The sequence below is a fragment of the Pseudacidovorax sp. 1753 genome (assembly GCF_040544975.1).
Taxonomy (GTDB): domain Bacteria; phylum Pseudomonadota; class Gammaproteobacteria; order Burkholderiales; family Burkholderiaceae_C; genus Xenophilus.
This window is the reverse complement of sequence record NZ_JBEPKY010000006.1, coordinates 110,143-279,301: the sequence shown is the minus strand read 5'-3', so window position 1 is coordinate 279,301 and position 169,159 is coordinate 110,143. Positions and strand designations below refer to the sequence as shown.

160 protein-coding genes and 1 other RNA gene (1 of these 161 cut by a window edge) are annotated in these 169,159 nt (G+C 70.2%); 92 read left to right on the top strand and 69 right to left on the bottom strand.

The window, feature by feature from the left end:
• Window positions 1-122: 122 nt before the first annotated feature.
• The 9 genes from ABIC63_RS09825 to ABIC63_RS09785 all read right to left on the bottom strand — a co-directional run bounded on the left by ABIC63_RS09825 (window position 123) and on the right by ABIC63_RS09785 (window position 9,759).
• A complete protein-coding gene (locus ABIC63_RS09825; protein WP_294373576.1) occupies window positions 123-659 on the bottom strand; it encodes an ureidoglycolate lyase in 537 nt (178 codons plus the stop codon).
• Window positions 656-1,927 carry a Zn-dependent hydrolase gene (locus ABIC63_RS09820; RefSeq protein ID WP_354319599.1) on the bottom strand — a complete coding sequence of 424 codons (1,272 nt, stop codon included), beginning with the start codon at window positions 1,925-1,927 and terminating at the stop codon, window positions 656-658. The genes ABIC63_RS09825 and ABIC63_RS09820 overlap by 4 nt, the downstream gene beginning before the upstream one ends.
• Before the next feature lie 19 nt (window positions 1,928-1,946).
• A complete protein-coding gene (locus ABIC63_RS09815) occupies window positions 1,947-3,128 on the bottom strand; it encodes an amidase (RefSeq protein WP_354319598.1) in 1,182 nt (393 codons plus the stop codon).
• A gap of 16 nt (window positions 3,129-3,144) precedes the next feature.
• On the bottom strand, window positions 3,145-4,161 hold the full coding sequence (locus ABIC63_RS09810; protein WP_354319597.1) for an ABC transporter ATP-binding protein: 1,017 nt from the start codon (window positions 4,159-4,161) through the stop codon (window positions 3,145-3,147).
• Between the two features lie 13 nt (window positions 4,162-4,174).
• A complete protein-coding gene (locus tag ABIC63_RS09805) occupies window positions 4,175-5,209 on the bottom strand; it encodes an ABC transporter ATP-binding protein (RefSeq protein WP_354319596.1) in 1,035 nt (344 codons plus the stop codon).
• Window positions 5,206-6,102, bottom strand: a complete 897-nt coding sequence (locus tag ABIC63_RS09800; RefSeq protein ID WP_354319595.1) for an ABC transporter permease — start codon at window positions 6,100-6,102, stop codon at window positions 5,206-5,208. Before ABIC63_RS09800 ends, ABIC63_RS09805 begins: the two co-directional genes overlap by 4 nt.
• A gap of 3 nt (window positions 6,103-6,105) precedes the next feature.
• A complete protein-coding gene (locus tag ABIC63_RS09795) occupies window positions 6,106-7,059 on the bottom strand; it encodes an ABC transporter permease (protein WP_354319594.1) in 954 nt (317 codons plus the stop codon).
• Window positions 7,060-7,102: 43 nt separating this feature from the next.
• Window positions 7,103-8,773 (bottom strand): ABC transporter substrate-binding protein, encoded by a 1,671-nt coding sequence (locus tag ABIC63_RS09790; RefSeq protein WP_354319593.1) that lies wholly within the window; start codon window positions 8,771-8,773, stop codon window positions 7,103-7,105.
• Between the two features lie 164 nt (window positions 8,774-8,937).
• Window positions 8,938-9,759: an IclR family transcriptional regulator gene (locus tag ABIC63_RS09785; RefSeq protein WP_294373556.1), complete on the bottom strand. Its 822-nt coding sequence runs from the start codon at window positions 9,757-9,759 to the stop codon at window positions 8,938-8,940.
• A 77-nt stretch (window positions 9,760-9,836) separates the two neighbouring features.
• Between ABIC63_RS09785 and pyrC the strand changes: the two genes are divergently transcribed.
• The 4 genes from pyrC to htpX are packed head-to-tail and all read left to right on the top strand — an operon-like array spanning window position 9,837 to window position 13,574.
• Window positions 9,837-10,871 carry a dihydroorotase gene (pyrC, locus tag ABIC63_RS09780; RefSeq protein WP_294373553.1) on the top strand — a complete coding sequence of 345 codons (1,035 nt, stop codon included), beginning with the start codon at window positions 9,837-9,839 and terminating at the stop codon, window positions 10,869-10,871.
• The gene (locus tag ABIC63_RS09775; protein ID WP_294373550.1) at window positions 10,868-11,854 is read left to right on the top strand and encodes an NYN domain-containing protein; all 987 of its coding nucleotides are present in this window, start codon (window positions 10,868-10,870) and stop codon (window positions 11,852-11,854) included. Before pyrC ends, ABIC63_RS09775 begins: the two co-directional genes overlap by 4 nt.
• A gap of 5 nt (window positions 11,855-11,859) precedes the next feature.
• Entirely contained in the window at window positions 11,860-12,696 is an 837-nt protein-coding gene (locus ABIC63_RS09770) for a DUF3025 domain-containing protein (RefSeq protein ID WP_354319592.1), read from the top strand.
• A complete protein-coding gene (htpX, locus tag ABIC63_RS09765; RefSeq protein WP_017761873.1) occupies window positions 12,693-13,574 on the top strand; it encodes a protease HtpX in 882 nt (293 codons plus the stop codon). The genes ABIC63_RS09770 and htpX overlap by 4 nt, the downstream gene beginning before the upstream one ends.
• A gap of 182 nt (window positions 13,575-13,756) precedes the next feature.
• Here the strand turns inward: htpX and ABIC63_RS09760 are convergent, their stop codons facing one another.
• The 3 genes from ABIC63_RS09760 to ABIC63_RS09750 are packed head-to-tail and all read right to left on the bottom strand — an operon-like array spanning window position 13,757 to window position 17,130.
• Entirely contained in the window at window positions 13,757-14,821 is a 1,065-nt protein-coding gene (locus tag ABIC63_RS09760; protein WP_354319591.1) for a ProQ/FINO family protein, read from the bottom strand.
• 54 nt (window positions 14,822-14,875) lie between these two features.
• A complete protein-coding gene (locus ABIC63_RS09755; RefSeq protein WP_476348397.1) occupies window positions 14,876-15,430 on the bottom strand; it encodes a VUT family protein in 555 nt (184 codons plus the stop codon).
• Entirely contained in the window at window positions 15,427-17,130 is a 1,704-nt protein-coding gene (locus tag ABIC63_RS09750) for an NAD(P)/FAD-dependent oxidoreductase (protein WP_354319590.1), read from the bottom strand. The genes ABIC63_RS09755 and ABIC63_RS09750 overlap by 4 nt, the downstream gene beginning before the upstream one ends.
• Before the next feature lie 175 nt (window positions 17,131-17,305).
• Between ABIC63_RS09750 and ABIC63_RS09745 the strand changes: the two genes are divergently transcribed.
• Window positions 17,306-18,193, top strand: coding sequence for a hypothetical protein (locus ABIC63_RS09745; protein ID WP_294373539.1), 888 nt, complete (start codon window positions 17,306-17,308; stop codon window positions 18,191-18,193).
• A 23-nt stretch (window positions 18,194-18,216) separates the two neighbouring features.
• Here the strand turns inward: ABIC63_RS09745 and cysK are convergent, their stop codons facing one another.
• Entirely contained in the window at window positions 18,217-19,137 is a 921-nt protein-coding gene (gene cysK / locus ABIC63_RS09740) for a cysteine synthase A (RefSeq protein ID WP_354319589.1), read from the bottom strand.
• A 124-nt stretch (window positions 19,138-19,261) separates the two neighbouring features.
• On the opposite strand from cysK, the gene rnpB reads away from it, so the two are divergent.
• Window positions 19,262-19,580: RNase P RNA component class A (gene rnpB / locus ABIC63_RS09735), an RNA gene on the top strand.
• 61 nt (window positions 19,581-19,641) lie between these two features.
• Here the strand turns inward: rnpB and ABIC63_RS09730 are convergent.
• Together ABIC63_RS09730 and ABIC63_RS09725 are read right to left on the bottom strand one after the other, a co-directional pair.
• On the bottom strand, window positions 19,642-20,436 hold the full coding sequence (locus ABIC63_RS09730; protein WP_294373509.1) for a S4 domain-containing protein: 795 nt from the start codon (window positions 20,434-20,436) through the stop codon (window positions 19,642-19,644).
• The gene (locus tag ABIC63_RS09725; RefSeq protein WP_294373507.1) at window positions 20,433-22,133 is read right to left on the bottom strand and encodes an MBL fold metallo-hydrolase; all 1,701 of its coding nucleotides are present in this window, start codon (window positions 22,131-22,133) and stop codon (window positions 20,433-20,435) included. Before ABIC63_RS09725 ends, ABIC63_RS09730 begins: the two co-directional genes overlap by 4 nt.
• Before the next feature lie 147 nt (window positions 22,134-22,280).
• On the opposite strand from ABIC63_RS09725, the gene ABIC63_RS09720 reads away from it, so the two are divergent.
• From ABIC63_RS09720 to ABIC63_RS09585, 28 genes are all read left to right on the top strand, one after another.
• On the top strand, window positions 22,281-23,504 hold the full coding sequence (locus tag ABIC63_RS09720; protein ID WP_354319588.1) for an amidohydrolase family protein: 1,224 nt from the start codon (window positions 22,281-22,283) through the stop codon (window positions 23,502-23,504).
• 82 nt (window positions 23,505-23,586) lie between these two features.
• Window positions 23,587-24,465 (top strand): diaminopimelate epimerase, encoded by an 879-nt coding sequence (gene dapF, locus ABIC63_RS09715; RefSeq protein WP_354319587.1) that lies wholly within the window; start codon window positions 23,587-23,589, stop codon window positions 24,463-24,465.
• A 62-nt stretch (window positions 24,466-24,527) separates the two neighbouring features.
• Window positions 24,528-25,193, top strand: coding sequence for a DUF484 family protein (locus ABIC63_RS09710; protein ID WP_114801339.1), 666 nt, complete (start codon window positions 24,528-24,530; stop codon window positions 25,191-25,193).
• A 32-nt stretch (window positions 25,194-25,225) separates the two neighbouring features.
• Window positions 25,226-25,816: a YdcF family protein gene (locus ABIC63_RS09705; RefSeq protein ID WP_354319586.1), complete on the top strand. Its 591-nt coding sequence runs from the start codon at window positions 25,226-25,228 to the stop codon at window positions 25,814-25,816.
• Window positions 25,794-26,786 (top strand): tyrosine recombinase XerC, encoded by a 993-nt coding sequence (locus tag ABIC63_RS09700; RefSeq protein WP_502935862.1) that lies wholly within the window; start codon window positions 25,794-25,796, stop codon window positions 26,784-26,786. Before ABIC63_RS09705 ends, ABIC63_RS09700 begins: the two co-directional genes overlap by 23 nt.
• Complete coding sequence (locus ABIC63_RS09695; RefSeq protein WP_354319584.1) at window positions 26,783-27,985, top strand: class I SAM-dependent rRNA methyltransferase; 1,203 nt, start codon at window positions 26,783-26,785, stop codon at window positions 27,983-27,985. Before ABIC63_RS09700 ends, ABIC63_RS09695 begins: the two co-directional genes overlap by 4 nt.
• 103 nt (window positions 27,986-28,088) lie before the next feature.
• Entirely contained in the window at window positions 28,089-29,156 is a 1,068-nt protein-coding gene (locus ABIC63_RS09690) for a CobW family GTP-binding protein (RefSeq protein WP_354319583.1), read from the top strand.
• A 200-nt stretch (window positions 29,157-29,356) separates the two neighbouring features.
• On the top strand, window positions 29,357-29,974 hold the full coding sequence (gene dksA / locus ABIC63_RS09685) for an RNA polymerase-binding protein DksA (protein ID WP_043117155.1): 618 nt from the start codon (window positions 29,357-29,359) through the stop codon (window positions 29,972-29,974).
• A 79-nt stretch (window positions 29,975-30,053) separates the two neighbouring features.
• A complete protein-coding gene (locus ABIC63_RS09680) occupies window positions 30,054-31,643 on the top strand; it encodes a hypothetical protein (RefSeq protein WP_294373483.1) in 1,590 nt (529 codons plus the stop codon).
• Between the two features lie 94 nt (window positions 31,644-31,737).
• Window positions 31,738-32,283 carry an ATP-dependent protease subunit HslV gene (hslV, locus tag ABIC63_RS09675; RefSeq protein ID WP_354319582.1) on the top strand — a complete coding sequence of 182 codons (546 nt, stop codon included), beginning with the start codon at window positions 31,738-31,740 and terminating at the stop codon, window positions 32,281-32,283.
• A gap of 185 nt (window positions 32,284-32,468) precedes the next feature.
• Window positions 32,469-33,800: an ATP-dependent protease ATPase subunit HslU gene (hslU, locus tag ABIC63_RS09670; protein ID WP_294373478.1), complete on the top strand. Its 1,332-nt coding sequence runs from the start codon at window positions 32,469-32,471 to the stop codon at window positions 33,798-33,800.
• A 330-nt stretch (window positions 33,801-34,130) separates the two neighbouring features.
• Window positions 34,131-34,565, top strand: coding sequence for a division/cell wall cluster transcriptional repressor MraZ (gene mraZ, locus ABIC63_RS09665; RefSeq protein WP_076510862.1), 435 nt, complete (start codon window positions 34,131-34,133; stop codon window positions 34,563-34,565).
• Window positions 34,566-34,570: 5 nt separating this feature from the next.
• A complete protein-coding gene (gene rsmH / locus ABIC63_RS09660; RefSeq protein WP_354319581.1) occupies window positions 34,571-35,581 on the top strand; it encodes a 16S rRNA (cytosine(1402)-N(4))-methyltransferase RsmH in 1,011 nt (336 codons plus the stop codon).
• The gene (gene ftsL, locus ABIC63_RS09655; protein WP_295524012.1) at window positions 35,581-35,925 is read left to right on the top strand and encodes a cell division protein FtsL; all 345 of its coding nucleotides are present in this window, start codon (window positions 35,581-35,583) and stop codon (window positions 35,923-35,925) included. The genes rsmH and ftsL overlap by 1 nt, the downstream gene beginning before the upstream one ends.
• Window positions 35,922-37,673, top strand: coding sequence for a peptidoglycan D,D-transpeptidase FtsI family protein (locus ABIC63_RS09650; protein ID WP_114801332.1), 1,752 nt, complete (start codon window positions 35,922-35,924; stop codon window positions 37,671-37,673). Before ftsL ends, ABIC63_RS09650 begins: the two co-directional genes overlap by 4 nt.
• Window positions 37,673-39,172 (top strand): UDP-N-acetylmuramoyl-L-alanyl-D-glutamate--2,6-diaminopimelate ligase, encoded by a 1,500-nt coding sequence (locus ABIC63_RS09645; RefSeq protein WP_354319580.1) that lies wholly within the window; start codon window positions 37,673-37,675, stop codon window positions 39,170-39,172. The genes ABIC63_RS09650 and ABIC63_RS09645 overlap by 1 nt, the downstream gene beginning before the upstream one ends.
• Window positions 39,169-40,623 (top strand): UDP-N-acetylmuramoyl-tripeptide--D-alanyl-D-alanine ligase, encoded by a 1,455-nt coding sequence (locus ABIC63_RS09640; protein ID WP_294373471.1) that lies wholly within the window; start codon window positions 39,169-39,171, stop codon window positions 40,621-40,623. Before ABIC63_RS09645 ends, ABIC63_RS09640 begins: the two co-directional genes overlap by 4 nt.
• Window positions 40,617-41,795 carry a phospho-N-acetylmuramoyl-pentapeptide-transferase gene (mraY, locus tag ABIC63_RS09635; protein WP_294373463.1) on the top strand — a complete coding sequence of 393 codons (1,179 nt, stop codon included), beginning with the start codon at window positions 40,617-40,619 and terminating at the stop codon, window positions 41,793-41,795. Before ABIC63_RS09640 ends, mraY begins: the two co-directional genes overlap by 7 nt.
• A gap of 13 nt (window positions 41,796-41,808) precedes the next feature.
• Window positions 41,809-43,581: a UDP-N-acetylmuramoyl-L-alanine--D-glutamate ligase gene (gene murD / locus ABIC63_RS09630; RefSeq protein ID WP_354319579.1), complete on the top strand. Its 1,773-nt coding sequence runs from the start codon at window positions 41,809-41,811 to the stop codon at window positions 43,579-43,581.
• Between the two features lie 61 nt (window positions 43,582-43,642).
• On the top strand, window positions 43,643-44,950 hold the full coding sequence (gene ftsW / locus ABIC63_RS09625; protein WP_502935861.1) for a putative lipid II flippase FtsW: 1,308 nt from the start codon (window positions 43,643-43,645) through the stop codon (window positions 44,948-44,950).
• Window positions 44,947-46,017 carry an undecaprenyldiphospho-muramoylpentapeptide beta-N-acetylglucosaminyltransferase gene (gene murG / locus ABIC63_RS09620; RefSeq protein WP_294373457.1) on the top strand — a complete coding sequence of 357 codons (1,071 nt, stop codon included), beginning with the start codon at window positions 44,947-44,949 and terminating at the stop codon, window positions 46,015-46,017. The genes ftsW and murG overlap by 4 nt, the downstream gene beginning before the upstream one ends.
• Window positions 46,014-47,429, top strand: coding sequence for a UDP-N-acetylmuramate--L-alanine ligase (gene murC / locus ABIC63_RS09615; protein WP_354319578.1), 1,416 nt, complete (start codon window positions 46,014-46,016; stop codon window positions 47,427-47,429). The genes murG and murC overlap by 4 nt, the downstream gene beginning before the upstream one ends.
• Window positions 47,426-48,427, top strand: coding sequence for a D-alanine--D-alanine ligase (locus tag ABIC63_RS09610; protein WP_354319577.1), 1,002 nt, complete (start codon window positions 47,426-47,428; stop codon window positions 48,425-48,427). Before murC ends, ABIC63_RS09610 begins: the two co-directional genes overlap by 4 nt.
• A 3-nt stretch (window positions 48,428-48,430) precedes the next feature.
• Window positions 48,431-49,231 (top strand): cell division protein FtsQ/DivIB, encoded by an 801-nt coding sequence (locus tag ABIC63_RS09605; RefSeq protein ID WP_354319576.1) that lies wholly within the window; start codon window positions 48,431-48,433, stop codon window positions 49,229-49,231.
• 56 nt (window positions 49,232-49,287) lie between these two features.
• Complete coding sequence (gene ftsA / locus ABIC63_RS09600; protein ID WP_017759904.1) at window positions 49,288-50,517, top strand: cell division protein FtsA; 1,230 nt, start codon at window positions 49,288-49,290, stop codon at window positions 50,515-50,517.
• Between the two features lie 166 nt (window positions 50,518-50,683).
• Window positions 50,684-51,904 carry a cell division protein FtsZ gene (gene ftsZ, locus ABIC63_RS09595; RefSeq protein WP_043117752.1) on the top strand — a complete coding sequence of 407 codons (1,221 nt, stop codon included), beginning with the start codon at window positions 50,684-50,686 and terminating at the stop codon, window positions 51,902-51,904.
• A gap of 316 nt (window positions 51,905-52,220) precedes the next feature.
• Window positions 52,221-53,144 carry a UDP-3-O-acyl-N-acetylglucosamine deacetylase gene (gene lpxC, locus ABIC63_RS09590; protein ID WP_354319574.1) on the top strand — a complete coding sequence of 308 codons (924 nt, stop codon included), beginning with the start codon at window positions 52,221-52,223 and terminating at the stop codon, window positions 53,142-53,144.
• 18 nt (window positions 53,145-53,162) lie between these two features.
• Window positions 53,163-53,339 carry a hypothetical protein gene (locus ABIC63_RS09585; protein WP_017759907.1) on the top strand — a complete coding sequence of 59 codons (177 nt, stop codon included), beginning with the start codon at window positions 53,163-53,165 and terminating at the stop codon, window positions 53,337-53,339.
• Window positions 53,340-53,370: 31 nt separating this feature from the next.
• Here ABIC63_RS09585 and ABIC63_RS09580 read toward each other — a convergent pair whose 3' ends face one another.
• Both ABIC63_RS09580 and ABIC63_RS09575 read right to left on the bottom strand, forming a co-directional pair.
• The gene (locus tag ABIC63_RS09580) at window positions 53,371-54,432 is read right to left on the bottom strand and encodes a maleylacetate reductase (protein ID WP_354319573.1); all 1,062 of its coding nucleotides are present in this window, start codon (window positions 54,430-54,432) and stop codon (window positions 53,371-53,373) included.
• A complete protein-coding gene (locus tag ABIC63_RS09575) occupies window positions 54,429-55,442 on the bottom strand; it encodes a tripartite tricarboxylate transporter substrate binding protein (RefSeq protein ID WP_354319572.1) in 1,014 nt (337 codons plus the stop codon). Before ABIC63_RS09575 ends, ABIC63_RS09580 begins: the two co-directional genes overlap by 4 nt.
• Before the next feature lie 101 nt (window positions 55,443-55,543).
• On the opposite strand from ABIC63_RS09575, the gene ABIC63_RS09570 reads away from it, so the two are divergent.
• Window positions 55,544-56,509, top strand: a complete 966-nt coding sequence (locus tag ABIC63_RS09570; protein ID WP_354319571.1) for a LysR family transcriptional regulator — start codon at window positions 55,544-55,546, stop codon at window positions 56,507-56,509.
• Between the two features lie 56 nt (window positions 56,510-56,565).
• Here ABIC63_RS09570 and ruvC read toward each other — a convergent pair whose 3' ends face one another.
• From ruvC to ABIC63_RS09530, 8 genes are read right to left on the bottom strand one after another with little or no spacing between them, the layout of a single operon-like run.
• A complete protein-coding gene (gene ruvC / locus ABIC63_RS09565; RefSeq protein ID WP_354319605.1) occupies window positions 56,566-57,114 on the bottom strand; it encodes a crossover junction endodeoxyribonuclease RuvC in 549 nt (182 codons plus the stop codon).
• A gap of 5 nt (window positions 57,115-57,119) precedes the next feature.
• Entirely contained in the window at window positions 57,120-58,187 is a 1,068-nt protein-coding gene (locus tag ABIC63_RS09560; RefSeq protein ID WP_294373434.1) for a phosphatidate cytidylyltransferase, read from the bottom strand.
• A 15-nt stretch (window positions 58,188-58,202) separates the two neighbouring features.
• On the bottom strand, window positions 58,203-58,850 hold the full coding sequence (locus ABIC63_RS09555; RefSeq protein ID WP_017761555.1) for a lysophospholipid acyltransferase family protein: 648 nt from the start codon (window positions 58,848-58,850) through the stop codon (window positions 58,203-58,205).
• 22 nt (window positions 58,851-58,872) lie between these two features.
• Window positions 58,873-59,616: a monofunctional biosynthetic peptidoglycan transglycosylase gene (mtgA, locus tag ABIC63_RS09550; protein ID WP_354319570.1), complete on the bottom strand. Its 744-nt coding sequence runs from the start codon at window positions 59,614-59,616 to the stop codon at window positions 58,873-58,875.
• Window positions 59,616-60,482 carry a shikimate dehydrogenase gene (gene aroE, locus ABIC63_RS09545; protein WP_294373432.1) on the bottom strand — a complete coding sequence of 289 codons (867 nt, stop codon included), beginning with the start codon at window positions 60,480-60,482 and terminating at the stop codon, window positions 59,616-59,618. Before aroE ends, mtgA begins: the two co-directional genes overlap by 1 nt.
• Window positions 60,483-60,522: 40 nt before the next feature.
• The gene (locus ABIC63_RS09540; protein WP_294373429.1) at window positions 60,523-61,389 is read right to left on the bottom strand and encodes an energy transducer TonB; all 867 of its coding nucleotides are present in this window, start codon (window positions 61,387-61,389) and stop codon (window positions 60,523-60,525) included.
• A 20-nt stretch (window positions 61,390-61,409) separates the two neighbouring features.
• Window positions 61,410-63,482: a ribonuclease catalytic domain-containing protein gene (locus tag ABIC63_RS09535; protein WP_354319569.1), complete on the bottom strand. Its 2,073-nt coding sequence runs from the start codon at window positions 63,480-63,482 to the stop codon at window positions 61,410-61,412.
• A gap of 48 nt (window positions 63,483-63,530) precedes the next feature.
• A complete protein-coding gene (locus ABIC63_RS09530) occupies window positions 63,531-64,118 on the bottom strand; it encodes a YqiA/YcfP family alpha/beta fold hydrolase (protein WP_294373423.1) in 588 nt (195 codons plus the stop codon).
• A gap of 41 nt (window positions 64,119-64,159) precedes the next feature.
• Here ABIC63_RS09530 and rodA point away from each other — a divergent pair, with 41 nt between their 5' ends.
• From rodA to ABIC63_RS09515, 3 genes are all read left to right on the top strand, one after another.
• Window positions 64,160-65,314: a rod shape-determining protein RodA gene (gene rodA / locus ABIC63_RS09525; RefSeq protein ID WP_354319568.1), complete on the top strand. Its 1,155-nt coding sequence runs from the start codon at window positions 64,160-64,162 to the stop codon at window positions 65,312-65,314.
• 194 nt (window positions 65,315-65,508) lie between these two features.
• Window positions 65,509-66,969, top strand: coding sequence for a metalloprotease TldD (tldD, locus tag ABIC63_RS09520; protein WP_294373415.1), 1,461 nt, complete (start codon window positions 65,509-65,511; stop codon window positions 66,967-66,969).
• A 228-nt stretch (window positions 66,970-67,197) separates the two neighbouring features.
• A complete protein-coding gene (locus ABIC63_RS09515; protein WP_354319567.1) occupies window positions 67,198-68,313 on the top strand; it encodes a 3-deoxy-7-phosphoheptulonate synthase in 1,116 nt (371 codons plus the stop codon).
• A 1-nt stretch (window position 68,314) separates the two neighbouring features.
• Here the strand turns inward: ABIC63_RS09515 and ABIC63_RS09510 are convergent, their stop codons facing one another.
• A complete protein-coding gene (locus ABIC63_RS09510; RefSeq protein ID WP_354319566.1) occupies window positions 68,315-68,830 on the bottom strand; it encodes a cupin domain-containing protein in 516 nt (171 codons plus the stop codon).
• Between the two features lie 19 nt (window positions 68,831-68,849).
• Window positions 68,850-70,325, bottom strand: coding sequence for a UDP-N-acetylmuramate:L-alanyl-gamma-D-glutamyl-meso-diaminopimelate ligase (gene mpl, locus ABIC63_RS09505; protein ID WP_354319565.1), 1,476 nt, complete (start codon window positions 70,323-70,325; stop codon window positions 68,850-68,852).
• 69 nt (window positions 70,326-70,394) lie between these two features.
• Between mpl and ABIC63_RS09500 the strand changes: the two genes are divergently transcribed.
• The 7 genes from ABIC63_RS09500 (at window position 70,395) to ABIC63_RS09470 (ending at window position 77,006) form a co-directional block, all read left to right on the top strand.
• Complete coding sequence (locus tag ABIC63_RS09500; RefSeq protein ID WP_354319564.1) at window positions 70,395-70,985, top strand: hypothetical protein; 591 nt, start codon at window positions 70,395-70,397, stop codon at window positions 70,983-70,985.
• Window positions 70,982-71,530, top strand: a complete 549-nt coding sequence (locus tag ABIC63_RS09495) for a TlpA family protein disulfide reductase (protein WP_294373400.1) — start codon at window positions 70,982-70,984, stop codon at window positions 71,528-71,530. Before ABIC63_RS09500 ends, ABIC63_RS09495 begins: the two co-directional genes overlap by 4 nt.
• Before the next feature lie 98 nt (window positions 71,531-71,628).
• Window positions 71,629-72,096 carry an acetyl-CoA carboxylase biotin carboxyl carrier protein gene (gene accB, locus ABIC63_RS09490; RefSeq protein WP_017759072.1) on the top strand — a complete coding sequence of 156 codons (468 nt, stop codon included), beginning with the start codon at window positions 71,629-71,631 and terminating at the stop codon, window positions 72,094-72,096.
• Window positions 72,097-72,222: 126 nt separating this feature from the next.
• The gene (gene accC, locus ABIC63_RS09485; RefSeq protein WP_017759071.1) at window positions 72,223-73,572 is read left to right on the top strand and encodes an acetyl-CoA carboxylase biotin carboxylase subunit; all 1,350 of its coding nucleotides are present in this window, start codon (window positions 72,223-72,225) and stop codon (window positions 73,570-73,572) included.
• Window positions 73,573-73,714: 142 nt separating this feature from the next.
• A complete protein-coding gene (prmA, locus tag ABIC63_RS09480) occupies window positions 73,715-74,608 on the top strand; it encodes a 50S ribosomal protein L11 methyltransferase (RefSeq protein WP_354319563.1) in 894 nt (297 codons plus the stop codon).
• Window positions 74,605-76,035 (top strand): DUF3426 domain-containing protein, encoded by a 1,431-nt coding sequence (locus ABIC63_RS09475; RefSeq protein WP_354319562.1) that lies wholly within the window; start codon window positions 74,605-74,607, stop codon window positions 76,033-76,035. The genes prmA and ABIC63_RS09475 overlap by 4 nt, the downstream gene beginning before the upstream one ends.
• Window positions 76,036-76,103: 68 nt before the next feature.
• A complete protein-coding gene (locus tag ABIC63_RS09470) occupies window positions 76,104-77,006 on the top strand; it encodes a carbohydrate kinase family protein (protein WP_354319561.1) in 903 nt (300 codons plus the stop codon).
• Between the two features lie 91 nt (window positions 77,007-77,097).
• Here ABIC63_RS09470 and ABIC63_RS09465 read toward each other — a convergent pair whose 3' ends face one another.
• Together ABIC63_RS09465 and ABIC63_RS09460 are read right to left on the bottom strand one after the other, a co-directional pair.
• Window positions 77,098-77,673: a histone gene (locus tag ABIC63_RS09465; RefSeq protein WP_114801318.1), complete on the bottom strand. Its 576-nt coding sequence runs from the start codon at window positions 77,671-77,673 to the stop codon at window positions 77,098-77,100.
• A gap of 194 nt (window positions 77,674-77,867) precedes the next feature.
• On the bottom strand, window positions 77,868-79,070 hold the full coding sequence (locus tag ABIC63_RS09460; RefSeq protein ID WP_354319560.1) for a ribonucleotide-diphosphate reductase subunit beta: 1,203 nt from the start codon (window positions 79,068-79,070) through the stop codon (window positions 77,868-77,870).
• On the opposite strand from ABIC63_RS09460, the gene ABIC63_RS09455 reads away from it, so the two are divergent.
• Window positions 79,006-79,191 carry a hypothetical protein gene (locus ABIC63_RS09455; protein ID WP_170159288.1) on the top strand — a complete coding sequence of 62 codons (186 nt, stop codon included), beginning with the start codon at window positions 79,006-79,008 and terminating at the stop codon, window positions 79,189-79,191. The genes ABIC63_RS09460 and ABIC63_RS09455 overlap by 65 nt on opposite strands.
• Window positions 79,192-79,250: 59 nt before the next feature.
• Here ABIC63_RS09455 and ABIC63_RS09450 read toward each other — a convergent pair whose 3' ends face one another.
• The 6 genes from ABIC63_RS09450 to ABIC63_RS09425 form a co-directional block, all read right to left on the bottom strand.
• Complete coding sequence (locus ABIC63_RS09450) at window positions 79,251-82,139, bottom strand: ribonucleoside-diphosphate reductase subunit alpha (RefSeq protein ID WP_502935863.1); 2,889 nt, start codon at window positions 82,137-82,139, stop codon at window positions 79,251-79,253.
• Between the two features lie 400 nt (window positions 82,140-82,539).
• On the bottom strand, window positions 82,540-83,130 hold the full coding sequence (gene ampD / locus ABIC63_RS09445; protein WP_502935860.1) for a 1,6-anhydro-N-acetylmuramyl-L-alanine amidase AmpD: 591 nt from the start codon (window positions 83,128-83,130) through the stop codon (window positions 82,540-82,542).
• Complete coding sequence (locus tag ABIC63_RS09440; RefSeq protein ID WP_294373381.1) at window positions 83,114-84,652, bottom strand: sigma 54-interacting transcriptional regulator; 1,539 nt, start codon at window positions 84,650-84,652, stop codon at window positions 83,114-83,116. Before ABIC63_RS09440 ends, ampD begins: the two co-directional genes overlap by 17 nt.
• A 4-nt stretch (window positions 84,653-84,656) precedes the next feature.
• Window positions 84,657-86,354: a sensor histidine kinase gene (locus ABIC63_RS09435; protein ID WP_294373379.1), complete on the bottom strand. Its 1,698-nt coding sequence runs from the start codon at window positions 86,352-86,354 to the stop codon at window positions 84,657-84,659.
• Complete coding sequence (locus tag ABIC63_RS09430) at window positions 86,351-86,590, bottom strand: PP0621 family protein (RefSeq protein WP_354319558.1); 240 nt, start codon at window positions 86,588-86,590, stop codon at window positions 86,351-86,353. The genes ABIC63_RS09435 and ABIC63_RS09430 overlap by 4 nt, the downstream gene beginning before the upstream one ends.
• Entirely contained in the window at window positions 86,590-87,399 is an 810-nt protein-coding gene (locus tag ABIC63_RS09425) for a cytochrome C assembly family protein (protein WP_354319557.1), read from the bottom strand. The genes ABIC63_RS09430 and ABIC63_RS09425 overlap by 1 nt, the downstream gene beginning before the upstream one ends.
• 125 nt (window positions 87,400-87,524) lie before the next feature.
• On the opposite strand from ABIC63_RS09425, the gene ffh reads away from it, so the two are divergent.
• Complete coding sequence (gene ffh, locus ABIC63_RS09420) at window positions 87,525-88,919, top strand: signal recognition particle protein (protein ID WP_294373371.1); 1,395 nt, start codon at window positions 87,525-87,527, stop codon at window positions 88,917-88,919.
• A 178-nt stretch (window positions 88,920-89,097) separates the two neighbouring features.
• Here the strand turns inward: ffh and mdoH are convergent, their stop codons facing one another.
• From mdoH to ABIC63_RS09365, 11 genes are all read right to left on the bottom strand, one after another.
• Complete coding sequence (mdoH, locus tag ABIC63_RS09415; RefSeq protein ID WP_017757351.1) at window positions 89,098-91,107, bottom strand: glucans biosynthesis glucosyltransferase MdoH; 2,010 nt, start codon at window positions 91,105-91,107, stop codon at window positions 89,098-89,100.
• A gap of 9 nt (window positions 91,108-91,116) precedes the next feature.
• Complete coding sequence (locus tag ABIC63_RS09410; RefSeq protein ID WP_354319556.1) at window positions 91,117-91,320, bottom strand: hypothetical protein; 204 nt, start codon at window positions 91,318-91,320, stop codon at window positions 91,117-91,119.
• 181 nt (window positions 91,321-91,501) lie between these two features.
• Complete coding sequence (locus ABIC63_RS09405; protein ID WP_295377509.1) at window positions 91,502-92,920, bottom strand: sigma 54-interacting transcriptional regulator; 1,419 nt, start codon at window positions 92,918-92,920, stop codon at window positions 91,502-91,504.
• 41 nt (window positions 92,921-92,961) lie between these two features.
• Window positions 92,962-93,633, bottom strand: a complete 672-nt coding sequence (locus ABIC63_RS09400; RefSeq protein WP_294373361.1) for a hypothetical protein — start codon at window positions 93,631-93,633, stop codon at window positions 92,962-92,964.
• 20 nt (window positions 93,634-93,653) lie between these two features.
• Window positions 93,654-95,081: a sensor histidine kinase gene (locus ABIC63_RS09395; protein WP_294373357.1), complete on the bottom strand. Its 1,428-nt coding sequence runs from the start codon at window positions 95,079-95,081 to the stop codon at window positions 93,654-93,656.
• A complete protein-coding gene (miaB, locus tag ABIC63_RS09390; RefSeq protein ID WP_294373354.1) occupies window positions 95,081-96,448 on the bottom strand; it encodes a tRNA (N6-isopentenyl adenosine(37)-C2)-methylthiotransferase MiaB in 1,368 nt (455 codons plus the stop codon). Before miaB ends, ABIC63_RS09395 begins: the two co-directional genes overlap by 1 nt.
• 122 nt (window positions 96,449-96,570) lie before the next feature.
• Window positions 96,571-97,005: a hypothetical protein gene (locus ABIC63_RS09385; protein WP_294373351.1), complete on the bottom strand. Its 435-nt coding sequence runs from the start codon at window positions 97,003-97,005 to the stop codon at window positions 96,571-96,573.
• A 42-nt stretch (window positions 97,006-97,047) separates the two neighbouring features.
• Entirely contained in the window at window positions 97,048-97,695 is a 648-nt protein-coding gene (locus ABIC63_RS09380; protein ID WP_294373349.1) for a histidine phosphatase family protein, read from the bottom strand.
• 62 nt (window positions 97,696-97,757) lie between these two features.
• Window positions 97,758-98,474, bottom strand: coding sequence for a DUF4136 domain-containing protein (locus tag ABIC63_RS09375; RefSeq protein WP_354319555.1), 717 nt, complete (start codon window positions 98,472-98,474; stop codon window positions 97,758-97,760).
• A gap of 102 nt (window positions 98,475-98,576) precedes the next feature.
• Window positions 98,577-99,518, bottom strand: coding sequence for a tRNA 2-thiocytidine(32) synthetase TtcA (gene ttcA / locus ABIC63_RS09370; protein ID WP_354319554.1), 942 nt, complete (start codon window positions 99,516-99,518; stop codon window positions 98,577-98,579).
• A gap of 135 nt (window positions 99,519-99,653) precedes the next feature.
• Window positions 99,654-100,586, bottom strand: a complete 933-nt coding sequence (locus ABIC63_RS09365; RefSeq protein ID WP_354319553.1) for a LysR family transcriptional regulator — start codon at window positions 100,584-100,586, stop codon at window positions 99,654-99,656.
• Between the two features lie 111 nt (window positions 100,587-100,697).
• Between ABIC63_RS09365 and ABIC63_RS09360 the strand changes: the two genes are divergently transcribed.
• From ABIC63_RS09360 to ABIC63_RS09350, 3 genes are all read left to right on the top strand, one after another.
• Window positions 100,698-101,855, top strand: coding sequence for an alpha/beta hydrolase family protein (locus ABIC63_RS09360; RefSeq protein WP_354319552.1), 1,158 nt, complete (start codon window positions 100,698-100,700; stop codon window positions 101,853-101,855).
• Window positions 101,852-102,622, top strand: coding sequence for an alpha/beta fold hydrolase (locus tag ABIC63_RS09355; protein ID WP_354319551.1), 771 nt, complete (start codon window positions 101,852-101,854; stop codon window positions 102,620-102,622). Before ABIC63_RS09360 ends, ABIC63_RS09355 begins: the two co-directional genes overlap by 4 nt.
• 133 nt (window positions 102,623-102,755) lie before the next feature.
• Window positions 102,756-103,676, top strand: a complete 921-nt coding sequence (locus tag ABIC63_RS09350) for a tripartite tricarboxylate transporter substrate binding protein (protein WP_354319550.1) — start codon at window positions 102,756-102,758, stop codon at window positions 103,674-103,676.
• A gap of 37 nt (window positions 103,677-103,713) precedes the next feature.
• Here the strand turns inward: ABIC63_RS09350 and ABIC63_RS09345 are convergent, their stop codons facing one another.
• Together ABIC63_RS09345 and ABIC63_RS09340 are read right to left on the bottom strand one after the other, a co-directional pair.
• Entirely contained in the window at window positions 103,714-104,088 is a 375-nt protein-coding gene (locus tag ABIC63_RS09345) for a dihydroneopterin aldolase (RefSeq protein ID WP_354319549.1), read from the bottom strand.
• Window positions 104,089-104,099: 11 nt separating this feature from the next.
• Window positions 104,100-104,876 carry an SDR family oxidoreductase gene (locus ABIC63_RS09340; RefSeq protein WP_294373333.1) on the bottom strand — a complete coding sequence of 259 codons (777 nt, stop codon included), beginning with the start codon at window positions 104,874-104,876 and terminating at the stop codon, window positions 104,100-104,102.
• A 97-nt stretch (window positions 104,877-104,973) separates the two neighbouring features.
• Here ABIC63_RS09340 and ABIC63_RS09335 point away from each other — a divergent pair, with 97 nt between their 5' ends.
• From ABIC63_RS09335 to ABIC63_RS09320, 4 genes are read left to right on the top strand one after another with little or no spacing between them, the layout of a single operon-like run.
• Window positions 104,974-106,095: a class I SAM-dependent methyltransferase gene (locus tag ABIC63_RS09335; RefSeq protein WP_502935859.1), complete on the top strand. Its 1,122-nt coding sequence runs from the start codon at window positions 104,974-104,976 to the stop codon at window positions 106,093-106,095.
• 44 nt (window positions 106,096-106,139) lie between these two features.
• Window positions 106,140-106,901: a histidinol-phosphatase gene (gene hisN / locus ABIC63_RS09330; RefSeq protein WP_354319547.1), complete on the top strand. Its 762-nt coding sequence runs from the start codon at window positions 106,140-106,142 to the stop codon at window positions 106,899-106,901.
• A 22-nt stretch (window positions 106,902-106,923) separates the two neighbouring features.
• Window positions 106,924-107,118: a DUF2905 domain-containing protein gene (locus tag ABIC63_RS09325; RefSeq protein WP_294373327.1), complete on the top strand. Its 195-nt coding sequence runs from the start codon at window positions 106,924-106,926 to the stop codon at window positions 107,116-107,118.
• Between the two features lie 39 nt (window positions 107,119-107,157).
• Window positions 107,158-108,084, top strand: a complete 927-nt coding sequence (locus ABIC63_RS09320) for an ROK family protein (RefSeq protein ID WP_354319546.1) — start codon at window positions 107,158-107,160, stop codon at window positions 108,082-108,084.
• Between the two features lie 60 nt (window positions 108,085-108,144).
• Here the strand turns inward: ABIC63_RS09320 and ABIC63_RS09315 are convergent, their stop codons facing one another.
• The gene (locus ABIC63_RS09315; protein ID WP_354319545.1) at window positions 108,145-109,605 is read right to left on the bottom strand and encodes an aminotransferase-like domain-containing protein; all 1,461 of its coding nucleotides are present in this window, start codon (window positions 109,603-109,605) and stop codon (window positions 108,145-108,147) included.
• Window positions 109,606-109,786: 181 nt separating this feature from the next.
• Here ABIC63_RS09315 and ABIC63_RS09310 point away from each other — a divergent pair, with 181 nt between their 5' ends.
• Window positions 109,787-110,167, top strand: a complete 381-nt coding sequence (locus ABIC63_RS09310) for a hypothetical protein (RefSeq protein ID WP_294373320.1) — start codon at window positions 109,787-109,789, stop codon at window positions 110,165-110,167.
• Here ABIC63_RS09310 and ABIC63_RS09305 read toward each other — a convergent pair.
• Window positions 110,160-110,939, bottom strand: a complete 780-nt coding sequence (locus tag ABIC63_RS09305) for an SDR family NAD(P)-dependent oxidoreductase (RefSeq protein ID WP_354319544.1) — start codon at window positions 110,937-110,939, stop codon at window positions 110,160-110,162. The genes ABIC63_RS09310 and ABIC63_RS09305 overlap by 8 nt on opposite strands.
• 108 nt (window positions 110,940-111,047) lie before the next feature.
• Here ABIC63_RS09305 and ABIC63_RS09300 point away from each other — a divergent pair, with 108 nt between their 5' ends.
• Window positions 111,048-111,971, top strand: a complete 924-nt coding sequence (locus ABIC63_RS09300; protein ID WP_294373316.1) for a LysR family transcriptional regulator — start codon at window positions 111,048-111,050, stop codon at window positions 111,969-111,971.
• A gap of 18 nt (window positions 111,972-111,989) precedes the next feature.
• On the opposite strand, the gene otsA is transcribed toward ABIC63_RS09300, so the two are convergent.
• On the bottom strand, window positions 111,990-113,375 hold the full coding sequence (gene otsA / locus ABIC63_RS09295; RefSeq protein ID WP_354319543.1) for an alpha,alpha-trehalose-phosphate synthase (UDP-forming): 1,386 nt from the start codon (window positions 113,373-113,375) through the stop codon (window positions 111,990-111,992).
• 35 nt (window positions 113,376-113,410) lie between these two features.
• Window positions 113,411-114,160 (bottom strand): trehalose-phosphatase, encoded by a 750-nt coding sequence (gene otsB / locus ABIC63_RS09290; RefSeq protein WP_294373312.1) that lies wholly within the window; start codon window positions 114,158-114,160, stop codon window positions 113,411-113,413.
• Between the two features lie 157 nt (window positions 114,161-114,317).
• Here otsB and ABIC63_RS09285 point away from each other — a divergent pair, with 157 nt between their 5' ends.
• Entirely contained in the window at window positions 114,318-115,433 is a 1,116-nt protein-coding gene (locus ABIC63_RS09285) for a hypothetical protein (RefSeq protein ID WP_354319542.1), read from the top strand.
• Here the strand turns inward: ABIC63_RS09285 and ABIC63_RS09280 are convergent.
• The 4 genes from ABIC63_RS09280 to ABIC63_RS09265 form a co-directional block, all read right to left on the bottom strand.
• The gene (locus ABIC63_RS09280; RefSeq protein WP_354319541.1) at window positions 115,416-116,666 is read right to left on the bottom strand and encodes a multifunctional CCA addition/repair protein; all 1,251 of its coding nucleotides are present in this window, start codon (window positions 116,664-116,666) and stop codon (window positions 115,416-115,418) included. The two genes, ABIC63_RS09285 and ABIC63_RS09280, sit on opposite strands and share 18 nt — an antisense overlap.
• Window positions 116,667-116,753: 87 nt before the next feature.
• A complete protein-coding gene (locus ABIC63_RS09275) occupies window positions 116,754-117,446 on the bottom strand; it encodes a glutathione S-transferase family protein (protein WP_354319540.1) in 693 nt (230 codons plus the stop codon).
• 171 nt (window positions 117,447-117,617) lie between these two features.
• On the bottom strand, window positions 117,618-118,196 hold the full coding sequence (locus ABIC63_RS09270; RefSeq protein WP_354319539.1) for an MgtC/SapB family protein: 579 nt from the start codon (window positions 118,194-118,196) through the stop codon (window positions 117,618-117,620).
• A 23-nt stretch (window positions 118,197-118,219) separates the two neighbouring features.
• On the bottom strand, window positions 118,220-120,217 hold the full coding sequence (locus ABIC63_RS09265; RefSeq protein ID WP_354319538.1) for a lytic transglycosylase domain-containing protein: 1,998 nt from the start codon (window positions 120,215-120,217) through the stop codon (window positions 118,220-118,222).
• A 9-nt stretch (window positions 120,218-120,226) separates the two neighbouring features.
• Here ABIC63_RS09265 and ABIC63_RS09260 point away from each other — a divergent pair, with 9 nt between their 5' ends.
• Window positions 120,227-120,844: a 5-formyltetrahydrofolate cyclo-ligase gene (locus tag ABIC63_RS09260; RefSeq protein WP_114801292.1), complete on the top strand. Its 618-nt coding sequence runs from the start codon at window positions 120,227-120,229 to the stop codon at window positions 120,842-120,844.
• A gap of 85 nt (window positions 120,845-120,929) precedes the next feature.
• Here ABIC63_RS09260 and ABIC63_RS09255 read toward each other — a convergent pair whose 3' ends face one another.
• Window positions 120,930-121,913 (bottom strand): LysR substrate-binding domain-containing protein, encoded by a 984-nt coding sequence (locus tag ABIC63_RS09255; protein ID WP_354319536.1) that lies wholly within the window; start codon window positions 121,911-121,913, stop codon window positions 120,930-120,932.
• Between the two features lie 160 nt (window positions 121,914-122,073).
• Here ABIC63_RS09255 and ABIC63_RS09250 point away from each other — a divergent pair, with 160 nt between their 5' ends.
• Window positions 122,074-122,388 carry a DUF2917 domain-containing protein gene (locus ABIC63_RS09250; protein ID WP_354319535.1) on the top strand — a complete coding sequence of 105 codons (315 nt, stop codon included), beginning with the start codon at window positions 122,074-122,076 and terminating at the stop codon, window positions 122,386-122,388.
• 165 nt (window positions 122,389-122,553) lie between these two features.
• Here ABIC63_RS09250 and ABIC63_RS09245 read toward each other — a convergent pair whose 3' ends face one another.
• A complete protein-coding gene (locus ABIC63_RS09245) occupies window positions 122,554-122,961 on the bottom strand; it encodes a BLUF domain-containing protein (RefSeq protein ID WP_294373295.1) in 408 nt (135 codons plus the stop codon).
• 108 nt (window positions 122,962-123,069) lie between these two features.
• Between ABIC63_RS09245 and ABIC63_RS09240 the strand changes: the two genes are divergently transcribed.
• Window positions 123,070-123,819, top strand: coding sequence for a Crp/Fnr family transcriptional regulator (locus tag ABIC63_RS09240; RefSeq protein ID WP_354319534.1), 750 nt, complete (start codon window positions 123,070-123,072; stop codon window positions 123,817-123,819).
• Window positions 123,820-123,832: 13 nt separating this feature from the next.
• On the opposite strand, the gene ABIC63_RS09235 is transcribed toward ABIC63_RS09240, so the two are convergent.
• Window positions 123,833-124,687, bottom strand: coding sequence for a DUF6279 family lipoprotein (locus ABIC63_RS09235; RefSeq protein ID WP_354319533.1), 855 nt, complete (start codon window positions 124,685-124,687; stop codon window positions 123,833-123,835).
• An 85-nt stretch (window positions 124,688-124,772) separates the two neighbouring features.
• Between ABIC63_RS09235 and glmU the strand changes: the two genes are divergently transcribed.
• Window positions 124,773-126,206, top strand: a complete 1,434-nt coding sequence (glmU, locus tag ABIC63_RS09230) for a bifunctional UDP-N-acetylglucosamine diphosphorylase/glucosamine-1-phosphate N-acetyltransferase GlmU (protein ID WP_354319532.1) — start codon at window positions 124,773-124,775, stop codon at window positions 126,204-126,206.
• A 156-nt stretch (window positions 126,207-126,362) separates the two neighbouring features.
• Here glmU and ABIC63_RS09225 read toward each other — a convergent pair whose 3' ends face one another.
• Window positions 126,363-126,833, bottom strand: coding sequence for an Lrp/AsnC family transcriptional regulator (locus ABIC63_RS09225; RefSeq protein WP_354319531.1), 471 nt, complete (start codon window positions 126,831-126,833; stop codon window positions 126,363-126,365).
• A 157-nt stretch (window positions 126,834-126,990) separates the two neighbouring features.
• Between ABIC63_RS09225 and glmS the strand changes: the two genes are divergently transcribed.
• Window positions 126,991-128,868: a glutamine--fructose-6-phosphate transaminase (isomerizing) gene (glmS, locus tag ABIC63_RS09220; RefSeq protein ID WP_354319530.1), complete on the top strand. Its 1,878-nt coding sequence runs from the start codon at window positions 126,991-126,993 to the stop codon at window positions 128,866-128,868.
• Window positions 128,869-129,023: 155 nt separating this feature from the next.
• Here the strand turns inward: glmS and ABIC63_RS29915 are convergent, their stop codons facing one another.
• From ABIC63_RS29915 to ABIC63_RS09200, 3 genes are all read right to left on the bottom strand, one after another.
• Window positions 129,024-129,776 (bottom strand): alpha/beta hydrolase domain-containing protein, encoded by a 753-nt coding sequence (locus ABIC63_RS29915; RefSeq protein ID WP_502935858.1) that lies wholly within the window; start codon window positions 129,774-129,776, stop codon window positions 129,024-129,026.
• A 707-nt stretch (window positions 129,777-130,483) separates the two neighbouring features.
• Window positions 130,484-131,479, bottom strand: coding sequence for a Bug family tripartite tricarboxylate transporter substrate binding protein (locus tag ABIC63_RS09205; RefSeq protein WP_294375353.1), 996 nt, complete (start codon window positions 131,477-131,479; stop codon window positions 130,484-130,486).
• 42 nt (window positions 131,480-131,521) lie between these two features.
• A complete protein-coding gene (locus ABIC63_RS09200) occupies window positions 131,522-132,739 on the bottom strand; it encodes a M20 aminoacylase family protein (RefSeq protein ID WP_476348299.1) in 1,218 nt (405 codons plus the stop codon).
• A 107-nt stretch (window positions 132,740-132,846) separates the two neighbouring features.
• Between ABIC63_RS09200 and ABIC63_RS09195 the strand changes: the two genes are divergently transcribed.
• The 14 genes from ABIC63_RS09195 to ABIC63_RS09130 all read left to right on the top strand — a co-directional run bounded on the left by ABIC63_RS09195 (window position 132,847) and on the right by ABIC63_RS09130 (window position 148,013).
• Window positions 132,847-133,839 carry a LysR family transcriptional regulator gene (locus ABIC63_RS09195; RefSeq protein ID WP_294375356.1) on the top strand — a complete coding sequence of 331 codons (993 nt, stop codon included), beginning with the start codon at window positions 132,847-132,849 and terminating at the stop codon, window positions 133,837-133,839.
• 273 nt (window positions 133,840-134,112) lie between these two features.
• On the top strand, window positions 134,113-134,892 hold the full coding sequence (locus tag ABIC63_RS09190) for a GntR family transcriptional regulator (protein ID WP_354319529.1): 780 nt from the start codon (window positions 134,113-134,115) through the stop codon (window positions 134,890-134,892).
• A gap of 24 nt (window positions 134,893-134,916) precedes the next feature.
• Window positions 134,917-136,131: an ABC transporter substrate-binding protein gene (locus tag ABIC63_RS09185; RefSeq protein WP_294375362.1), complete on the top strand. Its 1,215-nt coding sequence runs from the start codon at window positions 134,917-134,919 to the stop codon at window positions 136,129-136,131.
• A 24-nt stretch (window positions 136,132-136,155) separates the two neighbouring features.
• Window positions 136,156-137,028: a branched-chain amino acid ABC transporter permease gene (locus tag ABIC63_RS09180; protein WP_354319528.1), complete on the top strand. Its 873-nt coding sequence runs from the start codon at window positions 136,156-136,158 to the stop codon at window positions 137,026-137,028.
• Window positions 137,025-137,987: a branched-chain amino acid ABC transporter permease gene (locus ABIC63_RS09175; RefSeq protein WP_354319527.1), complete on the top strand. Its 963-nt coding sequence runs from the start codon at window positions 137,025-137,027 to the stop codon at window positions 137,985-137,987. Before ABIC63_RS09180 ends, ABIC63_RS09175 begins: the two co-directional genes overlap by 4 nt.
• Window positions 137,980-138,750, top strand: a complete 771-nt coding sequence (locus ABIC63_RS09170) for an ABC transporter ATP-binding protein (RefSeq protein ID WP_354319526.1) — start codon at window positions 137,980-137,982, stop codon at window positions 138,748-138,750. The genes ABIC63_RS09175 and ABIC63_RS09170 overlap by 8 nt, the downstream gene beginning before the upstream one ends.
• Window positions 138,747-139,511 (top strand): ABC transporter ATP-binding protein, encoded by a 765-nt coding sequence (locus ABIC63_RS09165; protein WP_354319525.1) that lies wholly within the window; start codon window positions 138,747-138,749, stop codon window positions 139,509-139,511. The genes ABIC63_RS09170 and ABIC63_RS09165 overlap by 4 nt, the downstream gene beginning before the upstream one ends.
• A gap of 1 nt (window position 139,512) precedes the next feature.
• A complete protein-coding gene (locus ABIC63_RS09160) occupies window positions 139,513-140,832 on the top strand; it encodes a 3-isopropylmalate dehydratase large subunit (protein WP_354319524.1) in 1,320 nt (439 codons plus the stop codon).
• Window positions 140,829-141,362, top strand: coding sequence for a LeuD/DmdB family oxidoreductase small subunit (locus tag ABIC63_RS09155; protein ID WP_354319523.1), 534 nt, complete (start codon window positions 140,829-140,831; stop codon window positions 141,360-141,362). The genes ABIC63_RS09160 and ABIC63_RS09155 overlap by 4 nt, the downstream gene beginning before the upstream one ends.
• Window positions 141,355-143,040 carry a hydantoinase B/oxoprolinase family protein gene (locus ABIC63_RS09150; RefSeq protein ID WP_294375383.1) on the top strand — a complete coding sequence of 562 codons (1,686 nt, stop codon included), beginning with the start codon at window positions 141,355-141,357 and terminating at the stop codon, window positions 143,038-143,040. Before ABIC63_RS09155 ends, ABIC63_RS09150 begins: the two co-directional genes overlap by 8 nt.
• The gene (locus ABIC63_RS09145) at window positions 143,037-145,082 is read left to right on the top strand and encodes a hydantoinase/oxoprolinase family protein (RefSeq protein ID WP_354319522.1); all 2,046 of its coding nucleotides are present in this window, start codon (window positions 143,037-143,039) and stop codon (window positions 145,080-145,082) included. Before ABIC63_RS09150 ends, ABIC63_RS09145 begins: the two co-directional genes overlap by 4 nt.
• Window positions 145,079-145,669 (top strand): cysteine hydrolase family protein, encoded by a 591-nt coding sequence (locus tag ABIC63_RS09140; RefSeq protein WP_354319521.1) that lies wholly within the window; start codon window positions 145,079-145,081, stop codon window positions 145,667-145,669. The genes ABIC63_RS09145 and ABIC63_RS09140 overlap by 4 nt, the downstream gene beginning before the upstream one ends.
• Window positions 145,666-147,099 carry an FAD-dependent oxidoreductase gene (locus ABIC63_RS09135; RefSeq protein WP_354319520.1) on the top strand — a complete coding sequence of 478 codons (1,434 nt, stop codon included), beginning with the start codon at window positions 145,666-145,668 and terminating at the stop codon, window positions 147,097-147,099. The genes ABIC63_RS09140 and ABIC63_RS09135 overlap by 4 nt, the downstream gene beginning before the upstream one ends.
• Window positions 147,096-148,013 carry an isocitrate lyase/PEP mutase family protein gene (locus tag ABIC63_RS09130; RefSeq protein WP_354319519.1) on the top strand — a complete coding sequence of 306 codons (918 nt, stop codon included), beginning with the start codon at window positions 147,096-147,098 and terminating at the stop codon, window positions 148,011-148,013. Before ABIC63_RS09135 ends, ABIC63_RS09130 begins: the two co-directional genes overlap by 4 nt.
• A gap of 51 nt (window positions 148,014-148,064) precedes the next feature.
• On the opposite strand, the gene ABIC63_RS09125 is transcribed toward ABIC63_RS09130, so the two are convergent.
• Both ABIC63_RS09125 and ABIC63_RS09120 read right to left on the bottom strand, forming a co-directional pair.
• Complete coding sequence (locus tag ABIC63_RS09125; protein WP_354319518.1) at window positions 148,065-148,892, bottom strand: DODA-type extradiol aromatic ring-opening family dioxygenase; 828 nt, start codon at window positions 148,890-148,892, stop codon at window positions 148,065-148,067.
• Window positions 148,885-149,193 carry a subunit of meta cleavage enzyme gene (locus ABIC63_RS09120; RefSeq protein WP_294375396.1) on the bottom strand — a complete coding sequence of 103 codons (309 nt, stop codon included), beginning with the start codon at window positions 149,191-149,193 and terminating at the stop codon, window positions 148,885-148,887. Before ABIC63_RS09120 ends, ABIC63_RS09125 begins: the two co-directional genes overlap by 8 nt.
• Window positions 149,194-149,582: 389 nt before the next feature.
• Here ABIC63_RS09120 and ABIC63_RS09115 point away from each other — a divergent pair, with 389 nt between their 5' ends.
• The 3 genes from ABIC63_RS09115 to ABIC63_RS09105 all read left to right on the top strand — a co-directional run bounded on the left by ABIC63_RS09115 (window position 149,583) and on the right by ABIC63_RS09105 (window position 153,192).
• Entirely contained in the window at window positions 149,583-150,707 is a 1,125-nt protein-coding gene (locus tag ABIC63_RS09115; RefSeq protein ID WP_354319517.1) for an FAD-dependent monooxygenase, read from the top strand.
• Between the two features lie 83 nt (window positions 150,708-150,790).
• Window positions 150,791-151,816, top strand: coding sequence for a Rieske 2Fe-2S domain-containing protein (locus ABIC63_RS09110; protein WP_354319516.1), 1,026 nt, complete (start codon window positions 150,791-150,793; stop codon window positions 151,814-151,816).
• 71 nt (window positions 151,817-151,887) lie between these two features.
• Window positions 151,888-153,192: an MFS transporter gene (locus ABIC63_RS09105; RefSeq protein WP_354319515.1), complete on the top strand. Its 1,305-nt coding sequence runs from the start codon at window positions 151,888-151,890 to the stop codon at window positions 153,190-153,192.
• Between the two features lie 31 nt (window positions 153,193-153,223).
• On the opposite strand, the gene ABIC63_RS09100 is transcribed toward ABIC63_RS09105, so the two are convergent.
• Window positions 153,224-154,183: a helix-turn-helix domain-containing protein gene (locus ABIC63_RS09100; protein WP_354319514.1), complete on the bottom strand. Its 960-nt coding sequence runs from the start codon at window positions 154,181-154,183 to the stop codon at window positions 153,224-153,226.
• Window positions 154,184-154,351: 168 nt separating this feature from the next.
• On the opposite strand from ABIC63_RS09100, the gene ABIC63_RS09095 reads away from it, so the two are divergent.
• The 13 genes from ABIC63_RS09095 to ABIC63_RS09035 all read left to right on the top strand — a co-directional run bounded on the left by ABIC63_RS09095 (window position 154,352) and on the right by ABIC63_RS09035 (window position 166,065).
• Window positions 154,352-154,699: a YciI family protein gene (locus ABIC63_RS09095; RefSeq protein ID WP_294375408.1), complete on the top strand. Its 348-nt coding sequence runs from the start codon at window positions 154,352-154,354 to the stop codon at window positions 154,697-154,699.
• A 122-nt stretch (window positions 154,700-154,821) separates the two neighbouring features.
• Complete coding sequence (locus ABIC63_RS09090) at window positions 154,822-155,223, top strand: YciI family protein (protein ID WP_354319513.1); 402 nt, start codon at window positions 154,822-154,824, stop codon at window positions 155,221-155,223.
• Window positions 155,224-155,250: 27 nt separating this feature from the next.
• On the top strand, window positions 155,251-155,790 hold the full coding sequence (locus ABIC63_RS09085; RefSeq protein WP_354319512.1) for an SRPBCC family protein: 540 nt from the start codon (window positions 155,251-155,253) through the stop codon (window positions 155,788-155,790).
• On the top strand, window positions 155,787-156,236 hold the full coding sequence (locus ABIC63_RS09080) for an SRPBCC family protein (RefSeq protein ID WP_354319511.1): 450 nt from the start codon (window positions 155,787-155,789) through the stop codon (window positions 156,234-156,236). Before ABIC63_RS09085 ends, ABIC63_RS09080 begins: the two co-directional genes overlap by 4 nt.
• A gap of 11 nt (window positions 156,237-156,247) precedes the next feature.
• Window positions 156,248-156,652, top strand: coding sequence for a VOC family protein (locus ABIC63_RS09075; protein ID WP_354319510.1), 405 nt, complete (start codon window positions 156,248-156,250; stop codon window positions 156,650-156,652).
• 14 nt (window positions 156,653-156,666) lie between these two features.
• Window positions 156,667-157,158 carry a VOC family protein gene (locus ABIC63_RS09070; RefSeq protein WP_354319509.1) on the top strand — a complete coding sequence of 164 codons (492 nt, stop codon included), beginning with the start codon at window positions 156,667-156,669 and terminating at the stop codon, window positions 157,156-157,158.
• Window positions 157,159-157,180: 22 nt separating this feature from the next.
• Entirely contained in the window at window positions 157,181-158,446 is a 1,266-nt protein-coding gene (locus tag ABIC63_RS09065; protein ID WP_354319508.1) for an RNA polymerase sigma factor, read from the top strand.
• Between the two features lie 115 nt (window positions 158,447-158,561).
• A complete protein-coding gene (locus ABIC63_RS09060; protein WP_354319507.1) occupies window positions 158,562-159,587 on the top strand; it encodes a LacI family DNA-binding transcriptional regulator in 1,026 nt (341 codons plus the stop codon).
• Window positions 159,588-159,784: 197 nt separating this feature from the next.
• Window positions 159,785-160,747: a Bug family tripartite tricarboxylate transporter substrate binding protein gene (locus tag ABIC63_RS09055; RefSeq protein WP_354319506.1), complete on the top strand. Its 963-nt coding sequence runs from the start codon at window positions 159,785-159,787 to the stop codon at window positions 160,745-160,747.
• Window positions 160,748-160,777: 30 nt separating this feature from the next.
• Window positions 160,778-162,109, top strand: a complete 1,332-nt coding sequence (gudD, locus tag ABIC63_RS09050; RefSeq protein ID WP_354319603.1) for a glucarate dehydratase — start codon at window positions 160,778-160,780, stop codon at window positions 162,107-162,109.
• Between the two features lie 94 nt (window positions 162,110-162,203).
• Complete coding sequence (locus ABIC63_RS09045; RefSeq protein WP_354319505.1) at window positions 162,204-164,624, top strand: MBL fold metallo-hydrolase; 2,421 nt, start codon at window positions 162,204-162,206, stop codon at window positions 164,622-164,624.
• Entirely contained in the window at window positions 164,621-165,511 is an 891-nt protein-coding gene (locus tag ABIC63_RS09040) for a tetratricopeptide repeat protein (protein ID WP_294375441.1), read from the top strand. The genes ABIC63_RS09045 and ABIC63_RS09040 overlap by 4 nt, the downstream gene beginning before the upstream one ends.
• Window positions 165,511-166,065 carry a DUF3299 domain-containing protein gene (locus ABIC63_RS09035; protein ID WP_354319504.1) on the top strand — a complete coding sequence of 185 codons (555 nt, stop codon included), beginning with the start codon at window positions 165,511-165,513 and terminating at the stop codon, window positions 166,063-166,065. The genes ABIC63_RS09040 and ABIC63_RS09035 overlap by 1 nt, the downstream gene beginning before the upstream one ends.
• A gap of 34 nt (window positions 166,066-166,099) precedes the next feature.
• Here ABIC63_RS09035 and ABIC63_RS09030 read toward each other — a convergent pair whose 3' ends face one another.
• From ABIC63_RS09030 to ABIC63_RS09020, 3 genes are all read right to left on the bottom strand, one after another.
• Window positions 166,100-167,746 (bottom strand): histidine kinase famiy protein, encoded by a 1,647-nt coding sequence (locus tag ABIC63_RS09030; protein WP_354319503.1) that lies wholly within the window; start codon window positions 167,744-167,746, stop codon window positions 166,100-166,102.
• Window positions 167,747-167,930: 184 nt separating this feature from the next.
• Window positions 167,931-168,473 (bottom strand): hypothetical protein, encoded by a 543-nt coding sequence (locus ABIC63_RS09025; RefSeq protein ID WP_354319502.1) that lies wholly within the window; start codon window positions 168,471-168,473, stop codon window positions 167,931-167,933.
• A gap of 165 nt (window positions 168,474-168,638) precedes the next feature.
• Window positions 168,639-169,159: the 3' portion of a LysR family transcriptional regulator gene (locus tag ABIC63_RS09020; RefSeq protein ID WP_354319501.1), read on the bottom strand. 406 nt of this gene lie beyond the right edge of the window; the window shows 521 of its 927 coding nt (coding positions 407-927); its start codon lies off the right edge, out of view; the stop codon is at window positions 168,639-168,641.

The window sequence follows — 169,159 nt, the reverse complement described above, 5'->3', positions numbered from 1 at the left end:
CTCTCCCACGGGATTCGCTCCCCAAGGGGCAACGGGCTGTGGACAACTTCCCAAACCTTTGGTCTTCGTCATCTCAGATTCGAAGATACAAGGGGCTCTGGCACCCGGTCTGGGGTCGTGGCTCAGGCGGGCTGCTGATGCAGCAGCGCGGGGGTGGCCAGCATATGCACCTCGCAATCCACCTGCGCCGCGGCGCGCTCGATGACGGCGAAGTCGCCGGCATCCACGGCCAGCAGGGCGTGGTGCCAGGTGCCCGGCGCCAGCGTCACGCCCTGGCGCCCATCGGTGAGGAATGCGGCGAGGTCGGCGGGCCCCGGTGCGTCGCCTGCACGCGCCACCACCACGATGAAGCGCAGCACGCCCAGGGGGATGAAGGTCTGGCTGCCGAGGCCGTGGCGCTCCATCTCGGTCACGCTGTGCGGAAAGCCCCGGGCCTGGGCCCGGAAGAGCGCCAGCGTCGCGCGTCCGCCGGCGGCGCCCAGTTGCAGATCGTCCACCACGTCGAAGCGCTCGGTGGTCCCGTTGTTGATGAGACGGCCGTGGCCCTGCGCTGGCGCTTCGATCACCGTGCCATAGGGCGCGAAGTCCTCGGCGCTGAGCGGCCGTGGCCGCAGGGGGGCGCCCTGCGCAGACGAGGCCGAGGGCGAAAGCGGCTTCACCCTGTGGCGACACCCGCCTGGGCCAGCATGGCATGCAGCAGCACGTTGCAGCCGGCGGCCAGGTGCTCGGGGTTTGCATCCTCGATCTCGTTGTGCGAGATGCCGTCCTTGCAGGGCACGAAGATCATCGCGGCCGGCGCGACCCGCGCGACGTAGACCGCGTCGTGCCCGGCGCCGCTGACGATGTCCTGGTGCGGCAGGCCGGCGCGTTCGGCGCCCTCGCGCACGGCGGCCACCAGTTGGGGCGTGAACTGCACGGGCGGGAAGTACACCGTCTGCTCCACCGACACGCTCACGCGGCCTTCGGCCTGCAGCGCGGCGCAGGCGGCGCGCAGGCGCGCGTCCATGCGGGCGAGGCCCTCGTCGTCGCCATGGCGCAGGTCCACGGTGAAGGTCACGCGGCCCGGGATGACGTTGCGCGAGTTGGGATGCACCTGCACATAGCCGACAGTGCCGCGGCCGTGCGGCTGCTCGTCCATGGCGATGGCGACCACCTCCTGCATCAGGCCGGTAGCGGCCTGCAGCGCGTCGCGGCGCAGCCGCATGGGCGTGGGACCGGCATGCGCCTCCTGGCCGGTCACGATCACGTCGTACCAGCGCTGGCCCAGCGCGCCGGTGACCACGCCGAGCGGCAGGTCCGCATCTTCGAGCACTGGGCCCTGCTCGATGTGCGCCTCGAAGTAGGCACCGAAGCGCGGCGCGCCAGCGCTCACCGCGGCGGGCTCGCTGCCGGCGAAACCCGAGGCCGCCAGGGCTTCTGCCACCGAGATGCCCTCACGGTCCCGCGCGGCCAGCGCATGGTCGAGCGTGAAGGCATCGGCGTACACGCCCGAGCCCATCATCACCGGCACGAAGCGCGAGCCTTCCTCGTTGGTCCACACGCAGACCTCCAGCGGCGCGACGGTGCGGATGCCCGCGTCATCGAGCGTGCGCAGCACCTCCAGGCCCGCCAGCACGCCGTAGTTGCCGTCGAACTTGCCGCCCGTGGGCTGGGTGTCGATGTGGCTGCCGGTGGCCACGGCGGGGCGCGTGGGATCGCTGCCCTCGCGGCGCACGAAGAGGTTGCCGATGGCATCGACGCGTACGCTGCAGCCCAGCTCCTGCGCCCAGCGCAGGAAGAGCTGGCGGCCCTGGCGGTCCAGGTCGGTGAGGGCCAGGCGGCAGACGCCGCCCTTGTCGGTGGCGCCGATGCGCGCCAGCGTCATCAGCGATTGCCAGAGGCGCTCGCCGTCGATGGCGAGCGGGCGGTTGGGGGTGGCGGTGGTCATGGTCGTGCGGGGTATCGGTTCAGTGGGCCACCAGCCGTTCGGCCAGCGCGATGAGGCTGCGGTCGCTGCCGGCAGGGCCCAGCAGCGACAGGCCCAGCGGCGCATCGTCGCGGCGCGCGAGCGGCAGCGACAGCTGCGGAAAGCCCGCGAGTCCTGCCAGGCACAGCAGGCGGATGGACCGGTTGCGGTAGTCCTCCAGCGCCGATTCGGGGTCGCTGCGCAGCGGCGCGATGTCGGGCATGGTGGGCATCACCAGCACGCCGTCGTGGCCCAGCAGCGCGGCCAGGTGGGCACGGAAGCGGGTGCGAAAGGCCTGCGCCTCGGCCACCTGCGCATCGGTCACGCCGCGCGAGAAGGCGAAGCGCTCCTTCACGCCCGGCCCCAGCGGCGGCGCGAAGCGCTCGATCAGCGGGCCGTCGGTCATCCAGGCCTCGCGGCCCTGGATGTGGCGGAAGTGCCAGTACATGGCGTCGAAGCTCTCCAGCGCGGCTTCGACGGGAGTGGCCGTGCCCAAGGCGGCCTCCACCTGCGCCAGTGCGGGCTGCAGCACTTCGGCGGCCTCGGGCGTGGCCAGCGCCCAGACGTCGGTGGGCCGCAGCAGGCGGGGCGCGGCGGGCAGCGGCGCCGGGTCGGCATCGAGCAGCACATCGGCCACGCGGGCGAAGGTGCCGATGTCGCGGGCGAACCAGCCGCAGGTGTCCAGGCTGGGCGCGAGGTCCAGCGCGCCTTCCAGGCTGACGCGGCCGTGGGTGGGGCGAAGGCCGACCAGGCCGCAGTGGTTGGCCGGGGCGCGCACCGAGCCGCCGGTGTCGGTGCCCAGCGCGAAGTCGCACAGGCTGTTGGACACCGCCGAGGCCGAGCCCGATGACGAGCCGCCGCTGATGCGCCCCGGCACCGCGCCGTTGACCGGCGCGCCGAAGTGCGCGTTGTCGCCGTTCATCGAGAAGGCGAGCTCGTCGGTCACCGTCTTGCCCGCGAAGGCAGCGCCGGCGTCAAGCAGCTTCTGCACGGTGGGCGCGGTATGGCTTTTGATGCCCGACATCGCCAGCACGATGGGGCTGCCGCCGCCGGTGGGGTAGCCCGCGACGTCGAACAGGTCCTTCACCCCGAAGGTCAGGCCCGCCAGCGGCCCGGTGGCGGCATGCGGCACCGGCGTGTCGGGATAGGGGACGAAAGCGTGGTCGGGGTCGTGCAGAGGCATGGGTTTCCTGAAGCAGTCAGGCGAGGGCGGGCGCCAGGCCGGCCGTCTCGTCGGTGCGGTTGCAGCGGGCGCGGTGGCCCGGGTCGAACTGGACGACACGCGGCTGGCCGTCCAGGCAGGCCTCGGTGGCCAGTGTGCAGCGCGGCGCGAAGGCGCAGCCCGGCGGCAGTGCGGCCAGGTCCGGCGGTGCGCCGGCAATGGTGCCCAGCGGCACGCCGCGGTCCATGGCGCCGTGCGCGCGGCTGCGCAGCAGGGCGATCGTGTAGGGATGGCGCGGCCGGTGGATCAGCTCGCGCGCCGAGCCTTCCTCCACGATGCGGCCGGCATACATCACGGCGATGCGGTCGGCCACCTCGACGGCGGCGCCGATGTCGTGCGTGACGAAGATCGTTGCCAGCCCCAGGTCGCGCTGCAGCTCGCGCAGCAGCAGCAGGATCTGGATCTGCACCGTGGCGTCGAGCGCGGTGGTGGGCTCGTCGGCCAGCAGCAGTTGCGGGTTGCAGGCCAGGGCCAGCGCGATCATGGCGCGCTGGCGCATGCCGCCGGACATCTCGTGCGGATAGGCCGCGAGACGGCGCTTCGGGCTGGGAATGCGCACGCGCTCGAACAGGGCCAGCGCACGCGCATGGGCGGCGGCCTTGTCCAGGCCCTCGTGCCGGCGCAGCGATTCGACGATCTGGGCGCCGACGGGGTAGACCGGGTCCAGCGCCAGCAGCGGCTCCTGGAAGATCATCGACGCCACCTTGCCGCGGTAGGCCGACAGTTCGCGGCCCGACATGGCCAGCACGTCGCGCCCCGCCACCTGCACCTGGCCGCCGATGTGGGTGCGCCGCTCGGGATGCAGGCGCAGCAGAGTGCGCAGCGTGACGCTCTTGCCCGAGCCCGATTCGCCGATCAGCGCCACCACCTCGCCGCGGCGCACCTCCAGGCTCACGCCGCTGACGGCCTGCACCGGCTTGCGGCCGCCAGTGAAGGCGACGGTCAGGTCGTGCACGCGCACGAGCGGCGCCTGGGCATCGGGCAAGTCGTTCATGGATGTCATGGGGTCATGCGGCCAAAGCGGGCGCCTGCGGATGGCCGCTGCCGGCCTCGTGCACCAGGCAGCGCGCCACGCGCAGCGGCGCGACCGGCAGCAGTACCGGCGCACGCTGGCTGCACACGGGCGCGGCATGGGCGCAGCGCGGATGGAAGCGGCAGCCCGAGGGTGGGTCGATGGGATTGGGCGGGTCGCCGGCCAGTGGCGCCTCTTCGGTGCGGCGGTCCGGGTCCATAGAGGGCATGGAGGACAGCAGCGCCTGCGTGTACGGGTGCGCCGGCTCGTCGTAGAGCGCATCCGCCGGGCCGACCTCGGCCACCTGGCCCAGGTACATCACCATCACGCGGTCGCTCATGTAGCGCACCACGTGCAGGTCGTGGCTGATGAAGACATAGGTCAGGCCGAACTCGGCCTTGAGCTGCTGCAGCAGGTTGATGACCTGCGCCTCCACCGACTTGTCCAGCGCCGAGACGGCCTCGTCCAGGATCACCAGCCGCGGCTGCAGCGCCAGCGCGCGGGCGATGTTGACCCGCTGGCGTTGCCCGCCGGAGAGCTCGTGCGGCCAGCGCTCGGCAAAGCGCGAGGGCTCCAGCCCCACGCGGGCCAGAAGGTCGCGGGCGCGCTCCACCGCCTCGCGCCGGCGCACACCGTGCACCTGCGGGCCGAAGGCGATCGAGTCCTCGATGGTCAGCCGTGGGTTGAGCGAGGCATAGCTGTCCTGGAACACCATCTGCACCTGGCGCCGGAAGTCCTTCAGCGGTAGGTCGCGCGTGCCGACCACGCGGCCGTCGAACACCACCTCGCCGGCGGTCGGTGCGATCAGGTGCATCAGCAGCCGGGCCGTGGTGCTCTTGCCGCAGCCCGACTCGCCGACCACGCCCAGCGTCTCGCCCTTGAAGACCTCGAAGTCCACGCCGTCCACCGCCCGCACCACGCCGCCCGCGCGGCCCAGCAGGTCCTTCTTGAGCGGGAAGTGCTTCTGCAGCCCGCGGATGGTGAGCAGCGGCTGCGCCGGGCCGCCCACGTCGTCGTCGTGCATCGTCATGCCTTGTTGTCCATGGCGGAGCGCAAGCCATCGGAAAGGAGGTTGAACGCGATGGAGGTGATGAAGATCATCACGCCCGGCAACGCCGCCACCAGCGGCTGCGTGTAGATGGCGGTGCGCAGCGTGTTGAGCATCAGGCCCCATTCGGGCTCCGGCGGCTTCACGCCCAGGCCCAGGAAGGAGAGGCCCGAGGCCAGGATCATCGACACCGCCACCAGGCTCGTGGCGTACACGAAGATGGGCCCGAGCACATTGCCCAGCACATGCACCCGCACGATGGTGAAGCCGCCTGCGCCCGAGGCGCGCGCCGCCTCCACGTAGTCGCGCCCGCGCACCTGCGTGGTCACCGACTCGGCCACCCGCGCGATCTGCGGGATGAACACGATGGTCAGCGAGATCAGCGAGTTGGTGATGCCTGCGCCCAGCGTGCCCGACAGCGCGATGGCCAGCAGCACCGACGGAAAGGCATAGAAGACGTCGATGGTGCGCATGATGGCCGTGTTGACCAGACCGCCCGCATAGCCGGCGAGGATGCCGATGCCCGAGCCGACCACGAAGGCGCACAGCACCGGCGCGATGCCCATGAACAGCGACAGCCGCGCGCCCACGACCAGGCGCGACAGCAGGTCGCGGCCCAGTTCGTCGCTGCCCAGCGGCAGGCCGGGCGTGCCCACCGGCTTGAGGCGCTTGAACATCGAGGACTGGTAGGGATCGGCCGGCGCCAGCCAGGGACCGAAGATGGCCATCAGCACCAGCAGCAGCACCACCACGGCGGCGACCATGGCCACCGGGTCGCGCACGAAGCGTGCCCCCACCGAGGCCCAGTAGCCACGCGTGCGCTGCGCCGGCAGCGGCTGGACGTCGGCGGGCGAGGAAGCGAGAACGGCGGACATCGATCAGCTCCGGGCGATGCGCGGGTCGAGCAGCGTCTGCAGCACGTCCACCGCCAGGTTGAGCAGCACGAAGAACAGCGCCAGCACCAGGATCGTGCCCTGCAGCAGCGGCAGGTCGCGCTGGAAGATGGCGGTGTTGAGCAGGAAGCCCGTGCCGGGCCAGGAGAACACCGTCTCGATCAGGATCGAGCCGCCCAGCAGATAGCCTAGCTGCAGGCCCATGACCGCCAGCGCCGTGGGCGCCGCGTTCTTGACCACGTGGCGAAAGACGCCGAACTGCGTCAGCCCCTTGGCCTTGAGGCCCACGATGAACTCCTGCGCCAGCAGCTCGGCCACCAGCGCCCGCACGGTGCGGGCGATGATGCCCATGGGAATGACCGACATGGTCAGCGCCGGCAGCAGCATGAACTGCACATGGGCCCAGTCCCAGGCCCACTCGCCGGAGCCGCCCGGGCCGGCACCGGTCGCGGGCAGCCACATCAGCTGCGACGAGAACACGATCACCATCACCATGCCCAGCCAGTAGTGCGGCGTGCTCACGCCCAGCACCGAGAGCAGCGAGGCCAGACGGTCGATGGCGGAGTTGCGGAAGTAACCCGCCACGAAGCCGAACAGCGAACCGAGCACGAAGCCGATGGCCGTGGCCAGCACCGCCAGCCGCAGCGTGTTGACCACGGCGCGCATCACCTCGCCCACCACCGGCCGGCTGGTGGCGATCGACAGGCCCAGGTCGCCATGCAGCGCCCGCCAGACCCAGCGCACGAACTGCTCCGGCAGCGGCCGGTCGAAGCCGTAGACCGTGCGCAGCTGTGCCTGCAGCTCGGCCGAGGCATCGGCCGGCAGCACAGACACCAGCGGATCGCCCGGTGCGATGTGCACCAGGGCAAAGCACACCAGCGTCACGCCCAGCATGATGGGCACGGTGTAGAGGATGCGTCGGAGCAGGTAGGCGAGCATGGCGGGGTCGTTCAGGCCGTCTCGGTGAAGCGGCTGCGGGCCGTCACTGCATCTTCATGGTCGCGATGTCGATGAACCAGCTCTTCGGCTGCACGACGTTCTGCACCTTGGGCGAAATGGCACGCGGGCCCACGTCGTGCGCGACGAAGAGGAAGGGCGCCTCGTCCACCACGCGGGCATGCAGCTCGGCCAGGGCGGCGTCGCGCGACTTGTCGTCGAAGCTGGTGCGGGCCTTCTCGACCAGGGCGTCGGTCTTGGGGTCGCTGTAGTAGCCCCAGTTCTGCGCGACCGGCGGCTGCGCCTTGGTGCTGACGAAGCGCACCATGGCGAAGAAGGGGTCCATGGTGGCGGCGCTCACGTTGGTGGCATGGGCACCGTGTGCGCCCGGGTCCTTGGCGCCCAGGCGCCAGCCGGAGAACAGGGTGTTCCACTCCACCACGTCGAAGTCGACGTCGAAGTAGCAGTCCTTCAGGCTCTGCTGGATGAACTCGTTCATGGGCAGCGGCTGCATCTGGCCCGAGCCCGAGGCCGAGGTCTGCACCTTGACCTTGGCCGGCTTGGCGGCCGAGTAGCCGGCCTGCTGCATCAGCTTCTGGCCGGCGGCCACGTCGTACTTGATCTGGAAGGTGGGGTGGCCACGCCACGGATCGCCCGGCTCTGCGATGCCGGTGGCTTCGACCATCATGCCGCCCAGCAGCTCCTTGAGCGCGGCGCGGTTGAGGCACAGGTTGGCGGCCTGGCGCACCTTCAGGTCCTTGAAGGGCGAATCGGGCAGCAGCGAGAACTGCCAGGGCCACAGGTGCGGCTGCAGGTTGGAATACACCTTGAAGCCGCGCTGCTTGATGGTGGCCAGCGCATCGGGCGCGGGCGCCTCGATCCAGTCCACTTGGCCCGACAGCAGGGCGGCGGTGCGCGAGTTGGCCTCGGGCAGCGGCAGCAGCACCACGCGGTCGATCTGCGGGCGGCGGGCGGCGTCCCAGTACTCGGGGTTCTTCACCATCTCCAGACGCTCGCGCGGCACGAACTTCGAGGCCTTGAAGGGGCCGGTGCCCGAGGGGTCGGCGGCGAAGGCGGTCCAGGCCTGCTTGGCGCGCTCGGCCTTGTCGGTCACGCTGGCCGGCACGGCGTCGAACTTCTTCTGCCAGTGGGCCGGCGAGGCCATGAACAGGTTGGTGAGGTTGATCGGCAGGAAAGAGTCGGGCTCGCTGGTGGTCAGCTCCACCGTCAGGTCGTCGACCTTGCGGGCGGTGCGCAGCGTGGGCATGCGCGAGGCCGTCACGCCGATCTGGGCCGGGTCGTACTGCGGTGCGGCCTTGTCGAGCACCTTGCCCACGTTCCACACCACGGCGTCGGCGTTGAAGGGCGTGCCGTCATGGAACTTGACGCCGGGGCGCAGCTTGAAGAGCCACTTGGTCTTGTCCTTGGCGTCCACCGCCCACGACACGGCCAGGTCGGGGATCACCACGCTGGGCTTGGTGGCCGAGCTCAGGTCCCACTGCGTGAGGCTGTCGTACATCGGGATGCCGGTGAAGCGGTTGCCTTCGTAGCCCTGATCGGGCTGGCCCGAGGTGCGCGGGATGTCGGCGGCGGTCATGGCGATGCGCAGCACCTTCTCCTGCGCGTGTGCGGTGCCCAGACCCAGGGCAAGGGTGGCGGCCAGCGCGCTGGCGCGCAGTGCGGAGACACGGAAGGACGGACGGGCGGGGCAGGGCATGGAGCGGCCTCGAAGGTTGAGAGATGCCTCTGCATTGCAAAGCGCGTGCCTGCCTGCGTGAATCGGTAATAGCTATTTTTGTATCGATAGTCGATACGTTTCGTCGTTGCGGTGCATGGCCGCACCTCGGCGGGTGCGTGGTGGGCGGGCGTGGTGCGGGAGGGTCAGTGCGGCAGCGCGCTCGCGATGGCGCGCGCGCACTCGATCACCATCGGCGCCAGCTTCTTCTGCGCCGCCTCCAGCGTCCAGCGGCTGGTGGGCGGCGACACATGCACCGCCCCATGCGGCCGGCCGCGCCGGTCCACGATGGGCGCGGCGATGCCCATGTCGCCGAGGAAGAGTTCCTCGTCGTTGGTCGCGTAGCCCAGCTTGCGGCAGGCCGCGACGCGCGCCTGGATGGCGGCGATGCCGGTCAGCGTGGCGGGCGTGCGTGCCACGCGCGTGGAGCCCTGCAGCAGCGCGCGCACCTGATCGTCGGGCAGGCAGCTCATCCAGGCGCGGCCGCTGCTGGTGCAGTACATGGGAATGCGCATGCCCACCGGCGTCAGCACCGGGATGAACTGCGTGGTCATGCGCTGCGCCACATAGAGCATGTCGAAGTCCAGCGGTTCGGTGAGGCTGGCCGTCTCGCCACTCGCGCTGGCCAACTGCGCCAAGTAGGGGTTGGCCGCCTGCACCAGCGGATGGCTGGCCACGTAGTTGAAGCCGATGTCCATGCTGCGCGCCAGCAGGCGGAAGCGCCGCGTCTGGCCGTCCTTGCCCACGTAGCCCAATACCTGCAGCGTGTGCACCGTGCGCTGCGCCGAGGCGCGGGTCATGCCCGTGCGCTCGGCGATCTCGGCCAGCGTCATGGTGCGGTGCGCGGCGTCGAAGCTGCGCAGCACTGCCAGGCCCTTTTCCAGCGACTGGTTGTAGAGCGGGTCGGCCGCATCGGCGGCCGGTGCGGCAGCGGTGGGGATGCGTGGGCGTCGGGCGGGCGGGGCCATCGGAGTTGGGCGGGAAGAGACCATCGATTCTGCGCGAGGCAAGGCCCATGCCGGGGCCGATGGGACAATCCCGCGCCATGACCGACACCCTCACGATCACCCGACCCGATGACTGGCACCTGCACGTGCGCGACGGCGCCGCCCTGCGCGACGTGGTGCCGCACACCGCGCGCCAGATGGGCCGCGCGCTGATCATGCCCAACCTGCGTCCGCCGGTGACCACCGCCGAGCAGGCCCTGGCCTACCGCGACCGCATCCTGGCTGCCGTGCCCGAGGGCGAGCGCTTCGAGCCGGTGATGTCGCTCTACCTCACCGACAGGCTGCCGCCCGAGGAAATCGCCCGTGCCGCCGCCGCCGGCGTGCGCGCCCTCAAGCTTTACCCGGCCGGCGCCACCACCAACAGCGATGCCGGCGTCACCGACATCCGCAAGACCTACGCCACGCTCGACGCCATGCAGAAGCATGGCCTGCTGCTGCTGGTGCACGGCGAGGTGACCGATCCGGCCATCGACCTGTTCGACCGCGAGGCCGTCTTCATCGACCGCGTGCTGCGCCCGCTGCGCGCCGACTTCCCCGAACTGCGCATCGTCTTCGAGCACCTGACCACGCGCGAGGGCGCGCACTACGTGCGCGACGAAGGCGGCGAACACACGGCCGCCACCATCACGGCGCACCACCTGCTCTACAACCGCAACGCCATCTTCACCGGTGGCATCCGGCCGCATTACTACTGCCTGCCGGTGCTCAAGCGCGAGGAACACCGCCAGGCGCTGGTGCAGGCCGCCACCAGCGGCAGCCCGCGCTTCTTCCTGGGCACCGACAGCGCGCCGCACCCGGCCCACCTGAAGGAACACGCCACCGGCTGCGCCGGTTGCTACACGGCCCTGTCGGCCATCGAGCTGTATGCCGAGGCCTTCGACAACGCCGGCGCGCTGGACAAGCTGGAAGGCTTCGCCAGCTTCCACGGCCCCGACTTCTACGGCATGCCGCGCAACACCGGCACCATCACCCTGCGCCGCGAGGCCTGGACGCTGCCCGAGACGGTGCCCTTCGGCGAGGCCACCCTCAAGCCGCTGCGCGGTGGCGAGACGGTCGGCTGGAGGCTGGCATGAGCACGACGGCGCCGCTGTCCGGCGGCAAGGTGATGCTGCTGGTCGACGCCGACAACGTGTCGGCCGACGTGATGGAACAGGCCGTGCGCCGCGTGCTGGCCGAGCATGGCCACCTGCACGTGCGCCGCGCCTACTGCACCCCCGAGGTCGCACTGCGCCACCAGGGGCTGTTCAAGCGCCTGGGCATGCGACCGCTGGTCAACCTGGCGGCGGGCAAGAACAGCACCGACATCGCGCTGGCGGTGGATGCGCTGGACCTCGCCATCGCCGAGCGGCCGCAGGTGGTGTACCTGGTGTCCTCCGACTCCGACTTCGCCCCGCTGGTGCTGCGCCTGCGCGAGAAGGGCTGCCGCGTGTGCGGCATCGGCCAGCAGGGCAAGACGGGCGATGAGACGCGGGCGGCCTACGACCATTTCATCGACCTGGTCCACAAGGGCGGCGAGGCGATCGCGGCGCCCGCACCCGGCCCGGCGGCGACGTCGGCGCGTCCGCCTGCCGCACGCAAGGTGGCGGCGAAGAAGGCGCCCGCGGCCAGGAAGACGTCGCGCCGCGCCGCTGCCGAGTCGGCGCCCGCACCGGCCCCGGCACTGCCCCCCGCACCGGCACTGCCCCCCGCGCCAGCGGCGGCGCCGGCCAGGAAGAAGGCGAGTGCGTCCCCTGCCGCCAGGAAGACGCGCAGCGCCGGCACCCGCGGCGAGCGCGTGGTCGAAGCGGCGCCACCAGCCGAGGCGCCGGCCGTCGCACGCAAGACGGCTTCGGGCCGCCAGGACGCCTTGGTCGATGCCGACACCATCCTCGGCGCCGTGCCCGCCCTGCGCGGGGGCGCCGAAGTGGCCCTCAACGACGTGGCCCAGGCGCTGCGCGCTGCGCGGGTGCTGGGCAAGAACGCCAGTTCGATCAAGCTCTTCGACAAGCTGCCGGCGGACTTCCAGGTGCTGCACCAGCCCGACCGTATCCGCTGGAAGGGCGCGGCCGGCCGTTGAGCCCGTTGCCGGCCGTCGACTGGGAGCACCCCGGCCTGGCGCCCTGGCGGCGCTGGGGCGAGCCGGTCGCGCGTGCCGCCGCCAGCCTGCGCCTGCATGCGGCACTGCAGTCGCTGGCCGCGCCGCCGCAGCCCGGCTTCGTCCCGCAGGAAGCGCTGCCTGCCGACCAGCCTTACGAATGCTTCATCGACCGCACCGGCCGCGTGCCCACGCGCGACAACCTGCACGACTTCTTCAACGGCCTGGTCTGGCTGGCCTTTCCAACGGCCAAGCGCCAGCTCAACCGCCTGCAGGCGGCAGAGATCGCGGCGCGCGGCATCGGCCCGGTGCGCGGCCGGCTGCGCGATGCCATCACGCTGTTCGACGAGCACGGCGCGGTGCTGCAGGCGCCGCCCGTCCTCTGGGCCGCCCTGCAGGCGCGCGACTGGCGCCGGGCCTTTGTCGATCTGCGGCCGCTGTGGGCTGAAGCGCGCCTCACGGTCTTCGGCCATGCGCTGATGGAGAAGCTGGTGGCCGGCCAGAAGTCGGCCACGGCGCATCTGCTGCTCGGCCCAGACCCGCACGATCCCTCGCTGACGGCCGACGACGGGCGTCTGGCCGACGCGCTGACCGCTGACTGGCTCGTGCGCAAGCCCTTCACCCCGCTGCCCGTGGCCGGCGTCCCCGGCTGGCACCCGGGGAACGCGAACTTTTGCTTTTATGATGACTCGGAGGTCTTCCGACCTCGCCGCGCTGCAGACCCAGAACAACTTACAACGGTGCGGCATGCCGTGATGCTTGAAGCGGGCCGGGGGGCCCCCATCTTCACGGCGTCCCTTCCTCCCACGGAGAAACCGACTTGAAACGCATCTTCCTGTTCGTGCTCACGAACGTCCTGGTGGTCGCCGTGCTCGGCGTCGTCGCCAGCCTGCTGGGCGTCAACCGCTACCTGACGTCCAATGGCCTCAACCTCGGCGCGCTGCTCGGCTTCGCGCTCATCATGGGCTTCGGCGGCGCGATCATCTCGCTGCTGATCTCCAAGCCCATGGCCAAGATGAGCGCCGGCGTGCGCATCATCAACGAGCCGCAGTCGCCCGACGAGGCCTGGATCGTCGCCACCGTGCGCAAGTTCGCCGATCAGGCCGGCATCGGCATGCCGGAGGTCGGCATCTTCGAGGGCGAACCCAATGCCTTCGCCACGGGTGCCTTCAAGAACTCGTCGCTGGTGGCCGTCTCCACCGGCCTGCTGCAGAACATGACGCGCGACGAAGTCGAGGCCGTCATTGGCCACGAGGTGGCGCACGTGGCCAACGGCGACATGGTGACGATGACGCTGATCCAGGGCGTGATGAACACCTTCGTCGTGTTCCTGTCGCGCGTGATTGGTTACTTCGTCGACAGCTTCCTGCGCCGCGGCGACGACCGCGAGAACAGCGGCCCCGGCATCGGCTACATGGTCACGACCATCGTGCTGGACATCGTGCTGGGCTTTGCCGCCGCCATGGTGGTGGCCTGGTTCTCGCGCCAGCGCGAGTTCCGCGCCGACGCTGGCGCCGCCAAGCTGATGGGCCGCAAGCAGCCCATGATCAACGCCCTGGCCCGCCTGGGCGGCCTTCCCGCCGGCGAACTGCCCAAAGCGGTCGAGGCCATGGGCATCACCGGCAGCATCGGCAAGCTGTTCGCCACGCACCCGCCCATCGAAGAGCGCATCGCGGCGCTGCAGGCTGCGCAGCAGGGCTGATGCGCGAGAGGCCGGGGCGCGCGCCCTGGGCCTCCGACCAAAGGAAAGGCGCCTCCGTTGGGGGCGCCTTTTTTATGGCTCGGCGTCAGACGCATTCCGGGCCTCTTGCGTTCCGCGCGCGCCGGTCCGGCGGTGCACTGCTCGAGCCAGGCGCCGCGTGGCGCCCGGCTGTTCGCACTTGGTCAGGCCTCGCTCGGCGTTTCGCTCACCGCGGGATCAGCAGCGGCCGCCGTCTTGCTGGCCTGCTTGCCCAGCACCCGCCGCGCTTCGCCCAGGTCCATGCCGTACATGGCGGCGAAGGCCTCGACCGTGGGCTGGCCGCTGGCCTCGAAGGCGCGCTGCAGCGCCTCGCGCCGGGCCAGTCGGCGGCCGTGCTCGGTGAAGGCTTCGTCGATCAGGGCCAGGGCATCCGGCTGCGCCACGCGCACCTGCTGCACATAGTCCATGCGCTCCAGGCCGCTGGCGCCGATGGCGTCGGCCAGGCGGGCCACGAGTTGCGGACGCAGGTCCTCCTGCGTGCGGCCCTGCCGGCGCTTGAAGAGTTCGACGATGGCATGGTGCACGTGGTCGGGCGCCAGATCCTCCACCGGATGGCCGTCCAGGTCGTGGCGCGGGACGCGGTTGGCGATGGCGTCCAGGTAGCGGGTGGAGCGCGCATGCTGGCCCAGCGCCACCTTCAGCTCGTCGCCCGGCAGCACCTCGGCATGGCGGGCCAGCAGGTCCTCGTAGATGCCGCGCTTGAGCGGCAGGAAGCGCGCGCCGAACAGGTGGGGATACAGGCCGGCCAGCGTCTCCAGCAGCGGATGCACCTTGCGGCCGGCGTTGCGCTGGGCCACGTTCTGGCCCTTGGCCGGGTTCTGGCGCTGGGCCTGCGGCTGGCGCTCGGGCTGGGCACCGTCGGCGGCGGGCCGGCCCGCACCACCGTTGCCCTGGCCACGGCCGCCTCGGCGGCGCCGTTGGCCACGTTCACCGCGTTCTTCGCCGCGTTCGCTGCGTTCACCGCGCGTGAGGCTCGCTTCCGGGGTCGGGGCAGGCCCCGCAGCTGCTGTGCCGTCCCCGGTCGGCGCGGCGTCGGCGCTGCCGGCAGGGGCATTGCCGGCGGATGCCGATGCAGCGCCACTGTCCGGCGTGGGCGCGCTCGAAGCGGCTGCCGGGGCCGACGCTGCGGCGGTGGGCGTGGCGTCGGCGCTCGAAGGCGCGGCATGCGCGGGCGTGTCGTGGAACGGCGTGTCGTTTTGGTCGCTCATATCGGTCGCAAAGCGCCTGCGCCGGGGCAGGCGTGAAAAAGGGGATGGAAAGACTCAGGCGGAGGCGCGCAGGCCACCCGCCAGTTGGCGGGCGATCAGCAGCCGGAAGGGCAGCAGCATGCCGACGCCGACGGCCAGCTTGACCGCCAGATCGCCGACGGCCCAGCTGAGCCACGGATCGGACGTGCCCGCGAAGGCCACGCCCCAGAAGATGGCCGTGTCGAGCACGGCGGCCAGCAGCGTGGCGGCCAGCGGCGCGCGCCACCAGCGTCCGCGCCGCAGGCGGTGGAAGACACCGATGTCCAGCAGCTGCGAGGCGATGAAGGCCAGACCCGAGGCGGCGGCGATGCGCGGCGGCGCGAGCAGCGCCGACATGGCCACCGCCACTGCGAAGCCGACCCAGGCCACGCGCCGGGCCAGGGCTGGGCCATGCAGCCGGTTGACCACCTCGCTCACCAGGAAGGCGGCCGGGTAGGTGAAGGCGCCCCAGGTCAGCCAGTCGTTGATCGGGAACTGCACCAGCACGTTCGAGGCAAGCACCACGGCCGCCATGGCGGCGATGGCCGGCGCGAGCGAGCGCCACGGCGTGAAGGCGGTGAGCACATTCATGCCGGCACCCGCTGTGATTCGGCCTCGGCCGCGATGGCCCGCGCCACGGCCTCGGCCACCTTGATGCCGTCCACGCCGGCCGACAGGATGCCGCCCGCGTAGCCCGCGCCTTCGCCGGCCGGGTACAGGCCGACCAGGCCGGGGCATTGCAGCGTCTCTCCGTCGCGGGCGATGCGGATGGGCGAGGAGGTGCGCGTCTCCACGCCGGTCAGCACCGCGTCGTGCAGGTCGTAGCCGGGCAGCTTGCGCGCGAAGGCCGGGAAGGCCTCGCGCATGGCCTCGATGGCATAGCCGGGCAGGGCGGCATGCAGGTCGCCGGGCAGCACGCCCGGCTTGTAGCTGGGCACCACCTCGCCGAGCGCGGTGGAGGGGCGGCCGGCCACGAAGTCGCCCAGCAACTGGGCGGGTGCACAGTAGTCGCTGCCGCCGAGCACGAAGGCCTGCGACTCCAGCCGCCGCTGCAGCTCGATGCCGGCCAGCGGATGCGGCTTGCCGCGCGCGGCCTCCTGCAACTCGGGCGACAGGGGCAGGTGCTGGTAGTCGGTCGGGTAGTCGCGCGGCTCGATGCCCACCACGATGCCCGAGTTGGCATTACGTTCGGCACGCGAGTACTGGCTCATGCCGTTGGTCACCACGCGGCCGGGCTCGCTGGTGGCGGCCACCACCGTGCCGCCCGGGCACATGCAGAAGCTGTAGACCGCGCGGCCGTTGTTGGCGTGGTGCACCAAGCGGTATTCGGCCGCGCCCAGCGCTGGATGGCCCGCATGGCGGCCCCATCGGGCGCGGTCGATCAGGCTCTGCGGATGCTCGGCGCGAAAGCCGATGGAAAAGGGCTTGGCCTCGATCGGCGCGCCGCGGGTGTGCAGCATGCCGAAGGTGTCGCGCGCGCTGTGGCCCAGGGCGATCACCACATGGTCGGCGCGCAGCTCGTGCGCCTGGCCGCTGGCCTGGTCGACAGCGGTGACGCCGCGCACATGGCCATCCTCGACCCGCAGGTCGGTCACCCGGTGCTGGAAGCGGATCTCGCCGCCCAGGGCGATGATCTCGGCGCGCATGGTCTCGACCATCTTCACCAGCCGGAAGGTGCCGATGTGCGGATGCGCCTCCCACAGGATGTCCTCGGGTGCACCGGCCTTGACGAACTCGTTCAGCACCTTGCGGCCGAGGTGGCGCGGGTCCTTGATCTGGCTGTAGAGCTTGCCGTCGGAGAAGGTGCCGGCGCCGCCCTCGCCGAACTGCACGTTCGACTCAGGATGCAGGTTCTTGCGCCGCCACAGATCCCAGGTGTCCTGCGTGCGCTCGCGCACCGCCTTGCCGCGCTCCAGCACGATGGGCCGGAAGCCCATCTGCGCCAGCAGCAGCGCCGCGAAGATGCCGCAGGGCCCGAAGCCCACGACGACGGGCCGCAGCCCACCCTCGGGCGCGCGCACCGGCGCCACGTAGCGCATGTCGGGTGCGGGCTGGATGTGGGGGTTCTCGGCGTGGCGCTGCAGCAGCGCGGCCTCGGCGGCTGGATCGGCCAGCGCCACGTCGACGATGTAGACGGTGAGCAGCTCGGCCTTGCGCGCATCGAAGCTGCGCTTGTGCACGGTGTGCGACGCGATGTCGGCGGGCTGGACGCCCAGCGTGCTGGCGATCAGGGCCGGCAGCGCTTCGGGCGCGGGATCGAGGGGAAGCTTGAGTTCGGAAAGGCGGATCATCGGCGCGGGCCCGTGGTGATCGGGCAGGGCGTAGAGAAAGGGCGCGATTGTCGCCGATCGGGCCGTGGTGATTCTTCCGGCGTTTGCGTGACGCAATGCGCGGCGCTCGCCCGGGAGGTGGAGTGGCGGTGCACACAATCTCGCCGCCCGCACCGCGGGGAGGACACACAAGAAGATGCCGCACTCATCCATCCGCCCGACCGGGCGATGCCGCGCCCTGGCTTGCGCCGTGGCCGTGGCGCTGTCGTCGGGCGCCATGCCCGGCCATGCCCAGCTCGCGCCGCCCGCAGACACCACCAACGCCGCGGTGCCTACCGAGGCCGTTGCCGACCGCGCGCCAGAGGCGCCGGCTGAAGCCGGCGCAGCCGTCGCACAGCCGGATGTGGCCGCTGCCGCTGCGCCAGTGCCGGCCCCGAGCGCTGACGCGCCGCGGATCGTCACGCGCGTCGTCTTCGCCCGCGACGGCCAGAAGCAGGGTATCGAGCGCCTGCATGTGGTCCGCCGCCAGAACACCATGAACAACGTGGCTGGCCAGGTAGCCCTGAACGTGGCGCTGCTCGCGCTGGGCGTGGGCGCCGCAGGCGCCGGCTTTTCCAAGACCGACCTGCTGGGCGACGACATTCCGGAACTGGCCAACGACCCGGTCGCGGTGAACCCCGGTCTGGACGACCTGCGAGATGCACTGAGCGTGATCGCGACCCGGGTCTACGCCGAACGCGCGGCCAAGGCGCAGGCCGACGCCCGCACGGATGGTTCGACGCCGGAGGAGATCAAGGCTGCAGGCGAAGTGCCCGATACCCTGGACACGCCGCTGCATCCCCGCGCCTGGCAACTGGTGTACGAGAACCTGTCCACAGACGACGGGCTGTACCGGCTGCGCTTTTCCGCGGAGATGGGGCGGGCCGGCTTCATGCGGCCGCCGATGCTGTGCGCCTACGAGTCGGAGCCGCTGAGCTGGGCCGCCTGGCGCTCCCAGAACTGGCAGCCGTTGCGCGAGGCGCGGAGCAAGGCCGTCGCCCACTGCACCGAGGTGCTGGGCGCCTTCGCCGAAAAACGCTGGTAGGCGAAGGCGCGGGGTGCGGCCACTCAGGCCGGCAGGAAGCCCTCCACCGACAGGTAGCGCTCGCCGGTGTCGTAGTTGAAGCCCAGCACCACCGCATCGGCCGGCAGCTCGGGCAGCTTCTGCGCGATGGCGGCCAGGGTGGCGCCGGAGGAGATGCCGACCAGCATGCCTTCCTCGCGGGCGCAGCGGCGGGCCATCTCGCGGGCCGGCTCGGCGTCGACCTGGATGATGCCGTCGAGCAGGTCGGTCCTCATGATCTGCGGCACGAAGCCGGCGCCGATGCCCTGGATCGGATGGGGCGCCGGGCTGCCGCCCGACAGCACGGGCGAGGCCACGGGCTCGACCGCGAAGACCTTGAGTTGGGGCCACCTCTTCTTGAGCACCTGTGCGCAGCCAGTGATGTGGCCGCCGGTGCCCACGCCGGTGATGATCGCGTCGAGGCCGCCCGGAAAGTCGGCCGCGATCTCCTCGGCGGTGGTGCGCACATGCACGTCGACGTTGGCCGGGTTGTTGAACTGCTGCGGCATCCAGGCGCCGGGCGTGCTGGCCACCAGTTCCTCCGCGCGGGCGATGGCGCCCTTCATGCCCTTTTCCTTGGGCGTCAGGTCGAAGCTCGCGCCGTAGGCCAGCATCAGGCGGCGGCGCTCGATGGACATGCTCTCGGGCATCACCAGCACCAGCTTGTAGCCCTTGACCGCCGCCACCATGGCCAGGCCGACGCCGGTGTTGCCCGAGGTGGGCTCGATGATGGTGGCGCCCGGCTTGAGCGCGCCGGACTTCTCGGCGTCCTCAATCATGGCCAGGGCGATACGGTCTTTGATGGAGCCGCCGGGGTTGCCTCGCTCGGACTTGATCCACACCTGCTGCGTGGCGTTGCCGAAGAGCTTGTTGATGCGCACGTGCGGTGTGCGGCCGATGGTGTCGAGGATGCTGCTGGCTTTCATGGCGTCGTCATCTCCTTGGAAGGTTCGGGCGGACAGGAATGGAACGGGCCATTGTGGCGAGATTCGGTGGCAGGCTCCTGTCGGCGGCTTTGCCGACGCGGCGATCACGGATAATCACGCCCGTGAAGCACGCCAGACCGCCGCTGGTGCAATCGCCGAAAGGCGGCACTGGAGGAACGTCCGGACTGCACAGGGCAGCGCAGGAGCTAACGGCTCCCCATCGCGAGGTGAGGATCAGAGCAACAGAGACGAGCCGATTCAGTTCGGGTGAAACGGGCAATCTCTGCGCGCAGCAATACCAAGTAGGTGAACGTCGAGGCGGCCCGCTGAGTTCACGGGTAGGTAGCATCGAGCCGTCCGGGTGACCGGCGGCCCAGACAGATGGCGGTCACACCGCGGGCAACCGCGGTGCACAGAATCCGGCGTATCGGCGCGCTTCACAACTTACATCCCTCGAAACGCCAGCTTGCTGGCGTTTCGTCTTTGTGGCGGCCGTGGGGCGCGCTAGAAGCGCTCGCTGGCCCGCAGCAGGCGCCACTGTCCGGGCGCCAGTCCGGCCAGCGGCACGCGGCCGATGCGCAGCCGGCGCAGGCCGACCAGCCGCAGTCCCGCGCGGTCGCACAACTCGGCGACGCGGTGGGCGTCGGCGCCGCCGATCACCAGCCGCAGTCCGGTGGTGCCGCCACCCTGGCGCGCGAGGCTGGCGGCGGCGGGGCGCAGTGCCGCCAGTTGAGCCGGCTGCGGCTCGCCCTGCACCTCGGCCAGGAACTCGTGCTCCACCAACCCCGCCTCGTCCACCAGCCGGCGCCAGACGCCGCGCACCTGCGTGTGCACGACCAGGCCGCTGGCCGCATCGCCCAGCGCGGCGGCGCAGTGCTGCTGCATGAACAGGCCCGGCGCCGTGGGCGCCTGCGGATGGGCATCGACGCGCTGGTCGACGGCCCATTCCTGGACATCGGCCGGCACGCCCGCGGGCTTGTGCCACAGCAAAGTGGCGGGAGGCAGGGGGCGCGGCTGCGCGCGTTCGTCGACCTCCACCTGCTGGCCCGGCGCGACGCGCTGCTGCGGCGCCGCGGCCGGCTGGCCATCCACGCGCACGGCGCCCTGGGCGATCAGCATCTCGGCATCGCGCCGCGAGCAGCCGCGCAGGGCCGCCACGCGCTTGGCCAAGCGCTCGCCGTCTTCGGGGGCCGGGGGGGCGGAAGGGGCCGCGCCGCGGGCTGCGTCCCTGCGTGGCGGCGCATCGTCCGGCCGGCGCGCGGCGCGCACGCGCGGTGGGCGATCGGGCGGGTTGTTCATTCGGGTGCGAAGCTGGAGGGCTGCGGCGCCGGCTCGGAGGCCCGCACCAGGATGCGCTCGATGTGCGCCTCCAGCGAGCGTGCGGCCACCGGCCACAGGTGGCGCGGCGTGTCGGCATAGGCCATCTCCAGCCAGTCCTGCGGCGTGCCGCTGGGCTTCTTGCGCATGGCGGCGGCGATCTTCGCCTCGCGCTGCAGCCGGTGGGCCTTGAGCCGGGCGATGGCGGTGCGGGCCGCGCCCAGCACATAGCCGTGGGCCGGCAGGATGTGCTCGACGTGGAAGGCCGCGCAGGCCTCGTCCAGCCGGTCCAGCGACTCGAGGTAGTCGCTCATGTTGCCGTCCGGCGGATCGATGACGGTGGTGCTGCCGTTGAGGATGTGGTCGCCCGAGAAGAGCAGGCCGTCCTCCTCCAGCACCACGCAGAGGTGGTTGGCCGCATGCCCGGGCGTGTGCAGGACGCGCAGCGTGTGTGCGACGCGCTGGCCGCTGCCGTCGTCGGCCGGGCCGCCTTCGAGCTTGAGGCTCTCGCCGTCCGCCAGGGCGCGGTCGGGCGTGAAGCGCGCGGTGGGCCGGGCGGTGGGCGCCGAGGGCAGGCCGAGGATGGGCGGGCGCTTCTCGCACAGCGCCTGCAGCGGCAGCGCGCCAGGCGAATGGTCCGCGTGCGAGTGGGTGCAGACGATGGCGCGGATGTCGCCCTGGGTGGCGCGCCAGAGCCGGCCGATGTGGTCGAAGTCGTTCGGGCCCGGGTCGATCACGATGTAGCCGCTGTCCCGGTCGCCCACGATGTAGCTGTTGGTGCCGGGGCCGGTCATCACGCTGCCGTTGGGCGCCGTGAGGCGCTGCACGTTGTGCAGCAGCGGCACGGGCGCCTCGTGCTGCCAGTCGAGCGCATGGCCGATCTGGCCGTCGGGGCAGACCAGGGCCAGCTCGCCGTAGGGCGACTCGTGCTCCATGTAGCGCGCCTCCTCGCCCTTGAGCAGGCCGGCGCGCGGGCAGCTGCTCCACAGGGGGCGCTCGCTCGCACAGGCTTCGAGCACGGCATGCACGTTGGGAAAGGTGGCCAGCCGCTGCAGCGTGCGGATGGTGGGAAAGATGATGTCGAAGCGGCCGGCGGCATGGCGCTCCAGTGCGTCGGCCGGGCGAACCCAGCTGGGCTCGAATTGCTCGGACTCGTCGGCCTGCGGCGTCTGGCCGGGCGGCATGCGGGCCACCAGGAAGAGCACGTCGAAGCGCTTGGGCAGATCGCGGTCGGTGATCCAGTGCGCGAAGGCGAACACGCGGTCGGTGGCCAGCCGCAGGCCGCGCTGCGCGCACTGCTGCGCGAAGGGCACGGCCGGCGGCGTGCTGCGGTCCATGGCGGCGACCTCGGCGGCGCTCACGGGGCGGCCATCGGCATGCTCGGCCAGCAGCACGCCCAGTTCCTCGAAGGCCTCGCGCACCGCGGCGATGGCGTGGGTGAGCTGTACCCGGGGCTGGGTGCGGCGGCGCAGAGCGATGCGGCGGGTGTCGGTGTCCTCCTCGTCCACGCGCCCGCCGGGGAAGACGTAGGCGCCAGGGGCGAAGCTGGCCGTGGCGGAGCGCCGGGTCATCAGCACCTCCATGCCCAGCTCGGTATCGCGCAACAGCAGCACGGTGGCGGCCGCCCGTGCAGGGGCCGGTTCGCGTGGGGGATGGAGTTGCTGGGAGAGCCGGGGCATCGCCGCATTATCAGCAGCGCGGTCGATGCGCGCATGCCCGTCGTCGCGGCCTTGTCGGCGCGATGGCATGATGGCCGCTTTGCCCCGAAGCCGGGCGGCATGCCCGGCTGCCGCCGGCCCCGGCCGACGGGCGCCGAGGAGAGCCGGATGGATCTGACCCGCGCCACGGACGCGCCCTGGTTGTTGCGCCGCGTGCGGCCGATGGGGGGCGCTGCGGTCGATGTGCTGGTGCAGGCGGGACGGATCGCTGCGATCGGCCCTGAACTCGCCCCACCCGCCGGCACGCCGGAAGAGGAGGGCGGCGGCGCCCTGCTGCTGCCGGGCCTGGTGGAGTCGCACACCCACCTCGACAAGACGCTGTGGGGCCTGCCCTGGTACCGCAACGCGGTGGGCCACCGGCTGATCGACCGCATCGACAACGAGCGCGAATTCCGCGCCGCCAGCGGCCACGACGCCGCCACACAGTCGATGCGGCTGGCGCGCGCCTTCCTGGCGACCGGCACCACGCGGCTGCGCAGCCACGTGGACATCGATACCCAGGCCGGCCTGCGCCACCTGGCCGGCGTGCAGCGCACCGCCGCGGCGCTCGCGCCCTGGCTGCAGATCCAGACCGTGGCCTTCCCGCAGTCCGGTCTGCTCGGGCGACCCGGTACGGCCGACCTGCTGGATGCGGCGATGGCCGAGGGGGTCGACGTGCTGGGCGGGCTGGATCCCTGCGCCATAGACGGCGACCCGGTGCGTTCCCTCGATGTGCTCTTCGGCCTGGCCGACCGCCATGGCAAGCCGCTGGACATCCACCTGCACGAGCCCGGCGCCATGGGCGCCTTCTCGCTAGGGCTGATCCTGGAGCGCACCGCTGCCCTCGGCATGCAGGGCCGCGTCGCGGTGAGCCATGCGTTCTGCCTGGGCGATCTGCCCGCGGCCGAAGTGCAGTCCCTGCTGGCGCGGCTGGCCGAGCTGGACGTGGCCCTCATCACCAGCGCGCCGCCTTCGCGGTCCGTGCCGCCGCTGTTGGCGGCCCGCGCCGCGGGCGTGACTGTGGCGGGCGGCAACGATGGCATTCGCGACACCTGGACGCCCTATGGCCGTCCCGACATGCTGGCGCGCGCCATGCAGATCGGGCTGCGCTACAACCTCCGCCGCGACGACGAGATCGATGAGGCGCTGGATTGCGTCACCGCGGCCGGCGCGCGGGCCTGCGGCTTCGCGGCCTACGGGTTGGCACCTGGCTGCCGGGCCGACCTGGTGCTCGTCGAGGCCGAGACGGCGGCCGAGGCGGTCGTGGCCCAGCCGCGGCGCCGGCTGGTGGTGGCGGGTGGGCAGATCGTCGCGCGTGGGGGCGAAGTGCTGGCCGGACTTCCCGAAGGCTGAGGCCGCTCGCTGGCGTCGCTGTCGATGTCCCTGCGCGCTGCGGGGGCCGCGTCCGCCTCGGGCCGCCGCCGATAATCCGCCGATGCGAATCCGCTTCACCAAGATGCAGGGCGCGGGCAACGACTTCGTCGTGCTCGACGAGACCGCCGGCCCCCTCGGCCTGACGCCCGGCCAGTACCGATTCCTGGCCGACCGCCATTTCGGCGTCGGCGCCGACCAGATCCTGAGCGTGCGGCCCTCGCCCGCCGCGGGCGTGGACTTCCAGTACGTGATCCACAACGCCGATGGCGGCGAAGTCGAGCAATGCGGCAACGGTGCGCGCTGCTTCATGCGCTTCGTGCGCGAGCGTGGCCTGACCGACAGGGACGTGGTGCGGGTGCAGACGCTGTCGGGCGTGATCGCCCCACGCATGACGGCCGACGGCCGCGTCACCGTCGACATGGGCCCGCCGGTCTTCGAGCCGGCCCGCGTGCCCTTCGACACCGCGGGCCTCGATCCGCAACCCGACGGCACCTGGCACACCTGGCACCTGGCGCTCTCCACCGAGGCGGACGGGCCCATCGTGCCAGTGGCCGTGCTTTCCATGGGCAACCCGCATGCCGTGCAATTGGTCGACGACGTCGAGACCGCGCCGGTGGCCGAGCAGGGCCCGCGCATCGAGCACCATCCGCGCTTTCCGCAGCGGGTCAACGCTGGCTTCCTGCAGGTGGTGGACCGCACGCACGTGCGCCTGCGCGTGTTCGAGCGCGGCGCCGGCGAGACGCTGGCCTGCGGCACCGGCGCCTGCGCGGCGGTGGTGGCCGGCATCCGCCTCGGGCGGCTGGACCGCCGCGTCGACGTCGAGACCCGCGGCGGCATCCTCACCATCGAATGGGCGGGTGGCGAGGCCGACCCGGTGCTGATGACCGGTCCGGCCGTCACCGTCTTCGCGGGCGAGATCGACGTGCCCGACGAACTCTGACGCTTTTCTCTTCTTTTTTTGGTGCGGCGCCGACGGCCCGCATCCACCGACCGCCTGCCGCCATGAACCCCATCACCGAAGACGACATCGCCAACTACCTGGCCAACACGCCCGACTTCTTCGAGCGCCATGCCCAACTGCTGGCCGAGGTGCAGCTGACCAGTCCGCACGGCCAGCGCGCCGTCAGCCTGCAGGAGCGCCAGGCCGAGATGCTGCGCGAGAAGATCAAGGCGCTGGAGCACCGCATCATGGACATGGTGCGCCACGGCACCGAGAACGTGGTCACGGCCGACCGGCTGCAGCGCTGGACGCTCTCGCTGCTCACCTGGCGCGACCTGCGCGGCCTGCCCTGGGAAATCATCAAGGGCCTGCACCAGCAGTTCATGGTGCCGCAGACGGCCATCAAGCTCTGGGACCTCGACCCGGCCTACGCCGCAGAGGGCTACACCCAGGGCGTGAGCGACGACGTGAAGGCCCTGGCCACCTCGCTGACCACGCCCTACATCGGCCTGAACGCCGGCTTCGAGGCCACGGCCTGGCTCAACGAGCCGCAGCAGGCCCAGTCGCTGGCGTTGATCCCGCTGCGCACCGCCGCCGACGCGCCGGCCTTCGGCCTGCTGGTGCTGGCCTCGCCCGATCCGCAGCGCTACAACGCGGAAATGGGCACGGACTTCCTGGAGCGCATCGCCCAGTTGGCCTCGGCAGCGCTGTCGCGCCTGCGCGCTTGAGGTATCCGGCGCGCGGTGGAGGCTGGCGTCGGGTGGGGCTCGTCCTTGCCGTCCTGGGCCTGGTGTCGGGCGGGGCGATCCACGTCATGGTGACGCGCCACGGCGCGCACGTGCTGGCGAACCCGCCCGCGCAGGACGCCGATGCCGCGCTGGTGCTGGGCAACCGGGCCTTCCTCGACGGCGCGCCCAACCCCTGCCTCGCGTCGCGTGTCGATGCCGCGGTGGCGCTCGCGCAAGCGGGTCGCGTGAAGCTGCTGGTGATGAGCGGCGGCGTGGACCATGAAGATGGCCGCATCGAGGCCGATGCCATGGAGGGTCTGGCCCGCGCGGCGGGCTACACCGGCCCGGTGCTGCGCGAGTCCGCCTCGCAGTCGACACGCGAAAACCTGCGGCTGTCGCGGCCCCTGCTCGAAGCGGCGGGCGTGCGGCGCGTGATCGTCGTCACCGAGCCCTCGCACCTCTGGCGTACCCGCCAACTGGCGCGCGGCAGCGGCTTCGAGTCCGCCTTCGACGTGCAGTACGCCGCCGCCCTCGCGCCCTGCCGGCGCTGGGACCGCGCCGCGCGCGCATCGCTGCGCGAGGTGGCGGCGGTCGTCAACAATGCCCTCCGTGGTGACTACTGATCCTTCGTCCGCTGCGGACGCCGACCGTGCCCTGGTCGATCGCTACCTCGCCCATGTGCGGGTGGAGCGCCGGCTGGCCGAGCGCACGGTCGAGCTGTATGCGCTGCACCTGGCCGAGCTGCTGCAGCGCGCGGCCGATGCCGGCCTGCCGCTTCAGCGCGTGGCCACCGCCCACATCCGCCGCTGGATGGCCCAGCTGCATGGCGCCGGACGGGCGCCGCGCGGCATCGCGCTGGTGCTGTCGTGCTGGCGCAGCTTCTACCGCTGGCTGGGCCGCGAGGGCCTGGTGCCGGGCAACCCGGTGCAGGACGTGCATGCGCCCAAGGCGCCGCGGCCGCTGCCGAAGGCGCTGGGCGTGGACGATGCTGTGCGCCTGGCCGAGCACCAGCAGCCCGAGGCCGATGCCTGGACCGAGGCGCGCGACCGCGCCATCGTCGAACTGCTCTACGGCTGCGGCCTGCGCGTGAGCGAGCTCACCGGCCTGGACCGCGATCCTTCCGCCGAGGCGCGCGGCTGGCTCGACCTGCCCTCGGCCGAGGTGCATGTGCTCGGCAAGGGCGGCAAGCGGCGCAGTGTGCCGATGGGCGGCCCGGCCGTGCAGGCCGTGGGCGCCTGGCTGGCGCAGCGCGCGCTGCGGCCGGTCGATTCGCCCGCGCTCTTCGTCGGCCTGCGCGGCGGCCGCTTCGGGCCGCAGGCTGTCTGGCAGATGCTACGCGCCCGCGGCATCCAGGCCGGCGTGGCCGCGCCGGTGCATCCGCACATGCTGCGCCATTCCTTCGCCAGTCACCTGCTGCAATCCAGCGGCGACCTGCGCGCCGTGCAGGAGCTGCTGGGCCACGCGAGCATTTCCACCACCCAGATCTACACGCGGCTGGACTTCCAGCACCTGGCCCGCATCTACGACGCCGCGCACCCGCGGGCGCATGCGCGCACCGGCCGCGACGACGAGAAGAAACCCGACACCCCATGAAAGTCCTGCGCCTCAAGCCCGGCAAGGAGCGCTCGCTCCAGCGCCGCCACCCCTGGATCTTCGACGCCGCCATCGCCAAGGGCGGCGGCGATGCGGGCGAGACGGTGCGCATCGAATCGCACGACGGCCGTTTTCTGGCCTGGGCGGCGTGCAGCCCGGCCTCCAAGATCCGCGCCCGCGCCTGGAGCTTCGACGAGGGCCAGCGCATCGACGCCGCATTCTTCGCCGCCCGCTGCCAGGCCGCCGTGCAGGCGCGCGGGCTCTTCGACATCGCCAGCGACGGCCAGCGCCTGGTGCATGGCGAGGCCGATGGCCTGCCCGGCCTGATCGTGGACCGCTATGGCGACACGCTGGTGGCGCAGTTCCTGTCGGCCGGCGTCGAGCGCTGGAAGGCCGTGCTGGCCGATGCGCTGTTGGCCGCCACCGGCCTCACGAAGCTCTACGAACGCTCGGACGCCAGTGGCCGCGAGCGCGAGGGGCTGCCTGCGGTCAGTGGCTGGCTGCGCGGCGAAGGCCCGACCGAGATCACCATCCAGGAGCACGGCTGGCGCCTGAGCCTGGACGTGGCCACCGGCCACAAGACCGGCTTCTACCTCGACCAGCGCGACAGCCGCCGCCGCTTCTCGGAGCTGGCGCGGCACCGCCGCTTCGCCCGCGTGCTCAACTGCTATTGCTACACGGGCGGCTTCACCGTCGCTGCGGCGCATGGGCTGGCGGCGGCCGGCGCGCTGGAGGGCGCCGAGCTGGTGTCGGTCGACTCCTCGCAGCCGGCGCTGGACCGGGCGCGGGCGCACCTCGCACTGAACGGCTTCGAGGCGGCCAAGGCCCAGTTCCTGGATGCCGACGTCAACCAGACGTTGCGCCGTTTCATCGACGAGGGCCGGCAGTTCGACGCCATCGTGCTCGACCCGCCCAAGTTCGCACCCACCGTCGCGCATGCCGATCGCGCCGCCCGCGCCTACAAGGACATCAACCGGCTGGCCCTCAAGCTGCTGCCGCCGGGCGGCGTGCTGCTGACCTTCTCGTGCTCGGGCGGGATCGGCGCCGACCTGTTCCACAAGATCGTGGCCTCGGCCGGCATCGACGCCGGCGTGGACGGCTACATCGCCGAGCGCCTGGGCGCGGCGCCCGACCATCCCATGACCATCGAGTTCCCGGAGGGCGAGTACCTCAAGGGCCTGGTGGTGGTGCGCAAGTAGCCGCACCCGCAAAGAGCGCCGGCCGGCCGAGTTTTTGCGGCCGGCCTAAACTTTCGCCCCTTCCCCGTTTCCACCGTCGTCCCGACATTCCCGGAGCGTTTCCATGGCCCTCATTCCCGCCACCATCCTCACCGGCTTCCTCGGCTCCGGCAAGACCACCCTGCTCAAGCGCGTGCTGACCGAGTCGCACGGCCACAAGATCGCCGTCATCGAGAACGAGTTCGGCGAGGAGAACATCGACTCCGACATCCTGGTCACCGAGTCGAAGGAGCAGATCGTGCAGATGAGCAACGGCTGCGTCTGCTGCACCATCCGCGAGGACCTGCGCGAGGCGCTGCAGCTGCTGGCCGCCAAGCGCCGCAAGGGCCTGCTGGACTTCGACCGCGTGATCATCGAGACCACCGGCCTGGCCGACCCCGGGCCCGTCGCCCAGACCTTCTTCATGGACGACGAGATCGCCGAGAGCTACCTGCTCGATTCCATCGTCACGCTGGTCGATGCCAAGCATGCCGCGCAGCAGCTCAACGACCGGCAGGAGGCCCGCCGCCAGGTGGGCTTCGCCGACCAGATCTTCCTGTCCAAGACCGACCTGGTGAGCGCCGAGGACGCCGACGCGCTGATCCACCGCCTCAAGCACATGAACCCGCGCGCGCCCATCGAAAAGGCGCATTTCGGCGAGGTGGCCATCGCCAAGGTGCTCGATCTGCGCGGCTTCAACCTCAACGCCAAGCTCGACATCGACCCTGACTTCCTGAAGGCGGACGACCACGATCACGCGCATGATCATCACGACCATGACCACGAACATGGCGAGCACTGCGACCATCCCTCGCACCAGCACGACCATGGCCACGGCCACCACCACCATGTGGACGACGACGTCAAGAGCTTCGTCTACCGCGCCACGCGGCCCTTCGACCCGGCGCGGCTGGAGGACTTCCTGGGCGCCATCGTCAACATCTACGGCCCGCGCATGCTGCGCTACAAGGGCGTGCTCGACATGAATGGCACCCAACGCAAGGTGATCTTCCAGGGCGTGCACCAGCTCATGGGCAGCGACCTCGGCCCCGAATGGGGCGAGGGCGAGACGCGCGAGAGTCGGATGGTGTTCATCGGGATCGATCTGCCCCGCGACATCCTGGAGCAGGGCCTGGATCAATGCCTGGTGTAGGACGTTCGCGCTAGGCCGATCGCCGTCACCTTTTTACAGGGTGCTTTCTCTATACAATCGCGCGCCTGTTGCGGTCCGCCACCCTCGGCGCTGCCCGTCAGGCAGGGAAGACCGCAGCCAGTGAAGGAGCCCGCCACGTGAAGAAAACCGCCCCGGCCAGCGCCGGCCTCGATGCCAAGACGCCGGTCGCCGTCGATGCAGTGCCGTCCCCCGATGCGCTGCCTCCGCGGGCGCGTCCTTCGGCCCGGTTGTCGCAATTGACCGTTCCGTCCATGCCTCAGGCGGTGGCCTCCACCGCACCCAAGGCCAGTTTCTCAACGACCATGTCCACGGCCCTCGTTCCCCCGCCCCTCCTGTCCGTCAAGAAGGACCCCAAGCTCGCGAACAACTGGAAGACCAAGCCGGTCGAGGAGCTGACCGATGCCGAAGTCATCGCGATGCCCGACAGCGAGTACATGAACGACACGCAGCTGGCCTTCTTCAAGCTCAAGCTGCAGCAGCTCAAGCAGGGCATCCTCGACAACGCCGGCGAGACGACCGAGCACCTGCGCGAGGACACCGTGGTCGTGCCCGATCCGGCCGACCGCGCCACCATCGAGGAAGAGCACGCCCTGGAGCTGCGCACCCGCGACCGCGAGCGCAAGCTGCTCAAGAAGATCGAGCAGTCCATCGCCCGCATCGACGCTGGCGACTACGGCTACTGCGACGAGACCGGCGAGCCCATCGGCGTCGGCCGCCTGCTGGCCCGCCCGACGGCCACGCTCTCGCTCGAGGCGCAGCAGCGCCGCGAGCTCAAGCAGAAGATGTTCGGCGACTGAGTTCGCACGGCGGCCGGGCCGGGTCCGGCCTGCGCAGCCCGCAACGCCAGCCTTCACCCACTTTCTCGCAGCACGGGGCATGTCCAAGGACGACGCGGGAGGCCTGTTCTCCAAGGTCGCCAAGTTCGTGCGTAACCCGCTCAAGGACTGGTCCGAGCTCGAAGGCACGCCCGGCGCGGGTGCCTCCGATTTCGGCTACAGCCGGGAGGCGCTCAAGGAGCTCATGGAGCGTCGGCAGCGCAACGACTTCGTGCGCCGGCGCGAGTTCGACATGCTGCGCAAGCTGCGTCAGCGCGGCGGCACCGAAGATCCCGGCAACATCTCCTCGTCGCTGCCCTCCAGCGACCGCATGACCGACCGGCGTGCGCTCACGCTGCGCAAGATCGACGAGATCGAGGCGCAGATGTCCCAGCAGTGGTGGACCTCCGAATCCGCCGCCACCGTCCCCGATGGCGCAGACATGGCGCCGGCCGGCACCCCTGCGGTGGATGCCTCTTTGGCCGAGCACCACGCGCGCGCCTATGCCGATACCGCGCCGGTCGTGCCGACCGACCTGCAGCCGCCGCGTGAGGCCATGGCGCCGGCGGCGCCCGAAGTGCTGCTGCCTTCCTTCTCCACGCACCGGCCGGCGTACACCGCGGCGCCGCGCCTGGCCTTCGACACGCCCCTCGAAGAAGCGGCCGTCCGCTTCGCCCAGGGCGATGACCCCGGCGCCGAAAGCGCGCTGCGGCAGGCCCTGGTGCCCGGCAGCGCCTTTGCCGACCAACTCCAGACCTGGCGCGCCCTGCTCGACTTCTATCGCGCCACGGGCGACGCGGAGCGCTTTGCCGAGGCGGCCGCCCCCTATGCGGAGCGCTTCGGCCTGCCGGCACCGGCCTGGGTGTCGCTGCGGACGCTGGCGCGGGATGCGCGCACGGGCGAGGTGGCGCAACGCCTGGATGCACGCACGGAGACCGACTGGCAGGCGCCCGCCCGGTTGGACCGCCCGGCCCTGCTGGCGCTCACGCAGGCCCTGTCGCGGGCGAAGGGCAGCGTCTGGCGCCTGGACTGGCGCGGCCTCGGCCAGATCGAGGCAGATGCCGTGCAGCCGCTCACGACGCTGGTCACGCACTGGGCGCTCTCGCCGGTGCAGATGGGTTTCCTGGGCACCGATGAGCTGCTGGCGGTGCTGGCCGCCGCCACCCCGCTGGGTGAGCGCGGCGTCGACGCCGGCTGGTGGAGCCTGCACCTGGCCGTCCTTCGCCTGCTCAATCGCCTGGACGACTTCGAGCTGGTGGCCCTCAACTACTGCATCACCTACGAGATCACGCCGCCCTCGTGGCAGGCGCCGCGCGGCACCGTGGCGGAGATGGGCGACGCGGGACTGTCCAGCACCCGTGCCGCGCTGGATCCGGCGGCGGCGCGGGGCGCCTTCCTGGCCGGCGAGCTCGCGGGGGCCGACAGCCTGCCCTGGTCCAGGATCGAGGAGGCGCTCGACCGGGCCGGTGCAGGCCCCGAGATCGACTGCGCCGCGCTGGTACGCATGGATCTGGCGGCCGCCGAGGCCCTGCGTGCCCGGCTGGGTGCCCGGCCGGGCCTGCGGCTGCTGGCGGTGCATGGGGTGCTGGCCGAGTTCCTGCGGCTCACCGGGGTGGATCGCTGCGCCGTGGTCGTGCCCCGCGCGGGCTGACGGTCTGGGCCTGGACGCGGCGGCCAGAGCTGCGCCGGCAGAAAAAATCCCGCGCCGCCCTTGTGCAGCCCCGGAACGCCCCCAGGTGGCTGCGATGGAACAATTTCATGGAACCACCATCGTCAGCGTGCGCCGTAGCACGCCGCAGGGCGAGCAGGTCGCCATCGGCGGCGACGGCCAGGTGACGCTGGGCAACATCGTCTTCAAGGGTTCGGCGCGCAAGGTACGCCGGCTCTACCAGGGCAAGGTGATTGCCGGGTTCGCGGGTGCCACGGCCGATGCCTTTACGCTGTTCGAGCGCTTCGAGGCCAAGCTGGAGAAGCACCAGGGCCAACTCTCCCGCGCCGCCATCGAGCTGACCAAGGACTGGCGCACCGACCGCGTCCTGCGGCGCCTGGAGGCGATGCTGGCGGTGGCCGACCGCTCCACCTCGCTCATCATCACCGGCAACGGCGACGTGCTGGAGCCCGAGCAGGGCATCGTGGCCATCGGGTCGGGCGGTGCCTATGCCCACTCGGCGGCCAAGGCGCTGATCGAGAACACCGAGCTGTCGGCCGAGGATGTGGTGCGCAAGTCGCTGGAGATCGCCGGCCAGCTGTGCATCTACACCAACATGCACCACACGATAGAAACACTTTGACCACCCCCAGGCTGCGCGCTTCGCGCTCCGCCAACCCCCTGCGAGGGGGCGCCGCTGGCGGCCTGGCGAAGTCAGTTCCGCGGCGGCCGCTGGCGTGGCCTGCTCCGCGGCCGTCTGACCGCGCCAAGGCGCATCTTCTTCCGTGCCGTGTGCGGCGCGTGCTTCATTGAATGGATAGGAACCCGATGTCCGCCATGACCCCCCAGGAAATCGTGTCCGAGCTGGACAACCACATCGTCGGCCAGAAGGAGGCCAAGCGGGCCGTGGCGATCGCGCTGCGCAACCGCTGGCGCCGCCAGCAGGTCGACGAGAAGCTTCGGCCGGAGATCACGCCCAAGAACATCCTCATGATCGGCCCCACCGGCGTGGGCAAGACCGAGATCGCCCGCCGGCTGGCCCGGCTGGCCGACGCGCCCTTCATCAAGGTCGAGGCCACCAAGTTCACCGAGGTGGGCTACGTGGGCAAGGACGTGGATTCGATCATCCGCGACCTGGCCGAGGTCTCGGTCAAGCGCACGCGCGAGGCCGAGGTGGCCAAGGTGCGGGTGCGGGCCGAGGACGCGGCCGAGGAGCGCATCCTCGACGCCCTGCTGCCCGCCGCCCGCGATGCCGAAGGCCGCGCGGTGGCCAGCGACAGCGGAAACGCCACCCGCCAAGCCTTCCGCAAGAAGCTGCGCGAGAAGGAGCTGGACGACAAGGAGATCGAGATCGAGGTGGCCGAGGCGCGGCCCGCGATGGAGATCATGGGCCCCGCCGGCATGGAGGAGATGGCGGAGCAGCTGCGCGGCATGTTCAGTCAGCTGGGCCAGGGCCGTCGCAAGACGCGCAAGCTCAAGATCGCCGAGGCGCTGCGCCTGCTGACCGAGGAAGAGGCCGGCAAGCTGCTGAACGAGGAGGAGATCCGTGCCCAGGCGCTGGTCAACGCCGAGCAGAACGGCATCGTCTTCATCGACGAGATCGACAAGGTGGCCACCCGCAGCGAGGCGCAGGGTGCCGACGTCTCCCGCCAGGGCGTGCAGCGCGACCTGCTGCCGCTGGTGGAAGGCACCGCCGTCACCACCAAGTACGGCGTGGTGCGCACCGACCATATCCTGTTCATCGCCAGCGGCGCCTTCCACCTGGCCAAGCCCAGCGATCTGATCCCGGAGCTGCAGGGCCGTCTGCCGATCCGCGTCGAGCTGCAGTCGCTGTCGGTGGCGGATTTCGAAAGCATCCTCACGCAGACTCGCGCCTCCCTCGTCAAGCAGTACGAGGCGCTGCTGGCCACCGAGGGCGTGACGCTCGCCTTCACGCCCGACGGCATCACCCGGCTGGCGACCATCGCCTTCGAGGTGAACGAGCGCACCGAGAACATCGGCGCGCGGCGCCTGTCGACCGTGATGGAGCGGCTGCTGGACGAGGTGAGCTTCGACGCGGCCAAGCTCTCGGGCCAGACGGTGAGCATCGATGCCGCCTATGTGGATGCGCGGCTGGACATGCTCAGCAAAGACGAGGACCTGTCGCGTTTCATTCTCTGAGCGCGCGAAAGACTCTTGACAGTTCGACGGCCCGGGGTGGCAACGCCCCGGGCCGTTGCCTTTTGATGCAGGCCTGGGCCTACACCAGCTAACGCGGAACTTCCACTGTGATAGCTAAGTGCTTCATCAGCAAAGAGAAATGAGGGCCGAAGCCGCAGGAAAGTTGTGCTCTAAGTCCTTGATTCCATTACAAAAAATACCTCGTAACAGTCGATTGGCGGCAGGTGTTTCCTGCTACAGTGCAAAAAAGTGCAGGAAAGTGGGAAAACGTGGGTTAGGTCCCGTCCTACTCGGCAGTTCGCCGGCCGCTTTTTCGGGAGTTATGGGTTCGTGTTTCAGGGCACGTCATCGCTGAATCTGGATGCCAAGGGGCGGCTGTCGATGCCTGCCCGGTATCTGGACGCCCTGCGCACGGAGGCCGGTGGCCAGATCACCGTGACCCGCAATCCCGACGGTGGCCTGAACCTGTACCCTCGCCCGGTGTGGGAAGAGGCGCGCGCCAGCCTGGCGGCGCTGCCGTCCTCCGAGCAATGGCTCAAGCGCTTCTACCTGGGCAGCGCCTCCGACGTGGAACTCGACGGCACCGGCCGTGTGCTGATCTCGCCCGAGCTGCGTGAGCTCGCGGGCATCACCCGCGACGTGCTGCTGCTCGGCGTGGGCCACCGCTTCGAGCTGTGGGACAAGGCGGCCTATCAGGCCAAGGAAGCCGCGGAGATGATGGAGAACATCCGCAACTCCGAGGCGGCCCGGATGCTCAAGCTGTGACCCAGATGGCCGCATCCTTCCTCCACACCACCGTGCTGCTCGAAGAGGGCGTGCGCGCCGTGCTCGGCGATGCGCCGGCGCCCGACGGCACCTTCGTCGACGCCACCTTCGGTCGCGGCGGTCATTCGCGGCTGCTGCTGGAGCGGCTGGCGCCAGGCGCCCGCCTCGTGGCCTTCGACAAGGATCCAGAGGCGGTGGCGCAGGCCGGCGCCATCGCCGACCCGCGCTTTTCCATCCGGCACCAGGGCTTCGCCCACCTGGGGGAGCTGCCACCCGGCAGTGTGGCCGGGGTCCTGATGGACCTCGGCGTCAGCTCCCCCCAGATCGACAACCCCGCCCGGGGTTTTTCTTTTCGTTTGGACGGCCCGCTCGACATGCGCATGGATCCCACGCGCGGCCAGAGCGTGGCCGACTGGCTGGCCACAGCCGAACCACAGCAGATTGCAGAGGTGATCCGTGACTATGGCGAAGAACGGTTTGCTGTTCAGATTGCAAAGGCGATTGCTGCTCGCCGACAAGAACGGGGCGCAATTTCAACCACCGCCGAGCTGGCCGAGCTCGTGGCTGGCACGGTCAAAACCCGCGAGCCGGGCCAGAACCCTGCAACGCGCACATTTCAGGCTCTTCGGATTTTCATCAACGCCGAGCTTGAAGAGCTGCAACAGGCGCTGAGCGCCAGCCTGTCGGTGCTGGCGCCCGGCGGCCGGCTGGCGGTGATCAGCTTCCATTCGCTGGAAGACCGCATCGTCAAGCAGTTCATCGCCGAGCACTCCAAGGAGGTCTACGACCGCCGCGCGCCCTTCGCCGCGCCCAAGCCCATGAAGCTGCGCGCGCTGGAACGCATCAAGCCTTCGGCCGAGGAAGTGGCGGCCAATCCACGTGCGCGCAGCGCCATCCTGCGCGTGGCCGAGCGCACGGAGGTGCTTGGCGACGCGCCGGGCCGCCCCAAGCAAGCCAGCGCCCCCTCGGGGGGCAGCGAGGACGCGCAGCGCCGAGCATGGGGGCAACGTTCGTGATCACGCGCCTCAACCTGCTCCTGCTGCTGGCCGTGATCGGCACGGCGCTGCTGCTGGTGCACACCCAGTACCAGTCGCGCCAGCTCTATGGCCAGTACTACCGCGCGCAGGCCGAGGCCCGCACGCTGGAAACCGAATACGAGCGCCTGCAGGTCGAGCGCCGCGCCCAGGCCACGCCCCTGCGCATCGAGTCGCTGGTCAAGGACAAGCTCAAGATGCGCACCACCACGCCCGCCATCACGCTGTATGTGCGGGCCGACGGCACGGTGATCCCCGCGGTGCCGCCGGCGCCGCCCGTCGTGCCCGCCGGCGCCCCGGCCGCTGCAGCCAGGAGCACGCGATGAGCCGCGGCCCTTCCGTTCGCTACACCACCAGCCCGCTGCTGGCGAGCAAGACGCCCGTCTGGCGCAGCAAGTTCATCGTGGCAGCCATCGCGCTCGGCTTCGTGGTGCTGGCCGGCCGCGCAGCCTATGTGCAGGTGATCGGGCAGGACTTCTTCCAGAGGCAGGGCGAGGTGCGCTTCACCCGCACCATCGAGCTGCCCGCCAGCCGCGGCCGCATCCTGGACCGCAACGGCCTGATCCTGGCCTCCAGCGTGATCGCACCCAGCGTGTGGGCGATTCCCGAGGACATCGATCGCAACGATCCCGAGACCCGGACCAAGCTGCGCCGCGTCGCCCAACTGCTCGGCATGAAGCCGCAGGACCTCGACCAGAAACTGGCCGACGAGGACAAGAGCTTCGTCTGGATCCAGCGCCAGGTCGACGAGCCCATCGCCAAGGAGATCGCGGCGCTGGGCGTCAAGGGCCTCTACCAGACGCGCGAATACAAGCGTCAGTACCCCGAGGGCGAATCCGCCGCGCACGTGGTGGGCTTCACCAACGTCGAGGACCACGGCCAGGAAGGCATCGAGCTGGCCTTCGACAAGGACCTGGGCGGCAAGCCCGGTTCGCAGCGGGTGATCAAGGACCGCCTGGGCCGTGTGGTCGAGGGCGTGGGCGAGCGCGTGCCGCCGCTGGACGGCAAGGACATCCAGCTGTCCATCGACTCCAAGGTGCAGTTCTTCGCCTACCAGAAGCTGCGCGACGCCGTGACCAAGCACCGGGCCAAGGCCGGCAGCGTGGTGGTGCTCGACGCGGTGACCGGCGAGGTGCTCGCGCTGGCCAACTACCCGAGCTACGTGCCCGACAAGCGTCGCAACCTCACCGGCGAGCAGCTGCGCAACCGCGCCATCACCGACACCTTCGAGCCCGGCTCGACCATGAAGCCGATCACCGTGGCCATGGCGCTGGAGGCCGGGCGCGTCAAGCCCAGCACCATCATCGACACCACGCCCGGGCGCTACCAGATCGGCGGCTTCACCATCAGCGACACCCACAACTACGGCGTGCTGACGGTGGAGGGCGTGATCCAGAAGTCCAGCAACGTCGGTGCGCTCAAGATCGCCCAGAAGATGAGCCCCAGCGAGATGTGGGAGACCTACACCGCGCTGGGCTACGGCCAGAAGCCGCAGATCACCTTCCCCGGTGCGGCGCCTGGCCGCCTGCGTCCCTGGAAGACCTGGAAGCCCGTCGAGCAGGCCACCATGGCCTATGGCTACGGCCTGTCGGCCTCGCTGCTGCAGATGTGCCATTCGTACACCGCCTTCTCGCACGACGGGAAGGTGCTGCCGCTGACCATGCTCAAGAGCAACGAGGAGCCGCCGGGCGTGCGCGTGTTCTCGCCCTCCACCGCGGCGTCTATCCGCAAGATGCTGCAGATGGCCGCCGGCCCCGGCGGCACCGGCCAGCTGGCGCAGACCGTGGGCTACTCGGTGGGTGGCAAGTCGGGCACCGCGCGCAAGCAGGTCGGCAAGGGCTACGCGGCGGGCAAGTACCGCGGCTGGTTCACCGGCATGGCGCCGATCGACAAGCCGCGCATCATCGTGGGCGTCATGATCGACGAGCCGAGCGACGGCAACTTTTACGGCGGCACCGTGGCCGGCCCGGTGTTCAGCGAAGTGGTGCAGCAGACGCTGCGCATGATGAACGTCGCGCCCGACCTGGCCGTCAAGCCGCTGGTGCTCACCCAGGGCGTGGACGAGAGCTTCTGATGGCGCTGCACCGTCTCCACTCCCCCGACGAGGCCGCCGCCTGGCTGTCCGCGCGCGTTCGCGGACAGCTGCAGGTGGACAGCCGCGCCGTGGGCGAGGGCGACGGCTTCATCGCCTGGCCGGGCGCCGCCACCGACGGACGGCGCTTCGTGCGTGCGGCGCTGGCGCAAGGCGCCGCCGCCTGCCTGGTCGAGGCCAAGGGCAGCGAGGCCTACGACTTCGCCGACGAGCCGGCGGTGGCGGCCTACGAGGGGCTCAAGGCCGCGACCGGTCCCATCGCCGCGGCCTGGTGCGGCCGGCCGGCCGACGTGATGACGCTGCTGGCCGTGACAGGCACCAACGGCAAGACCTCGACCGCCTGGTGGCTGGCGCAGGCACTGGAAGGCAGCGCCTTCGGCCCCTGCGCCGTCGCCGGCACGCTGGGCATCGGCGTGCCTCCGGCCGTCGACTACAACGGCCTCACCACTCCAGACCCGGTGACGCTGCACCGCGCGCTGCGCGACCTGCTCGGCCAGGGCGTGAAGGCCTGTGCCATGGAAGCTTCCTCCATCGGCATCGCCGAGCGTCGGCTGGACGGCCTGCACTTCGACGTGGCCGTCTTCACCAACTTCACCCAGGACCACCTGGACTACCACGGCGACATGGCGGCCTACTGGGCCGCCAAGGCCGAGCTGTTCCGCTGGCCGGGCCTGCGCGCGGCCGTGGTCAACATCGATGACCCGCAGGGCGCCCGCCTCGCGGGCGAACTGCTGGACACCGCGCTGGTCGAGCTGTGGACCTGCTCGGCCGCAGGCGCGCCCGCGCGGCTGTCGGCCATCGAGGCCGGCCACGGTCCGCAGGGCCTGCGCTTCCAGGTGGTGGAGCAGGGCGGCGCCCAGGCCATGGTCTCGACCACGTTGGTGGGCGACTACAACGTGGCCAACCTGCTTGGCGTGATCGGCACGCTGCGCGCGCTCGGCCTGCCGCTGGGCGACGCGGCCGCCGCCTGCGCGCGCCTCGGCAGCGTGCCCGGCCGCATGGACGTGGTCGCAGCGGACGCCGGCCTGCCGCTGGTGGTGGTCGACTATGCCCACACGCCCGATGCACTGCAGAAGGCGCTGGCCGCGCTGCGCCCCTTCGCCGAGTCGCGCGGCGGCCGGCTGTGGTGCGTGTTTGGCTGCGGCGGCGACCGCGATCCCGGCAAGCGCCCGCTGATGGGTGCCATCGCCGAGCGGGGTGCCGACCGCGTCGTCGTCACCAGCGACAACCCGCGCAGCGAATCGCCGCAGGCCATCGTCGACCAGATCGTGGCGGGCCTGGCGGTGCCGCAGGCCGCGCGGGTGGTGATCGACCGTGCCGCAGCGATTGCCGAGGCCCTGGATGAAGCCGCCGCTCAGGACGTGGTCCTGCTGGCCGGCAAGGGCCACGAGGATTACCAGGAAGTCGCCGGCCGGCGATTTCCCTTTTCCGACCGCGCCCAGGCGCAGGCGGCGCTTGGCGCCAGGAGCCGGTCGGCATGAACGCTTCGATGGAATCTCTGTTCACGCTGTCCGAGGCCGCCGGCTGGGTGCCGGGTGCGCGCGTGGTGGGTGAGGGCAGCCGCGCGGTGACGCGGGTGCACACCGACTCGCGCACGCTGGCCGCGGGCGACCTCTTCGTCGCGCTGCGCGGCGAGCGCTTCGACGCGCACGACTTCCTGCCGCAGGTGCAGGCCCAGGGCGGCATCGCCGCCGTGGCCGAGCCGGGCCGGCTGGCACCGCTGGGCCTCCAGGGCCTGGAAGTGCCCGACACCCTGGCCGCGCTGGGCGCCATCGCCGCCGGCTGGCGCGCCCGCTTCACGCTGCCGCTGGTGGCGGTGACGGGCAGCAACGGCAAGACCACGGTCACGCAGATGGTCGCGTCCATCCTGCGCGCCGCCGAGCCGCAGGCCAGCCTGGCGACGCAGGGCAACTTCAACAACGAGATCGGCCTGCCGCTGACGCTGATGCGCCTGCGGCCCGCTCATCGCCTGGCCGTGGTCGAGCTGGGCATGAACCATCCGGGCGAGATCGCGCGGCTGGCCGCCATCGCGCGGCCGACGGTGGCGCTGGTCAACAACGCGCAGCGCGAGCACCAGGAATTCATGGCGACGGTCGAGGCGGTGGCGCGCGAGAACGGCAGCGTGCTGCAGGCGCTGTCGGCCGGCGGCACGGCCGTTTTTCCGCACGGCGACGATTACACGGCACTCTGGCGTGGCCTGGTGCCGGCAGGTGCCGGCTGCCTGCTGTTCGGCGAATCGCCCGAGGCCGACGTGTCGCTGGCCGAGGCCGACTGGGATGGTGAGGCCTGGCGCTTCGTGGCCCGCACGCCCGCTGGCACCGTGCAGGCGCGTCTGGCCATTCCCGGCCGCCACAACCTGCGCAACGCGCTCGCGGCCACGGCCTGCGCGTTGGCCGCTGGCGTGACGCCCGAGGCCATCGGCGCCGGCCTGTCGGCCTTCGAGCCCGTCGGCGGCCGTTCGCGGGCGCAACTGCTGCAGCGCACCGATGGCCGCCGCCTCACGCTGGTGGACGACAGCTACAACGCCAACCCCGATTCCGTGCGTGCCGCCATCGACGTGCTGGCCGAGCTGCCCGGGCCGCGCCTGCTGGTGCTGGGCGACATGGGCGAGGTCGGCGACCAGGGGCCGCGTTTCCATGCCGAAGTCGGCGACTGGGCGCGCCAGCGCGGCATCGACGCGCTGTTCGCCCTGGGCGAGGCCAGCCGCCATGCCGTGACGGCGTTCGGCGCGGCCGGCCGCCATTTCGAGGCCGTCGAGGCCCTCAACGCCGCGGCGCTGGACCAGGCCGGTGCCGCATCGAGCGTGCTCGTCAAGGGTTCGCGGTTCATGAAGATGGAGCGCGTGGTGCAGGCCCTGGTGGCCAGCGCCGCCGGCTCGAACAATAACAAGGAGCCGGTCATGCCGCATGACACGGACGCCCGCCCATGCTGATGAGCCTGGCCCAATGGCTGCAGACGCTGTCGCCCGAACTCGGCTTTCTGCGCGTCTTCCAGTACCTGACATTTCGGGCGCTGATGGCTGCCCTCACCGCGCTGGTGGTGGGCCTGGCCGCCGGCCCGGCGGTGATCCGCCGGCTGAGCGCCCTCAAGATCGGCCAGCCGGTGCGCGGCTATGCCATGGAAACGCACCTGGCCAAGAGCGGGACGCCCACCATGGGCGGCGTGCTGGTGCTGTTCGCCATCGCCATCGCGACGCTGCTGTGGTTCGACCTGTCCAACCGCTTCGTCTGGATCGTGCTGTGGGTGACGCTGGGCTTCGGCGCCATCGGCTGGGTGGACGACTGGCGCAAGGTGGTCAACAAGGACCCGGAGGGCATGCGATCGCGCGAGAAGTACATGTGGCAGTCGCTCATCGGCCTGGTGGCGGCCTTCTACCTGCTGTTCTCCATCTCCGAGAGTTCCAACTGGCGCGTGCTGGAGCTGTTCGGCAACTGGGTGCGCTCCGGCTTCGCGATGGACTTCCCCACCAAGACCAACCTGCTGGTGCCCTTCTTCAAGGAGATCAGCTATCCACTGGGCGGCATCGGCTTCGTCATCCTCACCTACCTGGTGATCGTCGGGGCGAGCAATGCCGTGAACCTCACCGACGGCCTGGACGGCCTGGCCATCATGCCGGTGGTGATGGTGGGCTCGGCCCTGGGCGTGTTCGCCTACGTCACGGGCAATGCGATGTACTCGCGCTACCTGCTGTTTCCCTCCATTCCCGGCGCGGGCGAGCTGCTGGTGTTCTGCTCGGCCATGGCGGGCGCGGGCCTGGCCTTCCTGTGGTTCAACACCCATCCGGCGCAGGTCTTCATGGGCGACGTGGGCGCGCTGGCGCTGGGCGGTGCCCTGGGCACCGTGGCCGTGATCGTGCGGCAGGAGATCGTGTTCTTCATCATGGGCGGCATCTTCGTGGTCGAGGCGATCTCGGTCATGGCCCAGGTGAGCTGGTTCAAGTACACCAAGCGCAAGTACGGCGAAGGCCGCCGCGTGCTCAAGATGGCGCCGCTGCACCATCACTTCGAGAAGTCCGGCTGGCGCGAGACGCAGGTGGTGGTCCGCTTCTGGATCATCACCATGCTGCTGTGCCTGGTGGGCCTGTCCACGCTCAAGCTGCGTTGAGGCCGCGACGACCATGAAGCATCTCGCCGACCTGCATGTGCTGATCCTGGGCCTGGGCGCCTCGGGCCTGGCCATGGCGCGCTGGTGCGCCCGCCATGGTGCGCATGTCACGGTGGCCGACACGCGCGAGGCGCCGCCGCAGCTGGCCACGCTGGCCGCCGAGCTGCCGCAGGTGCGCTTCATCGGCGGACCGCTCACGGCCGCGCTGGTCGAGGGGCGGCTGGTGCGCGCCGTCTACCGCTCGCCAGGCCTGGCGCCTGCCACCATCGCACCGGTGGTCGACGCGGCGCGCGCCATCGGCCTGCCGGTGGGTGGCGAGCTGGACCTGTTCGCGCAGGCGCTGGCGGACCTGCGGTTGGCGCCGGATGCGGCGCCCGATGAGGACGGCGCCGTGGACGAAGGCACGGCCTCTGTCGCGGGCGATGTGCCCGCGGACGCGGACGCCGTCGCCGTGGCTGCGTCGCCCGTCGACGCGGGGGGGACGGGCGCAGACATCGCCGCCGAAACCTCCGGCGACGGCGAAGCCGCGGCCCCGGCCGTGCCGTCCGATGACGCCGCGGCGGACGACGAGACGCCCGACGAAACGCCCGCGCCCCTGCCCATCGCCCCGCCACCCGCGCCCGAGCCCGGCTATCGTCCCGCCGTGCTGGCGATCACCGGCACCAACGGCAAGACGACCGTCACCTCGCTCACCGGCCAGTTGGTCGAGCGCGCCGGCAAGACCGTGGCCGTGGCCGGCAACATCGGCCCCTCGCTGCTGGACACCCTGTCGGAGCGCATGGACGCCGACGCCCTGCCGCAGGTGTGGGTGCTCGAGCTTTCCAGCTTCCAGCTCGACGGCGTGCAGGGCTTCGAGCCCACCGCTGCCACAGTGCTGAACGTCACGCAGGACCACCTGGACTGGCATGGCGGCATGGAGCCCTATGCCGCCGCCAAGGCGCGCATCTTCGGCCAGACCGGCCTCATGGTGCTCAACCGCGACGACGTCCGCGTGATGGGCATGCTGCCCGCGCCGGTCAAGGTGCGGCTGCAGCGCCCGCAACTGCGCGCCCATGTGACCTTCGGCGCCGACCTGCCGCAGCGTCCGGGCGACTACGGCATCGAGCGCGTCAACGGCCTGGCCTGGCTGGTGCGCGCGCACGAGGCCGACGAGACCCTCAAGCGCCGCCGCGGCGCCGCGGCGCAGGAAGAGATCCACCTGCAGCGTCTGATGCCCGCCGATGCGCTGCGCATCCGTGGCCAGCACAACGCGCTGAACGCCCTGGCCGCCCTGGCGCTGGCCAGCGCTGCCGGTTGCGCGCTGGCGCCCATGCTCTACGGCCTGCGCGAATACCGTGGCGAGCGGCACCGCGTGGAGCCCATCGCCATCGTGGACGAGGTCGAGTACTTCGACGACAGCAAGGGCACCAACGTCGGTGCCACTGCCGCTGCCCTGTCGGGCCTGGGCCTGGAGCGCAAGCTGGTGGTCATCCTGGGCGGTGACGGCAAGGGCCAGGACTTCTCGCCGCTGGCGCCGCTGGTGCGTCAGTACGTGCGCGCCGCGGTGCTGATCGGCCGAGACGGCCCCGCCATCGGCGAGGCCCTGGCCGAGACCGGCGTGCCGCTGCTCGCCGCCGCCACGCTGCCCGAGGCCGTCGGCCTGTGCGCCGACCAGGCCCAGCCCGGCGACGCCGTGCTGCTGTCGCCCGCCTGCGCCAGCCTGGACATGTTCCGCGACTACGCGCACCGGGCGGACGTGTTCCGCGAGGCGGTCGAGGCGCTGGCCGACGAGGAGGCCTACGAATGAGCGCCGCCCGGCCGTTCCGCAGGCGCTCGCATCCGCAGTGCGCAGCACGGAGGATTCCAGAATGAGCGCCCGCATGCCCGCCGCCGCCACGCCCAACGAGGGCGGCAGCCGCTTCTTCGGCTGGTTCCGCCGCGCCGCCAAGAGCGGCATGGACGCGCTGCCCATGCACCTGCCGGTGCGCCTGGGCGGCGCCGACATCGCGCAGACCCGCGCCGCGCCGGTGCGTGTGGCCGGCTTCGACCAGCCGCTGGTGTGGGTCACCATCGCGCTGCTCATGTGGGGCCTGGTGATGGTGTTCTCGGCATCCATCGCCATGGGCGACAACCCGCGCTTCAACCGCGCCGGCGGCTACAGCGAGTCGTACCACCTGATCCGCCACGCGATCTCGCTGGTGTTCGCCTTCGTGGCCGGCCTGGTCGCCTTCCAGATCCCCATGCGCACCTGGGAGCGCACGGCGCCCTGGCTCTTCGTGGTGGCACTGCTGCTGCTGGTGGTGGTGCTGATCCCGCACGTCGGCATCAACGTCAACGGCGCGCGCCGCTGGCTCCCGCTGGGCTTCATGCGCTTCCAGCCCTCCGAGCTGGCCAAGCTGGCCATGGTCTTCTATGCGGCCAGCTACATGGTGCGCAAGATGGAGATCAAGGAGCGCTTCTTCCGCGCCGTGCTGCCCATGGGCGTGGCCGTCGTGGTGGTGGGCATGCTGCTGCTGGCCGAGCCCGACATGGGCGCCTTCATGGTGATCGCCATCATCGCCATGGGCATCCTGTTCCTGGGTGGCGTGAACGCGCGCATGTTCTTCCTGATCGCCATGCTGGTGGTCGTCGCCTTTGCCACCATGGTGGCGGCCAGCCCATGGCGGCGCGAGCGCATCTTTGCCTACCTCGACCCGTTCAGCGAGGAGCATGCGCTGGGCAAGGGCTACCAGCTCTCGCATTCGCTGATCGCCATCGGCCGCGGCGAGATCTTCGGCGTCGGCCTGGGTGGCAGCGTCGAGAAGCTGCACTGGCTGCCTGAGGCGCACACCGACTTCCTGCTGGCCGTGATCGGCGAGGAGCTGGGTCTCGTCGGCGTGCTGGTGGCTATCGCGCTCTTCCTCTGGCTCACGCGCCGCATCATGCACATCGGCCGCCAGGCCATCGCGCTGGACCGCGTCTTCGCCGGCCTGGCCGCGCAGGGCGTGGGCGTGTGGATGGGCTTCCAGACCTTCATCAACATGGGCGTGAACCTGGGTGCGTTGCCCACCAAGGGCCTGACGCTTCCGCTGATGAGCTTCGGCGGCTCGGCCATCCTGATGAACGTGGTGGCGCTGGCGGTGGTGCTGCGCGTCGATTATGAGAACCGGGTTTTGATGCGCGGAGGCCGCGTATGACCGGCGCCCGCACCGCGCTCGTCATGGCCGGCGGCACCGGTGGTCACATCTTCCCGGGCCTGGCCGTGGCGGAAGAGCTGCGCGCCCGCGGCTGGCGGGTGCACTGGCTGGGTGCGCCCGGCAGCATGGAAGAGCGTCTGGTGCCGCCGCGCGGCTTTGCCTTCGAGCCGATCCAGTTCGGTGGCGTGCGCGGCAAGGGCCCCCTCACGCTGGCGCTGCTGCCGGCGCGGCTGCTGCGCGCCTTCTGGCAGAGCTTCCAGGCCGTGGGCCGCGTCCAGCCCGACGTGGTGGTCGGTCTGGGCGGCTACATCAGCTTTCCGGGCGGCATGATGGGCGTGCTGCGTGGCCGTCCGCTGGTGCTGCACGAGCAGAACTCCGTGGCCGGTCTGGTCAACCGCGTGCTGGCACGCATCGCCGACCGCTGCTTCAGCGCCTTCCCCGACGTGCTGCCGAATGCGGCCTGGGTGGGCAACCCGCTGCGCGAGCCCTTCCTGTCGCAGGCCGCGCCGGCCGAGCGCTTCGCAGGCCGCAGCGGCCCGCTCAAGCTGCTGGTGGTGGGCGGCAGCCTCGGTGCCAAGGCACTGAACACCGTGGTGCCGCAGGCGCTGTCGCGCATCGCGCCGGCCGAGCGGCCCGTCGTGCTGCACCAGAGCGGCGAGAAACAGATCGACGAGCTGCGCGCCAACTACGCCGCCGCCGGCGTCGAGGCCGAGCTGGTGCCCTTCATCGACAACACGGCCGAGGCCTTCGCCGCGGCCGACCTCATCGTGGCGCGTGCCGGCGCCAGCACCGTGACCGAGATCGCCGCGGTCGGAGCCGCCGCGCTCTTCGTTCCCTTTCCCTTCGCGGTCGACGACCACCAGACCACCAACGCCCGCTTCCTGGCGGACGCCGGCGGCGCCTGGCTGGTGCAGCAGACCGATCTGACACCTGAACTCTTGTCCGACCTGATCCAGAAAACGACGCGTGCCGAGCTGCTCGAGCGCGCGCAGCGCGCATACGCGATGCGCAAGACCGATGCCGTGGCCCAGGTGGCCCTGGCCTGCGAGGAGCTGGTCAAGCCATGAAGCACGCGATCCGCCACATCCATTTCGTCGGCCTGGGTGGCTCGGGCATGAGCGGCATCGCCGAGGTGCTGTTCAACCTGGGCTACGGCGTCTCTGGCTCGGACCTGGCCGACAGCGCCACGCTGCGCCGCTTGGGCGGCCTGGGTATCCGCACCTTCGTGGGCCACGACGCCGCCAATATCACCGGTGCCGATGCCGTGGTCACGTCCACCGCTGTGCAGGCCGACAACCCCGAGGTGATAGCCGCCCGCGCGAAGAAGATTCCGGTGGTGCCGCGGGCGCTCATGCTGGCCGAGTTGATGCGCCTGCGCAGCGGCATCGCCATTGCCGGCACCCATGGCAAGACCACCACCACCAGCCTGGCCGCCAGCGTGCTGGCCACGGCCGGGCTGGACCCGACCTTCGTGATCGGTGGGCGCCTCAACAGCGCAGGCGCCAACGCGCGGCTGGGCCAGGGCGAGTACATCGTGGTCGAGGCCGACGAGTCCGATGCCTCCTTCCTCAACCTGCTGCCCGTGATGGCGGTCGTCACCAACATCGACGCCGACCACATGGACACCTACGGCCACGACTTCGGCCGGCTGCAGAAGGCCTTCGTCGACTTCCTGCACCGCATGCCCTTCTACGGCACGGCCATCCTGTGCGTGGACGATCCGGCCATCCGCCAGATCCTGCCGCAGGTGACCTGCCCCGTGACCAGCTACGGCTTCAGCGAGGACGCGCAGGTGCGCGCCATCGACGTGCGGGCCGTCGGCGCGCAGATGCACTTCACCGCCCAGCGCCGCAATGGCGTGGTGCTGCCAGACCTGCCGGTGGTGCTCAACCTGCCGGGCGAGCACAACGTGCGCAATGCGCTGTCGGTGATCGCCATCGCCGTCGAGCTGGGCCTGCCCGACGAGGCGGTGCAGCGCGGGCTGGCCGAGTTCAAGGGCGTGGGCCGGCGCTTCCAGCGCTATGGCGAGGTGGCTGCCGCGAACGGCGGGCGCTTCACGCTGATCGACGACTACGGCCACCATCCGGTGGAGATGGCCGCCACCATCGCGGCCGCGCGCGGTGCCTTCCCGGGTCGGCGGTTGGTGCTGGCCTTCCAGCCGCACCGCTTCACCCGCACGCGCGACTGCTTCGAGGACTTCGTCAAGGTCCTCGGCGGTGCCGATGCGGTGCTGCTGACCGAGGTCTATGCCGCTGGCGAGGCACCCATCGTGGCCGCCGACGGCCGCAGCCTGGCGCGGGCGCTTCGCGTCGCCGGCAAGGTCGAGCCGGTGTTCGTCGACGACGTGCGGGCACTGCCGCAGGCAGTGCTGGACAACGCCCGCGACGGCGACGTGGTGCTGTGCATGGGTGCCGGCTCCATCGGTGCCGTGGCGGGCCAGGTGGTGGAGCGCGCTCAGCAACAAGGACAACCTGCATGAACCCGCAGTTCGCCTTTCCCCCGTTGCCCGATGTGGCCGCCATGGGCAAGGTCGCCGTGCTCTTCGGCGGCCGCTCGGCCGAGCGCGAGGTGTCGCTGATGTCCGGCACCGGCGTGCTGCAGGCGCTGCGTTCGCTGGGCGTGGATGCGCATGCCTTCGATCCCGCCGAGCGCGAACTGGCCAAGCTGCGCCACGATGGCTTCGACCGCTGCTTCATCGCGCTGCATGGCCGCCACGGCGAGGACGGCACGGTGCAGGGCGCGCTCGAGCTCTTGGGCATTCCCTACACCGGCTCGGGCGTGATGGCCTCCAGCGTGGCCATGGACAAGACCATGACCAAGCGCGTGTGGCTGGCCGAGGGCCTGCCCACGCCGCGCCATGTCCTGCTGCAGGCCGACGGCCAGGCGCGCGAGCGCGTGCGCGAGGTGCCCGACACCCTGGGCCTGCCGCTGATCGTCAAGCCACCGCACGAGGGCTCATCCATCGGCGTGACCAAGGTGCAGGGCTATTCGCAGATGCAGGAGGCCGTGCAGCTGGCCGCGCGCTACGACCCCGAGGTGCTGTGCGAGGAGTTCATCGACGGCGACGAGCTGACCTGCGCCGTGCTCGGCACGGGCGCCGGCGCCGTCGCGCTGCCGGTGATCCGCATCGCCGCGCCCGAAGGCGCCTACGACTACCAGAACAAGTACTTCACCGACGACGTGAAGTACCACTGCCCCGCCGGCCTGCCCGACGCGCTGGAGGCGCAGGTGCGCCAGCTGGCCATCGCCGCCTACCGCAGCCTGGGTTGCCGCGGCTGGGGCCGGGCCGACTTCATGGTGCGCGCACGCGACCAGCAGCCCTTCCTGCTGGAGATGAACACCTCGCCCGGCATGACCAGCCATTCGCTGGTGCCGATGGCCGCGCGCGCCGCGGGCCTGAGCTACGAGCAGCTGTGCCTGCGCATCCTGGCCCAGGCGGCGCTGGACACCCGGCCCGTCCCGAAGGAAGGTGCCTGACCCATGGCCGACGGCATCGCAGTCCCGCTGGACGTGCGCCTCATGAACCTCACGGCGACCGTCCTGTACGCGCTGTGCGGGCTGATGCTGCTCGCCGCCGGCGGCTGGTGGGTGCTGCGCCAGCCCTTCCTGCCGCTGGGCGTGATCCGTGTGGACGGCGACGTGACGCACAACAACCCGATCACCCTGCGGGCCAACGTCGCGCCGCGGCTGGCCGGCAACTTCTTCACGGTCGACCTGCAGCGCGCCCGCGTGGCCTTCGAGTCGGTGCCCTGGGTGCGCAAGGCCGTGGTGCGGCGCGAGTTCCCGAACGCGCTGCGCGCCACGCTCACCGAGCATGTGCCGGCCGCGCTGTGGGGCGCCGAGGACGAGTCCCGCATGATCAACACCTATGGCGAGGTCTTTGAGGCCAACACCGACGAGGCCGGCGACGACCTGCCGCGGCTGGAAGGCCCCGACGACCAGGCCAGCCAGGTGCTGGGCATGTACCGCGAGCTGGCTCCGGCCTTCGACGGCAGCGGCCTGAAGCTCACCGAGCTGCGGCTGTCCACCCGCGGTGGCTGGCAGGCGGTGCTCGACTCCGGCGCCACCGTGGAGATCGGCCGCGGCACGCCCGAGGAGGTGGTGGCGCGCGTGCGGCGCTTCCTGCTCAGCGCCCGCCATGTGGCCGCCCAGTACGGCCGCAGCATCGAATCCATCGAAAGCGCCGACCTGCGCCATGCCGACGCCTATGCGGTGCGCATCCGCGGCGTCACCACCGTCTCGGCCGATGCACCTGCCGCCGCCGCGGCCCGGCGGCGCTAGGTCCGACGTACAGACAGACAGAACGAACGAGAGCCCCGAGGGAACACTCACACATCATGGCCAAAGACTACAAGGACCTGGTCGTCGGACTCGACATCGGCACCGCCAAGGTGATGGCGGTGGTGGCCGAGGTGCTGCCGGGCGGCGAGCTCAAGCTCGCCGGCCTGGGCGTGGCACCGTCCAACGGCCTCAAGCGCGGCGTGGTGGTCAACATCGACGCCACTGTGCAGAGCATCCAGCAGGCGCTCAAGGAAGCGGAGCTGATGGCCGACTGCAAGATCGGCCGCGTCTACACCGGCATCACCGGCAGCCACATCCGCGGCATCAACTCCAGCGGCATGGTGGCCGTGAAGGACCGCGAGGTCAGCACCACGGACGTGGCCCGCGTGGTGGAGACGGCGCGCGCCATCAACATCTCCAGCGACCAGCGCCTGCTGCTGGTGGAGCCGCAGGAATTCGTGATCGACGGCCAGGACGTGAAGGAGCCGATCGGCATGAGCGGCATGCGCCTGGAGGCCAAGGTGCACATCGTCACCGGCGCCCAGAGCGCGGCCGAGAACATCATCAAGTGCGTGCGCCGCTGCGGCCTGGAGGTGGACCAGCTGATGCTGAACCCGCTGGCGTCCAGCCTGGCGGTGCTGACCGAGGACGAGCGCGAACTGGGCGTGTGCCTGGTGGACATCGGCGCCGGCACCACCGACGTGGCCATCTTCACCAACGGCGCGATCCGCCACACGGCCGTGATCCCGATCGCCGGCGACCTGATCACCAGCGACATCGCCATGGCGCTGCGCACGCCGACCAAGGACGCCGAGGACATCAAGGTCGAGAACGGCTTCGCCAAGCAGCTGCTGGCCGACCCCGAGACGCAGGTCGAGGTGCCCGGCCTGGGCGACCGCGGCCCGCGCATGCTGAGCAAGCAGGCCCTGGCCGGCGTGATCGAGCCGCGGGTGGAAGAGATCTTCCAGCTCGTGCAGCAGGTGGTGCGCGAGTCGGGCTACGAGGAAGTGCTCTCGTCCGGCGTGGTGCTCACCGGTGGCAGCGCCGTCATGCCGGGCATGGTCGAGCTGGGCGAGGACATCTTCCTCAAGCCGGTGCGCCGCGGCATTCCCAAGTACGCCAGCGCCCTGTCGGACATGGTGGCCCAGCCGCGTGCCGCCACCGTCATGGGCCTGCTCGAAGAAGCCCGTCATGCACGCATGCGCGGCTACAAGGTCGCGCAAAAAAATGGTTCAGTGAAGACGGCTTTCGGCCGATTCAAGGATTTCATCGTGGGGAATTTCTGATGCGCCACGCAGCACCTCGGCTCCACCTCATCCATTTCAACGAGCGATGGCGGCGTACGGGGCCGCCGCCACCGCAGGAAGCCTCGACCTCTTCCTCCACCACCACGCCCCAGACAACAACAGCAACGTCAGTCAAGCAGCAACTGCAAGGATCCAGGAGTTCATGATGCCCATCGAAATGATCGAAGTCGAAGAGTTCAACCAAGGCACGCAGATCAAGGTGATCGGTGTCGGCGGCGGCGGCGGCAATGCCGTCTCCCACATGATGGAGCGGGGCGTCCAGGGGGTGCAGTTCGTCTGCGCCAACACCGACGCCCAGGCCCTCAACCGCTGCGGCGCGCCCAAGCTGATCCAGCTGGGCAACAACGGCCTGGGTGCCGGCGGCAAGCCCGACAAGGGCCGCGAGGCGGCCGAGGCGGCGGTGGACGAGATCCGTACCGCCATCGACGGCGCCCACATGCTGTTCATCACCGCCGGCATGGGCGGCGGCACCGGCACCGGCGCGGCGCCCGTCATCGCCCGCGTGGCCAAGGAGATGGGCATCCTCACCGTCGGCGTGGTCACCAAGCCCTTCGACTGGGAAGGCGGCAAGCGCATGAACAACGCCGAGTCGGGCCTGTCCGAACTCGAGGCGAATGTCGACTCGCTGATCGTCATCCTGAACGAGAAGCTGCTCGAAGTGCTGGGCGACGAGGTGACGCAGGCCGAGGCCTTCGCGCATGCCAACGACGTGCTGAAGAACGCCGTCGGCGGTATTTCGGAAATCATCAACGAGTACGGCGGCGTGAACGTCGACTTCGAGGACGTGCGCACCGTGATGGGCGAGCCCGGCAAGGCCATGATGGGCACCGCCTCGGCCAACGGCCCGGACCGCGCCCGCATCGCCGCCGAGCAGGCCGTGGCCTGCCCGCTGCTGGAGGGCATCGACCTGTCCGGCGCCAAGGGCGTGCTGGTGCTGGTGACGGCCTCGAAGGCCTCGCTGAAGCTGTCGGAATCGAAGCTGGCGATGAACACCATCCGCGCCTACGCCTCGCCTGAAGCCAACGTCATTTACGGCGCCGCCTACGACGACAGCCTGGGCGACGACATGCGCGTCACGGTGGTGGCCACCGGCCTGTCGCGCCCGGCCGCCGGCCGTGGCCAGCCCGAGCTGCAGGTCATCCGCACCGGCACCGACAACGTGGCCTTCCAGGTCCCGACGCTGGGCGGCGCGCTGGCCAACGGCGTGGCCGCCGGCGCGGCCGGCCAGGCCAAGTACGACGGCATGGCCGTGCCCAGCGTGTGGCGCACGAACCGCACGATGGCTGCTGCCAAGGTGGATGCGCTGTCTTCTGGCGGCATGGACGATTTCGAGATCCCCGCCTTCCTCCGCCGCCAAGCTGATTGATGGGGCATACGGCTACTGCGCGCCCCGATCTTGCGCCTGCGCTTCTCGCCGTACCCAAGTACGGCTGCGATGCTCGGCGCAACCTCGGGGCGCTCGCTACGCCGTCTGACCCATCAATCGCCTGCGCTTGACTGAAGGCACCGGCAGCCCGCGGCTGCGGTGCGGAGTCCAAGCAAAAGCGCCACGCACCGGGTTCGATGCGTGGCGTTTTCGTTCGTCTTGCCTGCCTGCGGGCACTTACGCCTCCTTACGGCTATCACGGTCATAGGCCGAAGAGTGGGGTTGGCGCGGGGTGGCCAAAATTACAATCCGCGCCGTGCTGCAACAACGAACCCTCAAGTCCATCACCCGCGCCGTGGGCGTCGGCCTGCACAGCGGACAGCGCGTGGAGCTGACGCTGCGGCCCGCGCCGGCGGACACGGGCATCGTGTTCCGGCGGGTGGATCTGCCCGAGCCGGTGGACATCCCCATGCGGGCCGAGTCGGTGACCGACACCCGCCTGGCGTCCACGGTTTCCACCGGCGGCGCCAAGGTGCAGACGGTGGAGCACATCATGTCGGCCTGCGCCGGCCTGGGGCTGGACAACCTCTACATCGACATCACGGCCGACGAGGTGCCGATCCTCGACGGCTCGGCATCGTCCTTTGTCTTCCTGCTGCAGAGCGCGGGCATCGAACTGCAGAAGGCGCCGCGCCGCTTCATCCGCGTACTGCGGCCCGTGGAGGTGCGCGAGGGTGAGGGCGACAACCTCAAGTGGGCCCGGCTGGAGCCCTACCACGGCTTCAAACTGAGCTTCGAGATCGACTTCGACCACCGCGTGGTCAATGCCACCGGCCAGCGCTACGAGTTCGACCTGAGCGTGGGCCAGTACGCCCGCGACATCGCCCGCGCGCGTACCTTCGGCTTCACCAAGGAAGTCGAGTACATGCGCAGCAAGGGCCTGGCCCTGGGCGGCGGGCTGGACAACGCCATCGTCATGGACGACCACAAGGTGCTCAATGCCGGCGGCCTTCGCTACGACGACGAGTTCGTCAAGCACAAGATCCTGGACGCCATGGGTGACCTCTACATCGTCGGCAAGCCCCTGCTGGCGGCCTACAGCGCCTTCCGCTCGGGCCATGCGCTCAACAACAAGCTGTTGCGGGAACTGCTGGCCCAGTCCGACGCCTACGAGATCGTGACCTTCGAGGACACGCGCCAGGCCCCGCACGGCTTCGGCGAGATCGCTCGCGCCTGGTAAGGCGCCCGCCGCATCCGCATGCTGCTTTTCCGCTGGGTCATCCTTCTCCTGCTGCTGGTGGCGGGCGTGTGCTTCGCCTTCTATGCGGCCACCGGCCAGATGCGCTATCGGCGCCTGGGCTGGATCGTCTTCAAGTGGACCTTCCTGGCGGCGCTCGGCTTCTTTGCCGTGCTGATCGCCGAGCGGCTGGCCTGAGCGGCGGCAGCAGGGCCGCAGCCGCCCGGCCTCACGCCGACGGCGGCATGCCCTCGTAGGCGTTCTGCAGCAGCCGGCGCAGGGCGGCGGCCTCCAGCGGACGGGGGTTGGGGTACTGGTTCTGCATCGCCAGCGCGCAGGCGCGGTCCAGGTCCTCTTCGCGCAGGCCGATCTCCTTCAGTGCCACCGGGGCGCCGTGCCGCCGCGCCAGTTCGTGCAGCGCTCGTGGTGCGTCCTCCGCCCCAAGGGCCCGGGCGATGCGGGCCATGGCCACCGGTGCGGCCGGCGCGTTGTAGGCCAGCGCATGCGGCAGCACGATGGTGTGGGTCTCGGCATGCGGCAGGTTGAAGCTGCCGCCCAGCGTGTGGCACAGCTTGTGGTGCAGGGCCATGGCCACGCTGCCCAGCACCGTGCCGCACAGCCACGCGCCGTAGAGGGCATCGGCGCGGGCCTGTTGATCGCCGCTGTCGGCATGGATGGCCGGCAGGGCGCGGCCCAGCGCGGCCAGGCCTTCCTCGGCCATCAGCTGCGTCACCGGGTTGGCGTCGTCGGCATACAGGCCCTCGGCCGCATGGGCCATGGCGTTGATGCCGCTGACCACCGACAGGCCCACGGGCAGGCCCAGGCTGAGCTGTGGGTCGTAGATCACCGTGCGCGGCAGCACGCGCGGGTCGCGGCCGGTGCGCTTCACACCTTCGTCGGTCAGGCCGTAGATGGGCGTCATCTCCGAGCCGGCATAGGTGGTGGGCACGGCCAGGATCGGCAGGCCCGAATCCAGTGCGATGGCCTTGCCCAGACCGATGGTGGAGCCGCCGCCCACCGCCACCGCGCAGTCGGCGCCCAGGCGCTGCGCCACGGCGCGGGCCTCGCGCGCGGCCGCCATGGGCACATGCATAACCGCGCCGTCGAACACGCCTGCCGCCCGCTCGCCGAGCAGCCCGGCCACCTGTTCGGCCTGGGCGCGTTGCGGTGGCGTGCACAGCACCAGCGCCTTGCGCGCGCCCAGGGCATCGACTTCCGCCGCGACCTTCGCGAGCGTGCCGTTGCCGAACAGCACGCGCTGCGCCCGGCTCTCGTAGACGAAGGGCTTCATTCGGCGACGATGTTGCGGGCCTTGATCAGGCGGCCCCAGCGGGCGCTCTCGCTGCGAACGAGCTGGTTCATGGCTTCGCGCGAGCCGGCCACCACCTCGAAGCCGCCATCGGCCAGGCGCTTGGCCACCTCGGGCTGGCGCAGCGTCGCGGTCACGTCGGCCGCCAGGCGGTCGAGCACCGGCGCCGGCACCTTGGCGGGCGCGACCATGCCGACCCAGGAATAGAGCTCGAAGCTCTTGTAGCGCTCGGCTACGGCCGGCACGTCGGGCAGGGCCGCGCTTCGCTGCGGCGAGGTCACGGCCAGTGCGCGCAGCTTGCCGCTCTGCACCTGCGGCAGCACCAGCGGCAGGCTGGCGATCATCGAATCCACATGGCTGCCCATCAGGTCGGTCATGGCTGGGCCGCCGCCTTTGAAGGGCACGTGCGTACCCTTGCCGCCGGCGGTCTCCAGGAAGAGCTCGGCCGCCAGGTGGTTGGAGCTGCCGGCCCCCACCGAGGCATAGGAGACGCCGTTGCCGGCCTTGGCAGCTGCCACATAGTCCTGCAGCGTCCGGTAGGGCGAACTGGCCGGCACCACCAGCACCATGGGCGAACGGGCGATGTACGACACCCCGGTGAGATCACGCTCGGTGGAGTAGGTCAGCCGGGGATAGATGTGCTGCTCGGTCGCGTAGGAGTCGAACACCATCGCCACCGTGTGGCCGTCGGGCGGTGCCTTGGCCACCAGCGCCATGCCGATGGTGCCGCCGGCACCGCCGCGGTTGTCGACGATCACCTGCTGGCCCAGGCGGGCGGCCAGCGGCTCCTGGATCTGGCGCGCCACCTTGTCGACCGTGCCGCCGGCCGCGAAGGGCACGACGATGGTCACGAGGCGCGAGGGGAAGGCCGCCTGCGCCACCGCGGTGCCGGCCGCCAGAAGGCCCAGGCCGAGGCCAATGCCGAGTGAAAGGCCCTGGCCGATCAGCCTGCGGCGGGAGGCGCCGCCGCGCGTTGTCTCTTGCTGGAACATGGTCGATTCCTGGTTCTTGTGAAGTGGGCTGGATGCTATTCTTTGCGTGGCGTCTGCAGAATCCGCCGCTGCCGCCAAACGCCTTTGCGAGGTTTGCACAGATGGAATCGATCCGCTTCGCCGAATCCCTGGCCGTCTTCGTCGACGTGGCCGAGGCCGGCAGCTTCTCGGCGGTGGCGCGGCGGCGTGGCATGGTGGCCTCCTCGGTCGCACGCCAGATCGATGCGCTGGAGCAGGACCTGAAGGTGCCGCTCTTCACCCGCTCCACCCGCGCGCTGGTGCCCACCGAGGCGGGCGTGCTGCTGCTGGAGCGGGCGCGCAAGATCCTGCGCGACATGACCGACGCGCGCAGCGAGGTCGTCTCGCTCGACCGCAGCGTGCAGGGCCTGCTGCGCGTGAGCTGCGTGCCGGCCTTCGGCCGCCGCCACGTGGTGCCGCACCTGGGCTCGCTGTTCGAGCGCCACCCGGCGCTGCGGGTGGAACTGGAGTTGACCGAGCGCCTGGTCGATCCGGTGCGGGAGCGCTTCGACCTGGTGATCCGCATCGGCCCGCAGCCCGACAGCAGCCTGGTGGGCCAGCGCATCGGGAGCCAGCGCTACATCATGGGCGCCTCGCCCGCCTACCTGGCGCGCCACGGGCGGCCCGAGCGCTTCGAGGACCTGGCCCATCACCGCCTGATCGACCGCCAGCACAGCACCAGCGCCCGTGGCTGGCGCGAACTGGACGGCTTCGACTGGAGCCGGCCGCCGCACTTCGTGCTGGAGAGCGACGACTGCGACTCGCGCCGCCATTGCGCCGCGCAGGGCCTGGGCATCGCGCTGATGCCCAACTGGGCCATCGGCGAAGACCTGGCCGCGGGCCGCATCGTCGAACTGGTGCTGGAGGGCGCACCGCCTCAGCCGGCCAGCGGCATCTTCATGCTGCGGGCGGCGCCGCGCGCCAATGTGAAGGTCCGTGCCTTCACCGAGCACCTGCTGGACCGCATCGGCCGCTCCGCGAGCTGGGTGAGCGACAGCGAGACAGCGCTGCAGCAGGACTCGCCGGCTCTCCTCTCGCCAGCCGTTTAACTGCGCCCGGCCTGTCTCGGCGCGTGTGCCCGGACCTCGGTCCTCGGGTCGGTGCGTCAGCGCGAGCGCCCGCCCTTGTAAAGCCCGCTGGCCCGCGGCTGAAGCGTGGTGGCCTGGCCGAGGCGGGCCCGCACCCGACCCACCTGCGCATGGGTGATGGCCAGGCCCAGCGCGTCGGCGGCGTCGCTGCCGGGCAGCCCGGGCAATTCCAGCAGCCGTCGCACCATCTCCCGCACCTGATCCTTGGCGGCACGGCCATGGCCTGCCACCGCCTGCTTCATCTGCGTGGCCGTGTACTCGGCCACCGGCAGGCCGCTGGTCACCAGCGCCGTCAGGCAGGCGCCGCGCGCCTGACCCAGCAGCAGCGTGGACTGCGGGTTGACGTTGACGAACACGATCTCCACCGACGCCGCATCCGGCTGGTAGCGCTGGCTGAGCTCACCGATGCCATCGAACAGCACCTTGAGCCGCGCCGGCAGGTCGGTGCTGCCCAGGTGTCGCGTGCTGATGGTGCCGCTGGCCACATAGCGCAGCGAAGGGCCGTCCACATCCACCACGCCGAAGCCGGTGGTCTGCAAGCCAGGATCAATGCCGAGTACGCGCATCGTCCTCATGCGTTGAAGTACCAACGGACGGAGTGGAAGAAGATCGGCGCCGCGAAGCACAGCGCATCCACCCGATCCAGCAGGCCGTTGGCCCCGGTGATGCCCACGCCCTTGCGGCCCCAGTGCGGCACGCCGCGGTCGCGCTTGAGGGCCTTCATCACCAGGTGGCCCATGGAGCCCGCGACACAGGCCACCAGCGCGGCCACGAAGGCCTGCCAGAAATGGAAGGGCGTGATGAACGAAAGCAGCGCACCCACGAAGCTGGCCACGCCCATGCCCACGCCCCAACTGGCCCAGTTGAAGCTGCGGCTGACATGCGGCGCGATGGGGGCGCGGGGCCGCAGGATCTGGCGCAGCAGGCCGCCACGGCCGGGCGGCGCCGGTGGGCCGGCCTGGCTGTCGCTGCCGGAGGCGGCCAGGTGCCGATAGATCAGGTGCTGCACCAGCATGCAGGTCTGCACCGTCGCGACCAGGAAGAACACCAGGAAGGCGTTCTTGCCGGCGTAGCCGGGGAACTGCAGCAGCAGCAGCGCCGGCACATGCGACAGCCCGTAGACGCAGACCATGATGCCCCACTGCAGCTTGGCATTGCGCTCCAGGAAGTGGTCCGGGTCGTCCGCCAGCGCGGCGGCCGTGGGCAGCGCCAGGAAGGCATAGACCGGGATGAACACCGTGAACAGGTCGAAGCGGGCCGTGCCCACCAGCACGAACTGGATCGGCAGGACCACGAAGAAGGCCAGCAGCAGACTGCGATGGTCGCCGCGCCGCGTCGGCGATAGCGTGATGAACTCGCGCAGCGCCAGGAAGGCGATCAGGCCGAAGAGTACCGTGGCCACCGTCTCGCCGAGCGCCCAGCCGATCCAGAAGACGATGACCATCACCCAGGTGGTGCGCAGCAGGGCGCGCAGGTGCACGAGCTCCTCTTCCCAGGCCTCCCCGTGCACGGGGTTGCGGCGCTCGCGCAGGCCGACGAAGAAGAGGGCGGCGCTGACCAGGGCCAGGATGCCGAAGACCAGCAGGAAGAGGGCGGCCACCTGCTCCGAGGGGCCGAGGTTGCGAAGGAAGTTCTCCATGAGGCGCCGTCCTTCCTACACGTCGCGCAGGGCGATCACGGCCTCGCGCGCCCGGTCGAGGAAGGCCCGCCGCTCCTCGCCCGGCTCGATGCGGATGGGCGCGCCGAAGGTCACCGAGCAGAGGATGGGCACAGGCACCACCTCGCCCTTGGGCATGACGCGCTGGACGTTGTCGATCCAGGCCGGCACCAGCACCACCTCCGGGAACATCTGCGCCAGCGTGTAGAGGCCCGACTTGAACTTCTGCGGCACGCCCGTATGGCCGCGCGTGCCTTCGGGAAAGATGATGATCGAGTCGCCGCTCTTCAGCGCCTCGATCAGCGGCTGCAGCGGCGCCATCGGGTCGGGCGGCGCGGCGCCGTCCTCGGCCGGTGCGGGCGTGCCGCCGCGCTCCACATAGATGGCGTTGAAGACCTCGGTGGTGATCCAGCGCTTGAAGGGCGAATTGGCCCAGTAGTCGCGGGCCGCGATGGGCCGGGTGATGCTGCGCAGTTCGCCAGGCAGGGCGGCCCAGATCATGACCAGGTCGATGTGGCTCTGGTGGTTGGCGAAGTAGATGCGCTGCTCGGCCTTGGGCGGGCAGCCCCACCAGCGCGCCTGGGCCCCGGTGAGCAGGCGCGTGACGCCCAGCAGCAGGGCGCCCGTCAGCTTGGCAAGGTACATCGGTCGATGATACGGGCGGGGGTCAGGGCAGCTCGACCGCGCCCATGCGCGCAACGATGGTCGAAGCCCTGCCATTGAGGTAGGACGAGTAGGGCCGCTTCTCGTAGAACTTGGGGCTGGGCAGCATGACGGCCAGCCGCGCCGCCTCGCTGGCCGTCAGGCGGTCGGCGCCCTTGCCGAAGTAGTGGCGCGCCGCGGCCTCGGCACCGAAGACGCCTTCGCCCCATTCCACGCTGTTGAGGTAGATCTCCAGGATGCGGCGCTTGCCCAGGAAGAGCTCCAGCAGCTGCGTCAGCACCAGCTCCTGGCCCTTGCGCAGCAGCGTGCGTTCGCCCGACAGCAGCAGGTTCTTGGCCAGCTGCTGGCTGATGGTGGAGCCGCCACGCAGCTGCGGCGGGCGGGTGGGCCGACCCTGCGCGGTGGCACGGGCGGCCCGGCGCGCAGCCAGCTCCTCGGCGCGCGCGTTGCGCTGCCGGGCACGTTCGATGGCCTCCCATTCCACGCCGCCGTGTTCGACGAAGGCGGCATCCTCGCTGGCGATGACGGCGCGCTTGAGCGGATCGGCGATGCGTTCGTAGGGCAACCAGGTCTGGCTCCACTGTGCGCGCGGCCCGTCCTGCCGCGCGAGCCGCCACATCTCCGAGCGCTGGAAGCTGGTGGACTGCGGATCGAGCACCAGCATGAGCGCGATGCGCAGCAGGAAGAACAGCTGCAGCGCCACGCCTGCCAGCAGCAGACAGACCAGCCAGCGACCGAGCGGACGCATCATGCGGGCTTGGCGTCGACCAGGGCGCGCAGATCGGCCAGCACCGGCGCCGCATCGGGCCGCACGCCGCGCCACACGGCGAACGCCTCGGCCGCCTGCTCGACCAGCATGCCCAGGCCGTCTCGACCGATGGCGCCGTGGGCCTGGGCCCAGCCGATGAAGCCGGCGGCGGCGGGGCCGTACATCATGTCCACGGCCAGGGCGCCCTCGGCCAGCACGCTGGCCGGCACGGGCACGCCGTCACCCGCCAGGCTGGAGGCGGTGCCGTTGACGACGATGTCGAAGCGGGCATCGCCCAGGCCGTCCAGGCCGGCGGCCTGAAGCTCGCAATCCGTGCCGCGGGCCAGGTGGGCATGCTGCGCCACCAGCGCCTCGGCCTTGGCGGCGGTGCGGTTGGCCACCACCAGGCGCGAAGGCGCCGCCTCGATCAGCGGCCCCATCACGCCGGCCGCCGCGCCACCCGCGCCGATCAGCAGCACCCGCGCGCCCGCCAGCGCGCGGCCGGCATGGCGCACGATGTCGGCCACCAAGCCGGCGCCATCGGTGTTGTCGCCGTGCACATGGCCGTCCTCGTCGAAGCGCAGGGTGTTGACCGCGCCGGCCAGACGGGCGCGCGCGCTCAGGCGATCACCGGCCAGCGCGGCGGCGTCGAACTTGCAGGGCACCGTCACGTTGCAGCCGCCGGCCCGGTCGCCGGCCTCCTGCGCCTCACGGCGGAAGTCGGCCACGGCCTGCGCGAAGGCGCCCGGTGCGACCTCGCGGCGTCCGTAGTCCAGCGTCTGGCCGGTGAGTTGGGCGAAGCGGGCGTGGATCCACGGCGAGCGGCTGTGCGCCACCGGGTTGCCCATCACGCAGTAGCGGTCCATGGGGTTCTGATGCGGTCGAAGGAAAAAGGCGGGGGACGGCTCACTGCGGCGTGGCGGACACCTGGGTCTCCAGCGTCTCGTCGCGGGTGAAGCGGAAGCGCGAGGGCAGCACGATCTGGTCGGCCTGGCGGCGCATGGCGTCGGTGAAGGTGCCGAAGTTGCCCAGGCTGCGCACGATGGCCTGGGCGCGGCGGTCCAGGTCGGCATTGCCGGAGCTTTCCACCAGTTCGGTCGCCAGCAGGCGGCCGTCGTGGTTGACGGTGATCAGCAGCGTGAGCTGGCCGTAGAGCTTCTGGCCCCGCGCCTCGGGAAAGTTCAGCGTGCCGCGCGCCTCGATGCGCCGGCGCAGCGCGTCCACATAGCCTGCATAGGCCACCTCGCGCGTGGAGGGGCTGATGTAGCGGCGCTTTGGGCGGGCGTTCTCTTCGTTGACGCGCCGCTCGATCTCGGCGAGCAGGTCCAGCAACTGGCGCCGGCGCTCTTCCTGCGCGGTGCTGTCGGCGGTCTGGCCGGTGCGGCTGGGGTCGGGCGCGGGCAGGGCGGCCAGTTGTTTGCGCACGCGGGCCAGCAGCATCTGCTGCTGCTCCTGCAGCGCCTCGATGCGGCGCTGGGCGTCCTGGTCGGAATCGCCGACGGCGCGGAAGGCCGAGGGCGGCAGCGGGCTGGTGGCGCGGCCCCGCTCCAGGTCGCCGCCGCCGGCAAGCGTGGCCTGGGCCAGGGCCGCCGGCTTGGCCGGCAGGTCGGTCTGCGAACTGCGGGCGTTGACCAGGATGATCTCCAGCGGCGACTCCTGCAGCACGCGGTCGAAGGCGGCCGGGTCGGCCACGCGCACGCCCAGCACCGCCGCATGCACCAGCACCGACACACCCAGTGCCATCTGCAGCGGAGTCAGGTCGGCCAGGCGCATGGCGGAGAAGCGATGCAGGATCAGGCCGCGGGGGCGGGCGCGGGGGCCTCGGGTTCGGCGTCGTTCACATCGACGGCGATGGTCAGCGCGCCGGTGGCGGCTTCTTCCTCGTCGGCCTCGGCATCGTCGGCGGCGGGTGAGGCCTCGGCGTCCAGGCGCTCGATCACGCTGCCATTGACGGCCAGCGCGATCTCGTCGATGTCGCCCAGGCGCAGCCGCACCCGCGCGCCGCGCGGCAGGCCCTGGGCACCGATCACCGGCAGCACCAGCGGCAGCGTGTCGGCGCGGGCCAGTGCCTCGCCGCCGCCGGCATCGCGCACCAGTGTGGCCTCCAGCTCGCGGATGCCGTGCTGCTGCAGGTACTTGAGCGTCCAGAAGCGCTCCATGCCGGCCTGGTAGGCGTTGTAGGTGGTGTAGGCCGCGTCGAAGCCGGAGAGGATGGAGAACAGGCCTGCGTCCTTGGGCTTGAAGGGCGCGGCCAGCGCAGCGGTCTTGCCGTGGCGCGCGGCCGCGATGATCTGCCACTGGTTGACCAGATCGGTGTAGCGGCGCAGCGGCGAGGTGCTCCAGGCGTAGCTCTTCACGCCCAGGCCGGCGTGCGGCAGGGCCTTGGTGCCCATGCGCACCTTGATGCCGGGCGCCAGGCTGGCCTGGCTGCGGTAGAGCGCGGGCACGCCCAGCTCGCCCAGCCAGCCGCCCCAGCTGCTGTTGGCCAGGATCATGGCCTCGGAGACGATCAGGTCCAGCGGCGCGCCGCGGCGGCGGGTGGTGATCTGCACGGTCTCGCTGCCGTCGGGCTCGGCACGGTCCTCATGGCCGACCAGGCGGAAGTTGTAGTCGGGGCGGTTGAAGCTCTCGGGCTTGCCGCGCACCACTTCGCGCTGCGCCTTCAGCGCCTTGGCCAGGCGGAACAGGAAGGCCAGCGGCGCATGCAGGCGCTGCGCCTCGGCGGGGCCACCGGTGGGTGCGGGCGCCTCGAGCCAGGTTTCGTCGATCACCGCATCGAGCTGGTCGTGGCGCAGGTTGGCGACCACCGGCACACGTTCGATCTTCGTCTCGATGCCCTGCAGCGCCAGCGTGGCCTCGTCGAAGCGGGCATAGAGCGACACCGCCGGGCGCGGCGCGCCTTCGAGCAGGGTGTAGGTCTGCACCACGGCGTCGGGCAGCATGGTGATCTTGTGACCCGGCATGTAGACGGTGGACATGCGCGCGCGCGCCACCTGGTCCAGCGCGTCGCCGGGCGCCAGCGCCAGGCCGGGCGCCGCGATGTGCACGCCGACGGTCACCGTGCCGCTGCCCAGGCCTTGCACCGACAGCGCATCGTCGATCTCGGTGGTCTGCGAGTCGTCGATGGAGAAGGCTTCCACACCCTCGGCCAGCAGCAGGTCGTCCGCCACCGCGGGCGCGCTGAGCGAAGCCGGAAAGCCCGTGCCCTTGGGGAAGTTCTCGAACAGGAAGCGCTTCCAGTGGAACTGGTAGGACGAGTCGATGGCGCCGGCGGTGGTCAGCAGCTCCAGTGGCGGGCGCTGGGCGGTGCGGGCGGCCTCGACCACGGCCTTGTATTCGGGCGCGTTCTTGTCGGGCTTGAAGAGGATGCGGTAGAGCTGCTCGCGGATGGGCGCCGGGCAGCGGCCGGCCACCAGTTCGGCCGACCATTCGCCGATCTGCGCCTGGATGGCTTTCTTCTTCTCGATGGCGGCCAGGGCCTGCTGCACGATCTCGGCGGGTGCCTTGCGGAAACGCCCCTTGCCGCTGCGGCGGAAGTAGTGGGGCGCGTCGAACAGGGCGAAGAGGGCGGCGGCCTGCTGCGCCAGCGTGGGCTTGTCGCTGAAATAGTCGGCCGCGAGTTCGGCGAAACCGAATTCCTCGTCAGACGCGAATTCCCAGGCCAGATCCAGGTCCATCGTGGCGGCCAGCGCGCGCGCTTCGGCGATCAGCTCGGCGGGCGCCGGCTTGTCGAAACGCAGCACGATGTTGGCGCCCTTGACCTTGACGCGCTTGCCGCTATCGAGCTCCACCTGCGCCGACGCTTCGGCCTCGGACAGCACACGGCCGCCGAGGTACTTGCCGGCTTCTTCGAACAACACAAACATCTGGCGATTGTCACACGCGCCCCGCGGCGCGCCGGGCCCGCGGCGGGCTCAGGCCGGTTGCAGGAAGGCGATCACGGCGTCCAGGTGGGTCGTCTCGAAATCGGACAGTGCATGGTCGCCGCCCTCGACCACGCGCAGCAGGCTGCCGGGGTAGCGCGCCGTCATCTCGCGCCAGTCCAGCACCTCGTCGCCCTTGGCGATCACGGCCATCAGGCGCTCCGGGTGCGGCAGCGCGCCGGCCTGCAGGGCGCGCAGCTCGTCGATGTACTCGGGGCGGAAGAAGAAGTGCGCCTCGGGGTCGTGCCAGGCCGTCTGTTCGCCGATGTATTTTTCGAGGTCGCGTGCCGGATCGACGGCCGGGTTGACCAGCGCCGCACGGCAGCCGGTGTGCGCCGCCAGCCAGGTCGCATAAAAGCCGCCGAGCGAGGAGCCGACCACGGCCATCCTGTCGCTGGGCCAGTCGGCGGTGCCCTGCGCGATCAGTTCTGCCGCCGCGCGCGGCGAGGGCGGCAGCTGCGGGCACCACCAGTGCACCGCCGGATGCCGCGCCGCCATCCGCGCCGCCATCAGCCGCGCCTTGGCCGATTGGGGCGACGAGCGAAAGCCATGCAGGTAGAGCAGGTGGGTGGTCGACATTTGCCGCACTGTAGCGGCGCACGCGGATAATCGCGCGCCTCATGTCTGCCGTCTTCCAGCGCCCCTCGCTCCTGCGCCGCATCGCGCCTGTGTTCCAGGGCTTCGACGTCCTGCTGGTGCTCGCGCTGGTGGTGCTGGCCTCGATCGGCATGGTCGCCATGTACTCCTCCGGCTACGACAGCGGCACCCGCTTCTCGGACCATGGCCGCAACATGCTGCTGGCAGCGGGCATCATGTTCCTGGGGGCCCAGGTGCCGCCGCAGCGGCTGATGAGCCTGGCGGTGCCCCTGTATGCGTTCGGCGTCACGCTGCTGGTGGCGGTGGCGCTGTTCGGCGTCACCAAGAAGGGCGCCACGCGGTGGCTGAACGTGGGCGTGGTGATCCAGCCCAGCGAGATCCTCAAGATCGCCATGCCGATGATGCTGGCCTGGTGGTTCCAGCGCCGCGAGGGCCAGCTGCGGCCGCTGGACTTCGTCGTCTCCTTCGTGCTGCTGGCGGTGCCGGTGGGCCTGATCATGAAGCAGCCCGACCTGGGCACCTCGCTGCTGGTGCTGGCGGCGGGGCTGTCGGTCATCTTCTTCGCCGGCCTGCCCTGGAAGCTGATCGTGCCGCCGGTGATCATCATCGCCATCGTCGTGACGTTGATCGTCTGGTACGAGCCGCAACTGTGTGCCGACGGCGTGGACTGGCGCATCCTGCACGAGTACCAGCGCCAGCGCGTGTGCACGCTGCTCGATCCCTTCCGGGACCCGCTGGGCAAGGGCTTCCACATCATCCAGGGCATGATCGCCATCGGCTCCGGCGGGCTGGGCGGCAAGGGCTTCATGCAGGGCACGCAGACGCACCTGGAGTTCATTCCCGAGCGCACCACCGATTTCATCTTTGCCGCGTATTCCGAGGAATTCGGCCTGGCCGGCAACCTGTTCCTGATCTGCGGCTTCATCTTCCTGATCTTCCGCGGGCTGGCCATCGCCTCGTCGGCGCCGACGCTGTTCTCGCGGCTGCTGGCCGGCGCCGTGACGATGATCTTCTTCACCTATGCCTTCGTGAACATGGGCATGGTCAGCGGCATCCTGCCGGTGGTGGGCGTGCCGCTGCCCTTCGTCAGCTATGGCGGCACGGCCATGGTCACGCTGGGGCTGGGGCTGGGCATCCTGATGTCGATCGCGCGCTCGCGGCGCCTGATGCAGACCTGATCTTCCGGTCGTCGCGCCAAGCCTGTCGCATCTGGCGAGCGCTTGCGCCGTCGGCCCCACGCCCCGATCCGGCTCTACGCGCCCCGACCCGTCTGCAGCAGCCGCGCGCTCAGCGTTGGCATTGCCCCTGATCCCCGGCCTGCCGATCCGCGAGGACGGGGGCATCGTCCGGAGGCGCGAGCAATAATCTGCCGATGATCTCCCGCGAACCCACCCTCGAGCGCCTGGCCACGGCGCAGCAGCTGTTGCTTACGCCCTTCGGGCTTGACGAGACGCACCTCGCAAAGGCCCTGGCCGAGATCCGCGCACACAAGGTGGACGACGCGGATCTGTACTTCCAGTACACGCGCGCCGAGGGCTGGAGCCTGGAGGAAGGCATCGTCAAGACGGGCAGTTTCTCCATCGACCAGGGCGTGGGCGTGCGGGCGGTGAGCGGCGAGAAGACCGCCTTCGCCTATTCCGACGACATCTCCGAGGCCTCGCTGCTCGATGCCGCCCGCACCGTGCGCGCCATCGCCGCGGCGGGCAAGTCGGGCCGGGTCAAGGCGCCCGCGCGCAAGGTGGCGCCCAGTCGCCAGCTCTACGGTGGCATCGATCCCATCGCCACACTCGACAGCACGGCCAAGGTGGCGCTGCTCGAAAAGGTCGAGAAGCTGGCCCGCAGCCGCGACCCGCGCATCGCGCAGGTCATGGCAGGCCTGGCGAGCGAATACGACGTGGTGCTGGTGGCGCGCGCCGACGGCACGCTGGCCGCCGACGTGCGGCCGCTGGTGCGCCTGTCGGTCACGGTCATCGCCGAACAGAACGGCCGCCGCGAGATCGGCTCCGGCGGCGGCGGCGGCCGCTTCGGTCTGGCCTATTTCGGCGATGAGCAAATCGCCGAGTACGTGGACCATGCCGTCAATTCGGCCCTGACCAACCTCGAGTCGCGCCCGGCCCCGGCCGGCGAGATGACCGTGGTGCTCGGCCCCGGCTGGCCCGGCATCCTGCTGCACGAGGCCGTGGGCCACGGCCTGGAAGGCGACTTCAACCGCAAGGGTTCCAGCGCCTTCAGCGGCCGCCTCGGCCAGCGCGTGGCGGCCAAGGGCGTCACGGTGCTGGACGACGGCACCATCGCCGACCGCCGCGGTTCGCTCAACGTGGACGACGAGGGCAACCCCAGCCAGCGCAATGTGCTGATCGAGGACGGCATCCTCAAGGGCTACATCCAGGATTCGCTCAACGCCCGCCTGATGGGCGTCGCGCCCACCGGCAACGGCCGGCGCGAAAGCTACGCGCACCTGCCCATGCCGCGCATGACCAACACCTACATGCTCGGCGGCGACCGCCATCCGGACGAGATCGTCGCCAGCATCGACAAGGGCCTGTACGCCATCAACTTCGGCGGCGGCCAGGTCGACATCACCAGCGGCAAGTTCGTGTTCTCGGCCAGCGAGGCGTGGTGGGTCGAGAAGGGAAAGCTGCTCTACCCGGTCAAGGGCGCCACCATCGTCGGCAACGGCCCGGACGCGCTGACGCGCGTGAGCATGATCGGCAACGACATGAAGCTGGACACCGGCGTGGGCACCTGCGGCAAGGAAGGCCAGAGTGTGCCGGTGGGCGTGGGCCAGCCCACACTGCGCATCGACCGCCTCACCGTCGGCGGCACGGCCTGAACATAAATACAGCTTGGCAAGCCGTTTTCACGTGCTAGAGTCGGGCTCCATGTTCGCTCAACGCGCTTATTACTTTGCCTACTTTTGGTTCCCGGACTCCGGCGGACGAGAGGCGCGCGCGTAAACGCAACAACCCAACCCTCAAAAACCGCCGGTGCCAAAAGCCCGGCGGTTTTTTTTCGTCCCCCGTTTTCCGTCACACATCAACCCACAAGAAGGATCGTTCCCATGAACAGCAGCAACGCCACCGCCAATCCCTGGTATGCGCCCGTCGAGAAAACAAGCCAGACCGACGACGAACGCATCAAGGACATCAACGTGCTGCCCCCTCCGGAACACCTCATCCGCTTCTTCCCCATCCATGGCACGGCCGTCGAGAAGCTGATCACCGACACCCGCCGCAACATCCACAACATCATGGCCGGCCAGGACGACCGGCTGCTGGTGGTGATGGGGCCGTGTTCCATCCATGACCCCGCCGCGGCCCTGGATTACGCCCGCCGCCTGAAGGCCGAGCGCGACAAGTACGCCGACTCGCTGGAGATCGTGATGCGGGTGTACTTCGAGAAGCCGCGCACCACCGTCGGCTGGAAGGGCCTGATCAACGACCCGTACTTGGATGAGAGCTACCGCATCGACGAGGGTCTGCGCATGGCGCGCCAGTTGCTCATCGACATCAACCGCCTGGGCCTGCCGGCGGGCAGCGAGTTCCTGGACGTGATCTCGCCCCAGTACATCGGCGACCTGATCGCCTGGGGCGCCATCGGCGCGCGCACCACCGAGAGCCAGGTGCACCGCGAGCTCGCCTCTGGCCTGTCGGCGCCCATCGGCTTCAAGAACGGCACCGACGGCAACATCCGCATCGCCACCGACGCCATCCAGGCGGCGGCGCGCGGCCACCACTTCCTGTCGGTGCACAAGAACGGCCAGGTCGCCATCGTGCAGACCAATGGCAACAAGGATTGCCACGTGATCCTGCGTGGCGGCAAGGCGCCCAACTACGACGCCGCCAGCGTCGAGATCGCCTGCCGCGACCTCGAGGCCGCCGGGCTGCCCCCCACGCTGATGGTGGACTGCAGCCATGCCAACAGCAGCAAGCAGCACCAGAAACAGGTCGACGTGGCACGGGACATCGCGGAGCAGATCGCCGGCGGCAGCCGCAAGGTCTTCGGCGTGATGGTGGAAAGCCACATCCAGGCCGGCGCGCAGAAGTTCTCGCCGGGCAAGGATGTGCCGTCGGCGCTGGAATACGGCAAGAGCATCACCGACGCCTGCCTGGGGTGGGACGATTCGCGCAGCCTGCTGGATGTGCTGTCGCAGGCGGTGAAGAAACGTCGCGGTTGAATCAGATGAAGGAAGCCAGTGCGGGCCAGTGGTGCCGCACGGCGGCGGCCACCTCGCCCTGGGCATCCATCAGCGTGAAGTCGGCGAAGTCGAAGCCCGGCGCGACGGCGCAGGCGGCCAGCGTGTAGTCGCCGGCGCTGTGCGTGGCCACGGGTTGCGCCGCCTGCCACTGGCCGGCGGGCACCATGTGCTGGGGGCGGCCGCCGTGGACGTCCACCGGGGCCAGGCGAACATGGGCCGGCGCCGTGCGGAAGGCGGCGTCGGCGGTCCACAGGGTGAGCGGCACGCCCTCCAGATGCACCCAGAGTTCGTCCGACAGCACCTGGTGCCAGCGCGAATGCTGGCCGGCCTCCAGCAGGAAGTAGATGCTGGTCAGTGCCGCACGCGGTCCCCGGTGGTCGGCGGGCTGCACCGGGGTCGGTGCGCGGAACACCTCGCGGTACCAACCGCCCTCGGGATGGGGCTGCAGTTGCAGCGTCTCGATCAGCTGCCGGGCGCGCGATGTGGCTTGGGCCATGTGGTGGGTTCTCCGGCGTTCAGGCGGCCTGCAATGCGGCGATCAGCTTGCCATGGATACCGCCGAAGCCGCCATTGCTCATGCAAACCAGATGGTCGCCCGGTCGCGCAGCAGCGGCCACGGCCTCGACCAGGCTGTCGACGTTGTCGAAGCAGACCGCGCGTTCGGCCATCGGCGCGAGCGCGCCGGCCACGTCCCAGTCCAGGCCGGCCGTGTGGCAGAAGGCGAGGGCGGCGTCGCGCAGGCTGCCCGGCAACTGGGCGGCCATGGTGCCGAGCTTCATGGTGTTGCTGCGCGGCTCGAAGATCGCCACGATGCGCTCGCCCTGGCGCCCGTCGGCGTCCAGCCGCTGGCGCAGGCCATCCAGCGTGGTCTGGATGGCGGTCGGATGGTGGGCGAAGTCGTCGTAGACGCGGATCGGCTCGCCGCCCTGCCGCGCCACTTCGCCGCGCAGTTCCATGCGGCGTCGCACATTGCGGAAGCGGCAGAGCGCCTCGGCGGCCTGCGCCGGCGCCACGCCCACATGCTCGGCCGCGGCGATGGCGGCCAGCGCGTTGGCCTGGTTGTGCTGGCCGCTCAGCGCCCACTCGACGCGGCCGACCACCTCGTCGCCGCGCAGCACGTCGAAGGCATGGGCGGGGCCGCGGGCGCGCCACGGTGCTTCCGGCGCCTCGCCGAAGCGGGCGACTTCGCTCCAGCAGCCCTGGGCCAACACCCGCTCCAGGCTCTGTTCGCCCGCGTGGACGACCAATCGGCCGGTGGAGGGCACGGTTCGCACCAAGTGGTGGAATTGCCGCTCGATGGCCGCCAGGTTGTCGAAGATGTCGGCGTGGTCGAACTCCAGGTTGTTCAGCACCGCCGTGCGCGGCCGGTAGTGGACGAACTTGCTGCGCTTGTCGAAGAAGGCGGTGTCGTACTCGTCGGCTTCGATGACGAAGGGGGCTGGATGGCTTGCTCGCGCCGCGGAAGCGACGGCCGCTTCTTCCATGCCCGTCGAGGCGAGGGCTTCGGCAGCCCCGCGACCCAGGCGCGCGGAAACGCCGAAGTCCAGCGGCACGCCGCCCACCAGGAATCCGGGCTGCAGGCCCGCCTGCTCCAGCACCCAGGTCAGCATCGAGGTGGTCGTGGTCTTGCCATGGGTGCCGGCCACGGCCAGCACATGGCGGCCCTGCAGCACATGCTCGGCCAGCCACTGCGGGCCGCTGGTGTAGGGCGCGCCGGCGTCCAGGATCGCTTCCATCAGCGGGAACTTGGGACGGCCATCGGCCAGTCGCGCACGGGAGACGACATTGCCGATCACGAACATGTCGGGCGCGAGCGCCAACTGGTCCGCGCCATAGCCTTCGAGCAGTTCGATGCCGAGCTCGCGCAACTGGGTGCTCATCGGCGGATAGACGCCCGCATCACAGCCGGTGACGCGGTGGCCGGCCTCGCGGGCCAGGGCGGCCAGGCCACCCATGAAGGTTCCGCAGATGCCGAGGATGTGAATATGCATCGGCGGATTCTAGGAAGGGCCGCAGGGCCGTCCGCCCCGGGGCCGGCCTCGCGGCGGCACAATGCGCCGATGGACTCCGCCAAGCGCGACATCGCTGCCGCCGCTGCCCGCCTCATCGTGGAGGAGGGGCTCGAATACGGCCCTGCCAAGCGCCGTGCCCTGCGCGACCTCGGCCTGCCGCAACGCACGGCCCTGCCCGGCAACGACGAGGTCGAGGAGGAGGTGCGCGACTACATCCGCATCTTCTGCGCCGACACCCAGCCGGCCGAACTGCAGGCACTGCGACGGCTGGCGCTCGAATGGATGGAGCACATGGCGGCCTTCAGGCCGCATCTCGGGGGTTCTGTCTGGCACGGGACCGCCACCCGCCTGAGCGACATCTATATCCAACTGTTCTGCGATGACTCCAAGTCGGCGGAAATCGCGCTCATCGACCACCATGTCGAGTACGAGCCCCGTACCGTGACCGGCTTCCACGGCGAGAGCGTCGAGGCGCTCAGCGTCCATGCCCGCAGCCGCGAACTGGGTACCGAAGTGGGGGTGCACCTGATGATCTATGACCTGGACGACCTGCGCGGTGCCTTGCGGCCCGACAGCCAGGGGCGCACACCCCGGGGCGATCTGGCGTCGGTCCGGCGCCTGGTGGAGGAGGGGCAATGACAGCCAACCGTCGGCAGTGGCTGGCGTATGGCGGTGCCGCCGCGGTGGCCGCCGGCGCGGGCTTGGCACTGTGGCGGCATCGTGAACAGCCGCAGGTCGGCGTGTCGGCAACGGGGGAGGTCCCGGACGCGCTGTGGTCGCTGCGCCTCCCGCGGCCCGGCGGTGGCGAGCTGGCCCTCGCGGCGCTGCGCGGCAAGCCGACGCTGGTCAATTTCTGGGCGACCTGGTGTCCCCCCTGTGTCGAGGAGATGCCGCTGCTCGACCGTTTCCACCGCGAAAACACGGCCAATGGTTGGCAGGTGGTCGGCATCGCCGTCGATCGCGCGGAGCCCGTGGACAGGTTCCTGGCGCGGCTTCCGGTGGTTTTCCCGATCGGCATCGCAGGCGCGCAGGCCCTGTCGCTGGTCAAGGCTTTGGGCAATGACAGCGGCGGCCTGCCCTTCACGCTCGTGCTCGATTCGGGCGGTGCCGTGCGCGACCGTAGAATGGGCAAGGTCGAGCCGGCTGACCTGCAGGCTTGGCAGCGCGCAGTGGTTCACGGCTAGAATCCGCGACCTTCTCGGCAGATGGCGTCAAAACGCCGACGTACGCCGACTTTCAAGCAAGTTCGATAGACGGCCTCCGCGGCCGGCGCTGGAGAATCATGGATCTGCGCAAACTCAAGACACTGATCGACCTGGTGTCTGAATCCAATATTTCCGAACTCGAGATCACCGAAGCCGAAGGCAAGGTGCGCATCGTCAAGGCGGGCGAAGCCGCCCCCGTTCAGTATGTCCAGGCTGCCATGCCCGCGGCAGCGGCGCCTGCCGTCATGGCGGCTGCCCCGGCAGCGCAAGCTGCGGCGCCGGCCGCTGCGTCCGCAGAGGCGGCGCCCTCGGGCCATGTGGTGAAGTCGCCCATGGTCGGCACGTTCTACCGCTCCTCCAGTCCCGGCGCCGCCGCGTTCGTGGAGGTCGGCTCCCAGGTGAAGGAGGGCGACACCCTCTGCATCATCGAGGCGATGAAGATCCTCAACGAGATCGAGGCCGACAAGTCGGGCACCGTCAAGCAGATCCTCGGCGAGAACGGCCAAGCCGTCGAATACGGCCAGCCGCTGTTCATCATCGAGTGAGCGCCTGAATGTTCAAGAAGATCCTGGTCGCGAACCGCGGCGCTCGCGCGCTGGCGCGGACGGCCGAAGGCCGGCACATCGCACTGGCACGCGCAGCGTGCGGGCGATCGCGCCGCGGAGGCTGCAATGTTTAAGAAGATCCTGGTCGCGAACCGCGGCGAGATCGCCCTGAGGATCCAGCGCGCCTGCAGCGAACTGGGCATCAAGGCGGTCATGGTGTATTCCGAGGCCGACCGCGAGGCCAAGTACGTCAAGCTGGCCGAAGAGGCCGTGTGCATCGGCCCGGCTCCGTCGTCGCAGAGCTACCTCAACATGCCGGCCATCATCTCGGCCGCCGAGGTCACGGATGCCGAGGCCATCCATCCCGGCTACGGCTTCCTCTCGGAAAACGCCAACTTCGCCGAACGGGTGGAGCAGAGCGGCTTCCAGTTCATCGGCCCCACACCCGAGTCGATCCGCATCATGGGCGACAAGGTGTCGGCCAAGCAGGCCATGATCAAGGCCGGCGTGCCCTGCGTGCCCGGCTCCGATGGTGAGCTGTCGGACGATGCGACGGCCAACAAGCGCATCGCCCGCGCCATCGGCTATCCGGTGATCATCAAGGCCGCGGGCGGTGGCGGTGGCCGCGGCATGCGCGTGGTGCACACCGAAGCCGCGCTGGTCAATGCGATCCAGATGACCAAGGCCGAGGCGGCCGCGGCCTTCAACAATCCGGCGGTTTACATGGAGAAGTTCCTCCAGAACCCGCGGCACATCGAGATCCAGATCCTCGCGGACAAGCACAAGAACGCCGTCTACCTGGGCGAGCGCGACTGCTCCATGCAGCGCCGCCACCAGAAGGTGATCGAGGAGTCGCCCGCGCCCGGCATCCCACGCAAGCTGATCGAGAAGATCGGCGAGCGCTGCGCCGCTGCCTGCAAGAAGATCGGCTACCGCGGCGCCGGCACCTTCGAGTTCCTGTACGAGAACGGCGAGTTCTATTTCATCGAGATGAACACCCGCGTGCAGGTGGAGCATCCGGTGACGGAGCTGGTGACCGGCATCGATATCGTGAAGACGCAGATCATGGTCGCCGCCGGCGAGAAGCTGCCCTTCACCCAGCGCCAGATCCAGCTCAAGGGCCATGCCATCGAGTGCCGGATCAACGCCGAAGATCCGTACAAGTTCACGCCGTCGCCGGGCCGCATCACCATGTGGCATCCGCCGGGCGGTCCCGGCGTGCGCGTCGATTCGCACGTCTACACGAACTACTTCGTGCCGCCCAACTACGACTCGATGATCGGCAAGCTGATCGTCTACGGCGACACGCGCGAGCAGGCCATGGCCCGCATGCGCACGGCGCTCAACGAGACGGTGGTCGAGGGCATCCTGACCAACATCCCGCTGCACCGCGAGCTGATGGTGGACGCCAAGTTCATGGCCGGCGGCACCAACATCCACTATCTGGAAGAGTGGATGGCCGCCCACAAGCGCTAGTCGGCGCGCGGACCTGGGCGGGGCGACCCGCACCGGCGATACTTTGTGAAGACTTGCGCCGCGGCCCGGCCTTCCGGTCCGCGGCGCGTTCGTTATGGGGCCGCGCGTCATGGGCGCGCGGCCCGTTGAGGAAAGGCGATTCATGTTCGAACTGCGGCTCTTGGCGCCCGAAGACCGGGTCGAGGTGGTGGGCGATGCGCTCGATGCGCTCGATGCCCTCTCCGTCTCGGTGGAAGACGCCGATGCCCACACCGAGGCAGAGCAGGCCCTGTTCGGCGAGCCCGGCATGCCGCCGCCGCGCGAAGGCTGGCAGCGCTCGCGCGTGGTGGCCCTCTTCGACACCCGCGCCAAGGCCGACGAGGCCGCCGCGCTGCTTCAGGCGCAGGACTTCTTCGAAGGCTGCAGCCTGGCGGGCATCGCCGAAGTGCCCGAGCAGGACTGGGTGCGGCTGACCCAGTCGCAGTTTGCGCCGGTGGAGATCACCGGGAGCTTCTGGATCGTCCCGACCTGGCATGAGCCGCCCGCGCAGGCCGTGCAGGTGATCCGCCTCGATCCGGGCCTGGCGTTCGGCACAGGCACGCATCCGACCACGCGCATGTGCCTTCGCTGGATTGCGACCCAGCCGGCCGACATGCTGGGTTCGCGCGTGCTCGACTACGGTTGCGGCTCGGGCATCCTGGCCATCGGCGCCGCGAAGTTCGGCGCCACCGATATCGATGCCGTCGACATCGACGAGGCGGCCGTGGAATCGACCCGCCTCAATGCCGATGCCAATGCCGTCGAGCTCTCGCCCGGCCTGCCCGAGCGGGCCCAGGGCGACTACGACACCGTGCTTGCCAACATCCTGGCCACACCCCTCAAGGTGCTGGCGCCGCTGCTCTGCGCCCACGTGCGACCGGGCGGCCACCTGGTGCTGGCCGGCATCCTGGCGCGGCAGGCCGACGAGTTGAAGGGGGCTTATGCGCCCTGGATCGCGCTCGAGGTCGCCGACACCGAAGACGGCTGGATCCTGATGACCGGCCGCCGCGCGGCATGAGTCTCGTCACCCGCTGTCCGTCCTGCGCGACCGCCTTCAAGGTGGTGCGCGACCAGTTGCGGCTGTCCGACGGATGGGTGCGCTGTGGCCGTTGCGGCGAGGTGTTCGATGCGCAGTCCGACCTGCGCGAGCAGTTGCCTGACGGTCGCTGGGTGGTGCTGGCGGCGCCCGCCTCCGGGGGCGCATGGCCTGTCGCGGAGCCGGGGGCTGCGGCGGGGCTGGGCGACGCGGAGTCGGCCTCTGCGATGCGGGACGGAGAGAGTGTGCCGGTGGACGACGATGTGCCCGGCGCAGCGTCGCCCTCGCTGTCTGCCAACACTTCGCCGACCGCCCAGCCCTGGCCCTCTGTCGACTGGCTCGATCTGTCTGCGGGTGGTGCGACATCTGCGCCCCCGGCGGCCGAAGGCATCGAGCCCCGGATGCCTGCGCGCGACCTGCTGGATCTGGCGCAGCCCGAAGACAGGGCGGCGTCGACGCAGGATGCCCAGGCGCCGTCGGCGTCCTCCATGCCCTCGGCCATCCCCGGGCGCCCGGCGGCCGACGCGGCGCAGGTCGGCCGCGTCCTGCGCCGCGGTCGCGCATGGGTGAATGCCGAGCCCACCGCGCTCGCCGCCTTCCTGCGGCCCGGGCGCGCCGCGGTACAGCCGCGCCCGGCCCCCTTCGAGCCCTCGCTGGAGTCGGATCTGCCGCCGGCCCCGGTCGTCCCCGCGCCGGATGCGGGCCTTGACCGCCCATCCCTAGACGCCGACATCGACGAAGCGCAGGGACAGGCGCCCCAGCCGTTGGTCGAAGCGTCCCCGACGGCGGAGTCGACCCCGCCGTCGTCCGCTCTGCCGATGGCCGATGAGCCGGCTGCCCGTGACGACCTGGCGGCGCCGCCGTTCACCCCGTTGCGCCCCAGCTTTCTGGACACGCCGGACGCGCCAGAAGAAGGCGGGGCGCCGCGTCGCCGCCGCTTCTGGCTGTGGTCGCTGGCCGCACTGGGCCTGCTGATCGTGCTGGGCGCGCAGGTGATGCGGCATGAACGCGACCAGTGGGCGCTGTCCCGGCCAGCCCTGCTGCCGTTGCTGACGGCCGTGTGCCAGGCGACGGCCTGCACGATCGAGGCACCGCGCCGCATCGACGACATCCGCGTGGATGGCTCCACGTTGATGCGCGACGGCGCGGAAGGCCGCTACCGGCTGGTCCTCACGCTGCGCAATGCGGCGCCGGTGGCCGTGGCCATGCCGGCGATCGAACTGTCCTTGCTCGACGGCTCCGAACGCCCGGTGCTGCGGCGCGTCGTCCAGCCGGTCGAGATGGCGCGTGCTGCCGTATTGCCGGGCCGGGCCGAAGAGGAGGTCGCGCTGGCGCTCGAGTTGCACGCGGCGGCCGGCCGGCCGCTGCCTTCCGTGGTGGGCCACAGCGTGCTCGCCTTCTATCCCTGAGGCCGACGGTCATACCGTGCCCGCGGCTTCGCCTTGTCTCCCACCGCTTCTGCAGGATTGATCCCGCCATGGCTTCCGTGATCTGCGGCTCGCTCGCATTCGACACCATCATGACCTTCGAGGGCCGCTTCGCCGAGCAGATCCTGCCCGACCAGCTGCACATCCTGAACGTGTCCTTCCTGGTGCCCGGCCTGCGCCGGGACTTCGGCGGCTGCGCCGGCAACATCGCCTACAGCCTGAATGCGCTGGGCGGTCGCGCCCTGCCCATGGCGGCCGTGGGCAGCGATGGCGCCGACTACGTGCAGCGCCTGAAGGAACTGGGCGTGGGCACCGAGTTCATCCTGCAGCTGGACGACAGCTACACCGCGCAGGCCATGATCATGACCGACCGCGACAACAACCAGATCACGGCCTTCCACCCGGGCGCGATGCAGCAGGCCCACCTCAACCGCATCGAGGCACGCGAGGACATCCGCCTGGGCATCATCGCGCCCGATGGCCGCGAGGCGATGCTGCAGCATGCCGCGCAGTTCAAGGCTGCCGGCGTTCCCTTCGTCTTCGATCCGGGCCAGGGCCTGCCCATGTTCGACGGCAAGGACCTGGCCCACTTCATCGATCAGGCCGACTGGGTCGTGGTCAACGACTATGAAGGCCGCATGCTCAGCGAGCGCACGGGCTGGAGCACGGCCGAGATCTCGCGCCGCGCGCGCGGCATGGTGGTCACCCTGGGCGCCGAGGGCTGCGATGTGTGGGTGGGGGGCGAGGCGACGCGCGTGGCGCCCGTGACGCCCGAGGCCGTGGTCGATCCCACCGGCTGTGGCGACGCCTGGCGCGGCGGCCTGCTGTATGGTCTGGAGCAGGGCTGGGATCTGGTGCGCTGCGCCGAACTGGGCAATCGTCTTGGCGCGCTCAAGATCGCACAGCGCGGCCCCCAGAACTACCAGGTCGACCGCGCCGCGCTGGGCCTCTGAGCGGGCTCGCGACGCGGCAATAAAAAACCCGGCGCCTTGCGGTCGCCGGGTTCGGGCGTCGAAGGCCGCTGGCGCGGCGCTTCATTCAGCCTCAGGGCTTGCTGGCCGTGGGAAAGGGCCAGGCGGCCTGCGGGCTCAGCGTGGTCTGTGCTGCAGGGGCTGCAGCGGCGGGCGCGGGCGCAGCCGCAGGGGCAGGCGCTTTCGCAGGGGCAGGCTTCTTGGCGGCGGCCTTCTTGGCAGCGGCCTTCTTGGCGGGGGCCTTGGGGGCCGCAGCCGTCTTGGCCGCCGTCGTCTTCTTGGCGGCGACCTTCTTGGCCGGTGCAGCCTTCTTGGCGGCGACCTTCTTCGCCGGTGCTGCTGCCTTCTTGGCTGCAACCTTCTTCGCCGGCGCTGCGGCCTTCTTGGCGGGCGCAGCCTTCTTCGCCGCGACCTTCTTGGCCGGTGCCGCCTTCTTGGCCGCAACCTTCTTCGCCGGCGCTGCCTTCTTGGCCGGTGCAGCCTTCTTCGCTGCGACCTTCTTCGCCGGTGCAGCCTTCTTGGCGGCGACCTTCTTTGCCGGTGCGGCAGCCTTCTTGGCCGGAGCCGCCTTCTTCGCCGCGACCTTCTTGGCCGGAGCGGCCTTCTTTGCAGCGACCTTCTTGGCCGGAGCCTTCTTTGCAGTTGCCATTTCTTTCTCCTTGATCAAGTTGGAAATCAACCTTCGAATTGCACTGTCCGCCCGTGTGCCTGCGGACAGCGATCCGTGGCGTCGGGGCACACCCCGCCACCACGAATGGGAAAGCCCCGACCGCCGCACTCTGCGGTGCGTGTGGCGGTCGGGGCGGGTCTCAGATCCATTCGTCCTTCAGGGAAGAGAACTGCTCAGTCCCATGAGAGCGCACCACCCGACTGGTATTCGATCACGCGGGTTTCGAAGAAATTGCGCTCTTTCTTCAGGTCGATCATTTCGCTCATCCAGGGGAACGGGTTTTCCTCGTTCGGGAAGAGCGCTTCCAGGCCGATCTGCGTGGCACGCCGATTGGCGATGTAGCGCAGGTAGCCCTTGAACATGGAGGCATTCATGCCGAGCACGCCGCGGGGCATGGTGTCTTCGGCATAGCGGTATTCGAGCTCGACCGCCTTCTGGAACAGGGCCTTGATCTCGGCCTTGAACTCGGGCGTCCACAGATGCGGGTTCTCGAGCTTGAGCTGGTTGATCAGGTCGATGCCGAAGTTGCAGTGCATCGACTCGTCGCGCAGGATGTACTGGTACTGCTCGGCGGCACCGGTCATCTTGTTCTGGCGTCCGAGCGCGAGGATCTGCGTGAAGCCGACGTAGAAGAACAGGCCTTCCATCAGGCAGGCGAAGACGATCAGCGACTTCAGCAGCGTCTGGTCGGTCTCGGGCGTGCCGGTCTTGAAGTCGGGGTCCATGATCGCGTCGATGAACGGGATCAGGAACTCGTCCTTGTCGCGGATCGACTGGACTTCGTTGTAGGCGTTGAAGATCTCGGACTCGTCCAGGCCCAGCGACTCGACGATGTACTGGTAGGCATGGGTGTGGATCGCTTCCTCGAAGGCCTGGCGCAGCAGGAACTGGCGGCATTCGGGCGCGGTGATGTGCCGGTAGGTGCCCAGCACGATGTTGTTGGCGGCCAGCGAATCGGCGGTGACGAAGAAGCCGAGGTTGCGCTTGACGATGCGGCGCTCATCCTCGGTCAGACCATTCGGGTCCTTCCACAGAGCGATGTCGCGATTCATGTTGACCTCCTGCGGCATCCAGTGATTGGCGCAGGTGGCAAGGTACTTTTCCCAGGCCCACTTGTACTTGAAGGGCACCAGCTGGTTGACGTCGGTCTGGCCGTTGATGATGCGCTTGTCGGCGGCATTCACACGGCGGGCCGCGGCCGTTGCAGCAACAGCGGGTTGCGCGGCAGCAGGTGCGCTGAAGCTGTGCGTGGCCAGTTCGGGCCGTGCGAAGGAAGCGGAGGAAGGGGATGCCATCGACCGGCCTGCGGCCATGTCCGATGCATTCGACAGTGCGCCCGAATTGGAGGGCTTGACTTCGTCGTCCCAGGTCAACATAGAAAAATCCAATGCTCAATTATCAGAGCAACGACATGCGCTTGAAAAGTTCTTCGGCTGTGTCGTCGCTGAATTTTGTTGTGCCTGGGCATCGGGTCTGTCGTCCGATGCCCCGACATGAAGACATGCGTTCCTGCTTTGCGCAGGAACGCATGCAGCAACGCGCGACGCGCGCTGGGATCACTGGCAGGCTTCGCAGCCCGGATCGTCGATGGCGCAGAACTTGATGTCGGTGGCGGGCACCGCGTTCATCTGCGCTTGCGCCGCGGCGGCTGCGGCTTCGAGTGCGCTGGGCGCGCTGGCTGCAGCAGCGGGCTGCATGGCCATGGACGAGCTGCCACCGGAGGACACGGCGTTGAGGCGGCTCGATTGCACGGTCGACTTCTCGGCGTGCGTGGCGCTGATGGTGCGCAGGTAGTAGGTGGTCTTGAGGCCGCGCGTCCAGGCCAGCGTGTAGGTGTCGTGCAGCTTCTTGCCCGAGGCGCCGGCCATGTAGATGTTCAGGCTCTGGGCCTGGTCGATCCACTTCTGGCGACGGGCGGCGGCTTCGACCAGCCACTGCGGCTCGACCTCGAAGGCCGTGGCGTACAGCGCCTTCACGTCCTGCGGCACGCGGTCGATGGGACGCAGCGAGCCATCGAAGTGCTTGAGGTCCATGACCATCACGTCGTCCCACAGGCCCAGGCGCTTGAGGTCGCGCACCAGGTAGTGGTTGATGACGGTGAATTCGCCCGACAGGTTGGACTTGACCGACAGGTTGCCGAAGCAGGGCTCGATCGAGGCGTCCACGCCGATGATGTTGGAGATGGTCGCCGTCGGTGCGATGGCCACGCAGTTGGAGTTGCGCATGCCGTCCTGCTTGATCTTGGCGCGCAGCGCGTCCCAGTCGAGGGTGCGCGAGCGGTCCACCTCGACATAGCCGCCGCGGGCCTTTTCCAGCAGGTCGAGCGAATCGATGGGCAGGATGCCCTTGTCCCACAGCGAGCCCTTGAAGCTGCTGTAGCGGCCACGCTCGGCGGCCAGTTCGGTGGAGGCCCAGTAGGCGTAGTAGCAGATGGCTTCCATCGACTTGTCGGCGAACTGGACGGCCTGCTCGCTGGCATAGGGGATGCGCAGCTCGTACAGCGCGTCCTGGAAGCCCATCAGGCCCAGGCCCACCGGGCGGTGGCGCAGGTTCGAGTCGCGCGCCTTCTTGACGGCGTAGTAGTTGATGTCGATGACGTTGTCGAGCATGCGCATGGCGACCGAGATGGTCTTCTTGAGCTTCTCGTGGTCGACGCCACCGTCCTTCAAGTGCTGAAGCAGGTTGACCGAGCCCAGGTTGCAGACGGCGGTCTCGGTGTCGCTGGTGTTGAGCGTGATCTCGGTGCAGAGGTTGGACGAGTGCACCACGCCGGCATGCTGCTGCGGCGAGCGCACGTTGCAGGCGTCCTTGAAGGTGATCCAGGGATGGCCGGTCTCGAACAGCATCGAGAGCATCTTGCGCCACAGGTCGGTGGCGGGCACCGTCTTGGCGGGCTTGATCTCGCCGCGCGCGGCCTTCTCTTCGTAGGCGACGTAGGCCTTTTCGAAGTCGGCGCCGAACAGGTCGTGCAGGTCGGGCACGGAAGAGGGCGAGAACAGCGTCCAGTTGCCCTTTTCCATCACGCGGCGCATGAACAGGTCGGGGATCCAGTTGGCCGTGTTCATGTCGTGGGTGCGGCGGCGGTCGTCACCCGTGTTCTTGCGCAGCTCCAGGAATTCTTCGATGTCCAGGTGCCAGGTCTCCAGGTACGTGCAGACCGCGCCCTTGCGCTTGCCGCCCTGGTTGACGGCCACGGCCGTGTCGTTGACCACCTTGAGGAAGGGCACGACGCCCTGCGATTCGCCGTTGGTGCCCTTGATGTGCGAGCCCAGGGCGCGCACGCGGGTCCAGTCGTTGCCCAGGCCGCCGGCGAACTTCGACAGCAGCGCGTTTTCCTTGATCGACTCGTAGATGCCGTCCAGGTCGTCGGGCACGGTGGTCAGGTAGCAGGACGAGAGCTGCGAGCGCAGCGTGCCGCTGTTGAACAGCGTGGGCGTGGACGACATGAAGTCGAACGAGGACAGCACCTCGTAGAACTCGATGGCGCGCGCCTCGCGGTCGATCTCGCCCAGCGCCAGGCCCATGGCCACGCGCATGAAGAAGGCCTGCGGCAGCTCGATGCGGCTCTTGCGCACGTGCAGGAAGTAGCGGTCGTACAGGGTCTGCAGGCCGAGGTAGTCGAACTTCAGGTCACGGTCGGCCTTGAGCGCGGCGCCCAGGCGGGCCAGGTCGTACTGCAGCAGCTTCTCGTCGAGCAGCTCGTTCTCGACGCCCTTCTTGATGAACTGCGGGAAGTAGTCGGCGTAGGCGGCGCCCATTTCGGCGTGCGCCACTTCGCGGCCCAGCACTTCCTTGACGATGGTGTGCAGCAGCAGGCGCGCGGTGGCGTAGGTGTAGTCGGGATCCTTCTCGATCAGCGTGCGGGCAGCCAGGATCGAGGCCTTGTAGACCTCGTCCAGCGGCACGCCGTCGTACAGGTTGCGCATGGTCTCGGCCACGATGGGCTCGGCCTTCACGCCATCGCCCAGGCCGACGCAGGCGGACTGCAGCAGCGATTGCAGGGCGCCCATGTCCAGCGGAACTCGCTCGCCGCCGTCCAGCACATGCAGTTGCGGCGCGGCGGCCGCAGCCGTCTGCTCGACTTGCTTGGAGCGCTCTTGCGCACGGCGCTCGCGGTAGAGCACGTAGGCGCGGGCGACTTCCTGGTAGCCGCCGCGCATCAGGCCGAGCTCGACCTGGTCCTGCACGTCCTCGATGTGGAAGGTGCCGCCGCCCGGGCGCGAGCGCACCAGCGCGCGGACCACGGCCTGCGTCAGGCCCTCGACCGTCTCGCGCACGCTGGCCGAGGCCGCGCCCTGCGTCCCGTGCACCGCAAGGAAGGCCTTCATCATCGCCACGGTGATCTTCTCGGGCGCGAAGGGCACCACGGCGCCATTGCGGCGGATGATCTGGTAGTGGGCGAGTGCGGGGGCCGTCGTGCCCGTCACGTCGCGGCCGGCGGGCATCGTCGGCAGGGGCTGGGCGGAGGTGGCAGGGGAGTTCAAGGCAGTCTGCATGCGGTTCCTCTTGAGGGGGCTTGGTGTTCGTCGATCAGGGCGCGGGCGGGCAGGGATCCATGCCGCCGCGTCGATGGAGGGGCACTATATCTGGTGTCCGGAGGAGAGCCAATGCACTACCGGTAGTGTTTGGTCGGGCTGCCGGGGCAAGCTTGACTTCCGGTGAAACCCCAGGATTTCGCGCCGGAGCCAAGCAGCAGTAGGTGCCTGCGCGGCCGAGGCCGCAACGATGGGGCTTGGCGGGCGATTTGGCGCGCAAACCCGCATGAACAGGGGCTTGGCGACGCCCGGCCATCCGGCCCGCCCCAGAGCGCTGGCGCCATCGCTCCCCGGGGTCCGATTGAAAAATTTAAGGAGCGGCCGGGAAGGCGATGGTGGTGCCCGCCAGCTGCCGCGCCAAGCGGGCCCAGTCGAAGCCCGGCCCCGGGTCGTATTTGCGGCCGGGGGCGATGTGTTCGTGGCCGGCGACGTGGGCAATCGGATAGCGGGCCGACAGTGCCCGCGCGAGCTGGGCCAGCGTCTCGTACTGCGCGTCCTCGAAACGCTCGCCTTCCAGACCTTCCAGTTCCACGCCGACCGAATCGTCATTGCAGTTGGCGCGACCCCGCCACTGCGAGACGCCCGCGTGCCAGGCCCGGTCGTCCACGCTCACGAACTGCCAGAGTTCGCCATTGCGACGGATGTAGAAGTGCGCCGAGACCTCCAGGCCCCGGATCTGCGCGAAGTAGGGATGCGCGTCCCAGTCCAGCCGGTTGGTGAAGAGCTGCTGCACGTCATCGCCGCCGTAGCGCCCGGGCGGCAGGCTGATGGAGTGCACCACCAGAAGATCGATGCAGGCCCCGGCCGGGCGGGGGCCGAAGTTGGGGGAGTCCAGCCGCCGCGCCGCCCGCAGCCAGCCGTTGTCCCAGGTGCCCGCGCCGGGTTCAGTCATCGTCGCCATGCGGCACCGCGATGCCCAGGCGCGCGATGCGGTAGCGGATCTGGCGCAGGCTCAGGCCCAGGCGCGCGGCAGCCGCGGTGCGGTTGTAGTTGGCCTCGCGCAGCGCGCGCTCGACGATGCCGCGTTCCTGGTCGTCGAGGTACTGCTGCAGATCAGTGGGCACGGGGGGGGCTCCCGCGACTGCCGGCGATCGGGTGGGCGCGGCCTCCGGCACGGGAACGGCCGTCACGGCGCCCGGCGCTGGCGTGGCAAAGAGCGGCATGGACAGGTCCTGCATACCGCTGCCGTCCGCGGCCTCGACGTCCAGCTGCAGCGTGTCGCCCTCGCTGAGTGCCACCGCGCGATGCAGCAGGTTCTCCAGTTCGCGCACGTTGCCGCGCAGCGGATGCGATTCGAGCTTGAGCAGCACCTGCATCGTCATCCTCGGCACCGGCTGGCCGCTTTCCTCGGCGATGCGCGCCAGCAGGGCGGTGCACAGGGCCGACAGGTCTTCCCGGCGCTCGCGCAGCGGCGGCAGCCGGACCTCGATCACGTTGAGGCGGTAGAACAGGTCCTGCCGGAAGCGGCCCGCCAGCACCTCGGCCTGCAGGTCCTTGTGTGTGGCGCTGACGATGCGCACGTCCACCGGCTCCTCCTGCGTGCTGCCGATGGGGCGCACGCAGCGTTCCTGGATGGCCCGCAGCAGCTTGGACTGCATGGCCAGAGGCAGGTCGCCGATCTCGTCGAGGAAGAGCGTGCCCCCGCGCGCCGCCTGGAAGTAGCCGTCACGGTCCTGCATCGCGCCGGTGTAGGAGCCCTTGCGTGCGCCGAAGAACTCGGCTTCCAGCAGCGCCTCCGGAATGGCGCCACAGTTGACGGCGACGAAGGGGCCTCCCGCCCGTTGGCTGCAGCCGTGCAGGGCGCGCGCCACCAATTCCTTGCCCGTGCCCGATTCGCCGTGAATCAGCACCGGCGCCATGCCGCGTGCCACACGCACGATGCGGGCCTTGACTGCGCGCATGACGTCCGACTCGCCCACCAGGCGCGCCAGCGCGGCGCGGGCCGCGGGCGCGACGCCTGCCTCGGCCGGCGCTTCTTCGGCCGGCACGATCGGCGCGGACTCGCGTGGCGACGCGGGACGTGCCGGCGTGCCGCCCGGGCGCTCCTGTACGGCCGAGGCCACCACGCTGCGGAACTGCTTCAGGTCCACCGGCTTGGTCAGGTAGTCGAAGGCGCCGGCCTTGAGCGCCTCGACGGCGTTCTCGGCCGAGCCGTAGGCGGTCATCACGACGCAGCGTTCGCTGCGCTGGTGGCGGGCGATGCGCTGCAGCAGCTCCAGGCCGAGCCCGTCGGGCAGCCGCATGTCGGTGATCACGGCATCGAAGCGGTTGGCCTGCAGGTGCTGCCACGCCTCCTCCACGCTGCTGGCCGCTTCGACCAGGTAGCCCTCGCGCAGCAGGGTCAGCTCGTAGAGGGTGCGCAGGTCGGGCTCGTCGTCCACGACGAGGATCTGCGCCGGCGGCGATGCGGGAGAACTGCTCACCGAGCTATTGTGGCAAAGCGCCCGCCTGCGCTGGCGCGAAGCTCAGCAGGAAGGCATTGCCGGCCGGCACGTCGGGTGCGGGACGCAGGCGTTCGTAGCGGATGGTCGCCCCATGGCGCTCGCACAGCTCGCGGCAGATGAACAGGCCCAGCCCGCTGGATCGGCTCTCGGAGGAGAAGAAGGGCTCGAACAGGTGGCGTTCCACGCCCTGCTCCAGGGGCGCGCCGTCGCTCCAGACGGCCAGGGTGGGCCGGCCGTCGCCCGCGGCGAAGGTGTGGACGCGGATGGATTCCTCGCCCGGCCCTGCATAGCGGGCGGCGTTGTCCAGCAGGTTGACCAGGATGCGCCGCAGGTGCTCCTCGTTGAAGCGCACCGCCGGCAGACTTTCCACCAGGCGCAGGGCCGGCTGCGCGCGGCCGCTCTGGCGGCTCCACTCGTCGACCATGGTGTAGACGCTGGCGGCAAGGGGCAGGGCCGTTCCCTGGCCCAGGTCGCTGCCCTGCTGGCGCACGCGCGCGACGTCCAGCACCTCGTCGACGATGCGGCCGAGCCGGCGTGCGTTCTGCTGCACCATGGCATTGAGGCGCTGCTGTGCCGGCTCGGTCAGATCCTCCTCCAGCAGGGCGCTGGCCTGCGTGATGGCGGCCAGCGGATTGCGGATCTCGTGCGCGACGGCCGCCGACATGCGGCCCATCGCAGCCATCTTCTCGGTGCGGATGCGGGCTTCCAGCTGTCGCAGGTCCTGCAGGAACATCACGCAGAAGCCGCGGTCGCGGGCACCGTCCACGGCCGTCAGCCGGGTGCGCACCCGCAGCTCGCGCGGCGTGGCCTGGGGCTGGGCGATCGGCAGGTCGGCGCCGAGGTCGGCCCTGTCCTCGAAGGTGCGCTGCGCCAGGCTGGCCAGCGGCTGCCACGCCGGATGGGCCAGCAGCGAGCGCGGCAGCGAGCCGCGGTCCAGCCCGCCCCCCAGCAGGGCATCGGCGGCCGGGTTGGCCGTGTGCACGCGGCCGGCCTCGTCCACCACCAGCACGCCTTCGGCCAGCGCCTCGATCACGAGGGCATTGATCTGCGCCTGCAACTGGGCCGAATCCTGGCTGCGGCTGGCGCGGGCCTCCTCGCGGGCCAGCCGCAGCGCCAGCTGGTGGGCCAGCAGCGACAGCACGAACAGGCCCGTGCCGGTCAGTGCGGCCTGGAGCAGCCGGCCCGGCCCGTCGGGGCCGGCCGTGAGCTGGAAGCGCAGCGCTTCGGCCAGCATCAGCAGCGTTGCGGCCGAGGTGGTGGCCAGCCCGACCACCAGGCCCCCGGCCACGGCCGCCATGAGCACCGGAAGGGCCAGCAAGGGCGTGTAGTTGACCGTGGTGCCGGTCTGCAGCGCCTGAAGCAGTGCGAACACGGCAACGTCGAGGCCGATGCACAGCAGCCAAGTCATGCCCAGCCGTCGCAGCGGCAGGCGCGCGGGTGTACGCAGCCGGTCGGCCAGGGTGAAGGCGGCGTAGAGGGCCGTGATGGCCAGGGTCGGCGCGTGCGTGGACTGGCCCAGGGCGAAGGCAATGCCCTGCAGCGCCAGCAACAGCAGTCCCACCGCCGGCCGGGCCGTCATGAAGCCACGCCACACCCGCTGCAGGGCCTGGCTGCGCTCGGTGCGGGTTTCCAGCGCGGACCAGTCCGTGTTTGACGACGGAAAGTCCGTGTCCGGTGTCATGGCTCCGCGGCGTCGCGGTGCCGGTCGCTGCAATAGGTGCCGTGGCGGCCGGACACGGCGTCGGCGGCCGGCAGGTGCAGGCCGCAATGGGCGCAGCGCACCATCTGCTGTGGCCCCCGGACGGCCGGCCGGGCGTTGGGCCGGGGCGGCGGTGCGGCGTCCAGTTCTTCCTGGCGGTTGCGCCGCCAGATCCAGATGGCCACGGCCACCACGAGGGTCACGAGCAGGAATTTCATCAGGCGACGGGCCGGTGCAGCACCACTTCGAGCACGAAGCGCGAGCCCACGTAGGCCAGCAGCAGCAGCACGGCCCCCGCATAGAGCACGCGCTTGGCCGTGCGGCCCCGCCAGCCGAAGCGGCTGCGGCCGGCCAGCAGGATGGCGAAGCTCAGCCAGGCCAGCAGCGAGAACACCGTCTTGTGGTCCCACTTCCAGGCGCGCACCTGGGGCCCGTAGAGCGTCTCGCTGAACAACAGGCCCGCCAGCAGCGTGGCCGACAGCAGCACGAAACCGGCCGTGACGAAGCGGAAGGTCAGGCGCTCCAGCGTCAGCAGCGGCAGGCCCGCATGCGGATCGGCCGCCTGGCGGATGCGCTGCTCGGCCCGCGTCATGAGCCAGGCATGCACCACGGCCGCGCCGAAGAGCCCGTAGCTGGCGATGCCGAGTGCCAGATGCAGCGGCAGCCAGGGCGAGGCATTCATGTGCAGCGGCGAACCGGGAAAGGCCGCGGCCAGCAGTGCCGCCAGCGCGCCCAGTCCCGCCAGCACGCGGCGCACCGTCAGGCCGGGGAAGAGCCGGCTTTCCACCGCATAGACCGTCATCACCAGCCAGGCCGTGATCGACAGCGCCGGTGCGAAGCCGAAGCGCGGCGTGCCGGGCAGCAGGCCGGTGGCCAGCGCTGCCGCGTGCAGCAGCCACGCGATGGCGACGACGGCCTGGGTGGCGCTGCGGTTGAGCTTGTGGGAGAAGGCGGCGGCCACGCCGTAGGCCGCGGCCGTGGCGATGCCCAGGGCCACGCTGAGTGGGGAGGGGCTCGCTAGAATCATCCGCTGAGTTTAGCCTTTGGGCCCCAGCGGACGGGGCCCGCCGGACACCCCGCCGTGCCCGCCCCGGACTCGGCCGCCGCCGCGGCGCCGCCGCTTCCTTCCCCAGCCTTCTTCCCCTCCCATCCATGGCCACCGCCCTCACCGACAAGTTCTCCCGCCTCGTCAAGCAGATGAGCGGGCAGGCGCGCATCACCGAAACCAACGTGCAGGACATGATGCGCGAGGTGCGCATGGCGCTGCTCGAGGCCGACGTCGCGTTGCCGGTGGTGCGCGACTTCGTCAACCGGGTCAAGGACAAGGCGATGGGCGAGGAGGTGATGGGTTCCCTCAAGCCCGGCCAGGCGCTGGTGGGCATCGTCAACCGCGAACTGGCGGCGACCATGGGCGAGGGCGTCTCGGACATCAACCTCAACGCCCAGCCGCCGGCCGTGGTGCTCATGGCCGGCCTGCAGGGCGCCGGCAAGACCACCACCACCGCCAAGCTGGCCAAGCACCTGATCGAGAAGCGCAAGAAGAAGGTGCTGACCGTCTCGGGCGACGTTTACCGCCCCGCGGCCATCGAGCAGCTCAAGACGGTGACCAAGCAGGCGGGCGCCGAGTGGTTCCCCAGCACGCCCGACCAGAAGCCGCTGGACATCGCCCGCGCCGCGCTCGACTACGCCAAGCGGCACTACTTCGACGTGCTGCTGGTCGACACCGCCGGCCGCCTGGCCATCGACGAAGTGCTGATGGAGGAAATCAAGACGCTGCACGGCGCCTTGAATCCGGTCGAGACCCTGTTCGTCGTCGACGCCATGCAGGGCCAGGACGCGGCCAACACCGCCAAGGCCTTCAAGGACGCGCTGCCGCTGACCGGCATCATTCTGACCAAGATGGACGGCGATTCGCGTGGCGGTGCGGCGCTGTCGGTGCGGCAGATCACGGGTGTGCCGATCAAGTTCGCTGGTACCAGCGAGAAGATCGACGGGCTGGAGGTCTTCGACGCCGAGCGCCATGCCGGGCGCATCCTGGGCATGGGCGACATCGTGGCGCTGGTCGAGCAGGTCTCGGCCGGTGTCGACATGGAGGCGGCCAAGAAGCTCGCCACCAAGGTCAAGAGCGGCCACTTCGACCTGGAAGACTTCCTGGCCCAGTTGCAGCAGATGAAGCAGATGGGCGGCCTCTCCAGCTTCATGGACAAGCTGCCCACCCAACTGGCCGCCAAGGCCAGCGAGGCCGACCTGACGCGCGCCGAGCGCGACATTCGCCGCAAGGAAGGCATCATCCACAGCATGACGCCCACCGAGCGCCGCAAGCCCGAGCTCATCAAGGCCAGCCGCAAGAAGCGCATCGCCACGGGCGCCGGCGTGCAGGTCCAGGAGGTCAACCGCCTGCTCAACGAGTTCGAGCAGATGCAGGGCATGATGAAGAAGATGAAGGGCGGCGGCCTCATGAAGATGATGAAGCGCCTGGGCGGCATGAAGGGCATGCCCGGGCTGCCGGGAATGGGCGGGCCGGGTGGGCCCAAGCTGCCGTTCTGACGCGAGGAGCGGGTCGCCCGGTCATGCGGTCCGGTTGACCCGAGGCCGTTCGGGCTGAGCCTGTCGAATCCTCGGCGCAAGCCCTTCGACCCATCCATCCCTCGGTAAAACGACCGATCTCCCAAATGAAAAACGCCCGCGAAATTCGCGGGCGTTTTGTTTTGGCGAGGCGCCGGACTCAGGCGGCCTTCAGGGCCAGTCGGTCCGCGTGGGCCCACGCGCGGCGCAGCACGGCGGGCGACCGGGATTCCTCGGGAATCAGCAGGTAGTGACGCTCGCGCATCACGCCACCGACATCGATGCGGCTGGTCAGCACGGCCATGGGAATGGCCAGCAGCAGCGGCAGGCCGACGGGCATGAGCCACACCAGCGCGCTGGCGTCGATCAGCGCCACGCCGCAGGCCAGCACAGCCACCAGACCGCTCATCGGCGCCAGGCGGTTAAAGGCCTCGCTCCACGGCACGGCGGCCGCTTCCCGCGGGGGCGACTTCCACTCCAGCTTGAGGCCGGTCAGGGCGACGATCACGAACAGCGAGTGGGCCAGCATGCGCACGGGTGCCTGCACGATGGCCATGACGCTTTCCAGCGCGGCGCTCTTGAACAGGCTGAACGCACCGCCGAAGTTCTTCTGCTCACCGCGCATGAACACCGCGGCCACGCCTAGGATGCGGGGCAGGAACAGCAGGCACAGCGTCCAGATCCACAGTCCGGCCAGCTCCATGGGCAGCACGGCCCAGTCCTGGACCAGACGCGAGCCGGTCAGCCACAGGGCGGTGCCCAGGGTCATGAAAGCCAGCCACATCGGGGCGGACACATAAGCCATCGTGCCGGTCACGAACATGGCGCGGTGCACGGGGTGGATGCCGGGCTCGGCCATCAGGCGGGCGTTTTGCAGGTTGCCCTGGCACCAGCGGCGGTCACGCTGCAGTTCGGCCAGCAGATCCGGCGGCTGCTGCTCGTAGCTGCCGACCAGGTCGGACACCAGCCAGACGTGGTAGCCGGCGCGGCGCATCAGGGCGGCCTCGACGAAGTCGTGGCTCATGATGCCGCCGGACATGCCGCCCGTGCCCTTGATCGGGGCCAGCGCGCAGTGCTCCATGAAGGGCGCGACGCGGATGATGGCGTTGTGGCCCCAGTAGTGCGATTCCCCCAGCTGCCAGAACTGCATGCCCAGGGTGAACAGGCGGCCCGTCACGCGGCTGGCGAACTGCTGCGCGCGTGCGTGCAGCGTCACGTGGCCGATGGCCTGCGTGGCGGTCTGGATGATCCCGGCGGTGGGATTGGCTTCCATCAGCTTGACCATGCTGGTCAGGCAGTCGCCGCTCATGACGCTGTCGGCATCGAGCACGACCATGTAGCGGTAGTCCTTGCCCCAGCGGCGGCAGAAGTCGGCCACGTTGCCAGCCTTGCGGTGCGTGCGGCGGGTGCGCAGGCGGTAGTACACCTCGACCTGCGGCTTGTTCGGGCTGTCGGCAAAGGACTGGGCCAGGGCGGCGCGCAGTTCTTCCCACGCGGCACGTTCGGCCTTGGCGATCTCGGGGTTGTAGCTGTCGGACAGCACGAACACATCAAACTGCTTCGCATGGCCGGTGTTGGCCACCGATTCGCAGGTGGCGCGCAGGCCGGCGAACACCGTGGCCACGTCCTCGTTGCAGATCGGCATGATGATCGCGGTGCGGGCCTCCGGATTCATCGGATGGTCGGCGACCTGCTTGGCCGACAGGGCGTACTTGTCGCCACGCACAGACACGTAGAAACCCATCAGCGCGGTTACGAAGCCGGTGACCACCCAGCCGGAGAGCAGGCCATACAGCGCGATCTGGCCGTATTCCAGGAAGGCGTTGTCGTAGTCGGGTTGCACCTGGGCAAACAGGGCCGAGGCCAGCACGGTGCTGAACAGGGCCAGCATCGTGAAGGTCAGGCGGCGGCGCTTGGCGGCGCGCTCCCAGGGCTGGACCGGACCGGCAGGCTGGGCGGCCGCGGTGGCACGACCCGCGCCCATCTTGAGCAGGAGGGCGGTGCCGATGCTGTTCCAGAAACCGCGCCAGGGGCGAGGCGTCATGGAACCGCGGTTGATCGGGGGCGCAGTGACGGCGTTGGGATGGCGTTCCTCGCGGGCGGCGGGGCGGCGCGGCTGGAACTGCTCGGGCGTCAGGACCTTCAGGTGCGAAAACTCGTTCGGTTTCATGGCGAGTCCTTACCAGTGCTGGAAATTCGAAAGGGGGGTCTCACCGATGGCGGGGAGGCGCTTGAAGACGCAGTCCGCGCTGGCGCTGGCGGCGAGTGCCGGCGCATGGGCCTGGCTCCGCGCCGAGCTGGCGCGCGCCGTCTGCGCGTTCTTGCGACGCAGGGCGTCACGCTGCGGACGCAGGATGACAGGGGGGGTGGTGAGGAGGGTCATGCGGGCTATAGGGCAATCCCCATGCCAACACGATTTAATTGTTGAAAATCAGCGAGTTACGGAGATTTTCTCGATTGATTCTTGGCGTTTTCAGCCGTCGCGGCCGTAATAGCACCGAATCTGTCGCCACAGCCCGACAACTCGCCGAGGGGTGGCGGCCAATCCTTTTCAAATCAACGACTTAGCCCTGTCGCTCGTCGGCGACAGGCTCCGAAGCGCCAGCAACGCCGTCGTTCTTGAAGTGGCCCGGCGTGAGTTCGTGCTTCTGCAAAAGACGGTAGAACTCGGTGCGGTTGCGGTCGGCCAGGCGCGCGGCATCGGCCACGTTGCCGTCGGTCAGCTTGAGCAGCCCGACCAGGTAATCGCGCTCGAAGCGCTGCTTGGCCTCGGCATAGGTCTGCACCTCCACGGTGGGCACGCGCAGCGCCCGCTGCACCAGTGCCAGCGGGATCAGCGGCGAGCTCGACAGGGCGCACACCTGCTCGACCACGTTGTAGAGCTGGCGGATGTTGCCCGGCCAGGGGGCCGTGGTCAGGGCCTTGAGCGCCTCGGGCGCGAAGCCCGACAGCCGCTTGCCGTACTTGCCGGCCAGCTTCTGCAGGAAGTGGTTGGCCAGTAGCGGGATGTCCTCGCGCCGGGCCGACAGCGGCGGCAGCGTGAGCGTGACCACGTTCAGGCGGTAGTACAGGTCCTCGCGGAACTGGGCGGCGGCCATGGCCGCCTCCAGGTCGCGATGGGTGGCGGAGATGATGCGCACGTCCACGGCGATCGCCTGCGTGGCGCCCACCGGGCGCACCGCGCGCTCCTGCAGCACCCGCAGCAGCTTGACCTGCAGGGCGGGTGGCATGTCGCCGATTTCGTCCAGCATCAGCGTGCCGCCATCGGCCTGCTGGAACAGCCCCTTGTGGTTGGCGTGGGCGTCGGTGAAGGCGCCCTTGACGTGGCCGAACAGCTCGGATTCCAGCAGCGCCTCGGGAATCGCTCCGCAGTTGACGGCCACGAAGGGCTTGCGTGCGCGGTCGCTGGCCTTGTGGATGGCGCGGGCCAGCACTTCCTTGCCGGTGCCGGAGTCGCCACGCAGCAGCACGCTGGCGTCCGACTTGGCCACCATGCGCGCCTCGGCCAGCACCTCGGCCATGCGGCTGGAGCGGCTGACGATCTCGGCGCGCCAGCTTTCGTCGCCGCCCGCGGCCGGCGTGGCGGCGGGGGCGCCCAGGGCCATCGCCTGGCCGATCTTGTCGAGCAGCTCGCGGGCGTCGTAGGGCTTGGTGAGGTAGGTGAAGACGCCGCGGGATGTCGCCTCCACCGCGTCGGGAATGGTGCCGTGCGCCGTGAGCAGGATCACCGGCAGCGTCGGATGGCGCTTGCGGATCTCGTCGAACAGCTGCAGCCCGTCGCGTCCGGGCAGGCGCACGTCGCTGAGCACCAGCCGCGGATGCTCGATCTCCAGTTGCGTGAGCGCCGACTCGGCCGAGGTGACGGCCGTGACCTGGTAGCCCGCCGCAGCCAGGCGCAGCGACAGCAGCCGCAGCATGTCGGCATCGTCGTCCACGACCAGGATGCGGGCGCCGGTGGCGGCGGCTTTGGCGGTGTCGCTCATGGGCTTGCCTGGGTCGGGTGGGTGCGGCCGGGCCGGCCGGTTCAGGGCGAGGGGCGCGCCGCGCCGTTGGACGGGCGGCCGAAGCTGCGTTCGATGGCGCGCAGCGCCTCGATGCGGTCATTGAGGTGGTCGATGCGCCGCTGCGCTTCCTTGAGCTGCGCCACCTGCCGGTCGCGGTCGTCCTCGACGCGGCGCTGCTCCAGGTAGCGGGCGGCCAGCACCCGCGCCAGCGGCTGCAGCGGCTGGGCCTCGGCCTGCGTGCTGCCGGCGACGCGCTGCATCAGGGCCGTGGCGCGCGCCAGATCGGCAGGGTTGCGGGTCTGCGCCAGCGCCAGGGCCAGCTGCATCTGCAGGGGGGCCGAGTCGCCGGGGTCGCCGATGCGGGCGATCTCCGCGGCCGCCTCGCCAGACTGCAGGCTGCGGGCCCGGTCGGCGTAGGCCAGCATGCGGGACAGCGCTTCGCTGCTGGCACTGCCGTAGCCACTGGCTGCCATGCCGTTGCCAGCCGACTGCATCTGGGTGGCTGGGGCGACGGGTTGCACTTCCACCGGCTGGACGGCCGGCCGGGTGGCCGGCACGGGTGGGTTGGCCGTGGTGGCTGGCGCAGGGGCCGGCACGCTCGGCGTGGGCGCTGGGGTGGCGCAGCCTGCCAGCACCCCGGCCAGGACCAGGGCAACGGCAAGGAGAGGGCTGCGGACGGACAAGGTCGTCATGGGCGTGAGGTCGGGAGAGGTCAGCCGCGCGGCAGGTCGATGCGGAATCGCGCGCCGGGGCCGGTGGGCAGCAGCGCAATGCGGCCACCATGGGCTGCAATGTACTCCTGCACGATGGACAGGCCGATGCCTGTGCCTTTCACGGTGTGCTCCGGCTGGCGCTCGCCGCGGAAGAAGGGCTCGAACACCCGGTCGCGGTCGTCCGGCGCGATGCCGGGACCGGCGTCGCTGATCTCGATGCTGGCGGTGTCGCCGGTGCTGGAGACGGCCAGCGCGATGGTGCCGCCTCGGGCCGAGAAGCGGATCGCGTTGGACAGCAGGTTGGCCACCGCCGTGCCCAGCTTGGCCGGATCGGCCATCACTGTCACCGGCTCGCCCTCCACCCGCACGGTCAGGCCGTGCGACTGCCACTGCAGCCGCTGGGCGTCGATCTGCTCCTGCACCAGCTTGACCAGGTTGCAGCGTTCGCGCTTGAGCTGGCGGGCCTCGAAGGCGGCGGCGTTGAAGCGCAGCAGCGCCTCGATCTGGCTTTGGAGCGACACGGCGTTCTGTTGCAGGATCTGCGCCACCTCGCGCTGGGCCGGGTTGAGCTCGCCGGTCACGCCGTCCTCCAGCAGCGACACGCCTTCGCGCAGCGCCGCCAGCGGCGTCTTGAGCTCGTGCGACACATGGCGCAGGAAGCGCGCCTTGTCGGCGTCCAGCTCCATCAGCCGCAGGCGCAGCCAGTCCAGCTGCTGCGACACGCGCCGCACGTCGGCCGGGCCGCGGATGTCGATGGGCTCGTCCAGCCGGTTCTCGCCCAGGCGCACGATGGCGCGCTCCAGCCGCTTGAAGGGCCGCGCCAGCCAGATGCCGAAGGCCAGCGCCAGGGCCGCGGCCAGCCCGCTGGCCGCCACCACCTGCAGCGTCAGCCGGCGCCGCGCGGCCTCCAGCCGGTCGGCCAGGGCGTTGTTCTGGGCCTCGATCAGCATCTGCGCCTGCTGGGCGAGCTGGGTGTTGAGCGCATCCAGTTCGCGGAACTGCAGCGCCATCGAGCCCTCGCGGGCCAGGGCCGTCTCGGGCGCGCCGTTCATCAGGTCCTCGATGGTGGCCATCTGGGCGCGCCATTGCTGGGCCGATTGCGGCAGCAGCCCGTTGTCGACCAGCCGCTGCACCACGTTCTGCGCATCCTTCTGCGCGTCGGCGAAGCGGCGGCGCAGCACGGCGTCGTTGAGCACCAGCGACTGGCGGCCTGAGCGTTCCATGGCCGCGCTGCGCTCGGCCAGCGACTGGGCGGCACCCGAGAGCAGCAGCGCCCGACGCGCCGCCTCGCGGCTTTGCGTGATGAGCTGGTCGTACTGGAAGACGGCGCGCAGCGCGACGCCCACCACCAGCGCCGTGACCACCAGAAAGGCGGCCAGCATCAACTGCTGGAAGGAGCCGCGGGCGCGTGGCCGGCCGGCCGACATCAGGCGGCCTGCGCGGCGCGCTTGGCGCCGGCTCCGTCATGCTCGTGCGTCAGCACCTCGCCGCGCAGGGTGTGCGAGAGGGCCTGGGTGATCGTCACGTCCACCATCTGGCCCACCAGGCGCGCGGGCGCCTCGAAGTTGACGACGCGGAAGCAGTCGGTGCGGCCCATCAGTTCGGCCGGGTTCTTCTTGGAAGGCCCTTCGACCAGCAGCCGCTGCGTGGTACCGACCAGCGCATCGGACAGCCGCCGGACGTTGTCGTCAATGGTCTTCTGCAGGTGCTGCAGGCGCGCGAGCTTGACCTCGTGCGGCGTGTCGTCGTGCAGCGCGGCGGCGGGTGTGCCGGGCCGCGGGCTGAAGATGAAGCTGAAGCTGGCGTCGAAGCCCACGTCCTCGATCAGCTTCATCATCTTCGCGAAGTCGTCCTCGGTCTCACCCGGGAAGCCGACGATGAAGTCGCTGGACAGCGCCAGCTGCGGCCGGATGGCGCGCAGCTTGCGGATCGTGCTCTTGTATTCCATGGCGGTGTAGCCGCGCTTCATCGCCATCAGGATGCGGTCGCTGCCGTGCTGCACCGGCAGGTGCAGGTGGCTCACCAGCTGCGGCACCTTGGCGTAGGTCTCGATCAGCCGCGGCGTGAACTCGTTGGGGTGACTCGTGGTGTAGCGGATGCGCTCGATGCCAGGAATCTCGGCGATGTATTCGATCAGCGTGGCGAAGTCGGCGATCTCGGCGGTGTCGCCCATCCTGCCGCGGTAGGCGTTCACGTTCTGGCCCAGCAGCGTGACCTCGCGCACGCCCTGGTCGGCCAGGCCCGCCACCTCGACCAGCACATCGTCGAGCGGGCGGTTGACCTCCTCGCCGCGGGTGTAGGGCACCACGCAGTAGCTGCAGTACTTGGAGCAGCCTTCCATGATGGACACATAGGCCGTGGCGCCCTCGACGCGCGCGGGCGGCAGGTGGTCGAATTTCTCGATTTCGGGGAAGGAGATGTCCACCTGCGGCCGGCGCTCGGCTTCGCGGCGGGCCAGCAGCTCGGGCAGACGGTGCAGGGTCTGCGGGCCGAAGACCACGTCCACGTAGGGCGCGCGGGCAATGATGGCCTCGCCCTCCTGGCTGGCGACGCAGCCGCCGACGCCGATCTTCACGCCCTTGGCCTTCAGGTGCTGCACGCGGCCGAGGTCGGAGAAGACCTTTTCCTGCGCCTTCTCGCGCACGGAACAGGTGTTGAAGAGGATCAGGTCGGCCTCGTCCACGTTCTGGGTGGGCTCGTAGCCGTCGGCGGCGGCGAGGACATCGGCCATCTTGTCCGAGTCGTACTCGTTCATCTGGCAGCCGAAGGTCTTGATGAAGACTTTGCGGGACATGGTGGGGGCTTTCTGTGCAAAGGGGGGGCTGCCGGGGGGCGCCGGAGGCTGGAATCGAATGGAGAGGCGTAGCGCAGCGGTGGCCGGCCGTGCCCCGCGGGCTGGGCGCCGGGGCGGCGCGCTCAGCTGCCTTCGTTGTCGGCCCGAGTGACGAAGGGCCAGATGTTGAGCAGCGGCTTGCCACTGGCCGTCGCGCGGTCGGTGGCAGCCTCGTCGGGCGAGAGGATCCAGATCTGCTGCACCTGCCCGGCGGGATCGCGCAGGTAGTTCACCGCCAGGTCCTGGCCCAGCAGCGTGCTGCCGGTCACGACCATGTTCTGGGCATTGCGGATGCGGGTGCCGGGGGCCAGCACTTCCAGCCGGCCGTCGAGGTCGGCCTGCGGAAAGTCGAGCATGCGCAGGCGACCGCGCAATGTGCCGTCGGGAAAGTTGCGGCCGCCGACGGCCGCTTCGTTCTGGGTCTGGGCCTGCGCAGGCAGGGGCGAGAGAAGGGCCGCGGTGCCCATACAGCTCAGGGCGGCGGCAAGCAGGAAATGTGGGAGGCTGCAGCGGTTCATGGGGTTCATCCAGAGGCTGGCGAGCGCGGATTCTAGGTGGCCTCAGGTGCTCGTCTCGTCGCGCGCCAGATCCCGGTTGAGGTGTCCCGTGTCGGCCCATCCCACCAGGGAGAAGCCCTCCGGCGTCCACAGCAGACGGTTGATGGCCGCGTTGCGCAGCTCCCAGGTGCGAGGCGCCTGAAGCTCCTGGCCGGTGGCGGCGCGGTAGAGCACGTCCATCACGCCGCCGTGGGCGACCAGCACCACCAGTTCGCCGGGATGGCGTGCCGCCAGTTCGGCGGCGACGGCCACGATGCGGTCCCGGAAGACCAGCAGGTTTTCGCCGCCCTCGGGGGCGAAGTCGGGCACGCGCTTGCGCCACTTGAGCGCCTGCTCGGGCAGCTCGGCCTCGATCTCGGCGAAGGTGCGACCCTCGAAGATGCCGAAGCCGCGCTCGCGCAGCCGGGGTTCGGCGATGAGTGGGGGCGCGTCGGGATGGGCCTCGGCGATGGCGCTGGCCGTCTGCCAGGCGCGGGCCAGGTCGCTGGCGTAGATGGCGGCGACGGGCTCCTCGGCCAGCGCGCGGCCCGCCTGCTGCGCCTGCCACTGGCCTTCGTCGTTGAGCGGGATGTCGAGCTGGCCCTGGATGCGGGTGTCGACGTTCCAGAGCGTCTCGCCGTGGCGCACGGCGATGAGGCGGGTGATGTCCATCGGGCGAGTGTCACCGAGAACGCGGCGGTGGGCGGGGCGCCTGCCCACTCCCCGCGAGGCGCTCAAGGGCGCGCGGGCGTCGGCGTCGGGGCAGCCGGCGCGGCCGTTGCGGGCTGCGGGGCGGCCTGCGTGGACGCGGGCGGCTTCGTCTCGACCGTCACATCCACGCGGCGCACGGCCTGCGGCGGGTTGGGAAAGCCCTGCAGCGCCGCATGGAACATCACCGGCAGGATCCGCCGCGTGTCCGGGTAGGGGCCGTCGTGGCGGGCATGGGTCTCGTAGACGACCTGCCGGTCGGGCAGCGAGCGCATCACGATCGACACCTCGCGGCCGTACCAGGTCTGGTTGGGCGGCAGGGCGCCCGGGCCCCACCAGCCGCCGCCGTACCAGCTGGGGCGGCCATAGCCCAGGCCCACGCCCCAGCGCGGACCCCAGCCGGGGCCCCAGCCCGGACCATCTAACCACGGATCGGCCCAGGGCGACAGTTCCAGCTGCGAGCGGGCGCTCACCTGCACGGCATAGCGCGGATTGGCGTCGTCGCGCCGGAGCCCGGCGGCGGCCAGCGAGGGCTCGGCCAGGGTTTCCAGGTCGGTCTGGGCCGCGTCGTTCGCTTGCTGCGAGGGGAGGCGTTCGAAGCGGTAGGTGGCGCCAGGCGGAATGGGTGCCTTGGCATAGCTCTGGACGTTGTTGTCCACCACGTAGGAGGTGGCACAGCCCGCCAGGCCGGCGGCCACCGCCGTCACGGCGGCCAGGCCGAGGAGTCGCAATGCGCGTTGCATGTCGTCGTTATCCCTGGGGCCGTTGGCCGGCCCCTGTGTCGTTGTCGCATCGGCTGGACGCGCGGCGGCGCGTCGTGGCTGGAAGTCGGCGGGAAGCGCGCGTCAGCCGAGGCTGAACACCTGCACCGCCGAGGGCATGGCGGGCACGGGCGGCAGTTCGGGCGGATCGAAGGCCCGGTCGCCGTCCTCGCTGGCCACGCCGGTCGGCTTCAGACCCTTGAAGTCGTGCAGGGTTCCGTCCAGCAGGTGCGAGGGCGCCACGTTCTGCAGGCTGTGGAGCATGTTCTCGAGCCTGCCGGGATGCTTGCGTTCCCAGTCGCGCAGCATGTCGCCGACCACCTGGCGCTGCAGGTTCTCCTGGCTGCCGCAGAGGTTGCAGGGAATGATGGGGAAGCCGCGGTGCTGGGCCCAGCGCACGAGGTCCTTCTCGGCCACGTAGGCCAGCGGTCGGATCACCACATGCCGGCCGTCGTCGCTCACCAGCTTGGGCGGCATGGCCTTGAGCTTGGCGGCGAAGAACATGTTGAGAAAGAAGGTAGCCAGGATGTCGTCGCGGTGGTGGCCCAGCGCGACCTTGGTGGCGCCCAGCTCGTCGGCCACGCGGTAGAGGATGCCCCGGCGCAGGCGCGAGCACAGGCCGCAGGTGGTTTTGCCCTCGGGCACCACGCGCTTGACGATGCTGTAGGTGTCCTGCTCCTCGATGTGGAAAGGCACGCCCACCTGCTTCAGATAGGCCGGCAGCACGTCTTCCGGAAAGCCGGGCTGCTTCTGGTCGAGGTTGACGGCGATCAGCTCGAAGTTCACCGGCGCGCGGGCCTTGAGCTTGAGCAGGATGTCCAGCATGCCGTAGCTGTCCTTGCCGCCCGAGAGGCACACCATGACCTTGTCGCCCTCTTCGATCATGTTGTAGTCGGTGATGGCGCGGCCGACCTCGCGACACAGGCGCTTTTCGAGCTTGTGCGTCTCGCGCTCGATCTTCGCGGCCGCCTGATGGCTGGGGGCGGCGGCTGCAGGGGCTTCGGATTCGGTCCACACGGCGTTCATGGGGCGCGATTTTGCCCGGGACGCCACATCCTCATGGACCGCGCGGGCCTTCGGTGCCGTGAAACGGCGGTGCGCAGGGATGCCTGCGTCAACCGTTCCCGCGGACGATTCCTGCGTGACGCACGCCAGCGATGTTCACGACGGAGAGTGCGGCCGGAGGAATCCCTGCTGTACCGCCACATCCTGCAGGTTGCGCCTCACCCAGCGCAGCACCGGGTCGTCCGCCTGGTGCCGGTGCCACTGCATCGCGATGCGCACGGGTGGGATGTGGATCGGGCAGGTCATCAGCCGCAGCGGCAGCGTCTTCAACAAGCCCTTGGCGAAGGATTTCGGAATGGTGGCGATGTGCGAAGTCCCGACCACGCATTCCGCCACGGCCGAAAAGGTCGGGACGCGCATCGCGATGCGCCGCACGACGCCCTGCATCTCATAAGCGACCTGATCCAGGGTCGGCAATCGGCCGTCGCCGAGGAGCGGCACGACGTGCCCCATCTTCTGGAAGGCCTTGAGCGAAAGGGTCCGGCCGATCAGGGGGTTCTCGGCCCACGCGATGCAGCAGAACGAGTCCGAGAGCAGCAGCTCGCTGGGGTGATGGCTGGCGACGGCGGAGGCGCCCAGCAACACCAGGTCGACATGCTGGTTCTCCAGTTCGGGCGAGTCGTATCCCGAGACCGGCCGGACCGCGAACGTGAGCCGTGGCGCGGTCGTCTCGGCCATCCGGAACAGCGGCACCAGGACGGTACTGAACACATAGTCCGACGCCACGATCGTGATGTTCCGCTCCATGCGCAGCGGGTCCGTCTCGGGCCGCAACTGCGTCAGCGCCTGGGCGCGCGACAGGATGTCCCGCACAGGGTCGATCAGGGATTCCGCAAACGGCGTCAGCGCGTAATGCCGCCCTTCCCGCAGCAGCAATGGGTCCTGGAAGTAGTCCCGCAGCCTTGCCAGCGCGGCACTGGTCGCGGGCTGGCTCAGATGCATCTGCTTCGCCGCCCGGCTGACGTTGCGGTGCGCCAGCAACGCGTCCAGACATGCAAGGAGATTGAGGTCCAGCCGGTTGATGCGCATCCGCAAACTATAGGTCAGGCAAATAGTTTGAATCCACAAGAACAGTTTTTGTTTATGGCCGCCCGCTGGCACAGTCCCGTTGCGAACAACGCCGATTGAACAGGAGACCCCATGCAGGATGCCCAGCAGACGCCGGACGGCGATGTCCAGGGACGCCCCAAGACGCTCGCCGAGGCGCGTGTCTGGATGAAGACGAGGCTGCGCTCTCGCATCCACCCGATGAACGCGCTGGATCCGGACGAGGGCGTCGACCTGATCGACCGCCTTCCGGGACTCGACGGCGCCCAGTGGGCCGCGCATTGGCGCGAGGCCGGCGATGCCTGCAGCGCCTCCGCGGAAAAGGCCGAGCAGGCGGGCGCCCTGGACGAGGCCTGCAAGCTGTTCATGAAGGCGAGCGGTCTCTACTTCATGGGCCGCTTCCCCTGCCCGGATCATCCGGCCAAGCTGCGCTGCGCCGAACGCGAGCGGGAAACCTACCTGAGAGCCGCCCGGCTCTGGACGCTGCCGGTGCAGGTGGTGCGCATTCCGTTCGCTGGCCGGGAGGGCGAGGGGGACTCGATCACCGCCCTTCTGCGCAGGCCCGCGAATGTCGAACGTCCTCCCGTCGTGGTCATGTGGGGCGGCGTCGATGCCTGGAAGGAGCAGATGACCCAGGCCTGCGATGCCCTGCTGGCGCTGGGCATCGCGACGGTCGCGATGGACAACGCGGGCACGGGGGAGTCCCCGGTCAAGGGTGTGCAGGACGCCGAAAGGCAGTTCACCACGGTGTTCGACTGGATCGACACGCAGTCCGATCTCGACGGCCGACGCCTGGCCTGCCTGGGCCGTTCGTTCGGCGGCTACTGGGCCACCAAACTTGCACTGCTCTACCCCGACCGGCTGCGGGGCGCAGTGAACTGGGGCGGTGGCGCGCACTACATGTTCCAGCCCGAATGGATCGGCGCGTCCCGCTACCCCGACAGCTACCTGATGGGACTCGTGGAGACACGCTGCCGCATGCTGGGTGCCCGCAACGACGAGGAATACCTGGCCTTCTTCAAGCGCCTGTCCCTGCTCGACCAGGGACTGCTCGACCGCCGCAGCGCACCGCTGCTGCTGGTCAACGGGCGCGAGGACAAGCAGTGCCCGATCGCCGATCTGCACTTGCTGACAGAACACGGCAATCCCAAGCATGTGCGGCTGTTTCCGGGCGGGCACATGGGCCTGACGCCGCAGACCCTGCCCACCATCGTTGCCTGGCTTGCGGGTCAGCTGGGAGTTCCGGCATGAGCTGGCCGCTGCACCTGGACGTCTTCGGTGCCGAGTCCGCGCCAGCCGTCGTCCTGCTGCATCCCATCGCGACCCGCGCGGAGGCATGGCGCCTGCAGATTCCCGTGCTGGCGCGTCGCTTCCGCGTCATCGTTCCGGATCTGCCCGGCCATGGCCGCTCTGCGGCCCTGCCACCCGGGGCGGCGTTGCATGACTACGCGGCCGCGGTCCTGCTCGCGCTCGAGCCCCTCGGGCTGCGGGAGTTTTCCCTCGCAGGCCTGTCGTTCGGCGGCATGGTGGCCCAGGCCATGGCGCTCGCGGCGCCCTCCCGCATCCGACGACTGGTGCTCGCGCATTGCGGCGCGGTGACGCCGGCGCCGGTGAGGGCCGTCTGGCAGCAGCGGGTGGCGGACGCACAGGCCGGCGGCATGGCGCAGCAGGTCCGCCCGACCCTGGACCGGTGGTTCACGCCGGACTTCCTGGCCCGTGCGCCCGCGACCACCGATTGGATCGGCCGCATGGTCGCCGACACCTCCGTGACGGGATACACCACGGCGGTCCATGCCATCTGCGGCCTGGACCACATCGCCTCCCTGGGGCGGCTGGAGATGCCGACGCTGGTGATCGCAGGTCAACAGGACAGGGCGGTCAGCCCGGCGGTCTCGCAGGCGCTGGCCGCGTGCATCCAGCATGCCGAGTTGCGGTTGATGGCCGACGCCGCGCACATGAGTCATGTCGAGCAGGCTGCGACGTTCACCGAGACGGTGGACGCCTTCCTGTCACCGTGAAGCAGAAGCCCTCGGGCTCAGAAAGAGGCCGGCCAGACAGCGCAGGCCCTACCTTGGAGACACCATGTCCGACTCTGGAATCACAAGAAAATCCTTCCTTGCCACACTGGCCGCCGCAGCCTGCCTGGGTGGCGTGCCGCCGGTGCTGGCGCAGGAGCGCGACAGCCGGGTAACGCGGATCATCGTTCCCTTCGGCACGGGCGGTGCGCCCGACATCGTGGCCCGCCTGCTGGCCAATGTGCTGGGCCAGCGCACCGGAAACACCTTCATCGTCGAGAACCGCGCGGGTGCCAACGGCAACATCGGCGCGGACATCGTGGCCAAGGCGCCGCCGGATGGCCATACCTTGCTCCTGCATGGTCCTTCCCTGGCCATCAATCCCAGCATCTACAAGAAGCTTCCCTTCGATACGGAGCGCGACCTGCGCCCGGTGGTGGAGGTTTGTGCGGCCGAGGGCATGCTGCTCGTCGTCAATGCGGCCAACCCTGCCAGGACGCTGGCCGACTTCATCGCGGCGGCCAAACGGCCGGGCGCCAAGCTGGCCTATGCCTCTCCGGGTGTGGGCAATGCCTTTCACCTGGCCGCCGAGAACTTCCTCAATGTCGCTGGCGTGCAGGCCGTCCACATTCCCTACAAAGGCGCGGGAGAGGCCGTCACCGCACTGATGGCGGGAGACGTGCAGTTTCTGATCGGCTCGGCGCCCAGCGTCGGGCCACAGCTACAGGCGGGCCGCCTGAGGGCCCTGGCGTTCGCGGCAAAGCGCCGGAGCGCTGATTTCCCGAACGTTCCCACCTTCGCCGAGAGCGGTCTGGCCGGCCTGGAGATGACGCTGTGGTACGGCCTCTTTGCGCCGCGCGGAACCACGGACGCCGTCATCGGGGCCGTGAATGCCAACGTGCGTGCGGCGCTCGACGATCCGGGCATGCGCCAGGTGCTGGCGCAGCAGGGTCTGGTGCCGGTGGGCGGCGAGCCGCGTCAGCTGGCGGAACTCCTCCACCGGGACATCGGCCTTTACGGCACGCTCGCCAAGCGTGCCGGGATCCAACCCGAATGAGCACGATGCAATCCGACTCGATGGGCCTCGCCAGCGCTCACCACTGGCCGGTCTCGACTTGGATCGCGACTTCGCAGTCGTCGAAGATTTCCAGCTTGGCGATCTTCACCCGCACGCCCAGCACGCCGGGCAACTGCATCAGCCGGCCGGCCACCTGGCCGATCAGGCTTTCCAGCAGGTTCACATGGTGCGCGGTGCACTCGTCGATGATGATCTTGCGCACCTTGCGGTAGTCGAGCACATGGAAGATGTCGTCGTCCTGCGGTGCCAGCGGCTGCGGCCCCAGGTTGAGTTCGGCATCGACGCGGATCGGCTGCGGCGCGGTCTTCTCGCTGTCGAGGATGCCCAGGTTGGCATCGAAGCGCAGGCCCGTGAGCGTCAGGCGCTGCTGGCCGAGGAGGGGAGCGGTCATGGAAGTGCTCGTCACATCAATGAAAAGTCGCGGTCGAAGCGCATCAGGTGCTGCCCGCCGTCAACCAGCAGGGTGGTGCCGGTCATCGAGTTGTTCTCGAGCGCGAAGCGCACCGTGGCGGCCACGTCCTGCGGCGTGGACGAGCGGCCCAGCGGCGACAGGCGATGCAACTGCTGGAAGCGCTCGTCGCTCAGCATGTGGCTGGTCAGCGTGAGACCCGGGGCCACGCCCACCACGCGCACGCGCGGCGCCAGGGCCAACGCCAGCAGCGGCGTGGCGGCTTCCAGCGCGGCCTTCGACAACGTGTAACTCAGGAAGTCGGGATTCGGGTTCCACAGTTTCTGGTCCAGCAGATGGACCACGGCGCCTTGGCCGTCGCGTTCGTCCAGATGCTGGCGCAGCGCCTGGGCCAGCACGATGGCGGCACCGGTGTTGCTGCGCAGATGGGCCTCCATGGCGGCATAGCCAAAGCTGGCGGCATCGTCGTGCTCGAACCGCGAGGCGCTGTGCACCACGGCGTCGAGCCGGCCGAACTCGGCCACCACCTGCGGCACCATCGCGCGGACGGCGGCCTCGTCCTCCAGCTCGGCGCTGATGATCGCGGCGCGGCCCGACAGCCGGGCGCAGTCGGCGGCGGTGGCCTGGGCTTCGTCGCGCGAGCTGCGGTAGTGCACCGCCACCTGCCAGCCGCCGGCCGCCAGGGCCAGGGCGATCTCGCGTCCGAGCCGGCGGCCGGCGCCGGTCACCAGCACGGTACGCGGTTCACTGGCGGAGGGAAGGGCACTCATGGATGGGTGATCGGTGGGGGGCATCGGTCGGTCGGCCGGGCATGCCGCCAAAGGGCAAGGACCCCAGGCGCCGGGCCACCCGGAGGTTGCAGGGAGAATGGGTGCCGTGAGCACCCCGACGACCCCGCCCAGTGTACCGACCGCCTCTTCTGCCTGTGCAGCGCTGGTGAGGCGCGCCATCGAGCGGGACGGTGGCTGGCTGCCGTTCGACCGCTTCATGGCGCTGGCCCTCTACGCGCCGGGGCTGGGCTATTACGCGCACGGCAGCCGCAAGTTCGGCCACCTGCCGCAGTGGGGCAGCGACTTCGTGACCGCGCCCGAGCTGTCTTCGCTGTTCGGTCAGAGCCTGGCCGTGGCCGTGGCCGATGCCTTCGAGCACACGGGTACCGACGAGGTCTGGGAATTCGGTGCCGGCAGCGGCGCCCTGGCCGCGCAGCTGCTGGAAAGCCTGGGCGAGCGCGTCGCGCGCTACACCATCGTCGACCTCTCCGGCGCCCTGCGCGCGCGCCAGCAGGAGCGTCTCGCGCCCTGGGCCGGCCGCGTGCGCTGGGTCGATGCGCTGCCCGACGGCATCGAAGGCGTGGTGGTCGGCAACGAGGTGCTGGACGCCATGCCGGTCCAACTGCTGGTGCGGCGCGCCGGCGAGTGGCTGGAGCGCGGCGTCGTCGTGCAGACCGATGGCCGCTTCGGCTGGGACGACCGACCGACCGGGCTGCGCCCGCCCGTCGAGCCCGACGGCCCTCAGGACTACCTGACCGAGGTGCATCCCCAGGCCCGCGCCTTCATCGCCACGCTGGCCGAGCGCCTGAAGCGCGGCGCCGCCTACTTCCTGGACTATGGCTTTCCCGAGGTCGAGTACTACCACCCGCAGCGCCACATGGGCACGCTGATGTGCCACCAGGCCCACCGCTCCGACGACAACCCCCTCGTGGCCGTGGGCGACAAGGACATCACCGCCCACGTCGACTTCACCGGCGTCGCGCTGGCCGGCCAGGACGCCGGCCTGGAAGTGCTGGGCTACACCAGCCAGGCGCGCTTTCTGCTCGACTGCGGCCTGGCCGAGCGCATGATGGCCGCCCCGCTGGCGGAACGGGCCCTGGCGGCCCGCCTGATCCACGAGCACGAGATGGGCGAGCTGTTCAAGGTGCTCGCCTTCGCCGCTGGCGAGCCGTGGGACGCCATCGGCTTCCGCCAGGGCGACCGCAGCCACACGCTCTGATTCCTTTGATTTCACCGACCGCATCGCGCCATCCCCGCCCGCCCATGAACGACCTGCTCCGTACCGCCCACGCCCTGGCCGATGCCGCCGCCGCCCAGTCGATGGCGCATTTCCGCCAGCCGCTGGACATCATCACCAAGGCCGACGAAAGCCCGGTCACGCTGGCCGACCGCGCGGCCGAGCAGGCCATGCGCGACATCCTGGGACAGGCCCTGCCGCAGGACGGCATCTATGGCGAGGAGCATGGCCAGCAGAACCTGGACGCGGCCCGCGTGTGGGTGCTCGACCCCATCGACGGCACGCGCAGCTTCATCACCGGCTCCCCCCTGTGGGGCACGCTGATCGGCGCCATGGAGGGCGGGCGCGTGGTGCTCGGCCTGGTCGACATGCCGGTGCTCGGCGAGCGCTGGGTGGGTCAGGACGGCGTGGCCATGCGCAACGGCCAGCCGGTGCGCGTGCGCGACTGCACGCAGCTGTCCGAGGCGCGCATCTTCACCACCTCGCCCGACATCTTCTCGGCCGACGAATGGACGGCCTTCGACCGCCTGAGCCGCCAGTGCGCCATGCGCCGCTTCGGCGGCGACTGCTACAGCTATGCCCAACTGGCCGGCGGCACCATCGACCTGGTGGTCGAGGCCGGCCTGCAGCCCTACGACTACCTGGGCCCCGCCGGCCTGGTGGAGGCCGCGGGTGGCGTGATCACCGACTGGGCCGGCCAGCCGCTGGGCCTGCATTCCGACGGCCGCGTGGTCGCCGCCGCCACGCCCGAGCTGCACCGACAGGCCCTCGCGGCCCTGGCTGGCTGAGCGAGCCGCAACCCCGTCGCTCATGCTGCGCTGGCTGCTTGTCACCATGCTGGCCCTGCTGCTGCTGCAGGGCCTCACGGGCTGGCTGCGCAAGCTCGGCTTCGGCCGGCTGCCGGGTGACTTCCAATTCAAGCTCTTCGGCCGCGTGTGGCAAGTGCCCATCGCCAGCACCGTGGTGCTGAGCATGATCGCGGCCGGCGTGGCGCGCTTACTCTGAGCTTCCTCTTCTCTTTCAACGATCCAAGGAAACCCGCGCATGAAAGCCTGCGTCGACATCGGCGGCACCAAGGTGGCGGTGAGCCTGGCCAAAGCTGGCAGTACCGACCTGATTGCCCGGCAGAACGCGCCCACCGCCAAGACCGGCGACAACGAGGCGGTGGCCCGGCAGGTGATGCAGCTCATCGAGGCGGCCTGTGCTGAGGCCGGCGTGCCGGTGTCGGCGGTGGACCAGGTGGGCGTGTCGTCGGCCGGCCCTTTCGTGCTGCGCGAGGGCGCCATCGCCCTGGCCACGCCCAACATCTGCGGCGGCCTGGCGGGCCCGGACCGGGGCCTGCCCAACGACTGGACCTTCGCGCCCATCGAGGCGCCGCTGGCCGCCCGCTTCGGCCGCGTGCGGGTGGAGAACGACGCCGTCGCCGCGCTGGAGGCCGAGCGCCGCTGGGGTGCGCTGCAGGGCCAGGACCATTGCGCCTACGTCACCTGGAGCACCGGCGTGGGCGTCGGCCTGTGCGTGGACGGGCGCACGCTGCGTGGCAAGAACGGCAACGCGGGCCACGCCGGCCACCTGTTCGTCAGCGATGACGACAACGAGGCGCTGTGTGGCTGCGGCAACCGCGGCGACGTGGAGTCGCTGGTGGCGGGCAACGCCATCGCCCGGCGTTTCGGGGTGGATGCGGCCGAACTCTTCGGTGCCGCACAGCAGGGCGATGCAAAGGCCCTGGCCACGGTGGACGCGCTGTGCCGCGTGATGGGCCGCCTGCTCTACAACCTGGTGGCCGCGCTGGACCTGTCGCGCATCAGCCTGGGTGGCAGCGTCTTCTGGCACAACCGCGACTTCCTGCTCCCGCGGCTGCAGTCGCAACTGGAGGGGCGCCTGCCCTCGCTCACCGATGGTGTGGAATTGGTCGCAGCGGGCCTGGGCGACAAGGTCGGCGACTACGCCGCGCTGGCGCTGGTCGACTGACCCGCTGACGTCCGGCGAAGCGTCAGCGCAAGAGAACAGCGGCGCGTCGGGGCTGGCCGCTCAGGCCGCCCGGCGCACCGCGGGCCTCGCCACCTGGACGGCCAACTCCCCCAGCCGCTTCAAGCCTGCCGCCAGCGCCGGTGACCAGGGCAGGCCGCAGTTGATGCGCACAAATCCGTCGCAGCGCGCGCTGTTGGAGAACAGCGTGCCCGGCGCAACGAGGATGTGCTCTTCCAGCGCCGCATCGAACAGCGCCTGGGCCTGCGTGCCAGCCGGCAGCTCCACCCACAGCTGAAGCCCGCCGGGCGGCAGGTTGATGCGCGTGCCGGCCGGGAAGTGCGCGGCGATGGCATCGGCCGTGCGCTCGCGCTGCAGCCGCAGCGTCTCGCGCAGGCGGCGCAGGTGGCGGTCGTAGGCGCTCGTGGCCATGAACTCGCCCACGGCCCATTGCGACAGCTCCTCGTTCATCCGCGTCTGGGCGAACTTGAGCATCTCCACCCGCGCATGCCAGCGGCCGGCGTGGATCCAGCCCAGCCGCAGCCCGGGCGCCAGCACCTTGTGCATCGAGGCGCAATGGATCACGCCGCCGTCGGTGTCGAAGGACTGGACGGCACGCGGGACGGCGTCCATGTCCAGCAGCTCGGTGTAGGTGTCGTCCTCGATCAGCGCGGTGCCGTGCGCGCGGCACAACTGCACCAGCCGCTGCTTGTGGGTGTCGGGCATGACGCTGCCCAGCGGGTTCTGCAGGTGCGGCACCACCGCGACGGCCTTGATGCCTTCGTAGGTGCGCAGGGCGAGCTCCAGCGCCTCCAGCGACAGGCCGGTCTGCGGGCTGGTGGGAATCTCCAGTGCGCGCATGCCCAGGCTTTCGAGCGCCTGCAGCAGGCCGTAGAAGGTGGGCGATTCGACGGCCACCGTGTCGCCGGGCTGGGCGACGGCACGCAGGGCCAGGTTCAGCGCCTCGATGCAGCCGTTGGTGGGCAGCACGTCCTCGGGCGCGAGGTGCATGCCGGCGCGCAGCGCCCGCCGCGCCACCGCCTCGCGGAAAGGTGTGCGGCTGCGCGAGGGCGATGCCTGCGTGAGCAACTGCGGCCGCTGGCGCAGGCTGCGCATCATGGCCGTGCGCAGGGCCTCGGCCGGGTAGAACTCGGGCGAGGCGCGGGCGGAGGACAGGTCCAGGTGCACCTCGCCCCAGCGGCGGCGGGTGACGAAGTCCGACACCGTCTGGTGGATGCCGACGAACTGCGCCGGATCGGGCGGCCGGTCGGCGGCGGGCTCGTCCATGGGCACCATGGCCAGGCGGCGCGGCTGGCGCACGAAGTAGCCCGAGCGCTCGCGCGCCTCGGCGAAGCCATCGCCTTCGAGGGTGCGGCAGACCTGCAGGGCGGTGGACAGGCTCACGCCATGCAGCTTCATCAGCTCGCGCAGCGAGGGCAGGCGCTCGCCGGGCTGCAGCGTGCCGGCGCGGATGGCCTGGGTGTAGTGCTGGGCCAGCTGGCGGTAGCGGGGCAGGGGGGACATGGCTGCAATGGTGCGCCGGCCGGGTGCATCGGAACAGATGCAGTTGGGCGGCGAATCGACCATAACAGAGCGTCGGCCGGGCACGCTGTTGCGGTCGATGTCCCCGCGGGGTGTGCCTGTTTTGCAGGCAGCGTCAGGCCTACGCTGGAGGCCACTTCCACGCCCTGTTCAAGGAGCTTCCATGACCGCCCGCCATGCCGCCCTTTCCCGTGCTGCCGATCCGGCCTGCATCGCCCCTGGCGAATGCCTGCTGCTGCCGGTGAGCCGCGGCACCCTGCTCTTCGCCGTCGAAGGCCATGTGCGGGTGGTGGAGGCGCCGCGCTGGGTGGCGGAGCAGATGCTGGCCGTGTCCCAGCATCTGGACGCTGGCCAAGCCCATCAGGTCGATGCCGAGGGCTGGGTTCAGGTGCTGGCGCTGGACGATGCGCCCGCGCGGGTCGCCCGGCTCACGCCAACGGCGCCGACCTCCGCGCTGGCGGCCGGCTTGCAGGCGCTCTGGCGGACGGCCCTGGCGCGACTGGCGCGCGTCGGCAGGGTCAGTGGGCCGACTGCGCTCAGATGAACATCCCGCCCGAGACTTCGACGCGTTGGGCGGTCATCCAGTGATTGCCCGGCCGCAGCAGCGCGGCCACAGCGCCGCCGATGTCGTCGGGCAGGCCGACGCGGCCCTGCGCGGTCTGCGCGGCGATGGCGGCGTTCATCTGCGCGTTGTCGCGCACCACGCCGCCGCCGAAGTCGGTCTCGATGGCGCCGGGGGCGATCACGTTCACGGCGATGCGGCGCGGGCCCAGTTCCTTGGCCAGGTAGCGCGTCAGTACCTCGATGCCGCCCTTCATGGTGGCGTAGGCCGCATAGCCGGGCAGCGAGAAGCGCGCCAGGCCCGAGGACACGTTCAGCACATTGCCGCCATCGGCCAGCAGCGGCAGCAGCGCCTGCGTGAGGAAGAAGGGCCCCTTCAGGTGCGTGGCCATCAGCTCGTCGAACTGCGTCTCGGTGGTGGCCTCGAAGCTGGCGTGGATGCCCATGCCGGCGTTGTTGAGCAGGATGTCGAATTGCGTGCGGCCCCAGGTGGCGGCGAGCCCCTCGCGCACGGCCGCAGCAAAGCCGGCGAAGGTATCGGCGCGCGCGACGTCCAGCGGCAAGGCCACGGCGCGCCGGCCCTGGGCTTGCACCTCGCGCACCACGGCCTCGGCCTCGTCGGCGCGGTTGCGGTAGGTGATCAGCAGGTCCACGCCGTCGCGGGCGAGGTGCAGGGCGGCGCTCTTGCCCAGGCCGCGGCTGCCGCCGGTGACGAGGGCGATGCGAGGTGTGTTCGGGGTGGCGGTATCGGTCATGGCTGCTTCCTTGTGGGGAGAGGTGGATGGGATGACTGGTACTTTAAGAAGATGCAATCTCCAGAAAAAGCCGTAGAAAATGAAATCACTGTCTTTTCTGAGTGACCAATGGACCTCGATTCCTTGCGTGTGTATGTCCAGGTGGCCGAGCTGGCCAGCTTCACCCGCGCCGCCGAGCGGCTGGGCCTGACACGGGCCCGCGTGTCGGCCGTCGTGCAGCAGCTGGAGGCGACGGTGGGCACCCGGCTGCTGCAGCGCACGACCCGCACCGTGCGGGTCACGCCCGATGGCGAGGCCTTCGTGGAGCGGGCGCAGGCGCTGCTGGCGGAGGCGGAGGACCTGCAATCACTGTTCAGCCGCCAGCCGGGATCGTTGCGTGGGCGCATCCGTGCCGATGTGCCGCTGCAACTGGGGGCCCGCGTGGTGCTGCCGAACCTGCCCGCCTTCCTGGCCGACCATCCCTTGCTGGAAGTGGATCTGGGCAGCACCGACCGCCGGGTGGACCTGGTGCACGACGGCTTCGACTGCGTGCTGCGCGTCGGGGTGCTGCAGGAGTCGGGCCTGGTGGCGCGGCCGGTCGGGCAGATGGTGCAGGCCAACCTGGCCTCGCCCGCCTACCTGGCGAAGCACGGCCACCCGCGCAACCTGGACGAGCTGCGCCAGGGCCACCAGCTGGTGCGCTATTCATCGCGCCTGGCGGGCTGGCCGGCCTTGTGGGAGTACGAGGAGGGCGGTGAGCCGCGCAGCTTCGAGATGCCGGCGGTGATCACGGTGAACAACACGCTGGCCTACGAGGCCGCCTGCCGCGCCGGCCTGGGGCTGATCCAGGCGCCCGTGTTGGGCCACCGGGAGGCGCTGGCGCGCGGAGAACTGGTGGAGGTGCTGCCCGAATGGCGCGCGCCACCGCTGCCGATCACGCTGCTCTATGCGCACCGGCGGCAGGTGCCGCGCCGGTTGCAGGTCTTCATGGACTGGCTGGCCGGCCTGGTCGGCCAGGCCCTGGCCGAGGACGACGCGGCCCGCAGCCGCTGAGCACTCTGCGCGGCGCGGTCAGCCCACGCCGGGCGCCTCGCGCAGCGCGTCCAGGAAGGTCCGGCGCCACCAATGCACGTCGTGATCGCGGATGCGCGACAGCAGCTTCTGGTGGCGGGCCCGGCGCTCTTCCAGCGGCATGTGCAGCGCCTGCTGGATGGTCTCGGCCGTGCCGTGGGTGTCGTAGGGATTGACCAGCAACGCTTCCTTCAGCTGCTCCGCGGCACCCGCGAAGCGCGAGAGCACGAGCACCCCCGGATCGGCCGGATCCTGCGCGGCGATGTACTCCTTGGCCACCAGGTTCATGCCATCGCGCAGCGGCGTCACCAGGCCCACGGCCGCCGCGCGGCACAGGCCCGGGACCCGCTTGCGGGCCACCGTGCGGTGGATGTAGCGCACCGGCATCCAGTCGAGCTCGCCGTAGTCGCCGTTGATGGCACCGCACAGCGATTCCAGCTCGCGCCGGATGTCGCCGTAGGCGTCGACATCCTCGCGCGTGGGCGAGGCGATCTGGATCAGCGTGGCGCTGCGGTGGTTCTCGGGATAGCGCGCCAGCAGCTCACGGAAGGCGCGTGCCCGCTGCGGGATGCCCTTGGAATAGTCCAGCCGGTCGATGCCCAGCAGCAGGCGGCGCTGCGAATACTCGCGCCGCACCGTCTCGTGCATGTCGCGCGCTTCCTTGGCATGCGTGAGCGCCAGGAACTCGTCCACGTCGATGCCGATGGGAAAGGCACTCGCCCGCACCGTCTGGCCCCAGGCGCGGAACTGGTCGTTGCCCAGGGCCTCGCCATGCGCCTCGTTGCTCACGTAGCGCTCGAAGTGCTGCACGTCCTGCTGCGCCTGGAAGCCCACCACGTCATAGGCGAAGAGCGAGCGCATCAGCCACTCGTGCTGCGGAATGGCCGCCAGGATGATCTGCGGCGGCAGCGGGATGTGCAGGAAGAAGCCGATCTTCTGCTTGCAGCCCATGGCGCGAAGCTCGGCCGCCAGCGGGATCAGGTGGTAGTCGTGCACCCAGAGGATGTCGTCTTCCTGCAGCAGCGGCATCAGCTTGCGCGCGAACAGCTGGTTCACGCGGCGGTAGCCGCCGATGAAGCCGGCATCGAAGTTCGCCAGGTCCAGCCGGTTGTGGAACACCGGCCAGAGCACCTTGTTGCTGTAGCCGAGGTAGTAGGCGTCGTGGTCCTCGCGGCACAGGTCCAGCGTGGCCAGCGTCACCTTGCCGGCCTGGTGGCGGTGCATCTCGCCTTCGCCGGTGGGCCCGTCCTCGACGATGGTGCCGCTCCAGCCGAACCAGAGGCCGCCCGTCTGCTGCAGGGATTCGCCCAAGGCCACTGCCAGGCCGCCTGCGGCCACCTTGCGCGGGTCTGCCACCCGGTTGGAAATCACGACCAGTCTTGCCATGTCTCTTTGCTTCTCCTCGTCGGTTGTGCGGCGCTTCAGCGGGGCGCCGTCCCTGGGCCGGCCAACGCGTCGGCCGCCTGCTTGAGCCATTCGTACACGGCAGCCGGACCATCGACCCGCGCCGTGGCGCGGGTGCTGCCCGGCCCCACCTTGATGCCCAGACCGCCATGGGCCTGTGCCACGGCGAATCCGCTCTCATCGGTGGTGTCGTCGCCGAAGAAGAAGGGCTTGCGGTCGAGGAAGGGTGCTTCTTTCAGATAGGCCGTGATGGCCGTGCCCTTGTTGGTGCCGGCCGGCTTGATCTCCACCACGCATTTGCCGTGCAGCAGTTCGAACTCCGGGCGGTCGCCGACCGTCTCGGCCATGGTGTCCAGGCAGAGTTGCTCCAGCTCGGGCGCGAGCCGGTAGTGCAGCGCGACGGCGGCCTGCTTGCGCTCGACCAGCAGGCCGGTATGGCGGTTGGCCAGCGCGTTGGCTGCGGCAATGACTTCGGACAGGTCGGTGGGCGCACGCTCCATCAAGTGCCCGTCGGCATCGCGCCGATGCGCGCCGTGCTCACCGGCGGTAGGCAGACGCAGGGGGGCGAGGAAGCGGTCGAGCACATCGACAGGCCGGCCGGAGACGATGGCCACGGCGCCCTCCAGGGCGTCGTGCAACTGGGCCAGCAGCGGCACCAAGCCGTCGGGCACCTTGACGGCCTCGGGCGTCTCCGCGATGCCGACCAATGTGCCGTCGAAGTCCAGGAACAGGGCGGCGTCGCGCCCTGGCAGGAAAGGCATTTGCATCGACTGGACCTTAGCAGCCAGAGGGCGGGGGCTGCGTCGGCCAATGCCGCGCGGTGCTGAGGGCGCAGGGACGATGATCTGCGCTCGCGCCGATGGGCGCAGTCATACCAGTCCGTCAAGGAGGAGGGAGTCTGTGAGAACTGCTGAAAGCCACCCCATGTCCATCAAGCCATCCGCGCGGATGGCTGCGCGAAAGCGCAGCACTCAAGGGCCATCGCGGTCGTTCTGGTGGCCGGTCGTGCGCAACCTCTTTGCCACGCTCCAGGAAGTGCCGATGGCGGCGCTGAGCGCGCTGTCGGTGATGGCGGGCGCTGCGGTGGTGCACCGCTACTGCATGTTGATCGGCTATGGCCCGGAGGCGAGCGTGTCGATCGGTTTCGGGGCGGCCGTCGCGCTGGTCGTGCTGCTGGGCTTGGTGAGCCTGTGGATTCTTTTGCAGGCGCCGGTCTGGATCACCGCGCTGTATGAACTTCCGCGTCTCGGCTTCAAGGAGGCCGTGCTCACACAGTTGGTGGCGTTTCTGGCATTCGCCATATGGATTGTCGCGAGGACCACGCGTGACGCTTCGGGATGGATCGGAGGCTTGGTCATCGCACTCGCCGTGGTGGCTGGGGCGCTCTTTCGACTGATTCGGGCAAGGAGGGCGAGATGGTGGCGCGCTACGCTGAGAGTGCTGGCGAGCGGTACGGGGGGCTGTGCGCTCGCCCTTGGCGCCTTGATCGGGCTTCTGAAGCTCGGCGTGCTGGACCCCGACGTGCCAGAGTGGGGAGTCTGGCTCGCGCTGTTGGCGGCGCCATGCCTGCTCACCGTGATCAATGCACTGCCCGGATTGGGAAAGGGCGCCTCGTTGGTCAGCACCGTCTTCGTGGGCCTCCTGCTCGGCCTGATCGTCTTCGTCGGCCGGGCCGGATTCATTGCCGAAGCCGCAGCCACGGTGGTCGGTCTGCGGATCGACGGCGAATCGCAGCTCCGGGTCAACCGCGCGGCCTGCCTGACGCTGCTGTCGGCGGTGCCCGTGCGCAAGGGCGACCCGCCCTTCAAGCTGGCCGACGAAGCGGCCGGCGCGGGCTGCCGTGAGTACGGCAATGCCGTGACGGCCCGCGTCGATCTGCGCGGCGGCGGCCGCTGGGTGCTGCAGGTGCGCCGCATCAACGGCTGGGACGCGGATCCCGAAGCGCCGCGGGTGTCGGTGGCGGACAGTGCCGTGGAGCTTGTGCTGCGCCCCATGCCCGACGTTGCCGGTCCACCCGCGGGATCAGCCCGTCATCCCTGAAATCGCCGCTTCGCGCGCCGCCTGGATCGCCTGCCCGATCTGGGGCCCCTTGGCGCCGCGGGCCTGGGCTTCCCGGGCGATGGGCTCGGTGGCGACGGACTGCACGGCAGCGAGGACGGCCAGCAGCCGTTCGCGTTGCGGGTAGGGCCGCTCCTCGAAGCCCCGGCGACCGCGGGCGTCGCATTCGCAGGCCAGCAGGGCGTCTGCAAAGCGCTCGGGCCGGCGCAGGGCGTCGCAGCGCTCCAGCAGGCGCAGCAGGGCGGCCGGGCCCAGTTCGCCGCTGCGGTGGATGTTGCCGTGCTCGCGTGCCACGACGTCGGCCAGTTCGCGCACCTCGGTGGGCACGCGCCAGCGCTCGCACAGGCCGGCCAAGAGGCGCGCGCTGCGCTGTTCGTGGCCGATGTGGCGCGGCAGCACGTCGGCGGGCGTGGTGCCCTTGCCGAGGTCGTGCGTGAGGCAGGCGAAGCGCACGGGCAGCGGGGCCTTCAGGCGGGCGCTCATGTTCAGCACCATCATCAGGTGCACGCCGGTGTCGACCTCGGGGTGGTGCTCGGCGCGCTGGGGCACGCCCCACAGGCGGTCCACTTCCGGCAGCAGCACGCGCAGGGCGCCACAGGCGCGCAGCACCTCGAACATGCGCGAAGGCTTCGGCTCCATCAGCCCCCGGGCCAGTTCCTGCCACACGCGTTCGGGCACCAGGGCATCGACTTCGCCGGCCTCGACCATGCCGCGCATCAGCGCCAGGGTCTCGGGCGCCACGCTGAAGTCGTGCAGCTTGGCGGCGAAGCGCGCCAGGCGCAGGATGCGCACGGGGTCCTCGCGGAAGGCGTCGGTCACATGGCGCAGCACCTTCTGCTGCAGGTCGCGCTGGCCGTGGAAGGGGTCGACGAGGGCGTCGGTGCGCAGCGGTTTGGTGTCGGCCAGATCGGCGGCCAGGGCGATGGCATTGATGGTCAGGTCGCGGCGGGCCAGGTCCTCGTCCAGCGTGACCTCGGGCGCGGCATGGACCACGAAGCCGCGGTAGCCCGGACCGCTCTTTCGCTCGGTTCGCGCAAGGGCGTATTCCTCGCGCGTGTCGGGGTGGAGGAAGACCGGAAAGTCGCGGCCCACCGGCAAGTAGCCGGCGTCCAGCATCTGCTGCGGGGTCGCGCCCACCACCACCCAGTCGCGGTCGCTGCCGGGCCGCCCCAACAGCGCATCGCGGATGGCGCCGCCCACAAGAAACTTCTGCATCGGGGCAGTGTAGGGGCGGGCGCACCGCTGATCGGTGGCGCTTCCGCCTGCCCGCTTGGTCGCTCTTTCGCTCAGCGGCTGAGTGGCTCAGTCGCGCGAGGTACGGTAGGGCTCGTCCATCGGGACGAAGTCGTGTTCGGCCAGCGCCTCGTCGATCCAGGCCTTCACGCCGGGCCGCGCGTAGAGGCGGTCGATGTAGGCATCGATGGCGGCGGGCACGGGCAGCGCATAGGTGCGGATGCGCGTGGCCACCGGCGCGTAGTACGCATCGGCAATGCCGAATTCGCCGAAGAGCATGGGGCCGCCATGCCGCTGCAGCAGGCCTTCCCACATCTGGCAGATGCGCGCCAGGTCGGCGACCACGGCCGGCTCTTCGCGCATCAGGCGGGCGCCCACCTCGGGCAGCGAGGCCTCGATGTTCATGCCGCAGTGGTTGCGCAGGGCGCCGAAGCCGGCATGCATCTCGGCGCAGATGCTGCGGGCATGTGCGCGGGCCGCGACGTCGGCAGGCCACAACTGCTTGTCGGGGAAGCGCTCGGCCAGGTATTCGGCGATGGCCAGCGTGTCCCACACCACCACCGGACCATCCACCAGCACCGGCACCTTGCCCGTCGGGTTGACGGCACCCACCACGGCCTTGAAGCGCGAGTCGGCCTCGAAGCTGTCGAAGCGCACCATCACCTCCTCGAAGGGGATGTCCGCCTGCTTCATCAGCACCCAGGGGCGCATGGACCAGGACGAGTAGTTCTTGTTGCCGATGTAGAGCTGGAGGGTGGACATGGAGATCTCCGGGGCTGAGTGAAAGAGCGGGCGAGAGGCATGCTAGGGGCGATTCCCCGGCCCATCGATGCAAAAAATGGCGGAGATTGATGCGTGCCGTGCCGTGCCGTGCCGTGCCGTGCCAGCGGCTTCGCTGCCGCCGCGTGGCGGCATCCGGCGCCAGCGCATCGCTCAGTCCCTCGTGCTGCGGCCCTGCTTGGTGTCGACGCCCCGGCTGGCGGTCATCCGCGTCTTGTCCATGCGGTCGGCGCCGCGCAGCGGCCCGGCCCTGCGGCTCACCCAGATCACCAGCCGCGGCATGGCCTGCAGCACCGCCAAGCCGAGCAGCGCGCTCAGGATGGCCGTCACCTCGCGACCCAGCCCGCAGGCCATGCCGATGGCGGCCGTCATCCACAGGCCGGCGGCGGTGGTCAGGCCTTCCACCTGCTCCTCATTGCGGCCACGCTTGAGGATGGTGCCGGCGCACAGGAAGCCGACCCCAGCCACCAGGCCCTGGATCACGCGGCTCATGTCGGCCGGCTCGATGCCGGCCTGCTGCGGCACCAGCACGAACAGCGCCGAGCCGATGGCCACCAGCATGTGCGTGCGCACCCCGGCGGCCTTGCCCTCGTACTCGCGCTCGAAGCCCAGCAGCAGCCCCAGCAGCGCCGCCAGCAGCAGCCGCACCACGATGCGCACCAGCTGGGCCAGGTCGGGCACGTCCGAGAACTCGGTGGCCAGCGTGTCGGCGACGATGTCCATCCAGTCCATGGCGCTTCGGGTGGTTCAGCGGTTCAGGGCAGGTCCTTGTTGGGTTCGGGCTCTGTCGGGTTGCGCGGGCCCACGCTGCCCAGGCGGTCCTTGATGGACTGCGGCCGGCCGTAGATCAGCGCCGCATAGTTGGTGGTGTTGGCGATCACCTTCTTCACGTAGTCGCGCGTCTCGGCAAAGGGAATGTTCTCGGCCCAGATGGCGGCGTCGAGCACCGGCCCGTTGCGCCAGTTGCGCGGCCGGCCCGGGCCGGCGTTGTAGGCGGCGGCGGCCAGCGGCATGGAGCCGTCGAAGTCGTCCAGCGCCAGCTTGAGGTAGTTGGTGCCGATGGTGATGTTGGTCTCGCGGTCGGTGATCATGTCCGGCGAGTAGGGCAGGCCGATCTTGCGCGCCGTCCAGCGTGCGGTGGCGGGCATCACCTGCATCAGGCCCGAGGCGCCGACGCCCGAGCGCGCATCCATGATGAAGCGGCTTTCCTGGCGGATCAGGCCGTAGACATAGGCCGGGTCCAGGCCGATGTCCTGGCTCTTGCGCAGCACCGTGTCGTGGAAGGGCATGGGAAAGCGCTGCACCGCGTCGATGGTGCCCTTGGTGCGTTCGCTGGTGTTGATGCAGCGGTCCCACACCTCGCGCTGGCAGGCCAGGTCGGCCGCGGCCAGCAGTGCGCGGTCGTCCATGCCGCCGCGGTCGTGCAGGTTGGTGGCGTAGTTCCACTCGCGCACGCCCTCGGGGCGCAGGCCCATGGCGATGGCGTAGAGGCCGCGCTGCAGCGAGGGGTTGTTCTGCGCGGCGGCGCGCTCCTCGGGCGTGAGGGGCGCGGGCGGCGTGGGCACCTGGGCGCGCTGGCCCAGTTCTTCGAGCGCGAGCAGCTCGTAGAAGCCGCGCGTGCCGGCGATGGTCTCCAGCAGCGTGCGGGCCTCCTGCTGGCGGCGTTCGCCGCCCTGGGCCAGCAGGGCGCGGGCGCGCCAGTAGGTCCAGGTCGGGTCCTGCTGCGCCTCTTCGCTCATGGCGCGGACGGCGGCGTCGACCTCCTTCCACTGGCCCATGCGCAGCGATGCGCGCACCTTCCAGCCGAGCATGTCGTCGGTCAGGTCGCCGTTCTTGCTGACGTTGGCGAAGTAGCCGAAGGCCTGCGGCGAGAGCTTCTGCGCGGCCTGGCGGCCGATGCTGCCCCAGACCCAGTTGCGCTCTTCGGGGCTGAGCATCGGGCCCCACTTGCTGTCGAGCTGCGCGGCGGCGGTGTCGGGATCGGCCACGGCCATGCGCAGCAGCGCCAGCACGACCATCTCCTTGCGGCCACGGGAGGCGGCCGAGGCCGCGCCGAGCAGGAACTTGACGGCGCTGGCGTTGACCTGGTCGAAGGTGGGCAGCGCCTCGGGCGCGACGAGGTTGATGGCCGCGCGGGCGGCGCTGGGGCGATTGGCCTCCATGGCGATGCGCGCCTTCTTCCAGGCGTCGGACTTCGGCATGGCGCCGGCGGCGATCAGCCGATCGGCGGCGGTGAGGCAACCGTCGTCCAGGTCGCGCTGCGCCAGCCAGTTGCGGCGCACCTGCTCGACCTGCGCCGTGGTGGCGCGACCGCTGCGCAGCGCATCGACCAGCACGGCATAGCACTGCACCTCGCGGTCGTCGTTCATGCGGAAGGCCGCATGCGCGGCGGCGAACTCGTCCCAGGCGCGGCGCTGGCCCATCAGCAGCAGCCAGTCGTTGCGCAGGCGGTCTTCCTGGTAGGTGCCGGGGTAGCGCGCAAAGAAGGCGTTGACCTCGTCGCTGCTCGCGTCGCCCAGGCGCGACTTGAGCTCCCAGTACGCGGCCCAGGGTTCGAGCACATGGCCGCGGGCCTGCGGCAGCAGGGCCGTGAGGCGGGCCTTGTCGCCGCGCTGGAAGGCCTGCTTCATCTGCAGCAGCACGTCGTCGTTGCGGTTGGCCTGCGCGCAGGCTGGCGGTGCGAGGGTGGCGGCCACCAGGGCCAGGGCGGCGAGCCAGCCGCGGCGGGGTGACAAAATGCCTTGAAACTGCATCGAAGGATTATGGACAAAGCACACGGTGAAGAACGCGCGGGCACGGCGGCCTTTCTCAAGTCCCAGGTCCGCGCGGCGCTCATCGAGCAACGCCTGGCGATGCCCGACCGCCTACAGCGCGCCGACCTGCTGCAGCGCGTGATGCGCTTCTGGCTGGTGGGCCGGCCCGACACGGTGATCGGCGCCTACTGGCCCATCAAGGGCGAGTTCGACCCCCTGCCGGCGCTGCATCGCTGGAAGGAGGACGGCGAGCTGATGGAAGAGCCCCAGCGCCGCCGCATCGGCCTGCCGGTGGTGGACCGCGAGACCAAGACGCTCACTTTCCACGTCTGGTACCCCGGCTGCCCGATGGAGAACGATGCCTACGACATCCCCAAGCCCAAGGACACCGAGCTGATCGTGCCCACGCTGCTGTTCGTGCCCTGCCTGGGCTACAGCGCCGGCGGCTACCGGCTGGGCTACGGCGGCGGCTTCTACGACCGCACGCTGGCGGCGCTGGAGCCCCGGCCCTTCACCGTGGGCCTGGGCTTTGCCAACGGCTTCGTCGACGACTTCGAGCCCGAGGCGCACGACGTGCCGCTGGACGCGATCCTCAACGACAACGGCGTGGTCTGGCCCGTCGGCTGACCTGCGCCTCTGGGTGCCTTATGGGTACCGATCTCGCTGGATGGGCGATTGCGCCGACCGCGCAGACACCCTGCGCGGCCGGTGTTCAGTCCAACTCCGTGAGCGTGTCCGGGTCCGGCCCGTCGCCGATGGTCTTGCGCGTGACCGCGGCCTGTTGGCGCAGCCAGTCGCAGAAGGCGCGGATCTCCGGCCGTGCGGTGCTGCGCGGCGCCACCAGCAGCCAGTAGGCCATGGGCGAATCCATGCGCTGTCGCGGCAGCACCTCCACCAGGTCGCCGCTGGCCAGGCTCTCGGCGATGAGCGGGCTGCGCGCCAGCACCACCCCCTGGCCCGACAGCGCGGCCTGCACCATCTGGTAGGCATAGTTGAAATACAGCCAGCGCCGCGGCTGGGTGCGGGCCAGGCCATTGGTCTCGAACCAGCGGCGCCAGGTCAGCCATTCGAGGTGTGTGCGGTGCGCGTCACCGGCCTCGATCAACGTGAAGCGGGTGATGTCCGCCGGCTCACGGATGGCCGGATTGCTCTTGATGAGCCAGGGGCTGGCCACCGGCATCAGCGTCTCGCCGAAGAGGCGCACCGCGCCTGCCGGCATGGCTTCTGCGGGGCCGTAGCGCAGGGCCATGTCGATGTCCGCCAGGTCCAGGTCCATCGCCACATCGCTGGCATCGATGCGGATGTCGATGTCCGGATGCGCCTGCTGGAAGGCCTCCAGCCGCGGGATCAGCCACATCGATGCGAAAGAGGCAAAGGTGGTCAGCGCCACGCTCTTGCGGCCGGCGCTCTGGCGGATGAGCCGCACGGCGCCGTCGATGCGCGGCAGCGCCTGCTGCGTGGCCAGCAGCAACTGTGCGCCGGCGCTGGTCAGCTCCACCGCCCGGGTGTGGCGCAGGAAGAGCGGCACGCCCACCTCTTCTTCGAGCGACTGGATCTGGCGGCTGACCGCGGACTGGGTCAGCGCCATCTCCTCCGCCGCGGCGCGGAAGTTCAGATGTCGGGCCACGGCCTCGAAGGCGCGCAGGTAGCCGGCGCCGATGGGCCGGGTGCGCAGGTGGGTCTGGGAGTGCTGCATGGGCGGGACGGACAGGAGGGGCGGGCGGCGATTGATGCGTCGCCGGCATCAGTAGCCTAGCGCGTTTTCATTGGACCGGCCGCGCCTTGCTGCAGATGATCGGTTCCCGAAGCAGACGTGGCGCAATGGGCGACACGCTGCCCGACGAGGAGAAACCGCCATGACCGCCGCCACCCTGTGCACCACGACCCGCGAAGCCCTGATCGCCGCGCCCGCCGCCGCGATTCCGCCGGCCGTGCGCCGTGGCGCCTGGCAGCTCAAGGCGGGGCAGGCCATCAGCCTGCGCGCACAGAGCCGCAGCGTGCTGCGGCTGCGGCAGGGCCGCGTGTGGGTCACCCGCGATGCCACGGCCCAATGGGGCAGCGAAGACCTGGTCGTCGGCCCCGGCGAGTCGCTGGTGGTCGAGGCCGGCCAACGCATCGTGATGGAGCCATGGGACGGCTTCGGCGCGACCTACACCTGGGATCAAGACTAACCCCCAGGCTCTGCGCTTTGCGCGCCGCCCACCCCCTTTCAGGGGGCACATCCTGCGGCCCGGCGCAGCCGGTTCCGCGGATGGTCCCGCTTGGTCTGCTCCGCGGCCGCCCGAGATCGGATGGACGTGGCGCGCGCGGCTTGAATGCAGCGCGTCGGCGCGCCGTTAGGCCTGGATGTCGAAGCCTGATCGCATATGCAAAAAGCGCTCGACGGCGGGCAGGCCGGAGAGGCTGATCAATGCGGCAAGCGCATCGAGGTCGTCGGTCTGGGCGTAGCCCATGTCGAAGCGGTGGTAGCGCCGCTGGTCGAGCACGCCTTCATACAGGATGCGCACGTCCTCGTGCCGGGCGTCGCCGACGATGCGGCCCATCAACGGTTCGAGCATCGCGCGTGGGCCTTCCAGGTGCTGGAAGAAGCGCAGGCCGTCGAACACCAGCAGTCCGCTCACGCCCGCCTGCGCGTTGTGGGGCCTGGCCCTCGACAGGATCTGTCCCACCACAGTGGGGGAGGTCTGGGGATCGAGTTGGCTGGTGTAGAAGAACTCGTAAAGGCTGTGGGCGTCAGCAGGCATCGCCATCCACTTTAGGGCGACGGCCGACGTCCAGCGGGGTTGGACGAATGTCAAAAGACACAGGGCGACTGTCTATATTGGGCGACCTCCAACCCTTGCATCCGCCCGATGTCGGTGTCCCATTCGGCCTGTGGCCATCCGTGCAGCGAATGCCGCCTGCGCAGCCTTCCCGCCTTTCTTGCCCTCTCCGAACCCGAGCGCCGGGCCGTCGCCGAATGGCGCACCGGCAGCCGGCGTGTGGCCGCGGGAGAACGCATCATCGGCGAGCATGTGCGCAGCGACCAGCTCTACACGCTCTATTCGGGCTGGGCCTTCCGCTACAAGACGCTCGGCGATGGGCGGCGGCAGATCCTGAACTTCCTCTTGCCGGGTGACCTGCTCGGCCTGCAGGACGAGTTCGCCGATGGCCGTACCCACGGCGTGGAGGCCGCCTCGGACGTGGTGCTCTGCACCTTTCCCCGTGACCGGCTGTGGGACTTCTTTCTGCAGCATCCCAAGCTGGGCTACGACATCACCTGGCTGGCCGCGCGCGAGGAGAAGATGGTGGACGACAACCTCGTCACCACCGGACGCCGCACGGCGGCCGAACGGGTGGCGATGCTGCTGATGCACTTGTACCGCCGCGCGCAGCACCTGGGCATGACGGAGGCGGGCCGGCTGGAGTTTCCCTTCCAGCAGCAGCACATCGCCGACGCGCTGGGCCTGTCGCTGGTGCACACCAACAAGACCCTGCGCAAGCTGCAGCGTCTGGGCCTGCATCGGCTGGAAGGCGGCTGGCTGGAGATCCTGGAGCCCCACGCGCTGGAAGCGCTGGGCGACTACTTCGAGCGCCCCATGCGGCCGGTCCCTTTACTCTGATTCGCGCGCAGCCTCAAGGCGCGGTGAGTGCGATCAGGTCTTGCCGGTAGTCCTCGATGCGTTGAGCGGCCCGCTCGCGTTGCGCGGGGCTCATCACCGCGTGGAGTTGAGCCGTGTTGCGGCAGCCCTCCTGCGTCAGCGCGTCCTGCTGCGTGCGCCATTCGCCCGGCGGCGGCTCGAAGACGCGCATCACCAGCGCATGCACACGTTGCTGCGCCTCCGCCGCCGGCAGGCCGGGCTGCTGCTGCAGTCCCCGGAGCAGCGCCATCACATCCGCCTGACGCGCCCGGCGCACGTTGTCCAGCTTCTGCGGGCTGAAGGCCGACTGGCGCACGAGTTGCCGCAGCAGCTCGCGCTGGCGCGCATCAAGCGGACCATAGAAGTCCTCGTAACGGTCCAGGAAGGTGTCGTAGCGCTTGTCCTGCACCTCGGCCGGCAGCAGGCGCAGCCATTCGCGGCGGAACTCGCCGTTGATGCGGGTGAACTTGCGCTCCAGCACCTGGAGCTGGGCGGGCGACAGGCTCTGTGCGAGCGTGGTCGCCTCGGGCTCGGCGCGCACGGCCAGGGCCAGCAGACGGGCCTGCACCGCATCCGACATCGCGCAGACCTGCGTGGCCGTGATGTCGCCCCGCGCCAGGTCGCGGGCCTGGCCGGCGAGGGCGACGAAGCGGGGCAGTTCCTCGCGGCGGTGCCACTCCTGCAGTCCGGCCAGGGCCGCCTTCACCTGCAGGCTCTGGGCGCCGTCGAAGTCCAGGTAGCCGTCCAGCCACCAGTAGCTGATCTCGGGCAGGTTGTTGTAGGCCAGGCGCACCGCGCTGCAGCCGCCGAGCACGAAGGCCAGCAGCAGCGCGCCGATAATCCGCGCCACTTTTCGCAGCCCGCTGCCGCCGCCTCGCGGCCCCTCGCGCGGACCGCTTTCCGCCTCTTCGAACGCTGCCGACGCAGCACCGACCATGACCATTGCACCCACCACGTCCAGCCTTTCCTCGATCGCCGTCGATGTCGTCGTCATGGCCGCCGGCAAGGGCACGCGCATGAAGAGTCGCCTGCCCAAAGTGTTGCATCGATTGGCCGGCCGGCCGCTGCTTGCCCATGTGCTGCGTACGGCCGCCGGCCTGGGCGCGCGGCGCGTGGTGGTCGTCACCGGCCATGGCGCGGAAGAGGTCGAGGCCGCCATCCCGGCGTGGCAGGTGGGCGCCGATGTGCGCTGCGTGCGCCAGTCGCCGCAGCTGGGCACCGGCCACGCCGTGCAGCAGGCGGTGCCGGCGCTGGCCGGCGATGGCGTGGTGCTGGTGCTCTCGGGCGACGTACCGCTGATCGCCGAGGACACGCTGCGCGCCCTGGTCGAGGCCAGCGGGGGCGAGCGTCTGGCGCTGCTCACCATCGACCTGCCCGACCCCACCGGCTACGGCCGGGTGCTGCGCGATGCGGCCGGTGGCGTGCAGGCCATCGTCGAGCACAAGGACGCGACCGAGGCCCAGCGCCAGGTGCGAGAGATCTATTCGGGCGTGATGGCCGCGCCCGCCCGTGCGCTGGCGGGCTGGCTGGCGCGCCTGTCCAATGACAACGCCCAGGGCGAGTACTACCTGACGGACGTGGTGGGCATGGCGGTGGCGGAGGGTCTGGCCGTGGTGGCGCAGAAGACCACCGACGCGCTGCAGGTGGCCGGCATCAACAGCCCGTCCCAACTGGCCGCGCTCGAGCGCGACTGGCAACGCCGTCAGGCCGAACGCCTGCTGGACGCCGGCGTGCGCCTGGCCGACCCGGCGCGCTTCGACCTGCGCGGCGAGCTGGAATGCGCCGCCGATGTCGAGATCGACATCAACTGCATCTTCGAAGGCCGCGTAAACCTGGGCGAGGGCGTGCGCATCGGCGCGCACTGCGTCATCTCGGATGCGCGCATCGAGGCCGGCGCGGTGATCCATCCCTACACCCACATCGCCGGCGAAGCGGCCGGCGTGGTCGTGGGCGCGGGCGCGCTCATCGGCCCCTACGCCCGCCTCCGCCCCGGCGCGCAACTGGGCCGCGAGGTGCACATCGGCAACTTCGTCGAGGTGAAGAACTCGATCCTGGCCGACGGCGCCAAGGCCAATCACCTGGCCTACCTGGGCGACGCCACGGTGGGCGAGCGTGTCAACTACGGCGCCGGCAGCATCACGGCCAACTACGACGGCGCCAACAAGCACCGCACGGTGATCGGCGACGACGTGCACGTGGGCAGCAACTGCGTGCTGATCGCGCCGGTGACGATCGGTGCCGGCGGCACCATCGGCGGCGGCTCGACCATCGGCAAGAGCACCGAGCCCGGTGCGTTGACGGTGGCCCGGGCGCGGCAGGTGAGCTTCGCGAACTGGAAGCGGCCCGTGAAGGGCGCGAAGAAGCCCTGACAGCATGACCGGCTCCCTCTCCGTCGCCGGAGAGGGTGGGGACGAGGGGCCGCAGTGCGGGCGCGCGGCCCGGCTGGGGTGAAGCATCCCCTTTCCCCCAATCCCACTGCCGCACGGGGAGAAGGGTTCGCCGTCCAGGTGCAATGGGCAGGTGCCCTATTCCAACGGCACCCGCGGCTCGAACTTGGCCCGGCGCACGCTGAAGAAGGCCTTCACGTTGCGCACGTTCGCATCGCTGGTGAACAGTCGCTGCGCCAGCGCCTGGTAGGCGGGCATGTCGCGCACGGTGACGATGAGCACGAAGTCCGGCCCGGGCGAGACGCGGTAGCACTGCTGCACCGCCTCGTCCGGGGCAACGCGCGCCTCGAAGGCGGTCAGGGATTGCTCGTCCTGCCGGTCCAGCGAGATCTCCACGATGGCCGTGAGCGTGGCGCCCAAGCGGTCCACGTCCAGTAACGCTACCTCGCGCGCGATCAGGCCCGACTGGCGCAGGCGCTGCACGCGCCGCAGACAGGTAGGAGGCGACAGGTGCAGGTCGGCCGCCAGCTGCTGGTTGGTGCGCGAGGCATCGCGCTGGAGGGCTTCCAGCAGACGCCGGTCAATGGCATCGAGGTTAAAAAAATCCATGATTGATGCTTGAATGAGGATTTATTCCATTCATCGGAGACAACGGAATAAACAGTCAATCAGCAAAGAAAAACGAAAGCAACGTTCATTCTGCCTCGCCTAGCATCGCCCACCTCGGCAGCACGCCTGCTGCTCCCACCTTTCCGGAGACCTTCCCATGTGCGGCATCGTCGGCGCAGCCTCCCATCGCGACATCGTTCCCCTGCTGGTGCAGGGCCTGCAGCGGCTGGAATACCGCGGCTATGACTCCTGCGGCGTGGCCGTGCATGCGGGCGGCGGCCTGGGGCGGGCGCGCACCACCTCGCGCGTGGCCGACCTGCTCACGCAGGTGAGCACCGAGCACATCGAGGGCCAGACCGGCATCGCCCACACGCGCTGGGCCACGCACGGCGCGCCGGCCGTGCACAACGCCCATCCGCACTTCAGCCATGGCGTGGGCGAGCTGCCCAACAGCCAGCGCCCGCCGCGGATCGCACTGGTGCACAACGGCATCATCGAGAACCACGAGAGCCTGCGCACCCAACTGCAGGCGCGCGGCTACGTCTTCGCCAGCCAGACCGACACCGAGGTCATCGCCCACCTCATCGACAGCGCCTACGACGGCGACCTGTTCGAGGCCGTGAAGACCGCCGTGGCGCAACTGCATGGCGCCTATGCCATCGCCGTCATCTGCCGCGACGAGCCGCACCGCGTGGTCGGCGCGCGCGCCGGCTCGCCGCTGGTGCTGGGGGTGGGGCAGGGCGAGAACTTCCTGGCCAGCGACGCCATGGCCCTGGCCGGCGTGACCGACCAGATCGTCTACCTGGAAGAGGGTGATCTGGTCGACCTTCAGCCCGGCAAGTACTGGATCGCCGACCGCCAGCACAAGCGGGTGGAGCGCCGCGTGCGCACGGTGCATGCCCACAGTGGCGCGGCCGAGCTGGGCCCCTATCGCCACTACATGCAGAAGGAGATCTTCGAGCAGCCTCGCGCCATCGCCGACACGCTGGAAGGCGTCGAAGGCATCGTGCCCGAGCTCTTCGACGGCGCCGAGGTGGACGGCCAGCCCGGCGCCAGCGCCTACCGCGTGTTCCAGGAGATCGACCAGGTGCTGATCCTGGCCTGCGGCACCAGCTACTACAGCGGCTGCACCGCCAAGTACTGGCTGGAGGGCATCGCCGGCGTGCCGACACAGGTGGAGATCGCCAGCGAATACCGCTACCGCGATTCGGTGCCCAACCCGCGCACGCTGGTGGTCACGATCAGCCAGTCGGGCGAGACGGCCGACACGCTGGCCGCCCTGCGCCATGCGCGCAGCCTGGGCATGGAACAGACCCTGACCATCTGCAACGTGGCCACCAGCGCCATGGTGCGCGAATGCAAGCTGGCCTACATCACGCGGGCCGGCGTGGAGATCGGGGTGGCCTCGACCAAGGCCTTCACCACGCAGCTGGCCGGGCTCTTCCTGCTGACGCTGGCGCTGGCCCAGTCCAAGGGCCGGCTGAGCGAGGAGGACGAAGCGCGCTACCTCAAGGAGATGCGTCACCTGCCCGTCGCGCTGCAGTCGGTGTTGGCACTGGAGCCGCAGGTGGTGGCCTGGGCCGAGGACTTCGCGCGCAAGGAGAACGCGCTCTTCCTGGGCCGCGGCCTGCACTACCCCATTGCCCTGGAAGGCGCGCTCAAGCTCAAGGAAGTGACCTACATCCATGCCGAGGCCTATGCCGCCGGCGAGCTCAAGCACGGGCCCCTGGCGCTGGTCACCAGCGAGATGCCCGTGGTGGCCGTGGCGCCCAACGACGCGCTGCTGGACAAGCTCAAGAGCAACCTGCAGGAAGTGCGCGCCCGCGGCGGCGTGCTCTACGTGCTGGCCGACGGCGACACGCACATCGAGAACAGCGAAGGCCTGCATGTGATCCGCATGCCCGAGCACTACGGCCGCCTGTCACCGCTGCTGCATGTGGTGCCGCTGCAGCTGCTGGCGTATCACACGGCCTGCGCAAGGGGGACGGATGTGGACAAGCCGCGGAATCTGGCGAAGAGCGTGACGGTGGAGTGAGGGGGCAACGGCGGAACACTCTCATCAGGAGCGCACCGTCCATAGCTCGGGCTAACACTTCGACGGCCTCGGCCCAGCCGAGCGCCTCCTGCGGCCGTACACGCTGCTCCCCGTATTCGCCTGCAGGTCGTTCTGGACAGGACGCTCCTCCTCAGTCAGGCGTTCCCGGAAGCGCTCGGGCACTGCGTGGGCTCCTGCCTCAACGCAGCCGGCGCGAAAGCGGTGGCGCCTCGTCCATAAGCACGGACTGAGTTGAGACGCGTCCCGACGCGCACCGTCGGGGGTGGCGAACCTTGGGTGTTGGCGTCGCCCCAATACAAGACCTTTGCATCACGCAGCCCAGCCATGGCAAGGGAGCCAGTACGCTGGCAGCGCCTCTCGACTGCAGCATGGCGACCGCGCCACGCACCTCTGGCAATGCCCAACCCGTCTGCAGGTTCTCGACGAGGACGACGGTCTTCGGCGCGGCGAGCAAAGAAGCGAGCTCTCCTGCAGGTGCTTCGATGTCGCACAGACCACCGACCGCTCGAGGCGGAACAGGACACAGAACTCAAACGCGCACGCGATGCCCAAGTCGCTAAGAACGTGTTCGACGTCTCCACCGATTCGTGAGAGGCTGTGTGGGTGCCGTTGAACTTCGCAGCGCTCTCCGGACGCACGACGATGATCCGCGACTTGTAGGGGACGTCGGGCGTAACGACGTTGGCCGAGGGCGTCGCGGCGGTGTTCTCGCCGGTGCCGCCGTTGGGCGCGGGCGTGTCATGGATGTTGGCCTTGCCCTCGATGCTGAACTCCTCCAGCACGAAGCCGAAGGGCTTCAGGTCGAAGTCGGGCGCGAAGAAGGGGTAGTTGCGGTCGCTGGCGCCGACCTGGCCGACCGCAAGTGCGGTGAGCGTCGCGTCGGGCACGTTGGCACCTCGGACCACCGTTGGGGGTGTCCGGTGTCGTGGGTGTCGTGGTGCCGGAGGATGCGGTGCCGGTGGATGTGGAGGTGCTCGTCAGGCCCAGCAACGATGGCGTTCTGCCACCGCTGCCGCCGCATCCGACCAAGGCCATTCCGAGGCCAATGCCCCATATCCATGCCCTGGATCGGGCGGGTCTCGACGCTGCATTCATGGTGTCTCCTTGTGATGGTGAGGTGCAGGCAAAGCTTCGCCCACCGCGTGCTCGGCGGTTGCGAAGAAACGGGATGCTTGAAGAGTCGCCAGCGCCGTGGGGGGGGCTGCCGGATCGGTGCGGCACCGAGCCGCGCACGCAGGCGGGGCGGTTGCGTCAGTGCGGAAGGGCGGGGCGCTTCGGCCACCGCGGCGGTGGCACGGTGATGGCGCGTCTGCGGACGCGAGGGGTCGAACGGGATGTCGTGGGTGTTGCCTCCGCCGGGCCGCCGCGAAGTGCGTCGAATGGGCCGGTCCTTTGCTCTTGCGCCCGATCATGGAGAGGCGCCCTCATGCGGGCAAGCGATTTGCCTTCAACCTAGGATGACAGATCGTCATTCGATGTGCGGGTTGCTCCCATGGCCGGATCGGCCTTGACGCAACAGAGGGGCTGTTCGGCAAGCCCCTCGAAAGCCTCGGTGCGCTGGGGCGGAGCCGACGACTCCGCCCTGGCACTGCGCTCATTCGCGCACGTTCGCGAACTTCACCAACTCGGCGTACTTGGCCGTGTCCTCCTGCATCAGCCGCGCCAGGTCTTCCTTGCCCGTGGCGGGGATCGAGCCGCCGTCCTCCAGGCGCCGGCGCATGCCGGGGTCGGTCAGGCCGGCCTGCAGCGCCTCGCGCAGCTTCTGCGCGAGCGGGGCCGGAAAGTGCTTCGGGCCGGCCAGCGCAAACCAGCCATTGAGTTCATAGCCCTTGAGCAGCGGGTGCTCGCCCAGCGCCGGCACCTGCGGCAGCGTCGGAAAGCGCTGGGCCGAGGTGATGCCCAGGGGAACGAGCCGGCCGCTGGCGATGAAGGGCGCCGCCGCCGTGGGCGAGAGCATGGCGAAGTCCAGCGCGCCGCCCACCAGGTCGGTGGTGAGCGGCCCGGTGCCGCGGTACGGGATGTGCGTCATGAAGATGCCTGCGCGCTGCTTGAGCAGCTCGCCTGCGAAGTGCAGCGTGGAGCCGACGCCCGAGCTGCCATAGCTGTACTTGCCCGGGCTGCGCTTGACCAGGGCGATCAGCTGGTCGATGTTCTTCACGCCGGTGTGCGGCGCCGCGACGAAGAGCACGGGGGCCGTGGCGATCAGCGCGATGGGCGAGAGGTCGGTCAGCGGGCTGTAGCGCTGCGACGGGTTGACCAGCGCCGTCGCCGCCATCTCGTTGCTCGATCCGGCCAGCAGCGTGTAGCCGTCCGGGCGGCTGGCGGCCACGCGCTGGGCGGCCAGCACGCCGGCGGCGCCCGGCAGGTTGTCGATCACCACCGAGCCGCCGAGCCGGGCCGACAGGATGTCCGCCGCCACGCGGGCCGCCATGTCGACCGAGCCGCCCGGCGCGTAGCCCACCACCATGCGGATCGGCCGGGTCGGATAGGCGTCCTGGGCGAGGGCGAGCGATGCGGCCGGGCAGAGCGCGGCGCCGCCCAGGGCGCCCAGCAGGCGCCGGCGGGTGACGGAAGAAGGGGGGGAGGTCATGGCAGTGCGAAGCGGAAGAGAAAAAGGGGCGGTGCGGCCGCGTCAGCGTTGCGGCGCCAGGAAGCGGCGCACCAGCTCCACCCAGTAGCTGGCAGCGATGGGCAGGATGGCGTCGTTGAAGTCGTAGCCTGGGTTGTGGACCATGCAGCCGCCGGTGTGGTGGTGCTCGCCCACGCCGTTGCCGACGATGAGGTAGCTGCCCGGGCAGTGCTCGAGCATGAAGGAGAAGTCCTCGCTGCCGGTCAGCGGCGCCAGGTCGTGCAGCAGGCCGTCCTCGCCCAGCCAGTCCGCCGCGACCTGCCGGGCGAAGCGCGTGGAGGCCACGTCGTTGACCAGCGCGGGGTAGCGCCAGTGGTAGTCCACCTCGGCCTGCACGCCCAGCGTGGCGGCCTGCGACTGCACCAGCGCGGTGATGCGCTCGCGCAGCATGGCGCGGATCTCGGGCCGGTAGGCGCGCACCGTCAGGCGCATCGTGACGGTGCCGGGAATGACGTTGGGCGCATCGCCGCCGTGGATGGCGCCGACCGACACCACGGCCATCTCGCGCGGATCCACGTTGCGCGACACGATGGTCTGCAGCGCCACGACGATGTGCGCGGCGGCCACCACCGGGTCGGTCGCCAGGTGCGGTGCCGAGCCATGGCCACCGCGGCCGCTCACGGTCACATGTACCGTGTCCGACGAGGCCATGAACGGCCCTTCCCTGAAGCCCAGCTTGCCGGCCGGAAAGCCGGGCATGTTGTGCAGGGCGAAGATGGCGTCGCAGGGAAAGCGCTCGAACAGTCCTTCCTCCACCATCCGGCGGCCGCCGCCCAGGCCTTCCTCGGCAGGCTGGAAGACCAGGTGCAGCGTGCCGTCGAAGTCGGCCTGCTGCGCGATGACGCGCGCTGCAGCCAGCAGGATGCTGGTGTGGCCGTCATGGCCGCATGCGTGCATCTTGCCGGCCACCTGGCTCGCATAGGGCAGGCCGGTGGTCTCCTGAATCGGCAGCGCATCCATGTCGGCGCGCAGGCCCAGGCGGCGCGTGCCCTGGCCCTTGCGCAGCGTGCCCACCACGCCGGTGCCGGCCAGGCCGCGGTGCACCTCGTAGCCCCAGGCCGCCAGACGCTCGGCCACCAGATCGCTGGTGGCATGTTCCTCGTAGGCCAGCTCCGGGTGGGCATGGATGCGCTGGCGCAGCGCCACCATCTCCGGTGCGATGTCGCGCACTTCGGGGGGCACATGGTCCAGGGCAGCGGCGGTCTCGATCTCGAATGGCATGGGGTCGTCCTTTGCGGAGCCAGTCTAGGAGTGCCTTTGCCGCATCGACAGACAGGCATTGCCCGTCACTGCGTGGCGGCGCCTGTCGCTTCGCATAATCGCGGCCCATGAAGCTGCATCAGCTGCGCTACCTCGTCGCAGTCGCCTCCGAGGGCGGCATCCGCGCCGCCGCCCGGTCGCTCGGCGTGACGCAGGCGACCGTCACCCAGGGCCTGCGCGAACTCGAGGCGCATGCGCAGGTGGCGCTGATCGCGCGCCGCGGCAGCCACGTCGCCCTCACGCCCGCCGGCCAGGCGCTGCTCGCGCATGCGCAGCGCATGCTGTCCGAGATGCGTCAGGCCGAAGGCATGCTGGCCCGCCATCGCGACACGGGCGCGCCGCAGCGGCTGGCGCTGGCCATCACGCCCTGGGTGGCGCAGACCCTGCTGCCGCGGGTGCTGCCCGCCTTCCGGCAGGAGCTGCCCCATGTGCAGCTGGAGATGTTCGATGGCCTGTCGGCACTGGGCTACCCGCGCCTGCGCGAAGGCAGCCTCGACCTGCTGATCGGCCGCCTCGGCCCCACCGAGTCGATGCAGGGCCTGCATGCGCAGCCCATGTTCCGCTACGAGATGACGGTGGTGGCGCGTCGCGGCCATCCACGCGCCGCGGCCCGTTCGATGGCCGAACTGCTGGACGAGGACTGGGTGCTGAACTTCACCGCCGGCGAGCGTGTGAACCTGCTGGACAACCTGTTCGTGCAGCACGGCCTGGCGCCGCCCGTGCACCGCATCCAGCTGGCGCATTCGGCCTCGCTGATGCTGGGCCTGGTGCGCAAGACCGACATGCTGACCTTCTGCCCATGGCCCCTGGTGGAGGGCGATGCGCTGCGCGATGAGGTCGTCGCGCTGCCGCTGCGCGAGCGCTTCCACAGCCATGTGGTGGGGCTGGTGCGCCGCTCGCACGAAGGTCTTTCGCATGCCGCGGGCCGCTTCGTCGCCCACTTCCAGGGGCAGTTGGCGGGCTGGATGTCCTCGGACGAACCCGAACTGCGCCGGGTGCTGCACTCGGTGGAGTTCGTGGGCGAGTGGCCCGCCGACGGCCCGGCGCCCGGGCGCGACTGAGCGACCAAGCCGCAGCCCCGTGGCCGCGGTCGCGCCCCAGGCGTGTGCGCGGCGCCCTGCCTTGGGGGAGCCCCGTGGGTCGCCCTGCGGCTCACGCCGGCTTTGGCGCACCGCCGTGCACCGAAGCACGGGGGGGGCATGCGGGCATGACTCCTGCATACCCCTCCAGTCTGGCGAACCGGTATCGCATCGCCGTCCCTGCAAGATTCGCGAAGTTCCGCCTTCAAATGTCTTATTGACAGAACAATAAAACGGCTCCTACGATCATTTCCCATGTCCTCGGCGCTGCCGCTTCCCAAGTACCACCGCATCTACCTCGTGCTCCGGCAGCAGCTGGAGGAGGGCGCCTTCGAAGCGGGGCTGCCGGGCGAACATGCCTTGATGGAGCAGTTCGAGGTCTCCCGCGTCACGGTGCGCAAGGCGCTGGAGCGCCTGTCCGGCGAGGGCCTCATCAAGCGCGAGCCCGGCCGCGGCACGCGGCCCACGACGTCCAATGCCTCCGTCGCCGCGCCTGACCGCACGCCGCTCACCGGCCTGCTCGAGAACCTCGTCACCATGGGCCTGAAGACCTCGGTGAAGGTGCTCGATGTGGCGGGCATCACCGCCTCCGAGGCGGTGGCGCAGGCGCTGGCCATCCCGGTCGGGGCCGAGGTGCAGAAGGCGGTGCGCGTGCGCAGCACGCGCGAGGGGCCGCTGTCGCTCATCACCACCTATGTGCCCCAGGCGCTGGCGCAGGGCTTCGGCCGCCGCGAGCTGGCGCGCAAGCCCATCCTGCTGCTGCTGGAGGAGTCCGGCGTGCGCGTGGGCCGGGCCCACCAGAGCATCTCGGCCCGGCTGGCCGACGCCCACACGGCCGAGCACCTCGATGTGTCGGTCGGCACGGCGCTGCTGGCCGTGCGCCGCCTCATCTACGACGTGGACGACCGGCCTGTGCAATGGCTGCACGGCCTGTACCGGCCCGACCGCTACGAGTACCAGATGGAGCTGTCCCGCGTTGGCGACATCGACGCCAAGGTGTGGGTCAGCAAGGACGCTTCCGCCCGCTTTTCCTGACATCGACCCACGAAGGAGTTCGCCGTGACCCAGCCCACCCGCAACCGTCGCCAGTTCATCGCCCAGTCGGCCGCCGCCGCGTCCGCGCTGGCCCTCCCGACCATCGGCGGTGCCCAGCCGCGCAGCATCAAGGTCGGCGTGCTGCACCCGGTCACCGGGGCGCTCGCCTATTCGGGCCAGCAGTGCCGGGCCGGCGCGCTCATGGCCATCGAGGACATCAACAAGGCCGGTGGCATCAAGTCGCTCGGCGGTGCGCGCCTCGAGGCCCTGCTGGGCGATGCCCAGTCGCAGCCGCAGGCCGGCGCCGCCGAGGTCGAGAAGATGAACGAGGCCGGCGTGTCCGCCGTGGTCGGCGCCTTCGCCTCGGCCATCTGCCTGGCCACCACGCAGGCCGCCGCCAAGTACAACCTGCCGCACATCGTGGACGTGGGCGTGGCCGACCAGATCGTCGAGCGCGGCCTGAAGAACACCTTCCGCTTCGGCCCCGGCTACAAGGCCGTGACCGACCTGGCCATGTCCAACCTGCACGTGCTCAACAGCGTGGCGGGCAAGCCGGCCAAGACCGTGATGATCATCCACGAGGAGTCGCTCTTCGGCACCGGCACGGCCAACCTGCTGTCGCGCGAACTGCCGGGCTATGGCTTCGAGGTGAAGGAAGTCATCAAGCACGCCAACCCCACGCGTGACTTCAACAACATCGTGCTGCGCATCAAGTCCGTCAACCCGGACATCGTGATCCCGGCCAACTACTACAACGAATACGCACTGCTGGTGCGCACCATGCAGCAGCAGCGCGTGGTGCCCAAGGCCATCTACTCGGTGCTGGGCGGCGCGGCGTCGAGCTACAAGTTCGTGCAGGAGTTCCCCGATGCCTCGCACGGCATCATCGACTGCAACCACTGGTTCAACCCCAAGGACGCGCGCGCCCAGGCGCTGAAGAAGCGGGCCGAGGCCCAGAAGCTGTACTTCAGCTATGAGCTGTTCATGACCTACACCAGCATGATGCTGCTGGCCGATGCGCTGGAGCGGGCCAAGTCCAGCGAGCGCGCGGCGCTGATCGACGCGCTGGAGAAGAGCACCTTCTCCGACCACTTCATGCCCTACGGCCCGACCAAGTTCGTCAACGGCCAGAACCAGGGCGGCCGCCCGCTGATGACGCAGGTCATCGACAAGGACATCAAGGTCATCATCCCGCGCGAATACCGCGAGGCCGAGCCCCTGTTCCCGCTCAAGGCCTGAACGGCACCACCAGGCTCCTTTTCCATGTTCGATCTGTCGATCGTGGTGCCGTCCGTGCTGAACGGACTCACCACCGGGGCGGTCTACGCCCTCATCGCCCTGGGGCTCACGCTGATCTACGGCGTGCTGCACATCATCAACTTCGCGCACGGCGCCTCGCTGATGCTGGCGCTCTATGCCGTCTACTGGCTGCGCGCGCAGTTCGGCATCGACCCCTACCTGGCGCTGCCGCTGGTGGTGGCGGGCATGTTCGCGCTGGGCTACGTGCTGCAGCGCGGCATCATCAACCGCGCCAGCCACGGCAAGGACGAGAACATCCTGCTGGTCACGCTGGGCCTGTCGATCGTGATGGAGAACCTGGCGCTGCTGTTCTTCCGCTCCGACACGCGCACCATCGACACGCCCTACACGCTGACGACGCTGCAGATCGGCCCGGCCTTCATCGCGCTGCCCAAGCTCATCGCCTTCGGCGGTGCGCTGGCCGGGGCGGCCGTGCTGCTGTGGATCGTCAAGGCCACCGACCTGGGCCGCGCGATCCGCGCCGTGGCCAAGGAGAAGCAGGGCGCGCGCCTCATGGGCATCGACGTCGACCATGTCTACGCCATGAGCTTCGGCATCGGCCTGGCCTGCCTGGGCGCGGCCGCCTGCTTCCTGCTGCCGGCCTACTACGTCAACCCGCAGGTGGGCGGCGGCTTCGTGCTGGTGGCCTTCACCATCGTGGTGCTGGGCGGCATGGGCAGCTTCACCGGAGCACTGGTAGGCGGGCTGCTGATCGGCGTGGTCGAGTCGCTGGGCGGCCTCTTTCTGGGCGAGTCGCTGGGGCAGATCGGCATCTTCCTCATCTTCATCGCGGTGCTGCTGTTCCGTCCCCAGGGCCTCTTCGGAAGCAAGGCATGAAATCGGTTCTCTTCATCGTGGTGTTCGCCCTCGTGGTGGGCGCCATCCCGCTCGTCACCACCTCGGGGGTCTGGCTCAACTTCGTCATGATGGCGCTCTATGCGGGGCTGTTGGCGCAGGCCTGGAACATCCTGGGTGGCTTCGGCGGGCAGTTCTCCTTCGGGCATGCGCTGTTCTTCGGCTTCGGCGCCTATGTGCAGGCCATCGCGCAGTTGCAGTGGGGCCTCAACCCCTGGGTGGCGCTGGTGGCGGCCGCTGGCGTCGCGGCGCTGGTCGGCTTGATCGTGGGGGCGCTGAGCTTCCGCTACGGCCTCAAGGGCTCGTACTTCGCGCTGGTCACGCTGGCCTTCGCGGAGGTGTGCCGCATCCTCGCGCTGTCGCTGCCCTTCACCGGGGCCGGCGTCGGCCTGATGGTGCCGCTGCGCGAGTCGGTGGCCAACCTGCAGTTCGGCTCCCGGGCCGGCTACCTGTACGTGATCCTGGCCCTGGTGGTGGCGGCCCTGCTGGTCAGTGCCTGGCTGCGCCACTCGCGCTTCGGCGCCTACCTGCAGGCCGTGCGCGACAACGAGGACGCGGCCCGCGCGGCCGGCGTCGATCCGCTGCGCGTCAAGCTCGGCGCCATCGTGCTGTCGGGCGGCTTCATGGGCCTGGCCGGCGCCTTCTATGTGCAGGTGTTCCAGTACATCGACCCGGGCATCGCCTTCGGCTCCTCTGCGTCGGTCGAGGCGCTGGTGGCGGCCATCGTGGGCGGCATGGGCACCGTGTGGGGTCCGCTGCTGGGTGCCTTCGCGCTGCATGTGCTGGCCGACCTGACGCGCAACCTGTTCGGCGAGCTGCCGGGCATCAACATGGTCATCTATGGCTGCGTGCTGGTGCTGATCGTGATGTTCCTGCCGCGCGGCATCGCCGGCGTCGGGCAGAACGTGCGCCGGCTCTGGAAGGGAGGCCGCGGTGGCTGAGTACCTGCTCGAAGTCGAAGGCGTGTCCAAGACCTTCGGTGGCCTGCGCGCCGTGCGCGAGGTGTCGCTGGCGGTGCCGGCGGGCTCGCTCACCGCGCTGATCGGCCCCAACGGTGCCGGCAAGACCACGCTGTTCTCGCTGATGTCGGGCTTCCAGCGCCCGGACACCGGCCGAGTGCGTCTGGGCGGGCGCGACATCACCGGCCAGGCGCCGCACCTCAATGCCCGCATGGGCATGGGCCGCACCTTCCAGATCGTGCAGCCCTTCGCGGCGCAGACCGTGCGCGAGAACATCGCGGTGGGCGCCCACCTGCACCATGCCAGCCGGCGCGAGGCCCTGGCCAGCGCCACGGCCGTGGCCGAACGCGTCGGCCTGGGGCCGCAGCTGGACAAGCCGGCCTCCGACCTCACCGTGGCCGGCCGCAAGCGGCTTGAGCTGGCGCGGGCCCTGGCCACCCGGCCGCGCCTGCTGCTGCTCGACGAGGTGCTGGCCGGCCTCAATCCGCAGGAGATCGCCGAGATGCTGCCCGTGGTGCGCGCCATCCGCGAGGAGGGCGTCACCGTCCTCATGATCGAGCATGTGATGCAGGCCGTGATGAACCTGGCCGAGCATGTGTGGGTGCTGGCCCAGGGCGAGCTGATCGCCGAGGGCCCGCCGCAGGCCGTCACGCGCGACCCCAAGGTGGTCGAGGCCTACCTGGGCCACGGCACGGCCGCCCGGCTGCAGCGGGGCATGACGGCGCAGGCGGAGGTGCAGGCATGAGTGCACAAGCGATCGATACGCAGGTCGTGCGCGACGCGAGCACGACCGCCGCGGAGACCCTGCTCGACGTGCGCGGCCTGCGCGGCGGCTACGGCCGCATCGAGGTGCTGCGCGGCGTGGACCTGCAGGTCGCGCGCGGCGAGATGGTGGCCCTGCTGGGCAGCAACGGCGCCGGCAAGACCACCTTCAACCACACGCTGTGCGGCCTGGTGAAGCCCTGGTCGGGCTCGGTGCGCTTCAACGGCGCCGAGCTGGGCGGCGCGCACTACCGCGAGGTGGTGCGTGCGGGCCTGATCCAAGTGCCCGAGGGGCGCAAGATCTTCCCCAACCTGAGCGTGATGGAGAACCTGGAGCTGGGCTCCTTCACCCGCGCCCGGACGCGCCGCGCGCAGAACCTGGAGAAGGTGTTCGGCATCTTCCCCCGGCTCAGGGAGCGCACCGCCCAGCTGGCCGGCACCATGAGCGGTGGCGAGCAACAGATGCTGGCCATCGGCCGCGGCCTGATGGCCGAGCCCGAGCTGCTGATCCTGGACGAGCCCTCGCTCGGCCTGTCGCCGCTGCTGGTGGAGGAGATGTTCTCGCTCATCGGCCGCCTGCGCGGCGAGGGCCTGGCCATCCTGCTGGTCGAGCAGAACGTGGGCCAGGCGCTGGAGATGGCCGACCGTGCCTACGTGATCGAGAACGGCAGCATGCGCTTCTCGGGTCGTCCGGACGAGCTGCTCGGCTCCGACGCCTTGCGGCGTGCCTACCTGGGGGTCTGACATGAGCACCCCCCAGACCCTGGCGCAGAAGCTCATCGCGCAAGCCGCCGGCGTGCCCACCGTGCGCGAAGGCGAGATCGTCAACTGCCGCGTGGACCTGGCCATGTTCCACGACTCCTCCGGCCCGCGGCGGCTCAAGCCCATGCTGGAGGAGCTGGGCGCGCGCATCTGGGATCCATCCCGCGTGGTGCTGGTGATGGACCACTTCGTGCCCGAGGCCGACGACGACGCGCGGCGCATCGTGCGCATCGCGCGCGACTGGGCGGCCGAGCAGGGCCTGCCCCATGTGCACGACAGCCAGGGCATCTGCCATGTGGTGCTGCCGCAGAAGGGTCACCTGCGCCCGGGCCTGTTCTGCGTCGGCGGCGATTCGCACTCGCCCACCGGCGGCGCCTTCGGCAGCTACATGTTCGGCATCGGCAGCACCGAGATGCTGGGCGTGGTGGTGACCGGCGAGATCTGGGTGAAGGTGCCACGCACCCTGCGCATGCGCTGGCAGGGCGGCCTGGCCGACGGCGTCTGCGCCAAGGACATGATGCTGCACATGATCGGCCGCCTGGGCATGAACGGCGGCGACTACCAGGCGGTGGAGTTCGCGGGCGACACGGTGCGCGGCCTCTCGATGGCCGAGCGCATGACGCTGTCCAACCTGAGCGCTGAGCTGGGCGCGCAGGCCGGCCTGGTGGCGCCCGATGCCACCACCGCCGCCTGGCTGCGCGAGGTGGGCGTGACGGTGAGCGACGAGGAACTCGCCCGCTGGCAGACCGACGAGGGCGCCGCGTGCATCGACCACGATTTCGACGCGAGCGAGCTTGTGCCCATGGTGGCGCTGCCCCACAGCCCGCAGAACGGCCGCACGGTCGACGCGGTGGCGGACGAGCCGGTGCAGCTGGCCTACATCGGCGCCTGCACCGGCGCCAAGCTGGAGGACCTGCAGGCCGCCGCCCGCGTACTGGCCGGCCGCCGCATCGCCGCCGGCATGCGGCTGCTGGTGGCGCCGGCCAGCGTGCACGACTGGCAGCGCGCCGAGGCCACGGGCGTGGCCCAGGTGCTGCGCGATGCGGGCGCCGAACTGCTGCCCAGCGCCTGCGGCGCCTGCGCCGGCTACGGGCAAGCCATCCAGGGCGCGACGCGGGTCATCTCCAGCACGGCGCGCAACTTCAAGGGCCGCATGGGCTCGGCGCAGGCCGAGGTGTTCCTGGCCTCGCCCTACACCGTGGCGGCCTCGGCGCTGCGCGGGCGGATCACCGATCCGCGCGAGCTGCTGGCGGATGGGCGCTCTGCCGCCGTCACTTTTTCATCGCCGAGCGCAAAGCCATGAGCGCATCTCTACTTACCGACGGCGCGGTGCTAGGCCACCGCGTGTGGCGCCTGGGCGCCAATGTCGACACCGACGCGCTGGCCCCCGGCCACGCCATGAAGTTCGGCATGGACGTCATCGCCCGCCATTGCCTCGAATCGATGCGGCCGGAATTCGCCACCCAGGTGCGCCCTGGCGACGTGGTGGTGGCCGGGCCGGGCTTCGGCATCGGCTCCTCGCGCGAGCAGGCCGCGTCCGTGCTCGTGGCCCTGGGCGTGCGCGCCGTCATCGCGCCCAGCTACAGCGGCCTGTACTTCCGCAACGCCTTCAATGTCGGCCTGCTGCTGCTGACCTGCGCCGACGTGGCCGCGCTGCAGGAAGGCGAGCGCATCGGCCTGGCCGTGGACGACCCCGACCGGCCCCTGGTGCTGGCGGCCGACGGCCGCGTGCTCGCCTGCGACCCCGTGCCCGCCTTTCTGATGGCGCGGGTGCGCGCGGGCGGCCTGCTCAACGAACTCAAGCAACGCTTCTCCAAGGAATCCCATGTCTGAAGCCACACTCGATCCCGTCACGCTGGCGGTGCTCAAGGGACGACTCGAGCAGATCGCCGACGAGATGGACGCGACGCTCTACCGCAGCGCGTTCAATCCCATCATTGCCGAGGCGCACGACGCCTGCCACGGCCTGTACGACGCCCAGAGTGGCGACACGCTGGTGCAGGGCAAATCGGGCCTGCCGGTGTTCGTGGGCGCCATGGCCTTCGCGGTGCGCGCCGCCAAGCGCGCGGCCGAGGCCCTGGGCGGCATGCGCGAGGGCGAGGTCTGGCTGTTCAACGACCCCTACGAGGGCGGCACCCATGCCAACGACTTCAAGCTGGTGCGTCCGGTGTTCCGCGACGGCCGGCTGCTGTGCTTCCTGGCCTCGGCCGCGCACTGGCACGACGTGGGCGGCGCGGTGCCGGGCAACTACAACCCCGCGGCCACCGAATGCTGGCAGGAGGCCGTGCAGATCCCGCCGGTGCGCATCGTGCAGGGCGGCCAGATCAACCCCGACGTGCTGGCCATCCTGCGGGCCAACACCCGGCTGCCCGACAGCCTGTGGGGCGACCTCAACGGCCAGCTGGCCGCGCTGGAGCTGGGCGCGCGCCGCCTGGCCGAGCTGCTCGACGCCTACGGCGATGCCGTGGTGCTGCAGGCCCTGCAGGCGCTGCGCGAGCGCGCCCGCCGGCTGATGCGCGCGCAGATCGCCTCGCTGCCCGACGGCGTCTATCGCTTCTCGGACGTGCTCGACAACGACGGCGTGGTCGACGAACCCCTCACCATCGCGCTGGACATGACGGTGGAGGGCGAGCGACTGGTGCTGGACTTCTCGCGCAGCTCGCCGCAGTGCCAGGGCCCCGTCAACATCTCGCGCGCCACCGCGGTGGCGGCCTGCTACGTGGCGCTCAAGCACCTGTTCCCCGAGGTGCCGGCCAATGCCGGCGTGCTCGATGCGGTGGAGTTCGTCATGCCCGAGGGGCTGGTCATCACGGCGCAGAGGCCACGGCCGGTGGGCGGCTACACCGAGACCATCCTGCGCATGATCGACGTCATCTTCAGCGCCGCGGCCCAGGCCGATCCGCGCCGCGCCGTGGCCCAGGCCTACGGCACCATCAATGCGCTGTCCATCGCCGGCCACCGCAGCGAGGGCGCGCGCAGCGGCCAGCGCTGGGTGATGTTCAGCTTCTTCGGCGGCGGCCACGGCGCCCATGCGGGCGGCGACGGCCTCAACCACGGCAATGCGCCGATCTCCACCGCCACCATCCCGCCGCTGGAGATCCTGGAGGCCGCCTATCCCGTGCGCTTCACCGAATGGGCACTGCGCCCGGGCTCGGGCGGCGACGGCACGCACCGCGGCGGCCTGGGTGCCGTCTACGAGATCGAACTGCTGGAGCGCCAGGCCCAGGCCTTCGTCTTCGGCGAGCGCGGCAAGTCGGCGCCCAAGGGCATTGCCGGCGGCGGCGATGCGCAGGCCAACCGCTTCAGCTGGCATTCGCAGGGCGCGTGGCACACGCCGCCCATGGTGTCGAAGATGCTGGGCATCACCCTGGAGCGCGGCGACCGCGTGCGGCTCGAAACCCCCGGCGGCGGCGGCTGGGGCCCGCCCGAGGCGCGCAGCGCCGACGAACGCGCGGTGGATGCCCGCCGCGGCTACCTGGCCGACGCGGCCAACCCGGGAGAACAGCAATGAGCGACGCGCGCACCCGTGTCGTCGGCGTGGACGTCGGCGGCACCTTCACCGACCTCTTCGTGCTCGACGAGGCCGCCGGCACCGCCGAGATCGTCAAGGTGCCCTCTACCCGTGGCGAAGAGTCGGTGGGCTTCATGAACGGCATCGCGCGCGTGGACGACCGCGGCGCGCAGAGCCTGGCCACCATCATCCACGGCACCACCGTGGGCACCAATGCGCTGCTGGAGCGCAAGGTGGCCCGCACCGGCCTGATCACCACCCGGGGCTTCCGCGACGTGCTGGAGATGCGCCGGCGCGACCGGCCCCAGACCTGGGGCCTGCGCGGCGGCTTCGAGCCGGTGATCGAGCGCGCCCTGCGCCTGGAGGTGGACGAGCGCGTGCTGGCCGACGGCAGCGTGCACACGCCGGTGGACCTGGACCAGGTGCGCGCCGCCGCCCGCCAGCTGCTGGAGCAGGGCTGCGAGGCGGTGTGCGTGTTCTTCATCAACACCTACGCCAACCCCAGCAACGAGCAGGCCGCAGCGGCGGCGGTGCGCGAGCTCTGGCCCAACGACCATGTGACGGCGGCGGCCGAAGTGCTGCCCGAGATCCGCGAGTTCGAGCGCGCCTCCACCGCCAGCCTCAACGCGGCACTGCAGCCGGTTGTGGGCCGCTACCTGGAGCGGCTGGACGGCGACCTGCGCTCGCGCGGCTTCGGCGGCGAGCTGCTGATCGTCCAGAGCAACGGCGGCGTGATGTCGCGCCGCACGGCGGGCGAACTGCCGGTGCGCACGGCGCTCTCCGGCCCGGCCGCGGGCGTCATCGCCTGCGCGGCCATCGCCACGGCCGCGGGCCATCCGGACGTGATCACCGGCGACATCGGCGGCACCTCCTTCGACGTGTCGCTCATCGCCGGTGGCCAGGCCGCACTGGCCTCGCAGACCAGCATCGACTTCGGCCTGGTGGTGCGCTCGCCCATGATCCAGATCGAGACCATCGGCGCCGGCGGCGGCTCCATCGCCAGCGTGGATGCGGGCGGCATGCTGCAGGTCGGCCCCGAGTCCGCCGGCAGCGTGCCCGGCCCGGCCTGCTACGGCCGCGGCAACGAGCGGCCCACCGTGACCGACGCCAACGTGCTGCTGGGCCGCATCGCAGCGCAGCGTCCGCTGGGCGGCGGGCTGCTGGGCGCGCTGGACGTGGAGAAGGCCCGCGAAGCCATCCGCCGCCACGTGGCCGAGCCGCTGGGCCTGGATGTGCTGGCCGCGGCCGAGGCCATCCTCACGGTGGCCAATGCCAAGATGGCCGGCGCGATGCGGCTGGTCTCCATCGAGCGTGGCCATGACCCGCGGCGCTTCGCCTACATGCCCTTCGGCGGCGGCGGCGGCCTGCATGTGTGCGCCATGATGCGCGAGGTGGGCGTGGTCACCGGCATCGTGCCGCGCTACCCGGGCGTCACCTCGGCCCTGGGCTGCGTGATGGCCGACATGCGCCACGACGCGGTGCAGACCCTCAACCAGGACCTGGCCGCCATCGACTTCGCCGCGCTGCGCGAACTGCGCGCCGGCTTCGCGTCGCGCTGCCGCGCCCGGCTGGACAGTGCCGGCGTGGCCTTCGAGTCGGTGCGCGAGGAGCTGGTGCTGGACATGCTCTACCAGGGCCAGACGCACACCGTGGCTGTGCCGGTGCGCGCCGATGCGCTCGATGCCGACGCCGCCCGCGCCGCCTTCGAGGCTGCCTACCGCGCCGAGTTCGGCCGCGTGCTCGACGGCATCGGCCTGCGGGTCATGAACCTGCGCTATGCCCTCATCGGCGTGCGGCCCAAGTTCGACCTGTCCGTGCTGGCGCCGCGCGGCGAGGGGCGCACCGAGCCCCTGGGCGAGCAGCCGGTCTACTTCGGCGGCGACTGGGTGCAGGCACGCCGCTACGCGCGGCTGGACCTGCCGGTGGGCGCGCGCATCGCCGGCCCGGCCATCCTCGAACAGGCCGACACCACCGTGTGGCTCGAACCCGGCTTCGAGGCCGTGGTCGACGCCCTGGGCAACCTCATCCTTCGCCAGCCATGAAAACCGCCCTGGTCATCATCGACCTGCAGAACGACTTCCTCGACGCCCGCGGCGCCTATGCCCGCGGCGGCTGTGCCAACCCCGCCGCGCAGGCGCTGCCCGAGCGCGTGCTGCCGCTGGCGCAGGCCGTGCGCGCGGCGGGCGGCCTGGTGGTGGCCAGCCAGTTCACGCTGTGGCCCGGCGTGGGCGGTGCGCCCATGATCTCGCCGCACCTGCTGGCGCTGCGGCCCTTCCTGCGGCAGGGCGACTTCGCGCCCGGCAGCTGGGGCCAGGCCAATGTGGAGCTGCTGCAGCCGGTCATCGACGCCACGGTGCACAAGGTGGCGTACTCCGCCTTCTTCAACACCCAGCTCGACTGGCTGCTGCGCAAGAACGGCATCGAGCGCGTGGCGGTGTGCGGCATCGTCACCAACGGGGGCGTGGCCAGCACGGTGCGCGATGCGCACATGCGCGACTACGACACCTGGGTGGTGGCCGACGGCTGTGCCGCCTTCAAGCCCGAAACCCATGCCACGGCGCTGGCCGACATGGCCACCGTCGCCCACGTGGTGGACTGCGCCGAATTCGGCGTGCGGGTGCTGGCATGAGCGGCCCTCCAGCCGCCACGGACGGGACGGGCACGGCGGCCCGGGTGGTGGTCGAGCCGGGCTTCGAGGCGCCGGTGCAGACCGATGTGCTGATCGTGGGCGCGGGCGCCTGCGGCCTCGTGGCCGCACTGCTGCTCGCCGATCTGGGCGTCGAGGCGGTGGTGCTGGAGCGCGATGCACAGCCCAGCGGCTCGACCAGCCTGTCCTCCGGCTTCATTCCGGCGGCCGGTACACGCACGCAGCAGGCGCTGGGCGTGCAGGACAGTGCCGAGCGCTTCGCCGAAGACATCCAGGCCAAGGCCCACGGCACGGCGGCGTCGGCCCTGGTGGCGGCCTACACGCAGGCCATCGCCCCGGCGCTGGACCATCTCGAATCGCGCCATGGCCTGCAGTGGGAAGTGCTGACGGGCTTTCTCTATCCGGGCCACAGCCGCCATCGCATGCACACGCTGGCCGCCCGCACCGGCGTCGCGCTGGAGCAGGCGCTGGAGGCCGCGGTCGAGGCGGCGGCGGTGCCCATCCTCTGCGAGGCGCAGGCGACCGAGCTGGTGGTCGACGCGGCGCGCCGCGTGCTCGGCGTGCGCGCGCGTCGGCCCGACGGCAGCGTGGAGGCCGTCGGCTGCCGCGCGCTGCTGCTGGCCTGCAATGGCTACGGTGGGGCGCCTGCGCTGGTGCGCCGCTACATCCCCGAGATGGCCGAGGCCACCTTCGGCGGCCACACCGGCAACGACGGCACCGCGCTGCACTGGGGCGAGGCGCTGGGCGCGCACCTTGCCGACATGCAGGCCTACCAGGGCCACGGCTCCTGGGCGGTGCCGCATGGCGTGCTGATGACCTGGGCGCTGATGGTCGAGGGCGGGGTGCAGATCAACCGCGAAGGCCGTCGCTTCCACGACGAGTCGCAGGGCTACTCCGAAGCCGCGCTGCATGTGGTCGCGCAGCCCGGCGGCATCGCCTGGAATGTGTTCGACACGCCGGTGCATGTGCTGGCGCAGGGCTTTCCCGACTTCGTCGACGCCGAGCGCGCCGGTGCCGTCCGGCGGGCCGATTCGCTCGAAGCGCTGGCGGGGCTCATCGGCTGCGATCCGGCCACGCTCGGCGAGACGCTGTCTGCCTGGACGCCGGGCGAGCCCGATGCCTTCGGCCGCCGGCTGCCGCGCCGCCTCGACGCACCCTTCTACGCCGTGAAGGTGACCGGCGCCCTGTTCCACACGCAGGGCGGGCTCGACATCGATGCGCGGACCCGCGTGCTCGATGGCCAGGGTCAGCCGCTGCCCAACCTCTGGGCGGCGGGCGGCGCGGCGCGGGGCGTCTCCGGCAACCATGTCAGCGGCTACCTCTCCGGCAACGGCCTGCTCAGCGCGGTGGCGGGCGGCTACATCGCGGCCCATGACATGGCGGCCTTCCTGCGCACATCCACTTCGACATGAACGAGACAGCTTCTTCTTCGTCGCGCCCTGGGCGCAGCGCTTCCGTCCCTGCGAACGCCGGGCTTGCCGCGCGCCTGGCGCGCCCCGAGCCCCTGCTGTGCCCGGGCGTCTACGACGCCTTCAGCGCCCTGCTGGCCGAGCAGGCCGGCTTCGAGGCGCTGTACCTGTCGGGTGCCTCCGTCGCCTACACCAAGCTGGGCCGCTCCGACATCGGCCTCACCACCTTCACCGAGGTCTGCGACACGCTGGCCCACATCACCGAGCGGGTGCGCACGCCGGTGATCGTCGACGCCGACACCGGCTTCGGCAATGCGCTGAACACGCAGCGCACCGTGGCCGGCCTGGAGCGCGCCGGCGCCGCCATGATCCAGCTGGAGGACCAGGGCTTTCCCAAGCGATGCGGCCACCTGGACGGCAAGACCGTGGTGCCCGTCGCCGAGATGCAGGGCAAGCTGCGCGCGGCGCTGGACGCGCGCCGCAGCGCCGACACGCTGATCCTCGCGCGCACCGATGCCCTGGCCGTGGAGGGCTGGGACGCCGCCATGGAACGGGCCGAGGCCTACCTGGCCTGCGGTGTCGATGCGCTCTTCATCGAGGCCCTGCGCACGCCGGAACAACTGGCCAAGGCCGCACAACAATTCGCCGGCCGCGTGCCGCTGCTGGCCAACATGGTCGAAGGCGGCAAGACGCCGATCACACCCGCGGACGAGCTCGGCCGCCTGGGCTTTCGCATCGTCATCTTTCCCGGCGGCACGGTGCGGGCCCTGGCCCATGCGATGCAGGGCTACTTCACCAGCCTGCGGGCGCACCAGACCACCGAGCCCTGGCGTTCGTCGATGCTGGACTTCGATGGGCTCAATGCCGTGATCGGCACGCCCGACTTGCTCGCGCGGGGTCGGCAGTACGAGGGATGAGGCGCGGCGCGGGCGCGCCGCTCGGCCCGCCCGACGCCGATGCCTCGGCGCTCAGGCCTGCGCCGCCCAGGAGGCCACGGCGATGCCCGTGTACCAGGTCGGCACGGCTTCGTAGAAGTGAGTCCGACAGCCGCGTCCGCCGGCGGCGCCATGGGCCACCAGCCAGTTGCGGATTTCCTCGGCGCCATTGCCGGCCTCGTTCACATGGTCGGTGGCAAAGCGCAGCAGGGCGGCGGTGTCGTCGCCCTCCAGCAAGCTGAGCAACTCGCGGTCGAAGGCTTCGTTGACCATGCCCATGCGCGGCGTGGCCACGTCATGACTGATGCCCCCTGTCGCCAGCACCGCCACCCGCACGTCGGCCGGATAGGAGTCGATGGCCGACCGCAGCATGCGGCCCCACTGGAGGCTGCGCCGCATGGTCGGCAGCGGTGGCTGCACGCAGTTGATCAGCAGCGGCACCAGGCGGACCTGCTGTTCGAGCCCGGCAAGCAGCAGCGGGGTCAGCACGCCGTGGTCCAGCGTGAGTTGCATGGAGAACGAGGGATCGAAGTCGTGCTCCAGGGCCTCGCCCAGCAAATGCGCCCCGAAGGCGGCATCGCCTTGCAACGCCAGCCGGGGTGCCTTCAGCCAATGCTCGGCAGGTGCGGGCCAGCGGCTTCCGGCACCGATGCAGAACGAGGGAAAGTTGTCCAGGAAGAAGTTGTGCAGGTGGTCGTCGGAGACCAGCACCAGCACATCCGGTCGGACGGCGGCGATGGTCTCGCCGAGCGCCTTGAACGCGTCGTACACCCGCTGCCGTGTGGCGTCGTCGACGGCCCCGGGCAGGTTCAGCATCACCGGGGTATGGCTGGCAGCGAAGGCGCCGACGAACTCAGCCATGGGACGCCTCCTCGCGCACCGCACGCAGCGACTGCAGGAAGTCCTGCTCCGGCATGTGCACGCCCAGCGCGTGGGCGCGCAGCAGGTAGGGGTTGGCCCCGGCCAGGTAGAGCGCGCCGATGGCGTTGTCGCGGATCTGCGCCTTGCGCAGGGGCGGGAGGTCGATCGGGTCCATGTATCGGAGGGGGTCTTCCAGATATTGCTGCAGATGGCCTTCCTTGTGGTGGACATCGAACAGCACCCGGTTGATCCAGTAGCTTTCGGGCGTGGGCATGCTGAGCTGCCAGTTGCGTACGGCCATCACGGGCACTCCGGCGTGTCGGCAGGCGTGGAGCGGCGCTGCGGGCGGCCGGCGTCGCCCGGCGCTGCGAGGGGGGTCATGTCCATCGAGTCGTCTCGTCTGCGTGGTGGCCCCGGGCCTGCCCTTGCTGGCCTGCCTCGGGGGGATCCAGGCATGGTAGGAGTGGGCCCCGGCGCAAGCTTGCCTGCGGCTGCGCCCGATCTTGACCGGGTGTGCGGATGCCCGGCCTGCCGCGCAAGGCCGCGCCGTGGACCCGAGCCGGTCTCCCGGTCCCGATTTGCCTGGGCCTGTACTTCTTCTTGACCACGACGGGGCTTGGTTCACCGCGTCGTTGACGCAAGGCCCTGGGCCTCCTTCCAATCGCTGCCATCGCAACAGGAGACAAGCAGATGGGACAGCAACGAAGGGCGCTCATCGTCGGTGGCGGCATCGCCGGCATGGCCTCGGCCATCATGCTCGGACGCATCGGCGTCAGCGTGAAGCTGATCGACCTGGACCCCGGGTGGCGTGTGTACGGCGCCGGCATCACCATCACCGGGCCGACCCTGCGGGCCATGAAGCAGCTGGGCATCTACGAACAGGTTGCCGCGCAGGCCTACGTGGGCCACGGCATCCGCGTCTGCAACGTGGCCGGGGTGCCGATGGACGAGGTGGCCACGCCGATTGCGCCCGAGGCGGGCGTGGCCGGATGCGGCGGGATCATGCGCCCCGTGTTGCACCGCCTGCTGTCCGAGCAGGTCCGGGCGTCGGGTGCCGAGGTCGTGCTTGGCTGCACCGTCAGTGACATGTCCGACCAGGACGGCGGTGCCCTCGTGCGTTGCAGCGATGGATGCGTCGAGCGCTTCGACCTCGTGGTCGGGGCCGATGGGCTGTTCTCGCGGGTGCGCCAGCTGCTGTTTCCGCAGGCCGAGCCGCCGCGGTACATGGGCCAGTACGTGTGGCGCACCGTCGCGCCCCGGCCCCCCGGGCTGGACCAGCGGCACTTCTTCCTGGGCGGTCCGCACAAGGTGGGCCTGACGCCGGTCTCGGCCGACGCCATGTACATGTTCCTGCTGGAGGCCCGCGAGGACCGTCAGAACGTCGCCGACGCCGACCTCGCCCCCACATTGGCGCGGCTGCTGGCCACCTATGGCGGCCCGCTGCGAGACATCCGCGAGAACCTGTCGGATCGCTCGCCCATCATCGTCCGCCCCTTGGAAGCCTTCCGCCTGCCCAGCCCCTGGTCGCGGGGCTGTGTGCAGCTCATCGGCGACGCCGCGCATCCCACCACGCCGCAGCTGGCTTCCGGTGCGGGCCTGGCCATCGAGGATGCGTTGGTGCTGGCCGAGGAACTCGCGGCAACGCAGGACGTCCGGGCCGCCCTGACGCAGTTCATGGCGCGGCGCTATGCCCGCTGCCAGCTGGTCGTCGACAGCTCCTTTGCGATTGGCGACAAGGAGCGGGCGGGCGCGCCTGCGCAAGAGCAGACCGCCATCCTGGCGCGCAGCCTGGCCAGCCTGGCCGAGGAAATATGAGTGCCGCAGAGCACCGTCCAGGCCTCTTCGGAGGCGGACCCACGAAGGAGGCAGCGTCGAATTACGCCACCTCGGTCTGGTACATGGCCGCCTGGAGCGACGAGCTCACCGTTGGCGAGCTGCGTCATCGCAAGCTGCTCGACCAGGACCTTGTCCTGTTCCGCGACGAGCAGGGAAGGGCACACGCGCTGCACGACCGCTGCCCCCATCGCTTCGCGCCATTGCATCTGGGCAACTGCACCGCGGCCGGCACCATCCAGTGCAAGTACCACGGCCTGGAGTTCGACAGCGAGGGCCGGTGCGTGCACAACCCCCACGGCACCGGCACCATCCCGCGCAACGCGCACGTTCGCCGCTATCCCCTGGTCGAGCGCCACGGCATCGTCTGGGCCTGGTTCGGCGATCCGGACGCGGCCGACCCCGACAGCATCCCCGACTACGGCCGGGCCGACCCGGCGACGGCCTGGGTGGCGCGGCGCTACCTGCACGTCAAGGCCAACTACGTCCTGGAAACCGACAACATCCTGGACCTGAGCCACATCCAGTACCTGCACCCGTCCACACTGGGGACGGCCGCCGTGTCCCAGGCCCGGACCGAGGTGGTGCTCGACGGCGAGACGGTGTGGTGCCGCCGCGAGATTCCCGCCGAGATTCCTTCGCCCTTCCTGGCCCGCAACTTTGGCCTGGTCCCGGGTGAGCCGGCCGATCGCTGGCTGGATGTGCGATGGGACGCGGCTTCCAGCCTGCTGTTGCTGGTGAGCATGTCGGCGGCCGGGGAAGGACGCGACCGTGGTCGGACCATCGCCATACCGCACATCTTCACGCCCGAGACGCGCACCACCACGCACTACTGGTTCGCCTCCGCGTTCAGCCGTGCCGATGGCGACGATGGACAGGCCCGCGCCGAGGCCCATGTCGAGGGCCTGCTGCAGCCCTTCGCCACCGAGGACATGCCGATGCTCGAAGCCCAGCAGAGCCGCATGGGCGATGCCGATTTCTGGTCGCTGCGGCCGGTGCTGATGGCGACCGACGCCGCCGCGGTGCGGGCCCGGCGGCTGCTCGACGCTCGGATCCAGCGTGACAGGGAATCCCCAGAACGTCGTGCATGACAGGCCGCGTTCCGCGGCGACCGCAAACGCTGACAAGGCCGCCATCGTGGGCGGCACCAAAAAGGAGACCTATGAAAGCCGCATCCGTCCTCACGCAGGACGCCCCCCTTCCGGGTGGCGCCGCCTCCGGATTCGCCGTCCCGGCGACGTCCTCCAACGAAAGCCGCAAGAGTTGGATGGTCGCCGTCGCAGCCATGTACGGGCTGATATTCGGTCCCAGCGCCATCCTGGTGACCGGCTTCGGCGTGCTTGCGGGGCCGGTGGCGCGCGGCTTCGGCTGGACGCTGGGCCAGGTGTCGTCGGCCGTCAGCGTGATCGCGCTGTCGATCGTGGCGATCGCGCCGCTGCAGGGGTATCTGATCGACCGCTATGGCGCGCGTCGCGTCGTGCTGGGCTCCGTGGTGGCCTTTGCGGCCTCGCTGCTCGCCATGTCGTCCCTGCCCGCTGACCTGCTGATCTTTCATCTCGCCTGGGGCCTGATGGCGCTGGCGGCCGTCGGCCTGTGGCCGGCGGCGTACCTGAAGGTGGTCAGCGGATGGTTCGACCGCCGCATGGGCCTGGCCATCGGCATCGCCAATGCCGGCATTCCGGTGGGCGCCGTGCTGGTCTCGCCCATCGCGGCCTATGTGATCGAGGGCTGGGGCTGGCGATCCGCCTTCATGGCCCTGGCCGCCTGCGTGGCGACGACCTTCCCTGTGCTCTACCTCGGATTCCATGAGCGTGCTTCGCAGCGAGCGGCCGTCCTTTCCCAGCCGGGGGTGCGCAGCGCATCGGCGATGCGCGAGCTCTGGCGCGACCAGGACTTCCGTCTGCTGGTGGGCAGCTTCTTCCTGATCGGCTTCACCGGCACGGGCATGGTCGCGAACCTGGTGCCGCTGCTGATCGAAGCGGGGCTCACGTCGAAGGCTGCGGTCGGCCTGATGTCGGTGTATGGCCTGTCGTCGCTGGTGGCCCGCCTGGTGACCGGCGCGCTGCTCGACCGGATGTTCGCCAGCCGCCTGCTCAACGTCTTCGTGGCCGGCGCCCTGGTGGCGTCGTTGATCCTCTCCGTCCAGGCCAGTGGTGCCGTGCTGGTGGTGGCCGTGGTGCTGATCGGCTTCATCATGGGCGCCGAGTTCGACATCCTGGCCTATGTCCTGCGCCGCTACTTCGGCCTGGTGGTGTTCGGCCGGGCTTTCGGTGCGATCTTCGCGGTGTTCCAGTGCGGTGCGGCGCTGGGCGCCGGCTTTCTTTCGTTGAGCCTGCAGCGCTGGGGCAGCTACCGGCCCGGCATGCTGGCCTTTGCGGCGGCACTGGCGGCCTCCATGCTGATCGTGCACCGTCTGCGGCCCTACCGCATCAACGTGTTCGGCCAGCCGGTCGGCGCGCCGAAATGATGGGTGCGCCGCCCGGCGGGCGGTCCAGCGTTCAGGCGGCCGGCAGGGCGGCCGCGGCGTGCGCCTGCCGCCGGAATTCGCGCGGCGACACGCCGTGGCGCAGCTTGAAGGCCCGGCTGAAATGGGCCACGTCGTTGAAGCCCCAGTAGTAGGCGATCTCGCCGATGGACCGCGCCCGCAGGGCGGGCGACGCCAGGTCGGCACGGCAAAGCTCCAGCCGATGCGACCACACCCGCTTCATCAGGGGCTCGCCACTGTCCTCGAAGAGCTCATACACGTAGCGCGTCGACAGGCCGACCGATTCGGCGATGGTCCCCGCGTCCAGGGCGCTGTTGCGCAGGTTGTCGCGCAGAAAGTCCATGACCCGCTGCCGGTGGATCGCCCGGATGCGCGACGGCGCGCCGTCGATCTGGCGGGCGGTGGTGGCCAGCGCGGCGCTCAGCGTGTGCGGCAACGCGTGGGCCAACTGGTCTGCCTGGTGCTCGTCCAGGCTGGCCGCACAGGCGAAGAGCTGGTCGACGAAGTTGGCGAACAGTCCGGCGGCGCCCTCGCGGCAGGGCACGGCGGTGGCCGTCATCGTGTCGGCCTCGGGCAGCACCCGGCGCAGCGCGTCGGGCTCGAGGTAGATCGAGTGCGTGAAGATGTGGTCGGTCCGGATCGAAAAAGGCCGGGAGGGGTCCACGAGAAACAGGTCTCCCGCCGACACCGTCGAGGAGCGGCCATCCTGCGACACATGCGCCGTGCCCTCCCGCTGCAGGGTCACCAGCCAGCGCGTGGGTCGCCTGAACTGCTGAGAGCGCGTCAGGTGGGGTGAGAAGCGCAGCGCGGCGAATCGCAGCTTGCGGCCGCAATAGGCCGTGATCTGGCTGCTGAATTGCGCTCTGTCGGGTTGCTCCACTGCGAGATCCACCGCGAACAGCCGGTGCATCGCGTCGGAAAACTGCAGAGGTCCGGGGCGGCCCTCGATCAGGATCTTCTGGTAGGGGCTCATGGCAGAACGCAGGCAGTCATAGGCAGCGGTGCATGGTGTGGGGCGTCTTGACCAGCGTCAATGCCGAGAACCCGCACGGCATGCAGTCACCCAGTCCGGGTACATCGCTCTGACCAGGGACCGAAGCGCTTCAGAATGGCGGCCATCGTCCATTCCTGCGAGGTCGCCATGCCGCACATGCTCCTGATCGTCGAACCGCTGGGCCAGCGCGCCGGGCGCAGCCGTCCCGAGGGGGAGGCGGCGTACCAGCGCATGCTGGACTTCGGCGCCGAACTGAAGGAGGCCGGCCTGCTGATCGCCCGCGAGTCGCTGGGCACCGCCGCGCGGCGCCTCACCCGGCGCGCGGACGATGTGCAGGTGCTGGACGGCCCCTTCGCGGAGGCCAAGGAGATGGTGGGCGGTTTCTTCCTGCTGGACACCGAGGACGAGGCCGTGGCCCTGCACTGGGCCGGCCGCTGCCCCGCCGCGGAATGGGCCACGGTGGAGATCCGCGGCGTAGGCCCCTGTTACGCGTAAGTCGGTCACCGGGCCTGGCGGGCTAGGTAGTTTCCCGAGGCCTGTCGATTCCGCGCGTGCCGGATCGTCGTAGGCATGAAGGCAGCGAAAGGCGCTGCCGCCCCACCAGGAGAAAGCCTGCCATGCGATTCATGATCCAGGTCCGCGCGACGGACACAAGTGAGCGCGGCGACAAGCCCGGCCCCGAGTTCGCCAAGCTCTTCGAGGACATGGGCGCCTTCCACGAGGAGATGGCCCGCGCGGGCGTGCTGCTCGACGGCGCCGGCCTGCGCCCCAGCCGCGAGGGCTGGCGTCAGCGCTACCACCCCGATGGCCGCCGCGAGGTCATCGACGGCCCCTTCGCCGAGACCAAGGAGGTGATCGCCGGCTACACGCTGATCCAGGTGCGCTCCGAAGAGGAGGCTCGCGCCTGGGCCAGCCGATTCCCGGCACCCTTCATCGGCATCACCTGCGAGATCGAGGTGCGGCGCCTGTACGAGGAGGCCGACTTCGGGCCCGGCGGCGACATGGAGATCGTCCGCTGACCGCGGCCCGTCATGCGAAGCACCCCCATGAGAATCCTCGTCTTCGTGCTGATCGGCCTGGCCGTCCTGGTCCTGGCCGTGCTGGCCTATGCCGCCACCCGTCCCGCCACGTTCTCGGTCGAGCGCCAGCTGCGGATCGAGGCCAGTCCCGAGCGGCTCTGGCCGCTGGTGAGCGAGCTGCAAGGCTTCAACCGCTGGAATCCCTATGCCCGCAAGGATCCGCAGATGCGCAGCCACTACAGCGGCCCGCCGACGGGCGTCGGCTCGCGCTACGGCTGGGAAAGCAGCAAGGTCGGCACCGGCAGCATGACCCTCACCGGCCAGCAGCCCGGCCGGGCGGTGCAACTGCAGCTGGACTTTCTGAAGCCCTTCGAGGCCCACAACCAGGCCGAGTTCGCGCTGGAGCCCGCCCCTGGCGGTGGCACGACCGTGCACTGGCGCATGCATGGCCCGGCCAACCTGATCGGTCGTGTCATGGGCCTGTTCATCGACATGGACCGCATGGTGGGCCGCGACTTCGAGGACGGCCTGCAGAACCTGAAGCAGATCGCGGAGGCCAGGGCATGAGCGACCAGCAACACACCATCGACATCGGCGCCACGCCCGAGCGGGTCTGGGCCTGCCTGTTCGACCCCGTCGCCTTTCGCGACTGGGCCAGCGCCTTCTGCGAAGGGGCGCACTGCGAGGGCGACTGGTCCGAAGGCAGTCGCATGCGCTTCCTCGATCCCGACTGCAACGGCATGGAGGCCGTCGTCGAGCAGCGCCGGCCGCCCGCCCATCTGAGCCTGCGCATCCTGGGCGAGTTGCGCGATGGCCAGCCGATGACGCCGCCCCTGCCCGACGCTGCGCCGATGCACGAGCGCTACACCCTCGCCCCGCTTTCCGATGGCGGCACCCGCCTGCAGGTGCGGCTGGAAGGCTGGAGCGACGAACACGCGGCCATGCTAGACGGCATGTGGCCGAAGGCCCTGCAGCGGCTCAAGGCCCTGGCCGAATCGTCGTCCACCCCCTGAAAGGAATCCGCATGCACAAGCAGATCTTCATCAACCTGCCCTGCAAGAGCCTGCCGGCCAGCAAGGCCTTCTTCGAAGCGCTGGGCTACCGCTTCAACCCGCAGTTCACCAACGAACACGGCGCCTGCCTGGTGCTGGGCGAGAACCTCTTCGCCATGTTGCTGACCGAGGACTTCGCCCGTGGCTTCACCGCCAAGCCGTTGGTGGACGCGAAGGCCGCGACCGAGGTGCTGGTGTGCCTGTCGTGCGAGAGCCGCGAAGAGGTGGACGAACTCGTGGCCAAGGCCCGCGCCGCCGGCGCCGCGGTGCCGCGTCCGCCGCAGGACCATGGCTTCATGTACGGCCATGGCTTCGAGGACCTGGATGGCCACATCTGGGAGCTGGCCTTCATGAGCGGCATGCCGCCCGCGCCCTGAGCAAGGAGATCGCCATGGAGATGCTGAACAAGCTCACGCCCTTCATCTGGTACCAGCAGGGCGCCGAGGACGCGGTGGCCCACTACCTGCGCGTCTTTGGCCCCGACAGCGGCCGCGTGCTGCACACGCAGCACTGGGGCGAGAACGCGCCGGGGCCGGCCGGCACCGTCATGCTGCAGCACGTCGAGCTGCTGGGCCTGCAGATGACGGCCTTCAACGGCGGGCCGCACTTCAAGCTGAGCGAGGCCTTCTCGCTCACCGTGGCCTGCGAGGACCAGGCGGAGATCGACCATCTCTGGGAAGCGCTGCCCGCGGGCGGCGGTACGGCGCTCGCCTGCGGCTGGGTGCGCGATGCCTGGGGCCTGTCGTGGCAGGTCATTCCCCAGGCCTGGTTCCGCATGGTCAACGACCCCGACGCAGCGCGCGTGCAGCGCGTGTTCCAGGCGGTCTGGGGCATGCAGAAGATCGACGTCGCAGCCTTGCAGCGGGCCTACGACGGCGCCTGAGAGGTTGCCTGACGCGCCGCCGATGCCGCCGCACCATGCCGACACCGCTGCCGCCGTCTGGCGCATCGAGCGCGGCCGCCTGGTGGGCGCGGCGGCCAGGCTGCTGCGCGACCTGGACGAGGCCGACGACTGCGCGCAGGACGCGCTGCTGGCCGCCCTCGATGCCTGGCCGTGCGATGGCGCACCCGCCAACCCGGCAGCCTGGCTGATGACCGCCACACGCAACAAGGCGCTGGACCGCCTGCGCCGACGCGCCATGCTCGAGCGCGAGCATGCGCAGCTTGCCGCCGACGACGAAGCCCTGGGCGCGCAGGTGGTGCCCGACTTCGCCGATCAGCTCGATGCCGCGCGCGACCAGGCCGCGATCGGCGACGAGCAGCTGCGGCTGATCTTCATCGCCTGCCATCCGGTGCTGCCGCGCGAGTCGCAGGTGGCGCTCACGCTGCGCCTGCTGGGCGGACTGGAGACGCACGAGATCGCGCGCGCCTTCCTGCTGCCCGAGGCCACGGTGGCCCAGCGCATCGTGCGCGCCAAGAAGGCGCTCAAGGGCCAGCCCTACGAGCTGCCCGATGCGGGCGAGCGGACGCAGCGACTGGGGGCCGTGCTGGCGGTGGTCTATCTCATCTTCAACGAAGGCCACAGCGCGGGCAGCGGCGCGAGCCTGCTGCGACCGGCGTTGTGCGACGAAGCGCTGCGCCTTGCGCGGCAACTGCAGCATCTGCTGCCCGACGAGGCCGAGGTGCATGGCCTGGCGGCATTGCTGGAGATCCAGGCCAGCCGCCTGCCGGCCCGGCTCGATGCCCAGGGCCGCCCCGTGCTGCTGCCGGACCAGGACCGCCGGCGCTGGGACCGCCTGCTGATCCAGCGGGGGCTCGGCGCGCTGGCGCGGGCCCAGCGGCTCGACCCCGATGGCCCCTACACATTGCAGGCCGCCATTGCCGCGTGCCACGCGCGCGCGGCACGCGCCGAGGACACCGACTGGCACGCCATCGTGGCCGGCTACGACCGGCTGCTGGCGCGCCATCCATCGCCGGTGGTGGCACTCAACCGGGCCGTCGCGCTGAGCTTTGCCGATGGCCCCGTTGCCGCGCTGCCCGTGCTGGACGCCCTGGCCGGGGAACCGCAGCTCCAGCGCTATCCCTACCTGCACGGTGCGCGCGCCGACGTGCTGGAGCGCCTGGGCCGCATCGCCGAGGCGCGCGAGGCCTACCGCCAGGCGGCGGACCTGACGCAGAACGAGGCCCAGCGCGCGCTGCTGCTGTCGCGCATGCAGGCGCTCGCCCACTGACCGAGACCCGCGGGCGCACGATGTCGCGCCCGCCCGCTGCGCCGCCGCCCACATCACGTTGCCCGGCACGCGGCCGGCAGTCGGGCGTCCAGCCCCCGCTTCCTAGAATGCCGCGATGACCGACGACGCGCCCCGCCGAAGCCGCCGCAGCAGCGGGGCCGTGACCCTGCATGACGTGGCCCGCCTGGCCGGCGTGGCGCCCATCACCGCCTCGCGGGCGGTCAACACGCCCGCCCAGGTCTCGGCCGATGTGCTGCGGCGCGTGCAGGAGGCGGTGGCCAGCACCGGCTACGTGCCCAACCGCATCGCGGGCGGCCTGGCCTCCTCGCGCAGCCGTCTGGTGGCGGCGCTGGTGCCCACCATCTCGGGCCCGGTGTTCCAGAACGCGATCCAGGCGCTGATCCAGACCCTGGCCGACCACGACTACCAGCTGATGCTGGGGCAGTCGGGTTACGGCCACAGCCGCGAGGATGCGCTGCTGGAGGCCATCATCAGCCGGCGGCCTGACGGCATCGTGCTCACCGGCATCATGCATTCGGCCCAGGGGCGCAAACGCCTGGCCGCGGCGGGCATCCCGGTGGTGGAGACCTGGGACCTGACACCCACGCCCATCGACATGCTGGTCGGCTTCTCGCATGCCGAGGCGGGCCGGCAGGTGGCGCTGCTGCTGCATGCCAAGGGCCGGCGCCGGCTGGCCATCATCGCGGGCGACGACGAGCGCGCCAGTCGTCGCACTTCGGCCTTCGCGGAGGCGGTGCGCAGTCTGGGACTGCCCGAGGCGCGGCACATCCGCGTGCCGGCGCCCACCACCATGCGCAGCGGCCGCCTGGCGCTGCGCGAGCTGCTGCAGTCGGGCGAGACGGTCGACGGCATCTTCTGCAGCTCCGACCTGCTGGCGCTGGGCGTGCTGGCCGAGGCGCACAGCCAGGGCATCGCGGTGCCCGAGGCGCTGGCGCTGGTGGGCTTCGGCGACCAGGAATTCGCGGCGGACTCGCATCCCGCGCTGACCTCGGTCCACATCAAGGGCGCCGCCATCGGCGAGCAGGCGGCGCGCTTCATCCTCGACCGGGCCGAAGGCCGCCGCGTCGAGCAGCCGGTGATCGACATCGGCTTTTCCATCATCGAGCGCGAGACGACCTGAGGTCTGGCGGCAAGGCCAAGGCGCTGCCGCACTAGGGCAAACCCGAGAAGCAAATGAAATCGGTAGCGCTACCATCTCGCCACACTTGGTAGCGCTACCGGTTGGCTCTGCGCGCTTGCGTGCCTGGTGCCCCAGGACCTGCAGGCTGTCCGCGGTGCGCCTCGACCTTCCCCATTCCTTTCTTCCGGAGACCTCGCATGAAAAAGTTGATCGCCTGCCTTGCCCTGGCCGCCACGGCTGCGGCGCCCGCCCTGGCCCAGGGCTGGCCCAACAAAACGATCAACCTGATCGTTCCCTTCCCGGCCGGCGGCTCCACGGACATGGTCGCCCGCGCCATCGGGCCCAAGGTCACGGCCGCGCTCGGCCAGCCCGTCGTCGTCGACAACAAGGCCGGGGCCACCGGCACCATCGGCGCCACCTTCGTCAAGCGCGCCGCGCCCGACGGCTACACCTTCCTCGTCACCTCGCTCGGCCCGCTGGTGATTGCGCCGCACCTGATCAAGGGCGTGCAGTACGACGCGCTGAAGGACTTCGACACCATCACCGTCGCCGTGCAGGCGCCGAACGTGCTGGTGGTGCCCGCCAACTCGCCCTACAAGACCGTGGCCGATGTCGTGGCCTTCGAGAAGGCCAATCCCGGCAAGATGAGCTTCGGCTCCTCGGGCACCGGTTCCAGCGACCACCTGACGGCCGCGCTCTTCTGGCAGCAGACCGGCACCTCGGGCCTGCATGTGCCCTACAAGGGCGGCGCTCCGGTGATCACCGACCTGCTGGGCGGGCAGGTGGACGCCTCGTTCCAGAACATCAACGCCGTCATCCAGTACATCCGCGGCGGCAAGCTCAGGGCGCTGGCCATCACCTCCGACAAGCGCTCCACGCTGCTGCCCGACGTGCCCACGCTGGGAGAGTCGGGCATCAAGGGCGTGGACGTCTACTCGTGGCAGGCCGTCGTCGGACCCAAGGGCCTGCCGGCCGACGTGCGCAAGAAGTTCCACTATGCCGTCGTCGCCGCGCTCAACGACGCATCCGTCAAGGAGCCGTTCGCCGCGTTGGGCTTCGAGATGGTGGCCAACACGCCCGAGCAGTTCGCGGCCTTCCAGCAGAAGGAATACGCGCGCTGGCAGAAGGTCATCGAGACCGGCAAGATCAGCGCGGAGTAAGCCACCGTGCTGGATCGAGTCACGACGGCGATGGCCGTCGACACGCCGCGCATCGCGTCGGTGCAGGCCATTCCCGTGGCCGGGCGCGACAGCATGCTGCTCAACCTGAGCGGCGCGCACGCGCCCTTCTTCACCCGCAACCTGCTGCTCGTGACCGACAGCGCCGGCCACACCGGCGTGGGCGAGGTGCCCGGCGGCGAATCCATCCGCCAGGTGCTGGAGGAGTCCGCGCCGCTGCTGGTGGGCCAGCCCGTCGGTGCGCTGCGCCAGCTGCTGCAGAAGGTCGAAGCGGCCTTCAGCGACCGCGACGTCGGCGGCCGTGGTTTGCAGACCTTCGACCTGCGCACCACGGTGCATGCGGTCACCGCCATCGAGTCGGCCCTGCTCGATCTGCTGGGCCAGCATCTGGGCGTTCCCGTGGCGGCCCTGCTCGGCGAAGGCCAGCAGCGCGACCACGTGCCCGTGCTGGGCTACCTGTTCTACGTGGGCGACCGCCGCCGGAGCAGCCTGCCCTATGCCGGCGAACCCGATGCGCAGGACGACTGGCTGCGGCTGCGCCACGAGGAGGCCCTCACGCCCGAGGCGGTGGTGCGCCTCGCCGAGGCAGCGCATGCGCGCTACGGCTTCGAGGACTTCAAGCTCAAGGGCGGCGTGCTCGCCGGCGATGCCGAGGTCGATGCGGTGACCGCATTGCACGAGCGCTTTCCGCAGGCGCGCATCACGCTCGACCCCAATGGCGCCTGGCTGCTCAAGGACGCCGTGCGCCTGGGCCACCGCATGAAGGGCGCGGTCGCCTATGCCGAAGATCCCTGCGGCGCCGAAGGCGGCTTCAGCGGCCGCGAGGTGATGGCCGAGTTCCGCCGCGAGACCGGCCTGCCCACCGCCACCAACATGGTCGCCACCGACTGGCGCCAGATGGTGCATGCGCTGGCGCTGCAGTCGGTGGACATCCCCCTGGCCGACCCGCATTTCTGGACCATGGCCGGCAGCGTGCGCGTGGCCCAGACCTGCCGCGACTGGGGCCTGACCTGGGGCTCGCATTCCAACAACCACTTCGATGTGTCGCTGGCCATGTTCACCCATGTGGCCGCCGCGGCACCGGGGCGCATCACGGCCATCGACACCCACTGGATCTGGCAGGACGGCCAGCGCCTGACGCGCGAGCCGCTGACCATCGCCGGCGGCCAGATCGCCGTGCCGGCACGCCCGGGCCTGGGCATCGAGCTGGACATGGACGAAGTGCACAAGGCGCATGCGCTCTACCGCGCGCACGGCCTGGGCGCGCGCGACGACGCCATCGCCATGGGGCATCTGGTGCCCGGCTGGCGCTTCGATCCCAAGCGGCCCGCGATGGTGCGATGAGCCGTGGGCGGGCAACGCCCGCCCTTGCCGAATCCGCGAAGCCGTCGCCCAAGAACGGCCGCAACAAGCCACCCACAACGAGTCGGAGAAGACAGTGAAATCCATCCTCAGAAGCGGCACGTCGTCGCTCGCCCTGACCGTCGCGGCCGCCGCCGCGATGCTTGCCGCCTGTGGCGGTGGCGGGGGCAACAACAGCGGGGCCGCGGCGCTGCTGCTGGCGGCCTCCGGCGGCACAGGGGGCAGCGGCACCACCAGCCCCTCGACGCCGGGACAGACCGATCCGGTCACCCAGACGACGCCGCCGCGCCAGGCGGGCCTGGTCTACCAGGCCCCGGTCACCGAAGGTGGCAACGGCGGCTCGGTCGTCAAGGTGGCCGTGCTGGCCGCCTCGGGCCCGGTCACGCTGACCACCGCACCGCTGGCGACCGATGCGGCGCAGGCGCTGGTGGCCAAGCTGGTGCCCGGCAACCTGGTGGACTGGGTGGCGGGCAGCACGGCGGACAGCGTCGTCACGGCCGACGTGGCGGCCGACACCTTCAACGTGATCCTGCGCAAGGGCAGCTCGGCTGCGGCGCAGTTCAACCTGGCCCGCTATGGCGCGGCCGTCTCGCGCCGGGGCGACGAGCCCGGGCCCATGGTGGCCGCGGGCTGGGTCTACGGCAAGACCGGCACGAGCGTGACGGTGGGCGATGGCCGCGTGGTGACCGCCGACCAGGCTGGCCGCCCCTACAACCCGCCGATCAAGCGTTACGAGGAAAGCTACACGCTGGCGCCGGACGTGAAGGTCTACAACGTCAACACCGCCGACTACAGCCAGAGTGCGGCCTCCACGCTCGATGCGCTGCCCGTCACGGCCAATTACGACTACGCCACCACCAGCCGCCAGGCGGCGTACCTGCTCTTCGACCAGAACTACAAGAACGCCGACAAGGCCCGCGTGGTCGCCATCTGGTACTTCACGCCGACTTCGACGAGCGATGGCAAGCCCGTGTGGGACGTGCCGTCCAACAGCCCCATGCTGGCGGACAAGGGCACCGACCCGGTCTCGGGCCAGGCCTACGTCAACATCAACGCCACCACGCCCACCACGGCACCGTACGCGCGCAGCACCGAGCCCTTCGAGATGGTGAAGAACACCATGTACTACGTGGGCGACAACGAGGTGGCCTCGTACCTGCTCGTGGCCGACATGGGCACGCCCGACGACAAGTCCGACGACAAGGTCATCAAGGTCGACGCCGGCTGGCCCAACAGCGGCTACCAGTACTGGAAGAACATCGAGCTGCTGGGCCTGGACCCGCGCTCGGTCACCGACATCTGGCTCACCCACGGCCATTCGGACCACTACGGCACCGTGGTCGAGCAGCTGCGCATGATGGACAACGCCGGCAAGCCGGTGGCGCTGTGGGCCTCCAAGGAGGACGTGCAGGGCGTCAAGGCCGACCTGCAGGGCAACACCTTCGACATCGCCGGCGCACTGCCGGCCAGTGAGACGGTGATCCGCGCGCGCACCACCAACTTCTACGAATACGACAAGTGGTACGACTACGGCAACGTGAAGATCATGGTGATCTGGGCGCCGGGCCACACGCCGGGCACCACCAACATGCTGTTCAAGGTGAAGAACCCGGTCGATGGCCAGTTCTACACCTTCGGCTACCACGGCGGCTACGGCTTCAACGGGCTGACCTCGCCGACGGAGGCCAACGGCTGGCTGCGCCTGTCGTACCAGCATGGCTTCAGCTACCTGCAGAACAGCATCACGGCCGACTTCGTCAGCCCGCAGCACACCAACCAGTTCCCCATCGTCGAGGTGTACCAGGCGCTCAAGGCCTACAACCGCGACCCGGCCAACGCGGGCCGGCAGCTGACCATGATGGACGCCATGCAGTCGAAGGTGTATGACTCGCCGTCCATCAACGGCACGAAGATCACCAGCGAGTTCGCCAACCAGCTGGAGAAGCGTCGCTCGGTGGCCTCTTACAAGGCCAGCGACGCCGCCAACAGCAGCTACAAGAGCATCGAGACCTCGGGGCCCTTCAAGCCGGGCCGCGAGAACGGGCTCACGTCGGTGCCGGCGCGCATCCTCGACGACGCACGCATCGTGCAGGGCTTCGTGGGTCCGCAGAACAAGAACCCTGCCATCCCGTTGCTGGCCAACGGTATCGTGACCGCCACCGACCAGTACGTGAACGATCCGGGCGGCTACTACGTGCAGGTGTCGCTGGAGGTGCTGGACAACGGCCCGTACCGCGGCTTCATCCCTGATGGCTACACCCAGTTCAGCCCGGGCCTCAACCGCAGCATCGTCTACAAGGGCGGGCCGGTGGAGTCGGTGCATGCGGCCAAGGGCACGATCCGTCCGCCCGAAGTCCTTCGCACCCAGCGGCTGGGTTCGCTGGCCGACGCCGTGCGCATCCTGGGCACGTTGCAGAAAGGCGCGACGGTGACGCTGTCGCTCACGCCGGCCAGCGAGATCGTGGTGCCGGCCGATCCGACCAAGACCTTCCAGTGAGCGTGCGGCCCGTCGTGCGCCGGGCCTGCCGGCAGGGCGCCGCCGTCGCCATGATGGCGGCCGCCCTGGTGGCCGCACCGGCCGGCGCCACGTCGCGCAGCGATGCGCGGGCGGCCGCCGCCGCCTGGGCCGAGGGCCAGCGCCTGCAGCGGGGCGAGGGCGTCGCGCCCGACCCGCAGCGGGCGCTGGCGCGCTTCGAGGACGCATCGCGCCTGGGCTCCGCCGACGCGGCCTATGCGCTGTCGCGCCACTACCGCGGCCTGACCGGCCTGGCCAATGATCCGCAGCGCGCCCGCGAGCAACTCCAGCGGGCGGCCGAGCGCCAGCACTTGCAGGCGCAGGTCGAGCTGGCCTTCCTGCATCTCAACGGCATGCCGCCGGTGCCACGCGACCTGGATGCGGCATACCGCTGGTTCTCGGTGGCGGCCCGCCGCGGCTCGGTGGCCGCGGCCTGCCAGCTGGGCGATTTCCACCAGCAGGGCTGGGGCGGCGCCACACGGAGCGCAACGCTGGCCGTGGGCTGGTGGCGACGCACGGCCGACAGTGCCGATGCCTGCGCCGCGCATTCGCAGTTCGCGCTCTACCGCGCCTACCTGACGGGCGAGGGCGTGCCGCGCCATGGTGCCCGTGCGATGGCCTGGCTGGAGAAGGCGGCCGAGTCGGGCGACGTCCGCGCGCAGCGGGCCCTGGGCCGTGCCTACGAGCGCGGCGAGGGCGTGCCACGCGATGCCGGGCTGGCCCGCCACTGGCTGCGCAAGTCGCGCGAGGGCGTGGCACCGCACGACGACCATGAGCACGACCTGCCCAGCTTCGCCGGACCGCTGCTGTTCCAGAAGCTGGCGCCCTTCCAGCCCGACCGTCCGCCAGAAGGCGGCAACCGACCATGATGCTGTCGCGAAGAATCCTTCTTGCCGGCGTGCTCCAGGGCGCCGCCTGGGCCGCCTGGGCCCGCGAGCCCGGCTACCGCACCATCGGCTGGGATGCCCTGCTGCCCGCGGGCTGGGACCCCTGGGCCGAGTTCAGCGCCGGCGGCGTCGACCTGCGCCAGCTGCCCGACGACGACCCGCGCGCCAAGGCCGCTCTGGCGCGGCTGCGCCGTGTGTGGGATCAGGCGCCCACCAATGCCGCGCTGGACGGCGCCCTGGTGCGCCTGCCCGGTTATGTGGTGCCGCTGGAGCAGACGGCGCAGGGCCTGCGCGAGCTGCTGCTGGTGCCGCACTACGGCGCCTGCATCCACACGCCGCCGCCGCCGGCCAACCAGATCGTGCATGTGCGGCTGGATACGCCTGCGCGCTCCGTCGGCACCATGGACACCGTCTGGATCAGCGGCCGGCTCCAGGTGGCACGCTCCGAGACCAGCGAGGCCGTCAGCGGCTGGAAGCTGGCCGGCCAGCGCGTCGAGCGCTACACCGGCACGCCGTCGACGACCGGCCTGCGCTGAGCGGCCGCGCGCACGGCATCGCCAGGCGCGGCGCTCAGCCGCCCACCGTGTGCGAGCCCGTGGGCCCGTCCAGCACGTCGCGCACCTTGCGCGCCAGGTCCACCAGCCGGTAGGGCTTCTTGATGATCTCGAACTCCGCGGGCGCCACCGGGTCCAGGCTGCCCAGGTCGCGATCGAAGCCGGTGGTCAGCAGCACGCGGGCCGAGGGGCGCAGCTTCTGAATCTCGCGCGCCAGCGTGTAGCCGTTCATGCCGCCGGGCATCACCACGTCCGAGAAGAGCAGGTCCGGCTGCTCGAAGGGCGCCAGGCTGCGGAACAGCGTGAGCGCCTCCTGCGCGGAGGTGGCCATGCGCACGGTGTAGCCCAAGCCTTCCAGCATCTCGCGGGCGAGCAGGCCGACCTCTTCGCGGTCTTCCACCAGCAGGATGCGCTCGTCGCCGCCGCGGTAGTGGGCCTGCACGCCGCGCACCGCGGCGGTGGGCCGCGCCTCGACGGTGGGGAAGTACATGCGCACCGTGGTGCCCATGCCCAGCTCGGAATAGAGCGTCACCGTGCCGCCCGACTGCTTGACGAAGCCATACACCATCGACAGGCCCAGGCCGGTGCCCTTGCCTTCCTCCTTGGTGGTGAAGAAGGGGTCCATCACGCGGCCGAGCAGCGCCTTGTCGATGCCGTGGCCGGTGTCGGTGACCGACAACGTGGCATAGCGGCCCGGCGGCAGGCCGGCGAAGGCCGTGGCGTCGTCCTCGCCCACCTCCACGCTGGCCGTCTGCAGCGTGAGCGTGCCGCCCTCGGGCATGGCGTCGCGCGCGTTGACCAGCACGTTGAGCAGCGCCACCTCCAGCTGCGTCGGGTCGAGTTGGCAGTTGCCGATGTTCTCTTCCAGTCTGAACTCGACGTGGATCTGCTCGCCCAGCGTGCGCACCGCCAGGTCGGTCATGTCCTTGGTCACGGCATTGAGGTTGATCACGCGCCCGCGCAGGCTCTGCTTGCGCGAGAAGGCCAGCAGCTGGCTGGTGAGCTTCGAGGCCTTGCTCACCGCCTCGCGGATGTTTTCCACGCCGCGGCGCACATGCTCGGGGTCGAGCTTGTTCATGCGCCCGCGCAACTCCAGCAGGTCCAGGTGGCCCGACATCACCTGCAGCAGGTTGTTGAAGTCGTGCGAGATACCCCCGGTGAGCTGGCCCAGCGCCTCCATCTTCTGCGCCTGGGCCAGGCCGTCCTCGGCATCGCGACGCCGGCTCACGTCCAGCTGCGAGGCGAAGAAGTACACCAGTTCGCCGGCCGGGTTGAACACCGGCGAGACGAAGAGCGCATTCCAGAAGGTGCTGCCGTCCTTGCGGTAGTTGAGCAGCTCGATCTGCACCTCGGTGCGGCTCTCGATGGCTTCGCGGATCACGGCGACCGAGGCGCGGTCGGTGCCCGGGCCCTGCAGGAAGCGGCAGTTGGTGCCCATGATCTCTTCCGGCGTGTAGCCGGTCATCGAGAGGAAGGCGCGGTTGGCGAAGACGATGGGGTTGTCGGGCTGCCGCGGGTCGGTGACCAGCATGGGCATGCGGGTCATCTCGATGGCGGCGAAGAAGATGTCGTCCTTGTGGTCCTGCACCTCGCGTGGGCCGCCTTCGGCACGCACGGGTTTGCGGTCGTCGTTGAAGGGGGGTTTTTCGGGGGTACGGGTCACGGGCGAAGCCTCCGCGGATTGCGTTGCGGCAGGATCGTCCGGTGGACGAGGGCGCCGCCCGTGTAGGACGGCAGTCAGAGCCGCCGTCTGGCGACCGGGTCCTACGGTCGCGCGGCGTGGCGGCCGAACCCAAACGTCGGCGCCCGCGCGCTTGCGCGGGGCCGGCAGGTGCGCGGGGGTGGCCTCAGCCGGGCATGCCCAGCCGCGTGCGCACGGCGTCGGCGTCGCGCAGGAACTCGATGCCGCGCACCGTGCCCTGGTCGAGCACGAGCAGTGTCAGCGTTCCCGCCTTGCGCGGCAGGGCGGCCGTGACCTGGGCATCGCGCACCAGACCGACGGGGAAGGGCAGGTCGCGCAACTTGGGCAGCGCGAACATGCGGGTGATGACGGCCGGCATGCCGCTGATGTCGGCCAGGTACACCAGGCGCTGCTGGGCCAGCACCTCCGGATGCGCCTTCAGGGCCTCGGTGGCGACATCGCCGGCCGCCTTGTCGGCCGCGAAGAGCACCAGCCGGGTGCTGGCGTCCACCACCACGGGGCGGTCGAACTGGTCGTTGACCGAGAGGGGCGGCAGGGCGCTGCCCACGGCAAGCTCGGACTCGGCGGCGCCGGCCCCGGGCAGCAGCGCGACTGCGAGCAGCGCGGCGCCCGCGCGCAGGGCGTGGCGACGGGACGCCGTTGCGTCCAGGGCCAGTGGAAGGAAGAAGGGGGCGGATCGTTGGGTCATGCGAAAGGAAAAGGGAGAGTGCAGGCGTGGGCGGGCCGCCTGTGCAAGGCCGCCCAGCATAGGCGCCCGGCCATGCTCCAACCTGAACGGCGCCGCGGCGCCTGCCAACGCCGAGTGGGCGCGTTTCGGCAGGACGTGCGGACCTGACGGACTCGTCCAACCTTCTCAGGCCGGCAGTCGCGCCCCGGCCTCGCGCCGGTTGACCTCGTGGAACAGCCCGCGCAGCCAGCGGTTGGCCGGGTCGTTCTGCATGCGCCGGTGCCAGAACTGCTGCACCTGCAGCGGCGGTGGTTTGAAGGGCAGCACCAGGGTGCGCAACGGAATGTGTCGGCCCACGGCGGTGGCGATGTCCTGCGGCACGGTGGCCACCAGCTCGGTGCCGGGGAGCAGGGCCAGCAGGCTCATGAAGTGCGACAGCTCCAGCGTCACCTGCCGCTGCCAGCCCTTGGCGTCCAGGAAGCGCTCCAGCAGGTGCTCGCGGCCGTCGGGCCGCACCACCACATGCCGCGCCGCCAGGTACTGCTTGAGCGTGGGCCGATCGCCCAGGGCCGTGTGGCCCGCACTGGTGATGCATTCGTACGTGGTGGTGAACAGCGACTGCTGGAAGTAGCCGGCCTTCTGCAGGTCCGGGAAGAAGCCAATGGCAAGGTCCGCCTCGCCCTTCTCCAGCGCGTCGGCCGCCGCGG

What these genes read in the sequence shown, in the direction of transcription:
- ruvC (WP_354319605.1), bottom strand. Translation starts at nt 57,114, where the DNA reads ATGCGCGTACTCGGCATTGATCCTGGCTTGCAGACCACCGGCTTCGGC.
- ABIC63_RS09125 (WP_354319518.1), bottom strand. Translation starts at nt 148,892, where the DNA reads ATGGCTGAGTTCGTCGGCGCCTTCGCTGCCAGCCATACCCCGGTGATG.
- ABIC63_RS09065 (WP_354319508.1), top strand. Translation starts at nt 157,181, where the DNA reads ATGCCGCCGCACCATGCCGACACCGCTGCCGCCGTCTGGCGCATCGAG.
- ABIC63_RS09690 (WP_354319583.1), top strand. Translation starts at nt 28,089, where the DNA reads ATGGCCCTCATTCCCGCCACCATCCTCACCGGCTTCCTCGGCTCCGGC.
- ABIC63_RS09180 (WP_354319528.1), top strand. Translation starts at nt 136,156, where the DNA reads ATGTTCGATCTGTCGATCGTGGTGCCGTCCGTGCTGAACGGACTCACC.
- ABIC63_RS09760 (WP_354319591.1), bottom strand. Translation starts at nt 14,821, where the DNA reads ATGAGCGACCAAAACGACACGCCGTTCCACGACACGCCCGCGCATGCC.
- ABIC63_RS09120 (WP_294375396.1), bottom strand. Translation starts at nt 149,193, where the DNA reads ATGGCCGTACGCAACTGGCAGCTCAGCATGCCCACGCCCGAAAGCTAC.
- ABIC63_RS09495 (WP_294373400.1), top strand. Translation starts at nt 70,982, where the DNA reads ATGACAGCCAACCGTCGGCAGTGGCTGGCGTATGGCGGTGCCGCCGCG.
- ABIC63_RS09500 (WP_354319564.1), top strand. Translation starts at nt 70,395, where the DNA reads ATGGACTCCGCCAAGCGCGACATCGCTGCCGCCGCTGCCCGCCTCATC.
- ftsW (WP_502935861.1), top strand. Translation starts at nt 43,643, where the DNA reads ATGAGCGCCCGCATGCCCGCCGCCGCCACGCCCAACGAGGGCGGCAGC.
- rodA (WP_354319568.1), top strand. Translation starts at nt 64,160, where the DNA reads ATGTCTGCCGTCTTCCAGCGCCCCTCGCTCCTGCGCCGCATCGCGCCT.
- accB (WP_017759072.1), top strand. Translation starts at nt 71,629, where the DNA reads ATGGATCTGCGCAAACTCAAGACACTGATCGACCTGGTGTCTGAATCC.
- ABIC63_RS09585 (WP_017759907.1), top strand. Translation starts at nt 53,163, where the DNA reads ATGCTGCTTTTCCGCTGGGTCATCCTTCTCCTGCTGCTGGTGGCGGGC.
- ABIC63_RS09270 (WP_354319539.1), bottom strand. Translation starts at nt 118,196, where the DNA reads ATGGACTGGATGGACATCGTCGCCGACACGCTGGCCACCGAGTTCTCG.
- ABIC63_RS09110 (WP_354319516.1), top strand. Translation starts at nt 150,791, where the DNA reads ATGGCCGCCTGGAGCGACGAGCTCACCGTTGGCGAGCTGCGTCATCGC.
- ABIC63_RS09790 (WP_354319593.1), bottom strand. Translation starts at nt 8,773, where the DNA reads ATGCCCTGCCCCGCCCGTCCGTCCTTCCGTGTCTCCGCACTGCGCGCC.
- ABIC63_RS09115 (WP_354319517.1), top strand. Translation starts at nt 149,583, where the DNA reads ATGGGACAGCAACGAAGGGCGCTCATCGTCGGTGGCGGCATCGCCGGC.
- mdoH (WP_017757351.1), bottom strand. Translation starts at nt 91,107, where the DNA reads ATGAAACCGAACGAGTTTTCGCACCTGAAGGTCCTGACGCCCGAGCAG.
- ABIC63_RS09435 (WP_294373379.1), bottom strand. Translation starts at nt 86,354, where the DNA reads ATGACACCGGACACGGACTTTCCGTCGTCAAACACGGACTGGTCCGCG.
- ABIC63_RS09175 (WP_354319527.1), top strand. Translation starts at nt 137,025, where the DNA reads ATGAAATCGGTTCTCTTCATCGTGGTGTTCGCCCTCGTGGTGGGCGCC.
- ABIC63_RS09395 (WP_294373357.1), bottom strand. Translation starts at nt 95,081, where the DNA reads ATGTCGGCCGGCCGGCCACGCGCCCGCGGCTCCTTCCAGCAGTTGATG.
- ttcA (WP_354319554.1), bottom strand. Translation starts at nt 99,518, where the DNA reads ATGAACGCCGTGTGGACCGAATCCGAAGCCCCTGCAGCCGCCGCCCCC.
- otsA (WP_354319543.1), bottom strand. Translation starts at nt 113,375, where the DNA reads ATGGCAAGACTGGTCGTGATTTCCAACCGGGTGGCAGACCCGCGCAAG.
- ABIC63_RS09455 (WP_170159288.1), top strand. Translation starts at nt 79,006, where the DNA reads ATGTCCGATGCATTCGACAGTGCGCCCGAATTGGAGGGCTTGACTTCG.
- tldD (WP_294373415.1), top strand. Translation starts at nt 65,509, where the DNA reads ATGATCTCCCGCGAACCCACCCTCGAGCGCCTGGCCACGGCGCAGCAG.
- ABIC63_RS09460 (WP_354319560.1), bottom strand. Translation starts at nt 79,070, where the DNA reads ATGTTGACCTGGGACGACGAAGTCAAGCCCTCCAATTCGGGCGCACTG.
- ABIC63_RS09425 (WP_354319557.1), bottom strand. Translation starts at nt 87,399, where the DNA reads ATGATTCTAGCGAGCCCCTCCCCACTCAGCGTGGCCCTGGGCATCGCC.
- ABIC63_RS09795 (WP_354319594.1), bottom strand. Translation starts at nt 7,059, where the DNA reads ATGCTCGCCTACCTGCTCCGACGCATCCTCTACACCGTGCCCATCATG.
- ABIC63_RS09800 (WP_354319595.1), bottom strand. Translation starts at nt 6,102, where the DNA reads ATGTCCGCCGTTCTCGCTTCCTCGCCCGCCGACGTCCAGCCGCTGCCG.
- ABIC63_RS09695 (WP_354319584.1), top strand. Translation starts at nt 26,783, where the DNA reads ATGAAAGTCCTGCGCCTCAAGCCCGGCAAGGAGCGCTCGCTCCAGCGC.
- ABIC63_RS09380 (WP_294373349.1), bottom strand. Translation starts at nt 97,695, where the DNA reads ATGGACATCACCCGCCTCATCGCCGTGCGCCACGGCGAGACGCTCTGG.
- ABIC63_RS09730 (WP_294373509.1), bottom strand. Translation starts at nt 20,436, where the DNA reads ATGAACAACCCGCCCGATCGCCCACCGCGCGTGCGCGCCGCGCGCCGG.
- ABIC63_RS09085 (WP_354319512.1), top strand. Translation starts at nt 155,251, where the DNA reads ATGAGAATCCTCGTCTTCGTGCTGATCGGCCTGGCCGTCCTGGTCCTG.
- ABIC63_RS09515 (WP_354319567.1), top strand. Translation starts at nt 67,198, where the DNA reads ATGAACAGCAGCAACGCCACCGCCAATCCCTGGTATGCGCCCGTCGAG.
- ABIC63_RS09105 (WP_354319515.1), top strand. Translation starts at nt 151,888, where the DNA reads ATGAAAGCCGCATCCGTCCTCACGCAGGACGCCCCCCTTCCGGGTGGC.
- ABIC63_RS09100 (WP_354319514.1), bottom strand. Translation starts at nt 154,183, where the DNA reads ATGAGCCCCTACCAGAAGATCCTGATCGAGGGCCGCCCCGGACCTCTG.
- ABIC63_RS09400 (WP_294373361.1), bottom strand. Translation starts at nt 93,633, where the DNA reads ATGACGACCTTGTCCGTCCGCAGCCCTCTCCTTGCCGTTGCCCTGGTC.
- ABIC63_RS09160 (WP_354319524.1), top strand. Translation starts at nt 139,513, where the DNA reads ATGAGCACCCCCCAGACCCTGGCGCAGAAGCTCATCGCGCAAGCCGCC.
- ABIC63_RS09060 (WP_354319507.1), top strand. Translation starts at nt 158,562, where the DNA reads ATGACCGACGACGCGCCCCGCCGAAGCCGCCGCAGCAGCGGGGCCGTG.
- murD (WP_354319579.1), top strand. Translation starts at nt 41,809, where the DNA reads ATGAAGCATCTCGCCGACCTGCATGTGCTGATCCTGGGCCTGGGCGCC.
- ABIC63_RS09725 (WP_294373507.1), bottom strand. Translation starts at nt 22,133, where the DNA reads ATGCCCCGGCTCTCCCAGCAACTCCATCCCCCACGCGAACCGGCCCCT.
- ABIC63_RS09250 (WP_354319535.1), top strand. Translation starts at nt 122,074, where the DNA reads ATGACCGCCGCCACCCTGTGCACCACGACCCGCGAAGCCCTGATCGCC.
- ABIC63_RS09070 (WP_354319509.1), top strand. Translation starts at nt 156,667, where the DNA reads ATGGAGATGCTGAACAAGCTCACGCCCTTCATCTGGTACCAGCAGGGC.
- ABIC63_RS09430 (WP_354319558.1), bottom strand. Translation starts at nt 86,590, where the DNA reads ATGAAATTCCTGCTCGTGACCCTCGTGGTGGCCGTGGCCATCTGGATC.
- prmA (WP_354319563.1), top strand. Translation starts at nt 73,715, where the DNA reads ATGTTCGAACTGCGGCTCTTGGCGCCCGAAGACCGGGTCGAGGTGGTG.
- ABIC63_RS09345 (WP_354319549.1), bottom strand. Translation starts at nt 104,088, where the DNA reads ATGACCGCTCCCCTCCTCGGCCAGCAGCGCCTGACGCTCACGGGCCTG.
- ampD (WP_502935860.1), bottom strand. Translation starts at nt 83,130, where the DNA reads ATGGCGACGATGACTGAACCCGGCGCGGGCACCTGGGACAACGGCTGG.
- ABIC63_RS09645 (WP_354319580.1), top strand. Translation starts at nt 37,673, where the DNA reads ATGGCGCTGCACCGTCTCCACTCCCCCGACGAGGCCGCCGCCTGGCTG.
- ABIC63_RS09475 (WP_354319562.1), top strand. Translation starts at nt 74,605, where the DNA reads ATGAGTCTCGTCACCCGCTGTCCGTCCTGCGCGACCGCCTTCAAGGTG.
- ABIC63_RS09810 (WP_354319597.1), bottom strand. Translation starts at nt 4,161, where the DNA reads ATGAACGACTTGCCCGATGCCCAGGCGCCGCTCGTGCGCGTGCACGAC.
- aroE (WP_294373432.1), bottom strand. Translation starts at nt 60,482, where the DNA reads ATGGACCGCTACTGCGTGATGGGCAACCCGGTGGCGCACAGCCGCTCG.
- ABIC63_RS09805 (WP_354319596.1), bottom strand. Translation starts at nt 5,209, where the DNA reads ATGACGATGCACGACGACGACGTGGGCGGCCCGGCGCAGCCGCTGCTC.
- ABIC63_RS09305 (WP_354319544.1), bottom strand. Translation starts at nt 110,939, where the DNA reads ATGACCGATACCGCCACCCCGAACACACCTCGCATCGCCCTCGTCACC.
- ABIC63_RS09200 (WP_476348299.1), bottom strand. Translation starts at nt 132,739, where the DNA reads ATGCCATTCGAGATCGAGACCGCCGCTGCCCTGGACCATGTGCCCCCC.
- ABIC63_RS09410 (WP_354319556.1), bottom strand. Translation starts at nt 91,320, where the DNA reads ATGACCCTCCTCACCACCCCCCCTGTCATCCTGCGTCCGCAGCGTGAC.
- ABIC63_RS09165 (WP_354319525.1), top strand. Translation starts at nt 138,747, where the DNA reads ATGAGTGCACAAGCGATCGATACGCAGGTCGTGCGCGACGCGAGCACG.
- ABIC63_RS09135 (WP_354319520.1), top strand. Translation starts at nt 145,666, where the DNA reads ATGAGCGGCCCTCCAGCCGCCACGGACGGGACGGGCACGGCGGCCCGG.
- ABIC63_RS09325 (WP_294373327.1), top strand. Translation starts at nt 106,924, where the DNA reads ATGCTGCGCTGGCTGCTTGTCACCATGCTGGCCCTGCTGCTGCTGCAG.
- ABIC63_RS09310 (WP_294373320.1), top strand. Translation starts at nt 109,787, where the DNA reads ATGACCGCCCGCCATGCCGCCCTTTCCCGTGCTGCCGATCCGGCCTGC.
- ABIC63_RS09535 (WP_354319569.1), bottom strand. Translation starts at nt 63,482, where the DNA reads ATGTTTGTGTTGTTCGAAGAAGCCGGCAAGTACCTCGGCGGCCGTGTG.
- gudD (WP_354319603.1), top strand. Translation starts at nt 160,778, where the DNA reads ATGGCCGTCGACACGCCGCGCATCGCGTCGGTGCAGGCCATTCCCGTG.
- pyrC (WP_294373553.1), top strand. Translation starts at nt 9,837, where the DNA reads ATGACCGACACCCTCACGATCACCCGACCCGATGACTGGCACCTGCAC.
- ABIC63_RS09320 (WP_354319546.1), top strand. Translation starts at nt 107,158, where the DNA reads ATGAAAGCCTGCGTCGACATCGGCGGCACCAAGGTGGCGGTGAGCCTG.
- ABIC63_RS09775 (WP_294373550.1), top strand. Translation starts at nt 10,868, where the DNA reads ATGAGCACGACGGCGCCGCTGTCCGGCGGCAAGGTGATGCTGCTGGTC.
- ABIC63_RS09025 (WP_354319502.1), bottom strand. Translation starts at nt 168,473, where the DNA reads ATGACCCAACGATCCGCCCCCTTCTTCCTTCCACTGGCCCTGGACGCA.
- ABIC63_RS09755 (WP_476348397.1), bottom strand. Translation starts at nt 15,430, where the DNA reads ATGAATGTGCTCACCGCCTTCACGCCGTGGCGCTCGCTCGCGCCGGCC.
- ABIC63_RS09205 (WP_294375353.1), bottom strand. Translation starts at nt 131,479, where the DNA reads ATGACCTCCCCCCCTTCTTCCGTCACCCGCCGGCGCCTGCTGGGCGCC.
- ffh (WP_294373371.1), top strand. Translation starts at nt 87,525, where the DNA reads ATGGCCACCGCCCTCACCGACAAGTTCTCCCGCCTCGTCAAGCAGATG.
- ABIC63_RS09750 (WP_354319590.1), bottom strand. Translation starts at nt 17,130, where the DNA reads ATGATCCGCCTTTCCGAACTCAAGCTTCCCCTCGATCCCGCGCCCGAA.
- glmS (WP_354319530.1), top strand. Translation starts at nt 126,991, where the DNA reads ATGTGCGGCATCGTCGGCGCAGCCTCCCATCGCGACATCGTTCCCCTG.
- ABIC63_RS09240 (WP_354319534.1), top strand. Translation starts at nt 123,070, where the DNA reads ATGTCGGTGTCCCATTCGGCCTGTGGCCATCCGTGCAGCGAATGCCGC.
- hisN (WP_354319547.1), top strand. Translation starts at nt 106,140, where the DNA reads ATGAACGACCTGCTCCGTACCGCCCACGCCCTGGCCGATGCCGCCGCC.
- ABIC63_RS09150 (WP_294375383.1), top strand. Translation starts at nt 141,355, where the DNA reads ATGTCTGAAGCCACACTCGATCCCGTCACGCTGGCGGTGCTCAAGGGA.
- rsmH (WP_354319581.1), top strand. Translation starts at nt 34,571, where the DNA reads ATGGCCGCATCCTTCCTCCACACCACCGTGCTGCTCGAAGAGGGCGTG.
- miaB (WP_294373354.1), bottom strand. Translation starts at nt 96,448, where the DNA reads ATGTCCCGCAAAGTCTTCATCAAGACCTTCGGCTGCCAGATGAACGAG.
- ABIC63_RS09265 (WP_354319538.1), bottom strand. Translation starts at nt 120,217, where the DNA reads ATGCAGTTTCAAGGCATTTTGTCACCCCGCCGCGGCTGGCTCGCCGCC.
- ABIC63_RS09285 (WP_354319542.1), top strand. Translation starts at nt 114,318, where the DNA reads ATGTCCATCAAGCCATCCGCGCGGATGGCTGCGCGAAAGCGCAGCACT.
- ABIC63_RS09225 (WP_354319531.1), bottom strand. Translation starts at nt 126,833, where the DNA reads ATGGATTTTTTTAACCTCGATGCCATTGACCGGCGTCTGCTGGAAGCC.
- ABIC63_RS09575 (WP_354319572.1), bottom strand. Translation starts at nt 55,442, where the DNA reads ATGTTCCAGCAAGAGACAACGCGCGGCGGCGCCTCCCGCCGCAGGCTG.
- ABIC63_RS09680 (WP_294373483.1), top strand. Translation starts at nt 30,054, where the DNA reads ATGTCCAAGGACGACGCGGGAGGCCTGTTCTCCAAGGTCGCCAAGTTC.
- ABIC63_RS09055 (WP_354319506.1), top strand. Translation starts at nt 159,785, where the DNA reads ATGAAAAAGTTGATCGCCTGCCTTGCCCTGGCCGCCACGGCTGCGGCG.
- dapF (WP_354319587.1), top strand. Translation starts at nt 23,587, where the DNA reads ATGCGAATCCGCTTCACCAAGATGCAGGGCGCGGGCAACGACTTCGTC.
- mtgA (WP_354319570.1), bottom strand. Translation starts at nt 59,616, where the DNA reads ATGCGTCCGCTCGGTCGCTGGCTGGTCTGTCTGCTGCTGGCAGGCGTG.
- ABIC63_RS09245 (WP_294373295.1), bottom strand. Translation starts at nt 122,961, where the DNA reads ATGCCTGCTGACGCCCACAGCCTTTACGAGTTCTTCTACACCAGCCAA.
- ABIC63_RS09280 (WP_354319541.1), bottom strand. Translation starts at nt 116,666, where the DNA reads ATGCAGAAGTTTCTTGTGGGCGGCGCCATCCGCGATGCGCTGTTGGGG.
- ABIC63_RS09605 (WP_354319576.1), top strand. Translation starts at nt 48,431, where the DNA reads ATGGCCGACGGCATCGCAGTCCCGCTGGACGTGCGCCTCATGAACCTC.
- ABIC63_RS09155 (WP_354319523.1), top strand. Translation starts at nt 140,829, where the DNA reads ATGAGCGCATCTCTACTTACCGACGGCGCGGTGCTAGGCCACCGCGTG.
- ABIC63_RS09385 (WP_294373351.1), bottom strand. Translation starts at nt 97,005, where the DNA reads ATGAACCGCTGCAGCCTCCCACATTTCCTGCTTGCCGCCGCCCTGAGC.
- mpl (WP_354319565.1), bottom strand. Translation starts at nt 70,325, where the DNA reads ATGCATATTCACATCCTCGGCATCTGCGGAACCTTCATGGGTGGCCTG.
- ABIC63_RS09785 (WP_294373556.1), bottom strand. Translation starts at nt 9,759, where the DNA reads ATGGCCCCGCCCGCCCGACGCCCACGCATCCCCACCGCTGCCGCACCG.
- ABIC63_RS09375 (WP_354319555.1), bottom strand. Translation starts at nt 98,474, where the DNA reads ATGCAACGCGCATTGCGACTCCTCGGCCTGGCCGCCGTGACGGCGGTG.
- mraY (WP_294373463.1), top strand. Translation starts at nt 40,617, where the DNA reads ATGCTGATGAGCCTGGCCCAATGGCTGCAGACGCTGTCGCCCGAACTC.
- ABIC63_RS09340 (WP_294373333.1), bottom strand. Translation starts at nt 104,876, where the DNA reads ATGAGTGCCCTTCCCTCCGCCAGTGAACCGCGTACCGTGCTGGTGACC.
- ABIC63_RS09355 (WP_354319551.1), top strand. Translation starts at nt 101,852, where the DNA reads ATGAGCTGGCCGCTGCACCTGGACGTCTTCGGTGCCGAGTCCGCGCCA.
- ABIC63_RS09130 (WP_354319519.1), top strand. Translation starts at nt 147,096, where the DNA reads ATGAACGAGACAGCTTCTTCTTCGTCGCGCCCTGGGCGCAGCGCTTCC.
- ABIC63_RS09530 (WP_294373423.1), bottom strand. Translation starts at nt 64,118, where the DNA reads ATGTCGACCACCCACCTGCTCTACCTGCATGGCTTTCGCTCGTCGCCC.
- ABIC63_RS09195 (WP_294375356.1), top strand. Translation starts at nt 132,847, where the DNA reads ATGAAGCTGCATCAGCTGCGCTACCTCGTCGCAGTCGCCTCCGAGGGC.
- ABIC63_RS09035 (WP_354319504.1), top strand. Translation starts at nt 165,511, where the DNA reads ATGCTGTCGCGAAGAATCCTTCTTGCCGGCGTGCTCCAGGGCGCCGCC.
- ABIC63_RS09255 (WP_354319536.1), bottom strand. Translation starts at nt 121,913, where the DNA reads ATGCAGCACTCCCAGACCCACCTGCGCACCCGGCCCATCGGCGCCGGC.
- ABIC63_RS09465 (WP_114801318.1), bottom strand. Translation starts at nt 77,673, where the DNA reads ATGGCAACTGCAAAGAAGGCTCCGGCCAAGAAGGTCGCTGCAAAGAAG.
- ABIC63_RS09080 (WP_354319511.1), top strand. Translation starts at nt 155,787, where the DNA reads ATGAGCGACCAGCAACACACCATCGACATCGGCGCCACGCCCGAGCGG.
- ABIC63_RS09580 (WP_354319573.1), bottom strand. Translation starts at nt 54,432, where the DNA reads ATGAAGCCCTTCGTCTACGAGAGCCGGGCGCAGCGCGTGCTGTTCGGC.
- ABIC63_RS09560 (WP_294373434.1), bottom strand. Translation starts at nt 58,187, where the DNA reads ATGGAGAACTTCCTTCGCAACCTCGGCCCCTCGGAGCAGGTGGCCGCC.
- ABIC63_RS09510 (WP_354319566.1), bottom strand. Translation starts at nt 68,830, where the DNA reads ATGGCCCAAGCCACATCGCGCGCCCGGCAGCTGATCGAGACGCTGCAA.
- ABIC63_RS09710 (WP_114801339.1), top strand. Translation starts at nt 24,528, where the DNA reads ATGAACCCCATCACCGAAGACGACATCGCCAACTACCTGGCCAACACG.
- ABIC63_RS09405 (WP_295377509.1), bottom strand. Translation starts at nt 92,920, where the DNA reads ATGAGCGACACCGCCAAAGCCGCCGCCACCGGCGCCCGCATCCTGGTC.
- ABIC63_RS09315 (WP_354319545.1), bottom strand. Translation starts at nt 109,605, where the DNA reads ATGTCCCCCCTGCCCCGCTACCGCCAGCTGGCCCAGCACTACACCCAG.
- ABIC63_RS09745 (WP_294373539.1), top strand. Translation starts at nt 17,306, where the DNA reads ATGCCGCACTCATCCATCCGCCCGACCGGGCGATGCCGCGCCCTGGCT.
- ABIC63_RS09640 (WP_294373471.1), top strand. Translation starts at nt 39,169, where the DNA reads ATGAACGCTTCGATGGAATCTCTGTTCACGCTGTCCGAGGCCGCCGGC.
- glmU (WP_354319532.1), top strand. Translation starts at nt 124,773, where the DNA reads ATGACCATTGCACCCACCACGTCCAGCCTTTCCTCGATCGCCGTCGAT.
- ABIC63_RS09075 (WP_354319510.1), top strand. Translation starts at nt 156,248, where the DNA reads ATGCACAAGCAGATCTTCATCAACCTGCCCTGCAAGAGCCTGCCGGCC.
- otsB (WP_294373312.1), bottom strand. Translation starts at nt 114,160, where the DNA reads ATGCAAATGCCTTTCCTGCCAGGGCGCGACGCCGCCCTGTTCCTGGAC.
- ftsA (WP_017759904.1), top strand. Translation starts at nt 49,288, where the DNA reads ATGGCCAAAGACTACAAGGACCTGGTCGTCGGACTCGACATCGGCACC.
- murG (WP_294373457.1), top strand. Translation starts at nt 44,947, where the DNA reads ATGACCGGCGCCCGCACCGCGCTCGTCATGGCCGGCGGCACCGGTGGT.
- ABIC63_RS09700 (WP_502935862.1), top strand. Translation starts at nt 25,794, where the DNA reads ATGCCCTCCGTGGTGACTACTGATCCTTCGTCCGCTGCGGACGCCGAC.
- ABIC63_RS09335 (WP_502935859.1), top strand. Translation starts at nt 104,974, where the DNA reads ATGGGTGCCGTGAGCACCCCGACGACCCCGCCCAGTGTACCGACCGCC.
- ABIC63_RS09190 (WP_354319529.1), top strand. Translation starts at nt 134,113, where the DNA reads ATGTCCTCGGCGCTGCCGCTTCCCAAGTACCACCGCATCTACCTCGTG.
- ABIC63_RS09815 (WP_354319598.1), bottom strand. Translation starts at nt 3,128, where the DNA reads ATGCCTCTGCACGACCCCGACCACGCTTTCGTCCCCTATCCCGACACG.
- ABIC63_RS09275 (WP_354319540.1), bottom strand. Translation starts at nt 117,446, where the DNA reads ATGTCCACCCTCCAGCTCTACATCGGCAACAAGAACTACTCGTCCTGG.
- ABIC63_RS09570 (WP_354319571.1), top strand. Translation starts at nt 55,544, where the DNA reads ATGGAATCGATCCGCTTCGCCGAATCCCTGGCCGTCTTCGTCGACGTG.
- ABIC63_RS09365 (WP_354319553.1), bottom strand. Translation starts at nt 100,586, where the DNA reads ATGCGCATCAACCGGCTGGACCTCAATCTCCTTGCATGTCTGGACGCG.
- ABIC63_RS09095 (WP_294375408.1), top strand. Translation starts at nt 154,352, where the DNA reads ATGCCGCACATGCTCCTGATCGTCGAACCGCTGGGCCAGCGCGCCGGG.
- ABIC63_RS09260 (WP_114801292.1), top strand. Translation starts at nt 120,227, where the DNA reads ATGGACAAAGCACACGGTGAAGAACGCGCGGGCACGGCGGCCTTTCTC.
- ABIC63_RS09300 (WP_294373316.1), top strand. Translation starts at nt 111,048, where the DNA reads ATGGACCTCGATTCCTTGCGTGTGTATGTCCAGGTGGCCGAGCTGGCC.
- murC (WP_354319578.1), top strand. Translation starts at nt 46,014, where the DNA reads ATGAAGCACGCGATCCGCCACATCCATTTCGTCGGCCTGGGTGGCTCG.
- ABIC63_RS09720 (WP_354319588.1), top strand. Translation starts at nt 22,281, where the DNA reads ATGGATCTGACCCGCGCCACGGACGCGCCCTGGTTGTTGCGCCGCGTG.
- accC (WP_017759071.1), top strand. Translation starts at nt 72,223, where the DNA reads ATGTTTAAGAAGATCCTGGTCGCGAACCGCGGCGAGATCGCCCTGAGG.
- hslU (WP_294373478.1), top strand. Translation starts at nt 32,469, where the DNA reads ATGTCCGCCATGACCCCCCAGGAAATCGTGTCCGAGCTGGACAACCAC.
- ABIC63_RS09540 (WP_294373429.1), bottom strand. Translation starts at nt 61,389, where the DNA reads ATGCGCCTGGCCGACCTGACTCCGCTGCAGATGGCACTGGGTGTGTCG.
- ABIC63_RS09610 (WP_354319577.1), top strand. Translation starts at nt 47,426, where the DNA reads ATGAACCCGCAGTTCGCCTTTCCCCCGTTGCCCGATGTGGCCGCCATG.
- ABIC63_RS09145 (WP_354319522.1), top strand. Translation starts at nt 143,037, where the DNA reads ATGAGCGACGCGCGCACCCGTGTCGTCGGCGTGGACGTCGGCGGCACC.
- ABIC63_RS09555 (WP_017761555.1), bottom strand. Translation starts at nt 58,850, where the DNA reads ATGTACCTTGCCAAGCTGACGGGCGCCCTGCTGCTGGGCGTCACGCGC.
- cysK (WP_354319589.1), bottom strand. Translation starts at nt 19,137, where the DNA reads ATGAAAGCCAGCAGCATCCTCGACACCATCGGCCGCACACCGCACGTG.
- ABIC63_RS09140 (WP_354319521.1), top strand. Translation starts at nt 145,079, where the DNA reads ATGAAAACCGCCCTGGTCATCATCGACCTGCAGAACGACTTCCTCGAC.
- hslV (WP_354319582.1), top strand. Translation starts at nt 31,738, where the DNA reads ATGGAACAATTTCATGGAACCACCATCGTCAGCGTGCGCCGTAGCACG.
- ABIC63_RS09820 (WP_354319599.1), bottom strand. Translation starts at nt 1,927, where the DNA reads ATGACCACCGCCACCCCCAACCGCCCGCTCGCCATCGACGGCGAGCGC.
- ABIC63_RS09360 (WP_354319552.1), top strand. Translation starts at nt 100,698, where the DNA reads ATGCAGGATGCCCAGCAGACGCCGGACGGCGATGTCCAGGGACGCCCC.
- ABIC63_RS09090 (WP_354319513.1), top strand. Translation starts at nt 154,822, where the DNA reads ATGCGATTCATGATCCAGGTCCGCGCGACGGACACAAGTGAGCGCGGC.
- ftsZ (WP_043117752.1), top strand. Translation starts at nt 50,684, where the DNA reads ATGCCCATCGAAATGATCGAAGTCGAAGAGTTCAACCAAGGCACGCAG.
- ABIC63_RS09650 (WP_114801332.1), top strand. Translation starts at nt 35,922, where the DNA reads ATGAGCCGCGGCCCTTCCGTTCGCTACACCACCAGCCCGCTGCTGGCG.
- ABIC63_RS09450 (WP_502935863.1), bottom strand. Translation starts at nt 82,139, where the DNA reads ATGCCCGCCGGCCGCGACGTGACGGGCACGACGGCCCCCGCACTCGCC.
- ABIC63_RS09470 (WP_354319561.1), top strand. Translation starts at nt 76,104, where the DNA reads ATGGCTTCCGTGATCTGCGGCTCGCTCGCATTCGACACCATCATGACC.